The following is a 225,126-nucleotide window of genomic DNA, read 5'->3' on the forward strand; positions in this document are numbered from 1 at the left end:
CTTCTTGCCGCAATGGCAGATCGTGCGCACCTCGCGCATCTCGTCGGCGAGCGCCAGCAGCGCCGCCGAGCCCGGGAAGAGCACGCCGCGGAAGTCGACGCGCAGCCCGTAGCACATCACCGGCACACCGAGATCGTCGACCACGCGGGCCAGCTGCCAGACCTGGGCGGGGGTCAGGAACTGTGCCTCGTCGACGAAGATGCAGGCGCAGGGGCCCAGGGCCAGCCGCGCCGCGATCAGCGCCGCCATGTCGGTCTCGGGGGTGAAGGTCGCGGCCCCGGCGTCGATGCCGATGCGGCTTGCGATCCGTCCCTCGCCCGCGCGCGCGTCGATCTGCGCGGTGACGAGGAAGGTCTGCATGCCGCGCTCGATGTAATTGTAGGACGCCTGCAGCAGGAGCGTGCTCTTGCCGGCGTTCATCGTCGAGTAGTGGAAGTAGAGCTTGGCCATGGTGCCCCATAGCGCGCCGGGCGGTTTCGGGCAAGTCGCGGGACGCCCCCCGACGGTCAGGTCGGTCCGAGGACGTCGTCCGGTCCCGCCGCGAGGGCATGATCCAAACCGATGCCGCGACGTCGGCACTCCCACGCCCGCCGTGGCGGGAGCTGTCTGTGCGCCAAATCCCCGAGCCGCAGGTGCTGCAGACGGGGCTGCCCGACCTCGGGGGCGAGACCGTGCGCTGACACGGTCCCGTCCAGAAGGTCAGGGGGCGGTGCGGCTCAGGCCGCGGTGCCGCCCTTGCTGCCCTGGGTGCGCCGGCGCGGCCGGGCGGCACCGCCGGCGGCGGCCTTCGCGGGGTTCGCGCGGGCCGGGTTCGCCTTCGGCGCACCGCCCTGCGCGGGCTTCGGGCCGCGGCCGCGATGCGGCTTCTTGTTGCCACCCGGGCGCGTGGGCGTCGGCGCCGCCACCGGGATGTGGGGCTCGCCGCCGATCACCGGGATGCGCGCGCCCATGGCCTTTTCGATCGCGCGCAGCTCGTCCATCTCCATCGGTCCGCAGAAGGCGACGGCGCGGCCATTGCGGCCGGCGCGCGCGGTGCGGCCGATGCGGTGGACATAGTTCTCGGGCACGTTCGGCAGGTCGTAGTTGTAGACATGCGCGACCTCGGGAATGTCGAGCCCGCGGGCGGCGACATCGGTCGCGATCAGCAGCTTCACCTCGCCGGCGCGGAAGGCGCTCAGCGCCCGCTCGCGCGCGTTCTGCGACTTGTTGCCGTGGATCGCGGCGACCGAGAAGCCCCACTTGTCCATCAGCGTCGCCAGCTTGTCGGAGCCGTGCTTGGTGCGGTTGAACACCACCGCCAGCTCGCCCGGATGCTTGGCGACATATTCGGCCAGAAGTGCGGCCTTCTCGCCCTGTGTGGTGAAGTGCACGCCCTGGTCGATCTTCTCGGCGGCCTTGCCGGGGGGCGCGACCTCGACCCGCACCGGGTCCTGCAGATAGCTCTGCGCCAGCTCTTCCATCAGCTTCGGCATGGTGGCCGAGAACAGCATCGTCTGCCGGTCCTCGGGGATCAGCCGCGCGATGCGGCGCAGCGCGTGGATGAAGCCGATGTCGAGCATCTGGTCGGCCTCGTCGAGGACGAGATATTTCGTTTCCGACAGCACCAGCGCGCGGCGCTCGAGCAGGTCGAGAAGCCGGCCGGGGGTGGCGATCAGCACGTCGGTGCCCTTGGCGAGCTTTTCCGACTGCACGTTGATCGAGGCGCCGCCGACGACGCGCTGGATGCGCACCGGCGCACCCGCGGCGAAGGCCGAGAGGTTGTCATGGATCTGCGTCGCCAGTTCGCGCGTCGGCGCCAGAACGAGGGCGCGCACGGTCTTCGGCGCCGGGCGCTTGCCATAGGCGATGATGCGGGTCAGCATCGGCAGGCCGAAGGCCGCGGTCTTGCCGGTGCCGGTCTGGGCGATACCCAGCAGGTCACGGCCGCGCACGATGTGCGGAATGCCCTGTTCCTGGATCGGCGTCGGCTTCACCAGGCCGAGGCCCGCGAGGTTCTGCAGAAGGATCGGCGCGAGGCCGAGGTTTTCGAAGCTTTCCAAAAGTCTGTCTTTCCTGGCACCAATGGGTGCGAAAAATCGGTCTGGCCGGACGCGAGGTCCGGCAGGCGGGCGGGCGCGGACAGATCTGTCCGCTGGCCCCCCGCGTGATTGTGAGGCCGGGTGTCCGCCCTTGCGCCGGTCGGGCACAAGGCCCGGGGATGCGCGGCTGCTCACGCGGCAGCGGTTGCGGATGTTCGCCAGATGGGCGCTGCGGCGCGGAAAGTCAAGGAAAACCGCTCAGGCGCGGTCGGCGGTGTCCATCCAGATCGTCACCGGCCCGTCGTTGAGCAGGCTCACCGCCATGTCTGCGCCGAACTCGCCGTTCCCGACCGGCAGGCCAAGACCGCGCAGCGCGGCGCTGAAATGCTCGTAAAGCCGGTTGCCGATCTCGGGCGGGGCGGCGGTGGAAAAGCCCGGGCGGTTGCCGCGCGAGGTGTCGGCGGCCAGCGTGAACTGGCTGACCACCAGACAGGCGCCACCGATATCGGTGACCGAGCGGTTCATCTTGTCTGCCTCGTCGCGGAAGATCCGCAGCTTGGCGATGCGCGCGGCCAGTTTCTCGGCCTCGGCCTCGCCATCGCCCTGCATCGCGCAGACGAGGATCAGAAGCCCCGGTCCGATCTCGCCGGTGATCCGGCCCTCGACCTCGACCTTGGCGTGGCGCACACGCTGGATCAGTGCTCTCATTCCAGGTCCTCCTTCCACGGCGGGTTCGCCCCCGCGCGGGAGACGGTGATGGCGGCGGCGGCGCTGCCAAGGCGCAGACAGGCCTCGAGCACGGCGCCATCGGCCGCGGCGACTGCCTGCTTCGACACCAGCCCGGCGCGGTCAAGCGCGGCCAGGACACCGGCGTTGAAGGTGTCGCCGGCGCCGACCGTGTCGACGACCGCAACCTGTTGCGCCGGCACGAAGATCGTCTGGGTCGCGCTGAAGCCATGGGCGCCGCGCGCGCCCTCGGTGATGAAGACAAGCTTCGGCCCGCGGGCCAGGATCGCGCGGGCGCGCGGCTCGATTGCGCCGGGGCCGGTGAGCCAGTCCAGATCCTCGTCCGAGAGCTTGACGATATCGGCGGCGGCGATCATCCGGCCGATGCGGGCGCGATAGGCCTCCTCGTCGCGGATGAAGCCCGGGCGGATGTTCGGGTCGAGCATGGTCGGATGGCCGGGCGCGGCGCGCAGCATCAGCGCCTCATAGGCCGCGGCGCAGGGTTCGACGGCAAGAGAGATGCCGCCGAAGAAGAGCGCGCGCAGGTCGCGGGGCAGGGCGGGCAGGTCGGCGGGCGACAGCATCCGCCCCGCCGTGCCCTCGTCATAGAAGGCATAGCGCGCCTGACCGTCCACCAGCGTCACGAAAGCGAGCGTCGTGGGGCGATCCGAGCGCGCCGCAAGCGCCGCGTCGACGCCCGAGGCGGTCAGCGCGTCGCGCAGCATCTGCCCGAAGAGATCGGTCGAGAGCCCCGAGAAGAAAGAGGTCTTCACGCCAAGCCGGCCAAGCGCCAGCGCGGTGTTGAAGACCGCGCCGCCCGGATAGGGCGCAAAGGCCGGCTCGCCGCGCGTGCTTTCACGCGGCAACATGTCGATCAGCGCCTCGCCGCAACACAGGATCATCTTGCGCCTTCCCCGTCAGCCATTCTGCTTCTGATAGAGATAGGCCAGCCCCGCCGCGACGATCAGCCCGAAAACGACCGCAATCGCGATCTTCCACGGCGACCATGGCCGGTCGCCGCGCACCGCGCCGGTCTGGGCGTTGACGACGAAGCGGAAAGAGCGGCCCTGGAACTTGTAGGCCGCGGTCCAGACCGGCAGCAGGATGTGCTTGAAGGTCTCGGCCGAGAAGCTCGGGTCGAGGCTGGCGATGCGCTGTTCGTCGCCGCCGATGTCGCGGCGCACGTCGGACTGGATCACCCGCAGCATCTCGGCCTGGGCGAGGTGGTGGCCCTCGATCAGCTCGACGGTATAGCCCTCGGCCGAGAGCCCGGCGAGGTAGTCGGGGCTGTAGGGCACGAGGCCGGTCAGATCCCAGGGGCTGAGCCCGTCGACATGGCCCGCAGGCAGCGAGCGGGCGGCATAGATCAGCACATCGTCGAAATCGCGCGCGACCTGGCCCGCGACCGGGGTCCAGCGGATGTGGCGGATCTGCTCGGTCCGGGTCTCGGGGCGGCCGTCGACCATCACCGTGACCTGCCGCGTCTCGTACCAGGCATCGCCGCGCGCGCCGGTGTAGCGGGTGCGGGTGGCGGCGTCGAAGGTCCAGAAGGGGGCATAGACCCCGGTCATCTTGCGTCCGCGCCGGGCGTATTGCGCCAGGCCCGAGGGCGCGAACCACAGGCTGCCCAGCCAGCGGCCAAGGGCGGCGCGCGCCTCTGCCTCGGTCAGCCGGAACGGGATCAGGCCTTGCGGCCGGATCAGCCGCTTGCTGCCGCTGTCGGTGACGACCGGGGTCGCGCAGAACGGGCATTGCGTGGCGTGTTCGGGCCCCGTCAGCTCGATCGAGGCGCCGCAGTTCGGGCAGGAAAGGGTGCGGTGCTCCTCGAGCTCCTCGATCGGCAGATCGGCGCGCAACCCGGCCTCGAGCGGCAGCTCGTGCAGCACCGAGGCGCCGCGGCCGGTGGCGCGGGGGATGTCCTGGACATGGCCGCAATGGTCGCACACCAGCCGCTCCTGCCCGGGGGCGAAGCGCAGGTCCGCGCCGCAGGCCTCGCAGGGGAAGTGCTGCTCGGCCTGCGCCTGCCGCAAGGGGGCGGTCATGCGCGCCTCACTGTGCCGGCGGCGGGGGCGGCGGCGCGATGGTGAAGAGCTGCGCAAGCTCGGTGATCTCGCCCGCGGGCTTCCAGCCGTCCTGCCCCGGGGTCCAGACCAGCGTGTCACGGCTGAAGCTGCCCTCGCTCACCATCCGGCCCAGATGGCCGCGGCCGTAGGGGCCCTGGGTCTGTCCGTTCACCGCAAGGTGCCAGACCTTCTCGACCGGCGGGGGCGGGGGCGGCGCCATCGCGGCGGGCTGGGCCATCTGTGCCGCCGCGGGCACCGTGCCCCAGGGGCCCGCCATCGTCTGTCCGGCCATCGTCTGCCCCATCGCCATGCCCATGCCGGCGCCGAGACCCGCGCCCATGGCAGCCCCCATGCCGGCCGCCGCGCCCGAGCCCTGCTGTGCCATCGCCTCGGCCGCGTTGAACTGCATGTACCTGTTCAGATCGCCGACGATCCCCATCGAGGTGCGCTTGTCGAGCGCCGCCTCGACCGCCTCGGGGAGCGAGATGTTCTCGATGTAGAACTCGGGCGTCGAGAGGCCGTAATTCGCCACCACCGGCTCGATCGCCTTGACCACCAGCTTGCCCAGATCGGCGGTGTTCGCCGCCATGTCGAGCACCGGGATCGACGAGGCCGCCACCGCGCGCGAGAATTCCTGCACGATGACGTTGCGGATCTGGAACGAGATCTCGTCCGAGGTGAATTCGCCATCCGTGCCGACGATCTCGGCCATGAATTTCGCCGGGTCGGTGACGCGCATCGAATAGGTGCCGAAGGCGCGCAGCCGCACCGGGCCGAATTCCGGATCGCGGCAGATCACCGGGTTCTTCGTGCCCCATTTCAGGTCGTTGAACCGGGTGGTGTTGACGAAATAGATCTCGGACTTGAACGGCGAGCTGAAGCCGTGGTCCCAGTGCTGCAGCGTGGTCAGCACCGGCATGTTGTTGGTCTCGAGCTGATAAAGCCCGGGGCCGAAGACATCGGCGATCTGGCCCTCATGCACGAAGACCGCGGCCTGGCCCTCGCGCACGGTCAGCTTGGCGCCATACTTGATCGCGTGGTCATAGCGCTCGAACCGCCACACCATGGTGTCGCGGGTGTCGTCGGTCCAGGCGATGACGTCGATGAATTCGCCGGTGAGAAAGTCGAGAATGCCCATCTGGCCCTCCTTGGTCAGGCGTCCGGTCCCATCAGCTCGGATGCGATGATTTCGACGATCGGCCGCGCCTCGGCCTCGGTCATGCCGGGGCGCAGGCGCGGGTCATAGAGGATCTGCAACAGCAGCTCGTCATGGCGGGTGAGCAGCGCGAATTCCTCGTCGTCGTTGAAGATCGAGGGGCGCGCGCGCGGATAGTCGTTGGCAAGGCCGAGGCCCTGCGACAGTTCCTCGTGGATGCACGAGAGCCGCAGGTCGCGCGGATGCTCGGCGCGGATCACCGCCACCGCGCGCGAATAGTTCGGCGCCGCCCCTTCCGAGAAGGCGAAGACCACGCAGAAGGTCGAGGGCGAAAGGTCGGTGATCGCCGAGACCGAGGCCGCGTCGATCCCTGGCACCAGCTCGCGCAGCCGCGGCGCCAGGGCGCGACGCTCGTCCTCGTTCACCACCAGCACCGAGAAGTTGCCGCCCGCCGGCACCATGGAGACCGGATGGCGGCTCGCCCGCGCGAGCTGCCCGGCATAGGCCGAGATCGAGGCGTCGTCGGTGGCGCGCTGCGCCAGCGGCACCGAGGCGCCGTATTCGACCGACATCCGCACCGGCTCTTCCCAGCGGCGCAGGCGGCTGGCCGTCTGGCTGGCGACGAAGGCGCCGCCGCGCTTCGCGTATTCGTCGTAAAGCGCGATGTGGATGAAGTCGTCGACCAGCCGGCGCGTGCCGAAGGGGGCGTCGCGCGGCGCCACGTCCTGGCGCATCAGCCCGCGGCCTTTCAGCGTCTTCTCGACCTGCAGATAATAGGCCTGCATCGCCCGGCTTTCCTGCGAGCGCGGCGCCACCACCGTGCCTTCGTCCCAGCGGCCGGGGGCGGGCAGGGGCGCGGGGGTGACGTCGGGGGCAAGCACCGGAGGCAGGTCCGGATAGGGCCGCACCGGGCCCTCGAAACAGCCCGCGAGCGCCGCACACAATGCCATCGCGCTGCCCGCGCGCAGAGTCCTTGCCGCCCGGTGCCGCATCTCAGCCCTTGTCCGTCGCCTGCGTCGCCCGCGCCGAGGATAGCGTCTCGCGCAGCTGGGTTTCCATTTCCGCGAGATCCTTCTCCGCCGCGGCGCGCTTGCGCTTGCCCTCGTCGGCGATGCGCAGGCTGTCCTCGATAGTGGCGATCAGCTCGCCATTGGCGGCCTTCACCGCCTCGATGTCGAAGATGCCGCGCTCCATCTCGGTGCGCACCGCGGCATTCGCCTCGCGCAGGTTCTTCGCATTCGCGGTGAGCAGCTCGTTGGTCAGGTCGGAGGCCTGTCTGACCGCCCGCGCCGCCTCGGCCGAGCGCTGGACCGTCACCGCCTGCGCAAGCTGCGTCTCCCACAGCGGCACGGTGTTGACGAGGGTCGAATTGATCTTCGTCACCAGGGACTTGTCGTTTTCCTGCACAAGCCGGATCGAGGGCAGGGACTGCATCGTCACCTGCCGCGTCAGCTTCAGGTCATGCACGCGCCGTTCGAGATCGTCGCGCGCGGCGCGCAGGTCGCGCAGCTCCTGCGCGCGCAGCACCTTCTGTTCCTCGGGCGCGGCCTCGACCTCGGCCGCCTTCGCCGGGATCACCGTCGCGTCGACCTGCTTGAGCTTCTCCTCGCCCGCGGCGATGAAGAGCGCGAGTTCGTCATAGAAGCCGAGCGTCTTGGCATAGAGAAGGTCAAGCGCCTTCACGTCCTTGAGCAGCTTCGTCTCGTGGCCGAGCAGCTCGTCGGTGATCCGGTCGATCTGGGTCTGCACCGCCTCGTAGCGGGCCAGGAACTGCGCGAAGGGCGCGGCGCGGCCGGTCAGCCGTTCCCACCAGCTCTGCTTGCGCCGCACGTCGAGCTCGGAGACGGAAAAGCCGCGAAGGGTGGTGACGATCGCGCTCAGGCTGTCGCCCGCGGGGCCGACGTCCTTGTTCTTCACGTCGGCCAGCATCTCCTGGCTGACCGCCTGCAGGTCGTTCTGGGCCCGCGAGCCGAAATACATGATCGAGCTGCTGTCGCCGAGATCGATCTCGGCCATGCGCGCGCGGATCTCCTCGGCCACCGGGGCCGGGGCCGCGCCGAGGGCCACCATCTCCTTGCCGGGGTCGGCAAGCACGGTCTGCGCCACGGTCTCGATCTCGGCCACGGCCTGGGCGGCCTTCTCACGCACGGTCTCGGTCATACACACCCCCGGTTTGCGGGGGCGGGGTCAGCTGTGCCCCAACTCGCCCGCCAGTGACACCCCGGATTCGCCCGAACGCCAGGCCGTGCGAATCCCGTACACGCAAGCCAGCGCCTCGCCCGTCAGTCGTTCGAGCGTGTCGCAATAGCTGCCGAGCGCATATTCGTCCGGCGCGTCGGCAAGGACAACCGAAAGTTTCCCGGTGGCGGTTTCCAGCGTATCGAGACCCCGCGTCAGGTGCGGGCGGACCAGGGCATGGGCCTCGGGACGCAGGGCAAGTTCGCTTTGCAGCCGGTTCAGCGCCGCACCGTATTCGGCGAAGGCGGGCAGCAGCTCGGGCGCACGGTCGCGCAGGAAGCGGTGCAGCAGGTCAAGGCGCTGCTTCGTCGCGCACAGCAGTGCGGGCACCGGGTCGGCGGCCTCCTCCGGCGCGGGGGGCTGCGGCGCGCGACGGCGCGGCAGGCGCGCGCGCAGATAGCGCGCGAGGCGGTCGAATTCCTCGCCGGCGAGCGGGGCAAGGCGCACGATCGCGCGGCGCGTGGGCTGATGCAGGGCAATGGCGACCAGTGCCGCGGGCAGGGCGACGAAGATCAGCCCGGTCTGCACGAAGGAGCGCAGGGTCTCGAGGACGGAGGCCTGTTCCTCGGCGGTGACGACATGGGCGAACAGGAAGACGGCACTCAGAAGGGCCGCAGTACGCAAAAGCATGAGGGGGCGGGAATTGCGCATCGGGGGCCTCGGTCTTCGGATCGGGCCCAGGGTCGTGTCGAAGCGGGGCAGATTTGTGGCCCGCTCGTGGCCCGGGGGGGGAATTCACCCCAGGGTTGCGAAACGCAGCGTTTCCGATTCGGGGTCAATCTCCGGTCGGGCCAGAGCCGCCGGACGGACGGGTCACGCCCTCGCGTGCAAGACGGTCGCGCAGCACCTCGATCTCGATGTCGAGCCCCTCGCGCCCGCCGGCGATCAGGCTGCGGGTGCGGGCGGTGAAATTCGCCTCGAGATCGTCGAGCAGGGCCTCGTAATCGCGGCGCGCCTGCGCGTCGCGGGTGGCGGCCCAGAGATCGGCGAACTTGACCGTCGCGTCGCGCGCCCCCTCGAGATAGACGCCCATGTAGCGGCGCGCGGCGCTCAGGTCGCCGGGGTCTTCCTCGACGGCGCGGAAGAGTTCGCGCGCGGTGGCGGCGAAGCGCTCGATGCGGGCGCTCAGCAGTGCGTCCTGTGCCCGCACGATCGCCGCGCGCATCGCGGCAAGGTGCTTTTCGCCCTCGGCGACGACGCGGGCGACACGGTCCTGCTGGAACGGGTCGATGCCCTCCATGCCCTTGTCGCGCATCGGGTCGGGGCCGAAGGCCAGAAGCGCCAGTCCGGCGCCGATCACGCCGATCACCGCGGCGCCCGCGACCCCGGCAGCCGGGGCCGCGAGCGCGAGACCGATGCCGCCGACGACGGCGCCAAGCGCCTTGCGCGGCAGGGCCGGGCGGCGGGCGACGCGGCGCGCCTCCCAGGCGGCCTCGGCGCGCAGCCCCTCGCGGATCAGCCAGGCACCGCCCGCGATCAGCGCGAAGGCGCCAAGATTGCGGGCCAGCCCCTCGGGCCCGTCGCCGAAGGCGCGCGGCAGCAGCGGCGCCGCGGCCGCGATCAGCCAGGTCGGGCGGCGCAAGAGCGGATGGCGGGGTTCGGAGGGCGCCTGCGGCACGCGGTCGGGCGCAACGCCCGGATAACCTTCGTCGGTCTTTGGCTGCGGGCTGTACTTGCCGCCGAAACGCTGGGCCATCTCAGACCGTCCCTTTCAGCGCGACCGAGAGGGTCAGCGCGAAGAGCAGCCAGAAGGCGATGGTTTGCACGGTCTTGCGCGACATGGAACCCCCGGGGTCTTGCCGGCGGGAACGGTCCCGCCCGGCCAGAGAGTAGGCATTCGCGCGCCCCGCTTCCAGTGCCAAGCGGCAGGGCGGGGGTGGGGAAAAGCCGGGCGGGCTTTCCCCCTTTCGGTTTGCGGGGACGGCTGGGCTCAGCCGCGCTTCGGGCCGGGGCGGCCGAAGGGCTTGCCGCCGGGCTTGCCGGCACCGCCATCGCGGTGGCTCTTGAAGCCCTCGGCGCGCGGCTTGCCCTTGCCGCCCTGGCTCTTGAAGCCATGCGACTTGAAGCCCGAGGATTTGCCCTCGCCGCCCTCGGGGCGCTTGCCGTAGCCGGGCTTGTCGCCATAGGAGCGCGGCTTGTCACCATAGGACGGACGGTCGCCCGAGCGGGGCTTGTCGCCGAAGGAACGCGGCTTGTCGCCATAGGACGGCCGGTCATCCGAGCGCGGCTTGTCGCCGAAGGACCGCGGCTTGTCGCCATAGGACGGCCGGTCGCCCGAACGGGGCTTGTCGCCATAGGACCGCGGCTTGTCGCCATAGGACGGACGGTCGCCCGAACGGGGCTTGTCGCCGAAGGAGCGCGGCTTGTCGCCATAGGACGGACGGTCGCCCGAGCGGGGCTTGTCACCGTAGGAGCGCGGCTTGTCGCCGTCGGACGGCCGGTCACCCGAGCGCGGCTTGTCACCGAAGGACCGCGGCTTGTCGCCATAGGACGGACGGTCGCCCGAGCGGGGCTTGTCACCGAAGGACCGCGGCTTGTCGCCATAGGACGGCCGGTCGCCCGAGCGGGGCTTGTCGCCATAGGACCGCGGCTTGTCACCGTAGGACGGACGGTCGCCCGAACGGGGCTTGTCGCCATAGGACGGCCGGTCATCCGAACGGGGCTTGTCGCCGAAGGAGCGCGGCTTGTCGCCATAGGACCGCGGCTTGTTACCGTAGGACGGACGGTCGCCCGAGCGGGCGGCATAGGGGCGCTTCTCGCCCTCGTCACGGGCCGGGCGCGGGCCGCGGCCGAATTTGCTCTCCTCGTCACGGTGCGAGCGGAAGCCCTCGCCGCGCGGCTTGAAGCCACGGCCTTCCTCGCCCGAACGCGGGCCGTAGGGGCGCTTGCCGCCCTCGGGGCGCGGGCCACGGTCGTCGCCGTCGCGGCGCGGACGGAAGCCTTCGCTGCGGTCCCCGTCGCGGGGACGGAACGGTTTGTCGCCCTCGGGGCGCGGGCCACGCGGAGCACCGCCCTGGGCGAAGTCCTTCTGCCGGCCGAAGCCCTTCTTCTCGGCCCCGTCCTCGCGGCGCGCAGCGAACGGGCGGCGCTCGCCGCCTTCCCCCTCTTCGCGGGCGCGGCGGGTGGCGCGGTGCTGGGCGCGCTCGATCAGCTCGGCGCGCGGCGGACGGCCATCCTCGGCGCCCGAGAACAACCGGTCGCCAAGCTGGTCGCGCAGCGTCTTGCGCTTCACTTCGATCACCTCGCCGGGCTGCATCTCGTTCAGCCGGAACGGGCCATAGCTGACCCGGATCAGCCGGTTCACCGTCAGCCCGATCTCGGTCATGGCGCGGCGGATCTCGCGGTTGCGGCCCTCGCGGATGCCCACGGTCAACCAGGCGTTCGCCCCCTGCTGGCGGTCGAGCGTGACCTCCATCGGCAGGAATTCCTCGCCCTCGATGGTGATGCCGCGGCGCAGCGGGTCGAAGGTGTCGTTCATCGGCCGGCCGTTGACGCGGACGCGATACTTGCGCAGCCAGGCGGTCTCGGGCAGCTCGAGCCGCCGCTTCAGCCCGCCGTCATTGGTCAGCAGCAACAGCCCTTCGGAGTTGAGGTCGAGCCGGCCGACGTTCAGCACCCGCGGCATGCCCTCGGGCAGCTCGTCGAAGATCGTGCGCCGGCCCTGTTCGTCCTTCTCGGTGGTGACGAGGCCGAGCGGCTTGTAATAGAGCCACAGCCGGGTTTCCTGCGGCGCGTCGATCGGCTTGCCGTCGATCACCACCTTGTCGGTGGGGGCAACATCGAGCGCGGGCGAGGTGACGGGCTTGCCGTTCACCGTGACGCGGCCGGCGAGGATCATCTTCTCGGCGTCGCGGCGCGAGGCGACGCCGGAGCGGGCGATCACCTTGGCGATGCGTTCCGAGGGGGCGCGTTCGGCTTCGCCGCCGGGCGCGGCGGAATTTTCGGGGGTATCGGTCATCGGAGCAGTCCTTCAACGGGAAACGGGGCGCGGAAGCCGCGGCCAAGGCGGCGCTCTACACCTTTCCGCGGCCCTTGCAAAGCATCTTGCGCGGGCCCGGTTTCACGGCGATGAAGGGGCATGAGCTTCACCTCCTACATGGACCTCGCGCTCGAGGAGGCGCGCGCCGCCGCCGCCCGCGGCGAGGTGCCGGTGGGTGCGGTGATCGTTGCCCCGGGCGGGCGCGTCGTCGCCCGCGCCGGCAACCGCACCCGCGAACTCTGCGACCCGACCGCCCATGCCGAGATCCTCGCGTTGCGCATGGCCTGCGTCGCGGCGGGGTCCGAGCGGCTGCCGGGCCACGACCTCTATGTTACGCTCGAACCCTGCCCGATGTGCGCCTCGGCGCTCGGCCAGGCGCGGATCGCGCGGATCTACTATGGCGCGGCCGACCCGAAATCGGGCGGCGTGGCACAGGGGCCGCGGATCTTCGCGCATCCGCAAAGCCATCATGTCCCCGAGGTCTATGACGGCATCGGGGCGCGTGCGGCCGAGGCGCTGCTCAAGGCCTTCTTCGCCGAAAGGCGCTGACCGGAGGACGGAATGAACGAAACGGTGCAGGTGGCGGTCCACCTCGACGAGGCCGATCCCGCGCGGATGCGGATGGCGCTGAACAACATCGCCAATCTGCGCGCCCACTACACGCAGGCGGGGCAGGCGGTCGCGGTCGAGCTGGTGGCGAACGGTCCGGGGCTTGCGCTGCTGCGCGCCGACCTCTCGCCGCTGGCCGACCGGGTGGCCGAGCTTGCCGCCGAGGGGGTGCGCTTCTCGGCCTGCGCGAACACCCTGCGCGGGATCACCCGCGACGAGGGAACTGCCCCCGTGCTTTTGCCCGCGGCACAGGTCGTGCCCTCGGGGGTGGTGCGTCTCATTGAGCTGCAACGCGCCGGCTGGGCCTATCTGCGGCCCTGAGCGCGCCCCCGCCGTCGCGGCAGCACGGCGCCCCTGATCTTCCAATTGCTTCAAATATCCCGGGGGGTCAGGGGGGCAGCGCCCCCCTTCGCGCGTCGGCTCAGAGCGCCCGCCAGCCGATGTCGCGCCGGCAGAAGCCCTCGGGCCAGTCGATCCGGTCGACCATCGCATAGGCGCGCTCCTGCGCCTCCTTCAGCGTCGCGCCGCGGGCGGTGACGTTCAGCACCCGCCCGCCAGTGGCCAGCACCTTGCCGTCCTTGAGCGCGGTGCCGGCATGGAAGACCATCCGCGCGCTGTCCTCGGGCAGATCGGCAAGGCCGCGGATCTCGCTGCCCTTCACATAAGGGCCCGGATAGCCCTTCGCCGCCATCACCACGGTCAGCGCATGGTCGTCGGCCCATTGCGCCTCGACTTCGGCCAGACGCCCCTCGGCGCAGGCCAGGAGCAGGTCGAGCGCCTGCGCGCCAAGCCGCAGCATCAGAACCTGGCATTCCGGGTCGCCGAAGCGGACGTTGTATTCCACGAGCCGCGCCCGGCCGTTCTCGATCATCAGCCCGGCGTAGAGCACGCCCTGGAACGGCGTGCCGCGCGCCGCCATCTCGGCAATCGTCGGGCGCACGATCTCGGACAGCACCTGCTCCTGGATCGCCGTGGTCAGCACCGGGGCGGGGGAATAGGCCCCCATGCCGCCGGTGTTCGGCCCGGTGTCGCCATCGCCCACGCGCTTGTGATCCTGCGCGGTGCCCACGGGCAGCACATCGGTGCCGTCCGACAGGATGAAGAAGCTTGCCTCTTCGCCCGCCATGAATTCCTCGATCACCACCTCGGCGCCGGCCGCACCGAAGGCGCCGCCGAAGATCTCGTCGATGCCGTCGAGCGCCTCGTCGAGGGTCATCGCCACGATCACGCCCTTGCCCGCGGCCAGACCGTCGGCCTTGACCACGATCGGTGCGCCCTGCGCGCGGACATAGTCCTTCGCCGCCGTGGCGTCCGAGAACCGCGCCCAGGCGGCGGTCGGCGCGCCGCACGCGTCGCAGACTTCCTTGGTGAAGGCCTTCGAGGCCTCGAGCTTCGCCGCCTCGGCCGAGGGGCCGAAGGTCAGGATGCCCGCCGCGCGCAGCGCATCGGCCACACCGGCGGCCAGCGGCGCCTCGGGGCCGACGATGACGAAATCGATGGCGTTTTCCTCGACGCAGGCCAGCACCGCCGCCGCATCGGTCGGCTCGATCGCGGCCAGTTCGGCGATTGCACCGATACCGGCATTGCCCGGCGCGACGATCAGCCGGTCGCATTTCGGGTTCTGCTTCACCGCCCAGGCAAGGGCATGTTCGCGGCCGCCGCCGCCCAGGATCAGAATGTTCATCGGCGCACCCCCTTGGCCTTCGCTTTCCGGCCTTCTAAGGTCAGACCCGACATCAGGCAAGGCGCAGATGGACCTTCTCGACGACAGCCCGGGCAGCGGCAATGCCCATGAATACACGGTTTCCGAGATCTCGGGCGCGGTGAAGCGCGTGATCGAGGGCGAGTTCGGCCGCGTGCGCGTGCGCGGCGAGGTCGGCCGCGTCAGCCGTCCGTCCTCGGGCCACATGTATTTCGACCTCAAGGACGCCAGCGCGGTGATCGCGGCGGTCAGCTGGAAGGGGCAGGTCGCGCGGATGCAGATCCGCCCCGAGGAAGGGATGGAGGTCATCGCCACCGGCCGCATGACCACCTTCCCGGGCCAGTCGAAATATCAGCTCATCGTCGATGACGTCGAACCCGCCGGGGCGGGGGCGCTGATGGCGATGCTCGAGGCGCGGCGGCGCGCGCTTGCCGCCGAGGGCCTGTTTGATGAACACCGCAAGAAGCCGCTCCCCTGGTTGCCGGGCGTGATCGGCGTCGTCACCTCGCCCTCGGGGGCCGTCATTCGCGACATCCTGCACCGGCTGCGCGAGCGCTTTCCGCGCCGCGTGCTGATCTGGCCGGTGGCGGTGCAGGGGCAGGCCTGCGCGCCCGAGGTGGCGGCGGCGATCCGCGGCTTCAACGCCCTGCCCGAGGGCGGCGCGATCCCGCGCCCCGATCTCATCATCGTCGCCCGTGGCGGCGGCTCGCTCGAGGATCTGTGGGGCTTCAACGAAGAGGCGGTGGTGCGCGCCGCGGCAGCAAGCCGGATTCCGCTGATCTCGGCGGTGGGGCACGAGACCGACACCACGCTGATCGATTTCGCCGCCGACCGCCGCGCGCCGACGCCGACCGCCGCGGCCGAGATCGCGGTGCCGGTGCGTGCCGATCTTGCCACCTGGCTCGCCGAGACCGAGGCGCGGATGGCGCGCGCGGCGCGCTCCCGCGTCGAGGGCCATGGCCAGCGGCTGCGCGACCTGTCGCGCGCCTTGGGCCGGCCCGAGACGCTGATCGCCCCGGCGCGGCAGCGCTTCGACCTGATGTCCGACCGGCTCGCCCCGGCGCTGCGGATGGTGACGGTGCGCAAGCGCGCAGGCTTTGCGCCGCTCGAGGCGCGGATCGCGCCGGCGATCCTGCGCCGCTACCTCGCGCAGGAGGGGCGGCGGCTCGAAACCCTGGCGGCACGTCTGGCCCCGGCGCTCGCCCGCACCCGGCTCGAGGCGGAGCGGGCGAACACCCGCAACCGCGCGACGCTCGAAGGGCTGACGGACCGGCTCGCGCGCGCCCCGCGGGCCCGGCTTGCGGCGCTCGCCGAGCGGCTCGACCGGCTCGACCGGATGCGCCAGACGCTGGGCTATCGCGAGACGCTGAAGCGCGGCTATGCGGTGGTGCGGGCGGGCGAGACGCTGGTCACCCGCGCGGCCGAGGCCGCGGCGGCCGCGACGCTGGAGATCGAGTTCCACGACGGCCGCGTGCCGGCCCATCCGGGCGAGGGCAGCGCCTCCGCGCCAGGCCCCGCCGCGCCCGCAGCCCCCACGCCCCGCCGCCGGTCGCGCAAGGACGAGCCGCCGGAGCAGGGGAGCCTGTTCTGACCCCGCCGCGCCGGTGACGGCGGTCGGAGGAGTCTTCGGGCCAAGATGAAGCGCAACGGGCTGGTCTCAGGGCCGGGGGCATCGAGCGTGAACGCCCCTGGCTTTTTCCTGGCGAAAAACCTCACTCCGCCCGTGCCGCGGGACAGGGCCGGGCGCTTCAGACCCCCAGATCCGGCCCCGGGCAGTTCAGCGAGGTCGTGCTTTCCTTGAGCGAGATCAGCGGCTCGCCGTCGTCGCGCCCCTCAAACCGGGCGACAAGCCCCTCGGGGCTGTCGTGGAAGGTCCAGCACTGCAACGGCGTGTCGTCGTGATAGTCGAAGCAGATCTGGTCGCCCTGCTGGAACCAGTCGCCCTCGTGGCACTCGCCCTCGGCGAAGGCCCAGACGACCTTGTGGCCGGGGCGGTATTCCTCGATGCCATAGACCTGCCCGCCGGCGGAATAGGTGATCGTCTTGCCCAGCGTCCGGGCGTCGAACTCCTCGGCGGTCATCGGCGGGCCGATCTCGGCCGCGGCAAGCGGCACCGCGGCGAGGGCGAGGAGAAGGGGCAGGATCAGGCGGGCGCGCATCGCGGGGTCTCCGGTTCGGTCGCGCCAGCTTGCCCCGGATCGGCGCGCCGGAAAAGCCAAAGCGCCGTGAACGGGCTAAAGCCCGCGGGCGGGCTTGCGCAGGGCGCGGGCCCGGGGGTCCATCACCCGGTGCCACAGCGCCGGGATCAGCGCGAGCGTCGCCATCGCCGGCAGCGAGCGGGGCAGCATCGGCCGCCCCTTGGCCGCGGTCTCGCCAAGGCGCAACTCGGGGTAGGGCCGGGCCGGATGGGCGTGGTGGTCCGAATGGCGCGGCGCGTTCAGCATCCACAGCGACGAGACCGGATCGGGCGCGTCCCAGCTGTGGCGGGCGCTGACGGGCTCGTATTGCCCGGTCCCGGTCTGCGCACGCTCGAGCCCGTAATGCTGCACGTAATCGGCGAGCAGGATCTGCATCTGCGCGTAAAGGCAGAGCGCGAGATAGGCGAGCACCCCGGCAAGGCCGAAGAGCAGCCCGACGAGGAGCACGCACCAGATCGCGCCGAGGACATAGCTGACATAGGGGTTCACCGCGGCAAGCCGGGCGCGCCAGCCCTCGGGCGCAAGGCGCTTGCGCCGCGCCTCTTCCATTTCCCAGCCTGCGGTGAAGGCGCCGGTCCAGGCCTGCGGCGCGAAGGCCCAGAAGCTTTCGCCCAGCACGGCGCTGTTCGGGTCGTCGCGGGTGGCGACGAAGCGGTGGTGCACCAGCCGGTGCGCCGAGGCGTGGTGGCCGTAGAGCAGCGAGATATAGACCCATTTGCCCAGCACGAAGAGCCGCTTGTCGGCGCGGTGGATGAGCTCGTGCGCGTTCGAGTTCGACACCTGCCCGAAGAACAGACCGCAGGCGAAGAAGAGCGCGATGCGGGCCGGAATCGACAGCCCCGTCGCCCCGGATAGCGCCGCGACGCCCAGGAGCAGCAGCCCGAAATGCGCCACTGCCAGCGCCACCGAGAGCCGGTCGGCGGCGGGAAACTCGCAGCCCCCGGGGGCGTCGGGGGCGGCATGGGCGATCAGACGGTCAAGGGCATAGATCAGCCCGCCGATCCAGGCGACGGCGAGCCAGGGCCAGAGCCCGCCGACGAGCGCACCAAGCACGATGAGTGGCACCGGCGCGAAGGTCACGGCGGCGAAGAGGTCGATCCCGGGCACGGCATGCCCGATCGTGCGCAGCCCCTGCGCGAGTCCGGCAAGGCGGGCGGAAAGGTCGGGACGGTCTGACATGGCACTGCTCTCGGCGCGTCTTCTGGCGTTTCGGGGCAGTCTAGCGCAAAATCGGGCCAAGTCAGGGCGAAGGCTTGCCGCAGGGCGGATTTTCTGCACGACTGTGGACATGAGCCTTTTGACCGATCCGCTTTTCCTGATCGCGGCCGCGCTGGCGGTGCTGTATCTGCTGCGCTTTGCCGCGGCCGCGGCAAGCTGGCCGAAGACCGCGGTGAAGACGCTGTCGGTGGCGCTGCTGGCCGCCATCGCGCTGCGCGCGGGGGCGCCGCTGTCGCTCTCGCTTGGGCTGATGCTGGGCGCGCTTGGCGATTTCTGCCTGTCGCGGCCGGGGCGGGGGATGTTCCTTGCCGGCATGGCGGCTTTTGCGGCGGGGCATCTGGCCTATCTCGCGCTGTTCCTCGGGCTCGGCGCCGGGGCGCCGCCGTTGCCGGCGGCGCTGGCGCTGCTGCTCGGCGCCGCCGCCGCGGTGCTGTGGATCGCGCCGCGGGCCGAGGGGATGGTCGCGCCGGTGCGCGGCTATATCGTCGTGATCGCGGCGATGACGCTTGCGGCGCTCGGGCTTTCGGGCGCGCCGCGGCTCGTCCTCGGCGCGCTCGTCTTCGTCGCCTCGGACTTCGTTCTCGCGCTGCTGCTCTTCGTGCTGGCGCCCGGGCGCGGCGCGCGGGCGGCGGCCTTTCTCGTCTGGGCGCTCTACTGGCCGGCGCAGGCCTTGATCCTTGCGGGCGGGCTTCTGCCCTGAGCCCTTCCATCGCGCGCCCGCATCCAGTAGGTGAAAGGAAACGGAGGTCCCCCGATGTCGTTCTTTTCCAAGCTCAAGTCGCGCCTGACCCGGTCCTCCTCGAGGCTTGAGGAGGGGCTCGAGGCGATCGTCGCCGAAAGCGCCGAGACCGAGGCGCCCGAAGCGGCGGCCCCCGAAGCGCCGGCGCCGGCGCCTTCCGCCCCGGCCGAAGAGGCGCGCAAGCCCGGATTCCTCGGCCGGCTGCTGGGCCGCACGGGCGAGGAGGCGCCGCGCCGTGTTCTCGACGATGCGATGCTCGAAAGCCTCGAGGAGCTGCTGATCACCTCCGACATGGGGGTGGACACCGCGTTGCGGGTCACCGCGAACCTTGCCGAGGGCCGGATGGGGCGCAAGCTCTCGGTGCCCGAGATCAAGGCGCTTCTGGCCGCGGAAATCGCCCGGATCATGGAGCCCGTCGCCCGGCCGATGCCGCTTTACGCCAAGCGCCCGCAGGTGGTGCTGGTCGTCGGCGTGAACGGCTCGGGCAAGACCACGACGATCGGCAAGCTCGCCTCGCAGTTCCGCGCCGCCGGCAAGACGGTGGTGATCGCCGCGGGCGACACCTTCCGCGCCGCGGCGGTCGAGCAGCTGAAGGTCTGGGGCGAGCGCGCCGGCGTGCCGGTGCTGACCGCGCCCGAGGGCTCGGACCCGGCCTCGCTTGCCTTCGACGCGATGACCAAGGCGCAGGAGGATGGGGCCGACCTTCTGATGATCGACACCGCCGGGCGGCTGCAGAACCGCGCCGACCTGATGGAGGAGCTGGCGAAGATCGTCCGGGTGATCCGCAAGAAGGACCCCGACGCGCCGCACAACACGCTTTTGGTGCTCGACGCCACCACCGGGCAGAATGCGCTGAGCCAGGTCGAGATCTTCTCGAAGATCGCCGATGTCTCGGGGCTGGTGATGACCAAGCTCGATGGCACGGCGAAGGGCGGTGTCCTGGTGGCGCTTGCCGACAAGTTCGGCCTGCCGATCCATGCGATCGGGGTGGGCGAGCAGATCGACGACCTCGCCCCCTTCGACCCCGAGGAGTTCGCCCGCGCGCTGGTGGGGGTGGAGGACTGAAGCGGCGATGACCCGGGGTCAGGCCATCGGGTCGGTGGGCGTGTGCCGGTGCCGCGCCTCGTCGTCGGGCGTCATCGGCACGTCGGCATCCTCGTTCATCGCCCGCACCGCGGGGCTTTCGAGCCGCTCCTCGATCCGGCGGAACACCCACAGCACGGTGACGGTGATCCCGGTCGCAAGCGCACCAAGCCCGATCCGCCCGGTGCCGCAGGCAAGCCCCACCGCGCCGGCAAGCCACATGCTGGCCCCCGTCGTCAGCCCGCGCACCCGCCCGCCCGAGGTGATGATCGTGCCCGCCGCCAGAAAGGCGACGCCCGAGGTGACGGCGCCGATCAGCCGCACGATGTCCGAGCGCGCGCCGCTTGCCGCCCCCTCGGTGCGCGAGATGTCGACGAGTTCGAGCGCAATCAGCGCGAAGAGCGAGGCGGCGACGGCGATCAGCATGTGGGTGCGCAGCCCGGCCGGCTTGTGGTGCCATTCCCGCTCGAAACCGATCGTGCCGCCAAGGGCGAGCGCGGCCAGCATCCGCATCGTCGCCACCGAAGGTGGCGTGGCGGTGAAGGAGTCGGACAGGTCGGTCCAGAGCTGCGACAGGATCTGCATCGGTGAACTCCGTGGAGGCAGTGCATGAGTGACCTTATCGCCTCGCTCGAGGGCACGCCAGCGGGGCACCACGCGGCGCTTGCGCTCGCGCTGATGGCGGCCTTCCTGCATGCGCTCTTCGGGGCGCTGCAGAAGGGGCGGCATGACCCGTGGATCAGCCGCGCGGCGATCGACGCGAGCTATGGCCTGATTGCCGCGCCCTTCGCGCTGTTCGTCGTGCCCTGGCCCGAGCCGCACATGTGGCCAATCTTCGCCACGGTGGTGGTGATCCACATCGGCTACAAGTTCGCGCAGGCGATGACCTACGCCCGCGGCGCCTATACCGTGGTCTATCCGGTGGTGCGCGGCACGGCGCCGCTCTTTGCGGTGATCGGGGCCGGGCTGCTCTTCGGCGAGCATTTCACCCTGGGCCAATGGGCGGGGGTCGGGGTGCTGCTCGCGGGGATCTACGGGCTGGCGCTCTACAACCTGCGCCACGTCACGACGGGGCGCGAGACGATGGTGCCGGCGCTGGCGCTCGCGGTGCTGACCGGCGGGTTCGTCGCGCTTTACACCACCTATGACGCCTATGGCATCCGCGCCACGGCCGATCCCTTCACCTTCCTTGCGTGGTTCTTCTTCCTCGACGGCTGGTTCATGCCGCTGTTCACCCTGCGGCGCTGGCGCCACGTTCCGGGCTCGGAACTGCTGCCCTTGCTGAAAAGGGGTGTGCTTGGCGCCTTTGTCGCCTATTTCTCCTTCGGTGCGATCATGCTGGCGACGCGGCTTGACCGGGTGGGCGAGGCCGCGGTGCTGCGCGAGACCTCGACGGTCTTCGCGGCGCTGATCGGCTGGCTCGTGCTGGGCGAGAAGGTCGGACCGCGGCGCACGGCGCTGATGGCGCTGATCGCCGCCGGCGCGGTGATCGTGGAATTCGCGGGCAACCGCTGAGAACGGATGACGACATGAGCGGCAAACGCAAGATCAATCCCTGGCTGAAGGCCGCACTCGATTTCGGGCCGCTGCTGGTCTTCTTCATCGCCTTCAACCGGCTCAAGGACGCCCATGTCGCTTTCGGCGGGCAAAGCTATTCGGGCTTCGTGCTGGCCACGGCGATCTTCGTGCCGCTGCTCGTCGTCTCGACGCTGATCCTGTGGCGCCTCACCGGCCGGCTCTCGCCGATGCAGGTGGCGACGCTCGTTCTCGTCGTGGTCTTCGGCGGGCTCTCGGTGTGGTTCAACGACCCGCATTTCTTCAAGATGAAGCCGACGCTGATCTATCTGCTCTTCGCGGCGCTTCTGGGCATCGGGCTGGCGCGTGGCAAGCCCTGGCTGCAGCTGGTGATGGAAGACGCGATCCCGATGCGGCACGAGGGCTGGATGATCCTGACGAAGCGGCTGGTGATCCTGTTCCTCGGGCTTGCCGTCGCGAACGAGGTGATCTGGCGCACCATGTCCGACGCCGCCTGGGTCAACTTCAAGACCTTCGGCCTGACGGTACTGATGTTCGGCTTCTTCATGGGGCAGGGGAAGCTGTTTTCCCGCTACGCCGTTGAAAAGCCCGGCGAAGATGGCGCCGAGGGCGGCGGGGAGGGCTGATCTCGCCCGCGCTGCCCTTATTCAAACCCTTGAATACAAGGCCGAATTGCAGGCCCGCGCGGCTGCGGCAGGTTGACGCGCCGGGCCCGCGGCGTTAGGCCGTGTCACCTTTTCAGGAGAGGGCCCATGACGAAAGACTGGAACACCCGGACGAAACTCGTGCATGACGGTATCCGCCGCTCGCAATACGGCGAGATGGCCGAGGCGCTGTTCCTGACCCAGGGCTTCGTCTATCCCTCGGCCGAGGTCGCCGAGGCGCGCTTCATCTCCTCGGGCCCGGACGAGTTCATCTATGCCCGCTACGGCAACCCGACGACGCGGATGTTCGAGGACCGGATGGCGGCGATCGAGGGCACCGAGGACGGTTTCGCCTGTGCCTCGGGGATGGCCGCGATCAACGGCGCGCTGATGGCGCTGGTGAAGCCGGGCGACCATGTCGTGGCGGCGCGGCAGATGTTCGGCTCGTGCCTGCATGTGCTCAAGGTGCTCGCGACCTTCGGTGTCGAGGTGACGCTGATCGACGGCGCCGATCTGGCGAACTGGCGCGCGGCGGTGCGGCCCGAGACCAGGGTGTGCTTCTTCGAGAGCGTGTCGAACCCCGGGCTCGAGGTGATCGACATCAAGGGCGTGGCCGGGATCGCCCATGCCGTCGGCGCCGTGGTGGTGGTCGACAACGCCTTCGCTTCGCCGATCTTCTCGCGTGCGGTGGCGCTTGGTGCCGATGTCATCGTCTATTCCGCGACCAAGCATATCGACGGCGGCGGCCGGGTGCTGGGCGGCATCGTGCTTGGCACGCGCGACTTCATCCGCGGCCCGCTTGAAACCTATGTCAAGCACACCGGCGGCGCGATGAGCCCGTTCCACGCCTGGATCCTGCTCTCGGGCCTGCAGACGCTGGATCTGCGGGTGCGGGCGCAGGCGGCGAATGCGGTGGCGGTGGCCGCGGCGGTGGCGGGGCATGCAAAGCTTGCGCGCACCATCTATCCGGGGCTCGCCGACCATCCGCAGCACGCCCTGGCGATGGAGCAGATGGGGGCGGGCGGCACGATGCTGTGCCTCGATCTGGCCGGCGGCAAGGCGGCGGCCTTCCGCTTCCTCGACGCGCTGCGGATCGTCTCGATCTCGAACAACCTCGGCGATGCGAAGTCGATCGCGACCCATCCCGCGACCACGACGCACAAGAACCTGAGCGAGGAAGACCGCGCCACGATCGGCATCACCGAGGGGCTGGTGCGGATCTCGATGGGGATCGAGGACACCACCGATCTGGTCGCGGACATCCGCGCGGCGCTGGACGCGGCCTGAGTTTCCCTTGGACTTTCGCGGCCCCGGTCCCATATGGTCCGGGGCCGCGACCGACCGGAGGGACAGATGAACATGCACGAGCGCAGCAACAGCCCCAACACCGAGGCCGCGAAGGCCGCGCTCGACACGCTGCGGGCCTGGGCCGAGCGCGCCGACCCGGTCGAGGTCGCCCGGCTCGACCCGGCGATCGCGCGGCTGCTGCCGGGGCATGTGCTGTCGAACTATCCCGATCTTGCCCGGACCTATGACGCGGAGTTCCGCCCCGATGCCGCCTACAAGGACGGCATGCCCGATCTGCAGAACGGCCCTGCCTCGCTGATCACCGGGGCGCATGCGTCGATCGCCCATGTCGGGATCTCGAACTTCCGCCTGCCGATCCGCTACCGGCTGCGCCCGGGCACCGACAACCCGCCCGGCGAGGTCACGCTCGAGACCTCGGTCACCGGCACGGTCAGCCTCGATGCCGAGAAGAAGGGCATCAACATGAGCCGGATCATCCGGTCCTTCTATGGCCATGCCGAGCGCGAGTTCTCCTTCGAGGTGATGGCGGCGGCGCTCGACGGCTACAAGGACGATCTGGACAGTTTCGACGCCCGGCTGATGATGCGCTTTTCCTATCCGGTGCGGGTCGACAGCCTGCGCTCGGGCCTCTCGGGTTGGCAATATTACGACATCGCGCTCGAGATGGCGGATCAGGGCGGGCGCCGGCTGAAGGCGATCCATCTCGATTATGTCTATTCCTCGACCTGCCCCTGTTCGCTCGAGCTGAGCGAGCATGCCCGCGCCAGCCGCGGCCGGCTGGCGACGCCGCATTCGCAGCGCTCGGTCGCGCGGATCTCGGTCGCGGTCGAGCCGGGCAAGGTGCTGTGGTTCGAGGACCTGATCGACATCGCCCGCGCCGCGGTGCCGACCGAGACCCAGGTGATGGTGAAACGCGAGGACGAGCAGGCCTTTGCCGAGCTGAACGCCGCGCATCCGATCTTTGTCGAGGATGCGGTGCGGGTCTTCGCCGAGGGCTTGCTCGCCGATCCGCGGGTGGGCGATTTCCGGGTGGTGGCGAGCCATCAGGAAAGCCTGCACAGCCACGACGCGGTGGCCGTGCTGACCGAGGGGCCGACCTTCGCCGCCGCAAGCCTCGATCCGCGGTTCTTCGCCTCGCTCGTGCACGCGGGCTGAGACCGGGTCGGGGGGCGCTGCCCCCCGGCTTCGCCTCCCCCCGAGGTATTTCTGGCAAGGAGAAAGCCGCTTTTCCTTGTGCAGATACTCCGGGGGGGGGGGATGGCCGCAGGCCAGAGGGGGCAGCGCCCCCTTCGCCGGTTCAGTTCATCCGCGCCGTTTCCCGTTCCGCCCGCCGCGCCGCCTCGCGCGCGAGGATCGCGCGGGCCGGGTGGGCGGCGATCGGCACGGTGAGATCGGCCGAGATCTCGCCCGCCGCGATCAATGCGTGATAGCGCGCGCAGCAGACCCGGAGGAACGAGGTGAAATTGCCGAGGTCATGATCGGCGTCCATCGCCTCGTGCCAGAGCCGGGTGATCAGCTGCGCCACGCTCATCCCGTCGCGCGCGCCGATCTCCTCGAGCGTCGCCCAGAAGGCGTTCTCGATCCGGATCGAGGTGGCGACCCCGTCGATGCGCAGGCTGTGCGTGCGGCTTTGCCATTGGCCGGCATCGGCCTTGATGAAGAGTTCGCACATCGCGGGGCCTCCCTCCCGTTGATGTCAGAGCAGCGCCATGAACTGCCGCAGCCAGCTCGGATGTGCGGGCCAGGCGGGCGCGGTCACCAGCTTGCCATCGGTCACCGCCTCTGTCACCGGAATATCGGCATAGGTGCCGCCCGCCGCCGTCACCTCGTAGGAACAGGCGGGATAGGCCGAGCAGGTCCGCCCGGCAAGCACGCGCGCCGCGGCCAGAAGCTGCGCGCCGTGGCAGATTGCGGCGACGGGTTTGTCGGCGTCGAAGAAGTGGCGCACCATCGCGCGCACCTGCGGATCGAGGCGCAGATATTCGGGCGCCCGGCCCCCCGGCACCACAAGCGCATCATAGCCTGCCGGATCGACCGCGGCGAAATCGGCATTGAGCGCGAAATTGTGGCCGGGCTTCTCGGAATAGGTCTGGTCGCCCTCGAAATCGTGGATCGCGGTCTTCACCGTCTCGCCGGCCGCCTTGCCGGGGCAGACCGCATCCACCGTGTGGCCGCAGGCCAGCAGGCACTGGAACGGCACCATCGTCTCGTAATCCTCGGTGAAATCGCCGGTGATCATCAGGATCTTTGCCATGTTTTCCTCCCTTGGCTCTCCTCCGTCCTCAGCCTAGGCGAAGCGGGCGCGCCGCGGGTGGTGCGGGCATACTACGGTTCAGGAGGCCGCCGCAGCGCGGCGGGCCTCTCACCGCCGGGCGAAATCCTGCGCGGCCTGTGCGGTGGGGAAGGCGGTGACGGGCACGATCACCACGGCGGGCGGCGCGTCGAGGAACAGGTGGCGGGCGGTGAGGCGCACCTGCCGGATCGCTGCCGCGTCAATCTCCTGCGCGGGGGCGGAGCTGAGCTGCCAGAGGAGGGCGGGGCCCCGTTCGGCAAGCCGGCCTCGATCGGCGCGGGAACGCGCCGTCGGGCACGGCGGCGCGCGGCGAGGCTCATGGCGAGACTGGCAAGCGCGATCTGCACGGCCACCAGCAGCAGAAGCAGCAGCAGCCGGCCGAGCTGTCCGGTGATCCAGTGCGCGGGCAGGCGCAGCAGCCAGCCGGCTCCGGCCGCGAGCCAGAGGTAATAGGCGAAAAGGCGGGCGCCGCGCAGTGCCTGCGGCTGCGCCTCCTAGGCCAGCGCATCGGCCGGGGTGAGGGCAAAGCTCAGGTCGGTTTCGGTGTCGGTCATCATGCGGTCGCCGCGATGCGCGAGGTTTGCCGTGGGCGGCATGGAAGTCCAGCGCGAAGATGTGAACGGATGCGGAACAACTCTTGGCCTTGCCGGCGCGGGCGGCTAGATTGCCGCCATGAGCAGTTATGACGACGATGATCCGTTCGAGAGGGCGCTGAGTCTCACGCAGCGCGCCATGCAGGCGATGCAGGGCGGTCCCGCGCCCTATCTCGAGGGGCTGAACCCGGCGCAGCGTGCCGCGGTCGAGGCGCTCGACGGGCCGGTGCTGATGCTGGCGGGGGCGGGCACCGGCAAGACCAAGGCGCTGACCACGCGGATCGCGCATCTGATCCATTCGGGCCGTTGCCGCCCGAACGAGATCCTGGCCGTCACCTTCACCAACAAGGCCGCGCGCGAGATGAAAGAGCGCGTGGGCCGGCTGCTGGGCGGTGCGATCGAGGGGATGCCCTGGCTGGGCACCTTCCACTCGGTCTGCGTCAAGCTGTTGCGGCGGCATGCGGAACTCGTCGGGCTGAAGTCGAACTTCACCATCCTCGACACCGACGACCAGATCCGGCTGCTGAAGCAGCTGATCCTGGCCGCGAACATGGACGAGAAGCGCTGGCCGGCGCGGCAGCTTGCGGGCATCATCGACGGCTGGAAGAACCGCGCGCTGACGCCCGAGCGGGTGAAGGGCGCCGAGACCGCGGCCTTCAACAATCGCGGCTCCGAGCTCTATGCCGCCTATCAGGACCGGCTGCGCACGCTGAACGCCGTCGATTTCGGCGATCTGCTGCTCCATATGGTGACGATCTTTCAGACCCACGCCGATGTTCTGGCGCAGTATCAGCGCTGGTTCCGCTATATCCTTGTCGACGAGTATCAGGACACCAACGTCGCGCAATATCTGTGGCTGCGGCTGCTGGCGCAGGGCCATCGCAACATCTGCTGCGTCGGCGATGACGACCAGTCGATCTATGGCTGGCGCGGCGCCGAGGTCGGCAACATCCTGCGCTTCGAGAAGGATTTTCCGGGCGCGGTGGTGATCCGGCTCGAACAGAATTACCGCTCGACCGAGCATATCCTGGCCGCCGCCTCGCGGCTCATCGCGACGAACGAGGGGCGGCTTGGCAAGACGCTCTGGACCGAGGCGAAGGGCGGCGAGAAGGTGCGGCTGATCGGCCATTGGGATGGCGAGGAAGAGGCGCGCTGGATCGGCGAGGAGATCGAGGCGATCGCCGCGGGGCGGCGCCCGGTCGGGGCAGTGCGGCTGTCCGATCAGGCGATCCTGGTGCGCGCCAGCCACCAGATGCGCGCCTTCGAGGACCGTTTCCTGACCATCGGTCTGCCCTATCGGGTGATCGGCGGGCCGCGGTTCTATGAACGGCTCGAGATCCGCGACGCGATGGCCTATTTCCGCCTGGCCGTCTCGCCCGAGGACGATCTTGCCTTCGAGCGCGTCATCAACACGCCGAAGCGCGGGCTGGGCGAGAAGGCGCAGGCGCGGATTCAGATGATGGCGCGCGAGGCGGGGCTGAGCCTGTTCGATGCCGCGCGCCGGCTGGTCGCGGCGGGCGAGATCGGTGGCAAGGCGGGCGGGCAGCTGCGGCTTTTCGTCGAGAATGTCGCGCGCTGGAACGCCGAGATCCGCGCCGCCTCGCCCGCCACGGCGACGAGCCCGGCCGAGGATGACGATGCGTTGATCGAGCTCGACGAGGGCGCGGTGCCGCCGGCAAACGATCATTCGCATATCCGGCTGGTCGAGCGCATCCTCGAGGAGTCGGGCTATGTCGAGATGTGGCAGAACGACAAAACCCCCGAGGCGCCCGGTCGGCTCGAGAACCTGAAGGAACTGGTCAAGGCGCTCGAGCAGTTCGAGAACCTGCAGGGCTTCCTCGAGCACGTCGCGCTGATCATGGACAATGACAGTGCCGAGGGCGAGGACAAGGTCTCGATCATGACCTTGCACGCGGCGAAGGGGCTGGAATTTCCGGTCGTCTTCCTGCCGGGCTGGGAGGACGGGCTGTTCCCGAGCCAGCGCGCGATGGACGAGACCGGGCAGAAGGGGCTCGAGGAGGAGCGCCGGCTGGCCTATGTCGGCATCACCCGGGCCGAGGAGCTGTGCACGATCTCGTTTGCGGGCAACCGCCGGGTCTATGGCCAGTGGCAGTCGCAGCTGCCCTCGCGCTTCATCGACGAGCTGCCTGCCGCCCATGTCGAGGTGCTGACCCCGCCCGGGCTTTATGGTGGCGGGTTCGGGGCGGCCGGCGCCTTTGGCGGGGCGGGCAGCGGCTTTGGCGGCGGTTCGCGGATGGAGGAGCGGGCAAGCCGCGCCGATGTCTACAACTCGCCGGGCTGGAAGCGGCTGCAAAGCCATGGCGCCCCGCCGCCGCGCCCGACCACCGTCACCACCGTCGACCATGTCGCCTTCGGCATCGGCGACCGGGTCTTCCACAAGAAGTTCGGCTATGGCGAGGTGATGGAGATCGAGGGCGACACGCTGGTGATCGAGTTCGACAAGGCGGGGGCGAAGCACGTCAAGGCGGGCTTCGTGACCGCGGCCGACGCGGCGGGGGACGTGCCGTTCTGAGCCCTCCGCCGGGGGCTGCCGCCCCCTCGCCGGACGCTTTGCCCAAAAAATTGGCCGAGATCAAAGACAGACGCCCCGAAAAGTGGGATCATTAACCTTGCTATGGGGGGAGGGGTGTCATGCGTGTTCTTCGTGTTTCGCCGTTGATCGCCACCGTGTCGGTTGCGGCAATTCTGGGAATTTCCGCTGTTCCTCAAGGGTTTGTGTTCGCGCAGCAGACGGCGCCACCGGCGCCAGGACAGGCCGCGGCCGAGTCGCCGCAATCCTTGCGTGACCGCGGTCTTGCGCTGGTCTACGGACTTGATGGAGTCGCGGCGGATGTGTCCGCGGGGGTCGAGCTGCTTGGTCAGGCGGCGGCCCAGGGCGATGTCCGGGCGCAGGCCGAGCTTGGCCGGATGCTGGTCGACGGCTATTACCTGAAGGCCGATCCCGCGCGTGGGCTGGCGCTGCTCGAGGCGGCGGCGACGGCGGGCGATGCGCGGGCGATGACCGCGCTTGGCGGCGCGCTCCTGTGGGGCAAGGCCGCGCCGGCCGATCCGGCACGCGCGAAGGCGCTGCTGGAAAAGGCCGCGGCTGCGGGCAATGCCGAGGCACGTGCCCTTCTGGGCGAGCAGCTGATCGGCGGCTGGATCCTGCCGCGTGACGTTGCCGCCGGCAAGGCGCTGCTCGACGCGGGCGTGACGGCCGGCGACGCCGCCGCGCAGACGGCGCTGTCGGGGTTCTATCTCTACGGGATCGGGCTGCCGAAGGATGTCACGAAGGCGCGCGATCTGGCCGAGGCCGCGGCGGCGCAGGGCAAGCCCAAGGCGCTGCGTCAGGTCGGCGAGATGGCGATGTGGGGCCAGCGCGACCCGGCGGGCGCCGAGGCGCTGTTGCGGCGCGCGGGCGAGATGGGCGATGGCGAGGCCTGGGCGATCCTCGCCGAGGGGGCGATGTATGGCTACCTCGGCGGCGGTTCGGTCTCGCGCGCGAAATTCGCGGGCTTTGCCGAGCGGGCGCGGGCGGCGGGCAACGAGCGGATCGAGGTGCTGGATGCCACCCGGCAGATGTGGGGCATCTCGATGATCGCGAGCGGGCCGAAGACGATCGAGCGGTTGCAGACGGCGGCGGATGCCGGCAATGGCACGGCGGCGCGCTTCCTCGTGGGGATCTTGCGTGACGGCAACCGGATGAACCTGCATCGCCGGCTTGGTGATGCCGATGCGGCGCTGGCGAAATACGGCACGGTGATCGGGCCCGATGACAGCTGGCGGCTTGGCCAGACGATCGCGGCGGCGCGGGCGCGCAAGCCCGCGGCCTGGGAGGCGCTTGCCGGTGCGGTTGCGGCGCGGCCGGATCTGGTTTCCAAGGATTTCGGCCGGGACCTCTACAAGGCCAACCCCAACGCCACGATCTACCTGCTGCAGAAGAAGCTTGCGGGCGAGGGGCTCTATCGCGGCGCGCTGGACGGGATCGCCGGGCGGCGGACGCTGCGCGGGCTCTCTCAGGCCTGCAGCCGCTTGCCAGACAATCCGCCCTGCAATGACAGCGTGATGCGTCCCGATGTGCTCGGGGCGATCCTTGCGGCGCGGTGACGGAACCGGAGGACGATCTTGCGTGAGAAGCAGGGGGAGGCGCGCGGCCTGAACGAGATCCGTTCGGCGCGCGTGATGTGGGCGGGGGCGCTGCTTGGGCTGGTGCTTCTCGGGGTGCGGATCGTGGCCCTGCGCGGCGATCTGGCGGGACTGTCCCTTGATGACGGGGCCGAACTCGTGCTGCGCGGCATGTGGCAGGACTGGCTCATCCTGCTGGCGCTGACCTATGCCACGATCACCGTGCTGCGCGGCGAGGGGCCGCGGGCGGGGCGGGTGGCGGCGGCGCTCTATGGCGTGCTCGCGAGCCTTCTGATGCTGTGGGGGATCGGCAATCTCGTTGCCCTCGACATGCTGGGGGCGCCGGTGACGATGGACTGGGTCGCCTATTCCGACATCGCCCATACCGACGTGATCCTCGACAGCATCTGGCACCTCGTCTCGCCGCTCGCCTTCTTCGGCGTGGCCGCTCTGGTCGCGGCGCTGGTGCTGGGCGCGCGCGGGCTTGCCGGCTGGCGCGCGCCGGGGGCGGCGCTCTTGCTCGGCCTCTTCGGGCTGGGCATCGTCTCGGGCGCTGCGCTTGACTCTGCGCCCACCGGTGTCGCGCGGGCGCGTCTGGTGAACCCGGTCTGGGCCTTCCTGCGCTCGATCGGCCGCGCCGATGGCGATGCCGCGGTTGCCGCGCTGGAGCGGGGCAATGCGCAAAGCGCCTTTGCCACCGTGCCCGGGCTGCCGCGCCCGGCCGATCCGCCGAAGAAGATCCGCAACGTGCTGCTCTATGCCTATGAATCGACGCCCGCGCGCCGGGCCGAGGGCTGGGAGGGCACCGTGCCCGTCACCCCGCACCTGAAGGCCGAGCTTTCCCATGCGCTCGCCTTCGATCGCGCCTATGCACATGTGCCGGCCTCGAACTATTTCCTTGTCTCGGCACTGGCCGGGCTGGTCCCCGAGCTTTCGACCACCTCGATGACCGAGACCGGGGTTCTGGCGGGCTTCCCGAGCCTCGCGCGCGAGATGCAGAAGGCCGGCGCGCGCACCGCTTTCTTCAACTCCTCGGACAACCGGTTCCAGAACACCGGCGGTTTCGTCACCGAGATGGGCTTCGAGCATGTCGTCGATTATCGCGACTGGACCTGCGATCAGGGCGTGTTCGAGGTGCAAAGCGTCACTGACCGCTTCCTGAACACCTCGTCCGACCTGTGCACCGCCGACCGCATCGCCGAGTGGATCGACGCCGCGCCGAAGCAGCCCTTCTTCGTCACCTTCCGCACCGGGATGACGCATCACCCCTATTTCCCGGGGCCGGATCTGCAGCCCTATTCCGACGATCCGGACCTGAACCGCTATCTGAACGCGCTGTGGGTGGGCGACAGCGCCTTCGGGCGGCTGATGGACCACCTGCGCGAGACGGGGCTTGCCGACGAGACGCTGGTCGTCGTGCTCGGCGATCATGGCGAGGCCTTCGGCGAGCATGGCACCTATGTGCACGCCTCGGGGCTGTTCGAGGAGAACGTCCACATCCCCTTCGCCTTCATCAACCCGCAGCTTTTCTCCGGCAGCCGCAGCGACCTGATCGTCGGCATCACCGATGTCGCGCCGACGGTGGCGGACCTGCTCGGCCTGCCGCGCCCCTGGCAGTGGGAGGGGCATTCGGTCTTTGCGCCCGAGCGCCCCGACGGGGTGATGTTCTTCGCGCCCTGGAACGGGTTCCAGCTCGGTTTCCGCGAGGGCGCGCGCAAGTACATCTACAACGCCAGCACCGGCGAGAAGCGGTTGTTCGATCTGTCCGCCGATCCGCTCGAGACGGCGGACCGGGCGGGCGACGTCGCGGCGGCAGAGGCCGCTCAGGCGACGCTGGCCGCGGCTGTTGCGGGCCATGATGCGCATCTGGCGGCGGTGCTGTCGGGCAAGAAGCCCGCTGCCCCGGCCGTGGCGCCGACCGAGGTGGTGCTGACCGTCTCCGGCACGCGTTTCGATGCCCCGCCGAAGGGCTGGGTGATGCTCGACGGCACGGATGTCGGCGGTTTCGAGGTGCCGGGTGCGGCCGATACCACCCATGCCGCGGCCAGCGCCGCGGCGATCTCGGCGGCGATGACCGAGGTGCGGCTGCCGCTGGCCGCCGGCGCCTGCGCGCGTCGTCTGGATGTCTGGTTCCTGAATGACGACTGGGCGGGGGCCGGCAAGACCGGCGACACCGATCTGGTGATCCGCAAGGTGACGGTCGGCGCGACCACCTATTTCGCCAACCGATTCCGTCTGCTGACCGCGAATGCGGGCAAGATGGATGGCGAGGATTTCCGGCTCTGGCGCAAGGGCGGCGTGGCCATCGACCTGGATCTGCCGGCCGATTGCGTGAATGCGGCTTTGGCTGGAAATTAGGCGGTCACTCGCGCAAGGCGATATCCGGACATTGAGAATACAACCTATGGTATTGTTTGTGCATAATATTTAAACATCATGAACTTGATATGACTCAACAATAACAAGATTAAAAAGTATATAATAATCCCCGACTCCGGTAACCACTCGGTCCCGGAGCTTCCCGAAACGCAAGGAGGAAATGCGGTTCGGGGTGGAAAGGGGGGATATTATTATGACGAAGCGTAAGGCGTTTTCGATCCGCTTCGACCCTCAGGGCGAACAGCCCTCCGGGCGCAGCGGCAGGACGGTTCTGGTGGCGGGCGGGGCCGGGTTCATCGGCTCCAACCTGATCCGACGATTGCTTGACCAAGGCGACAGGGTGATTTGCGTCGACAATCTCTCGACCGGGCGGTTCGAGAATATCGGCACCCTGGTCACCCATCCGCGGTTCGGCTGGATCCAGCATGACGTGATCGAGCCTTTCACCGTCGCCGGGCCGATCGACCGGATCTACAACTTGGCCTGCCCGGCCTCGCCGCCGAAATACCAGGCCGATCCGGTGCACACCTTCAAGACCTCGGTGCTGGGGGCGATGAACCTGCTCGAGCTCGCCGAAGCGAAGCGGGCGCGCATCCTGCAAAGCTCGACCTCCGAGGTCTATGGCGATCCCGACTGCAGCCCGCAGCCGGAAAGCTATCGCGGCAACGTCAACACCGTCGGCCCGCGCTCCTGCTACGACGAGGGCAAGCGTGCTGCCGAAACGCTGTTCTACGAAAGCCACCGCACCAAGCGGGTCGATATCCGCATCGCCCGGATCTTCAACACCTACGGGCCGCGGATGGATCCCGAGGACGGGCGCGTGGTGTCGAACTTCATCGTCCAGGCGATCAGCGGCGCGCCGCTGACGGTCTATGGCGATGGCACCCAGACCCGTTCCTTCTGCTATGTCTCGGACATGGTCGACGCGCTGCAGATGCTGATGGAGGCTCCCGAGGCCACCCAGGCGATCTATGCGCCGGTGAACCTCGGCAATCCGGGCGAGTTCACCATGCTCGAGCTGGCGCAGATGGTGCTCGAACTGACCGGCGCGCGCGGCCCGCTCGTGCATCTGCCGCTGCCGAAGGACGACCCGCTGCAACGCCGTCCCGACATCACCCGGGCGCATAACCTGCTTGGCTGGGCGCCGAAGGTGGCGCTGCGCGAAGGCCTGCTGCCGACGATCGCCTATTTCCGGCAGGAACTTCTGGCGCAGCAGCGGATCAGTGCGGGTGGCGTGGCATGACCCTGCCGAAGACAGTGCTGGTGACCGGCGGTGCGGGCTATATCGGCTCGCACTGCTGCAAGGCGCTTGCCGAGGCGGGCTGTACGCCGGTCACCTTCGATAACCTCTCGCGCGGCCATGCCGATGCAGTGAAATGGGGGCCGCTGGTGCGTGGCGACCTGCGTGACGGGGCGGCGGTTCTTGCCGCCCTGCGCGCGCACCGGGCCGAGGCGGTGATCCATTTCGCCGCGCTCGCCTATGTCGGCGAAAGCGTGGCCGAGCCGCAGGCCTATTACGACAACAACCTCGGCGGCATGATCGGCCTTCTCGGCGCGATGCAGGCGGCGGGGCTGACGCAGATCGTGTTCTCCTCGAGCTGCGCGACCTATGGCACGCCCGACCGGCTGCCGATCTCGGAAGACATGCCGCAGGCGCCGATCAATCCCTATGGCCGCACCAAGCTCGTCTGCGAATGGATGCTGCGCGACGCGGGCGTGGCCTGGGGGCTGCGCCATGTCGCGCTGCGCTACTTCAACGCGGCGGGCGCGGATCCCGCGGGCGAGGCGGGCGAGCGACACGACCCCGAGACGCATGTGTTGCCGCTCGCGCTGCTTGCCGCCTCGGGCAAGGGCGGGCCGCTGCGGATCTTCGGCATCGATTACCCGACGCCAGACGGCACCTGCATCCGCGACTACATCCATGTCACCGACCTGGCGCGCGCGCATGTGCGGGCGCTGGACTATCTGGCCGGGGCGGGCGAGAGTGTGGCCCTGAACCTTGGAACAGGGCAGGGGGCTTCGGTGCGTGAGGTCGTGTCGATGATCGAGAGGGTGACCGGGCGCGCTGTCCCGGTCCTCGAGGAGCCGCGCCGTCCGGGCGATCCGGCGGCGCTTTACGCCGATATCGCGCGCGCCGGCGCCGTTCTGGACTTCCGGCCCGAGTTCGGGCTCGAGCGGATCGTCGCCGACGCCGCGCCCTGGTTCGGCCATGGGGATATCAAGGCCGGGCCATGAGCCGTCATCCTGCCCTGGAGCCGCGTCCGATGCTTGCACCGGTGGTGACGGGCCTCCGGGCCCTGCGCTATCGGCTGGTGATCGCGCTGTGGCTTCTGGCGGCGGGGTGGTTCTGGGCCTGGTGGCTGCAGCCCGCCCATGTCATCGGCCCGGCGCGCTACTGGCTTGTCACCGCGGCGATGGCCTGGATCTGGGGGATGCAGCTCTATTTCGTGCTGGTCTTCCTCTTTGCCCGCCGCTCGGCCGCACCCGATCCCGAGGTGGGGCGCTGGCGGGTCGCGATGGTGACCACCAAGACCCCCTCCGAGCCCTTCGCCGTGGTGCGCAAGACGCTCGAGGCGATGCTGGCGCAGGACTATCCGCACGACACCTGGCTTGCTGACGAGGACCCGTCCGAGGAGACCCGCGCCTGGTGTGCCGCGCATCGGGTGATGATCTCGACCCGCAAGGGGCTCGCGGAGTATCACCGCGCAGAATGGCCACGCCGGACCCGCTGCAAGGAAGGCAACCTCGCCTATTTCTACGACACCTGGGGCTATCGCGATTACGACATCGTCAGCCAGCTCGATGCCGATCACGTGCCGCAGCCGGGCTATCTGCGCGAGATGCTGCGCCCATTCGCCGATCCGGAGGTGGGCTATGTCAGCGCGCCCTCGATCTGCGCCGCGAATGCCGCGGAAAGCTGGGCGGCGCGGACCCGGCTGTATGCCGAGGCGGCGTTTCATGGCGTGTTCCAGGCGGGCTATACCGGGGTGCTGACGCCGATGTGCATCGGCTCGCATTACGCGGTGCGCACCGTGGCGTTGCAACAGGCGGGCGGGCTTGGGCCCGAGCTGGCCGAGGACCATTCGACGACGATGCTGGTCGCTTCGGCCGGCTGGCGGGGCGTGCATGCGATCGACGCGATCGCGGTGGGCGACGGGCCGGCGACGCTGCCCGATCTGGTGACGCAGGAATTCCAGTGGTCGCGCTCGCTGATGAGCCTGTTGCTGCGCTATACGCCCGGCTATCTCGGCCGGCTGCCGCTGCGGCTCAAGCTGCTCTTCCTGCTGTGCCAGAGCTGGTATGCGTTCTTCGCGATCACCATGGCGATGATGTATGTGCTGCCGATCCTGGCGGTGTGCTTCGACATCCGCTTTGCCGACGTCACCTATCCCGCCTTCCTCGGCCATTCGCTGCCCTCGGTCGTGGTGATGATCGCCTTTGCCTACATGATGCGCCACGACGGGCTGTTCCGGCCGCGCGATGCCAAGGTGATCGCCTGGGAGAAGGCGCTGTTCGTCATCCTGCAATGGCCCTGGGTGCTCTGGGGCTGCCTGATGGCGGTGTGGGACCGGGTGACCGGGCGCTTCGTCGATTTCCGCATCACGCCCAAGGGCGAGGCCGCCGCCGCGGTGCTGCCGCCGCGGATCTTCTGGCTCTACCTCGCTCTGGCGGCGGGCGCGATCGTGCCGGTGCTCATGGTTCCGGACGTGGTCCAGGCGCGGGGCTTCTACCTGCTCTCGATCATCAACGCGCTGCTCTATGTGACCTTGCTGGTGGTCATCCTGTGGCACCACCGCCGCGCCGCGCGGGCAAAGGGGCAGGCGCCGCGCGACGGCGCAGAATTCGCAAGATATGTCGCCGGTTTGACCCTTGTCATGGTGCTCTGTGCCGTGGGGATTACACTGCGAGGCGATGCGAGTCTTCGCGCACTCGCCGTCGGCCTTGCGCCGCTGAAACTGACCCGGGTCGAATATCTCGTCTCGGGGGCAGGCATGGGGCAGAACGGGGAAGTGCGGATCTTCTTCGCACCCGATCTGTCCGGCTGGTTCTCGAAGGAGAATGGGGAGGGGGAAAAATGAAACACTCTTTTTGGACGGGCATTGCCGCATGTGCCGCGGCGCTTTGTCTCGCGGGGCCGGTTCTGGCCGCTCCCGTCGAGGTGCCACCGGGAGACGTCCCGTTCGGGGTCTATGACCCGGACGGCGATTTCACCGACAAGACCCCGGTGGTGATCGAGCATCTGTTCCTGCCGTGGGAGGACGTCTACCTGCCGTCGCTGAACGATGCCGATCAATATGCGCTGGAACGGCACCGGGCACTTCTGGTCACGGTCGAGCCCTGGACCTGGTCGCGCAGCGAGCGCAACACCGCGCAATACCTGCGCCGGGGCATCGCACGCGGGGAATATGACCCGAACATGATCGCGATCTGCGACGTGCTCGCCACGCTGAAGAGCCCGGTGACCCTGCGTTTCGCCCACGAGATGGACGACACCTCGGGGCAGTTCATCTGGGCGGGCTGGAATCCCAAGGATTACATCTCGGCCTATCGCCACATGATCGACCTGTGCCGCGCCCATGCGCCCAACATCACCGTGATGTGGTCGCCGCTCGGCGAGAAGAACATGGCCGATTACTACCCGGGCGACGACTATGCCGATCTGATCGGGCTCTCGGTCTTCGGGCTGCAGGCCTGGGACCAGGCGAAATACGGCCATGACCGCACCTTCGACGAGATCTTCGCGCCGCGCTACGAGCGGGCCGCGCAGTTCGGCAAGCCGGTCGTCGTCGCCGAGCTCGGCTATGTCGGCAAGGCCGATTACGTCCAGATGTGGAAGGACAGCGTGCGCGTCGAGAAGAAGGAATACCCGAGTCTCGTCGGCGTGGTCTATTTCAACCAGCACGAGGTCTATCCCTGGCCGGAGAACTTCGGTGCGCCCGACTGGCGCATGAAGAACCAGATCCTGCAATAGGGGGCCGGGACGGCAGAATTTCGCCGATCTTCTGCCCCGGGGGCAATGACATGAAAACGCGGGGGAAATCACTTCCCCCGCGTTTTCGTTGATGCTGCCGCATCGGCGCCACAGTTTTGCCCCGCTCGCGCTTGGCTTGACGCGTAGGAACTTTTGTTGTGATCGATAGGGACCGAGAACGCAGGGCCCCAGAGATCACAGGGGTTCAACGCGTCACAGCACGAGGCAGGTATGACCATCTTCGACTTGATTTCCCGCACGGCTGCGGCCGCGACCGTCACCTTGATCGCGATCGCGCCCGTCCATGCCGAAACCGCAACCATCGACATCCTCCCGACCCACCGTGTGGTGGTGAAGACCGCGGCCGGCCACGGCTCTGCCCGGTTCGACTGGATGCGCCCGACCACGCCGGTCGTCGCCGAACGCGTGGCCTATGTCACGCCGCCCGGCAACGGCAGCTGGATCTGCTCGCCCTCGGGCTTCGGCTCGAAGTCGAAGTGCTATCGCCGCTGAGCGGCCGGCACCGGGCCATCCGCACCTGACCTCTGATGCGCCCGGCGTGACGGCCGATCCGTCGCGACCGGGGCCTCAGAGGCTGCGGAACAGCTTCGCCAGACGATTGGCCTCGTCACCGAGGCCCCAGGGCGGGTTCAGCACGACCATGCCCGATCCGATCATCCCGTGCCCCTCGCGCGCGGGCGGGAAGCGCACCTCGCTCAGCAGGGCATCGGGATGCGCGGCCATCAGCGCGCGCACCATCGCGGCCTGCGCCGGCGCCACCGCGACCGTGGGGGCAAGCACCGGATACCAAAGGGCGATCACGCCCACGTTCCACTTGCGCGCCACCTGGCCCATCAGCCGCGGGATGGTGTCGTAATCGCTTTTCACCTCCCAGCTCGGGTCGATCAGCATCAGCCCGCGGCGCGGCGTCGGCGGTGCCATCGCGAGCGCCATCGCCAGCCCGTCCTTGTGGTGCAGCACGCCGCCGAAGGGTGCCATCGCGGCGCGCAGCGCCTCGAATTCGCGCGGGTGCAGCTCGCACAGCTGGAGCGAGTCGATCGGCCGCAGCAGGTTCGCCGCGACGAGCGGCGAGCCCGGATAGGCCCGCGCGCCATGCGCGGCCCGCACCGCGGCAAGGGCCCTGGCATAGGGATGGGCGGGCGGGAACCAGCCCAGCTTCTCCACCCGCTCGATCCCGGCTGCCGCCTCGCCGGTCTTCACCGCCTCGGCCGCGTCAAGCGCATAGAGCCCGCGGCCCGAATGGGTCTCGAGATAGCTCAGCGGCTTTTCCTTGCGGGTCATGTAGTCGAGCATCACCGCAAGCAGGGCGTGTTTGTGCACGTCGGCCAAGTTTCCGGCGTGGTAGATGTGTTGATAGGACAGCATGGCTTCCTCCGTTCACCCCTCAATGCCGTCGCCCGGTGCGCTCCGCAAGGGCGGGCATGCAGGTTTGCGAAGATGGGGGCGGAAATGGAAACGGCGGCCCCAGGGAGGAGGAGGGGGCCGCCGTCCGAACCATGACCCCAGGGAGGAGGAGGGGGCCTTGGTATGGGTGGCACCGCTCGGGAGGAGGAGTGAGCGGCACCGTAGCCGTCGGCCCAGGGAGGAGGAGGGGCCTTCGGTATATCGAACGGCGACCCCAGGGAGGAGGAGGGGGTCGCCGCCTGTCACGACGGGCCGGGAGGAGGATGGCCCTTCGCAAGTCTCGCGCCGAGAAGAAAGCGCGGTGCCCTCAGGGAGGAGGAGGAGGGCACCGCCTTCTTTACGAGACCCCAGGGAGGAGGAGGGGGCCATCGCATCGGCTTTCCGGCAGTGCCTTGCGGCTGGGGCCGGTATAGGGTGGCGGTGCCCTCAGGGAGGAGGAGGAGAGCACCGCCGATTTCCGAGGCCCAGGGAGGAGGAGGGGCCTCAGGAAGGGAAACTTATTTGCCGTAGGCGGCCTCGAGGGCCACGCGGGTGATCATCGAGCGATGGATCCCCAGATCTTCGAGCTCGGCGCGCGACAGCGACTTGAGCTCGCGCATCGTCTGGCGGAACACCTTGCGGCGGGCGATCCCGTCGCGGATGCTGGCAACCAAGGTCGCCAGGCCGAAGTCGGCGGTGCGGATGTCGGTAACCAGAGCCATCGTCTCAACCTTTGGTCTTCGTCGTCTCGTCGTCTTGCGGTGGCAACGTCGCCACTGCTGTTGACGCAAACATGGCCCCAATGCTGCAGCTGCACAATGGCCCTGAGGTGCAATGCTGCCATGCAGAAACTGCATAATAGGTGCTGACCTAATATTTGGTCATTTCACCCAACGTCACACGACATTTTATGTTCTGAAGATGCGTGTTTCGGCCAAATTTCGACGCGACTCCAGTTTGCGGCGATTTTGCGCCCTTGAACTCCGCGGCCAAAACGACACAGTTCCGGCAAAAATCGGCGGAGAAGATCATGGCTCTGAGCAAGGAAACGGTGCTTGAGGCGCTGAAGCGAGTCGCGCTTCCGGGGGGCGGCGACCCGGTCACGCAGGGATTCGTGCATGCGCTGGCGGTCGAGTCGGGCGTTGTGCGCTTCGTTCTCGAGGGGGCGCCGGGCCCGGCGCTCGAGGCGCTGCGGCCGGCGCTCGAGGCGGCGGTGAGGGCGCTTCCCGGGGTGGAGAGTGTCACCGTGGTGGTGCCCGCGGGGCCGCCGCGCGGGCTTGGGGGCGGGCCGAAGATCGGTGGTCATCCGACGCCGCAGGCGGGAAAGCTGCCGGTTGCCGGCGTGCGCCACGTGATCGCGGTGGGCTCCGGCAAGGGCGGCGTCGGCAAGTCGACGGTCTCGGCCAATCTTGCGGTGGCGCTCGCGCGGGCCGGCAAGCGGGTCGGCCTGCTCGATGCCGATATCTACGGGCCGAGCCAGCCGCGGATGATGGGCGTGACCAAGCGCCCCTCCTCGCCCGACGGCAAGACCATCGTGCCGTTGCAGGCGCATGGCGTCACCCTGATGTCGATCGGGCTGATGCTGAAGGAGGACGAGGCGGTGATCTGGCGCGGCCCGATGCTGATGGGCGCGCTGCAGCAGATGCTGGGCCAGGTGCAATGGGATGCCTATGGTCCGCTTGACGTGCTGATCATCGACCTGCCGCCCGGCACCGGCGACATCCAGCTGACGCTGTGCCAGAAGACCGAGCTTGACGGCGCGATCATCGTCTCGACGCCGCAGGACATCGCCATGCTTGACGCGAAGAAGGCGATCGACATGTTCCGCCGGCTGAACACCCCGGTGTTCGGCCTGATCGAGAACATGTCGACCTATGTCTGCCCGAACTGCGGCCACGAGGCGCATCTGTTCGGTCATGGCGGGGTCGAGACCGAGGCGGCGCGGCTTGGGCTGCCGTTCCTCGGTGCGTTGCCGCTCGACCTCGAGGTGCGGCTCGCGGGCGATTCGGGCACGCCCGCCGCGGCGGGGGAGGGGGCGCCGGCGCGCGCCTATGCGGCGATCGCGCGGGCGTTGATCGCCTCGGGCGCGGTCTGAACCGGCGCCGATCCGGGAAATCACGGGAAAGGGGCGTCCTGCGGGGCGCCCCTTTCGCTTGGTGTGGCCGGCGTGTCCCCCGCGGTCCGGCGCGGGATTTCGCGGGACAGGTGCCGGTGCCGGGGGTGCGCGCGGGATTTCATGGCACTTGCCGGGCGAAGGCGTCGATTCACGCCGAATCACCGCTGCGTGAACCGCCGTGATCGGCCGAGAATCAGTCCTTGCCTGTGGGATATTCGCCACGCCCATTCTGGCCGGCGGGAAATTGTGGGATTTGTCCGGGAAAAGATGACCCCACTAGATCTGGTGTCTTCATCGGCAATTGAAACGATTTGTGCCGTAATTTGTCATGAACTTGCCACAATCCCTTGAGTCTCGAATGGGTTATCCACAACATATCCACAGCTAGTTTGCGGCTGGTCCCGTCTTTTCCCTTGCTATCCCACCCCTGCCCGTGGCATCCCTTGCTCATCGAGAAGACGGGAACGAGGCAACAAGACCTCACGGCGAAAAGAGCAGATTTCATACAGGCACCCGCTTCACGAAACGAAGAGATCCGGCGCGCGAGCGAGCAGCATCCCCCAGGTGGCGCGCGCAGTCGGACAGCCCAGCGATGGGAACGAGGGCGGCGGATCGGACAGTGGCAGCAGTCCGATCCGCCGTTTTCATTACCGGGACCCCGGTTCCGGAAGCCACCAGAGGGGAAGGGGACAGGAGACAGGCCTTGGCGGGCATGTTCATCGGCGAATACACCTTCAAGGTGGACAGCAAGGGTCGCGTGTCGATCCCCGCGCTGTTTCGTCGTGAGCTCGAGGAGGGCGACCCCGAGGCCAAGGCCACCGGCCGCCCCCGCATGGTCATCGTCTACGGTGCCGACACCCAGAAGATGCTGCAGGTCTATTCCTACGAGGGCTTCCAGAAGCTCGCGGCAGAGATCAACGCCCGTCCCTACACCGACCCGCGCCGCGCGATCCTGCAGCGCCTCGTGCTGAACAAGGCCCACCCGACCGAGATCGATCCGGACGGCCGCCTTGTTCTGCCCGCGACGCTGCGCGGCCGGCTCACGCTCGAGGGCGAGGCCTATTTCGCCGGCATGGGCGAGACCTTCGAGATCTGGAAACCCGAGACCTTCGCCGTGGTCGATGCCGCGCGGATGGAAAAGCTGCTGGCCGAGATGGGCGAGGACTTCGACCCGCTCAGCCTGCTCGGTGGGGAGGGCTGAGGGATGAGCGGACCCGAGACCCAAGACGACGCCCCGCATGTTCCCGTCCTGCTGCGACCGCTCCTGAAGGCGGTCGCGCCTGTTTCGGGCGTCTGGCTCGACGGCACCTTCGGCGCGGGCGGCTACAGCCGCGGGCTGCTGGCGGCGGGCGCCGAGCGGGTGATCGGCGTCGATCGCGACCCGGCGGTGTTCGAGATGGCCAAGGCCTGGCGCGGCCCCTATGGCGACCGGCTGGTTCTGGTCGAGGGCACCTTCTCGGAGCTCGACAGCTATGCCGCCGAGATCGCGCCCGAGGGGCTTGACGGCGTGGTGCTCGATCTCGGCGTGTCCTCGATGCAGCTCGATCAGGCCGAGCGCGGATTCTCCTTCATGAAGGAGGGCCCGCTCGACATGCGCATGTCGCAGTCCGGCCCCTCGGCCGCCGACATCGTCAACGAGGCCGACGAGGGCGTGCTGGCCGATATCCTGTACCATTACGGCGAGGAACGCGCCTCGCGCCGCATCGCCCGCGCGATCGTCGAGGCCCGCGCCACCGCACCCTTTGCCACGACGCGTCAGCTTGTGGCGGTGATCGAGCGCTGCCTGCCGCGGCCGAAGCCCGGGCAGAGCCATCCGGCCACGCGCTCGTTCCAGGCGCTGCGCATTGCGGTGAACGACGAATTCGGGCAACTTGCAGCAGGCCTCGAATCCGCGGAGCGCGCGTTGAAACCCGGTGGCAAGCTCGCCGTCGTCACTTTCCATTCCCTCGAAGACCGGGTGGTCAAGCGCTTCTTCCAGGCGCGCTCCGGCCGCACGCCCGCCGGCTCGCGCTATGCCCCCGTGCAGGCGGTCGAGATTGCGGCCTTCACCCCGGTGACGAAGAAGCCCGTCGGCCCCGACGAGCAGGAGCTTGCCGAGAACCCGCGCGCGCGCTCGGCGCTTCTGCGCGTCGCGATCCGCACCGAGGCGCCGGCCGGCCGCGCCGACCGCGCCGCGCTTGGCCTTCCCGCCCTTCCCGCCGCGACAGGACGCCACAGATGAGGACGCTGCTCTATCTCGCCACCGCGCTTTGCGTCATGGGCCTCGCCTTCTGGGCCTATCACGTGAACTATGCCACGCAGGACCGGCAGGGTGAGCTGCGTGCGCTGAAGAACGAGATCGCGTCGCTGCAGGAGGGGCTGAGCGTGCTGCGCGCCGAATGGGCCTATCAGAACCGTCCCGACCGGCTGCGCGAACTCGTCAACATGAACTTCACCGAGCTGCAGCTCCTGCCGCTCGCGCCCGAGCAGTTCGGCGCGGTGGGGCAGGTCGCCTATCCGAGCCCGGATGCGCCCGCCGCCGAGACCGCCGCGCCGCTTGCCGGGATGAAACCGATCGATGTCGTCAACGCGCCCGACGCGCTGCTGGAGGAAGGTCAATGATCCGCACGCCGCTTCGCCCGCTGGCCCGCATCCTTGACGCCCGCGCCCGCGGCGAGAATCCCGACGCGATCGAGCGCGAGAACATCCGCCTGCGCGGCGAGGCGCTGCGCGAGCGCGCCCGCACCACCGCCGAGGGCCGGCTCCTGATGATGGGCGTGCTGTTCCTGGCGGCCTTCGTCACCGTCGGGCTGCGGATGGGGACGCTCGCCGCCTCGACCCCCGAGGAGCCGCAGCTGGGCGATTCCGCCCCCGCGATCCTGGCGCAGCGCGCCGACATCACCGACCGCGAGGGGCGGGTGCTGGCGACGAACCTCGTCACCCACGCGCTCTATGCGCAGCCGCCGATGCTGGTCGATCCGGTCGGCACCGCCGACAAGCTGGTCAAGATCTTCCCCGACCTGAACCACGACCGCCTGGTCAAGGACTTCACCGGCGCGCGCAAGTTCGTCTGGATCAAGAAGAAGATCTCGCCCGAGCAGCTGCAGGCGGTGCATGACATCGGCGATCCGGGCCTGCTGTTCGGCCCGCGAGAGATGCGGCTTTACCCGAACGGTTCGGTCGCGGCGCATGTGCTGGGGGGCGCGCGCTTCGGCGCCGAAGGGGTGAACTCGGCCGAGATCGTCGGCGTCGCCGGCGTCGAGAAGGCCTTTGACGGCTGGCTGCGCGATCCGGCGAACAAGGGCGCGCCGCTGCAGCTCTCGATCGATCTGACGGTGCAGGCCGCGCTCGAGGAAGTGCTCGACGGCGGCATGAAGCTGATGGATGCCAAGGGCGCCTCGGCGGTGGTGATGGATGTGCATACCGGCGAGATCGTGGCGATGGCCTCGCTGCCCGATTTCGACCCGAACGACCGGCCGGCGCCGCTGACCAAGGGCGATGCCTCGGACAGCCCGCTGTTCAACCGCGCGGTGCAGGGCGTCTACGAACTCGGCTCGACCTTCAAGATCTTCGCGGTGGCACAGGCGCTGGAGCTTGGCCTCGTCAACCCCACGACGATGGTGCAGACGCAGTCGCCGATGGTCTTCGGTCGCTTCCGCATCCACGATTTCCACAATTACGGCCCGCAGCTGTCGGTCACCGACGTGATCGTCGAATCCTCGAACGTCGGCACCGCACGCATCGTGCAGATGATCGGGCCCGACCGGCAGAAGGCCTTCCTCGAGAAGATGGGCTTCCTCGCCCCGACCCCGGTCGAGCTGAGCGAGGCGCCGACCGGTCGGCCGATCCTGCCGGCGAAATGGTCCGAGATCTCGGCGATGACGATCGGCTATGGCCATGGCCTCTCGGCCTCGCCGCTGCATCTGGCCGCCGCCTATTCGACGATCGCGAACGGCGGCCGCCGGGTCGAGCCGACGCTGGTGCACGACCCGCGCCATCAGGAAGGCGACCGGGTGCTGAGCGAGGAGACGGCCAAGCGCGCCCTCGCCATGATGCGCGCTGTGGTGACGCGCGGCACCGCCTCGTTCGGCGACGTGCGCGGCTATCAGGTCGCCGGCAAGACCGGCACCGCCGACAAGGTCAAGCCGACCGGCGGCTATTACAAGGACAAGGTGATGGCGACCTTCGCCGGCACCTTCCCGGTGACCGACCCGAAATATGTGCTGATCCTCAGCCTCGACGAGCCCTCGACCTTCGTCGCGGGCGAGAACCGCCGCACCGCCGGCTGGACCGCGGTGCCGGTCGCGGGCGAGGTGATCCGCCGTGTCGCGCCGCTTCTGGGCTTGCGCCCCGAGGGCAACACCCCCGACGTGCTCGACGGCATCCAGCTGGTCGTGGCGAAGGCCGGCAGCCACTGATCCCGGGCCGCACGGGCGCGCCGCCGCCCGCGTCCGCCCTTTTCCGCTTGGCCGGGAAAGGGCGCGTTGACGCTTCGCGGCACTCTCCGGTAAATGGGCAGGCAATTTTGAAGGGGCACAAGATATGGGCGAAGCAGTCACGAAAGCCCTGAGCGATCTCGGTCTGACCGCCCGGCACGGCGAGGATGTCGCCGTCACCGGCCTGTCCGTCGACAGCCGTCAGGTCAGGCCCGGCCATCTCTTCGCGGCGCTGCCCGGGGTGAAGGCGCATGGCGCGACCTTCCTGCCCGCGGCGCTCGAACGCGGGGCGGTGGCGGTGCTGACCGACCGCGCCGGCGAAGAGATCGCCCGGCCGCTGCTCGCCGGCAGCCCGGTCGCGCTGGTGGTGGTCGAGGATCCGCGCCAGAGCCTTGCCTATGCCGCCGCGCTGTGGTTCGGCGCGCAGCCCGCGACGGTGGTCGCGGTGACCGGCACCAACGGCAAGACCTCGGTCGCCACCTTCACCCGGCAGATCTGGCAGGCGCTCGGCCTCGAGGCGGCGAATATCGGCACCACCGGCGTCGAGGGCAGCTTCACCGCGCCCTCCGCCCATACCACGCCCGAGCCGATCACCCTGCACCGGCTGCTGGCCGAGATGGCCGAGGCCGGCGTCACCCATGCGGCGATGGAGGCCTCCTCGCACGGGCTCGCGCAGCGCCGCCTCGATGGCGTGCAGCTGTCCGCCGCAGCCTTCACCAACTTCACCCAGGATCACCTCGACTATCACGCCACCTTCGAGGAGTATTTCGCCGCGAAGGCCGGGCTCTTCACCCGGGTGCTGCCCGAGGATGGCGTCGCGGTGGTCAATACCGACGACCCCAAGGGGCTGGAACTCTTCGATTTTGCCGTGGCACGCGGGCAGAAGGTGATCCGCGTCGGCCATGACGCGGGCTGCGAGATGCGCCTTGGCGGGCAGCGCTTCGACGCCGCGGGGCAGGACGTGCGCTTCATCTGGGAGGACGAGCCGCAGATGGTGCGCCTGCCGCTGATTGGCGGGTTCCAGGCGATGAACGTGCTCACCGCCGCGGCGCTGGCCATCGCCTGCGGGGCGGAACCGGCCGAGGTCTTTGCCGTGCTGCCGAAGCTGACGACCGTGCGCGGGCGGATGCAGCTTGCCGCGACGCGCACCAACGGCGCCACGGTCTTCGTCGATTACGCCCATACCCCCGACGCGGTCGAGACCGCGCTGAAGGCGCTGCGCCCGCATGTGCTGGGCCGGCTGGTGGCGATCGTCGGGGCGGGCGGCGATCGTGACCGCACGAAACGGCCGCTGATGGGCCGCGCCGCCACCGCCTTCGCCGATCATGTCATCGTCACCGACGACAACCCCCGCACCGAGGACCCGGCCACGATCCGCGCCGCGGTGATGGAGGGCGCGGGGCCCGAGGCGCAGGAGGTGGGTGACCGCGCCGAGGCGATCCTGCGCGGCGTCGATGCGCTCGGCCCGGGCGATGCGCTGCTCATCATGGGCAAGGGGCACGAGCGGGGCCAGGTGATCGGCACCGACATCTTCCCCTTCGACGATGCCGAACAGGCCTCGATTGCCGTCGCGGCGCTGGATGGAAAGATCTGACATGGCCGTTCTGTGGACCTCTGCCGATGCCGCCGCCGCGACGGACGGGCGCGCGACGCGCCCCTTCGCCGTCACCGGCCTCTCGATCGACACCCGCACGATCCGCCCGGGCGAGCTGTTCGTGGCGCTGAAGGATGTGCGCGACGGCCATGACTTCGTGCGCGACGCGCTCGCCCGCGGCGCCGCCGCGGCGCTGGTCAGCCGGATCCCGGACGGCTGCAGCGACAGCGATCCGCTGCTTTTGGTCGAGGATGTGCTCACCGCTCTCGAGGCGCTTGGCCGCGCCGGGCGTGCCCGCACCCGGGCGCGGGTGATCGCGGTCACCGGATCCGTCGGCAAGACCTCGTCGAAGGAGATGCTGCGCGCCGTGCTGAGCGCGCAGGGCAGGGTGCACGCCGCCGAGGCCAGCTTCAACAACCACTGGGGCGTGCCGATCACGCTTGCCCGGATGCCGGCCGACGCCGATTTCGCGGTGATCGAGATCGGCATGAACCACCCCGGCGAGATCGCGCCGCTTGCCCGCATGACGCGCCCGCATGCGGCGATGATCACCACCGTCGCCCCGGCCCATCTCGAGGCCTTCGAGTCGGTCGAGGGCATCGCCGATGAAAAGGCGACGATCTTCGAGGGGCTGGAACCTGGCGGCACGGCGGTCGTGCCGACCGGGCTGCCGGTGACGCCGATCCTGCTCGCGGCGGCGCAGGCCCATGCCGCGCAGATCGTCACCTTCGGCCCCGCCGCGGGCTCGGACTATCGCCTGCTCTCGGCCCGCATCGCGGGCGACGCGACGATCGTGCAGGCCGAGGCCAAGGGGCATCCGCTGCTCTTCAAGGTGATGACCCCGGGCGCGCATTTCGCCGCGAACGCGCTTGGCGTGCTGGCGCTGGCCGAGGCCGTGGGCGCCGACCCTGCCGTTGCCGCGCTCGACCTTGGCACCTGGAGCCCGCCTGCCGGGCGTGGCACCCGCGAGCGGGTCTATCTCGACATCACCGACGAGGCGCAGAGCTTCGACCTGTTCGACGATGCCTTCAACGCCAACCCCGCCTCGATGGCGGCGGCGCTTGACGTGCTGGCCGCGACCGCGCCGCGCGATGGCATCGGCCGGGTGTCGCGCGGGCGCCGGGTGGCGATCCTCGGCGACATGCTCGAGCTTGGCCCCGACGAGCTGAAGCTGCACGCCGCCATCGCCCGGCTGCCGGCGATGGAGGCGGTCGACATCGTGCATTGTGCCGGCGTGCGGATGCGTGCGCTGTGGCAGGCGCTGCCGCAGGCGAAGCGCGGCGAATGGTTCGAGACCGCGACGGCCTTGGCCGAACGCGCCCGGCATCTCGTCGACGCGGGCGACGTGGTGCTGGTGAAGGGCTCGAAGGGCTCGAAGGTCAGCCTCGTCGTCGGGGCACTGAAGAAACTCGGCCAGCCCGGTGCGGCCGAGGCGTTCAAGGGAAAAGAATAATGCTGTATTGGCTTGCCCACCTGTCGAGCGGGGGCGATCTGTTCAACCTGTTTCGCTACATCACCTTCCGGGCGGGTGGCGCGTTCTTCACCGCGCTGATCTTCGGCTTCCTCTTCGGCCGGCCGCTGATCGACATGCTGCGTCGCAAGCAGGGCAAGGGCCAGCCGATCCGCACCGACGGGCCGGCGACGCATTTCGCCAAGGCCGGCACGCCGACGATGGGGGGGCTGCTGATCCTCTCGGCGCTGCTCGTCTCGACGCTGCTCTGGGCGCGGCTCGACAACGGCTATATCTGGATCACCCTCGGCGTGACCTATGGCTATGCGCTGATCGGTTTCGCCGATGATTACGCCAAGGTGACGAAGCAGAACGTCAAGGGCGTCAGCTCGCGCACCCGGATGATCCTCGGGCTGCTGCTCGCGGCCGTCGCCGGTGCCGCTGCCGCCTGGATGCACCCGCCCGAGCTGACCAATCAGCTTGCCCTGCCGGTGTTCAAGGATGCGCTGATCAACCTCGGCCTGTTCTTCGTGCCGTTCTCGATGCTGGTCATCGTCGGCGCGGCGAATGCGGTCAACCTGACCGACGGGCTCGACGGGCTCGCGATCATGCCGGTGATGATTGCCGCGGGCACGCTCGGCGCCATCGCCTATGTCGTCGGCCGCGCCGACTTCACCCAGTATCTCGGCGTGCATTTCGTGCCCGGCACCGGCGAGATCCTGGTCTTCACCGCGGCGCTGATCGGCGGCGGTCTGGGCTTCCTGTGGTACAACGCCCCGCCGGCTGCGGTGTTCATGGGCGACACCGGTTCGCTTGCCCTTGGCGGCGCGCTTGGCGCCATCGCGGTCTGCACCAAGCACGAGCTGGTGCTCGCCATCGTCGGCGGCCTCTTCGTGGTCGAGGCGATGTCGGTGATCATCCAGGTCGCCTATTTCAAGCGCACCGGCAAGCGGGTGTTCCTGATGGCGCCGATCCACCACCATTTCGAGAAGAAGGGCTGGGGCGAGGCGCAGATCGTCATCCGCTTCTGGATCATCTCGCTCATCCTGGCGCTGATCGGCCTTGCCACGCTGAAGATCCGCTGAACGCGCTTGCCTTCGCAAACCGCTTCCCGCCTGCCGCACCATGCGGCAGGCGGTGCCGTTTTCGCCCGCCGCGCTCCCCCGCCGACGGAGGGGCTGCGGCGCCGGGGCAGGGGGGGCGCTGCCCCCCTCTTTGCCCTGCAGGCAAATTCACCCCCCGAGGTATTTTTGCCAAGATGAATGCAGGGGAAGGGCCTTCCCCTTTCGCCTTGCTTCAAATACCTCACGGGGGTGCGGGGGTGTGAAACCCCCGCGTCCGACGCGAGGAAAAGCAGATGATTCCGGTTCAGGGATACGAGGGGCACAAGGTCGCGGTTCTGGGGCTCGGGCGCTCCGGTCTGGCCACGGCGGCGGCGCTGAAGGCGGGGGGCGCGGTGCCGGTCCTGTGGGACGACAGCCCCGAGGCGCGCGCGAAGGCCGAGGAGGCGGGCTGGGCCTGCACCGATCTGGGCCGCGAGGGCGCCTTCGAGGGGATCTCGGCGCTGATCACCTCGCCCGGCATTCCGCATCTCTATCCGAAGATGAACCCGGTGATCGCGAAGGCGATGGCCGAGGGGATCCCGGTCGACAATGACATCGGGCTGTTCTTCCGGTCCTGGGCGACCTCCGACTGGGACAGTTTCGACGTGACGCCGCGCACGGTCTGCGTGACCGGCTCGAACGGCAAGTCGACGACCACGGCGCTGATCCACCACATCCTGGCCCATGCCGGCCGGCCGACGCAGATGGCGGGCAACATCGGGCGCGGCGTGCTCGACATCGAGCCGGCGATCGACGGCGAGGTGGTGGTGCTCGAGCTCTCGAGCTATCAGACCGATCTCGCCCGCGCGCTGACCCCCGATATCGCGGTCTTCACCAATCTCTCGCCCGACCATCTCGACCGCCACGCCGGCTATGGCGGCTATTTCGCGGCGAAGCGGCGGTTGTTTGCCGAGGGCGGGCCGGATCGTGCGGTGATCGGGGTGGACGAGCCCGAGGGGGTCTATCTGGCCAATCAGATGGCCAGCTCGCGCGAGGATGACCGGGTGATCCGGGTCTCCTCGGCGCAGAAGCTCGGCGCCTTCGGCTGGTCGGTCTTTGCCCGCAAGGGGTTCCTGGCCGAGTGGCGCAAGGGCCGTCAGGTCGCCTCGATCGACCTGCGCGAGGTGACCGGCCTGCCCGGCGCGCACAACCACCAGAACGCCTGCGCGGCCTATGCCGCCTGCCGGTCGCTCGGTCTGGCGCCGCGGGTGATCGAGGAGGCCTTCCACAGTTTCGCCGGCCTGCCGCACCGCTCGCAGACCGTCGCGGAAAAGCGCGGCGTGCGCTATGTGAACGACAGCAAGGCCACCAATGTCGACAGCGCGGCGAAGGCGCTCGAGGCCTTCCCGAACATCCGCTGGATCGCGGGCGGGCTGGGCAAGGAGGGCGGTGTCGCCTCGCTGCGGCCGCTTCTGGGCGCGGTGAAGAAGGCCTATTTCATCGGCCATTCGGCGCGCGACTTCGCGCTGGAGCTGGCGCCGCTCGAGCACGAGATCTGCGAGACGATGGAGGCGGCGGTGGCGCGTGCGGCGGCCGAGGCGGAGCCGGGCGATACCGTGCTGCTGGCCCCCGCCGCGGCGAGCTTCGACCAGTACAAGAGCTTCGAGAAGCGGGGCGAGCATTTCGCCGCGCTGGTCGCAGCGCTGCCGGACTGAACCGCTAGAGCAGCGCCGCGCCCAGCCCCGCCCCCAGGCCGACAAGGGTCACGGGCGGCAGCCGGGTGCCGAAGGCGAGCGCCAGCAGCAGCGCGGCAATGCCTGCCGCGCGGCCGTCGTGCAGCCCGGCGGGCAGGATCTGGGTGAGGAAGGCCGCGGCAAGCACGCCCACCACCGCGGCATTCACCGCCGCCACCGCGCCGCGCGCCCGCCCGCTCGCGCCGATCCGCGACCAGAGCGGCAGGACGAAGGCATAAAGCGCGAAGCCCGGGGCGAAGATTGCCGCCGTGGCGATCAGCGCGCCGCCGATCCCGCCCGTCGCCGCGCCGAGATAGGCGGCGAAGGAGCACAGCGGGCCGGGCATTGCCTGCGCCAGGCCATATCCGGCGAGGAAGGTCTCGGCCCCGACGTCGGGCAGCGCCTCGCGCAGGAGCGGCAGCACCACATGGCCACCGCCGAAGACCAGCGCACCGGCGCCGAGATAGGGGCGGGCGAAGGGCAGGGCGGCCAGCAGCAGGCAGGCGAGTGCCAGCGCCGGACCAAGGGCGCGGCCGCGTTCGGCCAGCGGCGCCGGGGCGGTGGCGGGCAGCGGCCGGGTGGCGCCGATCGCGGCGGCCAGCGCGATCACCCCGATCTGCAGGGCCGAAGCGGGCAGGGCGAGCAGCGCGGCGCAGGCGACAAGCGCCAGCAGCCGGCGCGCGGTGTCGGGGCAGAGGTTGCGCGCCATGCCCCACAGCGCCTGCGCGACCACCGCGAGGGCGACAAGCTTGAGCCCGGCGATGGCGCCCGCCGCCGCACCGCCCGGCAGCACCTGCGCCGACAGCCCGGCGAGCGTCATCAGCAGCGCCGAGGGCAGGGTGAAGCCGAGGAACGCCGCCAGCGCGCCGGCCACCCCGCCGCGGTGCAGCCCGATCGCGAAGCCGAGCTGCGACGAGGCCGGCCCCGGCAGGAACTGCGCGATCGCCAGCCGCTCGGCGAATTCGGCCTCGCTCAGCCAGCCACGGCGCAGCACGAATTCGGTGCGGAAATAGCCGATATGCGCGGTCGGGCCGCCGAAACTGGTCACGCCAAGGCGCAGGAAGGCGCCGAAGATCTGGTTCACCACAGCCCCTGCGTGCTCTCCTTCAGCACCTCGGCCGAGGCGCGCAGCGCCGCGGTCTCGGTCTCGCTCATCTCGGGCATCAGCGTCGCGCTGACGCCCTTGCGGCCGACGACGCGCGGCAGGCTCAGCGCGATGTCGGGCACGCCCTCGATCTCGGGCGCCACGACCGAGACCGACAGCACCGCGCCCTGATCGTCGCGGATCGCCTGCACGATGCGCGCAAGCCCGGCGCCGATGCCATACCAGGTGGCGCCCTTGCCCTCGATGATGCGGTACGCGGCGCGGCGCACGCCGGCGTCGATGGTGGCGCGGACCTCCTCGGTGATCGGCGCGCCGAGCTGGGCGCCGAAGCGGGCGACGGGTTCGGTGCCGGCCCGCGCCGAGGACCAGGCCAGCACCTCGCTGTCGCCATGCTCGCCCAGCACATAGGCATGCACCGATTGCGGCGCGATGCCGAGATGCGCGCCAAGGAGGCTGCGGAAGCGCGCGGTGTCGAGGATGGTGCCCGAGCCGATCACCCGCTCGGGCGGCAGGCCCGAGGCGCGCAGCGCGACCTGGGTCATGATGTCTACCGGGTTCGAGGCGACAAGCAGCATCGCCCCCGGGGCGGCCGCGCGCACGCCGCCGATGACGCTCGCGAAGACATCGGCATTGCGGCTGAGCAGGCTGAGCCGGCTTTCGCCCGGCTTCTGCGCGACGCCCGCGGCGAGGATCACCACCTCTGCGCCCTCGAGCGCGTCATACTCGCCCGCGCTCAGCCGGCAGGGGTGGGCGAAGGGCACGGCATGGCTGATGTCCTCGGCCTGGGCGCGGGCAAGCGCCGTGTTGCGGTCGACGAAGACCACTTCGCTCGCCCCGCCGCGCAGGGCCAGAGCCGACCCGGCGGCCGAGCCGACCATTCCCGCGCCCACGATCCCGACCTTCATCGCCGCCTCCATGCGTTTGTTCGCGCTATCATGGCACAGTGCGGCGGCGCGGCAAAGACCGGGCGGCGGGGCGTTGCCAAGCCTGCGCGTTCGGGCCACGTTCCCCTAGGCAGCCGCGTGGCGATGCGCTAGACTCGCCGTCAGACCCGGGAAAAACGGGCGTGTTCGAGGCAGTGACGGCGGTAGATCCATGACAGATATGGTGTTTGGCACCGTGCCCGTTCGGGCAGGTGAGCCTGTTCTTCCCCGCTGGTGGCGGACGATCGACAAATGGGCGCTGTCCGCGATCCTGATGCTGTTCGGCGTCGGCATGCTGCTTGGCCTTGCGGCCTCGGTGCCGCTGGCGGAAAAGAACGGCCTCGAACCCTTCTACTATGTCAAGCGTCAGGCCCTCTTCGGCTCGCTCGGCATCATCGCGATGCTGCTCATTTCGATGCTCAGCCCGACCCAGGTGCGGCGCATCGGGGTGATCGGCTTCCTCGGCGCCTTCCTTGCGCTGCTGGCGCTGCCGGTGATCGGCACCGATTTCGGCAAGGGCGCGGTGCGCTGGATCTCGTTCGGCTTCGCCTCGGTGCAGCCCTCCGAGTTCCTCAAGCCCGGCTTCGTCGTCATCGCCGCCTGGTTCATGGCCGCGGCGCATGAGGTCGCGGGGCCGCCCGGCCGGCTCTACTCCTTCCTGCTCACCGTGTTCATCGTGGTGCTGCTGGCGCTGCAGCCCGACTTCGGGCAGGCCTCGCTGGTCCTCTTCAGCTGGATGGTGATGTATTTCATCGCCGGCGCGCCGATCTTCCTGCTCACCGTCATTGCCGGGCTGACCGCCGCGGGCGGGCTTTTCGCCTATAACATGTCCGAGCACTTCGCCCGTCGTATCAACGGCTTCCTCAGCACCGAGATCGACCCGCGCACGCAGATCGGCTATGCCACGAACGCGATCCAGGAGGGCGGCTTCTTCGGCGTCGGCGTCGGCGAGGGCACGGTGAAATGGTCGCTGCCCGATGCGCACACCGACTTCATCATCGCCGTCGCGGCCGAGGAATACGGCCTGATCCTGGTGATGATCATCATCGCGCTTTACGCCATCGTCGTCGTGCGCTCGCTTCTGCGGCTGATGCGCGAGCGCGATCCCTTCACCCGGCTCGCGGGCTCGGGGCTTGCCTGCGCCTTCGGCGTGCAGGCGCTGATCAACATGGGCGTGGCGGTGCGGCTGCTGCCGGCGAAGGGGATGACGCTGCCCTTCGTCAGCTATGGCGGTTCGTCGGTCATCGCCTCGGGCATCGCGCTTGGCTTCCTCCTGGCGCTGACCCGCACCCGGCCGCAGGGCGAGATCTCCGACATCCTCGCCCGCCGCAAGTGAAGGAGGCCGCGATGGCCGCTCCGAAAGCCCCGCTTCTGCTGATCGCCGCGGGCGGCACCGGTGGGCACATGTTCCCCGCGCAGGCACTGGCCGAGGCGATGGTGCGCCGCGGCTGGCGGGTCAAGCTGTCGACCGACGCGCGCGGCGCGCGCTATACCGGCGGTTTCCCGCATGTCGTCCATGTCGAGGAGGTGGCCTCGGCCACCTTCGCGCGCGGCGGCGCGCTGGCGAAGCTTGGTGTGCCGTTCCGCATCCTTGGCGGCATCTTCACCGCGATCCGCCATGACCTGGCCGACCGCCCCGCCGCGGTGGTGGGCTTTGGCGGCTATCCGACGATCCCCGCGCTCGGCGCCGCGTGGCTGTTGCGCGTGCCGCGCGCGATCCACGAGCAGAACGGCGTGATGGGGCGGGTGAACCGGATCTTTGCGCGCCATGTCGACGCCTTCGCCTGCGGCACCTGGCCCACCGACCTGCCACCGGGCGTGGCGGGCGTGCACACCGGCAACCCGGTGCGCAGCGCGATCATCGAGCGTGCCTCGGCCCCTTATACCCCGCCGGGCGAGGGGGCGCTGTCGGTGCTGGTGATCGGCGGCTCGCAAGGGGCGCGGGTGCTCTCCGATGTCGTGCCCGCCGCCCTCGCCGCCCTTCCGGCGCCGCTGCGCGCCCGGCTACGCGTCGCCCATCAGGCCCGCCCCGAGGACATGGAGCGCGTGACCGCCGCCTATGCCGCGGCCGGCATCGCGGCCGAGGTCGAACCCTTCTTCAAGGACGTGCCGCGCCGGCTGGCCGAGTGCCAGCTTGTGATCTCGCGCTCGGGCGCCTCCTCGGTCGCCGACATCTCGGTGATCGGCCGCCCCGCGATCCTGATCCCCTATGCCGCCGCCACCGGCGATCACCAGACGGCGAATGCCCGCGGCCTGACCGAGGCGGGCGCCGCGATCCTCGTGCCCGAGGCGCAGGCCACCGCCGAGAGCATCTCGGCCCAGGTCGCGCTGGTTCTGGACAATCCCGAGGGTGCGGTGCAGATGGCGCAGGCCGCGCTCGGATACGGCATCCCCGATGCCACCGGGCGGCTGGTCGAAATCGTCGAGAAACTTGCAGGACAACCGAAATGAGCGCTGCCACGAAACTTCCCGGGGAACTGGGCCCGATCCACTTCATCGGCATCGGCGGCATCGGCATGTCGGGCATCGCCGAGGTGCTGATCACGCTCGGCTACAAGGTGCAGGGCTCGGACGCCAAGGCCTCGAAGATCACCGACCGGCTGGTCGAGCTGGGCGCGACCTTCCACGAGGGCCAGCGCGCCGAGAACATCACCGACGACGTCGCGGTGGTGGTGATCTCCTCGGCGATCAAGAAGGGCAACCCCGAACTGGAGGAGGCGCGCCGGCGCAAGCTGCCGGTGGTGCGCCGCGCCGAGATGCTGGCCGAGCTGATGCGGCTGAAGTCGAACATCGCGATCGCCGGCACCCATGGCAAGACCACGACGACGACGATGGTGGCGACGCTGCTCGACAAGGGCGGCTTCGATCCGACGGTCATCAACGGCGGCATCATCCACGCCTATGGCTCGAACGCGCGGGCGGGCGAGGGCGAGTGGATGGTGGTCGAGGCCGATGAATCGGACGGCTCGTTCAACCGGCTGCCGGCGACCATCGCGATCGTCACCAACATCGACCCCGAGCACATGGAGCACTGGGGCACGATCGAGAACCTGCGGCAGGGGTTCTACGACTTCGTCACCAACATCCCGTTCTACGGCATGGCGGTGTGCTGCACCGACCATCCCGAGGTCCAGGCCCTTGTCGGTCGCGTCACCGACCGCCGCGTCACCACCTTCGGCTTCAACGCCCAGGCCGATGTGCGCGCGGTCAACCTCAGCTTCTCGGAAGGCCGGGCGCATTTCGACGTTCTGCTGCAAAACGAGGGCCCCGAGGCGAAGATCGAGGGCTGCTCGCTGCCGATGCCGGGCAACCACAACGTCTCGAACAGCCTTGCAGCGATCGCCGTGGCGCGTCACCTCGGCATGAAGAAGGACGAGATCCGCGCCGCGCTCGCGCAGTTCGGCGGCGTCAACCGGCGCTTCACCAAGGTCGGCGAGGTGCTGGGCGGCGTCACCATCATCGACGATTACGGCCACCACCCGGTCGAGATCGCGGCGGTGCTGAAGGCGGCGCGGCAATATGTGTCGGGCACGCCGGGCGCGCGGGTGATCGCGGCGCATCAGCCGCACCGCTACTCGCGCCTGCACAACCTATTCGACGATTTCTGCACCTGCTTCAACGAGGCCGATGTGGTGGCGATCGCCGATGTCTATGCGGCGGGCGAGGACCCGATCCCGGGCGCCACCCGCGACGACCTCGTCGCCGGGCTGATCCGTCATGGCCACCGCCACGCCCGCGCGCTTTTCCACGAGGAAGACCTGGCGCGGCTGGTGAAGGAGCAGGCGCGGCCCGGCGACATCGTCGTCTGCCTCGGCGCCGGCACGATCTCGGCCTGGGCGAACAACCTGCCCAACATCCTCGGCGCCTGAGATGGCGCAGGGCGAGGAGCTGAAGCGTCGCCTCGGCCCCGTCCTGCTGACCGCCTATGGCGTGGGTGTCATGGTCGGCGCCGGCATCTATGTGCTGGTCGGCGCCGTTGCCGGACACGCGGGCGGCTGGACGCCGCTTGCCTTCGTGCTGGCGGGCCTCATTGCCGCGCCCTCCGCACTCTCCTATGCCGAGCTCTCCACCCGTCTGCCCGAGGCCGCGGGCGAGGTCGCCTATGTCGAGGCGGGGCTTGCCTCGCGCGCGCTTGGCGTTCTGGTCGGGCTTGCCATCGTGCTCTCGGGGGTGATCTCGGCCGCGGCGGTGCTGCGCGGCGGGGTCGGCTATCTGACGCTGCTGCTGCCGCTGCCCTCGCCGCCGCTGATCCTGGCGCTTGGTCTGCTGCTGACGGCGATCGCGCTCTGGGGGGTGCTGGAGTCGATCGGTTTCGCCGCGATCCTGACGGTGATCGAGGTCACCGGGCTTTTGCTGGTGATCTGGGCCGGGGCCAGCGTGCCCGCCGCGCCCGCGCTGGCGACCGCCGTGCCCTGGTCGGGGATCGCCGCAGGCGCCGCGCTCGCCTTCTTCGCCTTCATCGGCTTCGAGGACATCGTGAACATGGCCGAGGAGGTGCGTGACCCGACCCGCACCCTGCCGCGCGCGATCCTGGCGGCCCTTGCGATCACCACGCTCCTCTATGTTGCGGTCTCGGCCGCCGCGGTCCATGCCGTGGTGCCCGCCGATCTTGCCCTTTCGGAAAGCCCGCTCGCCGAGGTCTGGGCCCGGGCCTCGGCGCCGCAGGCGCTGTTGCCGGCGATTGCGGTCGCTGCCGCGCTGAACGGGGTGCTGGCGCAGATCGTGATGGCGGCGCGGGTGCTTTACGGCCTTGGCCGGCGGTTGCCGGCGCTCGGCGTCTTTCGCCACATCCACCCGCGGCTTGGCACGCCGGTGGCGGCGACGCTCTTGGCGGGCGGGCTGATGCTGGTCGCGGCGCTCGCGCTGCCGGTCGCGGCGCTGGCGCAGCTCACCACCACCGTGCTGCTGAACGTCTTCGTGCTGGTGAACCTCGCGCTGATCGGGCTGAAGCGGCGCGCGCCCGCGGCGCCGTTCCGGGTGCCGATGGCGGTGCCGGTCTTCGGCGCGCTGGCCTCGGGCGCGGCGCTTGCCGCCTCGTTCGCGGGGCTGGCATGAGCGCCGCGCTGATTGCCGCCTGCCTCTGGGCGCTGATCGCCACGCTGATCGGCCTCGCGCCGCGCCGCTTTCACTGGCCGGGCGGTATCGCGCTGATCGTCACCGGCCTGCCGCTTCTGGTCTGGGTCTTCGTGAGTGACGGACCGGTGCCCGGCGTGCTGCTGCTTGCCGCGCAGGCCTCGGTGCTGCGCTGGCCGCTGCGCTTCCTCGCCCGCCGACTGCTCCGCATCGGACGCAAGGCCGGGGGCTGAGCGCGACACTGGTGCGCGCAGGCCTTGCGGCCTATCCTGCCCGCGCAAGGCAGGAGGCCCCGATGCGCTTCACCGTCCACCATCTCACCCGCTACGGCTATTCCGCACCGGTCCGGCTCGGCCCGCAGCGTCTGCGCCTGATGCCGCGTGCCGAGGGCGTGACGCTGCATTCGGCCGAGATCGCGGTGACGCCGGGGCCGGTCGGCCGGAGCGACGGCATCGACGCCTGGGGCAACCCGGTGACCGAGCTGACCTTCGGCGCCGAGACCGAGGCGCTGGTGGTCGAGAGCCGCTTCACCCTCGACACCCATGCGCCCGCGCCGCTGGCCGAGGCGCTGCCGGCGCTGCCCTGGCCCGTGGCGGCGCCCTCGGCCTTCCTGCCGGCCGAGCCGATTGCTCCCGAGGTCGCGGCCTTCGCCGCCAGCCTTGCCGCCGCCACCCGCGGCCGGGCCGGGGATTTCCTGGCCGCGCTGAACGAGACGCTGTTCACCCGCACCGACCGCCACATCCGCCCGAACGGCGATGCCCAGAGCCCGGCCGAGACGCTGGCGACGGCGAAGGGCGCCTGCCGGGATCTGGCGGTGCTGTTCATCGCCGCGGCGCGGGCGCAGGGGATCCCGGCGCGCTTCGTCTCGGGCTATCAGGCGCGGGCCGAAAGCGTGGATGGCCGGCGCCATCTGCATGCCTGGCCCGAGGTTTGGCTGCCGGGGCAGGGCTGGCGCGGCTATGACCCGACGCACGGGCTGCCGGTGACGGACGGGCATGTCGCGCTGTGCGTGGCGCCGGGGCAGGCGGGCACGCTTCCGCTCGAGGGCGGGTTCTGGGGGCCGCCGGTCACGACCACGCTCGACTACGAGGTGGTGATCGACGCCATCGACAGGGCCGGCTGACTGGCCCCTTGCCCGGCTGCCGGCGCCGGGCTAAGCGAGGGCCATGGACAGCATCGCCTATACCCCGCGCGGCACGCTCAGCCGCAATCGCCCGCTCGCCGATCTCACCTGGCTGCGCGTCGGCGGCCCGGCCGACTGGTTCTTCCAGCCCGCCGATGCCGACGACCTCGCGGCCTTCCTGGCTGCGCTGCCGGCCGGGGTGGCGGTCTTCCCGATGGGCGTGGGCTCGAACCTGATCGTGCGCGACGGCGGCATCCGGGCGGTGGTGATCCGGCTTGGCCGCGGCTTCAACGCGATCGAGGTCATGGCGGGCGAGGGCCGGGTGCGGGCGGGCGCCGCGGCGCTGGATGCCCATGTCGCGCGGCGCGCGGCCGAGGCGGGGCTCGACCTGACCTTCCTGCGCACCATCCCGGGCTCGATCGGCGGCGCGGTGCGGATGAACGCGGGCTGCTATGGCAGCTATACCGCCGACCACCTGATCGAGGTCGAGGCGGTGCTGCGCACCGGCGAGCGCGTGGTGATCCCCGCGGCCGATCTGCATCTGGCCTATCGCTCGAGCACGCTGCCCGAGGGCGCGGTGCTGGTCGGCGCCACCTTCCGCGCCGAACGGGGCGAGCCCGCGGCGCTCGAGGCGCGGATGACCGATCAGATCGCGAAACGCGACGCCAGCCAGCCGACGAAAGAGCGCTCGGCCGGCTCGACCTTCCGCAACCCGGCGGGGTTCTCCTCGACCGGGCGGGCCGATGACGTGCACGATCTGAAGGCCTGGAAGGTGATCGACGAGGCCGGCATGCGCGGCGCGCGGCGCGGGGGCGCGCAGATGAGCGAGATGCACTCGAACTTCCTGATCAATACCGGCGGTGCCACGGCACAAGATCTAGAGGGTCTGGGCGAGGACGTGCGCAAAAAGGTTTTGCAGACGCAGGGAATTTCGCTAGAGTGGGAAATCATGCGCGTCGGCGAATATTGATCCGCGGCGCGCGGTCGTAGCGACAATTATTCCACGGGGGCGAAACCCCGGGAGAGGCGAAAGTGGCGGGCATGTCGAGCAGGGCATCCCACCTGGTGGCGGTCTTGATGGGTGGACCTTCCGCGGAGCGGGAAGTGTCTCTGTCGAGCGGGCGCGAATGCGCCAAGGCGCTCAGGGTGGCGGGATTCGAGGTCATCGAGATCGACGCGGGGCCGGACCTGCCGGCACAGCTGGCCGCTGCCAAGCCCGATTGCGTGTTCAACGCGCTGCATGGTCGCTGGGGCGAGGATGGCTGCGTCCAGGGCCTGCTCGAATGGCTGCGCCTGCCCTATACCCATTCGGGCGTGCTGGCCTCGGCGCTGGCGATGGACAAGACCCGCTCGAAATCCGCCTATCGCGCCGCCGGCCTGCCGGTGGTGGAAAGCGTGCTGGCCAGCAAGGCCGAGGTCTGTGCGCGCCACGTTCTGCCCGTGCCCTATGTGGTCAAGCCCAACAACGAGGGCTCCTCGGTCGGCGTCTACATCGTCACCGAAGGCTCGAACGGCCCGCCGCAGCTCTCGGCCGCGATGCCCGAGACGGTGATGGTCGAGACCTATGCCCCGGGGCGCGAGCTGACCTGCTCGGTGATGGAGGATCACGCGCTGGCCGTGACCGAGATCATCACCAGCGGCTGGTATGACTACAACGCCAAATATGCCGAGGGCGGCTCGCGCCATGTCTGCCCGGCGGATCTGCCCGAGGACGTGTTCCGCGCCTGTCAGGATTACGCCGTGCGCGCCCACAAGGCGCTTGGCTGCCGGGGCCTGTCGCGCACCGATTTCCGCTGGGACGACAGCCGCGGGGTCGCGGGCATCGTGCTGCTCGAGACCAACACCCAGCCCGGGATGACGCCGACCTCGCTTGCCCCCGAGCAGGCGGCGGCCGAGGGGATCACCTTCCCCGATCTCTGCCGCTGGATGGTGGAGGACGCCTCATGCGATCGCTGAAGGCCGAGCCGCGCTATCTGCAGCAGGCCGGGCAGCGCCGGGTGATGATCCGCTCGCGCTCGAACGGCGGGCGGCGCGATCCGGCGCCCTCGCGGCTCGCGTTCCGGCTGCAGCGGCTGTGGCTGACCCCCTTCGTGCGCGCCTTCACCCGCATCGGCGTGCCGGTCTTCGTCGTCACGCTCGCGCTCGGCCTGTGGCTGGGCGACGAGGGGCGACGGGCCGACGCGATGGCGAAGCTCGAGGACATCAAGCTCTCGATCCAGAACCGCCCCGAATTCCGCGTCTCGACCCTGACCGTCGAAGGCGCGAGCCCCGAGGTCGAACAGGCGGTGCGTGCGATGCTGCCGGTTCAGCTTCCGGCCTCGCGCTTTGCCATCGACCTTGTCGCCTATCACGACACCATCGCCCGTCTTGATGCGGTGAAGGATGTGTCGCTGATCGTGCGCGCCGGCGGCGCGCTCGACATCAAGGTGACGGAGCGCGAGCCGGTCATCCTGTGGCGCACCCCCTCGGGGATCGAGATGCTCGACGAGATCGGCCACCGCACCGCCTCGCTCACCCGGCGCGACGCGCGCCCCGACCTGCCGCTGATCGCGGGGGAGGGGGCGGATGCCGCCGTGCCCGAGGCGCTGCAGATCCTGGCCGCGGCGAAGCCGATCCTGCCGCGGGCGCGTGGCCTCGTGCGGATGGGCGAGCGGCGGTGGGATCTCGTCCTCGACCGCGATCAGCGCATCCTTCTGCCCGAGGAGAACCCGGTGCAGGCGGTCGAGCGGGTGCTGGCGCTTGATGCCGCCGAAGACCTGCTGAACCGCGATTTCACCCGGCTCGACATGCGCAATGCAGACCGTCCGACGATCCGTCTCAGCGCTCCGGCGCTGGCCCAGTATCAGGCGATCAGCGCCGGCGCGCTGAACAGTGTGAAGGTGTCCCAATGACCGATCTCTATCAGGCCCAGCGGGCGATGCGGAACATGCGCAAGGCGGCCCTTCAGCGCGGGGTCGTCGCCCTTCTCGACATCGGTTCGTCGAAGATCGCCTGCCTCGTGCTGCGTTTCGACAATGACGACGCGGTGCGCGAGGCCGAGGGCATCGGCTCGCTCGCCGGGCAGTCGAGCTTCCGCGTCATCGGTGCCGCCACCACCCGCTCGCGCGGTGTGCGCTTTGGCGAGATCGACGCCATGGCCGAGACCGAGCGCGCGATCCGCACCGCGGTGCAGGCGGCGCAGAAGATGGCCAACACCCGCGTCGACCACGTCATCGCCTGCTTCTCGGGCGCCGTGCCGCGCAGCTATGGCCTGGCCGGCGAGGTCGAGGTGATGGGCGCGCAGGTGGGCGAGCAGGACCTTGCCCGGGTGCTGGCGTCGTGCGACATGCCCGACATCGGGCAGGGGCGCGAGGTGCTGCACGCGCACCCGGTCAATTTCGCGCTCGACCACCGCTCGGGGCTGAGCGATCCGCGCGGCCATGTGGGCGCGCGGCTGGCGGTGGACATGCACCTGCTGACCGTCGATGCGGCGGCGGTGCACAACCTGATCTATTGCATCCGGCGCTGCGACCTCGAACTCGCGGGGATCGCCTCCTCGGCCTATGTCTCGGGGATGAGCTCGCTCGTCGAGGACGAGCAGGAGCTGGGGTCCGCCTGCATCGACATGGGCGGTGGTGCCACCGCGGTGTCGATCTTCATGAAGAAGCACATGATCTTTGCCGATGCGGTGCGGATGGGCGGCGATCACGTCACCCGCGACATCGCGGCGGGGCTGCAGGTGCCGATGGCGACGGCCGAGCGGATCAAGACCTTCCACGGCGGCGTCGTCGCGACCGGGATGGACGACCGCGAGATGATCGAGCTCGCCGGCAATTCGGGCGACTGGGAAAAGGACCGCCGTCGGGTCAGCCGCGCCGAGCTGATCGGCATCATGCGCCCCCGCGTCGAGGAGATCCTCGAGGAGGTGCGCGCGCTGCTGGACGTCGCGGGCTTCGATCATCTGCCGAGCCAGCAGATCGTGCTGACCGGCGGGGCGAGCCAGATCCCCGGCCTTGACGGGCTGGCGGCGCGCATCCTCGGCCAGAACGTGCGCCTTGGCCGGCCCTTGCGCGTGCAGGGGCTGCCGCAGGCGGCGACGGGCTCGGGTTTTTCCTCGGTCGTCGGGCTCGCGCTCTTCGCCGCGCATCCGCAGGACGAATGGTGGGACTTCGAGATTCCGGCGGAAAAGCTGGGCGGCAGGTCGTTCCGCCGCGCGCTGCGCTGGTTCCGCGATAACTGGTGAAACGCAAGGGCCGGGGCTGGTCCGATTCGTTTTCCACCAGATGCAGAGGTATGCGCGAAATACCGCTGAACGGGCGCTGCTGCGTTCCAGATTTTGTGTTTCCCCTGTGTTTTTTGGGTGACGTTTCCCGGATTCGCAGATAAAACTAAGGGAATTACGGGGACGTTTCGGCCGGGGACAGGGCCGATCAGCACAAAACACAGGCGGAAACCCATGACCTTGAATCTGATGATGTCGGATCACGAAGACCTCAAGCCGCGGATCACCGTGTTCGGCGTCGGTGGTGCGGGCGGCAACGCGGTCAACAACATGATCGAGAAGCAGCTCGACGGGGTCGAGTTCGTCGTGGCCAACACCGATGCGCAGGCGCTGCAGCAGTCGCGCTCGCAGGCGCGGGTTCAGATGGGCCTGAAGGTGACCGAGGGGCTGGGCGCCGGTGCGCGTCCCTCCGTCGGCGCCGCCGCCGCCGAGGAAAGCATCGAGTCGATCGTCGACCATCTCGCCGGGGCGCACATGTGCTTCATCACCGCCGGCATGGGCGGCGGCACCGGCACCGGCGCCGCGCCGATCATCGCGCAGGCTGCCCGTGAGCTCGGTGTGCTGACCGTCGGCGTGGTGACCAAGCCCTTCCAGTTCGAGGGCTCGAAGCGGATGCGTCAGGCCGAGCAGGGCATCGAGGCGCTGCAGAAGGTCGTCGACACGCTCATCATCATCCCGAACCAGAACCTGTTCCGTCTGGCGAACGAGCGCACCACCTTCACCGAGGCCTTCGCGATGGCCGACGACGTGCTCTATCAGGGCGTGAAGGGGATCTCCGACCTGATGGTGCGCCCGGGTCTGATCAACCTCGACTTCGCCGACGTTCGCTCGGTGATGGACGAGATGGGCAAGGCGATGATGGGCACCGGCGACGCCTCGGGCGACGACCGCGCGATCCAGGCCGCCGAGAAGGCGATCGCCAACCCGCTGCTCGACGAGATCTCGCTCAAGGGCGCCAAGGGCGTGCTGATCAACATCACCGGCGGTTACGACCTGACGCTGTTCGAGCTCGACGAAGCCGCGAACCGCATCCGCGAAGAGGTCGACCCGGACGCCAACATCATCGTCGGCTCGACCCTCGATCCGGACATGGAAGGCATGATGCGGGTTTCGGTCGTCGCGACCGGGATCGATGCCGCTCCGGCCGCCGCCGAGGTGCCGGTGCCGCGCCGCACCATGGCCGAGCCGCTGAAGGCGCACGAGCCCGCCCCGGCGCCGGTGCAGCAGGCTCCCGCCGCGCATCACGCGGCGCCGCAGCCCGCGCCGCAGCCGGCCGAGCGCAACCTCTTCGACGCGCCCGCCGCGGCTCCGCAGGCCCCGGTGCAGCAGCCCGCCGCGCGCGAGATGTCGGACGAGCTGCCGCCGCCGGCCTATCAGCCGCGCGCGACCGCCGCGCCGGCCCGCGAGCTGCATGTCGAGGAAGACGCCGGCTCCTTCGTCGCGCCGCGTCCGCGGGCACCCGGCACGCCCTCGCCCGAGGCGCTCGCGCGTCTGCAGGCCGCGGTCAGCAAGGCCCCCTCGCAGCCCGGTCAGGCCCGTCCCGCGCCGCAGATGGGCGCCGGTCGCGCCCCCGCGCCGCAGCCCGCCGCCGAGAAGCCGCGCTTCGGCATCAACTCGCTGATCAACCGCATGACCGGCCACGCCGCCGAGCCGCAGGCGCCGCAGCCGGCGCCGCAGCAGGCCTATCGCCCGGCCGCGCCGCAGCGTCCGAGCTATGACGAAGAGGTCGAGCAGGATCAGGACCGCATCGAGATCCCGGCTTTCCTGCGCCGCCAGGCGAACTGAACAGTTCACAAAATGTGAGTGAAAGGGCCGGGGAAACCCGGCTCTTTTTCTTTTGGTTTCAAGCGGTTCATGCCGAGTTGGCGGGGTTTTGCCGCACCGCCGCGGCAATGTTTCAGTTTGTTGCAAAGAGTGAATTGTGATGTCGGGTCCACCTGCCTAACTGACACTCGTGAACCCCGGCCTGGTCGGGGATCGCGGTGTGAACAGGAGACGCTCGTGCAGACGACCTTGGCAAATGCGGTGACTTTCGATGGCGTGGGCCTGCACTCGGGCGCCCCGGTGCGCATGGTGCTGCGTCCGGCGCCGGCGGGCACGGGCATCGTCTTCCACCGCACCGACGTCACCGATCGCGATCCGCGCGTCCCGGCCCGCTGGGATACGGTCACGCCGTCGAAGCTCTGCACGCTGATCGAGAACGCCGAGGGTGTCTCGGTCTCGACCATCGAGCACATCATGGCGGCGCTTGCCGGCCTTGGCATCCGCAACGCGGTGATCGATATCGACGGCCCCGAGGTTCCGATCCTCGACGGCTCCTCGGCGCCCTTCGTGCGGGCGATCCGCCGCGCCGGCCTGCGCTCGCTGCCGGGAACGCTGCGCGCGATCCGCATCCTGCGCCCGGTCGAGGTGCGCGAGGGCGAGGCGGTGGCACGGCTGGAACCGGCCGCCGAATTCGAGATCGACTTCACCATCGACTTCACCGACGCCGCGATCGGCCGTCAGGAAAAGCGGCTGAAGATGGCGAACGGCGCCTTCGTGCGCGAGCTGATGGACAGCCGCACCTTCTGCCGTCAGGCCGATGTGGATTACATGCAGTCGCACGGCCTCGCGCTTGGCGGCACCTACGAGAACGCGGTCGTCTTCGACGGCGACAAGGTGCTGAGCCCCGGCGGCCTGCGCCACGCGGACGAGGCGGTGCGCCACAAGATGCTCGACGCCATGGGCGACCTCGCGCTTGCCGGCGCGCCGATCGTCGGGCGCTATGTCGGCACGCGCTCGGGCCATGCGATGACCAACCGGCTGCTGCGCGCGCTCTTTGCCGACCGCACCGCCTGGATCTGGGAAGACTGCACCCCCGCGCAGGTCCACAGCCTGCCCGGCGCGGGTGTCTGCCGGCCGGTGGCGGTCGCCGCGCGCTGAGCTTGGCGGCGATGCGCGCGCAGGGCTCCTCCGGCGCGAAAGGCGTTTTGCGCCCCGGATTTTTCTGTGCTAGGAGGAGCGAAGCAGCCGCCCCGCGGGGCGGGCTTGGCAGGGCACCGGGGCTGAAACTCCCGGGCGGAATCGGGAAGAGGCAGGGCATGGCACTGGGCAGAACCGCGGCGCTTCGGGTCGGTAGTTTCGTGCTCGTCGCGGCGCTGGCCGCCTGTGGCGGCGGCTCGAGCAAGGAACCGCCGCTCGAGAACTTCACCGCCCAGCAGATCTATGAACGCGGCGAATACGAGCTCGAGGTCGGCAACCCCCGCCGCCCGGCCGAGGCGCTGCGCTATTTCTCCGAGGTCGAGCGGCTCTATCCCTATTCCGAATGGGCCAAGCGCGCGCTGATCATGGAAGTCTATGCCCAGCACAAGGCGAAGAAATACGAGGACGCGCGGTCCTCGGCGCAGCGCTTCCTCGACACCTATCCGGGCGACGAGGACGCGGCCTATGCGAAATACCTGCTTGCGCTGAGCTATTACGACCAGATCGACGAGGTCGGCCGCGATCAGGGCCTGACCTTCCAGGCGCTGCAGTCGCTGCGCGAGGTGATCGAGCAATATCCCGACAGCGATTATGCGCGCTCGGCGATGCTGAAGTTCGACCTCGCCTTCGACCATCTCGCGGCGAAGGAAATGGAGATCGGGCGCTATTACCTGAAGCAGGGCCATTACACCGCCGCCATCAACCGCTTCCGCGTGGTGGTCGAGCAGTTCCAGACCACGACGCAGACGCCCGAGGCGCTCGAACGTCTGGTCGAGGCCTATCTCGCCCTCGGCATCACCGACGAGGCGCAGACGGCCGGCGCGATCCTTGGCCACAACTTCCAGTCCTCGCCCTTCTACGACGACGCCTATCGCCTGCTGAAGAAGCAGGGGCTGAGCCCCGAGGCGAAGGGCGACAGCTGGTTGTCCAAGATCTATCGCCAGGTGATCAAGGGCGAGTGGCTCTGACCGCGCACGCCTGAGGGGCCGACATGCTGCGCACGCTCGACATCCGCGACATGCTTCTGATCGACCGGCTGGAACTCGATTTCCGGCCGGGCCTCACCGTGCTCACCGGCGAGACCGGGGCGGGCAAGTCGATCCTGCTCGATTGCCTCGGCTTCGTGCTGGGCTGGCGCGGCCGGGCCGAGCTTGTGCGCAAGGGCGCCGAGCAGGGCGAGGTCACCGCCGTGTTCGAGCTGCCCGCAGGCCATGCCGCGCGGGCCGTGCTGGAAGAGGCCGGCATCCCGGTGGGCGAGGAGCTGATCCTGCGCCGGGTGAATGCGCTCGATGGCCGCAAGACCGCCTGGATCAACGACCGCCGCGCCTCCGGCGAGGTGCTGCGTGCGGTCTCGGCGACGCTGGTCGAGCTGCACGGTCAGCAAGACGATGGCGGGCTTCTGAACGCGCGCGGACACCGCGCCCTGCTCGATGCCTTCGCCGCTCACGATGATCTGATCGCCGCCACCCGCAGCGCCTGGAGCGCGCGGGCCGGGGCGGCAAAGCGCCTTGCCGCGGCGCAGGCGGCGCTGGCCGCGGTGAAGGAGGAAGAGGACTTCCTGCGCCATGCCGTGGCCGAGCTCGATATGCTCGACCCGCAGCCGGGCGAGGAGGCGACGCTCGACGCCGCCCGCCGCTCGATGCAGGGCGCCGAGCGGATCCGTGCCGATGTCGCCCGCGCGCTGCAGATCCTTGGCCCCGAGGGCGCCGAGGGCGCGCTGCGCGATGCCGACCGCTGGTTGCAGGGCGCGGCCGAGAAGGCCGAGGGCCGGCTGGATGCCCCGCTCGCCGCGCTTGACCGGGCACTGATCGAGCTCGGCGAGGCGGCCGAGGGCGTGGAGACCGCGCTCGATGCGCTGACCTTCGATCCGCGCGCGCTCGAGTCCTGCGAGGAGCGGCTTTTCGCGATCCGGGCGCTCGCCCGCAAGCACGGCGTGCTGCCCGACGAGCTGGGCGGGTTCGCGGGTGAGCTGCGCGCCCGTCTCGCTGCGCTCGATGCCGGCGAGGCGGGGATCGCCGCGCTCGAGGCAGAGGTCGCGGCCTGCGAAGCCGCCTATCGCGCGGCGGCGGCCACGCTGTCCGCGGCGCGGGCCGAGGCCTCGGTGCGGCTCGATGCGGCGATGGCGGCCGAGCTGGCGCCGCTGAAACTGGAACGCGCGGTCTTCGAGACGCAGATCGCGCCGGGCGAGGCCGGCCCCGAGGGCACCGACGCCGTGGCCTTCACCGTGGCGACGAACCCGGGTGCGCCGGCGGGGCCCTTGAACCGCATCGCCTCGGGCGGCGAGCTCTCGCGTTTCCTGCTCGCGCTCAAGGTCGTGCTGGCGCGCGGCGCCGATGCGCTGACGCTGATCTTCGACGAGATCGACCGCGGTGTCGGTGGCGCGACGGCGGATGCCGTGGGCCGGCGTCTGGCGAAGCTGTCGCACAGCGCACAGGTGCTGGTCGTCACCCACAGCCCGCAGGTGGCGGCGCGCGGGAACACCCATTTCCGCGTGGCGAAATCGGTCAGCGACGGCATGACCACCTCGCGCGTCAGCGTGCTGAGCGCGGCCGAGCGGGTGGACGAGATCGCCCGGATGATCTCGGGCGCCGAGGTCACCGGGGCGGCCCGCGCCGCGGCGCAGGAACTGATCGCGGGTTAAAGCGGCAGGAACTCGACCACGTCGCCCGCCTTGCGCGGACCGTCGCCCAGCGGCCGGATCAGCAGCGCATCGGCCTCGGCCAGAAGCCGCATCCGCGCCGAATCCTGACTTTCGACCGGCAGGATCTGCGGCAGGCTCTCGCCCGGCAGCAGGCGGGCGCGCATGTAATGGGTGCGCGGACCGGTCGGGCCGACATCGGCCCCCAGAACCGCGCGGGCGGGCACGGGCCGGCCGTCGAAGCCCTGCATCTTCGCCAGCATCGGGCGCAGGAACAGAAGGGCGCAGACCGTGGCCGAGACCGGGTTTCCGGGCAGGCCAAGCAGCACCGCATCGCCCATCCGCCCCGCCATCAGCGGCTTGCCCGGGCGCATCGCGATCTTCCAGAACGCGCGCTCGAGGCCGAGATCCGCCGCGACGGCGCCGACAAGATCATGCTCGCCGACCGAAGCACCGCCCGCGGTGACGACAAGGTCGGCCCCTTCGGCCAGCGAGAAGGCAAAGCGCAGGCTGTCTTCGGTGTCGCGCGCAATGGGCAGCATCCGCACCTCGGCGCCGGCCTCCTCGGCCAGGGCCGCCAGCACGAAGCTGTTCGAGCTGAGGATCTGGTCGGGGCCCGGCGCCTCGCCCGGCATCACCAGCTCGTCGCCGGTCGCGATCAGCGCGACGACGGGGCGGCGGTGCACCGACAGCGTGGCGACGTTCATCGCCGCGATCAGGCCGAGATCGCGCGCGGTCAGCGGCGCGCGGGGGAAATACTCCATCCCCTCGGCGAAATCCTGTCCGCGCGGGCGGATGTTGTCGGCCTGTGACAGTGCCTCGGGCAGGGTGATCGTGTCGCCCTCGCGCGTGACGTCCTCCTGCAGCACCACCACGCCGCCCGGGGCGGGGCAGGGGGCGCCGGTGAAGATCCGCACCGCCTGACCGGGGGCGAGCGGGCCGGCATAGCCGCGGCCTGCGGCAGCCTCGCCCGCGACGCGCAGGCGCGCGCCCGGGCGGTGATCGGCGGCGGCCAGCCAATAGCCATCCATCGCCGAGGCGTCGAAGGGGGGCTGCGTCAGCGTGGCATGCACCGGCGCGGCGAGCACCCGGCCGAGCCCCGCGCGCAGCGGCACCGTCTCGGCCGGCAGCGGCGCGACGAGCGCCAGAACCTTGTCGAGCGCCTCGGCCACCGGGATCATCGCGTCACCTCGTAGCGGCCGGACTTGCCGCCCTCCTTCAGAACCACGCGGATGCCCTCGATCCGCATCGACTTCTCGACTGCCTTCAGCATGTCATAGATCGTCAGCGCGGCGGTGGTGACGGCGGTCAGCGCCTCCATCTCGACCCCGGTCTGGCCCGAGGTCTTCACCGTCGCCTCGATCCGCACGCCCGGAAGGCTGGCGTCGGGCGTCAGCTCGACCGAGACCTTGGTGATCGGCAGCGGGTGGCACAGCGGAATGAGATCCGAGGTGCGCTTTGCCCCCATGATCGCGGCGACGCGGGCGATGCCCAGAACGTCGCCCTTCTTCGCGGTGCCGGCGGTGACATGGGCGAGCGTCTCGGCGGTCATCACCACATGGCCCTCGGCCACCGCAACGCGGTCGGTCACGGGTTTTGCCGAGACGTCGACCATATGCGCCTGCCCCTGCGCGTCGAAATGGCTGAGCCCGGTCATGCGGCCTCCAGCAGGGCCTTCGTCGCGGCGGTGACGTCCGCCTGCCGCATCAGGCTTTCGCCGATCAGGAAGCGGCGCGCGCCGACCTCGGCCATCGCCGCCATGTCGGCGCGGGTGAAGATGCCGCTTTCGCAGACGAGATCGCGGCCCTCGGCCAGGATCGTCGGCGCCAGCCGGCGGGTGACGTCCAGCGTCACCTCGAAGGTCTTCAGGTTGCGGTTGTTCACGCCCAGCAGCGGCGATTTCAGCACCGTCAGCGCGCGCTCCATCTCGGCCTCGTCATGCACCTCGACGAGCACATCCATGCCCCAGCCGACGGCCGCATCCTCGAGCTCGGTGGCCAGCCTGTCCTCGACCGAGGCCATGATGATCAGGATGCAATCGGCGCCCCAGGCCCGCGCCTCGGCGACCTGATAGGTGTCGTAAAGGAAATCCTTGCGCAGCGCGGGCAGGCTGCAGGCGCCGCGCGCCGCGACCAGGAACTCGGGCGCTCCCTGGAACGAGGGGGCGTCGGTCAGCACCGACAGGCAGGCCGCGCCGCCCGCCTCGTAGGCGCGCGCAAGCGCCGGCGGGTCGAAATCGGGGCGGATCAGCCCTTTCGAGGGCGAGGCCTTCTTGATCTCGGCAATCAGCCCGTAGCCGGTCGCGGATTTGGCCGCGAGCGCCTGTGCGAAACCGCGGGTCGGCGCCTGCGCGCGGGCCTCGGCCTCGACCGTGGCGAGGGGGCGCGCGGCCTTCGCCGCCACCACTTCCTCGAGCTTGTAGGCCTTGATCTTGTCGAGAATGTTCATCCTGCCCCCTCAGGCCATGGCGCGCTTGAGCGCCTCGAGCTTGCCGCGCGCGGCGCCCGAGTCAATGCTTTCGGCCGCCATCCGCGCGCCGTCCTTCAGGTCGGAGACCTTGCCCGCCACGACCAGCGCCGCCGCCGCGTTCAGGCACACCGCGTCGCGATAGCCGCCGCGCATGCCGTCCAGCAGGGCCGCGAAGGCCTCGGCGTTCTCGTGCGGCTCGCCGCCGATGATCTCCTCGAACGGGTGGACCGGCAGGCCGGCATCCTCGGGGTGCACCTCGAACTCGCGGATCTCGCCGGCCTCGAGCGCCGCGACCCAGCTCACGCCGGCGATCGACAGCTCGTCGGTGCCGTCGCCACCGTGGACCAGCCAGGCCGCGTCGGAGCCGAGCGTGCGCAGCACCTCGGCCATCGGCCGGATCCAGGCGCGCGAATAGGTGCCGGTGAGCTGACGCTTGACGCCCGCCGGGTTGGTCAGCGGCCCGAGCAGGTTGAAGATGGTGCGGGTGCCGAGTTCGACCCGGGTCGGGCCGATGTGGCGCATCGCCGGGTGGTGGATCGGCGCCATCAGGAAGGCGATGCCGATCTCGGCCAGCGCGCGCTCGGACACCTCGGCGCCCTTCATCACGTCAAGCCCCATCGCGCCAAGCGCATCGGCGGCGCCGGATTTCGAGCTGAGGTTGCGGTTGCCGTGCTTCGCCACCGGCACGCCCGCGCCCGCGACGACGAAGGCGGTGGCGGTCGAGATGTTCAGCGTGCCCTTGCCGTCGCCGCCGGTGCCGACGATGTCGATGGCGCCCGCGGGGGCGGAAATGCGGTTCATCTTCGCGCGCATCACCGCGGCGGCGGCGGCGATCTCGTCCACCGTCTCGCCCCGGGTGCGCAGCGCCATCAGGAAGCCGCCCATCTGGGCGGGCGTCGCCGTGCCCTCGAAGAAGGTCTCGAAGGCGGTCTCGGCTTCGGTCCGGGTCAGGGTGCGTTCGGCCGCGACGCCGATCAGGGGTTTCAGCTCGCTCATGCCGTCACCTTCACTTTCGCCTCGTCGAGGAAGTTGCGCAGCATCTGGTGGCCGTGCTCGGAGGCGATGGATTCGGGGTGGAACTGCACCCCCTCGATCAGCCGCTCCTTGTGGCGCAGCCCCATGATCATGCCGTCCTCGAGCCAGGCGGTGACCTCGAGGCAGTCGGGCAGGCTTTCGCGCTCGACGATCAGCGAGTGATAGCGGGTGGCCTGGAAGGGCGAGGGCAGGCCCTTGAACACGCCCTGGCCGGCGTGGTGGATGGTGCCCATCTTGCCGTGCACGATCTCGCCGGCGCGCACCACCTTGCCGCCGAAGGCCTCGCCGATGGTCTGATGGCCCAGGCACACGCCCAGCAGCGGCACCCCGGCCTCGGCCGCGGCGAGCGTCAGCGGCAGGCAGATGCCTGCCTGGGCGGGGTCGCAGGGCCCGGGGCTCAGCACGATCGCCTCGGCCCCCATCCCCATCGCCGCCTGCACATCCATCGCGTCGTTGCGCACGACCTTCACATCGGCGCCGAGCTCGCCGAAATAATGGACCAGGTTGTAGGTGAAGCTGTCGTAATTATCGATGAGCAGGAGCATGGGGCGTTTCCTTCTGCCGCCCGGGATCCGCGACGAGATTCAGGGGATGAACCGGGGCTTGCGTCGGGCTATAGATGCTCAGAGCGGCGCGCCGGGGTCAAGGGCCGGAGGGCGGTTTGAGGGCCCTTCGGGGGTGCGCGGGACAGATTCGAGAGGGCGGAACGCATGGTTCGTGGATTGATCGCGGGGCTGGGCACGGGCGGCGTGGTCGCGGTGCTGGGGCTCGGGGCGCTGTCGCTGGTGGCGCCGCTGCCGCAGCCGCAGCGGACCCCGCCGGCCTCGGCCGCGGGCGAGGACGCTCCGGCCACCCGCGATGCGGTCCAGCGCGCGCCGCATCTGCCCGCGCCTGCGAACAGCCCGGCTCCGATCGCCGCCGCGCCCGCTGCGCCCGGTCCGACCCCGCCCGCAGCTGCGCCGGCCCCCGCACCCGCCCCGGTGGCGCCGGTCGCGTCCGAGCCGGCCGCCCCGTCGGTGGTCGCCGCCGACAGCGCGGGCGATGCCGCGCCGGTCGCGCCGGCCGGGGAGGGGGCGCCTGCCGAGGTCGCCGCGCCCGCCGCCCCCGCGGCGGTGGCCGAACCGTCCGCCGCGCCGCTGCCCGGCACCGAGAGCGCCGCGCGCCCCGACGCCGTGGCCATCGCGCCGCAATCGCCCGCCGTGCCCGAGCCGCCGCTTGCGATGCTCGAACCCGGGGCCGAGGCGCCGGTGCCGGTGCCGCCGCCGGGCGAGGTGGTGGCGCCCGAGCTGCCGCAGGCCGAGGCCGACGGGACTGCCGCCAGCGCCGAAGCGCCGGTGGCAAAGACGCCCGCGACGCCGATGGCGCCCGAGCCCGGGCAGGAGATCGTGCTGATGCCCGATGGCGCGATCGTGTCGCCCGAGGCGCAGCTGCCGCGCGTGTTCAGCCCCGGCGCCGATCCGCAGGGCTTTGCCAACGCGCCCGGCACCACGGTGAACCGGCTGCCGACGATCGGCGACGAGACGCAGGTGGCCACCGCCCCCGCGCCGGGTTTCCAGCGCCCGCCGGGGGCCGAGGCGCCGGCCGGGGCCTTGCCCGGCGTGATGCCGCCGCCCACCACCACGACCGTGCCCGAGGCGGCCGCACCCGCGCCCGAGGGCGACGGGGCGCCGATCCGTCGCTTTGGCGCGGCCTTCACGCCCGAGCCCGGCAAGCCGCTGTTCTCGGTCGTGCTGATCGATACGGGCACCGCGGCGGGCGGGCTCGATGCGGGCACCATCACCTCGCTCGGCCTGCCGCTGACCGTTGCCATCGACCCGACCCGGCCCGATGCCGCCACCGCCGCCGCCGCCTATCGCGCCGCGGGGCTCGAGGTGGCGATCCTCGCCGCGCCGCTGCCCGAGGGCGCGACGGCGCAAGATCTCGAGGTCGCGATCGAGGCCTGGCGGGCGGTGCTGCCCGAAGCCGTCGCCGTGGTCGAGCCGCCGAAGCCCGTGGTGCAGAACAACCGCCTGCTGTCGCAGGATCTGGTGGCGGTGCTGGCGCGCGAGGGGCTGGGGCTGGTGACGCAAAGCAGCGGCACCAATGCGGCCGAACAGCTGGCGCGTGCTGCAGGCCTGCCCGAGGTGCGGGTCTGGCGCGTGCTCGACGCCGATCGCGAGCGTGGCGCGGTGGTCGAGCGCACGCTCGCCCGCGCGGCCTTCGAGGCGGCGCGCGATGGCGCGGTGACGGTGATGCTGAGCGCCTGGCCCGAGTCGGTCTCGGGGCTGACGAGCTGGTCGGTGGGCGCCACCGGCACGGTCAGCCTTGCGCCGGTCTCCGCGCTCGCCCTGGCCGCAACGCAAAACGGGGGCTGAGCGCCCCCGTTCGGTTCCCGTGATGCCCGGCCTTGCGATGCCCGGCGGGGCGCGGGGGCTCAGGCGTTGCCGTGGCGCACGAACAGGCCCGCGTCCTCGGCCGCCTTGCGCAGCGCCTTCGACTTGTTGACCGATTCCTGATACTCGCCCTCGGGATCGCTGTCGAAGACGACGCCGCCGCCCGCCTGGATGTAGAGGGTCTGATCCTTCACCACCGCGGTGCGCAGCGCGATGCACATGTCCATCTCGCCATTCGCCGCGAAATAGCCGACGCCGCCGCCGTAGATGCCGCGCTTCTCGGGTTCGAGCTCGTCGATGATCTCCATCGCCCGCACCTTCGGCGCGCCCGAGACGGTGCCCGCGGGCAGACCGGCGAGCAGCGCGGAAAGCGCATCCTCGCCGTCTGCCAGTTCGCCCACCACGTTCGAGACGATGTGCATGACGTGGGAATAGCGCTCGATGATGAATTTCTCGGTCGGATGCACCGTGCCGATCTTCGCCACCCGGCCGACATCGTTGCGGCCGAGGTCGAGCAGCATCAGGTGCTCGGCCAGCTCCTTCTTGTCGGCGAGCAGCTCTTCTTCCAGCGCCTTGTCCTCGGCCGGCGTCGCACCGCGCGGGCGGGTGCCGGCGATCGGGCGGATCGTCACCTCGCCTTCGCGCAGCCGCACCAGGATCTCGGGGCTGGCACCGACGATCTGGAAGCCGCCGAAGTTCAGGAAGAACATGAAGGGCGAGGGGTTGGTGCGCCGCAGCGAGCGATAAAGCGCGAAGGGCGGCAGCGGGAAATCCGCGCGCCAGCGCTGCGCCGGCACCACCTGGAAGATGTCGCCCGCGCGGATGTAGTCCTTGGCCTTCTCGACCGCGGCCTTGTAGCCCTCGGCGGTGAAGTTCGACACCAGCGGGCCGACCTTCGCGGTCTCGCCCATCTCGCGGCTCTGGTTCGGCGCGCGGTCGAGGTCGCGCAGCGCGTCCATCACCCGCTCGGCCGCCTGGGCATAGGCCGCCCGCGCCGACAGGCCCGAGCTCTGGAACGCCGGCGCGCAGAGGATCACGTCGCCCTTCACCCCGTCGAGCACCGCGACGACCGAGGGCCGCAGCAGCACCGCATCGGGCACGCCGAGCGGGTCGGGATTGCCGCCGGGCAGCTTCTCGACCAGCCGGATCATGTCATAGCCGAGATAGCCGAACAGGCCGGCCGCCGCGGCGGGCAGGCCCTCGGGCATCTCGATCCGGCTTTCGGCGATCAGCGCGCGCAGGCTGTCGAACGGGTGGCCGGGCAGCTCCTCGAAGCGCTCTTCGAACCGCGCCTGGCGGTTGATGCGGGCTGTCTCGCCGCGGCATTCCCAGATCACGTCGGGCTTCATGCCGATGATCGAATAGCGCCCGCGGACCTCGCCGCCGGTGACGGATTCGAACATGAAGCTGTTCTCGCGCGCATCGGCCAGCTTCAGCATCAGCGACACGGGCGTGTCGAGATCGGCCGCGAGGCGGGCGAAGACGAGCTGGTTGCGGCCCTGTTGCCAGGCGCGCTCGAACTCTTCGAAGCTGGGGGAAAGAGCTGCCACGACCGCCTCCTTACTGCATCTGCGCCTGCACCGCGTTGATCGCGGTGCTGTCGATGGTGAGCCCGGCCTCGGTTTCCGAAGCGCGGGCGAAAAGCTCGGCAAGATCGCCCGACATCGACTGCTCGAGCCGGGTCGAGAGCACGTCATGCACCTGCTTGGTGTCGGTGGCCTGCGGATCGGCCTCGGTCACCTTGACCGGCACCACGACGAAGACGGCCTCGTCCTGCGCCACCACGGCGGCGGCGCCGGGCTTGGTGTCGAAGGCGGTGGCCAGCAGGGTCGCGGGCGCACCCTCGACGAAGCCCGAGCGTTCGAGCCCGGTCGCGTTCGAGACCAGAAGGCCCTGATCGGCGAGGCTCGCCCCGGCCGAGACGGCGGCGACGATCTCCTCGGCGCGGTCGGTCTTCAGCTTCTTCAGCTGCGCGGCCTTCCAGCTTGCCACGACCTTGTCGCGGATCTGATCGAAGGGGATCAGCGCAGCGGGCGTCACGCCATCGAGGCGCAGCGCGAAGACGCCGCCATCCTCGAGAGTGCCGAGTTCGGGGAAGTCCTGCTCGGTCACCTTGGCGGCGGCGGTGCGGAAGCTCTCATAGGCGGCGATGCCGTCGGTGGTGTCGGGCGCCATCGAGATATGGCCCGGCTGCATGTCGGTTTCCTTCGCCATCTCCTCGAGCGTCGCGCCCGAGGCAAGCCGGTCCTCGAGACCCGAGGTCATGTCGGAGACCATCCGCCGCGCGCGGTCCATCACCGCCTCGGTCTCGAGGTCGGGCTTGGCCTGTTCGAAGGTGGTCTCCTCGGCGGGCAGGATGCCGTTCATCTGGTAAAGCGCGGGGCCGAGGTCGCTGTCGATCGGGCCCACGGTGCCGGGCGCGGTCAGCGCGAAGACCGCATCGCCGGCGCTGCCGAGCTCGTCCTTCGAGACCTCGCCCAGATCGGTGTCGGCAAGGGTCAGGCCGCGCTCCTTGGCGATGTCGGAAAAGCTCGCGGTGCCGGCGTCGAGCTTCTGCTTCGCCGCCTCGGCCTCTGCCCTGGTCGGGAAGACGAGCTTGTCGACAAGCCGCTTCTCGGGCTGGACGAACTCGCTTTTCCGCTCCTCATAGGCCGCGCGCAGCGTCGCCTCGTCGGGCTGCACCTTGTCCTTGAGCATCTCGGGGGTGAGCCAGACATAGCTGATCTCGCGCGTCTCGGGCTTGGTGAACTCCGCCGCATGATCCGCGTGCCAGGCCTTCAGCTCGTCCTCGCTGGGCTCGGGCAGGGTGGCGGTCAGATCCGCCTCGGTGATCTCGACGAAGGCGATGTCGCGCTTCTCGGTGACGTATTTGGTATAGGCCGCGGCCAGCGCCTCGGGCGCCTTCACGCCGCCGGCCACCGCGCCCTGCAGGATCGAGCGCGCCACGTCCGAACGCAGGCGGGTCTCGAACTGGGCCTCGGTATAGCCCTGCTGGCGCAGCGCCATGCGATAGACCTCGCGGTCGAACTTGCCGTCGACGCCCTGGAAGCTGCGGATCGCCTGCACCTGGCGGCCGACCTCGGCATTGCCGACGGAAATGCCGAGCCGGCGGGCCTGTTCGCTCACCGCGGCCTCGGCGAAGACCTGCGCCTGCACCTGCCGGTCGAGGCCGAGCGCCTTCGCCTCGGCGAAGGTCAGCGGCCGGCCGAGCTGGGCCTGCGCGGCACTCATCCCCGAGCGCAGCGCGCGGGCATAATCGTTGATCGAGATCTCGGTCTTGCCGACCGAACCGATCGACTGCACCCGGCCCGAGAAGTTCGAGACGCCGAAGCCGCCAAGGCCAAGGACAAGCATCGCGAGCAACACCCAGACGACGACGCCCTTGCCATGGCTGCGCAGCTTGTTCGACATGCTCATTCCTCCCGGGGATCAGGCCTTTTGCGGGTGTTTAGGGCTTTGACGGGGGCGCCGCAAGGCTCAGGGCGCCACCGTGGCAAGGCGGCGGATCAATTCCGCGATGCCGGCGGTGTCGACATTCGCGAAGGCGATGCGCAGGCCGCGATCGCCTTGCACCGTGCCCTCGGGCATGAACATCGTGCCGGGCAGCGCCAGCACCCCCGCCTCGCGCACCAGACGCCGCGCGAAGTCGGGCGAGGCGTCGTGGCCCGGGTGGTCGACCCAGGCGAAATAGGCGCCGCAGCCATGCAGGTGCCAGCCCTCGAGCGCGCCGAACCCCTCGGTCAGCGCGGCGCGGCGCGCAAGCAGCTCGGCGCGTTCGCCGGCGACCCATTGCGCGAGGTTGCGCATCCCCCACAGCGCGCCGATCTGGCCAAGCTGGTTCGGGCAGATCGCCACGGTGTCGAGGAATTTCTCGACTTCGGCCAGACGCGCGGGCGAGGCGACGATGGCGCCGACGCGGTGGCCGGTCAGCCGGTAGGCCTTCGAGAAGGAGTAAAGATGGATGAAGGCCTCGTCCCAGTCGGGATCGGTGAACAGGTCATGTGGCGCGCCGGTGCGGCTGTCGAAGTCGCGATAGGTCTCGTCGACGATCAGCGCGAGGCCGCGCGACCGGGCAAGATCGTGGAAGGCGCGCACCAGCTCGGCCGGGTATTCCGCCCCACCCGGGTTGTTGGGCGAGATCAGCACGATCGCCCTGGTGCGCGGCGTGATCCGCGCGGCGGCCTCCTCGGGGTCGGGCAGAAGGCCCGCGCCGGTGGGCAGCGGCACGGCCCGGACCGAGGCCATATCGCACCACATCTTGTGGTTGAAATACCAGGGCGTCGGCAGCAGCACCTCGTCCCCCGGGCCCGCAAGCGTCGCCATCACCGCGCAGAAGGCCTGATTGCAGCCCTGGGTGATCGCCACCTGGCTTTCGGAAATCGTGCCGCCATAGGCCGCGGACCATTGCGCCGCGATCTCGGCGCGCAGCTCGGCCATGCCAAGCACCGGGCCGTAGAGATGGGCGGCGGGGTTGTCGAGCGCCGCCTCGGCGATGGCGCGGCGCAGCCCCTCGGGCGGCGGATCGACCGGGGCGGCCTGGCTGACGTTGAGCAGCGGCCGCTCGGGCGGGAAGCTCACCCCCTCGAGCCAGCGCCGCGCCTCCATCACCGGCGGCGCGAAGGTGGCGGCAAGGGCGGGGTTCAGCGGGCTGAGCGGCATCGGTGTCTCCTGAGTGTCGCGCGACACTAGGACCGCGGCGGCGCGAAGGAAACCCCTCGGCGGCGGCGCCATTCCTCCCAGGTGAGGGCGATCACCACGAGGTCGAGCCCGGTCAGCGCCAACAGCACCACGGAATGGTCGAGGCTCCACAGGTGCAGCTGATAGAGGATGAAAGCGGACAGCAGCACGATCGCGCCCGGATAGGCCCAGAGCACCCCGCGGGCAAGCAGCACCACGACGATCAGCTTCAGCCCGCCATGGCTGAGGAAATAGAGCGCGTAGAAGCTTTGCGCCTCGACCGAGAAGCGCTGCGCGGCATGCAGCAGCGCATTGGCGAGGAAATCGCTCGCATCCTCGGAAAGCTCATGCGCCGTCAGCCGCTGTGCAAGCGCGACCAGCGCGCCCTGATGCAGCACCAGCAGGACCAGGCCCGAGAGCGTCTCGGCCGCGGCGAAGAGGCCCTTGGCCAGCAGGCTCGCCTCGAAGGCCGCGTGCAGCACCCGGCCGAGACGGGCCCGCATCGGCTCAGTCCACGCCCCGGTAGGGCTGCACATATTGCAGCGCGGTGTCCCAGGGGAAGAAGATCCAGGTGTCCTGGCTGACCTCGGTGATGAAGGTGTCCGCCTGCAGCCGGCCCTTGGGCTTGGCGTAGATCGTGGCGAAATGCGCCTTCGGGTAAAGGGTGCGGACAAGCTCCATCGTCTTGCCCGAGTCGACGAGGTCGTCGACGATCAGGATGCCTTCGCCGTCGCCCATCAGATCCGCCTGCGGCGCCTTGATGACGACCGGCGGGTGCTGGGTCTGGTGGTTGTAGCCCTTGACCGAGATCGTGTCGATCACGCGGATGTTCAGCTCGCGCGCAATGATCGCCGCGGGCACCAGGCCGCCGCGGGTGATGCCGACGATGGCGCGCCAGGCGCCGCTGTCCGGGCCCTTGCCGTCCAGCCGCCAGGCCAGCGCGCGCGCGTCGCGATGGAGCTGGTCCCAGCTGACCAGAAAGCCCTTCTCGTGGGGAAGACGTTCGGACATGACAAGCCTCTCAGGTGAGTGCGAGTTTCAGGCCGAGGAGGGCGAGCAGCCCGCCAAAGCCACGCTCGATCGCGGTTTTCAGGCGCAGATAGCCGCGCCGGGTGCGCTCGAGCGAAAAGATGCGCGACACGAGCACGTTCCAGCCCGCGTCGTTGACGAAGATGATGCCGAGGATCGCGGCATAGGCCCAGAGCGGCGCCTGCGGCGGCACGAAGGTCAGGAAGATCGTGCCGAAGAAGACCGCGGGCTTCGGGTTGGCGAGCTGCGTCGCGATGCCGAGCCAGACGAGGCCGAGGGTCGAGCGCGCCGAGGCGGTCTCGGTGATCGCGGCGTCGAAGGGGTCGGGGGCGTGGCGCCACATCTTCACCGCAAGGTAAATCAGATAGGCGGCGCCCGCGAATTTCAGGGCGGTGAGCAGGGCGGGGGCGATGCGGAACAGCACCGCCAGCCCGAACAGCGCGGCGCAGGCCCACAGGCAGGCGCCAAGCCCGATGCCGACCGACAGCCACGCCCCCCGCGCCATCCCTTCGCGCAGGCTGGTATGCGCGGCCATCAGGACGGCCGGCCCGGGCGAGATCGCCGCGGCCAGATGCACGAAGTAGATCGCGAGGAAGGCGGAAAGCGTCATCGCCGGGACTCAGGCGTCCTTGCGGCCGGTGACGACGTCGATGTCGGGTGCATCGACCGCCTTCATGCCGACGACGTGATAGCCCGCATCGACGTGCAGGATCTCGCCCGTGGTGCCCGAGCCGAGATCGGAGAGCAGGTAGAGCGCGGCCTTGCCGACCTCTTCCTGGGTCACGTTGCGGCGCAGCGGCGAGTTCAGCTCGTTCCACTTCATGATGTAGCGGAAGTCGCCGATGCCCGAGGCGGCGAGCGTCTTGATCGGGCCGGCCGAGATCGCGTTGCAGCGGATGCCGTCCTTGCCCAGATCCTCGGCGATGTATTTCACCGAGCATTCGAGCGCGGCCTTGGCGATGCCCATCACGTTGTAATGCGGCATCACCTGCTCGGCGCCGTAATAGGTCAGCGTCAGCAGCGACCCGCCCTCGGGCATCAGCTCGGCGGCGCGGCGGGCAACGGCGGTGAACGAATAGACCGAGATGTCCATCGTCATCTTGAAGTTGTCCGACGAGGTGTCGACGTAGCGGCCGCGCAGCTCGTTCTTGTCGGAGAAGCCGATGGCGTGCACGACGAAGTCGATCGTGCCCCATTTCTCCTTCAGCGCGGCGAAGAGCGCATCGAGGCTTTCCTGGTTCGACACGTCGCATTCGATCATCGTGTCGGCGCCGATCGAGCCGGCCAGCGGTTCGACCCGCTTCTTCAGGGCTTCGCCCTGGTAGGAGAAGGCCAGCTCGGCCCCTGCATCGGCGCAGGCCTTTGCGATCCCCCAGGCAATCGACTTGTCGTTGGCGAGGCCCATGATCAGCCCGCGCTTGCCCGACATCAGGGTGTTCGTCATGTCAGGTTTCCCCCGCTTCCCTCTGGTAAGTGCGCAAGCATTAGGCGAAAGATCTGGGGGCATCAAGGCTGGACAGGGGCAGGGCAGGGGCCTTGCCCGCAGGGAAGGCCGCCACGATGGAGGATCGGATGAGCGACAGAACCGGGATCTTTGCGGGCGACGACCCGTTTGCACTGGCCAGCGCCTGGCTGGCCGAGGCGGAAAAGACCGAGATCAACGATCCGAACGCGATCGCCATCGCCTCGGTCGATGCCGAGGGGATGCCGAATGTGCGCATGGTGCTCCTGAAGGAGATCGAGGGGCGCGACGCGCCCTCGGGCGGCGCCTTCGTCGTCTATACCAACTACACCTCGCGCAAGGGCGAGGAGATCTTGGGCGCCGGCAAGGCGGCCTTCGTGATGCACTGGAAGAGCCTGCGCCGGCAGATCCGGGTGCGCGGCCTGGTGACCAAGGAGGACGGTCCGCAGGCCGACGCCTATTACGCCTCGCGCGCGCTGACCTCGCGGCTCGGGGCCTGGGCCTCGCATCAGAGCCAGCCGCTTTCCTCGCGCACCGCGCTGATGGCCGAGGTGGCGAAGGTGACCGCGCAGAAGGGGCCGAACCCGCCGCGTCCGCCGTTCTGGGGCGGGCTTCGGATCACCCCGCTCGAGATCGAATTCTGGGCGGATGGCGCCTTCCGGCTGCACGACCGCTTCCGCTGGACCCGGCCCGATGCGAGCTCGGAGTGGCAGATTCAGCGCCTGAACCCCTGAAAAATCGCGTATTTCACGCTTCGTGAAATGCGCGGGTCGGGTTTTCCTTACTTTTTCCGCTTGAATCCGTCTGCCTTGCTGTGACAGTTGAGCAAGGCGGAGGACTCCGCTCCGGCTTGCGCCGGATCGAGGTGATGGACGGATAGCGATGAACGATTTGAGGGCCGAAGCCCGGACCGTGACGGGGCGCGTGAAATGGTTCGACCCGGGCAAGGGGTTCGGCTTTATCGTCGATCAGGAGGGCGGTCCTGACATCTTGCTGCATGCCAATGTGCTGCGCAATTTCGGACAGGGCTCGGTGGCGGACAATGCCGGCATCACGGTCGTGGTGCAGGCGACGCCGCGCGGCGCGCAGGCGGTCGAGGTGATCGAGATCGTGCCGCCCGAGGCCGAGGGACGCCCGGCCCCGATCGAGGATCTGGGCGAGACCGATCCCGAGGCGCTGGCGGCGCTGCCGCTTGAACCGGCGCGGGTGAAGTGGTTTGACAAGGGCAAGGGCTTCGGCTTTGCCAACGTCTGGGGGCGACCCGAGGACGTGTTCATCCACATCGAGGTGCTGCGCCGGTCGGGCTTTGCCGATCTCGCGGCCGGGGAGGCGGTATGTCTGCGGGTGATCGAGGGGCGGCGCGGCCGCATGGCGGCGCAGGTCGTCGCCTGGGATATGGCGCTCTCGCGCTGAGCCTGCTGCTGGCCGCGGCCCCTGTGGCTGCGGCGCCGGTCTGCCGCGACGACAGTGCGATCCTGCAGCGCGCCGATGGCACGCCGATCGCCACCTTCACCGTCGAGATCGCCGATGACGCGGCCGAGCGCGAGCGGGGCCTGATGCAGCGCCCCTCGCTGCCGAAGGCGGCGGGGATGCTCTTCGTCTATCCGTCCGAGCGGCCGGTCGCCTTCTGGATGCATGACACGCTGATTCCGCTCGACATCATCTTCCTGGACGGGGCGGGGCGGGTGATCTCGGTGCAGGGCGAGGCGCGGCCGCTCGATGACACGCCGCTGCCCTCGCAAGGCGCGGCGCAATATGTGCTCGAGATCAACGGCGGCCTTGCGCGCCGGCTGGGCATCGGCGCGGGAACGGTGCTGTCGCATCCGGCGATTGCCGCCGGGCGTGCGGCGATCCCCTGTCGCTGACCCCTTTTCACCGGCGCCCGCCGCCTGTAGGAAGAACCCGTCGGGGCGTAGCGCAGCCTGGTAGCGCGTCTGTTTTGGGTACAGAAGGCCGTGAGTTCGAATCTCGCCGCCCCGACCACTTCCCCAGCCGCTGATCCCGCCCCCGCGCCCCCTAGATCTGGTGTGCCATCTCGGGAGCGATTCTCCCTTTCCCCGGCCCCGCACGGGATTCGGGAACATATTTTGGGCATGCTGCGCCGCGGCGCCTCGGGCATCGGCCAAAACCGGCCAGCTATCCACAAGATCTTGTGGGCTGTGGATGAAATTCATCCGATTTGTCATCTTCCTGTCGGAAATCCCAGTGGCACAAGGGGAATCCTCCTCCTGACGGGAACCGCGCCGGGAAGGCGGATTGTGGAGGAATCGAGCCCGTCCGCCGCCCTGTCAAAGTGGCTTTCCCGTCAATAGAAAAAAGCCCGGCTGCGCCGCCAAAGTTCTGTTGACCCTTTTGTGAGCCTACGTCAGTTTGTGGACGTCAGCTGAGAAGCCACCAGATGTAGTGGCGCTGCGGGCGCGGGACGGAGCCTCACTTTCTGCTCGATCGGAAACGAGACGGCTGCCTCCGGGACCACACCCCGGGGACGGTTCTGGCGTCCCTGCGAACCGGCGCGGCGGGTTTGTTTTGAACACGGGACAGTGCAGATGAAGATCGAACGCAAGTTCACCTCGGCCAAGACCGGCGCCTATGGCGAGATCGCCTTCACCACCACCACTTCGGAAATTCGCAACCCCGATGGCAAGGTCGTGTTCCACAACGACTGCGTCGAGGTGCCCGAGGGCTGGAGCCAGGTTGCCTCCGACGTGCTTGCGCAGAAATACTTCCGCAAGGCGGGCGTTCCCGCGGCGCTGAAGAAGGTGCGCGAGAAGGGCGTGCCCGAGTTCCTGTGGCGCTCGGTTCCGGATACCGAGGCGCTCGAGAACCTGCCGGAAGATCAGCGCATTGTGGGCGAAACTTCAGCCAAGCAGGTGTTCGACCGGCTGGCCGGCGCCTGGACCTATTGGGGCTGGAAGGGCGGCTATTTCAGCACCGAGGACGATGCGCGCGCCTATTACGACGAGATGCGCTTCATGCTGGCCGAGCAGATGGCCGCGCCGAACAGCCCGCAGTGGTTCAACACCGGCCTGCACTGGGCCTATGGCATCGACGGCCCGTCGCAGGGCCACTATTACGTCGACCACGTCACCGGCAAGCTGACGAAATCGGCCTCGGCCTATGAACACCCGCAGCCGCATGCCTGCTTCATCCAGTCGGTGCGTGACGATCTGGTGGGCGAGGGCGGGATCATGGACCTGTGGGTCCGTGAGGCGCGTCTGTTCAAATACGGCTCGGGCACCGGCACCAACTTCTCGAGCCTGCGCGCCGAGGGCGAGAAGCTCTCGGGCGGCGGCAAGTCCTCGGGGCTGATGGGCTTCCTGAAGATCGGCGACCGGGCGGCCGGCGCGATCAAGTCGGGCGGCACCACGCGGCGCGCGGCGAAGATGGTGATCTGCGACATGGATCACCCCGATATCGAGGCCTTCATCAACTGGAAGGTGATCGAGGAGCAGAAGGTCGCCTCGCTGGTGGCCGGCTCGAAGATGCACGAGCGCGAGCTGAACAAGATCTTCGACGCGATCCGCGTCTGGGACGGCTCGGAAGAGGGCCGCGTCGACCCGGGCGTCAACGAGGGGCTGAAGGCGGCGATCCGCTCGGCCAAGAAGGCGCTGATCCCGGAAACCTACATCAACCGCGTGCTGCAATACGCGCGGCAGGGCTTCGACAGCATTGAATTCCCGACCTATGACACCGATTGGGACAGCGAGGCCTATATCTCGGTTTCGGGGCAGAACTCGAACAACTCGGTGCGCGTCACCAACGCCTTCCTGAAGGCGGTGAAGGAGGACGCGCCGTGGGAGCTGCTGCGCCGCACCGACGGCAAGGTGGCGAAGACGGTGCGGGCGCGCGAGCTCTGGGATCAGGTCGGTCACGCCGCCTGGGCCTGTGCCGACCCGGGCATCCAGTTCCACGACACGGTGAACGAGTGGCACACCTGCCCCGAGGACGGTCCGATCCGCGGCTCGAACCCCTGCTCGGAATACATGTTCCTCGACGACACGGCGTGCAACCTTGCCTCGATGAACCTGCTGACCTTCCACAAGGGCGGCAAGTTCGACGCGGATGCCTATGTGCATGCCACCCGGCTGTGGACGGTCACGCTCGAGATCTCGGTGCTGATGGCGCAGTTCCCGAGCCAGGAGATCGCACAGCGCTCCTATGACTTCCGCACGCTCGGCCTTGGCTATGCCAATATCGGCGGGCTGCTGATGACCATGGGTCTTGGCTATGACTCGGACGAGGGCCGGGCACTGTGCGCGGCGCTCACCGCGGTGATGACCGGCGTCGCCTATGCGACCTCGGCCGAGATGGCGGCCGAGCTGGGCGCCTTCCCGGGCCACGCGAAGAACGCCGCGCACATGCTGCGGGTGATCCGCAACCACCGCACCGCGGCGCATGGGCTGTCGACGGGCTATGAGGGGCTCGAGGTGAAACCCGTGCCGCTCGATGCCGCGAACTGCCCTGATCCGGCGCTGGTGACGCTGGCGAAATCGGCCTGGGACGAGGCGCTGGCGCTTGGCGAGGCGCATGGCTTCCGCAACGCGCAGGTCTCGGTGATCGCGCCCACCGGCACCATCGGTCTGGTGATGGATTGCGACACGACGGGCATCGAGCCGGACTTCGCGCTGGTGAAGTTCAAGAAGCTCGCCGGCGGCGGTTACTTCAAGATCATCAACCGTTCGGTGCCCGCCGCGCTCGAGTCGCTGGGCTACCCCTCGGCGCAGATCGAGGAGATCATCGCCTCTGCGGTCGGCCACGGCTCCTTGGGCAATTGCCCGGCGATCAACCGCACGTCGCTCATCGGCCATGGCTTCGGCGCGGCCGAGATCGAGAAGATCGAGGCGGCGCTGCCCTCGGCCTTCGACATCCGCTTCGTCTTCAACCAGTGGACGCTGGGCGAGGATTTCTGCACCGGGACGCTGGGCATCCCGGTCGAGAAGCTGAACGACCCGTCCTTCGACATGCTGCGCCACCTCGGCTTCACCAAGGCGCAGATCGACGCGGCGAACGACCATGTCTGCGGCACGATGACCCTCGAGGGCGCGCCCTTCCTGAAGCCCGAGCATTACGCCGTCTTCGACTGTGCCAATGCCTGCGGCAAGAAAGGCACGCGTTATCTGTCGGTCGACAGCCACATCCGCATGATGGCGGCGGCGCAGTCGTTCATCTCGGGCGCGATCTCGAAGACGATCAACATGCCGAACACGGCGACGATCGAGGACGCGCTCGCCGCCTATGAGCTGAGCTGGTCGCTCGGCATCAAGGCGAACGCGCTCTATCGCGACGGTTCCAAGCTGAGCCAGCCGCTCGCCGCGGCGCTGGTCGAGGATGACGAGGAAGCCGAGGAGATCCTCGCCACCGGCAGCCAGCAGGAAAAGGCCGTCACCCTTGCCGAGAAGATCGTCGAGAAGGTGGTGGTGAAGGAGATCGTCCGTTCGCACCGCGAAAAGCTGCCGTCGCGCCGCAAGGGCTACACCCAGAAGGCGATCGTCGGCGGTCACAAGGTCTATCTGCGCACCGGCGAATACGATGACGGCTCGCTCGGCGAGATCTTCATCGACATGCACAAGGAAGGCGCGGGCTTCCGCGCGATGATGAACAACTTCGCCATCGCGGTCTCGGTCGGCCTGCAATATGGCGTGCCGCTCGAGGAATTCGTCGACGCCTTCACCTTCACCAAGTTCGAGCCGGCCGGCATGGTGCAGGGCAACGACTCGATCAAGAACGCGACCTCGATCCTCGATTATGTCTTCCGCGAACTGGCGGTCAGCTATCTCGACCGCACCGACCTCGCCCATATCAAGCCGAAGGGGACCGCCTTCGACGATCTGGGCGGCGGCAAGGACGAGGGCAAGCGCAACGTCGAGCCGGTGAGCGAGTCGGCGGCGTCGAAATCGCTCGAGGTGCTGCGGCAGATCTCGTCCTCGGGCTATCTGCGCAAGCGGCTGCCGCAGGAACTGGTGGTGCTGCGCGGTGGCGCGGCGGGTGGCATGGCGCTGTCGGGCGCGGCCGATCCGATCGCGGCGCTGAACACGCTGGTGCCGGAAACCGCGAAGGCGCCGGGCGCCGCGGCGACGACCTCGCTCGCCTCGGGGGTCGTCACCATGGATGCGCGCACCAAGGCGAAGCTGCAGGGCTACGAGGGCGAGGCCTGCGGCGAATGCGGCAACTACACGCTGGTGCGCAACGGCACCTGCATGAAGTGCAACACCTGCGGCGCCACCTCGGGCTGCAGCTGAGGGCCGCGCGCGGCCTGAGCAAGGCCCGGCCGCGATGCCGGGCCGCAACGAAGACCACGGACGCCCGCAAGGGCAGCACGGAAGACAGAAGGACGCCCCAGGTGGAGCTGATCGTCGGAAACAAACGGATTGCGGCCAAGGCGCTGCGGCGGATCCCGGGCGGGGTCGTGGCGCAGCTCGCGGGCGACGCGCTGACCTCGGTGCTGGACGCGACCTTCCGCGGCGGCGCCTCGATCGAGCTGCTGGGGGGCGATCTCGACCACCACACGCTTGACGTCACCGACATCCGCATGGCGGGCGCCTCGACCACTGTCACGCTGCTGACCAGCGGCGCGGTGGCCCTGCATTGAGATCCGGGGCGGGTGCGCTCGCCCCAGACGCCGAGAAGGCCCAGGCGAAACCACGAACACCTCGGGCGGTGCATCAACGAGCCTGATCGGCGAACCTGGCCCCCTCCGTCAAGGAGGGGGCCATTTTCTTTGAAAATCAGGGGTTTCCGGAAAATGAGGCAGGGGCGAAAGAAAAACCGGAACTTTTCTCACGGAGGCGCTTGACGGGGCGCGCGGGCCTGCGTAAACACGCCCCACGCTCGGACAGCGATCGGGCGGAGGTGAGCGGTTGTAGCTCAGTTGGTTAGAGTACCGGCCTGTCACGCCGGGGGTCGCGGGTTCGAGCCCCGTCAACCGCGCCACCTCCCCGATCGCCGAGCGCTGAAATGCGCGGTTGTAGCTCAGTTGGTTAGAGTACCGGCCTGTCACGCCGGGGGTCGCGGGTTCGAGCCCCGTCAACCGCGCCATTTCCCTCCCTTCCGGAACATGATCTTGCTCCGTGCGGCCCGAAAGCTGCGCATTGGCCCCTCGGGGCCTCTTGCGCGCTTGCCCGGTTTCCGCGCCGGTCCTATATCGGACCGACAGCGAAGGAGCCTGCCATGACGGACGCATTTGACGCCAAGAGCCTGATCGACACCATGGGCGCCGCCGCGCGCGCCGCGGCCGCCGAGCTTGCCTATGCGCCAGCGGCGGCCAAGGAGGCGGCGCTGACCGCGGCCGCCGATGCGGTGCTGGCACATCTGGACGAGATTCTCGCCGCCAATGCCGAGGACATGGCCTTCGGGGCCGAAAAGGGGCTGACGCCCGCGATGCTCGACCGGCTGAAGCTCGACGAGGGGCGGGTGGCCTCGATCGTCGCCGGGCTGCGCGCGGTTGCCGCGCAACCCGATCCGGTCGGCACGGTGATCGCCGAATGGGACCGGCCCACGGGGCTGCATATCCAGCGCGTGCGCACGCCGCTGGGCGTGATCGGGGTGATCTACGAATCGCGGCCGAACGTGACAGCGGATGCCGGCGCGCTGTGCCTGAAGGCCGGCAATGCGGTGATCCTGCGCGGCGGGTCGGAAAGCTTCCATTCGAGCCGGGCGATTCACGCCTGCATGGTCGAGGGGCTGCGCGCCGCGGGCCTGCCCGAGGCGGCGATCCAGCTGGTGCCCACCCGCGACCGCGCGGTGGTGACCGAGATGCTGCATGCCGTGGCCTATATCGACGTGATCGTGCCGCGCGGCGGCAAGGGGCTTGTCGGCCTTGTGCAGCGCGAGGCGCGCGTGCCGGTCTTTGCCCATCTCGAGGGGATCTGCCACATCTATGCCGATGGCGCGGCCGATGTCGCCAAGGCGCGGCGCGTGGTGCTGAACGCCAAGACCCGGCGCACCGGGATCTGCGGCGCGATGGAATGCCTGCTGATCGACCGCGCCTTCTATGAGAAGCACGGGCCGGTTCTGGTCGAGGATCTGGTCGCGGCCGGCGTCGAGGTCCGCACCGAGGGCGATCTGCTGAAGGTGCCAGGCACGGTGCCCGCCGCACCCGACGATTTCGGCCGCGAGTTCCTCGACATGATCTGCGCGGCGAAGATCGTCGACGGTGTCGACGGCGCCATCGCCCATATCCGCCGCTATGGTTCGAACCACACCGAATCGATCCTGACCGAGGATGACGCCACCGCGGCGCGCTTCTTCCAGCGGCTCGATTCGGCGATCCTGATGCGCAACGCCTCGACCCAGTTCGCCGATGGCGGCGAATTCGGCATGGGCGGCGAGATCGGCATCGCCACCGGCAAGCTGCACGCGCGCGGGCCGGTGGGGGCGGAACAGCTGACCTCGTTCAAGTATCTGGTCACCGGCGACGGCACCTGCCGCACCTGAGCCGGGCCGCCGCCAGAAAGACAAAGGCCCCGCAGCGATGCGGGGCCTTTTGCTCAGAAGGTGATGGCGACGCCGCTGTCCGACATCTCCCAGTGCAGCGCGCGCCCCTGTGCCGCGGCCTCGCGCGGCAACAGGGCGAATTGCACCTGCGCGGGGCTGATCTTGCTTGCCTCGCCATCGAGGTTGGCCCAGAGCGCCGGATCGGGTTTCGTGCGTTCGGCGGTGCCACTGACCTGCCACTGCCCGTCGTCGTTGCGCACGCTGATCGTGCCGCCGCGCGGCATCGCGGGTTCGAGGCAGAGGATCGCGAGAAAGGCGAGCTTGACCGAGCGGCGCGGCTGGTCGCCCTCGACCTGCCAGTCGTAGGTCGTGCGCCCGCCCTGCGACAGCGCCCGCATCAGCGTCACGAGTTCCGGCCGGCCGAGGCGCTGGTCGGTGCTGCTCTGGCCGAAGGCGATGCGGAAGAACTTCACCCGCGCATTGGCCGAGGCGACGCTTTCCGCGATCAGCTGCAGTTCCGGGCTCATCGGTGCCCCCGACATCGTCAACAGCTCGACCCCGTTGCCGATCGCGCCCAATGGGCTGATAAGGTCGTGGCAGAGTCGCGACCCGACGAGGGCCACCAGGTCGGCTTCGGTCTCGGGCGTGTCAGTCTGCATGGCGCAATCCGGAGGTGAGAGCAGGATGAATGAATTTCTCGAACCGGGGATGCTGGTGCGCAATCCCCAGGCGCCGGACTGGGGCGTCGGTCAGGTGCAGTCGCGCGTGGGCGAGAAAGTCACGGTGAATTTCGAGCATGCGGGCAAACAGGTGATCGACGGACGCCGGGTCCAGTTGTTCCTCGTTATTCCAGACCAGGGTTGAAAAAACGTTAACTTCCAGCCTGGCTTGGGTTTTCCGACCATCGCACAGTGGGTGGCGGAATCAAGACACCGCGGAGCGCGCCGCGCGGCATTGCATCGCGGCCGCCGCCTGTCCTAGAAACGCGGCAGGGACAAGGGGCAGGAGCTGATGGTTTCCGAACCGCTCGCGTATGAAATCCGTCTGGCGCGCGATGCGCGCGACCTGAAGGCGTCACAACGGCTGCGCTATGAGGTCTTCGTCGAGGAGCTCGGCGGGGACGGGCCGCTCGTCGACCATGCCGGTCGGCTCGAGATCGACGAGTTCGACGCGGTCTATGACCATCTCGTGCTGATCGACCCGTCGCGCAACCCCGACGATCTCGACCATGTCGTGGGCGCCTACCGGCTGCTGCCGTCCGACCGGGCCGAGCGTTTCGGCCGTTATTACTGCGACAGCGAATATGACCTGACGGCGCTGCGCCGCTCGGGGCGCAAGCTGCTCGAACTCGGCCGCTCCTGCGTGCATCCCGATCACCGCGGCGGGGCGGCGATGCTGATGCTGTGGAACGGGCTGGCCGATTACGTGCTGGCGAACGGGATCGAGATCCTGTTCGGCGTCGCCTCGTTCCATGGCACCGATGCCGCGGCGCTGCGGATGCCGCTTGCCTGGCTGCACCACCACCACCTCGCCCCCGAGGCGCTGCGCGTGCGGGCGCTCTCCGCGCATTTCCAGCCGATGGACCTGGTGCCCGAGGCCGAGCTCGACCGCCGGCAGGCGATGGCCGAGATGCCGAACCTGATCAAGGCCTATCTGCGGCTTGGCGGTTTCGTGGGCGAGGGGGCCTTCATCGACACCCCCTTCAACACCACCGACGTGTTGCTGCTGATGGACACGCAGGCGATGTCGGACAAGCACCGCGAGTTCTACACCCGCCGCAGCGAGGCGAAGCCGTGAGCCCCACCTGGCATGGCGAGCCGGAACCCGATGTTGCGCCGCTGAGCCTTGCGGGCAAGCTGCGCGTGCTGCGCCGGGGTGGGGCGATGGCGACGGTGATCTATGGCGGGCTGACGCTGATGCTGCTGCTGCGGCTGATCGAGCGGCCGCTGCATGGCGCTGCGCGGCCCTGGACGCCGCATATCACCCGCGCCGTCTGCCGCGCCGTCTTTCCGCTGATGGGCATCCGCTACCGCGTCAGGGGCGCGCCGATGACCGAGATCGGCGCCGTGGTGGCAAACCATGCCTCCTGGCTCGACATCTTCTCGCTCAACGCCTGCCAGAAGGTCTATTTCGTCTCGAAGGCCGAGGTCGCGCGCTGGCCCGGCATCGGCGTTCTGGCACGCGCGACCGGCACCGTCTTCATCCGCCGCGACCCGCGCGAGGCGAAGGCGCAGCAGGCGCTGTTCGAGGAGCGCATCCGTGCCGGCCACCACCTGCTGTTCTTCCCCGAGGGCACCTCGACCGATGGGCGCCGCGTGTTGCCGTTCAAGCCGACGCTGTTTCAGGCCTTCTACAGCGACGGGCTCGACAAGGTGATGCGGGTGCAACCGGTGACGGTGGTCTACAACGCCCCCGAGGGCGAGGACCCGCGCTTTTACGGCTGGTGGGGCGACATGTCCTTCGGGCCGCATCTGCTCAAGGTGCTGGCGGCGCCGCGGCAGGGCATGATCGAGGTGGTGTTCCATCCGCCGCTCGAGGTCGCGGCCTTTGCCGGCCGCAAGGAGCTTGCGGCGGCGGGCGAGGCGGCGGTGCGTGGCGCGCTACCCGGCTGAGCCTGCCCGCGCGCGATAGTGGCGCAGGACCGCCAGCCGGATCGCTGTCGCCAGCCCGGATTCGGTCACCCGCGCATCATCGATCTCGGTGACGATCTCGTTGATGCCCAGCCCCCGCTCGGCCGCCATCTCGCGCAGCCCCGCCCAGAACTCGTCTTCCAGCGAGACCGAGGTGCGGTGCCCGTGCAGCGTCAGCGAATGCTTGCGCGGCCGGCTCATGGCGTCTCGTCGCCCTCGCGCCGATGCGCGTCGAGCCGGGTGCGGGCCTGCTCGGCCTGCGTTTCCTCGAGCACGCGCTGCGCCTTGGTGCGGCCGAATTTCGCGGCATTCTCGTCGCCCTGCGCGCGTTTCTCGGCGCGGGCCTTCTGCTTGCGGAAGCGGTTGAGATTGGTCACGTCAGCCATGGGATGACTGTGCCATATCGCGCGGGGGTGGGGAAGACGGGGCGGCGCTCACCAGGACAGATCGAGCCGCTCGAGCCCGTGGAAATGGTAAAGGTCGGCATAGCGCGGCGGGGCGGACAGCCGCAGATCGGGGAGCGCCCGGAAGAGCACGGGCAGCGCGCGCTGCAGCTCGAGCCGGGCAAGCGGCGCGCCGATGCAGAAATGCGCCCCGGCGCCGAAGCTGTAATTCACCTGCTGCGGCCGGCCGGGATTGAAGCGCGCGGGGTCCTCCCACGGCCCCGGATCGCGGTTCGCGCCGGCGAGCAGCAACCCGACGCGGTCGCCGCGGCGAAAGGCCTGACCGCCGATCTCCAGGTCCTCATAGACCCAGCGGGTGAACAGATGCAGCGGCGGATCGAAGCGGAAGATCTCCTCGACCGTGCCCTCGATCCGGTTCGGCGTCAGCCAATAGGCGCCGGTGCCGGTCTCGAGAAGCGTCTTCACCCCGTTGCCGATGGTGTGCACGGTGGCCTCGTGCCCGGCGTTCAGCAGCAGGATGCAGGTCGCGATCAGCTCGTCGCGGCTGAGCCGGTCGCCCGCCTCCTCGGCGGCGATCAGCTCGGTGATCAGGTCGTTGCCCGGGCGGCGCCGGCGCTCCTCGACATGGCGACCGAGGAAGTCGACGAAGGCCTCGGTCGCGGCGGCGGCGGCGGCCTCGCTCTCGCGCGTGCGGCGGGCCTGATACATCCCGACCATGGCGTTCGACCAGGACAGAAGGTCGTCGGCGCGCTCCTCGGGTACGCCCAGCAACCGCGCGATGAGGATCACCGGCAGCGGGCGGGCGAAATGGGCGAGCAGATCGCCGCCGCCTGCCGGAAAGCGGCCGATCAGCTCTTCGGCCAGCAGTTCGATCTCGGGGCCAAGCGCCGCGATCCGCGCCGAGGTGAAGGCGCGCAGCACCAGCCGGCGCAGCCGGGTGTGGCGCGGCGGTTCCAGTTCCAGCATCGAATGCGCCTCGACCGCGTAGAAGGGGGCGAGGTGGGGCGGGATCTCGGGCGCGTGCTCAGGCGGCGCCTCGCGGCCAAGCCGGCGGTCGCGCAGCGCGGCGCCGACCACCACGGCCCGGGCCGAGACCGGCAGGTCATAGTCCTGCCAGACCGCGAAGGCCCCGGCCGCTCGCACCCGGTCATAGAACGGGTAGGGATTCTGCACGAAGGCGGGATCGAGCGGCGATTGCGTCAGGGTCTGCATGGGCACTCCGGTGGTTCGCGCCAGAAAAGCGCCCGGGCGCGTCGGGCGCAAGAGGCGGATCCGGCCAAAGCCACGCCCCGTCTGCCATTTTGCTCCCTTGCGCCTGCCACCTGGGCGGGGTCCCTTGGGGAAAAGGAGTGCCCCATGACCGTCACCATCACCCCCGTCCGCCCCGCCGACCGCCCCGAGTGGGAAGCGCTCTTCCGTGCCTATGCGGCCTTCTACAAGACCGATGCGCAGGCGGCCGAGCCGCAGGTCTGGGACTGGATTCAGTCCGACGCCGAACCCTACTGGGCCGACATCGCCCGCGACGAGACCGGGCGTGCCCTCGGCCTCGTGCAGTATTCGCTGATGCACCGCTCGCTCTCGGGGGGCATGGTGGTCTATCTGAGTGACCTCTTCACCCTGCCCGAGGCGCGGGGGCACGGGGTCGGCCGGGCGCTGATCGACCATGTCCGCGCCTTTGCCCGGGCGCGCGGCTATGGCTCGGTGCGCTGGCTCACCGCCGAGACCAACACGACGGCGCGCGCGCTTTACGACAGCTATGCCCCGGCCTCGGGCTTCATCCTCTACACGGTCACGCCCTGAGCCGGCGAGGGGGCGGCTGCCCCCCACGGCCTTCGGCCTCCCCCGCGGAGTATTTCGGGCCGAGAACAAGCACCCCGGGCTTTCTTCCTGGCGAAAATACCTCGGGGGAGGCCGAAGGCCGGGGGCAGCGCCCCCTCTTGCCGCGATCGGGGCCACGCAAAAAGGCGGCCGGTGAGGGCCGCCTTTCCGGTTTTCCGGCAGCGCCTGCGCGCCGGGCCCGATCAGCCCTTCGGGCCGATCATGTCCTCGGGGCGCACGATGCGGTCGAAGGTCTCGCCGTCGACATAGCCGAGCGCGATCGCCTCGTCGCGCAGGTTGGTGCCGTTCTTGTGCGCGGTCTTCGCGACCTTGGTCGCCGCGTCATAGCCGATCGTCGGGGCGAGCGCGGTGACCAGCATCAGGCTTTCCTTCATCAGCTTGTCGATGCGCGCGACGTTCGCCTTGGTGCCGACCACCATGTTGTCGGTGAAGGCCGAGGCCGAGTCGCCCAGAAGCTGCATCGACTGCAGCACGTTGTAGCTCATCATCGGGTTGTAGACGTTGAGCTCGAAATGGCCCTGCGAGCCGGCAAAGCCCACGGCGGCGTCATTGCCCATGACATGGGCGCAGACCATGGTCAGCGCCTCGGCCTGGGTCGGGTTGACCTTGCCCGGCATGATCGACGAGCCGGGTTCGTTTTCCGGCAGGATCAGCTCGCCCAGACCCGAGCGCGGGCCCGACCCCAGGAGACGCATGTCGTTCGCGATCTTGAAGAGCGAGGCGGCGATCGTCTTCAGCGCGCCCGAGAAGAACACCATCGCGTCATGGGCGGCGAGCGCCTCGAACTTGTTCGGCGCGGTGACGAAGGGCAGGCCGGTGATCTCGGCGATCTGCGCGGCGATGCGGCTGTCCCAGCCGACGCGGGTGTTCAGCCCGGTGCCGACGGCGGTGCCGCCCTGCGCGAGTTCGTAGATATGCGGCAGCGCGAGCTTCACCCGCTCGATGCCGCGGTCGACCTGCGTCGCATAGCCCGAGAATTCCTGGCCGAGCGTCAGCGGCGTCGCGTCCTGCGTGTGGGTGCGGCCGATCTTGATGATGTCCTTGAACTCGTCGGACTTCGCCCAGAGCGCCTTCGAGAGCTTCTCGAGACCCGGCAGCAGCACGTCACGCGCCTGCATGGCAATGGCCACGTGCATCGCGGTCGGGAAGGTGTCGTTCGACGACTGGCCCATGTTGCAATGGTCGTTCGGGTGCACGGGCTTCTTCGAGCCCATCACGCCGCCGAGCATCTCGATGGCGCGGTTCGAGATCACCTCGTTCGCGTTCATGTTCGACTGCGTGCCCGAGCCGGTCTGCCAGACGACGAGCGGGAAGTTGTCGTCGAACTTGCCCTCGATCACCTCGGTCGCGGCGGCGACGATCGCATCGGCGATCTCGGCGTCCATGTCGCCCTGCGCCTTGTTCACCAGCGCCGCGGCCTTCTTGATCACGCCAAGCGCGCGGATGATCGGTTTCGGCTGACGCTCCCAGCCGATCGGGAAGTTCATGATCGAGCGCTGCGTCTGCGCGCCCCAGTACTTGTCGGCGGGAACTTCGAGCGGACCGAAGCTGTCGGTCTCGGTGCGGGTCGCGGTCATCCTGGGCCTCCGTGAATGCGCAAAACCTTCCCGGGCGTCATAGAGCGCCGGGGGCCATATTGCAATCTGTATGCGGAGGTATACCGGGCTTACTTGCGCCACTGGTCGAGGCTGACGACCTCGGCCTCGCCGCGCGGTTTTTCCTCGGCGGCGGGGGCCTCGTCTTCCTCTTCCTCGTCGTCATCCTCCTCGTCGAAGTCCTGCGTCTCGAAGCGCAGGCCGAACTCGACCGAGGGGTCGACGAAGGTGTGGACGGCGTCGAAGGGGATATAGAGCGGTTCGGGGCTGTTGCCGAAGTTCAGCGTGATCGAGAAGCCGTCATCGGTGACCGCGAGATTCTCGAACCAGTGCTGGATCACCACGGTCATTTCCTCGGGGTAGCGCGACTTCAGCCACTCCGCCATCTCGACCTCGGGGTGGCGGGTGTCGAAGGTGATGAAGAAGTGATGGGCGCCGGGCAGGCCGTTGTCGGCCACATCCGTCAGCACGGTCTGGATCAGGCCGCGCATGGCTCTGTGCATCAGGTTGCCGTAGTCGATTTCGCGCATCACGTGGACCCTTTCCTTTGCGCTCAGCATAGGGGATTTGGCGCGCAAGGGAAGAGGGGGCGCGGCGGGCGCACGCTAGCCCAGATGTTCGCCGGCAAGGCACAGCGCCAGCGTGTCGGGCGGCAGCATGCCCACGCCCTCGAGGAAGGCCAGCACGTCGAAGTGATTGTGCGCCTCGGCGATCTTGTCGCCCTCGAAGCGCAGCGCGATCTGTGCCGTCAGCTCGAGCGGCGCATTCGTCTCGGCGGCGCGACCGCGGATCAGCATCAGCGTCCAGAGCCAGTCGTCATTCTCGAAATGGCGCAGGTAGGTGACCGAGGGTTCGGAGATCATCTCCTTCAGTGCCGGGATCAGCTCGGCGAAGTCGGTCGGTCGCAGTTCGAGCCCCGGCATCACGCCGGAGGCGAGGAAATCTTCGGTGTAGAAGGAGCCGATCTCGGCATAGGCGCCTCCGATCCAGACCCGCTGGAACCAGTCATCGAGAATCTTGAGCTTGTCCATCGCATCGCCTCGTCTCGTGATGAGCAGACAATTGCAGAATGCGATTACCCAAGGGTTAACGGAGAGGGGGAGGTGCAGGATTCTGTTGCCAGGCTCCTGCGGGCCCCGCCTTACGCGGCTAAGCGCAAGGACTTAAGTTTCGGTACTCGAACTGCTTACGCAGCCAGAGCCACCGGAGCACGGTTGTCGTTGGCAACTGTACAATTTGCACCGATGACGGTGGTAGCTCACCGAGACAAAGCAAACACCTTTAGACGTTCGTCGATCCTATTTCGGCCCCATGTGCCCCCAACGAGGGAGTTCTGGTGGAGCCGCCGGGTACCGCCCCCGGGTCCGATCCGCTTATTCTGTGCGCGTTTATGCCCATAGTCCGGGTTGCCCCGGACAGGGACAATATAGGGGGGGGCGAGGGGCGGCACAAGGGGGCCGCGCGCATCGGGGGGCGCGCCGGTCAGCGCGCCTTGCCGATCGGGCCGAGATGCGTCGGCCCGAAGCCTTCGGGCGTCTTCAGCCCGTAGCCGAGCATCCGGTCGAAGCCGCAATGCGCCAGCCAGAGCGCGCCGAGCGCGGTGCCGAGGGGCAGGGCCGCGATCAGGCCAAGCGCCAGCAACGCCGCTCCGCCGGCATAGAGATGGGCGAGGTTGTAGCCCGCGGCGCCCACCCTCGGCCCGGCGAGATAGGCGGCAAAGCCGAGATCGGGGGCGAAGAAGAGCAGAACTGCCCCCCACCAGAGGATGCCGGCCCCGGCGTGCAGATAGAGCGCGATGGCGGCGATGAACAGTGCTGCGCCCTCGGCGCGTTGCCAGGAAACGGCCGCGGCCATGACGTCTTTCCTCGGATGGTCGTTTGCATGTGAAGGGGGAGGCGGCAGGGCCAAAGTCAAGGGGCGCCCGAAGGCGCCCCCGAACGGTCGGTGCGGGCGGGCTTCAGTAGCCCGCCTTGATCTTCTCGAACTCGGCGAGCTGCTTCTCGCGCAGCTTCGGATCGTTCGGCACCTGGGCGAGGATCGGCGCGTTGATCGGGCCGAGGCCGGCGTCGAGCTTCTGCTCTTCCGACAGCAGCGCCATGCCCTTGGTGTTCGAATGGCCATAGCCGATCTCGTCGATCAGCGGCTGCGCGGCTTCCGGGCGCAGCCAAGAGTTCATGAAGTCATAGGCCTTCTCTTCCGAGCCGGGCGCGTCCTTCATGTTGACATAGCCGCAGAACCAGGTCGACGAGCCTTCCTTCGCCTCGCGCTGGAAGGCGACCGGGTAGTTGTCGGCCTTGAGATAGGCGACGCCGTCGTTCCACGACCAGGCGACGAGCACTTCGCCCGAGGCCATGATCTGCGACATTTCCGAGGGGTCGGCCCAATAGCTCTGCACGTTCTCGTTGGCCTTGCGCAGCCAGTCGGCGGCGGCCTTGAACTGCTCGTCGGTGACCTTGGTCCAGTCGGTGACGCCGGTCGCCAGATAGGCAAGCGCCCAGACGTCGTCCGACGAGTTCGGCAGCGAGGTGCGGCCCTTGTATTTCGGGTTCACGAAGACCTGCAGCGTCGCGACATCCTCGGCCGGCACCTGCTCGGGGTTGTAGGCGATCGCGGTCACGCCCCAGTCGGTCGGCAGATACCACACGCCGCCCTCGTCCTTGAAGATCGGGCTGTCGAGGAATTTCGGGTCGATGTCGGCGAAGGCCGGGATCTTCGACACGTCCCAGGGCTCGATCAGACCGGCATCGCGGTATTTCGACACCATCTGCGAGCAGGGGTGCACGACGTCCGCCTTGAAGCCCGAAGCGACCTTCTGATAGGCCTCGTCGTCATCGCCGTAGAAGGCATAGGTCGGGCTGTCGCCGTATTTCTCCTGATATTTCTCGAACAGGCCGGGCACCTCGAAACCGGCCCAGTCGAAGACGAGCAGGTCCTTGTCGGCGGCCAGCGCGGGCGCCGCCAGGACGGAGGCCGCGACACCGGCCAGGAGCAGGGAAGATTTCTTCATGAGAGCACTGTGATCCTGTAATGAGTGGATGCAGCGGGAAGCTGCGAGGGGCTTCGAAAGCGACGCTAGACCGCGGAAAACGGCACGACAAGCAAATTGTCGTGTGGCCTGCGTGTTTCGCCCGTGAGCGCGGCGCGATGCCTGCCGAAGGGGCAGTTGCCGCACCGGGGGCGCGGGAAAGCGAGCCTTCGCAAGGACTTGGGTTGCGTGAATGGAACGGGGAGACGGGCATGGGTGAGAGTGGGACGATCCTTCTGTGGCTGCGGCGGGACTTTCGTCTGGCCGATCACCCGGCGCTGGCCGCCGCCGCCGCAAGCGGTCGTCCGGTGATCCCGGTCTTCGTCCTCGACCCGGTGGCCGAGGTCTGGGGCGCGGCCCCGCGCTGGCGGCTTGGCGAGGCGCTGGCAGCCTTTGCCGCGGCGCTTGACCGGATCGGCGCGCGGCTGGTGCTGCGCCGGGGGGCGGCGCTGGACACGCTTCTGGCGCTGATTGCCGAGACCGGGGCGACGGCGGTCTACTGGAGCCGCGATCTCGATCCGGCCGCGAAGGCGCGCGACACCGCGGTCAAGGCGGCGCTGAAGGCCGCGGGCGTCGAGGCCCGGTCCTTCCCGGGCCAGGTGCTGTTCGATCCCAGGACGGTCGAGACCGGGCAGGGCGGGCCCTATCGCGTCTACACTCCCTACTGGAAGGCGGTGCGCGGGCGCGACCCGGGCGCGCCGCTGCCGCCCGTCACCGCGTTGCGCCCGCCGCTGGGCTGGCCCGCGAGCGAGGCCCTTGCGGACTGGCGCCTCGGCGCGGCGATGAACCGCGGTGCGGCGGTCGTCGCGCGCCATGCGCAGGTGGGCGAGGCGGCGGCGCTGGCGCGCCTTGACCGGTTCCTCGAAACCGGCATCGACACCTATGCCGAGCGGCGCGACCTGCCGGCAGAGCCCGGCACCTCGGGCCTGTCCGAGAACCTCGCCTGGGGCGAGATCAGCGCCCGCACGATCTGGCGCGACGGCCAGCGCGCGATGGACGCGGGCGCGGCGGGCGCCGAGACCTTCCTGAAGGAACTCGTCTGGCGCGACTTCGCCTGGCACCTGATGCACCATTTCCCCGAGCTGGGGAGCCACAACTGGCGCCCGGAGTGGGACGCCTTCCCCTGGCAGGGCGACAGCCCGGCGGCCGAGCGCTGGCGGCGCGGACAGACCGGCGTGCCCTTCGTCGATGCCGCGATGCGCGAGCTCTTCGTCACCGGCACGATGCACAACCGCGCGCGGATGATCGCCGCCTCCTATCTGACGAAGCATCTGCTGACCGACTGGCGCGTCGGGCTGGCCTGGTTTGCCGAGACGCTGATCGACTGGGACCCGGCCTCGAACGCGATGGGCTGGCAATGGGTGGCGGGCTCGGGGCCCGATGCCTCGCCCTTCTTCCGCATCTTCAACCCCGAGGGGCAGGCGCAGAAATTCGACCCCGACGGGCGCTATCGGCGCCGCTACCTCGGCATCGGCGCGCCGGGGTCGCAGGCCTTCCATGCGGCCGCGCCGCGGTCCTGGCATCTCGACCCCGCCGCCCCGCCGCCCGAACCGCTGATCGGGCTGGCCGAGGGGCGCGAGCGGGCGCTTGCGGCCTATCAGCAGCTGAAGGGCTGAGGCCGCTCCTCATTTGCGCCACATTCGGCTGCTAGTCATTCTTGCTTGACGAAGTGTGAATGTGACGAGGGGACCGATGCAGAGAGTGATCCTGCGCAGCTCGCGCGGAGCCCTGCCGACGGCAGCAAAGCTGTTCGCCGGGATCGGGCTTGCGCTCACCGGCTTCTTTACCGCCTCGGCGATCCTGCCCTATCTGCCGCCGGGAACGAAGGACCAGGGCTTCGGGCTGGTGTCGATGTCCTTCGGCTGGCTCATCGGCTGGCGGGTGATCGGCAGCGTGCCGCAGGCGACGCTTGCCGGCGCGGCGCGGATCGGGATGCGCGGGGCGCTGTGGCTGGCGCTGACCGTGCTGCTCTATCTCGGGGCGTTGCAGATGGTGGCGCGGATGCTGCGCGGCCGCTACCACGCCGTGACCGAGGCGCTGACCGACATCCTCGGCCAGGGGGTCGTGCTTGGCGGTGCGGCGTTTCAGCTCGACGTGATCGTCACGCTCTTTCTGGGGGGCGTGCTTTCCGCTATCCTCTCGGCCTGGGCCGCGCGGCGCTGGCAATGACACCGTGCCGCGGTCCGAACGGGGCAGCGGCAGGCAGGAACAGTGTCGGATCTTCATTTCTTCTTTGGCACGCTGTGCCATCTTCCGCTTCTGGAACGGATTCTGGGGCGGCCGGTCGAGGCGCGCGCGGCGCATCTTCCCGGCCACGAGGCCCGCGTCGCCCTTGACGCACATGGCGAGGAGCTGTCCTTCCCGATGCTGGTGCCGGGCGGCGCCGGGGTGAACGGCCTCGTGGCCGAGGTCGCCCCGGCCGAGGTGCCGCGGCTCGATTTCTACGAGGCGGGCTATGCCGCCGGCCCGGTCGAGGTCAGCCTTGACGGCGGCGGGCGGGTGACGGCGCGCAGCTATCTTGCGGGCGCCGCGCACTGGCAGCCGGGCGCGCCCTGGGACTTCGAGGCCTGGCGTGCGCGCTGGGGCGAGACAGTGACCGAGGCGGCCGAGGAGTTCCTCGCGCTGCGCGGGGTGCTGTCGCTCGAGGCCGCGGTGCACCGCTATCCGCTGATTCTCGTGCGCGCCGCCTCGCGGCTGCGGGCGCGGGCGCCGCGCCCGGCGACGCTGCGCCGCGTGCCGCAACCCGGCGACATCGAGATCGAGGCGCTCGAGCGGCCCTATGCGAAATTCTTCGCGGTCGAGGATTACACCCTGCGTCACCGCACCTTCACCGGCAAGATGAGCCCGCCGCTCGACCGCGCGGCCTTCGTCTCGGGCGATGCCACGGTGGTGCTGCCCTATGACCCGGTGCGCGACCGGGTGCTTCTGGTCGAGCAGTTCCGCACCGGCCCGCTTGCCCGCGGCGACGCGAACCCCTGGTGCCTCGAACCGATCGCGGGCCGTGTCGATGCCGGCGAGACGCCCGAGTCGACGGCCCGCCGCGAGGCGCAGGAAGAGGCGGGACTCACCCTCTCGCGGCTGATCGCGGCGCCGCGGTTTTACCCTTCGGTGGGCGCGAAAAGCGAATATCTCTTCACTTTTCTGGCCCTTGCCGATCTGCCCGACGGCTCGGCCCGGCTTGGCGGGCTCGAGGAGGAGGGCGAGGACATCCGTTCCCACCTCGTCTCCTTCGACGGGCTGATGTCCCTGATCGAGACCGGAGAGGCGGAAAACGCGCCGCTGATCGTGCTGGCGCTGTGGCTGGCGCGGCTGCGCCCGGGGCTGCGGGCCGAGGCGGGCGTCGCCTCCGGCACGGGCGCGTGGGCCTCCGACGGGGCTTGAGGCGGCCGCGGTTGCGGCCTAAGTCTGGGCTTCTGATTTCACTGCGCGAGGATATGGGCATGACCATCTGCAAGGATCTGGCCGCGGCCGTGGGCAACACGCCGCTGATCCGGCTTCGGAAGGCGTCGGAGATCACCGGCTGCGACATCCTCGCCAAGGCCGAGTTCATGAACCCGGGCCAGTCGGTCAAGGACCGCGCCGCGCTGTTCATCATTCAGGACGCGATTGCCAAGGGGCAGCTGAAGCCCGGCGGTACGATCGTCGAGGGCACGGCCGGCAACACCGGCATCGGGCTTGCGCTGGTCGGCGCCTCGATGGGCTTCCGCACGGTGATCGTGATCCCGGAAACCCAGAGCCAGGAAAAGAAGGACATGCTGCGCCTTGCGGGCGCCGAGCTTGTCCAGGTGCCGGCGGCGCCCTATTCGAACCCGAACAACTTCGTGCGCTATTCCGAGCGGCTGGCGAGGGAACTCGCCAAGACCGACCCGAACGGGGTGATCTGGGCGAACCAGTTCGACAACGTGGCGAACCGGCAGGCGCATATCGAGACCACCGGCCCCGAGATCTGGACCCAGACCCAGGGCCAGGTGCACGGTTTCGTCGCCTCGGTGGGCTCGGGCGGCACCTTCGCCGGCACCGGCATGGCGCTGCAGCCGAAGGGGGTGAAGATCGCCCTGGCCGACCCGGACGGGGCGTCGCTGCACAGCTTCTACACCACCGGCGTGCTGAAGGCCGAGGGATCGTCGATCACCGAAGGCATCGGTCAGGCGCGGATCACCAAGAACCTCGAGGGCTTCACCCCCGACATGAGCTTCAACATCCATGATGACGAGGCGCTGCCCGTGGTCTTCGACCTGCTCTCGGAAGAGGGGCTGTGCGTCGGCGGCTCGTCGGGGATCAACGTCGCGGGCGCGATCCACATGGCGCGCGAGATGGGGCCGGGGCACACCATCGTCACCATCCTGTGCGACTATGGCAACCGCTACCAGTCGAAGCTGTTCAACCCTGCCTTCCTGAAGGCGAAGGGGCTGCCGGTGCCGGCCTGGCTCGACGGACCGGGCCGCGCCGTGCCGGAGGTGTTCGAGGGATGATCCTCCGCGTCCTGCGCCTCTGGCTCGTGGCGATGCTGATTGCGCTGCCGCTGGCCGCGCAGGAGCCCGACGCCCCCGATTACAAGAGCTGGAACAAGACGGCGACCACCGCCGAGGAAACGGTGTCCGAGGCGAAGATCTCGGACACCAAGCTGTCCGACCTGCGCGCCGAGATGGTGAAGTGGCGCACCACCTTCACCGATGCGCAGGGCGTCAACGCCGACCAGATCGCCACGGTGAAAAGCCAGATCGCCGCGCTTGGCGATCCGCCGGCCGAGGGCCAGACCGAAGACCCCGCGATCGCCAAGCGCCGCGCCGAGCTGGCCGACACGCTGACCAAGCTGCAGGCCCCGGGCATCACCGCGGGCGAGGCGGCGACCCGCGCCGACAGCATCATCCGCACCATCGACAAGCTGGTGCGCGAGCGTCAGGCGGTCAAGCTCTTGCGGCTGTCGCCCTCGGCGCTGAACCCGGTGAACTGGACGGACGGGCTGTCGCTTTTCCGCTGGATGGGCGCGTGGATCTACGACGAGACGGTGTGGCGCTTCACCCAGCCCACGAATTACGACACGCTGCGCAACAGCGCGCCGCTGATCGCGGTGCTGGTGATCGTCTCGGGCATCCTGATGCTGCGCGGCAGCCGCTGGATGCTCGGCATGACCCGTTGGCTGCTGGGCAAGACCGCGATGCGCGGACGCAACCTGATCTCGGGCTTCGTCTCGCTGGGCCAGGTGCTCCTGCCCTTCATCGGGGCGGTGCTGCTGGTCACCGCGCTGCAGCTCAGCTCGCTCTTCGGGCCGATCCTGATGGAGCTGTTCCGCGAGCTGCCGGTGGTGCTGCTGCTCATCGTTGCCGCCTGGTGGCTGGGCAGCCGCGTCTTCCCGGGCCAGCCCGGAGCGGAAAGTGCGCTCGGCCTGGCCGAGGAGGGCCGCGCCGAGGGCCGCTTCCACGTCGTGATGATGGGCGTCGCCGTCGGGCTGGAATATCTGGTGATCAACTGGATCACGCCGCGGGCCGAGGATTTCCTGGGTGGCGCGGGCACGCTTGCCTCGGACAAGGCGCAGGCGGTGGCCGCGCGCGCCGATGCCGCGATCTCGGTGCTGCAGGCGCCGCTGCAGGTCTTTGCCGGGCTGATGCTGTTCCGCGTCGGCCAGCTCGTGCGCCGGCAGCTGAAGATCATGCAGGCGCAGGACGACGATGCGGCCTTCCGGCTGAACCTGATGCGCTGGATTGCCAACGTGCTGATCCTGCTCGGCCTCGTCGGGCCGGTGCTTGGCCTGATCGGCTATGTCAGTGCCGCCAATGCGCTGATCTGGCCGGCGATCACCTCGCTTGGCCTGATCGGCATCGTCGCCGTGCTGCAGGGCTTCGTGGCCGAGTTCTGGGTGGTCATCACCCGCTCGGAAGAGCGCCGGCGCGAGGCGCTGGTGCCGGTGCTGGCGGGCTTCGTGCTGACGATCGCCGCTCTGCCGCTCTTCGCGCTGATCTGGGGCGCGCGGCGCGAGGACCTGATGGAGCTGTGGACGCAGTTCCGCAACGGCTTCGACCTTGGCGGGGTGAAGATCTCGCCCACCATCTTCCTGACCCTCGTGGTGGTCTTCGCCATCGGTTATACCGTCACGCGACTGGTGCAGGGGGCGCTGAAAAGCTCGATCCTGCCGAAGACCTCTCTCGACCGCGGTGGCCAGAACGCGATCGTCTCGGGCATCGGCTACATCGGCATCTTCCTGTCGGCGGTGCTCGCGATCTCGGCGGCGGGGATCGACCTCAGCTCGCTCGCCATCGTCGCCGGTGCACTCTCGGTCGGCGTCGGCTTCGGCCTGCAGACCATCGTGCAGAACTTCGTCTCGGGCATCATCCTGCTGATCGAGCGCCCGATCTCCGAGGGCGACTGGATCCAGGTCGGCTCGCAGCAGGGCATCGTCAAGGCGATCACCGTGCGCTCGACCCGGATCGAGACCTTCGACCGTTCCGAGGTGATCGTGCCGAACGCCGATCTGATCAGCGGCCAGGTGACGAACTGGACGCGGGCGAACAAGACCGGGCGGCTGATCGTGCCGGTGGGCGTGGCCTATGGCACCGACACCCGCAAGGTGGCGCGCATCCTGCAGGAGATCGCCGAGGCGCATCCGCTGGTGATGATGAACCCCGAGCCCTTCGTGCTGTTCACCGAATTCGGCGCCGACAGCCTGAACTTCGAGATCCGCGCGATCCTGTCGGACGTGAACTTCACCGTCCGCGTGCGCTCCGAGATCAACCACCAGATCAACGCCCGCTTCGTCGAGGAAGGAATCGAGATTCCCTTCGCGCAGCGCGATATCTGGCTGCGCAATCCCGAGGCGCTGGTGCAGGCGGGGCAGGGGGGCACGGCTGCGGTGCCGGTGGCTGGCGCCGGAGCGACCGTGCCGCATGGCGTCCTGCCCGAGGAGCCGGCGCGGCCGGTGGCACCGCCGACCGATCCGCTCGATGCGGGGCGCGACGCGGTGACGCTGTCGGACAATGACGGCGCCGAAGAAGGCGACAACCGTTAAGGGACAGCGGGCGGCGGGCTCAGGTCTCGCCGTCCGGCCGCCCCTCGCGTGACAGGATCACGGCGAGCGGGCGCAGCGTCTGCGACTGCGCGCAGACGATCATCAGCGCGACCATGATCGGCACCGCAAGGAACATCCCCGGCAGGCCCCAGACAGCGCCCCAGAAGGCGAGCGAGATGATGATGCCGAAGCTCGACAGCCGCAACGCGTGGCCCATCAGCATCGGGTCGATGATGTTGCCGATGACGAATTGCAGCCCGCCGCAGACGGCAAAGACGGTCAGCGCCGCCGCCGTGTCCTGGCTCAGGATATAGGCCGCGAGCCCGGCGATCACCGTGGCGATGATCGAGCCGATCGAGGGGATGAAGTTCAGCGCGAAGGTCAGCACCGCGACCGGCAGCGCAAGTTCATAGCCGCCGATGGTGAACACCCCCCAGACCGCCGCGCCGGTGATCGCCGAGACCGCGGCCTTGACCAGCAGATAGTGGTTCACCCGCCGCATGATCCGCGCCACCGTGCGCTCGACGTTGCGGGCGCTTTCCGGGGTGCCCATCAGGTTCTCGAGTTTCGCCGGAAACCAGATCCGCTCGGCGAAGAGGAAGCCCACGAACAGGATCACCAGCACCGCCGCCGAGAGCAGGTTCGAGGCCTGCCCGGCAAGCGCGCTGAGATATCCCGCGATCTCGATCTTCTGGATCGATTCGAGCACCGCCTGTTCGACATCCGCCCCCATCCAGCCAAACAGGCTGGCGAGCGCGCGTTGCGCGGGGCCGGCATAGGCGACCGCCATCGTCACCACCTCGTTCGCCTGGGCGAGCAGCACCGCGGTGGCGGTGAGCAGCCCCGAGGCGATGAGGGCGAGAGCGACGATCGAGGCGAGCCAGCTCGGCACCCGCAGCGGCCCGATCCGCACCCGCCCGATCGCCGCGATCGCCTCGGAGGTCAGCGAAAACAGGATGATCGCGATGGCGAGCGAGATCAGCACGAAGCGCGCCTGCACCAGCAAGAACAGCACGAGCGCAAAGGCGATGATGCCGAGCAGCATGTTCGACAGCCGCCAGGCGTCGCGCATCTTCTCGCTGCGGACGGTCTGGCCGGGTTCGACGGGCAGCTGCATGGGATTTCCTTCGCACGCTTTCGGGAATGGGGCGAGACCAGCCTAGGCACAGCCCCGGGGCGAGGCAAGGTCGGGCCGGGCGAAAGCGGGGTACGGAGCCTGCGCGCAGCTGCGGTTTCGCAAGTTGACGGAGCCTCTTGCATCGCCCCCGGCTTTGCGGCTAGACACGGCCCCGGACGGGTGGCCGAGTGGTCGAAGGCGCACGCCTGGAAAGTGTGTAGGCGGGGAACCGTCTCGTGGGTTCGAATCCCATCCCGTCCGCCACCTCCCGCTGCTGGGTGTGACTATTTTCCGTGTAAATACAACGTGTTAGATTGGTGCGGTCTTGAGGGTACGTGCCTGGCGCCTTGTTTTGCTACACAACTTGCCCCACATTTTGCTCTGACACGAGGTTTTCGGCGGGGGTAGCACATGGCAGTCATGTTGCGCGGGGCGACGTGGAATTTGCGCAAGCGTGTGCCGGTCCGCTACGGCGAAGTCGAGCCGCGCAGGGAGATCTGGCTGAGCCTTCACACGGATTCGAGAGCCGAGGCCGAGGCCAAGGCTCCCGCGATCTGGCGGGCGCAGATCGAGGCTTGGGAGGCACGCCTGGCCGGGGCATCGGAGGATGCAGAGAGGCGATTTCAGGCCGCGCAGGATCTGGCCGCCAAACGCGGGTTCTCATGGCTGCCGCTCAAGGATGTGACGCGCCTGCCGCGCGAGGAGCTTCTCGAGCGGATCGAGGCCATCCCTGCCCATGGGCAGGTCCCGAACCGCCAGGAAGCCGCCGCGATCCTCGGGGCGGTCTCGGTTCCGGAGATCACCGTGTCACGCGCGCTTGACCTCTACTGGGGCTTCACCCGCGACCGGGTCACCGACAAGTCCCCGGATCAACTTCGTCGTTGGCGCAACCCGCGGATCAAGGCCGTGCGGAACCTCATCACGCTCATCGGAGACAAGCCCATCCCGGCGATTTCGGGGGATGACATGCTGGCTTTTCGCGCTTGGTGGCTCGACCGGATCGACGACGAAGGGCTCAGCGCCAATTCCGCGAACAAGGATCTCATCCATCTGGGCGATGTCCTGAAGACGGTCAACAAGATGAAGCGTCTCGGGCTGGTCTTGCCGCTCAGCGACCTGTCGCTCAAGGAAGGCAAGGCGCGCCCCCGCCTGCCGTTTTCATCCGCGTGGATCCGCGATCACCTTCTGGCACCGGGCGCGCTCGACGGGCTCAATGATCAGGCACGGGCGATCTTCCTGGTGATGATCAATACGGGCGCGAGGCCGAGTGAGCTGGCAGCCTTGAGTGCGCAGACGATCCACCTTCATGCAACGACACCCTATATCACGATCGAAGGGGAGAACCGACAGCTCAAGAGCGCGAATGCCGAGCGCAGGATCCCGCTTCTCGGGGTGTCTCTTGAGGCCCTCAGGGCTTTCCCGGGAGGGTTTGATCGGTATCGAACGAATTCCGCGACGCTGAGCGCAACGGTCAACAAGTTCCTGCGCAACAATGACCTGAAAGAGACGGACGGTCATACGATGTACGGGTTGCGGCACGCATTCGAGGATCGCATGCTCGCGGCGCACATTGACGAGCGTATCCGGCGCGATCTCATGGGGCATGCGCTTGGTCGGGTGCGCTATGGTCAGGGCGGCTCCATGGCCGATGTGGCCAACCGTCTCGCGCCTATCTCGTTTTGAGATCCACCTCGGTTCGGGCGAGCAACGCGCGAGCCCGGGCTTGCGGCCCGTTGGACTGGCGCTCCTCCTCCTGACGGATGTCTTCCTCCAGCCTTTCGAAAAGCGGTACATAGACCGGATCATCGAGCAACAGACGGGCCACGACCTGCAGTGCCGCCTGAAGCCGGGCGAGATCGCTCTCGCAGCTGCAGGCCGAGGGCCAGGTTATGCGCGGATCAATGCTCATCTCTCGAGGCGGGAAAGCTCTGGTTCGGGGGCGTTCACGGGCCCGGCGCGGGTGTTTCCGGGAAGGGGGTGTTCTCGAGAGCCCCGGGCGAAACCGATTTCCGGAATGCTTGCGCGTCGTTTCCCGGGATGTTCTGCGTGATCTCACCCGGCGCGCAGAGCACTTCACTGCGGTCTCCAAAGCACACCCGGATCCTCTGCCCGGAAACGCGGTGCCAGTGCCAGCCGCTGAAGTCGCGCCTCAGTTGTCGCAGCAGGTGCCCGAGCCAATGGCCCCAGCTCAGTCTTCTGCGGGCGCCATCAGAAGGCCGTGCATCTCGCCGATCATCTCCGCGGTCTTGCGGTTTTCGGCCTCGAGCGCGGTCAGTGCTCCGGTCAGGGAAGCCATGCGCTTCTCCAGATCCTGACGCAGGATCTGGAATGCGTTGAGCTCCCTCTGGATCAGACGCAGCGCATTGAGGAGCGCCTCGCCCAGTTCCGACCGTTCCCCGGTTTCGGTCTGCAGGAGAGCGAGGAGCGGCAGGAGCCGGTCCACTTTCCCATCCATCAGTTGCAGCGCTGACAGCAGGATCTCGGCTTCCTTGGGCAAGATCAGCGTTTCGGTGGTGATGCGCATCTGAGAGTCCCTTGAGTTTTGCAGAATACGGAGCGACGGCAGACAAGAGCTGCGCGAGGTCCAGAGCGAGGCGCGTGCGATCCAGGGCCTTGCAAAGCGCGAGCCGGGCCCTGATGTGGCGTGGCTCGAACGCGGGGCCGAGCGCCCCGCCACGCCAGGTGAAACCGCCCTGCTCAAAGCTCCATGATGCGCGGCCATGGCGGTTCTGACTGACGTGGCGCAGAACCGGAGGCTCACAATGCGCGAGGCAGGCATCGAGTTCATCGAGGTTGCATGGCCAATGCCGACGAATGGCCTGCCCCAGATCGGTGGCCAGTTTCGCCGCGCGTGGATCGCGCAGTCGCCGTGCCGGAACCGGCGGTGCGAGGGTGGGAACTGCGGGATCAAAATAGACCGGCCGATCGAGGCCGAGACGAGTGGCCATCCTGACGTGATTGCGCTCGGTTTGCAGGGCAGACAGGCGTGGAGAGACGATCACTCCGTTGAACGCTCGACGTGACAGGGCGATGTGGATGTGATCACAGCGGCTGTCGGTGTGACGCACCGCGATCCACCCCGTTCTGGTCGGATCGATCCCCATCAGCTGCAGCTGGAACGCCGCAACCATCAGCCATTGCGCGCGGCTTGCCTGGATGCCTTCGGGCAGGGACAATGTGATATGCAAGAAGCCGACGCCATTCGAGAGTCGATCGAACCGGTTGCGCCGATCATGGCGGCCAAGGCCGGGAACCGTGCCGCCGATCAACTCCGCGCCATCGCGCAGGTCATAATTTTCGATGAACTTCGAGTCAGTGTGTACGACTGTATGGGCGCGCATCACATGCTCTTTCCGCGCAACAGGGCGATGATCTCGTCGAGCTGCCGGGAGATGCGCCCGATGCTCCGCGCGGGCGCGTGCTCCAGTTGATTGAGGCTCAGCCCCACTTGGCCGATCATTCCGGCGAGTGCGTCATGGCCACCGCCCTGAAGAGCGGAGCTGCGCAGATAATCTGCCCGCTTTCCGCTCCCTGTCGCTTGGGCCCGCTGATCGATCTCACGGGCTTCGGCCGCGCTCAGTCGAACCTTTGCAATGATCGTGCGGCGCTGGTGGGCATCGGAATTACCTTTGGCGGTCATTTGGATGATCTTCTCCTGTCGCAGAACACCTGCGTTCGGGGCGGGAGGGCGTGGAGCGTTTCTTTATCGAGCGTCCGGGGCGACGCGCGCGTTAGAACCTAAGGGGGGAGGGCCCGTTTCGTGGTCGGCGCTGATTTCGAGTTGTGCGTGTCGCAAGGAGCATGAAGAGATGTACCGTGTCGGGGAGGCGGGTCATGCTCTCAGCATAATTCCGGGTAACCGACTGATAAGGCGATATTTCAGAGAGACGCCCCGAACATGTGGATAACCTCGTCCAGTTTCCGGAGGGTTCTCTCCAGGAAAAACTTTGGGTGGTCCTGGAGCGACGGCTGGGAGAGATACGCTGCGCGCGGTAACGTCCGGAACAGACCGCAGCCCGCGGAAAATCCGGATTTTCCACGGGCTGGTTCGGTCTGTCCGAGATCGGTGGAGGTGCCTCTGGGTGTGGTGCGATTGAGGGCCGGTGCAGGTCAACCTTCCAGCTCTGCACCTTTCATCTCACGCGCGCTCACCCGTCGTATCTGCGGGCTTTGTGATGCGGGCGTATGGGGCTGAAGAAGCCGGGTGGCACGGCGCTCTGCCTTTTCCAGATGCATTCTTGCGCGCTGGCGATCTGCGTCTGTCGGGAAACCCCCGGCGCGTCACGGGCAGGTCACTTGCGGAAAGGGGAAAGGATGTGCGCGGGATCTGGCGCGCCTCGCGACCCGCAAAACGGAAAGCTCAGGTCGCAGGGGGCACGGCATCCGCGCCAACCATCTTGCGCTTTCCTTTATGGCATCCCCGGGCCCTGACGCGCCGGATTGGCGCCGGGGTGTGGGCCGCGCGATCAGGGGCCAAGGTCGGCGAGCCAGGGCTTCAGTTCCTCTTCATTCAGTTCGCGGTGGTGCAGAAGATGATCCGCCATCTTCTCCAGGCGGTCCCGCTGCGGCTCGAGAAGCTGACGGGCGCGCCGCTCGAAGACGTCGAGCCTGACCCGCCCGCGGTTGCGCTCTTCCGGCGAGAGTCGCCGCATGTCCGCGGGGCCGAGCCATGCGCCGCCATTCACGCCGAGGCCCGCCTCGCGGTCGACCTGCAGCTGCAGCCGGGTGGCGAGATGGAGGTCGCTGCCCTCGCTGCCGCCCGCCCCCGCGCTGACGGTGCCAAGGACGAGCCGTTCGGCCGCACGGCCTGACAGCAGGATTGTCATCTCGGCCTCGAACTCGGCGACGGTGCCTTCCCGGATCAGATGGGGCCGGATGGTCGCGCCGCCATCGGCCGACAGCTGGATGCGGCGAACGGGGGCGGCGCCCAGCCGTGCGGCGGCGATCGCGTGGCCGCATTCGTGGAGCGCGATGCGGTGGTCGCGCGCCTGCGTCTGCGGATCCCGGGCGGGAAGGCTGGCCCGGATCCAGGCGACATCGCAGCACCGTGCCGCGCGCCGTGCCGCCGACCGGGCGGCGCGGAGCCGGGCGTCGATCGCGGCCGGCGTCTCGCCCGCGACCTCTCGGGCCAGGGCCTGCAGATCGGCCTCGCCGGCCTCCGGGAGCGCACGCCGCAGCATGTGCCGGATCTGCTGCAGGGACGGCCGGCCGAGCACGCCGTGCAGATCGAAGCGGCCGGGGCGCAGGATTGCGGGGTCCAATGCCTCGGGATGGTTGGTGGCGCCCACCAGGAGCACGCCCTCGGCGCGATTGAGCTGATCGATCTCGGCAAGGAACTGATTGATGACCTGGGCTCTGTACGTGGTCGCGTGCCGGTCCGCGCTGTCGCGCGATCCGGCCGCGTCGATCTCGTCGATGAAGAGCACCGAGGGACGCCGCTGGATGGCCTCGGCAAAGCTGAGGCGCATCTCGCGCAGCATGTCGCCGAGATGGCCATGCGATTGCCAGATGCCGAAGGACGCCTCGACGATGGGCACGCCGGCACTCGTCGCGATGGCCCGGGCCAGCATGCTCTTGCCGGTCCCGGGCTCGCCCGAGAGCAGGAGCGCGTGCGACAGCTCGCTCCAGTGGGCGGTGCCCTGCCGCCATGCGGTCAGGTCGGCCACGAGATCGGCCGCGGCCCGGTGTGCCGGGCTGTCCCCGCCGATCTCGGCGAGCGTCATGTCGGAAGATGCATTGGCCATCGGCGCCAGAAGCGCCGCCAGCTTGCGGGCGGCAGCAGGCGCGTTCGGCTCGCGCAAGGCGGACATCAGGCTCGGCATATCCATGGTCGCGAGGGCGTCGTTCTCCGGCAAAAGCGGAGTGATCAGCGTGCGATCAACCTTACCGGTAGCGGAATGCGTTTGCCCGAGCAGCCGGAGCATGATCTCCCGGTCAATGGGGGGCAACTGCAGGGCAGGCGGCAGTACGCGCCGGAGATTGGCCGGAAGCGATGCCGTATCAGGAAGCAGGATCATCAGCGGATACGGCCGCGCCAAAGCTGCGAGGATCTCGTGTTCGATCTTCGCGATCGCGTGCTCGGTGATCTTGTTGCTGCCGGTCTCCGTCGGGCGCAGCAGCTGGAGCACAGCGGAGTCCCTGTGGCGCGGGGGGCGCGTTTGCGATGTCCAGCCGTCCGGCAGGAAAAGACGGCCGATCGCGGTGGCTGCGCCGGAGAGCTGGATGGGCTCGAAACCTGTGATGACAGTGCAGGCGCGTTGATCGAGCGCGGATCCGAACCGCTCCTGGCTGCCGAAAGTCGCCGCCAGAAGCAGCGTCATGAGGATTTTGTCCGGAGCAATGACAACCTTTGGCCGATCCGAGCCGCGATCATCCATGGCATAGCCATCGATACAGGCGGCCCGCATGTCTTCAATATCGCGCGAGTCCTGGTGCTGGCTGTGCTCGATCTCGCCCAGCAGGCCGGCGGCGGAAGGTGTCTTGCCGCCGAGCACCGGTCTGATCCGTTCGCCCTCCGCGTCGATATCGGGATCGAAGCTGCTCTCGGCTTCGGCCTGGCGCAGGCGGCGCAGAAGGCTGCGCGCATAGGGCGCCCAAAGGGGATGTGTGTTGGAGATCTTCGGCATGTCGTTGCCTCCATGGCATGGAAAGGGAACCGGCTGACGCCGGTTCATTCCGGAAAAAGGGGGGAGCAGGGGCGGGATCAGTCGGTGGCGCTGAGGCCGGTGTCGAGGTCGTCCAGCAGCTTCAGGATCACGGGCTGCAGCCCTGCCGCGTAGATCTCCGACTTCACGCGCAGCCAGGGACGGTACCGCTCTGACGGGATGACGCTGTCCCGATGGTCGCGCCTGAGCGCGGCATGCATCTTCTTCTCTAGGGATTGTGCGGTGTGGCCGTTGCGGATCAGGACGCTGCGGAGGATGTGTCCGGAAAGATCCGGGCTTCGCTTCAGCTGCCAGTGCAGTCGGCTGTCCGGGTTCCGGGAAAACCCGAGCTTGACGAGCGGTGCCAGTCCCGGAAGCGCGAAGCGCATGCAGTAGATGAAGCTCGGGGCCGTGGACCAGCCTTCGCCGCAGCTGGCGCAGTTGAAGCGCCCGGACTGCATGTTGGCGCGTGCGATCGTCTGCTCGTGGCCGCAGTCGTGACGATAGCGCCGGTAGCCCGGCCCCTTTGCGGGGGCGGGGCCGATCAGCGACCAGCCCCGTGCCTTCGCCTCGGCCTCTTCCTTCTCGTTCTGGCATCGTTCGCAGCGATGCGCGCGCGTGCCCGCGGCGATCCGCTTGACCAGTTCGAACTGACGCCGGAGCCTGTGCCCGCAGGGCGCCTGGTAAAAGCCGTAATGGCGATCCTCTGGGTCACGCCCGAGCCAGACGAGGCCTGCCGCTTCCGCGTCCGCCCGCCAGCGCGCGTCCATGCAATGCGGGCAGAGTGGCTGGCTCGTCATCAGAACATGGAGCTTGCTGCGATGCTCCTGCCCGCAGGCCTCGCAGCGCAGCATCAGGTGATAGCGGTCGTCGACCCGGCAGGTGATTTCGAAGCCCTTCGCTGCGGCCGCGGTGTGCCAGTGCTCGTGGATCGGCATGCCGTTCGGGACGGGGCGGGCGTGAGGGGCGTCGGGGGAGACGTGCGGATGAGTGTTCATATCGAAAAACTCCGGGAAAAGCAGGGCCATGCCGCGCCCGCAAGGCGCGGGCGCAAGGGGGCGGACAAACGATTGGGCAAGCGGGCCGAGCCCGGCGCGGAAGGCGCGGGCGGGCTGAGGACGGTCAGGGGAAACGGATCAGAGCGCGCAGGCGACGGTCAGCGGTTCCGGCATCTCGGCAGCGGGATCATCAGGCCAATGCGTCCCGAGGTCGTCGAACTCGCCGAGGTCGGCCAGGGCCTCGAGCTGCGCCTGATGGGTCTCCAGCATCTGCCGCACCCGCGCCCCGACCGCGCCGGCGTCGCAGCAGGAGAACAGCTCCGGATGGCTGCCGGGAAGACGGAGGAGGGAGGTGAACGTCGCGGCGCTGTCGCTCTCGATCAGCAGGCGAGTCAGCATGGCGCTGCGCTTGAGCGGCTTGTCTGACGCGCGCATCACCGGCTGTGCCGTGATCGTCGCGGCGAGGCCCAGCACCCGAGCCCGGGCCTCCTCCGCGTCCGCGCTCCAGGACAGGAATGCCGGGTCGAAGCAATCCGCATGCTCGAGGTCGCGCTCGCACTCGATGTACAATGCCACGGCCGCGTTCAGCTGCGTGAACGCGCGCGAGATGAGGCTGTGCGAGAAACGGTCGCACGCTTCCGTCGCTGGCGAAGGCGTGCTAGCCAAAAATGTAGCCATGGGTGATCTCCGAATGATCATTCAGGGTTAGGGCGTGGGGAAGGGGGTAGGAGCCCTTGCCCATGTCCGCATTATATGGTTTCAAAAAACCAAAAATCAAGATGGAAAAATACTGGCGATGGAAAAGAAGCGAGGACGTCCTAGCGTCGATTCTGAGGCAGTGAACTTGCGATTGCCCCGCGAACTCATAGATGCGATTGATGATCGGCGTCGGATCGAGCCTGACCTGCCGACACGACCGGAAATGATCCGCAGGGCGCTGCTGCAGTGGCTGGAACTGACCGGGGCCCAGGACAATTAGGTCATGCGGGGGCAAGGTGCCTCTCGTCTTGCCGGAAGAGGCGCGTTCGCATGGGAATTCGGCTCTCCGCCAAGGCCGGCATTGGTCGATGGATTGTTTCTGAAATCACCCGCGTCTCGATGCCCCACGGCGGAGAGCCGCTCGCGATGGTCGTTTTAAGTCGGGGTGAAACCAACCACCTGGGGTTGAGAGTGGCTTAAATTACCTGGAAAATTGCCCGGCGATTGGGGAGAGGCCGGGGCGTCTGTTTCGCACATCCAAGATTGCTTGCCCTGGAAATTTCGCCCAAGGTGCAAGGCATAGAGGCTGGTATTTGAGGGCCGAAATGCTTGCGTTTCTCGTAAAGCTCATTCGCATGACGCTTTTCTATGCGATTTACTTTGTCCTCTGCGTGATCTTGATCGCGACGGTGTTGAAAGATCTGCCGGCGATGGGGCAGATTTTTTTTGCGTTTGGTGTTCCCCTGGTCTTGCTCTGGGGCCAGGAAAGCCGACGGCGTGAGCGGTCTCGTTCCCGGGAAGAGCCGGGTACGGTGGAAGCGTTCGCTCGGCTGCAAGAGCATGCCGCCGGACCGCACGCCGCGCCGCCTCCTCTGTTCAGGCGGGGCGATTCAGTCGCGCATGCCGCAGCTGAGTCTGCGCGGGGCGGGCGAAAGCGGACCGAGAACGAGGCGGTTCGGCAAGACCGCCCCGTTGCTGAAGACCCGGCTTCGCCAGTGGTGGTGCGGAGCGCAGCCAATCCGGCGGCCGAGCCTGCCGCGATCTCCGAAACAGATGCCTGTTCCGCGTCCAATGGCCTTATGCCGTTAGGTCATGACGTAGCCTTTCCAGCACCAGACCGAAGCCCCGGGCCGCCTGTGCCGCCGCCCCTCCCGCTCACGCGGGAGGATCCGGTCCCGCCCGAGGTTGTACAGACCAGCTGTGCGCAGATCGACGCGGGGGAAGCCGCTGTCTTGCCGTCAACCATGCCGGTGCCAAAGGAACCACCGCTTCAGGAAATGGCGGAAAGCGACCGCCGCCTTCGGGATCGTGAAGCCCTGCGCGCTCAACAAGAGCGCGCAGAGAGGTATCGGCTTGCCGAGAGTGCCAGAAAGATGGCGCGTCAGAAAGAGCTGGAGGAGGAGGGCGGGGCAGCTCGAAAGCTGCAGGAAGACCGGCAGAGGCTGGAAAATCAGCTCGCTCCGGCCAAAGCCGTGATGGGCTGGGTCCCCAAAGGCGAAAGCGCGGTTGTCGTCGGGCGCCATATTGGCGGGATGGTCTATGTTGGCCCGCCGCCCCGAATTGACAGAGAGGGGTATTCCACGAAAAGCCGCCCCTATATCGACCCGGCCTTGCCGGTCGCAAGCGTGGAGAGAGATCCGAGAGGGACGCAGCTGCCCTATTGGCCGAGCTATTCCGATATGTCGCCGATCTGTCGTGCGACCTACCTGGATTGGCTCGCCGATGGTCGCCGTGATGCTACCTACAATCCCGGCTACATGTTCCTTTATTTCTACGGGCTGGAACGACGATTTTGCGTCGACCAGCCAGAAGAAAAAGAGAAACGCAAGATCCTTGACGAGGTCCGGAGGCTTGCGGCGCTCTATCACGACAACGGGTCGGCACGGCGCTACCTCGGGGAATTCATCGGGATCGCGCAACTGGATTTGCAGGATCCCGCCGCATCAGAGCCGGTTCTCGACTTCCGCGGGTGGGAGGTCCCCTTCGGCCTCAAGGTTGCGATCGGCAGCAAGATCGCGCAGGACGAGCCGCTGAGCTGGGATTGGGTGCTGAGCTGGCTGATCTGCCATCCAGAGCACTATCTGCGCACCCCCGCGACGCGGTGTCAGGAAGAATTTCGGGCTCTGTTCCGACTTCGGTTCGAACGGCGCTTTCCGAATGGGCTCAAGGTCGCGAAACCCCGCAAGATGCTGAGTGGGCGGTATCAGGCGGCCTCGCAGGAGTTTCATGCAGATCTGAAGCCGAACCTCGGCGGCAGGCCGGTGCCGGACATTTCCGGCCTGCGCAAACCGCTCGAGATCGCGCAGGAAGTCGCGGACGAGGCCACCGAGGCGCTTGAACGCTTCAGCCGATATCTGGGGCGCATTCCGGATGGACGGGGAAGCATCGAGGCGCAGGCCTTGCTTCCGGCGGAGCTGCGTCCGCTTTTTCCGTCCGAAGCGCTGGATCTGTTGAAGGACTGGGCCGCGTCGCAGGTCGCCCAAGGGGGGCTCGTTCCCGCGGCGGAGGTTATCGCCCGGATCGGGGGGACGCCGCCGGAAAAACTGACCAAGTCGCTCCTGACCGGGGCCGCCGACACGCTGGCCCGGATCGGGTTTGGCCTGGCCCCCGATCCGCGCTTCGCGTTGCGCTCGCCCAAGATCGACGAGCCACTGGTGATCTATGCTCTCGAGGCTCCGATCGAAAATCTCGAGGATGTCTCTGCTGCGTATCGGGCGGCCCTTCTTGAACTTGCGCTTGGCGTTTTCGTCGTGCAGGCGGATGGGGTGATTTCGGACGCCGAACGGCGGGCGCTGCGAGACCGGATCGAACGGGCCGCCGACATCAGTGCGGCCGAGCGTCTGCGTCTTGCGGCCAATATGGACTGGCTTCTGGCGGTGCCCTCCGATCTGGCACTCTTGCGGCGCAAGCTCAAGGAGACCGGGCCGGACGTGCATGTGGCTTTGCGCGCGGCGCTGGTCGCGGCGGCGCATGCCGATGGCCTCATTCAGTCCGAAGAGGTCGCGAGGATCGAGAAACTCTACAAGGCGCTCGGGCTCGATCCGGGGCTCGTCTACTCCGACATTCACGCAGGCGATGTTCTCGATGATCCGGTCCGGGTGAAACCGGCGACCGCCGACGTTCCGGGGGAGGCGATCCCGACGGCGGTGCGCGGCCTTGCGTACAAACTTGATCCGGCACTGATCGCGGCGACCCGGGCGGAAACGGCACGGGTGTCATCGGTCCTCGGCGCGATTTTCGGGGCGGAGGAGGCCGAGCCGGAAACAGCCCCCGTTCACCCCGAAGGGGCGGTGCGACTGCAGGGGCTGGATGCGGCGACGACGGCTCTGGTTCGCGAGATTGCCGGAGAGACACATCTGACGGCCGAGGCTTTTGAGGCCGCCTGCAAACGCCACGGGTTCCTGCCGGCCGGGGCGCTGGAGGCGATCAACGAATGGGCTTTCGGGATCTACGACGAAGCGCTGCTCGACGACTATGACGGCTACGATGTGGCCCCGGAGATCGCCGCGGCAGTGACGGCGGAATTTGCAAAGGAGGGATGCCATGTCCACGCTTAAGCCGCGCGAGCGCGACGCGATTGTTCAGGCCCTGCGCGCGGGCGTCGTGCCCAAGCAGGGGTTGCGCCATATCCAGGTCGGGCGTGTGCGCGAGATCGAGGAACTGGTCAGGGATATGGAGCGGATCGCCGATGGCGGTTCCTCGATCCGGTTCGTGATCGGCGAATACGGGTCGGGCAAGACCTTCTTCATGAACCTGATTCGGCTTGTTGCGCTGGAAAAGGGGCTGGTGGTGATGTTCGCCGATCTGGCGCCCGATCGCCGCCTGCACGCCACCGGCGGCCAGGCGCGGGGGCTTTACGCCGAGATGGCGCGCAATCTCTCGACCCGCACCAAGGCCGACGGCGGGGCGCTTGCCAGCGTTGTCGAGCGCTTCGTTTCGCAGGCACATCGTGACGCCGAAGACCGGGAGATGCCCACCGGCGCCGTCATCCGCGAGAGGCTGGCACATTTCGAGGAACTGACCGGAGGGTTTGACTTTGCCGAAGTGATCCGCCGCTATTGGGAAGGCCACGAGAGCGGCGATGACGAGCTGAAATCTGCCGCCCTGCGCTGGCTGCGCGGCGAGTTCGCCACGCGCACGGATGCCCGCAAGGCACTTGGCGTGCGCACGATCGTCGACGATGCTGGCGTCTACGATCAGTTGAAGCTGATGTCCGCCTTCGTGCGCGCGGCGGGCTACAAGGGGCTTCTCGTCGGTCTCGACGAGATGGTGAACCTGTTCAAGCTGACCTCGGCACAGGCCCGCAACGCCAATTACGAGCAGATCCTGCGGATCCTCAACGACGTGTTGCAGGGCAGCGCTGAGAACCTCGGCTTCCTGATGGGGGGCACGCCGGAGTTCCTGATGAACACGCGGCGCGGGCTTTACAGCTATGAGGCACTGCAATCGCGGCTGGCGGAAAACACCTTCGCTCGCGACGGGCTCGTCGATCTTTCGGGGCCGGTGGTGCGGCTTGCCAGCCTGACGCCCGAGGATCTCTTCGTGCTCCTGCACAACATCCGCGCGGTGATGCAGGAGGAGGACGGGATGCTCCCGGATGCGGCGCTCGAGGCCTTCATGGCGCATTGCGCCGAACGGATCGGCGAGGCCTATTTCCGCACCCCGCGCAACACCGTCACGGCCTTCGTGAACCTTCTGGCGGTGTTGCAGCAAAATCCCGGCGTCGCCTGGTCCGACCTGATCCAGCAGATTGACGTCCGTGCCGATCAGGGGGACGACATGAGTGACGTGGACGACGTCACCGGGGCCGCACCTTTGCCCGACGGCGGCGACGACGAGCTGACCAGCTTCCGCCTGTAGGATGACGGGGGTGAGCAACGCCTTCGAAAAGCTTGCCCGGCCGGTCCAGAAATGGGTCCGGGCACAGGGATGGACGGAATTGCGCGATGTTCAGGCGCGGACAATTCACGCGGTTTGCGATAGCTCCGACGATGTCATCGTCGCGGCATCGACGGCAGGCGGCAAGACCGAGGCGGCCTTCCTGCCGCTGATCTCGCAGGTTCTGCAGGCTCCGGCCGAACAGAGCGGGTTCGACCTGCTTTACATCGGGCCACTCAAGGCGCTGATCACCGATCAGGCGCGGCGGCTTGACGACATCTGCCAGGAAACCGGCCTGCCGGTGACGCCGTGGCATGGTGATGTGACGGCTTCGGTGAAGGCGTGCGCCCTCAGGGCGCCGCGCGGCATTCTGCTGATCACGCCTGAGTCTCTCGAGGCGCTGTTCGTGCGGCGCGGGCTGGAAATCCCGCGGCTTTTCGGCGCCACGCGGGCGGTCGTGCTCGACGAGTTGCATTCCATTCTCGACAGCGAGCGGGGCGTCCAGGTGCGATCGCTGCTGGCGCGGCTCGAGCGCTCGAACGGGCATCCGATCCGGCGGATCGGCCTTTCGGCGACACTGGGGGACATGGCGATTGCCCGCGCCTATCTGCGCGCGGACGATCCGGAGGCGGTGCAGCTTGTCAAGGCGACCGGAGGGGAGGCCGAGTTGCGCCTGCAGTTGCGCGGCTATGTCTCCGGCAACCAGAACGACGCCGGCCCGTCTGCCACGGACGCGGTGGCCGAGCATCTTTTCAGGCACCTGCGCGGCAGCAACAATCTGGTCTTTGCCGGGGCCCGGCAGCAGGTCGAGATCTACGCTGACCGGCTGCGGGAACTTTGCGAGACCGCCCATCTGCCACAGGAGTTTTACCCCCATCACGCCAACCTGTCGCGCGAACATCGTGACTTCGTCGAGCGCCGGCTCAAGGACGCGGGCAAGCCGACCACCGCTGTCTGCACCTCGACGCTGGAGCTTGGAATCGACATCGGCGATGTCACCTGTGTCGCCCAGATCGGCGCCCCTTTCAGCGTGGCGTCCTTGCGGCAACGGCTGGGGCGTTCGGGGCGACGCGCGGGGCAGCCGGCGATCTTGCGACAATATTCGATCGAAACGCGACTGGCGGCGGACAGCAGCCTGGTCGACCGGCTTCGTCTGGGGCTGGTGCGTGCGGTCGCGATGATCGAGTTATTGCTCGAAGGCTGGTGTGAACCGCCACGGCCGGACGCGTTGCACCTGTCGACGCTTGTGCATCAGGTCTTGTCGGTCATCGCCGGCCGGGGCGGTGCAACAGCGGCGCAGCTCTATCGCCAGCTTTGTCAGGACGGGCCGTTTCGGCAGGTGTCCGCGCCGCTCTTCCTCGAGGTCCTGCGCGCGATCGGCACGTCTGACGCCCGGCTGATCGAGCAGGCGCAGAATGGCCTTCTGCTGCTGGGGGAGGTCGGTGAAAAGCTGGTCGGGCATTATGGGTTCTACGCTGTCTTCCCGACGCCCGAGGAATACCGGCTGATCGCGGGGGGGAGGGATCTGGGCTCCATCCCTCTCGAGAACGTTCTGTCCCGGGGGATGATGCTGATCTTCTCGGGCAGGCGCTGGACCGTGCAGGAGGTCGACACCGCGAACAGGGCGATCACCGTAACGCCGTCGCAAGCGGGCGTGCCGCCCCTGTTCGGAGGCTCCCCCGGAGTGATCCACGATCGGGTCATCTCAAGGATGCGCGAGATCTTCGAGGGGGACCGCGATCCCGGCTATATGGACCGTCCTGCGCTCGAACTGCTCGCAGAGGCTCGCCGAAATTACCATGCTCTCGGCTTCGAGACATCCCCGGTGGTGCAGACCGGCGAAAGCACCTTCTTCATCGCGACCGGCTGCGGGACCGTGAAGAACACCACCCTGGCCCTGGCGCTGCAAAGCTTCGGCCACGAGGTGCAGGAACACGACGGGTTTCTCGAAATCGCCAGCGCCAAGGCAGATCTGCCGCTTGCCGAAAGCCTTGATCGACTGGCGTCGGGAGGTGCGGTCAACCTGTTTGCCGGCCGTCCCAACCTCGTGTTTGAAAAATTCCACCGTTATCTGACGGAAGATCTGCTGCGCGAGGACGCTTTGTCTTCTCGTCTGCAGGCGGAGGCCTTGCCTGAAATCTGCGGACGCCTGCATGTTTTGAACTGAGCGTCGGAGCAGATTTCAGCGTTTTCCGGACAGATTACTGGCCGCACGTCGCCTTGGGCTGGCAAAGAAGGTGCATCTGATCTGCGGTGCGGACAGCGCCTCGGTGGAGGTTGCGAGGAAGATCATCATCCCGAGGCCGGCCGCGAGCATCTGAACCAGGTTCGTCGCCAAATCCCCCGCAGCGCTGAACCAGGCCCGCCGCAATCCATTGATGGCGCTGTTTGATAGCATCAGCATCTGGCTTGGGCTGCGCGAGCCTTGATGCCCGCATCTTTGTTTTGCTTTTGACATGTTCTGATCTCCTCGCTCTCGGAGATCTGCAGACTGGCCTGCTGTCGGTTTTGTGGACATCAGGTTAAGCTAGCATAGCGCCGCGCGCCTCGAACTCCATGGGGCTTAGGTAGCCCAGTTTCGAATGCCGTCTGCGCGGGTTGTAGAAGCGCTCGATGTAGTCGAAGACGTCGGCGCGCGCCTCCTCGCGGGTTCGGTAGACCTTACGGGCCGCCCGTTCGGTTTTCAGCGATGAAAAGAAGCTCTCCATTGCGGAGTTGTCCCAGACATTGCCCGCCCGGCTCATGGAGCAGGTGATGCCGTTGACGTGAACCGCTCCGGGTTTGCCGGAGGCTGATTTCGATTAGTTACGCAGCCATGTCTTCAGTTTCCAGAGCGGCGTAGAAGTTCACCTCTGCTTCCGCCGGGGGAATGTTCCCGATCGGCTCGAGCAAGCGGCGGTTGTTGAACCAGTCGACCCATTCGATGGTGGCATATTTGACGGCCTCGAAGTTACGCCACGGACCGCGCCGATGGATGACCTCTGCCTTGAAGAGGCCGTTGATTGTCTCGGCCAACGCGTTGTCGTAGCTGTCGCCGACACTGCCCACGGATGGCTCGATGCCGGCCTCTCCCAGACGCTCGGTGTAGCGAATGGACAGGTATTGCGACCCGCGGTCGGAATGGTGGACGAGCCCTGCGCCCTTGACCGGGCGGCGATCATGGACAGCCTGTTCAAGGGCATCGAGAACGAAGCCTGCGTGTGCTGTTTGGCTTGCCCGCCAGCCGACGATCCGGCGTGCGTAGGCGTCGATGACGAAAGCCACATACACGAAGCCCCTCCAGGTGGCGACGTAGGTGAAATCGCTAACCCAAAGCATGTTCGGCGCTGGAACCCTGAACTGCCGGTTCACCTTGTCCAAAGGGTAGGGAGCCTTTTTATCCGGCACCGTCGTTCTGTGCGGCTTGCCGCGGATAATGCCTTGAATACCCATATCCTTCATCAGCCTGGCGACTGTGCAACGGGCGACATCGAGGCCTTCCCGATCCAGCTGACGCCAGACCTTGCGCACGCCGTATACCCTCCAGTTCTGCTCGAAGACGCGCTCGATCTCGGGCCGCAGGACTGCGTCGCGGCGGGCGCGATCCGACAAACGGGCCGGATCGGTACGCTTCGCCAGGTGATCGTAGTAGGTGGACGGGGCGATCGGCAGAACCCTGCAGATCGGCTCGACCCCGTGCTCCCCTCGCTGATCGTCGATGAACCCGACCATCACTTCGACCGGCGGTCGAGCTCCGCCATCGCAAAATACGCTGATGCCTTACGAAGGATCTCGTTCGCCTGGCGCAACTCGCGGTTCTCACGCTCTAACGCCTTCATCTTCTCGGCCATGTCTGTCGGGACGCCAGCCCGCTTACCGCTGTCGACCTCGGCCTTCTTGACCCACTCGTTCAGGGTCTGGGGTGCGCAGCCGATCTTCGCGGAAATCGACATGACCGCCTGCCAACGCGATCCATGCTGACCCTCAGTGTCGAGAACCAAGCGTACTGCACGCTCGCGCACTTCGGGAGAAAATTTGTTCGTGGTCTTGCTCATGATGCTCCATCCTACTCAGGAGTTGGAGCCTCCGGCAAACCCGGAGCGGTTCATCCGTGTCTGGCCTCCGAGCTTTAAGCGCTTCGTCCGAGAACAGATCGAAACTGGCGTACTGATCGTAGAGCAATCGCCCGTGTCGGGATAGATTGACAAGGATGACCTCTCGTTGCTGAGGCGGCGGCAGTTCCGGCTTGTCTTACGTTAGAGATATGTCTTTATGGGCGAGAGCCGCCCGATGCGTGTGCGGCAGCCCGATTGCAGCGTCTGGCAAAAGCAGCCGTTCGTTCACTGCGCCGCTTTTCCGGCCTCGGATCGACGTGAGGGGCGGGAAGCGGCCGGTGGCTGCGCCATGTATGAACGGCAGCGTTGCGCAGAAATTCACCGGGAAACAGGCCGTCCTCGACGGGGATGGGCGGGCGTATGCGACACTGATCGCGGAGAGGCTAAGCTGCTATTCCTTGTGACGCGAAATAGGAGCCTCTACGGTTGTTTTATCGACCGGAGGGACGCGAGAGAAAAATGCGCCGCTGTATCAAGGAACCAATTCCAGAGATATTTGCCGCTTGGGACGCCATGAAAGGCGCGGCAGATGCGCATGTGCATGGTGACTTCGCCCAGGCCGATGATCTCTTTCGACAAGCGGACTCACCGAAGGTGTGGGATTGGCTCAATTCTTCTTGGGTGGGCGTAATTAAGAATGTCGTGGAGATGAAGCCGCTGGGAGACACCTCGGTCATTCCAAAATCTGAGCGCGATCCTGACCGTAACATCGCACCGGATATTCGTGCAGCGGTTCTTGAGCGTGATGGTTACCGCTGCCGGTACTGCGGCATTCCTGTGGTTCATGCGGATATTCGAAAGATCGCGGCAAAACTGTACCCCGTAGCGGTCGGTTGGGATAGTCGTGACCCGTCGAAGCAACATGCTGGTTTCCAATCCCTTTGGCTGCAATTCGATCATGTTGAGCCCCATAGCCATGGGGGCAGATCGTCGGTTGAAAATGTCGTGATCTCCTGTGCGCTCTGCAATTTTGGCAAAGACCGTTTCACCCTGCGACAGTTGCATGTTGAAGATCCGCGGCTTCGTGAGCCGGAACGGATGGACTACGATGGTCTTGAGCGGCTCAGAGCGTTCGCAATTCCGACGGCGCGGCCACCCAAGGTGAAGAAAGCGGCAGTGGTCTTGCCTGTCAGTGTTCAACCTGCTGTCGGAGCAGAGCGTTATTTCTTCCCGGGCGGCTGGATCAGCTCGGGCTATGTTCTGACGCCCGTGTTTCAAGGCAAATCACGGTGGCTCAAGCTTTCCGACGAGGTGCAGGCCGAACAGGCTGTCAGGGATGGCGTTAAAGGCTGCTTCGTGGTTTGCCGCCCCGAGCTTTTAGCTCGGCGCGGCATCGACGCGGGCCCGTTGCTCGATATTCCTCGAACCGAATGAAAGTGACCGAGGCCAACCTCGCACCCATTGGAAGGGGTGACTGACCGTCCGCAAAGGGCCGGACACGTCGGCCACGACGTTGTGGCTCAATCCAGTTCTCAGGGAGCAGAGCAGTGGTATCGTCAGATACTGACCTGCTCGATTGGTGCGCTATATACCGGATATTGACATGTTTGCCCCGGGTGTATCTAAATGATGTTGTCTTGGTGCCCGCGACTCGTCGCGGGTGAAAAGGGAAGCCGGTGTAAGACCGGCGCTGCCCCCGCAACTGTGAGCGGTGAGCCGACCCCGTTGATCCACTGGCGCGCTGCGCCGGGAAGGAGGGGGAAGCGATCGAACCGCGAGCCAGGAGACCTGCCAGGACGCAAGAGACGAACCGGTCGGTGGGCCCGGAGGCGTTGTGCAATGCGGCGCGTCCGCATCTGCCCGCGTCCCTGATCCTGCCGCCCTATGGCACAGACAAGGGACCCGAGATGAGCATCACCGTCTATTCGAAACCGGCCTGCGTGCAATGCACCGCCACCACCCGTGCGCTGGCCGCCCGCGGCCTTGCCTTCGACCTCATCGATCTGACCGAGGATGCCGAGGCGCTCGCCCGGGTCACCGAGCTCGGCTATCGGCAGGCGCCGGTGGTGATGACCGGCGATGACCACTGGGCGGGGTTCCGGCCCGACAAGATCGCGGCGCTGGCCTGAGCGGATGGGCGGGCTTGTCTATTTCTCCTCGCGCTCGGGCAATACCGCGCGCTTCATCCGTGCGCTCGGCCTGCCCGCCGATCGGATCCCGGTCGCGGCCGAGGCGCCGATGCCCGCCCCCCGCGCGCCCTTCGTTCTGGTGACGCCGACCTATGCCGACGGGGCAGGGCGCGGCGCCGTCCATAAACAGGTGATCCGGTTTCTGAACGATCCGGACTCCCGCGCGCAGCTGCGCGGCGTGATCGCCAGCGGCAACCGCAATTTCGGCGCGCTCTTCGCGCTTGCCGGCGATGTCATCGCGCAAAAATGCGCGGTGCCGGTGCTCTATCGCTTCGAGCTGGCCGGCACGCCCACCGATATCGCCCGTGTCACAGAAGGACTGGACAGGTTTTGGAAGACGCAATTCTCGACCGCGATCTGAGCGACGCCGCCCCGGCCAAGGGCGTGCCCGCCGAATGGCAGGGGCTCGACTATCATGCGCTGAACGCGATGCTGAACCTTTACGACGATCAGGGGCGCATCCGCTTCGACGCCGACCGCATGGCCGCGCGGCAGTATTTCCTGAGCCACGTGAACCAGAACACCGTGTTCTTCCACTCGCTCGAGGAAAAGCTGCGCTACCTGGTCGAGGAGGGCTATTACGAGGGCCATGTCCTTGACCAGTACGACGCCGGTTTCCTCGCGCGGATCTGGGACGCGGCCTTTCGCGTCAAGTTCCGCTTCCCGACCTTCCTCGGCGCGTTCAAGTATTACACCAGCTATACGCTGAAGACCCGCGACGGGAAGCGCTACCTCGAACGCTTCGAGGACCGGGTGGTGATGGTCGCGCTGACGCTCGCCCGCGGCGACGAGGCGCTGGCGCTGCGGCTGATGCACGAAATGCTGGCCGGCCGGTTCCAGCCGGCGACGCCCACCTTCCTCAATGCCGGCAAGGCGCAGCGCGGCGAGCTGATCTCGTGCTTCCTGCTGCGCATCGAGGACAACATGGAGAGCATCGGCCGGGCGATCAATTCGGCGCTGCAGCTGTCGAAGCGCGGCGGCGGCGTGGCCTTGATGCTGACCAACATCCGCGAGCAGGGCGCCGCGATCAAGGGGATCGAGAACCAGTCCTCGGGGGTGATCCCGGTGATGAAACTGCTCGAGGACAGTTTCAGCTATGCCAACCAGCTGGGCGCGCGGCAGGGTGCGGGGGCGGTCTATCTGAACGCCCATCACCCCGACATCCTGCGTTTCCTCGACACCAAGCGCGAGAATGCCGACGAGAAGATCCGGATCAAGACGCTGTCCCTTGGCGTCGTCATCCCCGACATCACCTTCGAACTCGCGAAGCGCAACGAGGAGATGTACCTGTTCTCGCCGCATGACGTGGAGAAGGTCTATGGCAAGCCCTTCTCGGAGATCTCGGTGACCGAGCGCTACCGCGAGATGGTCGACAACCCGAAGATCCGCAAGCGCAAAATCAATGCGCGTGCCTTCTTCCAGACGCTCGCCGAGATCCAGTTCGAGAGCGGCTATCCGTACCTGATGTTCGAGGACACGGTAAACCGGGCGAACCCGGTGGCGGGGCGGATCACCATGTCGAACCTATGCTCGGAAATCCTGCAGGTGAACGAGGCGTCGGAGTTCAACGACGACCTGAGCTATCGCCACCTCGGCACCGACATCTCGTGCAACCTCGGCTCGCTCAACATCGCCAAGGCGATGGATGGCGGCGACCTCGGCGCCACGGTCGAGGCCGCGGTGCGGGCGCTGAACGCGGTCAGCGAGATGTCGGCGATCGACTCGGTACCCTCGATCCGGCGCGGCAACGACGAAAGCCACGCGATCGGGCTGGGCCAGATGAACCTGCATGGCTTCCTGGCCCGCGAGCGCATCCATTACGGCAGCCCCGAGGGTATCGACTTCACCAATATCTATTTCGCCACGGTGCTGTACCACTGCTTGCGCGCCTCGAACGTGCTGGCGCGCGAGCGCGGGCGCAGCTTCGTCGGGTTTGAGAATTCGACATATGCCGATGGCCGTTTCTTCGAGAAATACGTGACCCGCGACTGGCTGCCCGAGACCGAGACGGTGACCGACCTTTTCGAGCGCTTCGGCATCGCCGTGCCCACCCGCGCGGATTGGGCCGCGCTGCGGGACGCGGTGATGGAGGGCGGGCTTTACAACCGCAACCTGCAGGCGGTGCCGCCCACCGGCTCGATCAGTTACATCAACAACGCCACCTCCTCAATCCATCCGATCACCGCGAAGATCGAGATCCGGAAAGAGGGCAAGATCGGCCGGGTCTATTACCCCGCCGCCTATATGACGAACGAGAACCTTGAGTTCTATCGCGACGCCTATGAGATCGGACCCGAGGCGATCGTCGACACCTATGCGGCGGCGACCCAGCATGTCGATCAGGGGTTGTCGCTGACGCTGTTCTTCAAGGACACGGCCAGCACGCGCGACATCAACCGCGCGCAGATCCATGCCTGGAAGGCGGGGATCAAGACGATCTACTACATCCGCCTGCGGCAGATGGCCCTCGAGGGGACCGAGGTGCAGGGCTGCGTGTCGTGCTCGCTGTGAGGGGGGATCGTGACCGGAGCCGGCCGGGGGCGCTGCCCCCGGACCCCCGGAGTATTTGCGCCAAGAAAAAGGGGCCGAGACGATGAAGGATTTTGCGGGGCGGCCGGTGCCGCGCGCGATCAACTGGAACAGGGTGCAGGACGACAAGGATCTGGAGATCTGGAACCGGCTGACGGTGAACTTCTGGCTGCCCGAGAAAGTGCCGCTGTCGAATGACATCCAGAGCTGGTCGCAGCTGACCGAGGACGAGCAGCGGCTGACGATCCGGGTGTTCACCGGGCTGACGCTTCTGGACACGATCCAGAACACGGTGGGCGCGCCCGCGCTGATGCCCGATGCGGTCACCCCGCATGAGGAGGCGGTGCTGACCAACATCGCCTTCATGGAGGCGGTGCATGCGCGGTCCTATTCCTCGATCTTCTCGACGCTGTGCTCGACCCCGGAGGTAGACGAAGCCTTTCGCTGGTCCGAGGAGAACCCGCATCTGCAGCAGAAGGCGCGTCTGATCCTCGACGAATACGATGCCGCCTCGCAGCCGCTGAAGAAGAAGGTGGCGAGCGTCTTTCTGGAAAGCTTCCTGTTCTATTCGGGCTTCTACCTGCCGATGCACTGGTCGAGCCGGGCGCGGCTGACCAACACCGCCGATCTGATCCGCCTCATCATCCGCGACGAGGCGGTGCATGGCTATTACATCGGCTACAAGTTCCAGCGCGGGATGGAGCGGCTGAGCGCGGCCGAGCGGCAGGAGATCAAGGATTTCGCCTTCGCGCTGATCTTCGATCTTTACGCGATCGAGTGCCGCTATACCGAGACGCTCTATGATCCGCTCGGGCTGAGCGAGGACGTGAAGGCCTTCCTGCATTACAACGCCAACAAGGCGCTGCAGAACCTCGGTTTCGAGAACCTCTTCCCTGACGAGCTGTGCCGGGTGAACCCGGCGATCCTTGCCGCGCTGAGCCCGAACGCCGACGAGAATCACGATTTCTTCTCGGGCTCGGGCTCGTCCTATGTGATCGGCAAGGCGGTTGCGACGGAGGATGCGGACTGGGATTTCTGAGGTGGTCCGCCGCTCCCGCATCCCGGGGGCGGCGATCTCGGTTCAGTCGCTGGAGTAGGGGGTGAAGCGGGAGCGGTCCGGGTCGGGGCGCAGCGGGCGCCCGGTCATCGGAAAGGCGCGCTGCGGGCAGGCGGGGCGGTCGCAGATCTTGCAGCCCGCACCGATCGGTGTCGCGCGGGCGGGGCTGCGCAGCTCGATCCCCCGTGCATAGACCAGCCGTTCCGCATGGGCGAGATCGCAGCCAAGCGCCACGGCAAAGCGCTTGATGGGCGCGCCATAGCCGCCCGCGCCGTGGCTCACCGTGCGGGCCACCCACAGGTAGGACCGCCCGTCGGGCATCTGCGCCACCTGCGTCAGGACCTCGCCGGGGCGCGAGAACGCCTCGTAGACGTTCCACAGCGGGCAGGAACCGCCGATCCGCGAGAAATGGAAATCGGTCGCCGATTGCCGTTTCGAGATATTGCCGGCGCGGTCGACCCGGATGAAGAAGAACGGCACGCCGCGCGCCTGCGGCCTCTGCAGTGTCGAGAGCCGGTGGCAGGTCGTCTCGAAGCCGACGCCGAAGCGGCGCGCCAGCAGTTCGATGTCATAGCGCTCGGCCTCGGCCGCCGCGATGAAGGCGCCATAGGGCAGGATCAGCGCGCCGGCGAAGTAATTCGCCAGGCCGATGCGCAGCAGGTCGCGCGCCTCGTCACTTTCCATGCCGGCCTCGGCGGTGAGCCGGTCGATCTCGGCGCGCTGTTCGAGAAAGGCGATCTGCGTCGCCATCTGGAAGGCGCGCTGGCCGGGGCGCAGCCGGGCGGACAGGTGCAGCACCCGCGCCGCCGGGTCGTGGCGACGCAGCGCGGGCGCGTCTTCATCAAGCGTGACGCGGATGCCGTGCCGTCCGGCCAGCCGGTCGGTCAGCCCCTCGGCCATCCTCCCGGGGCGCAGGCTGCGGCCGATCTCTTCGGCCGCCTCGTCGAGGCTCGGGATGTAGTTGCGCTGCACGTAGAACCAGTCGCGCACCGCCTCGAAGGGCGCCGGCGCGCCGCCGAGCCCGCCGATGATGCGCCCGTTCATCAGGTCGATCCGCTCGGCATTCTCGCGCAGCCGCGCCTGCATCGCGATGATCGTGCGGGCGACGCCGGGCATGTTGGCGGCGAGCTCGCGCAGCTCGGCCATCGAGGCGCTGGCGCCCTGATCGGCGAGCGCCGCACGCAGGTCGGGGATCAGCCGCGCCTCCTCGGATTCCGAGAACAGCTGCACGTCCAGCCCGAAGACCGCGTTCAGCTTGAGTAGCACCGGCACCGTCAGCGGGCGCTGGTTCTTCTCCATCTGGTTCAGATAGCTCGGGCTGAGTTCCAGCGCGCGCGCCAGCGCCACCTGCGTCATGCCGTGTTCCTCGCGCAGCCGGCGCAGGCGCACCCCCATGAAGGGCTTCTTCATCATCCAATCCTTCGCAATATTCGCAAAATCTGCGGCATTCATTCACAAACATAAGCATTTTCAGTAGTTTAAACTGAATGCTCTGTTGTGAAAAGGTCTTCCTGCCGGTCCCGAGACGATCGGCAAAGGAGCCTCGCATGACCCGCATCCCCGACGACCCGGCCGTGATGGTCGAGATGATCTTTCCCGAGCAGGCGAACCATTACGGCACGCTGTTCGGTGGCAATGCGCTTGCCCTGATGGCGAAGGCCGCCTTCGTCGTGGCGATCCGGCGGGCGCGCGGCGCGGTGGTGATGGCGCGCTCGGATCGGGTGGATTTCGCCACCCCGATCCGGGTGGGGGAACTTCTGGAGCTGCGCTCCGAGGTGATCCGCGTCGGGCGCAGCTCGATGAGCGTTTCGGTCGCGGGCGTGGCCGAGGACCTGGGCACCGGCGCGCGGCGCGCGGTCCTGCAGGGGCGGTTCGAGATGGTGGCGGTGGACGGGGCCGGGCGGCCACGGGCGATCGCCGAAGACACTCAAAGGAAGGAGACAAGGGCATGAAAATGCATGAGGTGCGGCGCTATCGCTCTGCTGAGCATCTGGCGCGCGAGGACCAGCTGGCGTGGAAGATCGCCGAGGTGGCGGCCGACCCGGTGGCGGTCGGGGCCGAGGTGACCGAGATGATCATCAACCGGGTGATCGACAATGCGGCGGTGGCAGCGGCCTCGGTCGCGCGCCGGCCCGTCGCCTCGGCCCGGGCGCAGGCGCTGTGCCACCCCTATGCGCCGGGCGCCACGGTCTTCGGCATGGCCGAGGGCACCCGGGTCAGCCCGGAATGGGCGGCCTGGGCGAATGGCACGGCGGTGCGCGAACTGGATTTTCACGACACCTTCCTGGCCGCCGAATATTCGCACCCGGGTGACAACATCCCGCCGATCCTGGCGGTGGCGCAGCATTGCGGGCTGTCGGGGGCGGATCTGATCCGCGGTCTGGCCACCGGCTATGAAATCCAGGTCGACCTGGTGAAGGGGATCTGCCTGCACGAGCACAAGATCGACCACATCGCCCATCTCGGCCCCTCGGCCGCGGCGGGCATCGGCACCGCGCTGAACCTGCCGGTCGAGGTGATTTATCAGGCGATCCAGCAGGCGCTGCACGTCACCACCACCACGCGCCAAAGCCGCAAGGGCGAGATCTCCAGCTGGAAGGCCTATGCCCCGGCCTTCGCCGGCAAGATGGCGATCGAGGCGGTGGACCGGGTGATGCGCGGCGAGGGCGCGCCGAGCCCCGCCTGGGAGGGCGAGGACGGGTTCATCGCCTGGATGCTGGGCGGGCCCGAGGCGGTCTATCACGTGCCGCTGCCCGAACCGGGCGAGGCGAAGCGCGCGATCCTCGACACCTATACCAAGGAGCATTCGGCCGAATACCAGAGCCAGGCGCTGATCGACCTCGCCCGCCGGATGGGGCCGAAGATCGGCGACCTGTCGCGGGTGCGCTCGATCCTGATCGAGACCTCGCACCACACCCACAACGTCATCGGCACCGGCGCAAACGACCCGCAGAAGATGGACCCGAAGGCCTCGCGCGAGACGCTCGATCATTCGATCATGTACATCTTCGCCGTCGCGCTCGAAGATGGTGGCTGGCATCACGTGGCGAGCTATGCCCCCGAGCGCGCGCAGCGGCCCTCGACCGTGGCGCTGTGGCACAAGATCTCGACCGCCGAGGACCCGGAGTGGACGCGCCGCTATCACGCCCGCGACCCGAAGGAGAAGGCTTTCGGCGGGCGGGTCACGGTGACGCTCGACGATGGCTCGAAGATCGTCGACGAGCTGGCGCTGGCCGATGCGCACCCGGATGGCGCGCGCCCCTTCGTGCGCAGCAATTACGTGCACAAGTTCCTGACGCTCTCCGAGGGCGTGCTGAGCGCGGCCGAACAGATGCGCTTCCTCGAGGCGGCCGAGGGGCTTGCCGATCTGAAGGCGGGCGATCTTGGCCAGCTGAATTTCACCGTCGATGCCGACAAGCTCGGCGCGGCGCGGCCTCACGGTATTTTCGACTGGAGGGCGAAATGAGCGGTGCGGTGACGAAGCCGAAGAAATCGGTGGCGCTCTCGGGCGTGGTGGCGGGCAATACCGCGCTGTGTTCGGTCGGCCAAAGCGGCAATGACCTGCATTACCGCGGCTATGACATCCTCGATATCGCCGAGACCTGCGAGTACGAGGAGATCGCGCATCTGCTGATCCACGGCGGCCTGCCGACCGAGGCGGAGCTGACGGCCTATAAAGCGAAGCTGCGCGCGCTGCGTGGCCTGCCGCAGGCGGTGCGTGCGACGCTGGAGGCGATCCCGGCGGCCGCGCATCCGATGGATGTGCTGCGCTCGGGCGTCTCGGCGATGGGCTGCGCGCTGCCGGAGGCCGCCGATCACAACACGCCGGGCGCGCGCGATATCGTCGACCGGCTGATCGCGGCGCAGGGCTCGATGCTGCTTTACTGGTATCACTTCGCGCAGAACGGCCGCCGGATCGAGGTCGAGACGGAAGACGAGTCCATCGCCGGCCATTTCCTGCACCTGCTGCATGGCACCCCGCCGACGCCCGAGCACGTGCGGGCGATGCACACCACGCTGATCCTCTACGCCGAGCACGAGTTCAACGCCTCGACCTTCACCGCGCGCACAATCGCGGGGACGGGGTCCGACGTCTATTCGGCGGTGGCCGGCGCCATCGGTGCGCTGCGCGGGCCCAAGCACGGCGGTGCGAACGAGGTCGCCTTCGAGATCCAGAAACGCTACCCGAGCCCCGACGCGGCCGAGGCCGACATCCGCGCCCGGGTCGCGGCGAAGGAGGTGGTGATCGGCTTCGGCCACCCGGTCTATACCGTCTCCGATCCGCGCAACGTCGTCATCAAGCGCGTCGCGCGCAAGCTCGCCGAAGAGGCCGGCTCGATGAAGATGTTTTCGGTCGCCGAGCGGATCGAGCAGGTGATGTGGGACGCCAAAGCGATGTTTCCGAACCTCGACTGGTATTCGGCGGTCTCCTACCACCTGCTCGGTGTGCCGACGGCGATGTTCACCCCGATCTTCGTCATTGCCCGCACCGCGGGCTGGGGCGCGCATGTGGTCGAGCAGCGGCTTGATAACAAGATCATCCGCCCCTCGGCCCATTACACCGGCCCCGAAGACCGCAAATTCCTGCCGATCGCGCAGCGCGGCGGCCTGCTGACCGCCTATCCGGAGTGAGATCATGCCCTATCTGATCGCAGACGACCTGCCCGGCGACAGCGCCGGGCGCCGCTTCCGCCGCGCGCTCGATGCGCCCGGCATCCTGCGCCTGCCGGGCGCGCACAACGGCCAGGCGGCACTGCAGGCAAAGGCCGCGGGCTTCGACGCGCTCTATCTTTCGGGGGCGGCGATGACCGCCTCAATGGGGCTACCCGACCTTGGCATCATCACCGTGGACGAGGTCGCCTTCTTCATCCGCCAGATCGCGCGGGCCTCGGGCCTGCCGCTCCTGGTCGATGGTGACACCGGCTATGGCGAGGCGCTGAACGTCATGCACATGGTGCGCGTCTTCGAGGAGGCAGGCGCCGGCGCCGTGCATCTGGAAGATCAGCTTTTGCCGAAGAAATGCGGCCATCTGAACGACAAGAAGCTGGCCCCGGCGGCCGACATGGCGGCCAAGGTCGCGGCGGCGGCGCGGGCGGCGCGCGATCTCGTGGTCATCGCGCGCACCGATGCGGCGGCTTCCGAGGGGCTCGAAGGGGCGATCGCGCGCGCGCAGCTTTACGTCGAGGCGGGGGCGGATGCGATCTTCCCCGAGGCGCTGACCTCGGTCGAGATGTTCCGCGAGGTCCGCGCCGCGCTGCCAGGGGTCAGGCTTCTGGCCAACATGACCGAGTTCGGCCGCACGCCCACGCTGAGCGCGGCCGAGTTCGAGGCGCTTGGCTATGACATGGTGATCTGGCCGGTCTCGTCGCTGCGGGTCGCGAACAAGGCACAGGAACGGCTATACGCGGCGATCGCCCGTGACGGCGCGACCACCGCGATGATTCCCGAGATGCAGACCCGGCAGGAGCTCTACGACACCATCGGGCTTGGCGTCTTCGAGGCGCTTGACCACAGCATCGCCGCCTCGGTCGCGCCGGACTGGAACGCCTGACCCGGTCGACGAGCGATGGACTGGCCCGCGATCCGCGGGCCATTACCGATCTCGGCCCGGAACGGGATTGGGCATTGCGGAACCCGGCGTTGCGAGTTAGTTATAATATAACATAACATAACAAATCTGGACCGCCATGACCCGCACAGCCCCCTCCCGCTCCGCCGACACCCGCCTTCCCGTCACCGTGCTGTCGGGCTTTCTCGGCGCCGGCAAGACCACGCTCCTGAACCACGTCCTGAACAACCGCGAGGGGCGCCGCGTCGCGGTCATCGTCAACGACATGTCCGAGGTGAACATCGACGCCGACCTGGTGCGCGAGGGCGCCGAGCTGAACCGCGCCGAAGAGAAGCTCGTGGAAATGTCGAACGGCTGCATCTGCTGCACGCTGCGCGACGACCTGCTGCAGGGGGTGCGCAAGCTCGCCGAAGAGGGGCGCTTCGATTATCTGCTGATCGAGGGCACCGGCATCGCCGAGCCGCTGCCCGTCGCCGCCACCTTCGACTTCCGCGACGAGGCGGGCGCCAGCCTGTCCGACATCGCGCGGCTCGACACGATGGTGACGGTGGTCGACGCGATCAACCTGACGCAGGATTTCAACAGCGGCGATTTCATCGCCGACCGCGGCGAGAGCCTCGGTGAGGAGGACGAGCGCACACTGGTCGATCTGCTCACCGATCAGATCGAATTCGCCGATATCGTGGTGCTGAACAAGGTCACCGATGCCGGGCCCGAGCGCACCGCCCGGGCGCGCCAGATCGTCAAGGCGCTCAACCCCGATGCGCGGCTGATCGAGACCGATTTCAGCGAGGTCGACGCCAAGGATATCTTTGACACCGGGCTTTTCGACTTCGACCGCGCGCAGGAGCATCCGCTCTGGGCCAAGGAGCTTTACGGTTTTGCCAATCACGTGCCCGAGACCGAGGAATACGGGATTTCCTCCTTCGTCTATCACGCCCGCGCGCCCTTCGACCCGATGAAGATCCGCGATGTGCTGACCGGGTCGCTGCCGGGCGTGATCCGCGCCAAGGGTCATTTCTGGATCGCCACGCGGCCCGACTGGGCGCTCGAGTTCAGCCTTGCCGGGATCAAGGCCTCGATCACGCCGCTCGGGCGCTGGTGGGCCTCGGTGCCGCAAAGCCGGCTGCCCCAGCACCCCGATGCGCAGGCCGAGATTGCGAAGAACTGGGTCGAGCCCTGGGGCGACCGGCGCCAGGAGATCGTCTTCATCGGTACTGCGCTCGACCGCGAGGCGATCTGTGCGCGGCTGAATACGGCGCTGGTCGAGGCGTGGGAGTTCAGCCCCGAGGCTTGGGCACGGCTGCCCGACCCGTTCCCGGCCTTCGGCCCGCGGCAGGTCGCCTGAGGGCAGGGGGCAGCATGGACCAGAGCATGACGTCCATCCCTGCGGTGCCGCCGCAGGCCGGGCTGCGCGCGGCGGGCATCGTGCAGGGCACGGGCCCCGAGGTGCTGAACCGGATCGGCACGCGCGGCGTCGGCGCGGCGATCTGGCAGCGCGACTGGCCGCAGGTGCTTGGCGCGGGGCTGGCGGCGCTGCCCGCGGCGAACCTGCCCGAGCTGCGCGAGACCGTGCGCCTCGAGGGCGTGGGCCCCTGCCTGCGCGAGGCCTGCGCCGCGGCGGGGCTGGCCGAGGGGCCGCTGCGCGCCGCGCTGATCGCTGACGTGACCGCGCTTGCACAGATGTTCGCCGCCATCGCCGGGGCGCAGCGGCTGCATCTGCGGCTGCAGGCGATCCGCACCAACGCCTGTTCACGCTTTCACGTCGACAATCTGCGGCTGCGGATGCTGTGTACCTATCGCGGGGCGGGGACGGAATTCGCCCTTGGCGCACCGCGCTCGGATCCTCAGGCGCCGGTCGCCGATGCGCCGGCGGGCGCGGTCGTGCTGATGCGCGGCACGCGCTGGCCGGGCGACGAGGAACCGGGGGTGCTGCACCGCTCTCCTCCGATCGCGGGCAGCGGCCAGACCCGGCTGTTGCTGGTGATCGACCCCGGCGACGACCCCGAACCGCACTGGCACTGAACGGTCCGGCCTTGGCGGCGGCGCTCCGTTTTTCCTGAAACCTTGACCACACAGGATCTTTCCGAATGACCCTTCGTTCCCTTTCCCTTCGGCGTGCGCTCTGGATGTCGGCCGCGCTGGCGCTGCTGGCGCTGCCCGCGCAGGCCGCCGACGAGACCCGCGAGGCCTGGCGCGTTTTCGTGACTGATCAGGCGGCGGGGCGGGTGACCGCGCTTGACCCCGTCGCGGGCGAGGTGCTGGGCGTGTTCCCGACCGCGGGCTATGTCACCCATCTGACCGCAAGCGACAGCGGTGCGACGCTCTTCGCGGTGCAGATGGACCATGACATGGTGCAGGTTCTCGACAGCGGGCTGCGGCGCTCTGATCACGGCGATCACGCCGATCTGAAGCTTGGCGCGCCGCGGCTGCTGCCGGTCGAGCTTGCCGGCGGGCGCCCGGTGCATACCGTTCCGCATGGCGACGAGATGGTGCAGTTCTTTGACCGCGACGGTGTGGCGCAGATCTATCATGAGACGGCGCTTCTGGCGGGCGACACCGGTCACGAGACCGTTCGCGCCAGCGCGCCGGTGCATGGCGTCGCGGTGCCGATGGGGAATTACATGCTGATGGCCGAGCCCGATCTGGCCGCAGCGACGCCGGCGGGCGAGCTGCCGCCGCGCTTCGGACTTTCGGTGCTCGACCGGGCCGGCGTGCGGGTGGGCGTGCCCGCGGTCTGCACCGGCCTGCATGGCGAGGCCGCCTCGGCCGGTGTCGTCGCCTTCGGCTGCGCCGAAGGGGTGCTGCTTGCCACGCCGCAGCCCGGGGGCGCGCCAAAGCTGACGCTGCTGCCCTATGGCACGGATCTGCCCGCGGGGCAGGTCAGCACCCTGCTTGGCGGCAAGGCGCTGCAGGTGTTCCTTGGAAATTACGGCGACAGCCGCGTCGCGATCATCGACATCGGGGCCGAGACACCGTTCCACATCGTCGATCTGCCGGTGCGCCGCGTCGATTTCGCGCTCGATCCGGCCCGCGCCACGACCGCCTATGTCTTCACCGAGGATGGCCGGATCCATGCGCTCGATCTGCTCAGCGGTGCGCTGACCCGCTCGGCGCGGATCACCGGGCCCTACAGCAAGGATGGCCACTGGCGCGCCCCGCGGCCGCGGCTGGCGGTGATGGGCGATGCGATCGCGGTAAGCGATCCGCAGGCGGGCCTCGTGCGGGTGCTTGATGCCGCGACCTTCGCCGAGCGGCGCACGATCCCGGTCGAGGGGCTGCCGTTCACCCTTGTCGCCGTCGGCGGCTCGGGCCTCGATCACTAGGGCGCAGGTCCGAAAACGGCGATCGGCCCGTGCGGGAGATCCCGCGGGCCGGTTGCCTTCCGGGCCCGCGGGCCCGACACAGGCCGGGGCTAAGCCCTTGCCATCGGCGCGGGCCGCGGTCATTGTGCGCGCCGACACCAGCCATGCCCGGGCCCCGGCCCGCCGGCTCAGCCAACCGACTGCACGACAGACGAGAAGGCAAGCACATGGCGACCACCGGGCAATCCGTGCCGCAAGGGCACGCGGCCATTCCCCCGCAGACCGACGACCCCCGGACCGATGTCGCGACCCGGCGCCGGCGGGCCTCGCCGTGGCGGATCCTAAAGCCGGCGCAGGGCCAGATCCGGTTCGCCATGGCGATCTCGGCGGGGTCGGCGCTGTTCGGGCTGGCGGTGATGGTGCTGCTGATGGGGGTGGTGCGGCGCCTGCTCGATGCTCCGGATCAGGTGCCCTGGCCGTGGTTCGCGGGCGTGGCGCTATGCACCGTCGGCGCCTATGTCGCGCGGCTTGGTGCATTCAATCAGGCGCATTACGCGGCCTTCCGGCTTGAGCGGATCCTACGCGAGGGGCTGGCCGGGCGGCTGGCGCGGGTGTCGCTGGGCTATGTCGAGACGCAGGGCGCCGGGGCGCTCGCGAAGGTGATCCATGACGACGTGAAGGCGCTGCATGTCTTCGTCGCTGACAGCACGCCGCTCTATGCGCGCGCCTATGTGACGCCGGTGGTGACGCTGGTGCTGCTGGTCGCGCTGGATCTGCGGCTGGCGCTGGTGGCGCTGGCAGTGCTGGCGCTTGGCTATGGCATCCTGACCCGGGCGCAGCGGCGCCGGCGCGACATGGTGCGCGCCTATAACGCCGCGCGCGAGAAGGTCAGTGCGGCCGTCGTCGAATATGTGCAGGCGATGCCGGTGGTGCGCAACTTCGACAGCGGCAAGATGAGCTTCGGCCGGTATCAGGCGGCGCTCGACGGCTATCTGGCGGTGATGCTCGACTGGTATCGCGCCGCGGGGTTTCCGGCGCGTTTCTCGTGGCTGGTACTCAGCCCGATGCCGACGCTGACGCTGGTGCTGGGGGCGGGGCTGTGGCTGACCGCACTTGGCGATCTGGCGCCGGCGCGCTGGCTCGGTGTGCTTCTGCTGTGCAGCGGCATGGCGGAATCGATGATGCCGATGATGATGCTGCGCCACATGATCGAGAAGGTGGCGCTGAGCGTCGCCCGGATCGAGGAGGTGATGGCGGCACCCGAGCTGGACGCGGGCCAGGGCGGGGCGCCGGCGGCCGATCCGGCCGCGCCGGCGCTGAGCTTCGAGGGCGTGACCTTCTCCTATGGTCCCGACCTCGCCCCGGCGCTGCACGAGATCAGCTTCGAGGTGGCGCGCGGCAGCGTGACCGCGCTCGTCGGCCCCTCGGGCGCGGGCAAGACCACCGTCGCGCGGCTGATCCCGCGGTTCTGGGATGTCGACGCCGGGCGCATCGCCCTTGGCGGCACCGATATCCGCGCCATGAGCACCGACGCACTGCTGCAGCAGGTCGCCTTTGTGTTCCAGGAAAGCTTCCTCTTTGCCGACACGATCGCGGCGAACATTCGCATCGGTCGGCCGGGAGCGAGCGAGGCCGAGGTGATCGCCGCCGCCCGTGCTGCGCAGGCGCATGGCTTCATCGAGGTGCTGCCGCAGGGCTATGACACGCCGGTGGGCGAGCGCGGCGTCTTCCTCTCGGGCGGCCAGCGCCAGCGCATCGCCATTGCCCGCGCGCTGCTGCAGAACCGGCCGATCCTGGTGCTCGACGAGGCCACGGCCTTCGCCGATCCGGAAAACGAGGCCGAGCTGATCGCTGCGCTTTCGGCGCTGATGCGCGGGCGCACGGTGATCATGGTGGCGCACCGGCTGGCGACGATCCGCGACGCCGATCAGATCCTCGTCTTCGACCGCGGCCGGATCGCCGAGCGTGGCCGGCACGCCGAGCTGGTCGCGCAGGGCGGGCTCTATGCCCGGTTATGGAACAATTACGAGACGGCGCAGAACTGGTCGCTGGGCGGGGCGCGGTCCCCGGCGGCGGTGCTGAATGAGGAGGTGGCGTGATGCAGATCCTTGCGAAAGAGCCTCGGGCGGACCGTCCGGCGCGCCGCGGTGCGACTTCCTTTGCCACCACCTTCCGGCAGCTGGCCGAAAGCGTCGGCCCCGAGGATGCGCCGGGGCTGCGCCGGACCCTGGCCGGGCTGATCGCCGCGGCGGCGCTGCAGGGCTTTGGCCTGGCCGCGATCGCGCCGCTCTTCACCGCGGCGGCGGTCGGCGAGATCCGCCGCGCGCTGCTCTGGTTCGCGGCGATGGCGGCGCTGATGGCCGCCGCTTCGGCGTTGCGCTGGTGGGCGCAGGGCTTCGATTTCGACGGGCGGATGGTGCGCGCGACCTGGCGGCTGCGCGGCCGGCTGGGGGCCAAGCTGCGCGAAATCCCGCTTGAACAACTGCAGGACAAGCGGGCCGGCGAGCTCAATGCGATGGTGCTCGGCAATGTCGACGAGAACCTGCTCTATGCGCTGACAGTGCTGAACCTCGTCTTCACCGCGATCGTGACGCCGTTGTGCGCGGCGCTCGGGATCGTGCTCTTCGATTGGCGGCTGGGGCTTTTGCTGCTGCTGATCTTCCCGGCGATCGTGCCGCTTTATCGCTGGCGCCGCCCGGCGCTCGGGCGCGGCAAGCGCATCCTTGGCGCGGCGCATCAGGAAGCGAGCGCCGATGTGCTGGAATACACCCAGGGCCTTGCGATCCTGCGCGCGGCAGGGCGGGCCGGCGAGAAGGCCGAACGCCTGTCGCAGACCTTCCGCAAGCTCGAGGCGATCCAGGTCTTCGGCCATCGCAAGGGGGCAAAGCCCAATATCATCGTCGCAAGCGTGGTCGAGCTGGGTCTGGTTGCGGTGCTGGGCGTTGGGGTCTGGCTGGTGGTGCAGGGCGAGCTGCACCCCGCGGCACTGGGCGCGGTTTTCGTGATCGTGGTGCGCCTGTCCGAGCCGCTCTCGACCTTCATCCTCTACACCGCGATGCTCGAGGTGATGGAGGCGGCGCTGGAGCGCATCGGGGCGCTGCTGGCGATTCGGCCGCTCTCGCAGCGCGCGCCCGAGGTGATGCCGCGCGCCCATGACATCCGCTTCGACGATGTGAGCTTCAGCTATGCGCAGGCCGAGGCGCCGACGATCCGTGCGTTCAGCGCCGTTCTGCCCGAGCGCTCGCTCACCGCGCTGGTCGGCCCCTCGGGCTGCGGCAAGACCACGCTGACGCGGCTGCTGTTGCGCCATTTCGACCCGCAGCAGGGCGCCGTGACGATCGGCGGCGTGGACCTGCGCCAGATCCCGGCCGAGCGGCTCAACAGTCTGGTATCGGTGGTGTTCCAGGACGTCTATCTGTTCAACGACACGGTCGAGGCGAATATCCGCATGGGCCGGCCCGAGGCGACCGAGGCCGAGGTGCGCGCCGCGGCGCAGGCGGCGCAGTGCCTTGGCTTCATCGAGCGGCTGCCGCAGGGGTGGCAGACCCCGCTGGGCGAGATCGGCGGCCGGCTGTCGGGGGGCGAGCGGCAGCGGATCTCGATCGCGCGGGCGCTGCTCAAGGACGCGCCGATCGTGGTGCTCGACGAACCGACGGCGGCGCTCGACACCGAAAGCGAGCTGGCGGTGCAGCGTGCGCTCGATGCGCTGGTGGCGCGCAAGACGGTGATCGTGATCGCGCACCGGCTCTCGACGATCGTCGGCGCGGACCAGATCCTGGTGATCGAGGACGGTGCGCTCGCGCAAGCGGGCCGGCACGAGGCGCTGCTGGCTGCGGGCGGGCGCTATGCCCGGATGTGGGCGGCGCAGGGCGCGGTCAAGCACTGGACGGTGGCGCGCTGATCAGCGCGCCACGATCAGCGGGGTGTGGCTGATAGGGTCCTCGAGCAGGATCGCATCGAGCCCGAAGACCCGGCGCAGCAGCTCGGGCGTCATCAGCGCGGCGGGCGCGCCCTCGGCCACCACCGCGCCGCCCGCCATCACCACCAGATGGTCGGCATAGCGGCAGGCCTGATTGAGGTCATGGAGCACCGCGACGATGGTCCGCCCGCGCTCGCGGTTCAGCCGCTGCAACAGGCCCAGCACCTCGAGCTGATGCGCGATGTCGAGGAAGGTCGTCGGTTCGTCCAGCAGCACGATCGGGGTTTCCTGCGCCAGCACCAGCGCGATCCAGACCCGCTGGCGCTGCCCGCCCGAGAGCGCCTCGACCTCGCGCTCGGCAAGTGCGGTGACGCCGGTCGCGGCCATCGCTTCGGCGACGATGCGGGCGTCCTCGGGGCTCCATTGCCGGAACGCGCCCTGATGCGGGTAGCGCCCCCGCTCCACCAGATCGGCGACGGTGATGCCGGAGGGGGCCTGCGCGCTTTGCGGCAACAGCCCGACCGCCCGCGCAAGCCGGCGCGCGGGCAGCCGTGCGATGTCCTGCCCGTCAAGCGTCACCTTGCCCGCCCGCGGCGGCAGAAGGTTGCACAGCCCGCGCAGCAGCGTCGACTTGCCGCAACCGTTCGGCCCGAGGATCACGGTGAAGCGGCCCTCGGGAATGGCGAGCGTCACCTCGTTGCAGATCGGCCGCCCGGCATAGCCAAGGGTCAGCCCCTCGGCCCGCAGGCGGGGGGCGGAGGCCGGGCGAGGAGCTGGGCGGGGGGCCGGGAACGGAAGGATCATCGAAAACCTCTGGCTGGCGGATCGCGGGCGGGCGGGGTCAGGGCAAGAGCGCGTCGAACGGCCGGTCGGCGGCGCCCGGGGCGGCGAAGGCGGCAAGGCTGCGCCCGACCGCCGCAACCAGCGCGGCGACGTCGTCGGCGCTGTAATGGGCGTGGCGATAGCTCATCATCACCCGCAGCCCGCGCGCGCCCTCGATCACGTCCTCGACCACCTCGAACTGCAGGCCAAGCACCGACTCGGCCTTGTCGGGATCGACCTGACGGAAGCGGATCGGGCCCTGCGGCCCGGCGAGCGTGCCGTTCAGCTTGTTCTGCGCGTGGATCTGGATGAACACCTCGAACATATGCGCATCAAGGGGCGCGGTGCCGCCCGACAGCGCTGCCTCGACCAGATCGATGGGGATCTCGCTGTGCGGCAGCGAGGCGTTGATCCGGTCGCGGACCTCGGTGATCAGCGTGCGCGGGCTCAGATGGCCCGGCGCGCGCAGGCAATGCGCGGTCACCGTGGTGAAATAGCCGATGGTGTCGAAATAGGTCGGGTCGGTGCGCCCCGAGGCCGAGGTGCCGACGGTCAGCGCCTCGAGCCCGGCAAGCCGCTGCAGCGCCACCGAAATCGCCGCATAGACGGTGTTGAACAGCGAGGCCGAACAGGTCTTGGCCAGCGCATGCAGCCCCTCGCAGACTTCGGGCGGCACGGCGATCTCGCACCAGCCGCCCTCGGCCGAGCCCAGCTGTGCCAGCGGCAGCGGCGGGGCATCCGGGGCGCGGATCGGGCGCGGCGGCGGTGCGTCGCGCAGCGCGGTGACCCAATGGTCAAGTGCGCGCGCGTCGATGCCGGCGCGGGCCTGCGCGCGGGCAAAGGCGTGGAACGGCGCAACGGAGGCGGCCCAGTCCGGCGCCCGCCCCGCCGCCCGCGCGGCATAGGCGCAGGCAAGCTCGTCCATCATCAGGTTCACCGACCATTCGTCGAGCACGACATGGTGGAAGAGGAAGGAGAGCACCTGTCCCTCGGCCGTGCGCAGGAAGCGCAGCCGCAGCGGCAGCTCGCGGGTCAGGTCGAAGGCATGCGTAGCCTCGGCGGCCAGCACCGGCGCGGCGTCAGTGACCGGGCCTGAGGGGCGGAACCAGTCGAGCCGGTCAACCTCGGCCATCGGCACGGTCTCCTGCACCATCGCCTCGCCCTCGGGCACGAAGCGGCTGCGCAGGGCGGGGTGGCGCTCGAGCAGGTCGCGGAAGGACGCAGCGAAGGTCGTCTCGTCGACCGGGTCGAGGAAGCGCAGAACGAAGGGGATGTTGAAGGCCGGCCCGAAGCCAAGCGCAGCGTGGATCTTCCAAAGCGACTGCTGCGCAAGCGAGAGCGGCGCGCGACCGACGGGGTCGGCGCTGCGCCGGATCTCGACCGGTGCCGGGGCTGTGCGCGGCGCCCGCTGCGCGAGCGGGGCCAGCGCGGCGGCGGTCGGATGGGTGAAGATGTCGGCGAAGCGCAGGGTGAGGCCGTGCTCGGCGGCAAGCCGGCCGATCACTCGCGTCGCCACCAGCGAATGCCCGCCCAGATCGAAGAAGTCGCAGGTCGCGGTCATCTGCGGCGCATCGAGCGCGGCGCGGAACTCGCTCAGGATGATCCGCTCGATGGCGTCGGCCGGATCGGAGGGGGTGCCGGTGTGCGCCTGCGGCGCAAGGGCCGCCAGCAGTGCCGCGCTTTCGGGCAGGTCGGCGGCGATCGGGTGGCGGATCAGCGCCAGCCGGGCGGCCTCGGGCGCAAGCGCCAGCACGAAGCGCAGCGGCGCGCCCGTGGACAGATCCCAGGGCGTGGCCGCAACCGTCTCGATCGCCGACCCGGCCTCGGTCGCGGCGGGCAGGGCGCGCAGCCACAGGTCCGGCCCGCGCGGCGTCAGCTCGACCCGCAGCTCGCCGCTTGCGTCGAAGTGATAGCGGCGGGTCAGCTCGGGGCGGGCGAGCACGCCCTGTACCAGCGCCGCGACGACGGCCCCCGGTTCGCAGCCCGGCACCGGCAGGGTCGCGGTGCAGATCGCGGGAGCGAGGTCGTCGGCGCCTTGCTGCGCGGCAAGCCAGATCCGCGCCTCTTCGAGGCGGGCGGGGCGGCTGCGGGTAAGGCTTTCGGGGGGCTGGCCGTGCTCGGTCATCATCGCTCCTGCAATGTGCGGAAAGTGGCAAGGCTTGCGCGGCGCGGGCCGGAGCTGGCAGGGCGTAGACAAGGGCAGGGCCCCTGTAATGTCAAGTAATTTTGTCGGGTTTACGGCTGTCCGGCCCTGCGTCCGCGGGCGAGCAGCCAGATCAGATAGAGCCCGCCGATCACCCCGGTCACCTGACCGATCGGTAGGGTCACGCCGAAGGGCAGCAGGCGGGTCGTCAGGTCGGCAGCCAGCAGCAGCGCCGCCCCCATCAGCGCCGCCCCGATCAGCGGCTGGTCGACCGAGCGGCCAAGCCGCCGGGCGAGCTGCGGCGCGGCCAGTGCGACGAAGGCGATCGGGCCGGCCGCACTGGTCGCAAGAGCTGCCAGCAACAGCGCCGCCAGCAGCATCCAGCGCCGTACCCGCTCGACCGGCACACCAAGCGGCCCGGCCAGATCGTCCCCCATCGCCATCAGCGCAAGCGGTCGCATTCCCGGCACCATCGCCGGCACGAGCAGCGCAAGCCCGGCAAGAAGTGGCAGCACATCGGCCCAGCTGCGCCCCTCGACCGAGCCGGCAAGCCACAGGTTGGCCGAGATCGCCGCGTCCAGCTCGCCACGCACCAGCAGCAGCGCGTTCAGCGCGCTCAGCACCGCGCCGACACCGATCCCGGTCAGCACCAGCCGATAGGCGCCGACCCGCCCGTCCTTGCGCGCCAGCAGATAGACGGTGGTCCCGGTCAGCAGCGCCCCGGCGAGCGCGGCGGGCGCGACCGTGGCACCCGACCCGCCGAGGCCGATGATCCAGACAAGCGCCCCGGTCGCCGCGCCGGCGGTGAAACCGATCACGTCGGGCGAGCCGAGCGGGTTGCGCGACACGCTCTGGAACACCGCGCCCGAGGCGCCAAGTGCCGCTCCGGCGCCGAGCGTGACCAGCAGCCGCGGCAGCCGGATATCGAGCAGCACATGCGCGACCGCGCGCGACGGCGGTGCGCCGCTCAGCACCTGCCAGATCTCGGTCAGCCCCAGGGGAATGCGGCCGAGCGTCAGCGCCACGAATGCCCCGGCCACGATCACCGCCATCAGCAGCGCATCGAGCGCAAGCGCCTGCCGCCCGATCCGCAGCGACCAGCGCCGCCCGCGCAGCACGATCTCGGGCCGGGCGCTCACAGCGCGGCCATCCGCAGCCGGCGCGCCAGCGCGACGAAGATCGGCCCGCCGATCAGCGCCGCCATGATGCCGACGTCGATCGGGGTCGCGCCGCCGATCAGGCGGCCGGCCAGATCGGCCAGGCTGAGCAGCGCCGCCCCGGTCAGGATCGACAGCGGCAGCAGCCGGCGATGCGCCGGGCCGGTGATGTGGCGGGCCAGATGCGGCGCGGCGAGGCCGACGAAGGCGATCGGCCCGGCGGCGGCGGTGGCCGCGCCGCTCAGCACCACGATCACCGCCGCCGCGGCGAGCCAGATCCGCCGCGGATCGGCGCCGAGGCTCTGGCCGAAATCCTGACCGAGCGCGAGGGCGTCGAGCGGGCGGGCCAGGGCGAAGGCGGCAAGGCAGCCCGGCAGGATCAGCGCCGCGGCCGGGCCCAGCACGGACCAGCCCCGGCCCTGCAGCGAGCCCACCGACCAGTGCCGGAACTGATCGAAGACATGCGCCTCGGCATTGACGGTGATCACCCGCGTCAGGGTGAGCAGCACGATCGACAACGCCGCGCCTGCCAGCACCAGCCGCACCGGGTCATGCCCCTGCGCCATGCCGCCAAGTGCGAAGACTGCCGCCCCGCCAAGCCCGGCGCCGACGATGCCTGCCCAGAGCGTGGCGCCGACGTCGATCCGTCCGCTCAGCGCGATCATGCACACGATCGCCAGCGTCGCCCCGGCCGAAATGCCCAGCAGCCCGGGATCGGCAAGCGGGTTGCGGGTCAGCGTCTGCATCACCGCCCCAGCCGCGCCAAGCGCCGCGCCCAGAACCAGCGCGAGAACCGCCCGTGGCAGGCGCTGTTCGCGCACCAGCAGATGCGCGCCGTCGCTGGGATCGAAGGCGGTCAGCGCGGCAAGGGTGTCCTGCACCGTGATCGCGCGTGGGCCGACGAAGGGGCTTGCCAGCGCGATCAGCGCAACGCAGGCGATCGTTGCCCAAAGCGTCAGGTGGCGGAGGCGGGGGGCGGTCATCGGCTCAGGCCCGCGCGAAACGGTGCGCGATGCCGGCGACGATCTCGCGCGCGCTGTAATAGTCGATGCGGAACGAGTTCTGCCCCAGCCCATAGACCTGTCCGCGCTGCACCGAGGGCAGGTTCGCCAGGATCGGATCGGCACGGAAGCGCGCCGCATCGGCATCGGTACCGGCCAGCAGGAAGGTGGTTTCGGCGGTCAGCTCGGTCAGGTGGTCGTAGGCGGCGCGGATGAAATCGGCCGAGGGCGGGGTGCCGCCGCCCTGCCAGTCGGGCGAGGGGGATTCGAGGGTGAAGCCGAGCGCGGCCAGCAGGCGGCCATGCACGCCGGTCGCGGTGGCGATCGGGTTCGGCGCGCCGGGGCCATTGTAGCTAACGATGTTGGCGCGGCCCGCGGGCAGGGCGAGGCGGGCGCGGGTCGCGGCAAGGTCGCGCGCAAAGCCCGTGAGCAGCGCCTCGGCCTCGGTCTCGCGGCCGGTGGCGCGGCCGAGCTGACGGGCCAGCTCTTCCCAATCGAGCGCGCCATAGTCGAGCATCAGGACCGGCGCGATTTCCGCAAGCGCGTCCCGCTGGGCGCGCACGGAATCGGCGCCGCCGGCCGAGACGACGATCAGATCGGGCGCCGCGGCCCAGACTGCCTCGAGGTCGACCGAGCCTGCGCGCCACAGCTTCTCGACCCCGCGCTGGGCGGCGATCTGCTGCCATTGCGCGAAGAAGGCGCCGCGCACGGTGGTGGCGCTGGCAAGAAGCGGCGCGCCGATCGCGAGCAGCGTCCCCGAGAGCGTGACCGAGGTCGAGAGCACCCGCGCGGGCGGGGCGTCGAGGGTAAGCCTGCCGCCATCGGCCTGCGGCAGGGTGCGCGGCCAGCCGGTTTCGGCGGTCGCGGGCCGGGCAAGGCAGGGGGCGGCAAGCGCGCAGCTGCTGCGCACCAGAAAGGAACGGCGGTTCATGCGTCCTCCAGTCGGCCGGCGATCGGCCGGGCGGCATTGGGCTGGGCCGGCGCGGGCGCGCGTGGGCGGGTGACGGCGGCGGGGCTGGCAAGCAGCGCGGCAAGCGGGGTTTCGGCCGCGCCCGGGGCGCAGGCGCGGGCCAGGAACGGCACAAGCCCGGTACAGGCCGCCTCGAACGCGGGGGCCGAGGCGGGGTCGGCATCGACCCAGAGCCCGAGCCCCGCGCCGTCGGCCGCCGCGCCCCAGGTCAGGTTGAAGCCGTCGCCCGGGCCCGCGGCCAGCACCTCGCGCCGCGCGGTGCAGCCCGGGAAGCGGGGCGGGTCGAAGGGCAGCACGTTGACGAGCGGCGAGAAGAAGAAGCGCTCGCCCTCGCACTGGCCGTGATCGGCGGCGAGCTGCTCGACCCGATAGCGCCCGTGCCGGCGCAGCTGACGCAGCGTCGCGCCGCTGCGCCCAAGCCAGGCGCCCAGAGTCTCGTCCGTCCGGCGCGTCACCACGAGCGGCAGGATGTTGACGACCAGCGCCGGGATCGTCGCGCTGACGCTGCCGAGGCGGCTCATGTAGGGCAGCCAGACCGCGCGCCCGGGCCCGCCCTCGGGCAGATCGCGGGCCAGCCAGGCGGCGCTGAGCAGGGTCAGCAGGTCGGGCCAGCCGAGATCGGCCGCCGCGGCGGCGCGGCGCAGGGCGTCGGGCAGATTCGCGGGCAGGTCGGGCTCGGCGCCAAGCGCGCTGCAGCCGTAATCCTCGCCGCCTTTCTTCAGCACCGAAAGTTCGGGCCCGTGCGCCAGATGCTGCGCCCAATAGGCGCCGTCACGGGTGTGCTGCGGGCTGGCGCGATAGCGTTCCTCTTCCGTCAGATACTGCTCGAAGGGGCGCAGCGGACCAAGCCCGGCCTGCTGCCCGCAGGTCTGCGCGTAGAGCGCCGCCACCCGCCGCTCGATCAGCGACACGCCATAGCCGTCGAGAACGATGTGATGACCGCGCAGATACCACAGCCAGCGGTTTTCCCCCACCCGCATCAGCCACAGCGCGGCCAGCGGCTCCTGCGCAAGGTCGATCGGCGCGGCGATGTCGCGCTCCATCATCTTGCGCGCGGCGGGCTCGGGGGCGGATTCTGGATCCGCCTCGTAGCGCAGGTCGTGATAGCGCAGCACGGGGATGCGGGCGGGGTCGACCTGCTGGCGCGGGCCGTCGGGGCCGTCGCGAAAGCGCAGGGCCAGCACCTCGGCCTCCTGCGCGATCTGGTGCAGCGCCGCGATCAGCGCGGCCTCGTCCAGATCGCCCTCGATCACCGTGCAATGCGCCACGGTCGAAAGCGGCCGGTCGGGGTGGAAGCGGAACTCCTCCCAGAAATCGAGCTGCGCCAGCGTCAGCGCGTGCCAGGGGCGCTCGGCAAGTGTCGGATCGGGCATCATGGCTCCTTCGTCGGGCGATCAGGAAAGCGGCAGGGCCGGGGCGGTGGCGATCAGCGCCGCCACGGCGCGCGCAGTGCGCGGCGGCAGAAGCTGCACCGGGGTGAGGGCACAGCCAAAGCGCGCGTTCAGCGCCGCGGCCATCGGGGCGAGATCGGCGGGCAGAAGGCCGAGATCGAGCAGCGGGCTGTCCGCCGTCGCCCCCTCCCGCGGCCCGAGCCGCTCAAGGTAGAGCGCCAGCACCTGTGCCACGAGCGTCGGGTCAGCGTCGCTTGCCGCAGCGGGCGCCGGCGGCCGGGGCGGGGCGGCGGGCGGGACCGGTGCGCCGGTGGCAAGCCGCCGTCCGGCGGCGCGGTCGGGCTTGCCGTTTGCCGACAGCGGCAGCGCCGGCAGCGGCACGAATCGGTCGGGCAGATGCGAGGGCGGCAACGTCTCTCGCAGGAGGGCGCGCAGCACGGCCGGGGGCGTCTCGGCGCCGTCGCGGCAGACGTAGAGCGCGGCAAGCGTCGTCTCGCGCCCGTCGGCCGTCGTCAGATCGACCACCATCGCGTCGCGCAGAGCCGGGACGCGGGCGAGCGCGGCCTCGATCTCGCCCAGGCTGACGCGCACCCCGCGCACCTTGACATAGCCGCCGACGCGACCGGCAAACAGGATCACCCCGTCGGCGCGCCATTGCCCGAGATCGCCTGAGCGGAAGGCGCGCCGGGGCGGACCGCCGGCTTCTGTCAGGGGCACGAAATCGGTCTGCACCAGCCCGCCATCCTCGAGATAGCCGAGCGCCAGACAGTCGCCGAGCGTGTGGATGCGGCCGGGCACGCCGGGTGGGCAGGGCTCGCCCAGCGGGTTGCAGATCCGGTATTCTGCGCCGGCGAGCGCGCGGCCATAGGGGATGGCGCTGGTCTCAGTGCCTGCCTCGGTGCCGATCTCGTGCCAGATGCTCCAGATCGTCGTCTCGGTCGGCCCGCCCAGCGAGACGAGCCGCGCGTGCGGCAGCAGATCGCGCAGCCGGGCGATGACCGCGGGCTTGATGTAGTCGCCGCCCTGCGCCACCAACCGCAAGGTCGCGAGCTGGTCGGGGCGGGCGCAGGCGATCAGCATCTCGAGGATCGCCGGCACCGAGACCCAGAGCGTCACCCCATGCGTCGCGACCAGCCGTGCCCAGTCCATCGCGTCCTTCTCGTGCCCCGGCTCGGGCAGCACCAGAGTCGCCCCGGCGCACAGCGCCCCGAAGACGTCGAAAACCGACATGTCGTGATGCAGCGGCGTGACCGAGATCAACACGTCCGCCGCCGTCACCTGCCAGGCCTGCAGCGACTGTTCGAGCACGCTTGCCGTGGCGCGGTTGTTCAGCACCACGCATTTCGGCGTGCCGGTGGTGCCCGAGGTGAAGAGGTAATAGCCCGGATCGCGCGACAGGCTGCGCGCCGTCAGCGTCGCGTCATCGGGCAGGGTGCCGCCGGGGGCGCTCAGCGCCCCGGGCGTGACGCAGGCAAGGCCCGCGATCTCGCGCTGTGACACCACCAGCGTCGGGGCGCAGCGCGACAGCAGCTGATCGCGCCGGGCGGGCGGGGCGCCGGCGTCGATCGGCACCCGGATCACCCCGGCCATTGCGGTGGCAAGCTGCAACGCGACATGATCGGGGCCGCGCGGCAGCTCGATCGCCACGACGTCGCCCGGGCCGATGCCGCGCGTGGCAAGGCCGGCGAGCAGCCCCTCGACCCGCCGTCGCAGGGCGTCATAGCCAAGCCGCGTCTCGCCGCAGATCAGCGCCGTGCCCTGATCCGCGCGCAGATGGGCGGCGATGCGCGGCAGATGCGGCGCGGGATCGGGGATTTCGGCGCGTTGGGGGGGCAGCGGCACCGGCACCAGCGGCTCGGGCAGGATCAGCGCGCCCGCGGTGCAGATCGCCGCAAGCGCTGCGACGATCGCGTCGAGCATCGCCGCGACGGTCTCGGGCGCAAGGGCGGCCTCCGCATGATCGGCGGCAATCTCGATCCCGCCCTCGGTGGCGCGCATCAGCCGCAGATCGAGCGCCACCTGCGGCGTCTGGGTCAGCCCCGCCACCTCGCGCAGCGGTGCGGCCGGATCGGGCGCGGGCCAGCTCAGCCCGTTCGTCAGCACCACGGGCAGCGCCAGCGCCGCGCCGGTGCGGGCAAGCAGCTGCCGTGCCAGATCGACACCAGACACGCTGGCATGGGCGAGCGCCTGCATCGTGCGGGTCTGCAGCGCCGCCGCCCGGTCGCGGGCACTTTCCGGCCCCACGGCGTGGTCGATCACGATGAAGGAAGCGCGATTGCCGAGCCCCGCGCGCTCGAGAGCCGGTGCGGTCGGCAGGCCGACGCACAGCCGCAGCTCGGGGGTGAAGCGTGCCAGCACCTCGAGCACGGCAAAGCTCAGCAGGCTGTTGAGGAACAGCTTTTCGCGGGCCGCGATGTGGCGCAGCGCCTGCACCTGCGGGCCCGTGATCCGTCGCACGTCGCGGCGATAGCGCGAGGCGCCGAGCTGATGCAGCGACGCGCGCCATGGCAGCTGTGGTGCCGTCTCGATCCGGGCGAGCGCCTCCTCCCAATAGGCCGCATCGGCGCGCCGCTGCGCGGCCGGGACGGACGTAGGGCGGGCGGGCTCGGTGCGGTCCTCGACCTCGGGCGGGGTGGGGGCGAGGATCTCGGCGCAGATCTGCGCGATCGCCGGACCGTCAAGCGCCAGCGCGTCGAATTTCACGGCGAGCGCATCCTCCTGACCCGCAGGCATCTGCACCGCGCAGACCTGCCACAGTGCGCCTTCAAGCGGGCAGGGGCTGCGCGCGAACGCCTCCCAGACTGCGGCAAGCTGCGCCTCGGCATCGGGGGCGTCGCGCAGGTCGCGCGCGGTGAAGGGAACCTCCACCCGTGGGGCGCAGTGCTGCCGGCCGGCGGCTGCGTCGATGCGCAGCCGCAAGGCGGGATGGGCGGTGGCGAGCATGGCGAGGCGCGCGCGCAGCGCCGCCGGATCGAGGGCGCCGCGAAACAGCCGCGTCTCCTGCATCGCCACGCCGCCAAGCGGCAGCAGCGCCTCGCGCCCCATCACATAGGCGCGTTGCAGGGGGGCGAGGGGCCAGCTGCGCTGCGGCTCCGGCGCCTGCGCAAGCGTCCGCAGCCGGTCAACGACGCGGGCGAACAGCGCCTCGGTCCAGGCCGTGTCGAGCAGGTCGAGCCGGATGTCCCAGTTCAGCAGGATCTCGGTGCCGAGCCAGGCGATCTGCGCATCGAGCGCCACGCCCGGTCCCTGCGACACGCTCCACACCAGATCGCCCAGCACCCGCCGCGCCCGCTCGCTGAGGATCGAGCGCTGCGGAAGGTCGAGCCCCGAGGTGAAGACGACCGGCGCCTCGGGCATCCGGCCGAGGTGGCGGGCTAGGTCGCGCAGCAGCTGCGGGCCGGGGTGGGCGGCATGGGTGATGCCCTGCACGAGGCTGCTCTGCACCCGTCGAGCCAGCTCCGGCAGATCGTCCTGCACCCCGGTCACGCCCAGAAGGGTGAAGTTCGAGGCGTCACCAATGATCGGGGTGTCTTCGTCGCGGTGGAAGATCGGCACAGTCAGGCGCAGCGCCTGCTGCCTGCAGGCCCGGCCGAGTTCCTGCGCGAAAAGCGCGAGCGCCAGCGCCGAGGGCGTGACCCGCAGCGCTCGCGCCTGCGCGACGAAGCTGCGTGCCTGCCCCGGGGTGAGTGTCGCGGCCAGTCGCGTGCTGTGGGCCACCCGGTCGCGCGGTGCGGGATGGGGGGCCGGCAGGCGGGGCGCGTCGGGCAGGGTGTCGAGGCGCGCGTGCCACCAGTTCCGGGCAAGGGCCTCCTGCGCCGGATCGGGGCGCGGCGCGGACTGGGGGGCGGACTGCGGGGCGGCCGTCTCGGGCAGCGCCTCGGGGCCGTCCTCATAGAGCTGTGCCAGCTCGTCAAGCAGCGCGGGCAGGCAGGAGGGATCGGCCGCAACCATGTCGAGATCGAGATGCAGCCGGTGCCTGCCACCCGGCAGCAGGCTCAGCGCTCCCTCGCAGGGCAGGCCGCGGTCGAGGGGCAGCCGCTGGTGGGTCTTGTCGTCGCGCAGACGCGCCAGCGCCGCTTCGACATCGAGCGGGCCAAGCCCGCGCAGGTCGTGGTGTTGCAGGCCATGCGCGGGCCCGGGCGGCACGATGGCGGGCCGACCCTCGGCCGAGACCGAGAGCCGCAGGTTCGGGTGCCGCACAATCAGCGCCGCAAAGGCCTGCGCAAGCCGCGCTGGATCGAGCGGCATGGTCGGGGCGCCGGAGTCGAGTTCGACATAAAGATGCGCGGAAGGGGTCTGCGGATCGCGCCCCCCGGCATGTCCGCTGATCCAGCAGGAGGCCTGCATCGCCGTCAGTTCAGGCATTGGAACTCACCCTGTTGACATTTGTCGACATAAATACTCAAGTATTGAGGCCCGTCAACCTGTGGAATTCGGGCGCCGGGCATCTCGCCGATAACCTGCTGGAATCAATCGGTTTCATCGGGTCGTGAGGGCTGGCGTGACGGATTTGGGCGGCGATGACAGCGGGGGCGGGCGCAGGCCGTCCCGAACGGATCCGATCTGAAATGACCGATTTCACCCCCTGGCCGGACGACCTTGCACAGCGCTACCGGCAGAAGGGCTACTGGCTCGATGCGCCGCTGACGCGCGGGCTTGACGCACAGGTGCGCAGCCGGCCCGAGGCCTGCGCGATCCTGTGCGGGGCGCGGGCGATCAGCTATGGCGCGCTCGACCGGATGGCGACGGCGCTCGCGCGACGGCTGCTGGCGCGGGGGCTGCGCCCGGGCGACCGCGCGCTGGTCCAGCTGCCGAACCGGGCCGAGTTCTTCGTCACCTTCTTCGCCCTGCTGAAGGCCGGGATCACGCCGGTCAATGCGCTGTTCAGCCATCGCGCGCTGGAGCTGCGGGCCTATGCCGAACAGCTGCAGCCCAGGCTGCTGATCGCCGCGCGCAGCCATCCGCTGTTCCGCGATGACCGTTTCGAGACCGAGCTGCGCGAGATCTCGGGGCGGCTCGATCTGTGCCTCTTCCTTGACGATCCCGAGCCCGCGCGCGACCTTGCCGCCTGGATCGAGCCCGCCGGGGCGCCGGACGAGGAAGACCTGCCCCGCATCGACCCCGGCGCCGTCGCCTTCTTCCAGCTTTCGGGCGGCAGCACCGGCACGCCGAAGCTGATCCCGCGCACCCACAACGATTATGACTATTCGATCCGGGCCAGCGCCGAGATCTGTGCCCTGAGCCCACGCACCTGCTTCCTGTGCGCGCTGCCCGCGCCGCACAATTACGTGCTCAGCTCGCCCGGCGCGCTTGGCGTGTTCCATGCCGGCGGCACCGTGGTGATGGCGGCCAGCCCCGAGCCGCAGCTGTGCTTCGAGCTGATCGCGCGCTATGGCGTGACGATGGCGGCGCTGGTGCCCTCAGCCGTGGGGCTCTGGCTCGACGCTGCGCGAGGCGGGCTTGCGGTGCCCGAGAGCCTCGAACTGCTGCAGGTGGGCGGCGCGAGTTTCGCCGAGGCGCTGGCGCGGCAGGTGCCAAAGGTGCTTGGCTGCGCCCTGCAGCAGGTTTTCGGCATGGCCGAGGGGCTGGTGAACTATACCCGCCTCGACGATCCGCCCGAGTGCGTCTTCACCACCCAAGGGCGGCCGATCAGCCCCGATGACGAGGTCCGGGTGCGCGACGCCGAGGGGCGGGATTGCGCCCCGGGCGAGACCGGGCAGCTGTGGGTGCGCGGGCCCTATACCTTCCGCGGCTATTTCCGCAGCCCCGCGCATAACGCCACGGCCTTTGATGCCGAGGGCTTTTATCACAGCGGCGATCTCGTGCAGCGCGACGCCGAGGGCTATCTGCGGGTCGTTGGCCGGGTGAAGGATCAGATCAACCGCGGCGGCGAGAAGATCGCGGCGGAGGAGATCGAGGGGCTGCTGCTGCGTCACCCCGGCGTGGTGCAGGCGGCCCTCGTCGCCGAGCCCGATGCCCGGCTGGGCGAGCGCAGCTGTGCCTTCCTCGTGCTGCGCGAGGCCCTGCGCGCGGTCGAGCTGCGCCGCCACCTGATCGCGCAGGGCGTGGCCGAGTACAAATTGCCCGACCGCTTCGTCTTTCTCGAGACGATGCCGCTGACCCCGGTCGGCAAGATCGACAAGCGCGCCCTGCGCGCCGCAATGCTGGACCCCCAATGACCAAGGAGACCCGAATGACCCTGACTTCCCATCCCGAAACCGTCGACCGCGCTTGGCTCGAGGCGCGGGTGACCGCGCTGCTTGACGACGAGGGGCCGATCGATCCGGCCGAGAGCCTGATTTATTACGGGCTCGACTCGCTGCGGGTGATGAAGCTGGCGGCCGAGCTGAAGACACATGGCATCACCGTCAGCTTCGAGGATCTGGCGAGCGAGCCGACGCTCGATGCCTGGGATGCGCTGATCGCGGCGCGGCGCGGTGGCTGAGCCACGTCCGGGGCTGGCGGGCTGGGAAGGGCCGCTCGCGCGGTTACGCGCGGCGCTGCCCGCCTGCCGGGTCGAGATGCAGCTTGCCGCGCCCAGTGCCGCGGGCGGGGCGCGTCACCGCCGGCACGCAGAATACCGCGCCGGCCGGCTGGCCGCCGCCGCTGCGGCGGGCGCGCTGTGCGGCACCCCCTGCCTTGCCGGGCGCAGTGCCGGTGGCGCGCCCCGCTGGCCCGCGGGGCTGTGCGGCGCGATCAGCCATTGTGAGGGGCAGGCGATTGCGTTGCTTGGCCATGCGGTGGCGTGGTCGGGGCTTGGTGTGGATATCGAACAGGCCCTGCCCCCGACCGTCGCGCGCGAGATCGCGCCGGTGGCGCTGACCGCGGCCGAGCGGGGCGAATTCGGCACCGATCCGCTCTGGGTCGGGCTGGTGTTCTCGGTGAAAGAGAGCCTGTTCAAGGCGCTGAGCCCGCTGGTCGGGCGTCGCTTCGATTTCGATGCGGCGGAACTTCTGCCCGAGGCGGCGGGGAGCCCACCCAGCCTGCTGTTGACGCGTGATCTGGCGCCGGGCTGGTCCGCGGGGCGGCGGATCGGGGCGATGCTCTTCTCCGGCCCTGCCGGTGTGCTGACCGCGGTTGCCCTGCCGCGCGAGGGCGGCGGCAGGGCCGGGGGTCAGCCGCGCAGCGTCGCGCCGCCGTCGATGTAGAGATCGGCCATGGTGATGTGGCCGGCCTGATCGGACAGCAGGAACACCGCGGCCTGTGCGATCTCGGCAGGCGTCGCCAGCTTGCCGAGCGGGATCCCGGTGCGGAAGCCCGCCAGATCGCCGGCGATCACCCGCGCCGGGCCCTGCTTGTCGGCCCACATGCCCGTCTGCATCGGCGTCAGTGTCGAGCCCGGTGCGATCACGTTGCAGCGCACGCCCCGCTGCGCGAGCTCGAGCCCGAGGCAGCGGGTGAGCATGGTCAGTGCCGCCTTCGAGGCGCAATAGGCCCCCATCCCGAGCCGCGGAATGCCTGCGGCGTTCGAGCTGACGACCACCAGCGCCGCCTTCGGCTGTGCGGCCAGACGCGGCCCGATCGCCTGCATCAGATGGAAGCTGCCGTCGAGGTTGATCGCCATCACCCGGCGCCACTCCTCGGCCGTCATCTCGAGCAGCGGCCCAAGCGCCAGCACCCCGGCGGTATGAGCGGCAAGGCCGATCGGGCCTGCCTGCGCCTCGGCGGCGGCGACCATCGCCGCGACCGCGCCGGCATCGCGCAGATCGCACGGCAGCCAGGCGACCGCGTTTGCCCGCATCGCCGCGGGCAGGGCCGCAAGCGCTTCGGCGGTGTCGGTGGCGACGACGGTCGCGCCAGCCTCGTTCAGCAGGCGCACGGTTTCCTGGCCGATACCGCCGGCCGCGCCGGTGACGAGCGCGCTGCGCCCGGAAAATCCGCTCAGGCGCATCGGGCGGCCTCCGGAAGTGCCGCAAGCGCGTCGGCGGTGGTGATCACCCCGCCGCAGGTGCCGGCGACCCATCGCAGGGCCATCTCGTGACGGGCGGCATCGAAATCGGCCTGGGCGTCGGCGATGGTGAAGGGCTCGATATCGCGCTGGAAGGCCTCGGCCGCGGTGGCGAGGCAGCCGATATGTGCATAGACGCCGGTGATCAGCAGCTGATCGCGGCCGCGCGCGCGCAGCAGCGTCTCGAGGTTCGAGCGCTGAAAGGCGCTGTAGCGGTGCTTGACCAGAACCAGATCGCCCGGCGCGGGGGCGAGCTCAGGCACGATCTCCTGATGCTCGGGACGGCGCGACATGCCGGGACCCCACAGATCGGCCTGTAGGCCGCGGGCGGCACGCAGCTGGTCGCCTTCCTGCGCGGTGTAGAAGACCGGCATGCCGCAGGCGCGCGCGGCGCGGGCAAGGGTGGCGATGTGGGCGATCACCTCGGGCAGCGGCGCCGTGTCGGGCGGGAAGGGGGCGCAGAAATAGCGCTGCATGTCGTGGATCAGCAGCGCCGCGCGGGCGGGCGCGACCTGCCATGGTGCGCGCGCCGCGGGCAGCGCGTCGCGCCGGGGCAGGGGATAGGTGGCAATTCCGGGAAGGGCCATCGGGGTCGTCCTGTGTTCAGTCGTGAAGGGAATCGAGGTCGTGCAGCGCGGCATCGCGCGGCAGGCCGAGCGCGGCGAGCAGGGCGCCGAATTTCGCCCCGGTTTCGGCCGCCTCGGCGCGCGGTTCCGAGCCGAGCACGATGCCCGCCCCGGCATAAAGCCGCGCCTGCGCACCGCACAGCTCGGCGCAGCGGATCGCGACATGCCAGGCGCCATCGCCGCGCCGGTCGCACCAGCCGACGGCGCCGGCATAGAAGTCACGCTCGACCGGTTCGAGGCTTCGGATCAGCCCGGCCGCCCGCGCGCAGGGCAGGCCACAGACCGCGGGCGTCGGGTGCAGCCGCGCGGCCAGCACCACGGCGGGGGTGTCGGGGTCCTTCAGCCGCCCCTCGATCCTCGTGCCGATGTGCCACATCGAGCGGGTGGTGGTCAGCGTCGTGCCCTCGGGCGTCGACAGATCGGCACAGTCAGGGGCCAGCAGGTCGAGGATATATTCGACCACCAGCCGGTGCTCGCGCTGATCCTTCTCGGAGCGGGCGAGATTTTGCGCGGCCTGTGCATCGGCCTGCGCATCCTCGAGACGCCGGGCCGAGCCCGCGAGCGGATGCGACAGGATCGCCGCGCCGCGCTTTTCCAGCAGCAGTTCGGGCGTCGCGCCGACCAGATGGCGCGGCGCGCCCTGATCGGCGCGCGACGGCAACGAGACCTGGAAGGCGGTGACCGACGGGTCTTCGCTCAGCCGGGCCAGCACTTGCCGCAGCGGGAAGGCCTGTGCCTCCTCGACTAGCAGGGTGCGTGCGAGGACGATCTTCGTCAGCGCCTCGGGCAGGCCGTCTTCGCGGCGCATGATCTCGAGTGCGCGGGCGACGCTGTCGATATAGCCGCGCGCGGGGGGCTGCGGGCGGGGCGGAACGGGCCGTGACGGGTGCTCGGTGCCGGCGGCTCCGTCGCCGGGCCAGATCCCATCGCCGCCCCTAGCCTGCCAAAGGCAGTCGGGCCGGGTGGTGTCGAAGGGCAGCGCGCCACCGATCACCGCGCCATCGGCGGGGCCGGCAAAGAAGGGCGCGAGGCGCTCGGCCAGGCTGTCGCGGGTGCCGCGGGCAAGGGCGTGGGCGGGCCCCATGGCGCAGACGCGTCCGGCGGCGTTGCGGAAGGCGAAGGGCTGGTTGGGTCCCGGGAGGGCGCCGGCATCGGCGTGCGAAGCGGGGGAGGGCAGGGTCATGCAGCGGACTCGGCGTTGCGCGCGAGGGCGTCGCTCGCGCCTGGGTTGTGCCCTCGCGCCGCAAAAAACGCCGATCGCGCGGGGCGATGCGGTGCGGGGATGTCATGGAAAGGTCGCTCCTCGCTCCGGGGCGCCCGTCGCGAGCCTGCCCCTGAGGGCCTTGCTGCCTGCGCAGACCATGTCAGAGCGGGGGGCGGGTTTCAAGATTGAAAATTTACTGAAAGACTCGGAAATTCACCCCGGGGCGCGCCGACAGACTGCGGCGTCGCGGCAACATCTTGATAATTTAAGTCAGGAATTGTTGCAGTGACTCACGAAATCGTCAGAACGGGGAGGATGCCTGACGCGCCGCGCGCCGAGGCACGGACACCATCGCCAGCCGTTCCACGCCAGCCAGACACAACTTGAAGGATGAAACATGGAACAGCGGCACATCATCCGCCTTCTGGGCGGGGTGAGCATGGTTGCGCTTTGCGCGTTCTTTCCCGTCGCCGGGCAGGCGCAAGAAAGCACCTCGGACGGCTATTTCCTCGGCACGATCATCGTCACGGGCGACAAGATGGCCCGCAGCCAGCAGCGCACCTCCTCTTCGGTGACCGCGGTCACCGAGGGCGAGATTGCCTCGGCCAAGGGCGCGAATTCGGTGACCGACGTGGTCAGCGAGATGGCCAACGTCACCTATCCGGCCGAGGGCGGGCAGGGCGGCACGCCGACGATCCGCGGCCAGGACGGCGAGGGGCCGAGCTCGGGCGCGACCGCCTTCTTCGGCGGCACCAGCCCGCGCGTCGCGGTGAATGTCGACGGCCATTACCTGAGCTATTACGAACTCGTCTATTCCAGCGCCTCGATCTGGGACGTCGACACCATCGAGGTGTTCCGCGGCCCGCAGACGATCAGCCAGGGCGCCAACAGCATCGCCGGCGCCTTCGTCGTCAACACCAAGGACCCGACCTTCGAGCGCGAGGGCTCGATGCAGTTCGAATACGGGACGGGCAACCGGCGCCGGGCCTCGCTGATGGCCTCGGGCGAGATCGCCCCCGATCTCGCCGCGCGCATCGCGCTCGATTACACCGGGCGCGACAATTACATCGATTACGTCAACCCGTCCTTCTCGCTCGGCAAGACCGATCAGGACCTGTTCTCGCAGACGGCGCGGGCAAAGCTGCTGTGGAAGCCGTCCTCGATGCCGCAGTTCGAGGCGATGCTGACCTTCTCGCATGTCGACGGCAACCGCCCGACCTGGGAGGCGGCGACCGCGCCCTATGACGACTATGACAGCACCGCGCCCTCGAATCCGAGCTGGCGCAACATCTCGAACACCACGATCGCCGATCTGAGCTATGCCTTCGACAATGGCGTGACGCTGACCAACCAGCTGCAGTATTCGTCGCTCTTCACCCGACGGACGACCTCGCCGGTGACCTCGGGCAGTGCCGTGGTCGATCAGGAGACGGTGTCGAACGAGACCCGGCTGACCTTCGGCGACGAGCTGAGCGAATGGAGCGGTGTCGCGGGCCTGTACGCCTCGCATGTCGACAGCGACGAGCAGCTTCGGGCGGGCGGGGTGTCGAGCTTCGGGGACACCAAGGACAGCTTCGCGCTGTTCGGCGGGCTGAACTACCGGATCGACGATCGCTGGACGCTGAGCGGCTCGATGCGCTATCAGCGCGACCGGGTGCAGCGCAGCGGCACCAGCCCCTACACCAGCGCTGCCGTCGACTATGACGAAAGCTTCGACGCCTGGCTGCCCAAGCTGTCGCTGTCCTATGACGTCAACGCCGACACCACGGTCGGCGCGATGGTGTCCAAGGGCTACAACCCGGGCGGCGTCAGCCTTGGCCTGAGCTCGGGCGAGTGGATCACCTATAAGCCCGAAACCTCCCTCGATTACGAGCTCTTCGCCCGCACCCGCACGCTTGACGGCCGTCTCGGGCTGAGCGCCAACCTGTTCTACACCAAGTACCGGAACATGCAGCGCTATGTGACCTCGGAGCCGGTCGACGGCATCTTCGAGGCGGTGACGGTCAATGCCGAGAAGGCGAAGTCCTACGGGCTCGAGCTGGGCTTCGACTTCGAGGCGACCGAGGCGCTGAAGATCCGCGGCAGCATCGGTCTGCTCGAGACCGAGATCGACAAGTTCACGCAGGCGACCACGGACTACACCGGCAACGAATTCGGTCGCGCGCCGGGCCGCACGATCAGCCTTGCGGCGGACTGGAAGGTGCGCCCGGACGTGACGCTGAGTGGTGTGGTCCGCCATTCCGGGTCCTATTACTCGGACGACGCGAACCTCGCGGCGACCTTCGTGCCGACTTACACCGTCGCCAATGCGCGCGTGGTCTACGAGCCGCGCGACAATCTGCAGCTCTATGCCTATGTGAACAACATCTTCGACGAGCGGGCGGTGACCTCCTTGCGCGCCAGCCGCACGGTGTCGAGCGGCTATGAGGCGACGGTGGTCGAGCCGCGCGTGGTCGGCGTCGGCGTCAAGCTGGACTTCTGAGCGGGGTCAGAAAACCGCGTTCCGGGAAGCCCCGGGGCGCGTGCTCGTCGGCGTGGCGGCTTTGCGGATGTCTTGGGCCTTTCAGCTTGGTTCTACGGATCTGGCCCGCGGTTATGAAGAAGCGGATCGGACCCGGCGGCATCGGTGACTGCATGCGACTTGGTGTTCATGGTGCCTTGGCTTCGGCCGATCAGACACTGCCTTTGGGGGCTTTTCACATGTCGGTGAGAGGGATTCCGTTTGGAAAAACTGAGGGTTGGATCGTTTGGGTGGCAAAGCTTTACGCCACCCGCTACCCTACGACGAATTGGTCTGACTATAACGCTTCGCTGAAACGGTGCGGTTCGCTGTCAGTCTGGTTCGATCAGAAGATGACTTGGTACGCGAGGAGAAGCGGCAAGCGTGGCCATCCCGAGACTTCCTCTGACAGCACCATCCAGACCCGCCGCACGTTGAAGGCCCTGTTCGGCCTCCCGCTTCGCCGGAGTGAGCCAGTGAGGCGCCACTGGTCCGAGGCCCATGGTGAAGGGCATACGTTTCCGTGGTGACGGCGAATGGCTGGCATGTAAGCACGACTCGACGCGCAGGTGCGAATGTCGCAAGGCCCACCTGGCAATGGACACGGTCACCGGCGATATTCGCGCGGTCGAGTTCACCTCGAGCAGACAGGGCGATAGCCCCATCCTGCCGGAGCTGTTGTGGCAGATCCCTGACGGAGAAAATATCGACACGGTCACTACCGTTGGGGCTCACGATACAGGCCGTTGCCATGCGGCGATTCTCGAGCATGGTGGGGAGCCAATCATTCCTATCCGTCGCCATGGTGGAGCCTGGAACCCGATTTCCTTGCAGCAATCGCGCGCAACGAGATCCTGTCGGCGACACGAAACCTAGGGTGGTCGATATGGAAGAAATGGGCCGAGGCTGTGTCAAAACTCGATCGAACATGACCAGCTCTGGAATGATGTTCCACGGCAGGAGCGCCTGTGTGGTTTCGTTCCAATGCGGGCCGCCACAGGCAGATCAACAAGGAAACTGTTCTTCGCGAATTCGGGAAATCAGAGTTTTCACACAGCCTCGGCCGGCTACCACGCCCGAAGTCGTGTCGAAGTACAGATGAACCGCCTCGAGCTCTTCGGTGAGTGCATCATATCATGTGACCCCGACCACCAGAGCGCCGAAATCCAGATCTGCATCGCAATCATGAACCACCACTCGGCTCTCGGAAGGGCCGAGATCGAAGCTGTCGCGTGAAGCCGGCGAGGAAAGGGGACCGTCAACCTTGAAGCCGATTATTGTAACAAGCCCACTCGGAACGATAGCTTTGAAGAGGGGCGTTCTGACCACGAAAAACAGTGTTCTGAGCTACTCCCCGCAGCTTGGACAGATTTCCGGGTGATTTAAGCTACAGCCTGCACCTGCTGATCGGGTTCATTGCGGTTGAAGTAGACCACGGCGGGCGTTTGACCTCCATGGGCAGTGTGTGGGCGATGGTGGTTGTAGAAGGTGATCCAGCGCCCGATGCCTGTCCTTGCCTGCGATCCGGTTTCCCGGGCGTGCAGGTAGACGCATTCATATTTCAGGGACCGCCAGAGGCGCTCGATGAAGATGTTGTCGAGGCATCGACCCTTGCCATCCATCGAGATCCGGGGGCCGATGCGCTTCAAACGGTCGGCCCGGGCGAAGGACGTGAACTGGCTGCCCTGATCGGTATTCATGATTTGGGGCGGGCCGAACTTGTGGATCGCCTCGTTCAGCGCCTCGACGCAGAAGTCGGCTTCCAGCGTGTTCGAGATGCGCCAAGCCAAGACCTTGCGGGTAAACCAGTCCATGACAACCACCAGATAGAGGAAGCCCTTGCGCATCGGCAGGTAGGTATGGGACAAGTTCGTCACGGCTGCGCCACGACCACGCACGCGATCCGAGCAGCAATAATGAGGGCTGGCCCGCCACCGGTCCGAGGGCCTGCCCGAATGATCGCAAGCTTCGACCGCGGTGCTGAGCCGGGAGCTCGGGATCAATCCGAAGACGGTGGCCAAGTGGCGCAAACGCGAGACGGTGGAAGATCGCAAGACGGGGCCGAAAGAGCCGCGCTCCAGCGTTCTGAGCGAAGCCGAGGAAGCAATGGTTGTCGCCTTCCGGCGGCACACGCTGCTGCCGCTCGACGACTGTCTCTATGCCCTGCAGCCGACGGTCCCGCATCTGACCCGCTCGGCGCTGCACCGGTGCCTTCAGCGGCACGGCATCTCGCGTCTGCCCGAGGTCGACGGCGACAAGCCGAAACGGCAGCGCTTCAAGCGCTATCCCATCGGCTTCTTTCACATGGATATCGCCGAAGTGCAGACGGCCGAGGGCAAGCTGTATCTCTTCGTGGCAATCGACCGAACGAGCAAGTTCGCGGTCACCCAGCTCGTCGAAAAGGCTGACAGGCGGACAGCGTGGGAGTTCCTGGAGCACCTGCTGGAGGCTGTTCCCTACCGGATCCACACGATCCTGACCGATAACGGCATCCAGTTTGCCGAGCAGCCCCGCAACCGCAACACCGCCTATTCCCGGCAGATGCGCTTCGACATGATCTGTGACGCCAACGGGATCGAGCATCGGCTGACCAAGCCAAACCACCCCTGGACCAATGGCCAGGTCGAGCGGATGAACCGCACGATCAAGGAAGCAACGGTGAAGCGCTACAATTACGACAGCCATGATCAGCTGCGTACGCACCTTGCCGACTTCATGGCAGCTTACAACTTCGCCCGCAGGCTCAAGACACTCAGCGGCCTCACGCCTTACGAATACGTCTGCAAAGTCTGGACTTCAGAGCCGGACAGATTCATCGTCAACCCGATCCACCAGATGCCGGGACTGAACACTTTCGTGACAAAAAATCGTTGGCGACGGCCAGTTCCCCGATCTTTGCGTGCAAGGACCGGACCGTCTCCTCATCGACCTCGGCAGCCAGCGTTCTGCCGCCGCGCTCGAAGATGTCAGACGCCCCCTCAAGCAGCGCCTTCTTCCACTGATGGATCATCGTCGGATGCACGCCGTATTCCGCGGCCAACTCCGACACGGTGCGCTCGCCCTTCTCGGCCTCCAGCGCCACGCGGGCCTTGAACCCAGCGTCATGGTTCCTGCGTTTCTTCATGTCCTGATCTCCTCGTTCTTGGAGACCGGCAGACGTCAGATCGTAGCTTCCGTCACTGTCCGATTTTCGGGGGGTAGCTCACACCATGGGATCAAATACCTAATCCGAGTGAATTCCGCCAGATCATTACTCACCGCAAGAGGTTTTTTAATGCTACACAAACTGCTACGCAATTTGCTGCGCGATTTCTTTTTATTATATTGATTTTATTATTAAAATTATAGATATGCGGGCGATGTGGCGCACATCCCGTCCGCCACTTGCACAGTGCAAACCCAAAAACAGGTCCCTCGCGGGGCCTTTTTCTTTATGTGCCAAAGGGGTTTGCGGGGCCCATCCGCCCTTCGGAGATTGGCCGGCTGCGCGAGATCGGTCTCCGAACGCCCACCGTCTCTTTCCACCCCGCCCTTCGCTCTCGGCGAGACGGGTGAAAAATCCCCATACATTTCAATGAACTGGCGGGGTCGCGTTGCGCCCGTGTTTCGCTGGTTCCGGCTTGTCTCAAAGCCGACGGAGACGCGACACGGGCGGCATGGTCGTTGGTATGTCTTGGGAGTCTTGCGCGAAGTCTCTGATGACAAACGCAGTTTCGGCCCCTAGCCTGGCGCAATGTCAAACGGGGCCTGGACAGATCAAGAGAACGACCTGATCGTCGCGGATTACTTCGCGATGCTGGCCGACGACATCTCCGGCCGCCCCTACAACAAGGCTGAGCACCGGCGCGGGCTTCTGCCGTTGTTGAACGAGCGGTCCGAGGGATCGGTCGAGTTCAAGCACCAGAACATCAGCGCCGTGCTAAAGGGGCTCGGCGAGGCCTGGATCCCGGGTTACAAGCCTGCCTTCAATTTCCAGATGACGCTGGTGGATGCCGTGGCGCGTTGGCTGGCGCTGAACCCGGCTTGGCTCGGTCGCCATTCGGGCAACCGCCCGCCGACCGGCCTGGCCGAGCCCGCGCCGATCTGGATCGCGCCGCCGCCCACGCTGTCGAACCAGCCGCCGCCGCAGGAGCTGGAACAGATGCTGCACATCGCCCGCAAGTTCGATGTCGCGGCGAGAGACGAGCGAAACCGCGCCCTCGGCCGCGCCGGCGAGGAGCGCGTCCTGGCGCATGAGCGTGCAGCGCTGAAATTGGCGGGGCGCGACGATCTCGCGCGCAAGGTTCGGTGGGTGTCGCAGGAAGATGGCGATGGCGCCGGCTACGATATCGCCAGCTTCGCGCCGGATGGTCGTCCGCGCCTGATCGAGGTGAAGACGACGAATGGCTGGGAGCGTACACCCTTCCACATCAGCCGCAACGAGCTGGCCGTGGCAGAGGAGCGGCGTTCGGAATGGTCTCTGTTCCGGCTCTGGAACTTCGCACGAGAGCCAAAAGGGTTCGAACTGCACCCGCCGCTCGATGCGCATGTCTCGCTGACCGCGACCGCCTTTCAGGCAAGTTTCTATTGAGCCGTGTGAACGGCCCGCAGTCTCCCGGGCGCGGGACCCGTCATGCGGCTTTGCGGATGGGCCCCTTTACCGTGCCGTTGCCGGATCCACGCGCCCGGACCGTCCTGCTCCACAGCATTCGTGATCTTCCCGGCCCTTGCGAGCCGGGAATCGGGGCCGGGGTCAGGACAGGTGATGGACCTCCTGCAGCCCGTAGACCGGGGTGTCGAGCCCTTCCATCCGCGCCTTGAGCTGCAGCGCCAGATACAGCGAATAATGCCGCGACTGGTGCAGGTTGCCGCCCATGAACCACAGGTTCTCCTGCTGCGTCGGCTTCCACATGTTGCGCTGCTCGCCCTCCCACGGGCCCGGGTCCTTTGTCGTGTCCGAGCCGAGCCCCCAGACCTTGCCGACCCTGTCGGCGACCTCCTGGCTGATCAGATCCGCCGCCCAGCCGTTCATCGAGCCATAGCCGGTCGCCAGCACCACCAGATCTGCGGGCAGGCGCGTGCCATCGGTCAGCACCACCGCGTCTTCCTCGAAATGGTTGATGCCGCCCTTGGCAAGCTTCACCTCGCCATCGATGATCAGCTGGCTTGCGCCGACATCGATGTAATAGCCCGAGCCGCGGCGCAGGTATTTCATGAACAGCCCCGAGCCGTCATCGCCCCAGTCGAGATCGAAGCCCGCCTTCTCGAGCCCGGCATAGAATGCCGCGTCGCGTTCGCGCATCTTGTCGTAAAGCGGGATCTGGAACTCGTGCATGATCTTGTAGGGCAGCGAGGCGAAGATCATGTCGGCCTTTTCGGTGGTCACGCCATTGGCGAGCGCGTCTTCGGAATACAGCGCGCCAAGGCCGATCTCCATCAGGCTGTCCGAGCGCACGATATGGGTCGAGGAGCGCTGCACCATCGTCACGTCGGCGTCCCCCTCCCAAAGTGCTGCGCAGATGTCATGGGCCGAGTTGTTCGAGCCGATCACGACGGCCTTCCTGCCGGCCCATTCATCCGGCCCCTTGTGCTGCGACGAATGCTGGATCGTGCCCTTGAAGGTCTTCATCCCGGGGAAGTGCGGCATGTTCGGCTTGCCCGACATGCCCGTGGCCAGCACCAGCTGCGTCGGGTGCAGCGTGACCGGCGTGCCGTCGCGGTTCACCTCGACGGTCCAGGTGCCCGCCGCCGGGTCGAAGCGCGCATGCGTCACTTCCGAGCGCGACCAGTAGGGGATTTCCATCACCTTGGTGTACATCTCGAGCCAGTCGCCGACCTTGTCCTTCGGCGTGAACACGGGCCAGTTGTCGGGGAACTTGATGTAGGGCAGATGGTCGTACCAGATCGGGTCGTGCAAGCACAGCGACTTGTAGCGCGACCGCCACTGGTCGCCCGGCCGGTCGTGCTTGTCGAGAACGATGGCCGACACGCCCAGCTGGCGCAGCCGGGCGCCAAGCGCGATGCCGCCCTGGCCGCCGCCGATGATCACCGCATAGGGCTGGGTGGTGGTGCCAAGGCTCGCCTCCTCGGCCTCGCGCCGCTCCTTCCACGAGCTGCGGTTCTTCTGCGCCCCATGCTCGGCTCCCATCGGCCGGCGACGGCCGCGCGGCTCCTCGAACCCCTTCAGTTCCTGCAGCGCGGTCAGCAGCGTCCAGATCCGGCCATCGCGCAGCCGCATCAGGCCCCAGCCGCGCCCGGCCTGTGTCTCGAAGGTGATCCAGGCGGTGGTCACGCCGCCCTCCTCGGCGGGGAGCTCTCCGGTCTGGATCTGGAAATTGCCGATGCGGGTGTGGTCGAGCTGGCTGCGCAGCATGTCGGCGACGCCCGCCGGGCCCTCGACGGTTTTCAGGTTCCAGCTGACCGCGACGAGATCGCGCCAATAGCTGTCGGTGGCAAACAGCGCCGCGGCGCGGTCGATGTCGCCGCCCTCCAGCGCGGCGTTCAGGTTGTCGAGCATCTCCTGGGTCTGGTTGGCTGCGGTCGTATCAAGCATCGCGTCTCCTCCTCTGCGCGTGTCTTGAAGCGACTATCGGCGCGGGACGGACCTCCGATCCACGGGTTTGCGCGTTGCGGGGCCGGAAAAGCACGCGCCGCGCCGCGGCATGTTGCGCGCGCAACGGGGCTGCAACGGATCATGCCGGAGGGTGCAACCCGGCCGCCCGGATCCGGCGCAGGATGGTCGAGCGGTTGACCCCGAGGCGCCGTGCCGCCCGCGCCATGTTCCAGTCACAGGCCGCCAGCACCTGTTCGAGCGACTCCCGCGGCGCGGTGGCGGCGGGCGCGGCGTCGGCGCCGGGGGCGATCGCGGCGGGAAGGTCTGGCAGGTCGATCACCGGCCCGACACACAATGCCGCCGCGACGTCGAGCACCTGCTCGAGCTCGCGGATATTGCCCGGCCAGCTACGTCCCATCAGATCGGCCCGCGCCGAGGGCGAGAGCCGGATCGTGTCGGCCGCGTGCCGGCGCAGATGGCGCGTCATCAGCCAGTCGAGGTCGCGCCGCAGCCGGAGCGGCGGCACCGTCAGAACGCAGCCCGCGAGCCGGTGAAAGAGCGGGCGCGGCAGCCCGATCCGGGCGGGCTCGAGGCAGCTCGTCGACAGCGGGCGCAGCTGCGGTCGGCGATCGAGCAGCCCGCTCAGCGCGGTGGCGGTCTCGGGGCTCAGATCCTCGATCCGGCGTAGCACAAGGGTCGTCGGGCCCGCGACATCGAGACAGGCCTCGGCCAGCGCCTGCGCGCTCAGCCCGGCGCATTCGAGGCTGAGGAAGCCCTGCGCCTTGCTCGTCATGTGGATCGCGCGGGCAAGCCGGGTCTTGCCGGTGCCGGTCTCGCCGGTGATCAGCAGCGGCACGGCGCCGGGCGCCAGCCGCTCGGCCTGATCGAGGAGCCGCATCATCCCCGGATCGCCGCCGGTCAGCCCCGCGAGGGCACCGCCCTGACGCATCCGCTGATGGGGCTGGCGCGGCGCCTTCGGCGCGATCGCATGGCCGAACAGCGCCCCGCCGTCGGGCATCTCGATGATCCGCTCCTCGGTCGGGCGATCGCGCATCAGGTCGGGCAGGTCATCGACGCTGACGCCGAGCACCTCGTCGATCCGGTGGCCGAGGATCGTGCTGCCGTCCGGAAACAGCCGCCGCGCGGCCCGGGTATAGCCCAGCACCCGCCCCGCACCATCGAGCCGCACCGCCGCCTCGGGGTCGACATCGAGGAATTCGGGGCTCGAGGACAGCCGCAGCACCCAGTCCCGCGGGCTTTCGGCCATCAGGTTCGCCATCTCGACCCGCCGCGCCGCGGTGGTCACCAGGCTCATCGCGAGGTTCTGGCTGGTCTTCGGGGCGGGCGAGCGCAGCAGCGAGATGTCAAGGACGGCCGCCAGCTGCCCGAGGCTGTCGAAGATCGGCGCGGCGGTGCACGAAAGCGCGATATGCGCGTTGCCGAAATGGTCGTCCTGATGCACCGTCACCGGCTCTTGCGTGACGATGCAGGCACCGACGCCGCAGGTGCCGGCCAGATCCTCGGACCAGTTCGAGCCGAGATAGAGCCCCGCCGAGCGCAGATCCTCGGTGAAGAGATCATCGCCGAAGAAGTCGACGCAGACCCCCTTGGCATCGGTCAGCAACAGCACGTAATTCTGCCCTGCGACCTGGCGGAACAGCGACTGCAGCCCCGAGCGGGCGGCGGCGATCATCCATTCCGCCTGCTTGCGATGGTCGCGCAGCTCGGCGTCCGTGACGATATGGGCCGGGTCCGAGCGCATCGGGTCCATGCCGTAAAGCTCGACACAACGCCGCCACGAGGCGGAGACGAAACTGTCCCGCCCGGTCTGGCTGCCCTCCAGGACCCGTCCGATCTCCTCGACATGCCGTGCGGCTTTCATGGCGCGTCGCCTCCCGCGGCGACCATAGCACGGGACGGAGCCATCGCAGATGGGACAATGGTCGCAAGACCGCGGGCGATCTTCCGCCGCGGGGCGGTGAACGCTATACCACGCGGATGCAGCGCAACCGCTATCACCACCTGGGCTGGCTTCACGGCATCGAGCTTTTCGAGGCCGCCTTCAGCACCCAGACCTTTGCCCGCCATGCGCATGAGGGCTTTGCCATCGGCGCGATCGCCGAGGGGGCGGGGGGCTATCTGTGCCGGGGCGAGAGCATGGTCCTGCCGGCGGGGTCGCTCTCGCTGATGAACCCCGAGGAGCCGCACACCGGCTATGCCGCGTCCGGGCAGGTGCGCTACAACATGCTCTATGCCTCCGAGGCGGCGGTGCGCGCGATGCTGGGCCTGCGCGACCTGCGCGGCTTCGGGGACATCGCGCCGCGCGATCGCGGGCTTGGGCTGACGCGGGCGCTTGCCCGGCTTGCGCTGTGCCTGACCGCCCCGCAGGTGACCGACCGGCGGCTGGTGACCGGGGAGGCGGTGCATGCGGTCCTGGCGCAGGCCTTCGGCCATTACGGCCGCGCCGACCTGCGGCAGCCGGGGCGCGAGCCCGCCGCCATCCGTGCCCTGCTCGAGCAGATCGAGGCGGGCGTCGCGGCCGGTGCGGCGCTGGGGCTGACCGAGCTTGCGGCGGCGGTCGGGCTGACGCCCTCCTACCTGATCCGCGCGACCACCCGCGCCACCGGCCTGACGCCGCATGGCCATGTTCTGCGCGCCCGTGTGGCGCAGGCCCGCCGCCTGCTCCTGGACGGCACCCCCGCGGCCGAGGCCGCCATCGCCGCCGGGTTCTGCGATCAGGCGCATCTGATCCGCCAGTTCCGCCGTCACTACGGGGTGACGCCCGGGGCGCTGATCCGGCACTGAAGGTCAATTTCGTCCAAGACCGGATCGCGGGCGGGATGGCAGGGATGGGGCCGAAAGGACCCTGTCATGACCCTCAAACCCGTTCTCATTCTCGATGAAACCCTGCCCGTCGGCCTCAAGGCCAATTTCGCCGCCGTTCTGGGCATGAGCCTCGGGCAGCTGCGCCCCGATCTGGTCGGCGCGCCGACGCCCACGCAGGACGACGTGGCGCTGGCCGGGATCACCACGGTCGCGCTGCCGGTCCTTGGCGCCCCCGGTGCCGCGCTGCCGGCGCTCTTCGCCGCCGCGGCTGAGCTGCCGCTGCGGCTGGCCTATCTGCGCGCGGCCTTCGAGGCGCGCGATTACGCCGATTACACCGCCCGCATCGCGGCCGCGCCCCTGCCGGAACATGCGCCGCAGGCGATCCTGCTTGCCGGGCCGCGCAAGGCGGTGGACCGGATCTGCGGCCGTCTGCCGCTGCTGCGCTGACGCCATCAGGCCGTGTCATGGCCGCCGCGGCCCGCGGGCCGGGGAGGGGGCCGCCTGTCGCCCGGCTGCGCAGGCACCTGGATCACCGGGTCCGCGCCGGCCTGCGGTATGAACCAGCCCACGCCCTCCTCGCACAGGCCGATGAGATAGCGCCCCGTTCCGAACCGGTCGGCGGGCAGGGGGGCACTCACCTCGAGCGTCTCGCCCGGCGCAAGCCGCGCCGGCAGGGGGATCATCCGATCCGGCACGCGCAGCGGGCGTGTGTCGGCCTCGCCGATGTCGAGCGCATGGATCGCCAGCGCGATGTGGCTGTCGGCCCCGGCCTCGAAGGCGATCCCGGTCGGGTTCCGCAGCCGGATGCGAACCCGCCGGTCGGGTTCCGACACGAGCTGCGCCGACAGCTCGGCCCGGCGGGCGCGGGCGGGAAGGAGGCCCGTTGCCGCGGTGGCGTCGATCTCGGCGCGCAGCGCGCCGGCGAGCGAGGCCACATTCCCCGGTGCGAAGAAGTCGCCATGGCTGCCCTCGATGATCGCGCAATGACCGTCACGCAGATAGCTCCCCCAGGCCGCGGTCGGATCGGCGAACTGAAAGGCGGGATTGTGCGTGCGGCTGTCGCGCCCGAACAGCATCAGCATCCGTCCGCCATAGGGCACCGGCAGCATCCGTTCGAGCAAGATCAGCGAGGCGACGGCATAGCCTTCAAGCGACAGCGCGGTGGCGATCTGGAAGGCGAAGGGGGCCGCCTGGCAATTGCCGCCGACCGCCACGCGCAGCGGCAGATCCCGCGCCAGAAGGATCTGGATGTAGCGCTCGGCGACCTGACGCGCGGCGCCCGGGGTGGGGGGCGCGCCGCCGTCGAGACCGGCAAGGGAGCGCATCGCCAGCAACGGCTGGTCCGGGCCAAGCGCGCGCGCGAGGGCCGTTGCCTCGCTCACCTGATTGACGCACCACAGCAGCGGCATCCGCTGCCCGCCGTGATTGTGAAGCCGCACCAGCCCGTCCGGATCAAGGGGGATGCCGGGAGAGGGGGCCATCAGCGCGGCAAGCGCGTGCAGCCGGTCCGCGGCCGGGTGTGCATCCGGCGCGCCTTGCCCGGAGGCAGGCCCGGCGGCGGCCCAGATGCGGCGGGGCGTCGCCTGCGGCAGCAAGAGCCCCCGGACCGAGATCTTCAGATCCCGTTCGAGCAGCAGTTCAAGCTCCAGCAGCTCGAGCGAGTCGGCGCCGAGCGCCTCGAGCGTGGCGTCCGGATCGACGGGCCGCTTGAGGATCTTCTCCCACCGCGACAGATAGTCCGCCCGCAGCCCGGCCCGCGGCACGGGATCGGTATCGGCGGCTTCGGTCAGCGCCTGCAGCGCCTTCACGTCGAGCTTGAAGTTGCCAAGCCGCGGCAGCCGCTCGAGAACCACGACGCGCTCGGGGTGCAGCTGCGGCGGCAGGCTTGCGCACAGGCTGCGGCGCAGGGCGCCGGCCTCGGGCTGTGCGCCCGCATCCGGTTCGACGAAGGCGATCAGCCGGGTCCGGCCCGCCTCGGTGCGGGGCACGATCACCGCCTCGGCGACGCCCGCCATGCGGCGCAGCGCGGCTTCGATCTCGGCGGGCTCGATCCGGAAGCCGCGGATCTTGAGCTGCCGGTCTGCCCGGCCGAGAAAGTCGAGCAGCCCGTCCGGGCGCAGCCGGCCGAGGTCGCCGGGCTGGAAGCTGCGCCAGCCCGGCCGCGCCGGATCCTCGACAAAGCAGCTCTGCGTCAGGGCGGCGTCATTCCAGTAGCCGCGTGCGACATGGGGGCTGGTGACGCGGATCTGGCCGATCTCGCCCGCCGCGACCTCTGCGCCCTGCGCGTCGACAAGCCGCATCTCGCGCGCCTCGACCGGGTAGCCGACCGGCACCAGCTCGGAATCGGCGGTGAAATCCCTCGGCACGATCCACTGGCGATAGAGCGTCGCGCATTCGGTGGAACCGATGCCGGTGTAGATCTCGCAGGCCGCGGGCAGGTTGGCACGCAGCGCCTGCAGGTCCTGGATCAGGAAGCGGTCGCCCGCGGTGTAGAGCAGCCGCGCCTCGGGGCAGATCGGCCCTTCGGCACCCCGGATCAGGCTGCGCAGGACGGGGGGCATCGCGTGCAGGATCGTGACGCGCCGCGCCGCGAGGTCGTGCAGCACCTTGTGCAGCCCCTCGCTGCGCAGGTCGGACATGCACAGCGTCGCGCCGTTCAGGATGGCGCCGAAGATGTCGCGCAGCGCACCGTTCACGCAGGGCGAATAGAGCAGGCTGTGGCGGTCGTCGCGGCCCGGGTGCACCATCTGCGTGTATTGCAGGATATCGTGCAGCAGGCCGCGCTGATTCTGCCAGACCCCCTTCGGCGCGCCGGTCGAGCCCGAGGTGTAGATCACATAGGCGGGGCTTTCGGGGCGGCCCTCGCCGCGAACGGCGATCGGGGCTTGCAGCACCTCGGCCGCGCGCACCGTCTCGCAGGGACCGCCCGCCTGCACGGCAAGCGGCGCAAGGTCGTCGGAACTGTCGCCGATCAGCAGCCGGGCCGCGCTGTGGCCGAGGATGCGGCGCAGGTGATCGGCGGGATAGCCGGGGTCGAGCGGCACATAGGGCCGGCCGGCGGAAAGCGCGCCCAGCATCGCGGCAACCACATGGCGGCTCGTCCTCAGGCACAGGGCGACCGGCGCGCCGGCCGGAACATGCGCCGCAATGACGCTGCCGTAGCGCAGCGCAAGGCTCAGCAACCCGGCGTAGGAAAGCGCCCCGTCGGCGTCGAGAATCGCGGGATGGGTGGGGAGTGCCGCCGCGACGCGGGCAAAGCGATGCCACAGCGGCCGGGCGAGATCGGCAGGGCCAAGCGCGGCCGGGCCAAGTTCGGGGGGCGTCTCCGGCGCGCCGCTCACCGGAGGGCTCCGCGTGCGGCCGAGATCGCAGCCAGGACCGCGCGATCGGGGGTTGCCTGGCGCAGGGCGCAGCCCGCGCCAAGGGTGAAGCGGCGCCCCCGCATCCGCCCGAGGAGCTGCGCGGTTTCGCGTGCCACCACCTCGGCGGGCAGGGTGGCGAGCCGCGCCGGCGCCATCCCGCCGCTCAGCCGCACCTCGGTCCCGGCCCGCCGCCCCTCGTCGAGCGTCGGGTTGGCGTCGAAGGAGAAATGCACGGTGGTGCCGGGGAAGGCATCGAGCAGCCGGGCGGGGATCGCCTCGCCGTGCAGATGGACGAAGTTCAGGCTGTCCGGCCCGGCGGCCGCAAGGCAGCGCAGCCCCTGCGGCAGGCCCATCGTGGCAAAGCTGTCGCCGGGGCTTTCGTGTGCCGCGGCATGCTGCACGGCCAGGAAGATCCCGTCCACGCCCGTCTCCATGAACTCCCCGACGATGCGGCAGGTGCGTTCGGTCAGCACCGCGAGCGCGATCGCAAGGACCTCGGGGCAGTCCCGCAGATGGGCCTGCCACAGCTTGCCCGCAAGGATGCGCAGCTGGAAGAGCGGATCGAAGATCGACTGCAGGACCGGGATATGCGCGGGCACCCGGGCGCGGACCAGCCGGGCGGCGATCAGATGCTCGGACAGGTGCCGGTCCTCGACCCGCATCTCGGCGAGGCGCAGCCAGTCGTCGGGCCCGGTCACCGGACCGGGGCCGAAGTCCCGCCGCCCGATCGGATCGCCGGTCCAGGCGTCGGTCTGCCCGAGGTCGCGCAGCTGGAAGCTCGAGGCCGGGGTGATCTTGACCAGATCGCAGTCGAAGCGCGCCTGAAAGGCGCAGGTCGCATCGGCGAGCCGGTCGCCGCGCTGATCGGCAACGGGATGGTGCTTCCAGAAGGCGACCGGAACCGCCGCCCCATGCCGGCCCTGTGCGGCCTGTTCAACCAGGTCCAGGTAGCGCTGTCTTGCCAGCATCGTTCAGCTGCTCCTGTCGGTGGTCTTGCAAAGGAATGGCCCGCCGCGGCGGAAATGCAGTGTTCCGAAACTCGCATGAGGGGGCGGCGGGCACAACCGTCTCGCGCCGCCGGGAGAGATGCGGACGGCGGGTGCGCCGGGGGCAGAGGCAGAACTGCCGGTTCCGGTGGCATCCTTGCCGGCACTGCCGTCCGTCCGGGGGGCGATCGCATGGCCGGGGGCAGGCGGGACCACCTCGGGCAGGGCCCCGGTCAGGAGGGCCGGCCGCCGGAGGGGCGGACGCGCAGCAGGCGCAGGGCGTTCAGCGTGACCAGCACGGTGGCGCCGGTATCGGCGAGGATCGCAAGCCAGAGGCCGGTGATGCCCAGCACCGTCGTCACCAGAAAGACCGCCTTCAGCCCGAGCGCGATGGCGATGTTCTGCCGGATGTTGCGCATGGCCGCGCGGGCAAGGCGGACCATGCCGGCCACATCCGTAACGCGGTTGCGCAAGATCGCGGCGTCGGCGGTCTCGAGCGCCACGTCGGTGCCCGACCCCATGGCCACGCCGACATCCGCGGCGGCAAGGGCCGGGGCGTCGTTGATCCCGTCGCCGATCATCATCACCCGCGCCCGGTCGCCCAGATCGCGGATTGCCGCGACCTTGTCCTCGGGCAGGAGCCCGGCACGGTGGTCGATGCCGAGGCCCGCCGCGATCGCCTGCGCGGTGCGCGCATTGTCGCCGGTCAGCATCACCGAGGAGATCCCGAGCGCGTTCAGTTGCCCGACCGCCTCGACCGCATCGGCGCGCGGCTCGTCGCGCAGCGCAATGAGCCCCTGCGGCGCATCCGCACGCAGCACGACGACCACCGTCTTGCCCTCGGCCTCGAGCCCCGCGATGTCGCCGCGGATGTCTTCGGTCAGCGCGCCGCGCTCCTGGGCAAGTCGCGGGGAGCCGACGCAGACGGTCACGTCGCCGATCGATGCTTCCGCGCCCTGGCCCGGAAGCACCCGCCCGAGGCGCGCCGGGGCGGCGGCCACGCCCTGCCGTTCGGCTTCGGCACAGATCGCCCTGCCGAGCGGATGGCTTGCGCCGGCCTCGACCCCGGCGGCCAGGGCCAGCAGATCCGCTTCGCTCCCCGTCACAACGATGACGTCGGTGAGGCGCGGGCTGCCCTCGGTGAGCGTTCCGGTCTTGTCGAAGGCGACGCGGGTGACCCGTGCGGCCGCCTCGATCACCTTGCCGCCCTTCATCAGCAGCCCGTGGCGCGCCCCGGTCGCCAGCGCCGAGGCGATCGAGGCCGGGACCGAGATCACCAGCGCGCAGGGACAGCCGATCAGCAGCAGCGCCAGCGCGCGATAGGTCCAGTCGCTCCAGGCCTGGCCAAGCGCCAGCGGCGGGACGATGGCCACCACGAGCGCGATGCCGACGACGGCGGGCATGTAGACCCGGCTGAAACGGTCGATGAAGCGCTCGGTCGGGGCGCGGGCGCTCTCGGCCTCGGCCACGAGCCGCACGATGCGGGCGATGGTGTTGTCCTCGGCTGTCTTCATCACCCGGATGCGCAGCAGCGCCTCGGTGTTGATCGAGCCGGCAAAGACCCGGGACCCGGGCTCCTTCACGCTCGGAACGCTCTCGCCGGTCACCGGGCTTTCGTCGACGCCGGAGGTTCCCTCGATGACCTCGCCGTCGCACGGCACCCGGTCGCCCGGGCGCACCTGCACGACCTGGCCCAGACCGAGCCGGTCGGCGGAGACCTCGCGGGTCTTGCGGCCGACCTCGAGTTGCGCGGTCTTCGGCACGAGGTTCGAAAGCGCGCGGATGCTGTCACGCGCCTTTCCGGCCGACAGGCCCTCCAGCAGCTCGCCGATGGCGAAGAGGAAGACGACCAGCGCGGCCTCTTCCGGGGCACCGATCGCCAGCGCGCCGCCGACGGCAATGGTCATCAGCATCTCGATGGTGAAGGGCATGCGGGCCCGGGCCATGGCAAGCGCGCGCCGGGCAACCGGGGCGAGCCCGATCAGGGTGGCGAGGACGAAGGCCCAATGCGCCACCTCGGCCGAGAAGGCGAGGCGTGCGCCCCAGGCGACGGCCAGCAGCGCCCCGGTGCCGATCACGAGCCGCCCCTTCGCCCCGAGAAGCCAGGCCGCGGCCGGGACCGCCTCGGCCGACGCCGTCTTCGGCGGGGGCATGTCGGTTGCCGGCAGGGCGCCGGCCGCGGGAAACGCCCCGTCGGGCAGAATGAAGCCCCCCTTCGGGCGTTCGGGGCGCGCGCCCTTGGGGGCGATGCCGAAGCCGACCTCGCGCACCGCTTTCTCGATGCTGTCGGGCGAGGTCAGGCTGAGGTCCAGCGTTAGGGTCAAGCGCTCGGCCATCAGCGCGACATCCACGTTCTCGACGCCGGGCAGACGTTCGACCGCGCCGCGGACCTTCGCGGCGCAGGAGCCGCAATCCATGCCCGTCACGCGCCATTCGCACTCTGTTCCGTTCCCAACCGACATGCTGCGGCTCCGTTGCGTTTCCCGATCGGATCCCGATATAGGCGCCGCGGCCGCCGCAGGTTCAAGCGCTTTCGAAACCTGCACGGCCTCGCGCCTGGTGATCGTCCCCGTCTGGATGGGGGCGGCGGTCATCGGGCCATTCGATGGCGGCCTGCTTGGCGAGCTGCTGATGACCGGGGAGATATCGGCCCGCATCAAGGCCGCGCGCCGGAAGCGGGCGCCCGGGCATTGCGACGACCACGCCGTCAGGCCTCATTCATCTTTGAGAAACCATATTCCGCCGCAAGCGCCCCGGGCGCTTCGGCAATCCGAGGGCGCCGCGAATGGCGCGAGTGCCGCCAAAATACGGGACTATGACGAACAAAACCCGCAGTCGCACATTATGAGGGAGGGAGCCGCAGGGGAAAGCCGGCCGGCAGGCTATACATATTGCAAGCCTGCCGCTAGAGTTCCGGGAATTGGCTGGTGCGTCCCGCCGAAAGTGAGATGACCATGGCAATTGAACCGTCCCAGATATCCCTGTCTCCCCGAAGCGAACTCCTCAACGGAGTGCTGAGGATGATCGAACAACACCGCTGGGACGACTTGCGCCAGTTCACGCGCGATGGTCTTCGGAAACTGGCGGAAACTGGCGAGATACCTGACCTCCAAACCGCCCTGTGGCTGAGCGAGGCCGCCGAACAGAGTTGTGTTCCAGTCGACGAAATGGCGCCACTGGCCAGCTGGCTGGGGCCCGAGGTCGCCGCTCGCCAGGCGTTCCGTGAAGCCCATGCCGATGAGCTGACGTCACGGACGTTTGTCCCCATGGGATGCGAATGTCACCCATGGGTGGTGCTGAACCGATGGGGCTTCCGCAACAGCCTCGAGGATCTGAACCCCCTCTGCCTCGGCATCCACCGCATGTCGGGACTGGTCGAAATCCTGGAAAACCGCTTCGTCGGCTACGCCCTTCCCGCCAGCGTCGGGACCCGCATCCATCCCTCGACAAAGCAGCCCATGTTGGTGAATGACATGCAGGGGATAACCTGGAATCATCACCGCGGAGAGGCCTGGTGTTCCGATGGTTTCGTGCGGTTTCATGCCGCGCAGCAGCGGCTTGTCGCGAATTTCTACTCGGCAAGTCTCAAGCCCGGTGCGATTCATGTCATCAGCCGCTGGAAGAGCTTCCGCCCGGAGACCAGCAGCGCGGATCTCGAACGCATGCTGCGCGTCATCGCTGAGGCCGGGACCGAAACTCCTCGGCTGATATTGATCGATGTGGAGCCGGACAAGTTCTCTCCAGGGCTGCACCGGATTTCCGAAGAGGTCACGCTTGTCAGTCGCCCATATCCAGAGGGGTATTCCTGGAGCGCGATCAGGGACTACAATTCGCCCGCTGGCGTGGAATGGGAGCGCTCGGTCATCTCGGACCTCCTCGCGGCGGCGGCGTGATATCGCGCCGTGACCCGTCCCTGACCTTTCATCCTGCCGTGACTTGAGCCCGGTCGGTGTTTGCGCCGGCGACTCAGGCGGCGATCACGACACGTGCGTGGGCCAGGTTGCGAAGCATGGCCACGCCGAGCAACACGTCGCGCTTCCGCCCGTTGCAACTCTTCAAGCCGGTCTGCATCGGAACGCCACCGCAGGCTGGCGTTCGAGGCCAGCTCCGTGCCGCTGTCACAGACAATCCTGCCGGGTTTTCTCGACGCCCGATCAGGGCCGTCAGGTTAGGGCAACGCGCCATTCGAGATCGATCTGTCCGGGATCGGCGCGAGACATTCACGCGTGAGCCCGTCGACCGCGTCGAGCCCCCGGACGCGCAGACCGCTGGCGAATGGGACTTGGACATCTGCTAGGGAAACAGTCTCCCGGAGGGTTTTCTGATTCTTTTCCATCCTTGCGGTCGGGCCGATGGAGCCGCTTGATCCCCGACCGGTCGCCCTCGCGGCGCGGGAGCCCGAACCGTCGGCGTTGAGCCTCGTTGGCCGCATTCTCCGTCCTCAGGTCGGGCCGGGCTCTCATCGACGGTGGAGGAAAAATCCCGGGGCAGAGCAACGGCTGATCATCATGCAATCCGGGGAGACCCGCTTCGGGAAGGCTTTTCCCAACCGGATGATCGCGGCGAAGGCGGCGGGCCTTTCCCTGCATCGCCCTGCCCAGGGGCTGTGAAAGGCGGATTGCCGGCGCCTTGCCGAGACGGGCTGTTCCGCCCTCGAAATCATGTCGACCACCGGGCTGGCAACATCAAGGAGATTGAAACCCGCTGCGCCGGCGTGAACAAGAAGAGGCCGGCGCAGGCGGCAATCATCAAGGTGAAGGGGGTCGCATGAGGCCGCGCCCGAAACACAAATTGGTGGACGCTCCCAAGCTGTTCGCCAACGCGCCGCGCGCCGATTTGGAAACACTACGCAGTGCGGGGGTGGTAGGCCCGGAGGGCCGATAAACATTTGAAAAAATGTAGTGTTTACAATGCCGATGTGTCCCACAACTCGGCTGTTTCATGCTGTTTGAAATCAAACACTTAGGTTATTGGTGTCCCACGTTTACCAGTCCATCCCGGACAGCATCGACATCGCCTGAGCTGCCAGCTCGTCGCGATCGACCCCGTCCGTATAGATCTGCGAGGTCTTGGCACTGGCATGACCATGCACAGCCATGATCTGGTATTGCGACGCGCCCTCGAGCGCGAGAAGTTCGCCGGCCGCTTTGCGGATGCCGTGCGAGGACCTTGTTGCCTTCCCATCTCCGTCGACAAAGCCGGCCGCGATCACCCATGACCGGAATTTGTTGTCGAATGCTGCGCTCGAGGCGAATGGCTTGCCATGAGCTGTGAGCAGGTAAGTCTTTCCGACGACGGTTGAGGCTCTCGTCGCGGCGAGCAGTGGTGGCAGCATCGGAATGCGCACCCGCTTCGCCCCCTTCTTCACGGGCTGGAAATCCAGCCATGTTACGCCTTTGCGCTGGATCTCATGGCCTCTTCCGAGCACCACAGCATCGCTGATGCGGCAGGCGGTGAACATGAAGATCGTCAGCGCCAGATGGGCCATGGTGCCGGGCTGATGGGCCTCCCGGTATTGCCGCAGGTCAGCGACAGTCCATGGTGTAGCGCCTCGGCCGTCGCGATTGAGCTTTCCGATCCCGGTCGCGGGATTGGCGCTGACGTGGCCGCGCGCAATGCCCCACGCATACATGGCGCGGACCGCCTTGATGAAGTTGTCAGCCGCTCCTGGTGTCGCCGCCTTGAGGTCGCGTAGCTTCACCAGTTCAGTTTGCGGCATTGCTGCCTTGTATTCGCCGACCTGCTCGCGAAGCCATTCGGTGAACACGGCGCGCTGATGCAGCGTCGCTGGCGACATGGCACCGTCTTTGACCATAGACGCCATAGCGTCGCGATAGAGCTCGACAAGCCATCCAACAGACCCGCGGATCGACGATGACGTGACCTCCTCTGGCGCCGGAAGCTGGATGCCGCGGCGAGCAGCATAGTAATGCTCTCGAAATTGCGGGTGATCCGGCGTGACAGTCAGAGAAATGCGCTTGCGCTTGTCGCCATCGACCCTGACACGCCAGCGGACCGCGCCTGACGGCAGCTGTTCTCGTAGCAATCCAGGGTAGTCAATCCGCACGGCTCTATCCATCAGACGGCCAATCTCTCGGGCCCATACTATCCGCTGCTTTTTCGGGGGCAGCAAGGGCGCCGGTGATCAAGCGATAGCATCCCGGTTCGAGCCTGACCTCGACAATAGTCAGGCCGGCCGCGCGCGCGACTTTGACGGCGCGGTCTAGGTCCGCAGTGGTGACGGATCTCGGTCGCGACATCAGTCGGTCTCCATCTTCTCGAGCGCATCCAGCGCGATGCGGCGGATCGGGCCGCCGCTGATTGCTGCGATTTCGGTGAGGGCTGCGCGGGCGGTGGCGAGGGCCTGGCGAAGCCGTGCCACGGCCGGGCCCTCTTTCCCTTCGTGGTTCATCCGGCCCTCCTGATCTCATTGATGGCGTGATCGCCCCATTGTTCGGCCATCGCCGCCGCGAGGCCGGGAAAGAACCGGCTGCGGAAGACCTTGCGCCCCGGTCCGGGCGGGGCGCGGTGGATCTCGTCGCGCGCCGTGCGCCCGTCGAGCGTGCCGGTGGGCGAGAGCTTCGGCAGGCCGCGCAGCCACAGGCAGGTGCGCTTCTTCACGTTGTCCGGGCCGGCCGGATCGGTGCCGAACTGCCAGGGCTGCACGCTCTGCGCAAAGTGGCTGAACTCGCGGATCCGGGCCTTGGCGTGCTTGTGCATCACTGGGTTCTCGATCGCGATCCGCGGCACCGGCGCGGTCCAGCACGCCGAGAAGAGCGCCGCGCCCTCCTCGAGCAGGCGCCACATGATCCGCAGGCGGGCCGCATCATCGAGCGCAGGCCAGGCCGCGCGCTCGGCCGCGGTGACCTCGTCGGGCGGATTGCGCGGCGGGGCGGACAACCAGCGCGCCCCGCTGTTGGCGAGACGCGTGCAAGGCGGGTGGCAGATGATGGCCAGATCCCAGCCGAGGCCGAGCGCCTCGCGCACATCGCAGACCATGTGCCGGTTGCTGCCGTCCTCGGCCGGGGCGAGGTCGCATGACCAGGCGTCGTGCCCGCGGGCCGCGAAGGCGCGGCGCACGATGCCCGAGCGCTCGCAGCCGATCAGGACACGCAGGGCGGTCATTCGTCGTCCTCCTCGTCCAGCTCGATGCCCACCGCGAGCGCGGCGAGGAGGGCGACGACCGCCGCGATCAGGATCAGGAGGGGCAGGACGATGTTCATTGGCACTTCTCCGCCAGCATCTCGCGCAGCGCCACGACCAGCACCGGGGGGCGCCGGCGCAGGCGGCGGGCGGGGGTGATGACGCCGGGGGCCGGGGCCGTCTCGGCGCGCGGATCGTCATGCGGCAGGCGCAGCCCGTCCGGCAGCGGCGCGAGGCTGACGCGGGCGGGGTTGTGGGGCTGTTCCATCACACCCTCATCGGCATAAGAACGAACATGGCGTCTGGATCGTCACCGTGGATGATGAACGGATCTCTGGGGTCGGCGCCCTTGACCGTGAAGGTCGGCGTAACCCGGCCCTGTTCGGCGAGATAGCGAAGGTTGAAGCCGAAAACCGGCGGCGCCATGCCATCCTTGCACTTGATGCCGATCGGCATCTCGATCCCGCCGTCCTGGCTACCGATGCAGATCATCCCCTTGCTGGCGTCGAGGCGAGCGATATGGGCGTCATAGTCGGCACCAGCCGCCGCACGCTGCAGCCGGGTCAGCTCTGCCCCGGAGATGGTGCAGCAGATTGCATCAGATGCGGCGGGGATCACGCGGCTGTACTCTGGATAACGGCCGTCGATCAGCTTGGCGCTGATCTCGATGTCCGCCCCATGAATATGCACGTGGCGCTCCCACATCGTGACCGTCAGAGGGGCGTTGCCTCCGGGCCGCGTGATCTGCTTCAGCAGATCCACCAGATGTTTCGGGATGGTGGCGCTAAGCCTCTGGCCGGGTATCGCCTCGATCGGCGTGTCGGTATCCACGACTGCCAGACGGTGCCCGTCCGTCGCCACCGCGCGCAGGGTGCTGCCATCGGGGCGTGCATGCAGGTAGATGCCGTTCAGGTAATACCGCGTCTCCTCAGAGCTGATGCAGTGCCGGCACAGGTGGATCATCCGGCGCAGCTTGTCAGGTGTTTGCGTCCAGGTGGCGGTCTTGACGGTCGAGGCGGAGAACTGCGGGAAATCCCCGACCGGGATCAGGGCACGCTGACGCACCACTATGTCTCCGCCGTCCATCACGATCATGCTCGGCGTGTCCTCGCCCGCCGGTGCGTGCACCGAGATCTTGACCACGGACCGCGCGGCCGCCGCGAAGGATGCGAGCGTAGCAGCACGGATCATGACCGCGGCCTCGCCCTCGAACGCCACATCGGCGTCGATATTGACGGTCAGCTCGATGTCGAGGTCCGTCGCGCACAGGCGGACGCGCCCGTGGCCGATCGTGACGCGCACATAGCCAAGCACGGGGATAGAGTTCCAGCGCGGCACCACCTGTGCCATCAGTCGTGCGGCGCGGCGAAACTCCGCCAGCGGGATATGGGCGCTGGCGATCTGGTGCGTATCGGCGGAGATCTTGGATTGAGCGTTCATCACCGCCCCCCAAGTGCTTGCATGTAGATCTCGAGGATCGCCTCTTCCTCGGCCAGATCGTCGCGGTCGCGTTTGCGCATCGCGATGATGATCTTCATCACCTTGGTGTTGTAACCCCGCGCCTTGGCCTCGGCCATCACGTCCTTCTGCTGCTCGGAGATGTCCTGCTTCTCGGCGTTCAGGCGCTCATACTGTTCGATGAACTGGCGCAGCTCGTCGGCGGTGACGTTGTAGAGATGATCCCCGACCGCCACGTCGGCGGGCGTATTCTTGACCGGGATCCGCCCGCCCGTGTCGACCGGCGGCATGGCGGTAAGGTCAGCCATGCTGGCCTGCGTCTCGCTGCCGCCCGGGGGCGGCGCGGGCGTGGATTTCTGGGGATCGGGGGCGGGGGGCATGAACATCTGATCCTCCGTGAGGGGTTGGCGGGCGGGTGCCAGCCGAATGCAATCCCGCCCGCACCGGGCGACATGCCCGGATCACTGCCCCGGCGGCAGCTGTGGTCATCGTGAGTGGTGGCGCCGCCGGGGTCGCGGCTGCGCGGGCGGCGGCGGGGAGGTCCCGGCGCCCGCGCCGTGCAATCAGCCGGTCAGCGCGAGGCGCGCGCGGGTCTCGGCGAGCGGGGCGACATCGACCGCCGCGGCGATCCAGCGCGCGCAGGTCGTCGTCAGGTTCGGCCCCTCGGCATGGACGCCGTGCAGGATGATCTGCGCCGGCGCCCCGTCGATTTCCGCGAGGCCGAGGCTGCTGTCGCCGGTCGCGATCAGCTCTTCGACGATCGCGTCGACGCGGTCCTCGGGCTCAAGCGGCGTGAGCCGGTCGAGCAGGCGGGCGAGGGGAGAGACGGGCAGCACCATCAGGCCAGCGCCCCGGCGGAAAGCTGCGGCAGCGCCAGCGCGGTGTCGAGCGCGGCGCGGGCGATGACCAGGCTGCCGGCGCAGATCAGCGCCGCGAGCAGCAGGTCAGAGACGTGCAGGTTGAGCTTGCCCATGTGGTCCTCCATCGGTGATCCCGCGATCGGCCCGGGGTGGGTGTCAGCGGCGGGTGATGGGAGAAGCATATGGGGATATTAGACCCCGTGTCAACATGATGGGGTTTAAAATCCCCATTTTGGAGTCGAGTGCTCCGGCTCGGCTATCAGGATTGCTGCTGTGACCGCCCGCAGGAGATCTCTCCGACATCGCGAAAGGTACCGCTTGGGGGGGATATACAAGCCCCAAGGCCCGAGGTGGGCGGAAAGTGGTCGGTCGAGGCGCAAGGCTCGGCCGGCAGCCTAGGGCGGACAGCCGACCTTCGCTGCAGAAGTGAGCCGTCCAAGCTGTCAGGTAGGAAGCAGACATTCAGACCACGCCGAACTCGGGCTTGGCGCTGCGCCGTGGCAATGCGGCTTCGAGATGTATTTGGACCCTGAGACGCGCACATCGGAAGTAAATCGCTGCACGATCTGCTTGTTCGCGGAAGACCAGAAGAAGACGATCGCTTGCTGCCGGTTGTCGCTGGCTTGGCTCGTCGCGGCACCGGCATCGTCAAACAGCGGTGCGCCGTTATAAAAAGGCAACAGCGCCAGTTGTGAAGGCGCCAAGCCCTCGGTAGCATCACCAGAAAATAGCAAATCGCAGAGCACTATGACCTTCAATTTTACTATCCCCACCCCGGGTGAAGCTCTCGCAGTAGAGTTCGAACCAGGCGAGACCGTCATTTTCGTCGGCGCGAACGGTGGCGGGAAAACTCGTCTTACTGTCCATATCGAAAATAACCTGAGCGATGCTGCGCACCGGGTATCTGCACATCGCGCACTCTCGATGAACCCTGAGGTTCAAAAAATCAGCGAAAGGCAAGCGCTCTCAGGGTTGCGGTATGGATACGCCGGCAACGCGTCACAAGAAGTTAACGTGCAATTTAGGCGTGGCCACAGATGGGGCGACAAAAGTGCGACCCATCTCTTGAATGATTTCGATTATCTGATTCAAGCTCTTTTTGCCGATCAATCTAACACCTCGTTGAAAGCCTATCATAGGCATAAGCCGGGCGCAGATCGCAGTGAAGACAGCTTTGAGATCACCAAGTTCGACAAGCTTCTTGAAATTTGGAACCGGCTACTTCCTCATCGGCAACTTCACATCTCTGGGGATAACATCACAGTTTCCGCCGGTGGCGCTGGCGAAACCTACCCTGCCTCAGAGATGAGTGATGGGGAGAGAGCGATCTTCTACATGATAGGGCAAGCACTAGTTGCGGCGGCAGGAACGGTCTTGATCGTCGATGAACCAGAGCTTCACGTTCATCGCTCGATTATGGCTAAGCTATGGGACGAAATAGAAGCCACTCGAAGGGATTGCGGCTTTATATATATTACTCACGACCTTGATTTTGCGGCAGCGCGATCCGCGAAAAAATATGTCATTCGAGATTTTTCACCTCAGCCCCAGTGGACGATTGAAGAAATTCCGGACAGCACCGGTTTCCCGGAAGAACTGGTCACACTCATTCTGGGTAGTAGGCGCCCTATCCTCTTTGTAGAGGGCACGCATGATAGCCTTGACTACGCACTCTACCGCGCATGCTATCCGGAATGGACGGTTGTTCCAAAGTCTTCTTGCTCCGAAGTGATCCATTCAGTGGTTTCAATGCGGGCCAATGCGAGTCTCACCCGGGTAACATGTTCTGGGATCGTGGACGGAGATGATTACAGCGAAGAGGATGTAGCTTACTTTGCGGGCTTGGGGATCAAGGTCATTCCCGTATCGGAGGTCGAGAATCTTATCGCACTTCCAGTCGTTTGCTCCGCGATTGCCGAATCAGATGGCTTCACTGGCGCGGACTTGCAGAAAAAGCTCGATGACGTCGCCAATGGAATATTCGGTTTACTCGATAGTGATGAAAAGATTGACAGGGTGGTCACCCGTCATTGCCAAAGGCGCATTGATCGAATGCTGAAGCAGCTCGATTTCTCAGCCTCAACATCCAGTGAAGAACTAATTCGGGAATACAATATTCGCACTGAAAATCTGGATATTTCTGGGATCGTAGAAACTCGAACACGAGAGATCAAGACCGCTATAGAGCAGAAAGACTTGGCTGCACTTCTGCGCTATTACGACAATAAAAGAGGGATTGCCGCGACCTTGGCGTCAGTTTTGAAAGGGACCAGAAGGGAACACTTTGAATCGTGGGTTATCAGAGTTCTTGCGGCAAATAGCTCAAGCGGCATAGCAAACGCTGTGAAGAGCGTTCTTCCAGTTATCGAGCCTCGGTAAATCGAGTCCGTTCTTTTTGCACACCTGACATCCGACGGCACCCGCAGGACGCATGTGCAGCGAAAGCCCGGTTCGACGGGCCGCGCCGCCGCATACCCGGTATCGCTTCAACGGCAGCTATGGGCCGTGTCCAGCGTTTCCCGACGTCGGGCCTGACCGGAGCTATCGGGCGGGTGCGAATCTTCAAGGGCTCCGCTGAAAAGAAAGCCCGCCATTTCGGCGGGCTTGTGTTGCGGGCACGGAGGGTGGTTAGCCACGCCCAAAGTCGGTGAGCAGGGTGTAGCCACGGCCAGCCATGCAGCGATCGACAACTCGCCGCGGGCCATAGGTGACGAGGTCGTGGTCGTAATCCCCCGACCCGGCACCAGCGGCAGCACCGACCGCGGCGCCCGTCAGGATATAGTCATTGCGGTACCCGGTATTGGTGCCGGCGGCGGCGCCCACCAGCGCACCGACAATGAGGCCTGCGGCAAGGTTCTTGCCCATCTCTTTTTGCTGGCGCTCTTTGTAGTCCGCCTCGACCTGTAATGCGACGGCGCGGCAGGCTTGAAGATCTTTCTCGTAGCGCGCCTGATTGGTCTTCCCTGGATCGACGGCGGGTCGATACTCGGAAAGCGGCTGCACGGGCTCGCAGGCTGCAAGGAAGAGGAATGAGCCGGCGCAGAGCAGCGCCGCGGGTTTTCTGAACATGATCTTTCCAAATGATTATCGTCTTCAGGAAGGATCATCACAGGATCGTGAGCGGATTCGCAAGCTGAAAATGCGAATTATTCTATACGTTTGACGAACTCGGGCGGCAGGCTGAACTTTACAGGGGCCGCCCACTGCAGCCGAATGCCGTGCTGCGGATCGTGGTGTGGGTTCAGGGAAATAAGGGAAAAGGTTCCTTCCTCGAGCCCCGGCTTGATGTGCTTCACCCAAGCCCTGCCGCCGACATCTTCGCAAACACAAACCCGGCCGATGGCCTCGGTCGGTACGCCGAGAGCATCCCGGCTGTAGAACAGGATCGTTCCGGGCGGGTAGGCGGGGGACATGCTGTCACCCTCGACCTCGACTGCGACGATGCCGTGCGGATTGAGCTGCGGCGGGCAGGCAACGTGAAACAAGCCGTTTCCTTTGCCGAAGGCATCAACCAATTCGACTTCTGCTCCGGCACCGACACGGCCGGCGACGGCGATCATCGCGGTCGATGGATGCAGCTGCCCTGCATAGAAGTCATCCAAGGAAACGCCGAAGGCGGCGGCCACCTTCCTCGCGTCATCGACATTCGTCGTCTGGGATTTCCCCTGCTTCAGGTTCTTCAACTGCTCGTAGGAAACCCCCGCAGCAATCGCGATGCTGCGAAGCGACTTACCGGTTTCCGCGAGGGCGTGGTCCAGTGCCAGTTTGAAGGTGGTTTCCATGAGGGGAAATATACCCACATATCCGGCTTCGCGAATGGCGTAATAAGACCCTTGGCAATCGGGGTTTTTATACCCTATACCATATGCCATGGAACAGCTCATCCTCGACCTCTCTGCTTACGCTGACGCCACCGGGCGCTCGCCTCAGGCGGTGCTGCGGTCTGCGATCAACGCGAAATGGGGCACCTGGGACGCATGGCGCGCGGGCCGGTCGAGCCCGACGCTGTCGAGCGTCGACCGCGTGCGCCGCTACATGGCCGCCCATCCGCCGCTCCGCGAGGAGGCTGCGTGATGAGGCCGGTCGCCTTCCGCGGTTCGAGCCGTGCGCGCGCTTTCCCATGCCAGAGCTTTCGCATGGCTGCGGGCGCGTGTCACGGAATCCCGGTTTCTCCGGTGGTCACGGCCCGCGGCGCTTGCCGCCGGGTGCATCAGCCTTCTGCGGAGGTGGCCCATGTCTGACCGGGTGATGATCAACCAGTTCATGCACGCGCTGGTGTCGCGCGCGGGCGGGGTCGAGAACGCGGCGCGCTTCGTCGACGCGCGCCTCGGCATCCCGCTGGACCGCTCGGGGTTCTCGACGCGCAAGGGCACGTTCTCGAAGCGGCTGGCGGGGCATCTGGACTGGCCGCTGGTCGAGATCATGGCGCTCGAGGATGCGGTCGGCGACCCGGTCGTGCGGCGCTGGCTGGCGCGCAGCCTGCCCGAAACCACCGAGGCGATCGACCTGATGCTGTGCGTGTCCGAGACGGCGCGCGAGGTGGGCGAGGCGGTCGGTGCGGTTGCCGATCTCGCCTCGGGGCGGGGCGACCGGGCGCGGGCGCGCAAGGAAGTGCACGAGGCCCGCGGCGCGATCGACCGCCTCGCCGCCGCCGTTGACGGAGAGGAAGCATGAGCGCGTTCGGTCTCTCGGCTGACGTGCGCCCCGGTGGGCGGAGGCCTGCAATGAACCGCCCTCTGGATTTCCCGCCGGCCTGCGACCCTGTCCACGGGCGCCGCACGGCAGGCCGGCCAACTGGCGCGGCGGGCCGGTCCCGCCGCGCCCCTTTGGGGCTTTGCATGCAGGAGGCGGCACGATGACGGCGAAGGTGATCCATGTGCTTTCCGGCGGTGAGCGAGCCCTGATCAGCTGTGATGCGTGCTGCGCGCAAATCTCGTTTGACGTGCGCAAGCCGCTCGGAACGATCTCGAAGCGCACCGCAGCTAGCTCGGGCCACGCCATGAGACGAGCGGCCCTGTCCAAGGGGTGGAGCAATCCATCTGGCAAGCACTTCTGCCCCCGATGCACCAAACGCCGGCGTGGCGCCGATGAACCCAACCCCAAACCGATCGAGGAGAAGACGATGGTCCAGAAGACCGAGGCAAAGCAGGCGCTGCGGCAGCCGTCGCAGGAACAGCGCGGCGACATCATCGAGATGCTGGTGCTGACCTATGACCGCAAGGCGAAGCGCTACAAGGGGGCGGACACCGACAAGACGGTTGCCGAGGCCGTGGGCGCCTGGTGCCTGCCGGGCTGGGTGACCGAGATCCGCGAGCGGGACTTCGGCCCAGCGGGCGGCAACGAGGAGATCGAGGCGATCCGGGCCGAGATCGTCGCGGTGCAGGCGGACTGCGCCGAGCGGGTGGCGGGCCTGCGCAAGCGGCTCGATGCGGTCTGCGCGGCGATCGGGCCGCGGGCGGCGCGGATCTAGGGCAGGGCGCGGGCACTCTGCGCAGGAGGTGACGACATGATCGATCCGGCAAGGCCGCGGCTCGTGCAGATGGACGAGCTCGAGGAATATCCGATCGGCCGCGACGAGCGGCTCGACGCGCATTCCTTCGTGAAGTGGTGGCATCACCGCTGGCTGTCCTCGCGCACCTTCCGCCTGGCGTCCTGGGAGACGCAGGGGATGGCGCGGGCGCTGTTCGACATGTCGCAGACGGAAAGCCCGATCGGCACCTTGCCCGATGACGACGACGAGTTGGCGGTGATGCTGCGGGTCGAGCGGCGGCGGATTGGCGAGCTGCGGCGGTCCGAGTTCGGGCCGTTCCGGGGCTGGCGGCGGTGCCGCTGCGGCGACGAGGTGCGGCTGATGCACCCGGTCGTTCTCGAGCAGGTGCGCGATGCCCTCGACCGGCGCGAGGCGCGAGAGATGTCGCGCGAGGCGGCGGCGGTGCGCAAGCGGCGCGAGCGGCTGCGCGACGGGTTGGGCAAGCTCGGGCTGTCGGACGCCATTCTGGGCAGCGACCTGCTGATCGAGCGCATGGACGAGTGGATGCTCGCCAATGTGCGCGGCCGGCGGGATGGGCAATCCTATGGCGCGGCGCTGCTGCATGCGCGGCGCGAGAGATGGCTCTAGGCGGGGATGTGACTGTCCCGTGAGTGTCACGCGTGACGGTTTGTGACTGTCACGGACAGTCCGGGACAGTCACGCCTGTCGTGTGACAGTTCTGCCTAGAGAAGAAGAGACAAGAAAAGACAAGAAAAGACAGACGCGGCCGTGACGGCCGGGCAACGGCGCCTGTGGATAACTTCGGCAATGCGATGAGAAGGGAACAGGTGGAATGGACAGTGCAGAACAGGCAGCCGGCGAGCGTCGGGTGCGGGAATTGCTGATCGAGCCGCTTGAGCGGCGGGGGCTGGCGCGGCCGAGCAGCCTGACGCGGGCGCAATACGAGGAGATGTGCCGCGACCTCTGCGCGCGGCTCGCCTACATGGACAGCCTCAGCCTCGAGGCGCTTGAGGAACAGGTGGCGGCGAACCCGGCGGGCAAGGATCTGGACCGGTTGCCGATCGCGAACCGGATCCTCGACTGGGCCGGGCAGATCCAGCCGCCGCGCGATGACAGCGTGTCGCCGCTGATGCGGCGGGCGTTCTCGCACCGCATGGGCATGGCCGCGATCGAGCAGGGCTGGGGGCCGGAACTGCTCGACTACCTGCGCCGCAAGCGGCTGTGGCCCGGCGAGTTCATGGTCGGCGAGCTGCGCAAGGCCGGTCATGACAATGCGCGGCAGATGGTGCTGATCGAAGAGCGTCTTGCCGCGGGCCGGGCAGTGCCGCCCGAGCAGGCGCGCTGGCGCGACGAGCGGGCCGCGGCCGCGGCGCGGTGCCGCCGGATCGCCGAGATGGTGCAGGCCGGGGGTGCGGCATGAGCACGATGGCGGATGTGGTGCGGCCTGCGGGCGTGTCGGCGCAGGACTGGGCGCGGCTGAGTGCGGCGCAGCGTCTGGCGGCGGGCGAGCTGCTGGCGGTGCGCCCGGCCGAGATCTCGGTGACGCGCTGGCTCACGATGGGCGAGGCGGGACGGCGGGCGGCGCTGCTGCAGGCGGCGACGGCGCCCGAGGTCTGCGGCCCCGCGATCCCGGTGGCGCCGGCGCGCGGGGCGTGCCGGGTGTTCACCGTGCGCCAGATCCGGCCGGGCACGCGCAACACGATCGAGGATGCGGGCTATCAGGGCCCGGGCGAGGCGCAGCCGCGCCGGGCGGTGCGGGCGGCCGATGTCTTCGACCGGATGGAGGCGCGGGCGCAGGCGGCGCAGAAGCCCGCGCCCTTCACGCCCGGGCAGATCGCCATTGCGCGGCTCTATCGGACGCTCGTCGAGCGGCATGAGGCCGGGGCGATCAAGCTCTCGAGCCTCGAGGGCCGGACGGGCGGTTCGGGCCGGGGCGTCGACGTGACCGACCTGCGGCTCGAGGAAGCGCGCAAGATCGCGCTCTTGCGCCGGCGGATCGGCGACGGGGCGGCGATGGTGGTGCGCCGGGTGCGGCCGAGTGCGCGCGGGGCCGGGGCCTCGATCATCCTCGACCGCCGTCTCGTGGATGCGGTTTGCCTCGAGGACATGGACCTGAGCAGCGTGCTGGCGGCGCATGGTTGGAACGTGGACGGCACGCATCGCAAGCGCCTTGTCGCGGCGCTTGTGGCCGCCCTCGACCGGATGCAGGGGTATCCGCAGAAAGGGGATTGACGCTTATCACCACCGGCGGCATATCTCTTCCTATGATCTACACGAGCGCCCGGCGGGAACCACCCGACCGGGCGTTCCTGTTTCGCGAGGTGGAGATGGCCGAGATTGCTCTGGACGTCTCGGGCTTCGTCGCTGCGCTGAAGGTGATGGCCGAGCGGGATCTCCGCATCGCCGCGACCTGGGCGCTGAACGACACGGCAGACGAAGTCAAAGACCACATCCGCGACCGGATGACGATCGTCTTCGACCGGCCGACGAAGTTCACCGAGAACGCCTTCTACGTGAAGAAGGCGCGGGTCGACGATCTGACGGCAGCCGTGATGGAACGCCCGACGCGGGCCTCGCGCGACTATCTGAAGGTCGAGGAAGCCGGCGGGACGCGCCGGCCGACCGGGTTCGAGGGGCAGATGCAGCGGGCGCTGGCCTATGACGGGCTGATCTCGGCGGTGATCCCGGCCGACGAGGCGCGGCTCGATGCCTATGGCAACTGGTCGGTGGGCGAGCGCAATCAGGTGATGTCGGCGCTGAAGATCCAGCGCGACTATGCCGCGAACGCCACCGCGCGCTCGACCCTGAGCGGGCGCAAGCGCAAGCGCTCGACCTACTTCGTGCCGCAGTCGGGGCTTTACCCGGGGATCTACCGCAAGGACGCCTCGGGCAATATCGGCATCGTCGCGATCCTCACGGACAAGGTGCCGAGATACGCACCGCGGCTCGACTTCCACGAGGAGGCGATGGCGGTCTTCGAGGCGCGGCTGCAAGGCCATCTGTCGAGGACGCTGAACCAGATGTTCTACAAGCGGCTTCGCTAGGCCGCGACCGGCCCCATGATCGGGGCGGAAACCAGGAGATCGGAACATGGATATCGTTCGCATCGTCCCGCCGCCTGGTGAGGGCGTCAAATCCGGCTGCGGAACGAAGGTGCTGATGCCAGACGGGACGGAGGTGCCGTTCGTCACCTCGGTGACAGTTACCTTCGCGCCTGACAGTCCGGTCAGGGCAGAAGTCGAGGTCGCGACCGACTTCGTGGAAGAGATCTCGGCGCACCCGCTCCTTGGCCTCGATACGCTGAAAGCCTCGGCCGCGCGGTATGGGCTCCAGCTGGTCCCTGTCGATAGAACCGTGAGCTGCGTGACCCTCTCGGGAAAGACGATCCATCGTCTGATCCCCGCGGGTCCTTCCCGGGCACCCTCGTCGCACGGGTAATTCGCACCCCGTTCGTTTCGGCCCGCTTAACGACCGGGCAAGCCTTAACCTGCCGGGACTTAACAAGACCCGGCGGGCTTTACCAGCCAACCATGGGAGATTGCGGCGTGCAGGTGAATGCCACGACGCTCGCGCAGCGCCTTGGCGTGTCGAAGGCGCGCATTTCGCAATACGTCGCCCAGGGCACTCTGGCCGGGTGCTTCACCGGCGAGGGACGGGCGCGGCGGTTCGACCTCGATCTGGTGCAGCAGGCGCTGCATCAGCGCCTCGACCCGGGGCAGATGCTGGGCAACGGGGCGGGCACGCGCGCGGCGTTGCGGGACCTCGATGCCCCGACGCCGCGCACGGCGCCGCGGACCGACAGCCTGCTCGAGCCGCGGGACCCGGACCGCTACGAGCTCGCGCGGATCCTCAACGCCGAGGAAGACGCCCGCCGCAAGCGCCGCGACAACGAGCGCGACGAGGGCCGGTGGGTGCTGGCCGATGAGGTCGAGCGCATCAGCGGGCAGGCGCTCGCGCGCGAGATCGGTCTGTTCGAGGCGGTGCTGAAGGATGCGGCCCGCGCCGTCGCCGATGGCCTCGGGGTCGATTACCGCGAGGTGCGGCAGATCCTGATGGCGGAATGGCGCAGCTACCGGACCGCGCGGGCCGGGCAGATCCGCGGCCTGGCGGAGGCGGCGCAGATGACGGATGCGGAACGGGAGGCGACGGTCTGATGGGGTTCCTGTCTTCGGCCGCGGCCGCAGTCGAGCGCGGCCTCGCCGTCGCGATGGTGCCGCCGCCGCCGCCCGACATCACGCGCTGGTGCGAGGACAACATCGAATTCGACGAGCGCTCGCCGTTTCCCGGGCCGTTCCGGATCGATCGGTTTCCGTTCCTGCGCCGCATCCACGAGGTGCTGTCGCCCGAGCATCCCTGCCGCGAGGTGACGGTGCGCGGCTCGGCGCAATGGGGCAAGACGGTCTCGGTGCTGAACCCGGCGGTGGCCGCCTGGCACGAGTACGGGCCGCTCGACAGCCTGGTTGTGCATCCGACCACCTCGGCGGCGACGGAATGGGTGCGCACGAAGTGGATGCCGATGCGCCGCTCGGCGCCGTCGCTGCGGGCGATCTTCGGGGATGGCCGGGGCGAGCAGACCGACACGCTGCACAATCAGGAGACCATCGCGCGCACCGGCACGCTGAAGGTCACCTCGGCCGGCTCGCCCGACGATCTCGCCGGCACGACGCGGCGCCTCGTGCTGATGGATGACGTGGCGAAGTTCGAGATGACGCCGAAGGGCGACCCGGAAGAGCTGGCGGCGAGCCGCGCCGCGGGCTTCGAGGATGCGAAGATCGTGCGGATCTCGACGCCGCAGATCGTCGGCACCTGCCGGATCACCCGCGCTTTCCTGCGCTCGACGCAGGAGCACTACCATGTGCCCTGTCCGCATTGCGGCAACATGGCGCCGCTGACCTGGGATAACTTCCGCCGCAACCTCGACCCCGAGAGGCTGCATGCGGCGCATTTCAGCTGCGAGGCCTGCGGCGGGGTGATCGGGCACGGCCACAAGGTGGCGATGGTCGCGGCGGGGCAATGGGTCGCGCACAACCCGAAGGGCGATCACCCGGGGTTCCACCTGTGGCGCGCCTATGTGCCGCAGCGGGACTGGGCCTCGATCGCCGTCGAATATGCCCGGGTCATGGGCTGGACGAGTGTCGCGCTGACGCCGGACGGCAAGGCGAAGCTCGCCGAACAGGTCGACGCCCAGACCGAGCAGACGTTCTGGAACGACGTGCTCGGCCTGCCTTACGAGCAGGCGAGCAAGGGGCCGGACTGGGAGAAGCTGCGCGACCGCGTCGAGGCGCCGGCCGAAGGGGCGGTGCCGCCGATCCAGCGCGGCACCGTGCCGGCGCAAGGGGTGATCCTTGCCTGCGGCGTCGACTGCCAGGGCGACCGGATCGAGGCGCAGATCGTGGCCTTCGGGCGGAACTATCGCCGGTGGGTGATCGACTATCAGGTGATCCCGCATCACATCAGCACGGAGGAGGCGCGCCTCGCGCTGAACCAGCTGCTGAAGTCTGCCTGGCGCACCGAGGCCGGCCGGCGGGTCGCGCTCGATGTGCTGGCGATCGACGGCGGCGCCTATACCGAGGACGTCTGGGACTGGGCGCTCGGCCATCCCTACACCCGGGTGATCGTGACGAAGGGCGCGACCAGCGCGCTGGCGCAGCCGCTGAAGCGGATGGAATTCGACAAGCGCACCGACCGGATGGCGCGGCGCAAGAAGCGTCAGGGCTTCATCGTCGGGGTCAGCCAGCTGAAGGGCGACTTCTATGCCTGGCTCGACAAGACCGACCCGGCGGAGCGCGGCTATTGCGCGTTCGCGGCGGGGCTCGGCGACGAATACTATCGGCAGGTCACGGCCGAGGTGCGGGTGCTGAAGCGGGCGAGCTCGGGCGTGATGACGAGCCGCTGGGTCATCTCGGAAGCCGGGCGGCGCAACGAGGCGCTCGACACGATGCTGATGGCGGAAGCCGGGGCGCGCTTCAAGCACTGGACCTACATGTCCGATGCCGCCTGGGATCAGCTCGACGCCGAACGCGGCGGCGGCCCCGAGGAGGCGCAGGGCGATCTCTTCGCGGCGGCGGTGCCCGTCGTCGCGGACCTGCCCAGGCCGCTCAGCGCGCGGGCGATGGCGCAAGATCCGGCGCCGGCGCCGGCGCTGCCGCGGGGCGGAAAGCCCCGCCCCGAACAGAAACCGACAACCGCAGATGCAAATCCGGGCTGGGTGCCCGACCGGGAGGATTGGCTATGAGCTTCACGCAGGAACAGCTCGACGCGCTGCGCGCGGCCCGGGCCACGGGGGCGCTCGAGGTGAGCCAGGGCAACGAGCGGGTGCGCTATCGCAGCCTCGCCGAGCTCAACCAGGTGATCGCCCGGGCCGAGGCGGCGGTGGCCGGGACGGGCACGCGCCGGCCGACGCATTTCCAGCCGGTGTTCGACAGGGGCACGTGAGCGACATGGGCATGAACATCCTCGACCGGGCGCTTCGGCAGATCGCGCCCCGCACCGCGCTGCGCCGGGTGCAGGCGCGCGCGGCGCTCGACGTGCTGATGCGCTACGAGGCGGCGACGCCCGGCGGGCGGGCCAGTTCGTGGCGGCCGGCCGCGACCGATGCGGACAGCGAGGCGGGCGCGGCGCGCCAGCGCCTCGCCTTCGTCGCCCGCGACATGGTGCGCAACACCGCCTTCGCCACGCGGGTGCAGACGGTCATCGCGAACAACGTGGTGGGCGACGGCATCATCCCGAAGGTGACGGGGCGCTCGAAGGCGGCGCGCGAAAGCCTGCTGCGCGCGGTCGAAGCGCATTGCGACACCACGGCGATCGACGCCGACGGGCGGCAGAACCTCTACGGGCTGCAGCGGCTGGCGATGAACACCGTGGTCGAGGCGGGCGAGGTGCTGATCCGCTACCGGCCGCGCGACCTCGGCGACGGGCTGCCGCTGCCGTTCCAGCTGCAGATCCTCGAGCCCGACTATCTGGACGGCAGCCGGGACGGTGCGCTCGCGAATGGCAATACCGTTCTGGGCGGGATCGAGTTCGACCAGATCGGCCGGCGCGTGGCCTATCATCTCTTCACCGAGCATCCGGGCGCAAACATGCGCCGGCTGCGCTTCGAGAGCCGGCGCATCCCGGCAGACCTCGTGCTGCACATCTACCGCCAGGACCGCCCCGGGCAGATGCGCGGGGTGAGCTGGTTCGCCCCGGTTGCCCTGCGGCTGCAGGACTTCGCCGACGGTCAGGACGCGCATCTCGTGCGACAGAAGATCGCCGCCTGCTTTGCCGCATTCCGCGTCGCCCCGGATGCCGAGTTCGAGGCGGCGGATGCGACCGACCCGGCCTCGCTCGGCAAGATCATCCCCGGGCGCATCCAGAACCTGCAGCCGGGCGAGGATATCCGCTTCGGGACGCCGCCGCAGGTGGGCGGGGTCGACGAGTTCTATCGCTGGGTGATGCGCGCGGTGAGCGCCGATGTCGGCATCACCTACGAGGCGCTGACCAACGACTTCTCGAACGTCAACTTCTCCTCGGCCCGGATGGGGCGGGTGGAGATGGATCGCAACGTGTCGTCCTGGCAATGGCTGATGATGGTGCCGCAGATGATGCAGCCAGTCGGGCGCTGGATCGTCGACGCCTGGCGGCTGACGTCCGGGGCGCGCGCGGCGGCCGTGGGCCTCGAGTGGGTGCCGCCGCCGCGGGTGATCGTCGATCCGACGCGCGAGATCCTCGCCATGGCGGACGAGGTGCGGGCGGGCTTCGTGAGCCGGTCCGAGATGATCCGCCGCCTCGGCTACGACCCCGAGCGCGTGCTCGAGGAGATCATCGCGGAGCGCAAGGCGGATCGGACGGCCGGTCTGGTCTTCGACAGCGATGCCGGGGCGCAGGTGCCCCTTCGCGCCTATCCGGCGGATGGCGCAGAGCAATCAGCAAAGGAGCAGGGATGAACGAGATCCGTCTTTACGGCAGTTGCGGCAACGCCTGGTGGGACGAGGAGTTCTTCACCGCCGCGCAGGTGCGCGAGCAGCTTGCCGCGATGAGCGGCCCGGTGACGGTGCGGATCAACTCGGGGGGCGGCATCGCCGCCGAGGGGCAGGCGATCTACACGATGCTCGTCGACTATCCCGGCGAGGTGCATGTGGTGATCGACGCCGTGGCGATGTCCTCGGCCAGCCTGATCGCGATGGCGGGCGACACGATCACGATGCGGCTTGGCAGCTACATGCTGGTGCACGACCCGGCGAGCCCCTGTGCCGAGGGCCGGGGCACCGAGGCCGACCATCTGCGCGTTGCGCAGCAGCTGCGGGTGATCGCGGATGCCTATGCGGCGGTCTACGCGACGCGCACCGGGATCGGCGCCGAGGAGGCGCGCCGGATCATGCGCGACGAGACGGTGATGGATGGGCCGACCGCGCTGGCGCTCGGCTTCGCGACGGCCGTCGACGACAGCGCCCCGGCCGAGCCGGTCGCGCGCTTCGATTACCGGATCTACGCCCACGCGCCGGACGCGCTGCGCGAGGCGTCGAAGAGCCTGGGCGACGCGCCCGGGCGAACGGCCATGATGGCCATGATGTCGGGCATGTCCCGCAAACCCACGAAGGAGATCGAGATGGCGGGCACCACCGTGACCACCACGCCGGCGGATGACCCCGCCGTGACCACCGCGGGCACCACCGCGGGCACCACCGCGCCGGCGCCGGGCAATCAGGCGCCGGGCAATCAGCCGGCCGACCCGGCCGCGACGATCACCGCCTCGGGCGATGACCGCGCGCGCTGCCAGCGCATTCGCGATCTGGTCGAGATGTCGGGGCTCGGCTCGGACGCCGCGCTCGACATGATCACCCGCGGCCTCAGTGCGCATGACGCGCTGGCCGAGGTTCTGGCGAAGCGCAAGGAAAAGGATCTGCAGATGAGCGGCACTCTCCACTCGGGCCACCGCCCGGCGACGATCGTCGCCGATGCCCGCGACCGGTTCGTGCAGGGCGTCGAGCGGTCGCTGATGGCCAAGGTCGGCCTGACGGGCGGCGAGCGCAACGAGTTCTCCAGCATGACGCTGAGCGAGCTCGCGCGCGAATCGATCGCCATGTCGGGGCAGCGTGCGACCTTCGCCTCGAAGCTCGAGCTGGTGGGCCATGCCTTCACCATGGCCGGCACGCACGGCACCTCGGACTTCGGCAACATCTTGCAGAACATCCAGGGCAAGGCGGCGCTCGCCGGCTGGGACGAGGCCGAGGAGACCTATCCGCTCTTCACCCGCGCCGGCACGCTCACCGACTTCAAGGCGACGAAGCGCGTCGGGCTGGGCAACTTCACCTCGCTCGAGAAGGTCGCGGAAGGGGCGAACTACAGCTTCGGCACCATCGGCGATCGCGGCGAGCCGATCGTGCTGGCGACCTACGGCAAGATGATCCGGATCTCGCGCACGGCGATCATCAACGACGATCTGGCGATCCTCGGCTCGCTGCCGCGCAAGATGGGGCGGGCCGCCCGGCGCACCGTCGGCGATCTGGTCTTCGCGATCCTGACCGGCAATCCGGCGATGTCGGACGGTATCGCGCTGTTCCACGCGACCCACCGCAACCTCGCCGCGGCGGGCTCGGCGCCCTCGGTCGCCAGCATGTCGGATGCGCGCACGGCGCTGCGCACGCAGCGCGAGACCGCGGACGGGCCGGCGCTCAACATCGCGCCGCGCTACATGATCGTGCCGGCCGCGCAGGAGACGATCACGCGCCAGCTGCTGACCTCGGCGGTCGATCCGCAGGCGGGCAAGGGGCATGCGACCAACCCGGTCGCGGGCATGGCCGAGCTGGTGGTCGACGGTCGCCTCGATGCGACCTCGGCCAGCGCCTGGTATCTCGCCGCCGATCCGAACGGCTTCGACACGATCGAGGTCGCCTATCTCGACGGCGTGCAGGCGCCCTATCTGGAACAGCAGCAGATGTGGACCGCCGACGGTGTCGAGATGAAGGTGCGCATCGATGCGGGCGTCGCGCCGCTCGACTTCCGCACGATGTACAAGAACCCCGGCGTCTGACCGGCGCCGGCGATGACCTGACGAAAGGGCGGCCTCGGCCGCCCTTCGTCGTTCCAGCCCCCTGAACACAGAAGGAACCTCCATGAAAAATCTCGTCAACGACGGCGGCAACGTCACCGTCCCGGCGCCTTACGATGTGGCCTCGGGCGAGGGCGTTCTCGTCGGTGCGCTCTTCGGTGTCGCCCAGACGGCGGCGCTCTCGGGCACCCCGGTCGTGCTCGAACTGGGCGGGACCTATGACCTGGCGAAGGCCGGCTCGCAGGCCTGGGCCCTCGGCGCCCAGATCTACTGGGATGCGGCGGCAAAGCTCTGCACCACGACTGACACCGGCAACACCGCGATCGGCAAGGCGGTGCTCGCGGTCGGCGGCAGCGCTGCCGAGACGGTCGGGCGCGTGGTGCTGACGTAAGCCGATGGTCAGCGTGTTCGACGGCATGGGGCGGATCTGCACGATGGCCTTCGGCGCCGGCGTCACCTATCTCGCCGCGGGCAAGCCGGCCCGTGTCGTGCCCTCGAAGTTCCGCGAGGCGCCGGTCGAGATCGAGGATGACGACGGGCGCATGGTGCTGATCATCGCCCCGACCTGGTGGGTGCGGCGCGACCTCGTGCCCGAGATCGCCCGCGGCGACCGGATCGAGCCGGGCAACGGCAAGACCTACACGGTGATCACCGACCGCCCGAACGGCTCCCCGGCCTCGGACGCGACCCTGATCTGCGAACTTGAACGGATCTTCCCGTGAGCGCGCGGGGGAGCTTCCGGGCGATCGCGCGGGCGGCGCTTGCGGCCGATCCGCGGATGTCGGGGTTCACGCTGCTCTCGGCCTGGGCGGGGGGCATCAATGCCGAGCTCTTGCCGGTGATCGGCGTGGTGACGCCGCAGGAGCGGGTGGCGCCGCTGACGCTCAAGCAGGCGCAGCGCACGCTGCGGCTGCAGGTGGTGGCCAAGCGCCTCGGTGCGGCCGAGCTCGAGGATGAGATCGACCTCGATGCCGACGCGATCGAGGCCTGTGTGACCGCGGCGATGCTGGCCCAGGGCATCCGCTGCCTGCCCGAGGAGGTCACCACCACGCTCAATGGCGAGGGCGAGCAGCGGATCGGCACCGTCGTCGTGGGCTTCGGGATCGAGTACCGCCGCCCGATCGGCGGCTGAGGGCGCGGCGCGATCCGCGCCCGCCGCAGCAAACCGCGCCGGCCGCAATTCCGCGGCCGGGGCGTTCCGGGGCCCCGCCGGCGTGCGGGGCCTCGTCATTCGAGGAGGCGCACATGCCGAAAGTCACCAACCTGGGGAAGGGCGATGTGACCCTTCCGAGCGGCCACAGGCTGCCCGCCGGCAAGGCGGTCGAGATCGACCAGTCCGTGCTGGACATCGTCGACAACCGCAACGTCCTGCGCGGCCGGCTGGCCGCGAAGACGATCGAGATCACCGGGACCGCGGCCGCGGCCGCCGCCCCGGCGAAGACCGCAACGCCCGAGATCTCGGGCACTGAGAAGAAAGGCTGACCATGACCAACATGACCTATATCGGCGCCACCATCGAGGTGGCCGCGGGCAAGCCCGCCACGATCGACGCCACGGGCTTCGGCGCGATGAGCTTTGCCGAGGTCGGCGAGATCCTTGAATGGGGCGAGATCGGCGACACCTCCGAGGACTCGACCGAGACCACGCTGAAGGGCCGGGTGCTGCACACCAACGGCGCGGTCGACGGCGGCACCTCGGACTTCACCTTCCTGCGCAGCAAGGACAGCTCCGATGCCGGTCGGGATCTGCTGATCGCGAAGAACAACACCAACGACGACGTGTCCTTCAAGATCACCGACCCGGACGGCGAGATCTCCTATTTCCACGGCAAGGTCGCGAATGTGCGCGACCGCGCGCGCTCGGCCTCGACGCAGAAGGGCATGAGCGGGCAGGCCCGGATCAACTGCGCCGTCGTGCGCGTCGCCGCCTGACACAGGGCGCGGCCGCGGTTCCCCCGCGGCCGGCCATTTCTGCGACCCACCCCCAAGACAAGAGACAGAGGAAGAAGACGATGGATTTTGCCCAGTTCGACAGCCGCTCGGCAGCCGAGAAGCCCGGCCGCGTGCACCTGTTGCACCCGGTCACCGGCGCCGAGCTTTACGCCGATGCCGAGCAGACGAAGCCCTGCATCGTGCTGGTGCGCGGCACCGAGAGCCGCACGGCGCAGAAGGCGCTGCGGGTGGCCCAGCAGGAGCGGATGAAGGCGAAGCCGAAGAAGGGCGACCTGCAGATGCTCGAGGATCTGCACGCGCAGATGGTCGACAGCGCGGTGCCGCTGATCGCGGGCTTCGAGAATGTCTCGCGCGGCGAGGCGGCGCTGACGGTGGCCGAGGACGACATCCGCTGGTTCCTGAACCTGCAGATGGTGAACGGGCAGGAGGGCGAGCGCTCCTTCGTCGAACAGGTGCTGACCTTCGCCTCGCGCCGCGACAGCTACCTGGGAAACGCCGCGGCCGCCTGATCCTCTACGCGCGCCAGCTCGGGCATCTGCACTCGGTGCCCAAAAGCTGGACGGTGTCGCGGCTGACCTTCGCGCACAAGCGCGGCCGCGACCTGCGCCTGCCGGTGCTCGACGCCGGGCAGTATCTGGTCGAGGCGATGCAGATCCTCGGGCCGCTCCGGCCCGGGCTCGCCGAGGCGCGCGCCACCGACTGGCCCGAGATCGCGGCCTTCGCCCATGCGACCGAGCGGCTGTCCGAGCCCTGGGAGATCGAGACGCTCGCGGCGATGTGCGCGGGCTATTGCGCGGCCCTGAAGGCCGGAGAGGACCCGCTGGCGATCGCGCCGGTGGATCTCGATGACACCACGGCGGGCTGAGCGGCCCGCCGTTTCCCCTTGCACGATCGGAGCCCCGACATGTCGATGAGCAGCCCCGCAGCGATGCAGGTGAGCGCCACGCTCGACCTCTCGCAATACGAAAGCCGGTCGCGCACGCTGGTGGCGACGACGCAGAAGATGGCGGCGAACGTCAACCAGTCGATGGCCGGGATCTCGCGCTCGGTCGCGGGGTCTGGCACCGCCTTCGACCGGCTGCGCGCCTCGCTCGATCCGGCCTTCGCCGCCTCGCAGCGCTATCGCCAGATCCAGCAGGATCTGGCCGCGATGGTGGAGCGCGGCGACGCGACGCAGCGCGCGGCGAACATCGCGCTCGAGCAGGCGGCGAGCCGTTACATGGGCGTGGCCACCGCGGCCGAGCGGGCCGAACAGGTGCAGCGCGAGCAGGCCGCGGCGGTGGCGCTCTCGACCGGGCAATACGAGGCGCTGCGGGCCTCGCTCGATCCGGTCTATGCGAGCTCGAAGCGCTATGAGGCGGCACAGCAGTCGATGGCGGCCGCGGTCAAGACCGGCGCGATCACGCAGGGCCAGGCGAACCAGGTGCTGGACATGGCCGCGCAGAAATACCTGTCGGTCAATCAGGTTACGCAGCAGTCGACCGGACGGTTCGGCAAGCTCTTCGCGAGCGTGGGCGGCGGGCAGAATGCGATGAAGCAGTTCTCCTTCCAGCTGAACCAGGTGGCGCAGCAAGGCGCGGTGACCGGCAATTACATGCAGGCGCTCAGCATTCAGGCCGCGGACATGCTGACCGTGTTTGGCATGTGGGGCATCCTGGCCGGCGGGGCCATCGCAGTGCTCGGTCCGCTTGCCATGAGCTTCTTCAATTCCGGTGAGAAGGCGCGCTCGCTCAAGGACATCATCGGGGATTTGTCCTCCTCGGTCGGCGACATGAAGGGCGCGATCGAGCAGGCGGCCATCCCGATGGCGGCGCTGCGCAAGCAGTTCGGGGAGAACGCCGAGACGGCGCGCGACATGGCCATCGCGGTTCTGGGGCTTAACCGGATCACCGTGATGAAGGACATCACCGAGGCCACCAAGGGGCTGAACACCAGCCTCGCGGGGCTTGTCGAGCAGGTCGAGGTCTACCGGGCGGCGCAGCGGAACATGACCGCCGACGGCTCGACCGGCATCGCGATGATGCAGCTGTCCGAGCATACCGCCAAGACGCTTGGCGCCCAGTATGGCCTGACCACGACGCAGGCCGTCGACGTGGCCGACGCGCTGAAGAAGATGGGAGACACCGGCAACATCCAGAACGTCATCGACGGGTCCGCGGATCTGGTCCGGCTGCTCGGCATGGCGAAGGACGAAAGCGGGCGCATTCCCGATGGCCTCCTCGATGCCGCCAAATCGGCGGGTCAGCTCGCGGTGAACGCGCTGCAATATGCGGGCTACACCGAGCAGGCCGAGCGGCTGGCGAGCGGCCTCGCGATCAACCTCGATGATGCGCAGACCGCGGCGCAGCAGCTTGCCTCGGCGCTGTCCTCGGCAGCGGCCTTCTCGGCCAGTCTCGACGCGCAGGTCGCCTCCATCGGTGTCGAGATCGAGGCCCTGAAGACCAGGGCGAATGCCGCGAATGCGGTGATGGTCGCGGGGCTCGAGGCGCGGGCACAGGCGAACCGGAACGCCGCGGTGGCCGCCGGGGAAGACCTGCTCATCGCCAATGCCCGCTACGCCACCGACATGGCACAGATCGGCACCCTCAAGGATCTGCTCACCCAGCGGGAACAGCTGATCGAGAGCAACCGCACCGAGGCGCGCTCGGCCGGGTCGGCGATGCGCGCGGCCGAGCGGCTGGCGCGCCAGCACGAGCGCGAGCTCGAGGCGCTGCGGGCGTCGCTCGATCCGCTCGAGGCCTACCGGCAGAAGCTCGCGAAGCTGGTGCCGTTGCAGGCGGCGCTGTCGCAGGACGAGTTCGCGCGGGCGATCCGCGCGCTGAACGTCGAGCTTGCCGACAGCCTGCCGCTTGTGGGCGATCTGTCGGAGGCGATCTCGACCGGGCTGGTCGACGGCTTCGAGGGTGGGCTGAGCTCGATGACGGATGCGCTCAAGTCCTGGCTCAAGCAGGCGATCGCGCTGGCGATGAAGAACCAGATCGTCGTCGGCCTTGGACTGAACGGCTCGGTCTCGGCCGGCGGCACCGCGGCGGCGGCCGCGACCGGCAGCGCGCTGTCCGGGATCGGCACCGCCTTCTCGGCGCTCTCGCTCGGCATGAGCAACTTCGCGGGCTCGATCATGTCCTCCGCCTGGGGCTCGATCTCGGGCGCCTTCTCGGCGGGGCTTGCCGGGCTCTCGACCTCGGTCACGACGGCCTTCGCGAACCTCACCGGCAACGTCGGCGCGCTCCTGAGCGGGGCCGGCGGCTCGATCGCCTCCTCGCTCGGCGCGCTCGGCTCGGCGATCGGCGCCATCGCCGGCCCGGTCGCGATCATCGCCGGGCTGGTCAGCTTCTTCGGGACGAAGACGAAGCTCCTCGACGCCGGCATCAAGGCGGTGATCACCGACACCGATGTGCTGGTCTCGACCTACAAGCGGGTGAAGAAGACGAAGTTCTGGGGGCTCAGCTCCTCGACCAGCACCAGCACGAAGCCGGCGTCTGCCGAGGTGGCTGATCCGATCACTCAGGCGATCAACGCCACGCAGGCCTCGATCCTGTCGATGGCCTCGGTTCTGGGCATCGCGACCGAGACCTTCGACGCCTTCGCCTATGAGCTGAAGGTCTCGACCAAGGGCTTGTCGGATGAGGAGATCGGCAAGGCGCTTGCCGCGGCGATGTCGGACGCGGCCGATGCCTATGCGCTGATGATCGGCGGGCTTGATGACCTGATCGCGACGGGCGAGACCGCGACCGAGGCGCTCACCCGGCTCAGCACCGCGCTGACCACGGTCAACGGCGCCTTCGACACCCTCGGCTATGCGCTGCGCTATTCCGGCCTCGCCGGCGCGGCGGTGTCCTCGGCGCTCGAGGATCTGCTCGGCGGCGCCGACGGCTTCACCTCGGCGGTCTCGACCTATTGGGGCACGTTCTACTCGGCGGCCGAGCAACAGGCGATCCTGACCCGGCAGGCGGCGACGGCGCTGGCCGCCTATAACGCCGCGCTGCCGCGCTCGCGCGAGGAATATCGCGCCCTGATCGATGCGCAGGACCTGACCACCGAGGCGGGCCGCGCGCTCTGGGCCGAGCTCGTGGGCATGGCGGGGGTGATGGACCAGATCCTGCCGGCGGTGTCGGGGCTCACGGCCGAGCTCGAGACCCTGCTCGGCGCGGTCTCGACGAGCCTTGATGCGACGATCAACGCGGTCACCGAAAGCCAGAAGGCGTCGGCGACGGCCGCGGGAAACTGGTACAAGGCGGCGGACAGCATCGCCGAGTTCATCCGCACGATGCGCTCGACCTCGGGCGCGCTGGTCTCGCCGACCCAGGCGACGGCCTTCAGCCAGGCGCAATACCAGACCCGGCTCGCCTCGGCGCTGGCGGGCGATCTCGATGCGGTCAACGGGCTGACCAGCGTCGCGCAGACCTATCTCGACGCCGTGGGGGCGACCGCGGGCTCGGCGACCGAGCTGGCGCTGGCGCAGGCGCGGGTGCTGTCGGATCTCGGCACGGTGCAGGGCGCCTCGCAGATCGAGGGGGCGCGGTGGGACGTGATCCAGGGGCTTTACCAGGATCAGGTCGACCTGATGCAGGAGGTGGCCGACACGCTCGCCGCCGGCAATGCGCTGAGCGAGGCGCAGATCGCCACGCTGAACACGCAGCTCGGATCGCTCGACGACGCGATCACGGCCGCGGCGGCGATCAACTATGCCAGCCTGCAAAAGCAGATCGACCTGAGCATCACCGCGGTCGAGGATGCGCAGATCCCGGAGTATCTCAAGGCGCTGCTGCGCAATGCCGACACCGGCATCACCAGCACTATCGACTTCATCACCCGCTCGGATCTGACGCCGGATCTCAAATGGCTGGCGCTGACCGGGGCGAGCGAGATGGTGAAGACGGTGACCTATGCCGCCGAGAACGACCTCGGCGCCGATCTGACGCGGCTGGCGGTCGACACCGTCTCGACGCTGCGCAAGACGGTCCATCTGCTCGCCGGGGCCGGGCTCGATGCCGAGACGATGCAGGTGGCGCTTGCCGGCAACAGCGAGCTCGCCCGGGTGGTGACGGCGACGCTCGCGACCGACATCGACGCCCAGGCGAAGCGTCTCGCGCTCGGCACTGTCGGCGCCTATGGCGTCTCGGTCATGGCGTCGCTCTCGCCCGGGGTCAGCGCTGACGTGCGCCGGATCGTGATCGACGAGCAGGGCAGCTATGCCGCGCTGATCGAGGCCACGCTGGGCGCCGATCTCTCGGCCGATGCGCGGCGCATCCTGCTCTCCCAGCAGGGCCGCTATGTCGCCAATATCACCGGCGTGCTGGTCTCGGACATGGATGCCGCGACGCGGGCGCTGCTGCTCAACGCCAACACCTCGGCCGCCCGGGCGATCACCCTCGCGACGGTCTATGCGGGCAGCCTGACCGCGGCCGAGATCGCGCTGCTGAAGACGCAGGCGACGACCGCCTCGGCGACGATCCGGGCGGCGATCGACCTGACCGGGGTCTCGGCCACCGGGCTGCTCTACCTCGCGCAGATCGGCATGGGCAGCACCGCAGTGCAGAAGACGCTTTCCGGCACGATCGCGCTCTCGGCGCTGAGCGCGGAGGCGCGCCTGCTGCTGAGCGCGGTGAGCGAGACGGTGCAGAAGTCCGTTGCCTTCCGCGCGACCGGCAGCGCCACCGAGGATCAGCTGCGCCTGCTGGGCGCGGTCTCGGCCACGGTGCTGCGGGCGGTGAACATCACGGCAACCGGAAGCCTCACCGCGGCACAGGCCGCGATGCTTGGGGCCTCGTCGGGGACGGTGCAGCGGCTGCTGGCGCTTGCCGCCACCGGCACGCTCTCGACCGATCAGAAGACCATCCTCGCCTCGGCGGCCGCGACCGTCACCCGGGCGCTGATCCTGTCGACGACCGGGGGGCTGACGTCCGATCAGCGGGCCGTCCTGCTGGCCGAGACGGCCAATATCTCGCGCGGGCTGGCCCTGACCGCCACCGGCGCGCTCTCGACCGATCAGCGCTCGATGCTGGCAGCCGTGAGCGCAACCGTCACCCGGCAGCTGGCGCTCGCCGCTGGCGGGGCACTCACTAGCGATCAGCGCTCGATGCTGCTGGCGTCGTCTGGCACCATCGCCCGCGCGCTGGCGCTCACTGCGAGCGGTTCGCTGACCGGTGACCAGCGCTCGATGATCCTCGCCGACAGTGCCTCGATCTCCCGATCCCTCGCGCTGAGCGCCAGCGGCACGCTGACCACCGATCAGCGCCTCATGCTGCTGTCCGGCACGCAATATGTGGCGCGCGTGCTGGCGATGGCCGCCAGCGGATCTCTCACCACAGACCAGCGCGGCATGCTGGCGGCATCATCCGGCAGTGTCGCGCGTGCTCTGGCCCTGACCGCCACCGGCACGCTAACCACTGACCAGCGCACGATGCTGCAGTCCGGCACCGCGTATATCGCGCGGGTGATCGCGATGCAGGCGAGGGGCGTGCTGACCGACGATCAGCGCCGCATCCTGACGGCGACGACCGGGACGGTCGAGCGCACGGTCACGGGGCTGGTCAATCTCTCGGGCCTGACGGCACAGCAGCGCACGTTCCTCGGCGCAATCTCGGGCAGCACGAGCGGCACGCTGACGCTTGGCGGCAGCTTTCGCTTCGACCCGACCGCGGCCTTCTCGACCTGGTATGAGGCGACGACCGAGGCCTCGATCGCGGCGCCGATGACGGCGCTGCGCGGTGCGCTTGGCGATCTCGCCGCCGCCGTGCGCGCCGAGACCGCCCGCGCCGCGCATGAGACCGCGGTGACCGGCCTCAACACCTATGCCGCGGGGCTGACCAGGAATGCGCTCGGCAACTACTTCGTCACCGACGCCGACCTTGCCGCGATGGCGGGGATCATCGGCCTCGACACGACCGGGCAGACCGCGCTGCAGCTGCGCCGCGCCATTGCCGGCTATGACGCCGCCGACCTCCTGTCCTCGACGATCTACGACCCGACCGGCAACCTCGAGGCGGCCTATCTCGCCTCGGTCGCGCCACAGGACAGCACGCCCGCGCCGGCCTCCTACGCGCTCAGCGATTACCGGCTTCAGCGGGTCAGCCCCTTCGCCTTCCTCGTCACCGGCCCGCTTGGTGGACGGCGGCTCTTCAGCGCAGCCACGGAGGATCTCGTCAAAGACCAGATCGCATCGCAGGGCTTCCCCGCCTTCGCCCGCGGCGGCACCCATGACGGCGGGCTTAGGCTGGTCGGCGAGAACGGCCCCGAGCTCGAGGCGACCGGCCCGAGCCGGATCTACACCGCGGGCCAGACCCAGCGGATGCTGGGCGGCGCGAATGACGCGCTGATCGCCGAGATGAAGGCGCTGCGGGACGCCTTGCGCGCCGAGATCCGGCAGCTCCGCGATGAGCAGAGGCAACTTGGGATGCAGACAGCCGAGAACACGCGCTCCAGCGCAAAGACGCTCCGTAAATGGGACACGATCGGGCAACCGCCAGTGCAGGAGACCACCGCATGAGGCTCATCGAAACGATAGCCATCACCGAGGCGATGCTCCTGGCGTCGAATGTCGCCGAGACCGACGCCCCGGCCTGGGATGCCGGAGCGGGGTATGACGTCGCAGACCAGGTCATCCGCGGCCATGCCGTCTATCAGGCCGTCGCGGCGAGCACAGGACAGGACCCGCTCACCGATGCCACCAGCACCTACTGGGTCCGCCTCGGCGCGACGAACCGATGGCGGGCATTCGACAAGCTGATCTCTGACCCGGTGGCACAGTCGGGCACCATCACCTACAGCCTGCGGCCGGACATGCTCTCCGATGCCATCGCCTTCTTCGGGCTCAGCGCTGCCTCGATCCGCGTCGCGGTCACCGATCCCGTCGACGGGCTCATCTATGACCAGACCCGCAGCCTGATCGACGGCGGCACAGTCTTCGACTGGTGGAGCTACTTCTTCGAGCCGATCACCTATGCGGATCAGGAGATCGTCACCGGCATCCCGATCTACACCGGTGCGCGGGTCGACATCACCCTGACCTCGGGCGGCCTCACCGAGGTCGGCCAAATCGTGCTCGGTCGCGCGCAGGTGCTCGGCGAGACGCTGGTCGATACCGAGATCGGGATCGAGGATTTCTCGGTGAAGGAGCGCGACACATTCGGCAACTTCACCATCGTCGAACGCGCCTATTCCGACACCACGCGTTTCCGTTTCAGCTTCCCGACCGGTGATGCGCGCCGCATCCGGTCGATCCTCGCGCGGGTCCGCGCCACCCCCGCCGTCTATTACGCCGGCGACGAGACGAGCCAGTTCGGCACGACCGTCTATGGCTTCTTCCAGGATTTCTCGATCCCGCTGACGACCTCCGTCAGCTTTGGCAGCCTTGAAGTGGAGGGCCTTACATGACACTTCCGACGATCACCGCGACATTTACTGTCCCGCCCGCATCCCCGAGCCGGAACGATCCGGCAACGTTTCCGGCTCGCGCGGATGCCACGGTTGCATATCTCCCGACGTTCGTGTCGGACGCAAACAATGCCATTTCGCAGCTCAACGCTCTGGTAGCGGCGATCAATGCCTATGGCGACGGGTTCCCGCTGTTCGTCCCCACGGGTTCGGCCGTCGCGCCCTCGATGGCCTTTGCCGTGGATGCCGACACCGGCCTGTTCCGCGCCGGTGCCAACATTCTCGGCCTGGCGACCGGCGGGGTCGAACGGGCGCGGATCACCGCCGCCGGCCTGCAGCTCACCGGGCTCCTGAGCGGCACCGCCGTGGTGCAATCCGCCGCCGACACGACGGCGGGGCGCCTGCTCACCCCGGGCTGGATGGGGCTCGGGGCGACGTCCAGCCCGGCGCTCGACGACATCGACCGCTTCGACATCCCGCAGGGGTTCTGGTGGGTCTCGAGCGCCACCACGCTCGGCACGCTGCCGACCGGGGCGACCGTCGGCGACGGCGTGCTCGTGCTGCGGCCGACCCCGAACCAGACGACGCAGATCTATGCGACGCCCAACAACGGGCAGACCTGGATCCGCAAGAGCTACGCCGTCACCTCCTGGGGCCCGTGGCGCCGCCTCTATGACAGCGGCAATGTCCTTGGCACGGTGGGGCAGGCGGCGGGTGTGCCCACCGGCGCCGTGATCGAGCGCGGCAGTAACGCCAACGGCGAGTATGTCCGCTTCGCCGATGGCACGCAGATCTGCTGCATCGCCTCGCTTTCCATCAGCGCCGTGACGGTGGCGGCCGGCGCGATCTACACCTCGTCGGAGTTCACCTGGAACTTCCCGGCGGCATTCATGGCACCGCCCAATGTCTCGGCCTCGGTGCGCGCAAGCGGTGCCGTATGGGCCAAGGCCCGGCCGCTTTCTGCCGGCAGCGGCGGCATCACCGTGCTGTCCGCAGCCTCGATCGGCTCGGCCCTGATTGCCGAAGCGACGGCCATCGGCCGCTGGTTCTGACCGAAAGGACTTCTCATGTTTCTGATTACCCTGAGCCCGATGCGGCGCGATGATCCGCTGGCGGTTTCCGTCGCAGGCGATGTGCTGGTGCTGAACGGCGAGGTGATCGACCTTGCCACCTACACCGCCGACCCCGAGGCGCCGCACGACTGGATCGTCGGGCAGCCCGAGCAGGTGAACGGGGCGTGGCATGTCACGATCGTTCTGCCGCATGGCGCCGAGGCCCCCGAGGCGACCCGCTTCCCGGCGCCGATCACGGTGACCGCGGACGGCCCCGTGCCCCTGCCGCCGCACGATGCCCCCGCCGACTGACGCACGATCAAGACAACCCATGAAGATGCACCCGCCACCGGCGGGTTTTTTGTTGCCGGAAAGGGGCAGGACAGTGACGACTGACAAACTCGACCAGATTGCGACGCGGGCCGGATGGGCCACGATCCCGGGGGCGATCTCGTTCCCGGCGTGGTGGCCGACGCTCGAGAGCGCCTCGACCTTCGCCTCGCAGCTGGTGCCGATCGTGGGCTTGCTGATCGCGGTGGTGAACCTCGCGCTGCTGATCCGCAAGTGGCGCCGGGGCCGGGCCTTCTGCCTCGACGAGAACGGCGCCGCGGGCCGGCGCACCGTGGCGGGGCTCGGTGCGGTGCTGGCGCTTGCCGCGGCGGTCATCACTCCTTTCGAGGGGCGCGAGCTACGCGCCTATCGCGACATCGTCGGAGTCTGGACGATCTGCGACGGCGACACGCAGGGCGTGCGGCCGGGGCAGGTGGCGACGCCGGCCGAATGCGACAGCCGTCTGACCGCCCGGGTGGCGCAGTTCGAGCGCGAGATCCGGCCGTGTCTGCCGGCCGATCTGCCGCGTGAGACCCGCGCGGCCTTCGTCTCGGCCGCCTACAACATCGGCTCGGGGGCATTTTGCGGCTCGAGCATCGCGCGCCGGGCCCGGGCGGGCGATCTGCGCGGTGCCTGCGACGCGTTGCGGCTCTGGAACCGCGCCGGCGGGCAGGTGGTGCGTGGCCTCGTGCGCCGGCGGGAGGCGGAGCGCGACCTGTGCCTGAGCGGGCTGTGAGGCGGGCAGGGGGCACGCTGGCGCTCTGCCTCGCGCTTGGCGCCTGTGGCGCGCTGCCCGGGCTGCTGAACGGCCCGAAGGTCGCCGCGAACGGGCAGGCGGCCCGCACCGCAGCGCAGACGCTGGGCACCAGCACGCAGCGCGATCAGGCGATCCGCACCGCCAGCGCCGGTCGCGACGTCGTGCAATCGGCCGACGCCAATGCCGTGCGCGCGGGCCGTGTCGGGCGCGTGGTGGTCGAGGGCAACAGCCCGCCCTGGCTGATCCTCGCCTTCGCCGTCGCGCTCCTTCTCGACAGCCCGCTGCGCTGGCCCGAGCAGATCTGGCGCGCGGTCAGGGGGAGGCGCGACGGCACCGCCTGACGTTCAGACCGCGCCGACTAGTTCGCGCCGGACGGCTGAGCGCTAGTACTTGCTGTCCTCTCGTTTGAGTTGTAGCAATGTTCAATATCGCACATGTCCATGTAAATTTCATAGGTAAAAGACGAATGGCGGAAAGAAAATCGCTCACAGTGCATTACCGCAGAATGGAAGATCCAGTTGGAGCCTTGGGCGGAAATACACTCGAAACTCTCGTTAGAGCCGCAATGGAAGATATGCACGACGGTGGTGAATTGGCCGGACACTGGAAACGGCGCGCTTGGATCATGCCTCCCGAAAACTCAGATACGTTATTGATGAACGTATTCCACGATGATGGAACGAGTTTCTTCGGCGACTTGACCGTTTACACGAAGGGTTTCATGCAAGCTCTTCTGCGGGATGAATCCGATGCCGCTATGCTGCCTGTAGAACAACAGCCGCCTCCGCAAGGTCGTGAATATATCCATTCAATGATGTTTTGGATGCTTATCGGCAATCATGTTCTGACTATTCAAAGCCGATCACTCACCACAAAGCAGCTCGAACAGTATTTGACATGGTTACTTAAGGAGCGGACCTCCCAAATGGGAGCGAATGGGCAAGTGCTCCTCAATGCGAAATTTGATGTTGAAGACGTTGGAGGCGACCTCGATGACGTGCGCGAGATAATTGTCGGCGGCACCGGCGTCGTGCAAGCCGCACCCACGCACCTTCCTGAGCAGCCTGTCGAGGTTCCCGGCAGGGAAGTGGAGCAACACGTTGACGTAGACGCCAAGCGTTCGTGGGGTGAACGAGCCCTTAACGTTCTCCGTGCAATCATGAGTAACGAGGCAGACGTTCAACGCCTGCTCGAAAGCATTCCAGAAGGTGCCGACTTGGATGTTTCGGTTCACATCGGCTACAAGGCAAGAAAGCGACGGGTCAGCCGCGCTCCAATGCAGCAAGCGCTTCGGAACCTGCCAGATGGAGAGATAACGGCGGTTGGTAAGCTTGGGCGACAGAGTGGCAAGGATATCAGGCTCAGCTACCCGGTGCGCGTGTTGAACAATGGAAGCCTCTTGGACCCGGATGACGTCCGGTCTAAGCTCAGGTCTGCCTATGACTACTTCGTGGATAACGGCAAGATATAGAGCACAGACGGAACATAGATGACGTGGCTGCGGCAAAAATGGGATTTGGTTGGCGCCGCCGCAGTTGCGGCGGCTGGTTCTTGCCTTTTGCCCCACGATGCCGTCAAAGATGTGACAACTGAATTGATTGCTTTTTTCAGCATTCAATCAGCCGTAATTCTACCTGCAATGATTTTCACGGCAGGAATATTGAAGCCGGACGGTCTGGAGCTCGAAGAGGCCCAGCGTTACCACAAAGCACTTAAGAGCCAAATGCTATTTTGGGTGGTGCTCCTAAGCCTTGATTTCATCGCTGTGGTGTCCCTAATTGCGGGCAAAGCACTGAGCTGGAAACTTGATGTTAGTCTTCCTTATGTTGCTGCGCCTATCGACCTCGGGTGGGTCATGCCGAGCTTACTATATTTTTCTGGATCACTTGCGATATTTCGGACTATTCCATTCGTTGGGGGGGTGTTGAGCCTACTCGACTTGAATAGCGATATGACGCAAAAAGCGATACGTCGGCGAAATCGCCGCGAAGCTAATGAGCGGAAAGAAAAGGCGGCCCCCCGTCCGATGGAGCTGCCAAAAGGTTATGGAGACACGATCGAACCCATAGCGCATAGAGAAGACAGCACACAAAAAGACGATTAGTCTCTGCGCCGCGTTTCCGGGGACCTGCACTTCTTTGATGTTCTGCCATCCGGGGATGCGCTCCACGGTTTCACGGCGGGGCGCGTCGGGCAGCTCACCTGCCGCACGGTGCTCCTCGAGAAACTCCTCCATCGTCATGTTGTTCGGGACGACGATCACGCCGTCAGTGTTCACGCTGACGTTGAACTCGGGGGCCTCGCCGTCGCGGTGGCAGTGGCGGGCCTCGAGAGGAAACAGGTTAGCGACCACGTTGCCGCCGTCCGCCAGCGTCCGCAGGTTGCCCACCAGCGCGTCGTGCTCGCGGGCCGGCCCGCCCTGGCTGATCTTCGCCTTCGCCGTCGCGCTTCTCCTCGACAGCCCCTTGCGCTGGCCCGAGCAGATCTGGCGCGCGGTCAGGGGCAGGCGGGGAGGTCAATAGGCATTAGCCATGAAGCCAATCTTCACTTGACGCGCCGTCGAATTGGGTGCGTCGTCCCTTGCCGAAGGGGGGTGACCCATGAAACATTTGTTCATGATATTGGTCCTTTGTGTTTCTGCTCTTCTCTTTCCGGCTAACGCCCAGTCTGGGCAGCCCTTTCTGCCCCAATCTCTTCAGATTGAGATCGTCAAGCCGGATGCCGCGATCGATCTGTTAGGCCGGATCCAGAACCAGGAGCCGAAGGAAAAGGTCTTCAATGCAGCCTGCTGCAAAATCTGCCACAAGGGCAAAGCCTGCGGGGATAGCTGTATCAGCAGATCATACACTTGCCACAAGGGGCCAGGGTGCGCCTGTGACGGCTGAGATGCGCCACTGTCAGTGGTTGCGTCGCCAGTCCCAAGGCATTTCGAACTGACTGGCCCAGATGCCGCGCTTGGCCGATCGTGCCCGGTTCTCTGCGGCGACGTAGTCAAGAGAGTAATGGCGATAGGCGACAGCCCAGCCATTCTCGACCATCCAGGCATTGAGGTTGGTTCCACGGGATCTGCAGATCGCCACAACACGTCCATAGCGATCGACGTCCCGAGGTTGGCAGGAAACAGGTGCTCGGCCGATCTGGTCTGCCAGGGCATTTGCGGCATCTGTTCCGCAGGCCCAGGGTTTTCCCGCGACGTAGCACCGCTGCCGCCCCTCAGGGCAGTCGATGCCATGAAGCCTGATGCGCTGGCCGTGAATATCGATCGTGTCGCCATCAATCACCGAGGCTGTGCCGCTGATATCGGCAGCCTGCACCGCGGTTGAAAAAAGGAAGGCGGAAATGAAAGGCAGGAATTTCATCGGAAATGGCCTTTGAAATGTTGGTTCTTGCGTTGAGAGCCGGCCTGCCCCTAGCTGGCCATCACTGAACGTCAGGGAGCGCCAACCAGTTCGCGCCTGGCGGCTGAGGCGAGGAAGGACGAACGGGTCATGTGCCGCGATCGGGCGGTCTCGTCGATGGCCCGCAAGAGCCCGCGCTCGATCGAGATATTGACCCGGGCGAGGGCGGTGTCCGCCGGGATGTAGGGCACCGGCATCAGCACGGCGCCGGCGGCGAGTTCCTCGGCCACCTCCGGGCGCTTGCGGATGGTCTCGATCGACGCGGCCTCGACATCGGGTTGATCCTCGAACCAGAGATCGAGCGCCTCGGCAGTGGCCCGGGGGATGTCGTCCCAACTGTCCGCGGCGGCAAAACAGCCGGGAAGATCCGGGAAGGTCAGGCCGTAAGCACTGCCCTCGTCGTGATGCACGAGCGCGGTATAGTAGCGCATCTTGTCCTCCTTGACGTGGATGCGGAGAGGCGATGGTGACGGGGCCTAGAGCAGCCCCGCCTGTCGGTAGATGCTCCTGACGGTGCCAAGCGGCAGGTCCTTCTTCGGGTGGGGCAGGATCACCGTCCTGTCGCCCTTCCGGAGCTTATGGTGATCGCCTTTGACGGACACCACCTCGAACCCTGCGTCTTTCAGAACCTTCAGGAGCTTTCGGGAATTGGTCTCGAGCTCCATCGCCCCTCCTTCGTGGGTATTTATATACACACTCATTCCGCCGCATCAAGCGGATGTGTGTAATTAAGTGTGTTCATTTTTCTGACGTTCATGGCTGGGCGCAGCAAAATCCTGGGCCAAATGTCGTTGATGCGGGCAAAGCTGCCGCTCAGTCGGTGCTGCAGCAAAATCCCCGCGCTCGTTCAGGCAATGCAAACCTTGCCGGAATGCACTATCGTGGTGCTGCCCTGTCTCCCCAGCGAAAGAGCGTTTGTCATGACGATCACCAACGAAGATGAACTGGATGGCATGAAGGCCATCGGCCGGATCGTGGCGAACACGCTGAAGATCATGTCGAATGCGCTCGAACCCGGCATGACGACGCGCGAACTCGACGAGATCGGGCGCGAGGTTCTGGAACGCGAAGGCGCCCAGTCGGCGCCAAAGCTCACCTATGACTTCCCCGGAACCACCTGCATCAGCGTGAACGAGGAGATTGCACATGGGATCCCCGGCGGAAGGGCCATCGCCCGGGGCGACCTGGTGAACATCGATGTCTCCGCGTCGAAGGATGGGTTCTTCGCCGATACCGGGGCGAGCATGCGGGTGCCTCCGGTGCGCGCATCTCTCGACCGCCTGTGCAAGGACGGCAAACGGGCGATGCAGATCGGAATTGCACAGGTCGGCCACGACAAGCCGCTGGCCGGGATCGGTCAGGCGATCGGGCGTTTCGCTTCCGCGCGCGGTTATACCCTGATCCGCAATCTTGCCAGTCATGGTGTCGGTCGTTCGCTGCATGAGTATCCGGAAGAGATCGCAACCTGGCCCACGCGACGTGACAAGCGCCGCATGCACAACGGGATGGTGCTGACGGTCGAGCCTTTCCTGTCCCGGGGCGGCCTGATGGCAACGGAAGGCGATGACGGCTGGACCCTCTATAGCCATCCGCGTGCCTTGGCGGTCCAATACGAACACACCATCATCGCGACACATGGCACGCCCGTCATTGTGACTCTGCCGGGGTAGCTGCCTGGCATTTAGGAAAGCAGAGGCTCTCTCGAAAGCCGAAAAGAACGCGAAGCGGAGCAAAAGCGTCTTCTCAATACTTGACGAATCCCCATTGCACGCGGCTGATCTCTGCATGGATTATGAATATGTGCTTTATGTTGATGAAGCCGGTGATGACGGGCTCACAAAGGTCAAGCCGATTGACCAGAACGGTGCGAGCGAGTGGCTCGTCATCACCGGCTTGATGATCCGGGCACATGATGAGGGCAACTGCCGAAAATGGCTTGATCAAGTTCGCCAAGACATTTCCGCTACGCAATCACAAACACTGCACTTCCGAAAGTTAAGTCCATCGAAACAACGACGTGCGGCTGAGATGCTCGCGACGTTTCCGATTAGGGTATTTTCCGTCTGCTCGAACAAGAAAAACATGCGCGGATACAATAATCAGCGCGCCTCTCAGGCAGGAGGAAAGCAGTGGTTTTATAACTGGGTTGTCAGGATCATGATGGAACGCTCCACGAATTATTGCGCTGACAACTCCTTCCGAAAGCTCGGAAAGCACACCAAGATGAAAGTAGTATTCAGCGCCAGAGGTGGACACTCCTACGGGCAAACGAAGGCCTATTGGGAGCTCCTTCGCTTCCAGGAGATGACGGGACGAACTTACCTCAATTGGCACACTATGAACCACGAAGTGCTCAGTTTCGACTTGGTTGACTACGTCCCTCACTACATGCATGCGGGCCTCCAACTCGCTGACGTAGCGGCAAGCGCCTTCTATCAAGCCGTTGAAACCAGCTCGCCTAGATGGTCTCCCGAGCCAGCTAAGGCGCTGTCACCATGTATGGCAAGGCATGAAGGTGAGGTCTGTGATGTCGGTCTCGTTCTTCAACCACATGCGATCGACAAGATTGGCCTATCACGCGATCAGCGATCGATATTCGAACACTATGGCTATAAATTCAGAAGTTAGGTGCGGGTCCCGGCTTGTGTTGATCTGCCGCTAAAGGCCGAAATCCGATGCCCGACCGTCAGCAAACCCGAGCTTCAGCTATCGTGTAGCTCACCAAGGCCCCGGCGCCCCCGCGCTTCTCAGAGTAGCTGTGAAATCTGACAAACTCAACAGGTTATCTGCTCGCTTCCGGAAGGGAAGGAGTGCTTCCTCTATGCGTCAGAGCTGCCGCGACTCCTGCATGATCGAGCCTAAAAGTCAGCCCCTGCTCAGTTCTGGTCAAGCAGTTTCGCGCAGAAAGTGAATGGTTGCCCCGCGAGGCTGATCTTCCTCGGCACCCCCTTGCGCTGGCCCGAGCAGATCTGGCGCATGGTCAGGGGCAGGCGGGAGAGAGTGTGAGAATTCACTTTAATCCCCGCGGGCGCGGGGAACGGGCCGCGCCGCTCTTCCATGCGGTGCAGCAGCGCCGCGAGCGCATCGCTGGCCTCCCGGTCGTTCACCTCGATCAAAAACGTGCGTTCCATGTTGAATTCTCACAGTTTGCGGGCTATATAAGCAGCGTCGGCATGGCGATGATCGTGGTGGTCCTGGTAGCTCCCCGACGCGATGGCTGTCCCACGGCGGCCATCATTTTCCCCTCTTGAATACCAGCTTCCCTCCCCGACGCTTGTCGAGCAGGCCGATATCTGGCTGCTTGTTCGGTTCATCCCCGCGGGCGCGGGTCAGCAGGTCATAGGTCATCTGCAGGTTCATCCAGAACTCTGGCGTGCTCCCGAGCGCGCGCGACAGGCGCATCGCGGTGTCGATGGTCATCGAGGTTTTTTCCTCGCACAGACGCTCGATCCGGGTGCGGGGGACATGGATGTGCTTCGCGAGCTTGCCCGCGCTGATCCCCATTTCGACCAGGACTTCGTGCTTCAGGATTTCACCGGGATGGACCGGCCTTTGCCGCGCGGTCTTGGTGTGCTCCTTTCCGTGGTCATCTTGCCAAGGATGAACGCAGGCGCGCCGGCGTCGTGCGACCTGAGACCGCGACGAAAACTGCATCAGAAGCGTTTACACAGAAACCTTTAAGTCATTGATTTCGCGTCTATGCCGTTTCGTCCACTTTACGCCGCAGCCCGTTGAAAACGCGCGGTTGTCTTGCTTCTGAGCAGGATTGACCTGTCCTGCTGGGATCTGTCCGGCGCCCGCATTTCGAAACCGGTCGATCTGACCATCCGCGGCCGTTGGGCCTGACCGAAAGAAGTTTCCCATGTTCCAGATCACCCTGAGCCCGATGCGGCGCGACGATGCACTGGTGGTTTCCGTCGCAGGCGATGTGCTGGTGCTGAACGGCGAGGCGATCGACCTTGCCACGCTCCCGCCGGGCGGGACCCTGCCGCGCGCCGAGGCGGGCAACGCCTGGATTGCCTCGGACATCGTCCGGCGCGAGAGCGGCGAGATCGCGCTCACCCTGATCTTGCCGCATGGCGCCGAGGCCCCCGAGGCGACCCGCTTCCCGGCGCCGATCACGGTGACCGCGGACGGCCCCGTGACCCTGCCGCCGCACGATGCCCCCGCCGACTGACGGGCGATCAAAACAACCCATGAAGATGCACCCGCCGCCGGCGGGTTTTTTGTTGCCGGAAAGGGGCAGGACAGTGACGACTGACAAACTCGACCAGATCGCAACGCGGGCAGGCTGGGGGACGATCCCGGGGGCAATCAGCTTCCCGGTGTGGTGGCCTTCGCTCGAGAGCGCCTCGACCCTGCGCCTCGCAGCTGGTGCCGATCGTGGGCTTGCTGATCGCGGTGGTGAACCTCGCGCTGCTGATCCGCAAATGGCGCCGGGGCCGGGGCCGGGCCTTCTGCGTCGACGAGAGCGGCGCCGCGGGCCGGCGCACGGTGGCGGGGCTCGGCGCGGTGCTGGCGCTTGCCGCGGCGGTGATCGCCCCCTTCGAGGGGCGCGAGCTGCGCGCCTACCGCGATATCGTCGGCGTCTGGACCATCTGCGACGGCGACACGCAGGGCGTGCGGCCAGGGCAGGTAGCGACGCCCGCCGAATGCGACAGCCGTCTGGCGGTGCGCGTGGCGGCCTTCGAGCGCGAGATCCGGCCGTGTCTGCCGGCCGAGCTGCCGCGCGAGAACCGCGCGGCCTTCGTCTCGGCTGCCTACAACATCGGCTCCGGCGCATTCTGTGGCTCGAGCATGGCGCGCCGGGCCCGGGCCGGCGATCTGCGCGGCGCCTGCGACGCGCTGCGGCTCTGGAACAAGGCAGGCGGGCAGGTGGTGCGCGGCCTCGTGCGCCGGCGGGAGGCGGAGCGCGAGTTGTGCCTGAGCGGGCTGTGAGCCGGGCAGGGGGCGCGCTGGCGCTCTGCCTCGCGCTTGGCGCCTGTGGCGCGTTGCCCGGGCTTCTGAGCGGCCCGAAGGTCGCCGCGAACGGGCAGGCGGCCCGCACCGCAGCGCAGACGCTGGGCACCAGCACGCAGCGCGATCAGGCAATCCGCACCGCCACCGCCGGCCGCGACGTCGTGCAATCGGCCGACGCCAATGCCGTGCGCGCGGGCCGTGTCGAGCGCGTGGTCGTCGAGGGCAACAGCCCGCCCTGGCTGATCCTCGCCTTCGCCGTCGCGTTGCTGCTCGACAGCCCTCTGCGCTGGCCCGAGCAGATCTGGCGCGCGGTCAGCGACTGGAATGCTGGTGGGAAGATCTAGGTCATTGAGCATGGCCTTCGAACGTCTGAACCAGAAGATCAGAAAGCCCATAAGCAAGAAGTAGTGTCCCACGGCGTTTTTTTGCGTGGGACACTACTTCTTTAACTGGTTAATTTACCACATAAATTTTCATCCGGTGGTAGGCCCGGAGGGACTTGAACCCCCAACCAAGGCGTTATGAGCGCCCTGCTCTAACCATTGAGCTACAGGCCCCCGGTGTGGTTTTGGATTACGGGGGAATGCCGGCGCGGTCAAGATTTCCGGCGCTGTCAGGGATTGCAGTTTCCGCTCGGACGGCTGCCGTCGGTGCTCGATTTCGGGCACAGAGATGTCGACATGCGGTTCATCGCAAGGGCGTTCTTCGGCGGATGGGCGCTGTTTGGGCAGTCCTTGCACCTCATTGGGGGGATTGGCGGCGCAGCGCACCGTTCGCGGCAGCCATCCTTGACAGTGCTCTCACTGACACGGCGCTGCAAGTGACCTTGCAACCGCTGGGCCGCGCGGCAGTTGTTCCGCTGCAATCCCCTGTCCCGATTATTCCTCGGGCTTTGACGATCAATGCCCTCTCGTTTCTGCTCTGGGCAGCGGTGCTGGCGCAGCTTCACGAACGCGGCCTGCGAAGCGAAGATCCCGCGCCGGCCGAAACGCAAGCCGAAGCCTTGCAGGAATGATTGCCTGCCTGCGCCCTTTGCGCTAGGGCTTCGCGCGACGGAATCCCCAAGGAGAAAGCGATGAGCGAGGGCAAGAACGGGCTGACCTATGCCGATGCGGGGGTCGATATCGACGCGGGCAATGCGCTCGTCGAACGGATCAAGCCGGCCGCGAAGCGCACGACCCGGTCGGGCACGATGTCGGGGCTGGGCGGTTTCGGCGCGCTCTTCGACCTGAAGGCAGCGGGTTACACCGACCCGATCCTCGTTGCCGCGACCGATGGCGTGGGCACGAAACTGCGCATCGCCATCGACACCGGCAATGTCGACACGATCGGCATCGACCTCGTCGCGATGTGCGTCAACGACCTCGTCTGCCAGGGCGCCGAGCCGCTGCTGTTCCTCGACTATTTCGCCACCGGCAAGCTCGATGTCGATCAGGCCACCCGGATCATCGAGGGCATCGCCGAGGGCTGCGCGCAGTCGGGCTGTGCGCTCATTGGCGGCGAGACCGCCGAGATGCCCGGCA

204 protein-coding genes, 5 tRNA genes, 1 other RNA gene, 7 pseudogenes, 1 riboswitch and 1 other annotated feature (2 of these 219 only partly in view) are annotated in these 225,126 nt (G+C 68.3%); of the genes and pseudogenes, 128 read left to right on the plus strand and 89 right to left on the minus strand.

What is annotated here, in order from left to right:
• The 11 genes from AC0QTQ_RS06475 to AC0QTQ_RS06525 all read right to left on the minus strand — a co-directional run.
• On the minus strand, positions 1-450 hold the 5' portion of the coding sequence (locus AC0QTQ_RS06475) for a thymidine kinase (protein ID WP_480258777.1). Its footprint begins 150 nt before the window's first position; only the first 450 of its 600 coding nucleotides appear in the window; its start codon is at positions 448-450; the stop codon falls past the left edge of the window.
• A gap of 266 nt (positions 451-716) precedes the next feature.
• Positions 717-2,039: a DEAD/DEAH box helicase gene (locus AC0QTQ_RS06480; protein ID WP_480258778.1), complete on the minus strand. Its 1,323-nt coding sequence runs from the start codon at positions 2,037-2,039 to the stop codon at positions 717-719.
• A 237-nt stretch (positions 2,040-2,276) separates the two neighbouring features.
• Positions 2,277-2,726 (minus strand): D-aminoacyl-tRNA deacylase, encoded by a 450-nt coding sequence (gene dtd / locus AC0QTQ_RS06485; RefSeq protein ID WP_121533892.1) that lies wholly within the window; start codon positions 2,724-2,726, stop codon positions 2,277-2,279.
• Complete coding sequence (locus tag AC0QTQ_RS06490; RefSeq protein WP_480258779.1) at positions 2,723-3,646, minus strand: carbohydrate kinase family protein; 924 nt, start codon at positions 3,644-3,646, stop codon at positions 2,723-2,725. Before AC0QTQ_RS06490 ends, dtd begins: the two co-directional genes overlap by 4 nt.
• 15 nt (positions 3,647-3,661) lie before the next feature.
• A complete protein-coding gene (locus AC0QTQ_RS06495) occupies positions 3,662-4,786 on the minus strand; it encodes a TFIIB-type zinc ribbon-containing protein (RefSeq protein WP_480258780.1) in 1,125 nt (374 codons plus the stop codon).
• Between the two features lie 7 nt (positions 4,787-4,793).
• On the minus strand, positions 4,794-5,945 hold the full coding sequence (locus tag AC0QTQ_RS06500; protein WP_480258781.1) for an SPFH domain-containing protein: 1,152 nt from the start codon (positions 5,943-5,945) through the stop codon (positions 4,794-4,796).
• A gap of 14 nt (positions 5,946-5,959) precedes the next feature.
• A complete protein-coding gene (locus tag AC0QTQ_RS06505; protein ID WP_480258782.1) occupies positions 5,960-6,913 on the minus strand; it encodes a DUF2927 domain-containing protein in 954 nt (317 codons plus the stop codon).
• A gap of 43 nt (positions 6,914-6,956) precedes the next feature.
• Positions 6,957-8,123, minus strand: a complete 1,167-nt coding sequence (locus tag AC0QTQ_RS06510) for a toxic anion resistance protein (protein WP_480258783.1) — start codon at positions 8,121-8,123, stop codon at positions 6,957-6,959.
• A gap of 27 nt (positions 8,124-8,150) precedes the next feature.
• Entirely contained in the window at positions 8,151-8,831 is a 681-nt protein-coding gene (locus tag AC0QTQ_RS06515; protein ID WP_480258784.1) for a hypothetical protein, read from the minus strand.
• Positions 8,832-8,976: 145 nt separating this feature from the next.
• The gene (locus tag AC0QTQ_RS06520) at positions 8,977-9,897 is read right to left on the minus strand and encodes a 5-bromo-4-chloroindolyl phosphate hydrolysis family protein (protein WP_480258785.1); all 921 of its coding nucleotides are present in this window, start codon (positions 9,895-9,897) and stop codon (positions 8,977-8,979) included.
• Positions 9,898-10,131: 234 nt separating this feature from the next.
• On the minus strand, positions 10,132-12,159 hold the full coding sequence (locus AC0QTQ_RS06525) for a pseudouridine synthase (protein ID WP_480258786.1): 2,028 nt from the start codon (positions 12,157-12,159) through the stop codon (positions 10,132-10,134).
• Between the two features lie 120 nt (positions 12,160-12,279).
• Here AC0QTQ_RS06525 and AC0QTQ_RS06530 point away from each other — a divergent pair, with 120 nt between their 5' ends.
• Entirely contained in the window at positions 12,280-12,729 is a 450-nt protein-coding gene (locus AC0QTQ_RS06530) for a nucleoside deaminase (protein ID WP_480258787.1), read from the plus strand.
• A gap of 12 nt (positions 12,730-12,741) precedes the next feature.
• The gene (locus AC0QTQ_RS06535) at positions 12,742-13,110 is read left to right on the plus strand and encodes a DsrE family protein (RefSeq protein ID WP_480258788.1); all 369 of its coding nucleotides are present in this window, start codon (positions 12,742-12,744) and stop codon (positions 13,108-13,110) included.
• 100 nt (positions 13,111-13,210) lie between these two features.
• On the opposite strand, the gene purD is transcribed toward AC0QTQ_RS06535, so the two are convergent.
• Complete coding sequence (gene purD / locus AC0QTQ_RS06540) at positions 13,211-14,473, minus strand: phosphoribosylamine--glycine ligase (RefSeq protein ID WP_480258789.1); 1,263 nt, start codon at positions 14,471-14,473, stop codon at positions 13,211-13,213.
• 67 nt (positions 14,474-14,540) lie between these two features.
• Between purD and xseA the strand changes: the two genes are divergently transcribed.
• Complete coding sequence (gene xseA / locus AC0QTQ_RS06545) at positions 14,541-16,082, plus strand: exodeoxyribonuclease VII large subunit (RefSeq protein ID WP_480258790.1); 1,542 nt, start codon at positions 14,541-14,543, stop codon at positions 16,080-16,082.
• A gap of 157 nt (positions 16,083-16,239) precedes the next feature.
• On the opposite strand, the gene AC0QTQ_RS06550 is transcribed toward xseA, so the two are convergent.
• Together AC0QTQ_RS06550 and AC0QTQ_RS06555 are read right to left on the minus strand one after the other, a co-directional pair.
• The gene (locus AC0QTQ_RS06550; RefSeq protein ID WP_480258791.1) at positions 16,240-16,650 is read right to left on the minus strand and encodes a hypothetical protein; all 411 of its coding nucleotides are present in this window, start codon (positions 16,648-16,650) and stop codon (positions 16,240-16,242) included.
• A gap of 75 nt (positions 16,651-16,725) precedes the next feature.
• Positions 16,726-17,868, minus strand: a complete 1,143-nt coding sequence (locus AC0QTQ_RS06555; protein WP_480258792.1) for an alkane 1-monooxygenase — start codon at positions 17,866-17,868, stop codon at positions 16,726-16,728.
• Positions 17,869-17,977: 109 nt separating this feature from the next.
• On the opposite strand from AC0QTQ_RS06555, the gene AC0QTQ_RS06560 reads away from it, so the two are divergent.
• Together AC0QTQ_RS06560 and ftsY are read left to right on the plus strand one after the other, a co-directional pair.
• Entirely contained in the window at positions 17,978-18,607 is a 630-nt protein-coding gene (locus tag AC0QTQ_RS06560) for a lysoplasmalogenase family protein (RefSeq protein ID WP_480258793.1), read from the plus strand.
• 54 nt (positions 18,608-18,661) lie between these two features.
• Positions 18,662-19,711: a signal recognition particle-docking protein FtsY gene (ftsY, locus tag AC0QTQ_RS06565; RefSeq protein WP_121533907.1), complete on the plus strand. Its 1,050-nt coding sequence runs from the start codon at positions 18,662-18,664 to the stop codon at positions 19,709-19,711.
• An 18-nt stretch (positions 19,712-19,729) separates the two neighbouring features.
• Here ftsY and AC0QTQ_RS06570 read toward each other — a convergent pair whose 3' ends face one another.
• On the minus strand, positions 19,730-20,314 hold the full coding sequence (locus AC0QTQ_RS06570) for an MgtC/SapB family protein (RefSeq protein WP_480258794.1): 585 nt from the start codon (positions 20,312-20,314) through the stop codon (positions 19,730-19,732).
• Positions 20,315-20,338: 24 nt separating this feature from the next.
• Here AC0QTQ_RS06570 and AC0QTQ_RS06575 point away from each other — a divergent pair, with 24 nt between their 5' ends.
• The 4 genes from AC0QTQ_RS06575 to folE2 all read left to right on the plus strand — a co-directional run bounded on the left by AC0QTQ_RS06575 (position 20,339) and on the right by folE2 (position 24,372).
• Positions 20,339-21,244, plus strand: a complete 906-nt coding sequence (locus tag AC0QTQ_RS06575; protein ID WP_480258795.1) for an EamA family transporter — start codon at positions 20,339-20,341, stop codon at positions 21,242-21,244.
• 14 nt (positions 21,245-21,258) lie between these two features.
• On the plus strand, positions 21,259-21,891 hold the full coding sequence (locus AC0QTQ_RS06580; RefSeq protein WP_480258796.1) for an inner membrane-spanning protein YciB: 633 nt from the start codon (positions 21,259-21,261) through the stop codon (positions 21,889-21,891).
• A 126-nt stretch (positions 21,892-22,017) separates the two neighbouring features.
• On the plus strand, positions 22,018-23,196 hold the full coding sequence (locus AC0QTQ_RS06585) for an aminotransferase class V-fold PLP-dependent enzyme (RefSeq protein WP_480258797.1): 1,179 nt from the start codon (positions 22,018-22,020) through the stop codon (positions 23,194-23,196).
• Between the two features lie 66 nt (positions 23,197-23,262).
• The gene (gene folE2, locus AC0QTQ_RS06590) at positions 23,263-24,372 is read left to right on the plus strand and encodes a GTP cyclohydrolase FolE2 (RefSeq protein ID WP_480258798.1); all 1,110 of its coding nucleotides are present in this window, start codon (positions 23,263-23,265) and stop codon (positions 24,370-24,372) included.
• A gap of 142 nt (positions 24,373-24,514) precedes the next feature.
• Here folE2 and AC0QTQ_RS06595 read toward each other — a convergent pair whose 3' ends face one another.
• Both AC0QTQ_RS06595 and AC0QTQ_RS06600 read right to left on the minus strand, forming a co-directional pair.
• Positions 24,515-24,889: a ribbon-helix-helix domain-containing protein gene (locus tag AC0QTQ_RS06595; protein ID WP_480258799.1), complete on the minus strand. Its 375-nt coding sequence runs from the start codon at positions 24,887-24,889 to the stop codon at positions 24,515-24,517.
• 24 nt (positions 24,890-24,913) lie between these two features.
• Entirely contained in the window at positions 24,914-25,471 is a 558-nt protein-coding gene (locus tag AC0QTQ_RS06600; RefSeq protein WP_480258800.1) for a DJ-1/PfpI family protein, read from the minus strand.
• Positions 25,472-26,182: 711 nt separating this feature from the next.
• Here AC0QTQ_RS06600 and AC0QTQ_RS06605 point away from each other — a divergent pair.
• The 8 genes from AC0QTQ_RS06605 (at position 26,183) to AC0QTQ_RS06640 (ending at position 38,092) form a co-directional block, all read left to right on the plus strand.
• On the plus strand, positions 26,183-28,636 hold the full coding sequence (locus AC0QTQ_RS06605) for an ATP-dependent helicase (protein WP_480258801.1): 2,454 nt from the start codon (positions 26,183-26,185) through the stop codon (positions 28,634-28,636).
• 266 nt (positions 28,637-28,902) lie between these two features.
• The gene (locus tag AC0QTQ_RS06610; protein WP_480258802.1) at positions 28,903-30,210 is read left to right on the plus strand and encodes a tetratricopeptide repeat protein; all 1,308 of its coding nucleotides are present in this window, start codon (positions 28,903-28,905) and stop codon (positions 30,208-30,210) included.
• 18 nt (positions 30,211-30,228) lie between these two features.
• Complete coding sequence (locus AC0QTQ_RS06615; protein ID WP_480258803.1) at positions 30,229-32,586, plus strand: sulfatase-like hydrolase/transferase; 2,358 nt, start codon at positions 30,229-30,231, stop codon at positions 32,584-32,586.
• 214 nt (positions 32,587-32,800) lie between these two features.
• Positions 32,801-33,850 carry a UDP-glucuronic acid decarboxylase family protein gene (locus AC0QTQ_RS06620; RefSeq protein WP_480258804.1) on the plus strand — a complete coding sequence of 350 codons (1,050 nt, stop codon included), beginning with the start codon at positions 32,801-32,803 and terminating at the stop codon, positions 33,848-33,850.
• A gap of 2 nt (positions 33,851-33,852) precedes the next feature.
• The gene (gene galE / locus AC0QTQ_RS06625) at positions 33,853-34,842 is read left to right on the plus strand and encodes a UDP-glucose 4-epimerase GalE (protein ID WP_480259201.1); all 990 of its coding nucleotides are present in this window, start codon (positions 33,853-33,855) and stop codon (positions 34,840-34,842) included.
• A gap of 29 nt (positions 34,843-34,871) precedes the next feature.
• Entirely contained in the window at positions 34,872-36,686 is a 1,815-nt protein-coding gene (locus AC0QTQ_RS06630) for a glycosyltransferase family 2 protein (RefSeq protein ID WP_480258805.1), read from the plus strand.
• Positions 36,683-37,579, plus strand: coding sequence for a glycoside hydrolase family 26 protein (locus AC0QTQ_RS06635; protein ID WP_480258806.1), 897 nt, complete (start codon positions 36,683-36,685; stop codon positions 37,577-37,579). Before AC0QTQ_RS06630 ends, AC0QTQ_RS06635 begins: the two co-directional genes overlap by 4 nt.
• Positions 37,580-37,810: 231 nt before the next feature.
• Positions 37,811-38,092 carry a hypothetical protein gene (locus tag AC0QTQ_RS06640; RefSeq protein WP_480258807.1) on the plus strand — a complete coding sequence of 94 codons (282 nt, stop codon included), beginning with the start codon at positions 37,811-37,813 and terminating at the stop codon, positions 38,090-38,092.
• A 75-nt stretch (positions 38,093-38,167) separates the two neighbouring features.
• On the opposite strand, the gene rlmJ is transcribed toward AC0QTQ_RS06640, so the two are convergent.
• Positions 38,168-38,965: a 23S rRNA (adenine(2030)-N(6))-methyltransferase RlmJ gene (rlmJ, locus tag AC0QTQ_RS06645; RefSeq protein WP_480258808.1), complete on the minus strand. Its 798-nt coding sequence runs from the start codon at positions 38,963-38,965 to the stop codon at positions 38,168-38,170.
• Between the two features lie 536 nt (positions 38,966-39,501).
• Positions 39,502-39,705, minus strand: a complete 204-nt coding sequence (locus AC0QTQ_RS06650) for a DUF1127 domain-containing protein (protein ID WP_121533924.1) — start codon at positions 39,703-39,705, stop codon at positions 39,502-39,504.
• A gap of 308 nt (positions 39,706-40,013) precedes the next feature.
• Here AC0QTQ_RS06650 and AC0QTQ_RS06655 point away from each other — a divergent pair, with 308 nt between their 5' ends.
• The 9 genes from AC0QTQ_RS06655 (at position 40,014) to murD (ending at position 51,316) form a co-directional block, all read left to right on the plus strand.
• Positions 40,014-41,078, plus strand: coding sequence for an Mrp/NBP35 family ATP-binding protein (locus AC0QTQ_RS06655; protein WP_480258809.1), 1,065 nt, complete (start codon positions 40,014-40,016; stop codon positions 41,076-41,078).
• Between the two features lie 733 nt (positions 41,079-41,811).
• Positions 41,812-42,300: a division/cell wall cluster transcriptional repressor MraZ gene (gene mraZ / locus AC0QTQ_RS06660; RefSeq protein WP_245965278.1), complete on the plus strand. Its 489-nt coding sequence runs from the start codon at positions 41,812-41,814 to the stop codon at positions 42,298-42,300.
• A 3-nt stretch (positions 42,301-42,303) separates the two neighbouring features.
• Positions 42,304-43,320: a 16S rRNA (cytosine(1402)-N(4))-methyltransferase RsmH gene (gene rsmH / locus AC0QTQ_RS06665; protein ID WP_480258810.1), complete on the plus strand. Its 1,017-nt coding sequence runs from the start codon at positions 42,304-42,306 to the stop codon at positions 43,318-43,320.
• Entirely contained in the window at positions 43,317-43,700 is a 384-nt protein-coding gene (ftsL, locus tag AC0QTQ_RS06670; RefSeq protein ID WP_121533928.1) for a cell division protein FtsL, read from the plus strand. The genes rsmH and ftsL overlap by 4 nt, the downstream gene beginning before the upstream one ends.
• The gene (locus AC0QTQ_RS06675) at positions 43,697-45,496 is read left to right on the plus strand and encodes a peptidoglycan D,D-transpeptidase FtsI family protein (RefSeq protein WP_480258811.1); all 1,800 of its coding nucleotides are present in this window, start codon (positions 43,697-43,699) and stop codon (positions 45,494-45,496) included. The genes ftsL and AC0QTQ_RS06675 overlap by 4 nt, the downstream gene beginning before the upstream one ends.
• Positions 45,497-45,620: 124 nt before the next feature.
• Positions 45,621-47,108: a UDP-N-acetylmuramoyl-L-alanyl-D-glutamate--2,6-diaminopimelate ligase gene (locus AC0QTQ_RS06680; RefSeq protein ID WP_480258812.1), complete on the plus strand. Its 1,488-nt coding sequence runs from the start codon at positions 45,621-45,623 to the stop codon at positions 47,106-47,108.
• A gap of 1 nt (position 47,109) precedes the next feature.
• Positions 47,110-48,561, plus strand: coding sequence for a UDP-N-acetylmuramoyl-tripeptide--D-alanyl-D-alanine ligase (locus tag AC0QTQ_RS06685; protein ID WP_480258813.1), 1,452 nt, complete (start codon positions 47,110-47,112; stop codon positions 48,559-48,561).
• Positions 48,561-49,643 (plus strand): phospho-N-acetylmuramoyl-pentapeptide-transferase, encoded by a 1,083-nt coding sequence (gene mraY / locus AC0QTQ_RS06690; RefSeq protein ID WP_113900080.1) that lies wholly within the window; start codon positions 48,561-48,563, stop codon positions 49,641-49,643. The genes AC0QTQ_RS06685 and mraY overlap by 1 nt, the downstream gene beginning before the upstream one ends.
• A gap of 272 nt (positions 49,644-49,915) precedes the next feature.
• On the plus strand, positions 49,916-51,316 hold the full coding sequence (gene murD, locus AC0QTQ_RS06695; RefSeq protein WP_480258814.1) for a UDP-N-acetylmuramoyl-L-alanine--D-glutamate ligase: 1,401 nt from the start codon (positions 49,916-49,918) through the stop codon (positions 51,314-51,316).
• Between the two features lie 4 nt (positions 51,317-51,320).
• On the opposite strand, the gene chrA is transcribed toward murD, so the two are convergent.
• Both chrA and AC0QTQ_RS06705 read right to left on the minus strand, forming a co-directional pair.
• Positions 51,321-52,418 (minus strand): chromate efflux transporter, encoded by a 1,098-nt coding sequence (gene chrA, locus AC0QTQ_RS06700; protein WP_480258815.1) that lies wholly within the window; start codon positions 52,416-52,418, stop codon positions 51,321-51,323.
• Positions 52,415-53,344: an L-lactate dehydrogenase gene (locus tag AC0QTQ_RS06705; protein ID WP_480258816.1), complete on the minus strand. Its 930-nt coding sequence runs from the start codon at positions 53,342-53,344 to the stop codon at positions 52,415-52,417. Before AC0QTQ_RS06705 ends, chrA begins: the two co-directional genes overlap by 4 nt.
• A gap of 190 nt (positions 53,345-53,534) precedes the next feature.
• Here AC0QTQ_RS06705 and ftsW point away from each other — a divergent pair, with 190 nt between their 5' ends.
• From ftsW to recN, 14 genes are all read left to right on the plus strand, one after another.
• Positions 53,535-54,698, plus strand: a complete 1,164-nt coding sequence (gene ftsW / locus AC0QTQ_RS06710) for a putative lipid II flippase FtsW (protein ID WP_480258817.1) — start codon at positions 53,535-53,537, stop codon at positions 54,696-54,698.
• An 11-nt stretch (positions 54,699-54,709) separates the two neighbouring features.
• On the plus strand, positions 54,710-55,813 hold the full coding sequence (locus AC0QTQ_RS06715; protein ID WP_480258818.1) for a UDP-N-acetylglucosamine--N-acetylmuramyl-(pentapeptide) pyrophosphoryl-undecaprenol N-acetylglucosamine transferase: 1,104 nt from the start codon (positions 54,710-54,712) through the stop codon (positions 55,811-55,813).
• Positions 55,810-57,231 (plus strand): UDP-N-acetylmuramate--L-alanine ligase, encoded by a 1,422-nt coding sequence (gene murC / locus AC0QTQ_RS06720; RefSeq protein WP_121533936.1) that lies wholly within the window; start codon positions 55,810-55,812, stop codon positions 57,229-57,231. Before AC0QTQ_RS06715 ends, murC begins: the two co-directional genes overlap by 4 nt.
• Position 57,232: 1 nt before the next feature.
• On the plus strand, positions 57,233-58,417 hold the full coding sequence (locus AC0QTQ_RS06725) for an APC family permease (protein ID WP_480258819.1): 1,185 nt from the start codon (positions 57,233-57,235) through the stop codon (positions 58,415-58,417).
• Positions 58,414-58,668 carry a DUF2484 family protein gene (locus AC0QTQ_RS06730; RefSeq protein WP_480258820.1) on the plus strand — a complete coding sequence of 85 codons (255 nt, stop codon included), beginning with the start codon at positions 58,414-58,416 and terminating at the stop codon, positions 58,666-58,668. Before AC0QTQ_RS06725 ends, AC0QTQ_RS06730 begins: the two co-directional genes overlap by 4 nt.
• Before the next feature lie 62 nt (positions 58,669-58,730).
• Positions 58,731-59,558, plus strand: coding sequence for a transglutaminase family protein (locus AC0QTQ_RS06735; protein ID WP_480258821.1), 828 nt, complete (start codon positions 58,731-58,733; stop codon positions 59,556-59,558).
• A gap of 43 nt (positions 59,559-59,601) precedes the next feature.
• Positions 59,602-60,528, plus strand: coding sequence for a UDP-N-acetylmuramate dehydrogenase (gene murB / locus AC0QTQ_RS06740; RefSeq protein WP_480258822.1), 927 nt, complete (start codon positions 59,602-59,604; stop codon positions 60,526-60,528).
• Between the two features lie 71 nt (positions 60,529-60,599).
• The gene (locus AC0QTQ_RS06745) at positions 60,600-61,514 is read left to right on the plus strand and encodes a D-alanine--D-alanine ligase (RefSeq protein ID WP_480258823.1); all 915 of its coding nucleotides are present in this window, start codon (positions 60,600-60,602) and stop codon (positions 61,512-61,514) included.
• Entirely contained in the window at positions 61,502-62,449 is a 948-nt protein-coding gene (locus tag AC0QTQ_RS06750) for a cell division protein FtsQ/DivIB (RefSeq protein WP_480258824.1), read from the plus strand. Before AC0QTQ_RS06745 ends, AC0QTQ_RS06750 begins: the two co-directional genes overlap by 13 nt.
• A complete protein-coding gene (gene ftsA / locus AC0QTQ_RS06755; protein WP_480258825.1) occupies positions 62,446-63,780 on the plus strand; it encodes a cell division protein FtsA in 1,335 nt (444 codons plus the stop codon). Before AC0QTQ_RS06750 ends, ftsA begins: the two co-directional genes overlap by 4 nt.
• 213 nt (positions 63,781-63,993) lie before the next feature.
• Positions 63,994-65,604 carry a cell division protein FtsZ gene (gene ftsZ, locus AC0QTQ_RS06760; protein ID WP_480258826.1) on the plus strand — a complete coding sequence of 537 codons (1,611 nt, stop codon included), beginning with the start codon at positions 63,994-63,996 and terminating at the stop codon, positions 65,602-65,604.
• A gap of 216 nt (positions 65,605-65,820) precedes the next feature.
• Positions 65,821-66,741, plus strand: coding sequence for a UDP-3-O-acyl-N-acetylglucosamine deacetylase (lpxC, locus tag AC0QTQ_RS06765; protein WP_480258827.1), 921 nt, complete (start codon positions 65,821-65,823; stop codon positions 66,739-66,741).
• Between the two features lie 158 nt (positions 66,742-66,899).
• Positions 66,900-67,748 carry an outer membrane protein assembly factor BamD gene (locus AC0QTQ_RS06770; RefSeq protein ID WP_480258828.1) on the plus strand — a complete coding sequence of 283 codons (849 nt, stop codon included), beginning with the start codon at positions 66,900-66,902 and terminating at the stop codon, positions 67,746-67,748.
• Positions 67,749-67,771: 23 nt separating this feature from the next.
• Positions 67,772-69,421, plus strand: coding sequence for a DNA repair protein RecN (recN, locus tag AC0QTQ_RS06775; protein ID WP_480258829.1), 1,650 nt, complete (start codon positions 67,772-67,774; stop codon positions 69,419-69,421).
• On the opposite strand, the gene AC0QTQ_RS06780 is transcribed toward recN, so the two are convergent.
• From AC0QTQ_RS06780 to AC0QTQ_RS06800, 5 genes are read right to left on the minus strand one after another with little or no spacing between them, the layout of a single operon-like run.
• On the minus strand, positions 69,418-70,599 hold the full coding sequence (locus AC0QTQ_RS06780; protein WP_480258830.1) for a molybdopterin molybdotransferase MoeA: 1,182 nt from the start codon (positions 70,597-70,599) through the stop codon (positions 69,418-69,420). The genes recN and AC0QTQ_RS06780 overlap by 4 nt on opposite strands.
• The gene (gene moaC, locus AC0QTQ_RS06785; protein ID WP_480258831.1) at positions 70,596-71,075 is read right to left on the minus strand and encodes a cyclic pyranopterin monophosphate synthase MoaC; all 480 of its coding nucleotides are present in this window, start codon (positions 71,073-71,075) and stop codon (positions 70,596-70,598) included. The genes AC0QTQ_RS06780 and moaC overlap by 4 nt, the downstream gene beginning before the upstream one ends.
• Positions 71,072-71,866, minus strand: a complete 795-nt coding sequence (gene trpC, locus AC0QTQ_RS06790) for an indole-3-glycerol phosphate synthase TrpC (protein WP_480258832.1) — start codon at positions 71,864-71,866, stop codon at positions 71,072-71,074. Before trpC ends, moaC begins: the two co-directional genes overlap by 4 nt.
• 9 nt (positions 71,867-71,875) lie before the next feature.
• Complete coding sequence (gene trpD, locus AC0QTQ_RS06795; RefSeq protein ID WP_480258833.1) at positions 71,876-72,883, minus strand: anthranilate phosphoribosyltransferase; 1,008 nt, start codon at positions 72,881-72,883, stop codon at positions 71,876-71,878.
• Positions 72,880-73,467 (minus strand): anthranilate synthase component II, encoded by a 588-nt coding sequence (locus tag AC0QTQ_RS06800; protein WP_121533951.1) that lies wholly within the window; start codon positions 73,465-73,467, stop codon positions 72,880-72,882. The genes trpD and AC0QTQ_RS06800 overlap by 4 nt, the downstream gene beginning before the upstream one ends.
• A gap of 165 nt (positions 73,468-73,632) precedes the next feature.
• Here AC0QTQ_RS06800 and AC0QTQ_RS06805 point away from each other — a divergent pair, with 165 nt between their 5' ends.
• Positions 73,633-75,276 (plus strand): divergent polysaccharide deacetylase family protein, encoded by a 1,644-nt coding sequence (locus AC0QTQ_RS06805; RefSeq protein WP_480258834.1) that lies wholly within the window; start codon positions 73,633-73,635, stop codon positions 75,274-75,276.
• Positions 75,277-75,335: 59 nt separating this feature from the next.
• On the opposite strand, the gene trpE is transcribed toward AC0QTQ_RS06805, so the two are convergent.
• The 7 genes from trpE to fabI form a co-directional block, all read right to left on the minus strand.
• On the minus strand, positions 75,336-76,844 hold the full coding sequence (gene trpE / locus AC0QTQ_RS06810; RefSeq protein ID WP_480258835.1) for an anthranilate synthase component I: 1,509 nt from the start codon (positions 76,842-76,844) through the stop codon (positions 75,336-75,338).
• A gap of 10 nt (positions 76,845-76,854) precedes the next feature.
• Positions 76,855-78,705, minus strand: coding sequence for a peptidylprolyl isomerase (locus tag AC0QTQ_RS06815; RefSeq protein WP_480258836.1), 1,851 nt, complete (start codon positions 78,703-78,705; stop codon positions 76,855-76,857).
• A gap of 66 nt (positions 78,706-78,771) precedes the next feature.
• On the minus strand, positions 78,772-79,953 hold the full coding sequence (locus AC0QTQ_RS06820; protein WP_480258837.1) for an aminotransferase: 1,182 nt from the start codon (positions 79,951-79,953) through the stop codon (positions 78,772-78,774).
• A gap of 26 nt (positions 79,954-79,979) precedes the next feature.
• A complete protein-coding gene (locus tag AC0QTQ_RS06825) occupies positions 79,980-80,474 on the minus strand; it encodes a DUF2127 domain-containing protein (RefSeq protein WP_183077521.1) in 495 nt (164 codons plus the stop codon).
• A gap of 4 nt (positions 80,475-80,478) precedes the next feature.
• A complete protein-coding gene (gene gpt / locus AC0QTQ_RS06830; RefSeq protein ID WP_480258838.1) occupies positions 80,479-80,982 on the minus strand; it encodes a xanthine phosphoribosyltransferase in 504 nt (167 codons plus the stop codon).
• Between the two features lie 10 nt (positions 80,983-80,992).
• Positions 80,993-81,610 carry a LysE family translocator gene (locus AC0QTQ_RS06835; protein WP_480258839.1) on the minus strand — a complete coding sequence of 206 codons (618 nt, stop codon included), beginning with the start codon at positions 81,608-81,610 and terminating at the stop codon, positions 80,993-80,995.
• Between the two features lie 9 nt (positions 81,611-81,619).
• Positions 81,620-82,444 carry an enoyl-ACP reductase FabI gene (gene fabI / locus AC0QTQ_RS06840; protein WP_480258840.1) on the minus strand — a complete coding sequence of 275 codons (825 nt, stop codon included), beginning with the start codon at positions 82,442-82,444 and terminating at the stop codon, positions 81,620-81,622.
• Positions 82,445-82,572: 128 nt separating this feature from the next.
• On the opposite strand from fabI, the gene pdxH reads away from it, so the two are divergent.
• The 9 genes from pdxH (at position 82,573) to AC0QTQ_RS06885 (ending at position 90,895) form a co-directional block, all read left to right on the plus strand.
• Positions 82,573-83,196, plus strand: coding sequence for a pyridoxamine 5'-phosphate oxidase (gene pdxH / locus AC0QTQ_RS06845; RefSeq protein ID WP_480258841.1), 624 nt, complete (start codon positions 82,573-82,575; stop codon positions 83,194-83,196).
• Positions 83,197-83,344: 148 nt separating this feature from the next.
• On the plus strand, positions 83,345-83,875 hold the full coding sequence (locus tag AC0QTQ_RS06850; RefSeq protein ID WP_121533961.1) for a cold-shock protein: 531 nt from the start codon (positions 83,345-83,347) through the stop codon (positions 83,873-83,875).
• 23 nt (positions 83,876-83,898) lie between these two features.
• Positions 83,899-84,327: a DUF192 domain-containing protein gene (locus AC0QTQ_RS06855; RefSeq protein ID WP_480258842.1), complete on the plus strand. Its 429-nt coding sequence runs from the start codon at positions 83,899-83,901 to the stop codon at positions 84,325-84,327.
• Between the two features lie 41 nt (positions 84,328-84,368).
• Positions 84,369-84,445: transfer RNA gene (locus AC0QTQ_RS06860), tRNA-Pro, on the plus strand.
• A 563-nt stretch (positions 84,446-85,008) separates the two neighbouring features.
• Positions 85,009-88,701, plus strand: a complete 3,693-nt coding sequence (locus tag AC0QTQ_RS06865; RefSeq protein ID WP_480258843.1) for a vitamin B12-dependent ribonucleotide reductase — start codon at positions 85,009-85,011, stop codon at positions 88,699-88,701.
• Positions 88,702-88,802: 101 nt separating this feature from the next.
• Positions 88,803-89,051 carry a hypothetical protein gene (locus AC0QTQ_RS06870; protein ID WP_121533980.1) on the plus strand — a complete coding sequence of 83 codons (249 nt, stop codon included), beginning with the start codon at positions 88,803-88,805 and terminating at the stop codon, positions 89,049-89,051.
• Positions 89,052-89,315: 264 nt separating this feature from the next.
• Positions 89,316-89,392, plus strand: a tRNA-Asp gene (locus AC0QTQ_RS06875).
• Positions 89,393-89,420: 28 nt separating this feature from the next.
• Positions 89,421-89,497: transfer RNA gene (locus AC0QTQ_RS06880), tRNA-Asp, on the plus strand.
• 132 nt (positions 89,498-89,629) lie between these two features.
• Positions 89,630-90,895: a glutamate-5-semialdehyde dehydrogenase gene (locus AC0QTQ_RS06885; protein ID WP_480258844.1), complete on the plus strand. Its 1,266-nt coding sequence runs from the start codon at positions 89,630-89,632 to the stop codon at positions 90,893-90,895.
• 53 nt (positions 90,896-90,948) lie between these two features.
• Here AC0QTQ_RS06885 and AC0QTQ_RS06890 read toward each other — a convergent pair whose 3' ends face one another.
• Positions 90,949-91,554: a histidine phosphotransferase family protein gene (locus AC0QTQ_RS06890; protein WP_480258845.1), complete on the minus strand. Its 606-nt coding sequence runs from the start codon at positions 91,552-91,554 to the stop codon at positions 90,949-90,951.
• A 25-nt stretch (positions 91,555-91,579) separates the two neighbouring features.
• Here AC0QTQ_RS06890 and AC0QTQ_RS06895 point away from each other — a divergent pair, with 25 nt between their 5' ends.
• From AC0QTQ_RS06895 to olsA, 3 genes are all read left to right on the plus strand, one after another.
• Positions 91,580-91,759 carry a DUF3553 domain-containing protein gene (locus AC0QTQ_RS06895; protein ID WP_113900145.1) on the plus strand — a complete coding sequence of 60 codons (180 nt, stop codon included), beginning with the start codon at positions 91,580-91,582 and terminating at the stop codon, positions 91,757-91,759.
• A 147-nt stretch (positions 91,760-91,906) separates the two neighbouring features.
• Positions 91,907-92,692 (plus strand): L-ornithine N(alpha)-acyltransferase, encoded by a 786-nt coding sequence (gene olsB / locus AC0QTQ_RS06900; RefSeq protein WP_480258846.1) that lies wholly within the window; start codon positions 91,907-91,909, stop codon positions 92,690-92,692.
• Complete coding sequence (gene olsA / locus AC0QTQ_RS06905) at positions 92,689-93,507, plus strand: lyso-ornithine lipid O-acyltransferase (RefSeq protein WP_480258847.1); 819 nt, start codon at positions 92,689-92,691, stop codon at positions 93,505-93,507. Before olsB ends, olsA begins: the two co-directional genes overlap by 4 nt.
• Here the strand turns inward: olsA and AC0QTQ_RS06910 are convergent.
• The 3 genes from AC0QTQ_RS06910 to AC0QTQ_RS06920 are packed head-to-tail and all read right to left on the minus strand — an operon-like array spanning position 93,496 to position 95,141.
• Positions 93,496-93,726, minus strand: a complete 231-nt coding sequence (locus AC0QTQ_RS06910; protein WP_121533984.1) for a ribbon-helix-helix domain-containing protein — start codon at positions 93,724-93,726, stop codon at positions 93,496-93,498. The genes olsA and AC0QTQ_RS06910 overlap by 12 nt on opposite strands.
• Positions 93,723-93,911, minus strand: a complete 189-nt coding sequence (locus tag AC0QTQ_RS06915; protein WP_121533985.1) for a DUF4169 family protein — start codon at positions 93,909-93,911, stop codon at positions 93,723-93,725. Before AC0QTQ_RS06915 ends, AC0QTQ_RS06910 begins: the two co-directional genes overlap by 4 nt.
• A 48-nt stretch (positions 93,912-93,959) precedes the next feature.
• Positions 93,960-95,141 (minus strand): cytochrome P450, encoded by a 1,182-nt coding sequence (locus AC0QTQ_RS06920; RefSeq protein ID WP_480258848.1) that lies wholly within the window; start codon positions 95,139-95,141, stop codon positions 93,960-93,962.
• Positions 95,142-95,285: 144 nt separating this feature from the next.
• On the opposite strand from AC0QTQ_RS06920, the gene AC0QTQ_RS06925 reads away from it, so the two are divergent.
• Positions 95,286-95,729, plus strand: a complete 444-nt coding sequence (locus AC0QTQ_RS06925; RefSeq protein ID WP_480258849.1) for an N-acetyltransferase family protein — start codon at positions 95,286-95,288, stop codon at positions 95,727-95,729.
• 221 nt (positions 95,730-95,950) lie between these two features.
• Here the strand turns inward: AC0QTQ_RS06925 and fumC are convergent, their stop codons facing one another.
• The 6 genes from fumC to AC0QTQ_RS06955 form a co-directional block, all read right to left on the minus strand.
• Positions 95,951-97,345 carry a class II fumarate hydratase gene (gene fumC, locus AC0QTQ_RS06930; protein ID WP_121533988.1) on the minus strand — a complete coding sequence of 465 codons (1,395 nt, stop codon included), beginning with the start codon at positions 97,343-97,345 and terminating at the stop codon, positions 95,951-95,953.
• An 89-nt stretch (positions 97,346-97,434) separates the two neighbouring features.
• Positions 97,435-97,896 carry an SspB family protein gene (locus tag AC0QTQ_RS06935; protein ID WP_480258850.1) on the minus strand — a complete coding sequence of 154 codons (462 nt, stop codon included), beginning with the start codon at positions 97,894-97,896 and terminating at the stop codon, positions 97,435-97,437.
• Positions 97,897-97,968: 72 nt separating this feature from the next.
• The gene (locus AC0QTQ_RS06940; RefSeq protein ID WP_121533990.1) at positions 97,969-98,394 is read right to left on the minus strand and encodes a nuclear transport factor 2 family protein; all 426 of its coding nucleotides are present in this window, start codon (positions 98,392-98,394) and stop codon (positions 97,969-97,971) included.
• A 71-nt stretch (positions 98,395-98,465) separates the two neighbouring features.
• Positions 98,466-98,819: a transfer-messenger RNA gene (ssrA, locus tag AC0QTQ_RS06945) on the minus strand.
• A gap of 26 nt (positions 98,820-98,845) precedes the next feature.
• On the minus strand, positions 98,846-99,217 hold the full coding sequence (locus AC0QTQ_RS06950; protein WP_480258851.1) for a DUF4260 family protein: 372 nt from the start codon (positions 99,215-99,217) through the stop codon (positions 98,846-98,848).
• 103 nt (positions 99,218-99,320) lie between these two features.
• Entirely contained in the window at positions 99,321-100,370 is a 1,050-nt protein-coding gene (locus tag AC0QTQ_RS06955; protein ID WP_121533992.1) for an ABC transporter substrate-binding protein, read from the minus strand.
• Between the two features lie 230 nt (positions 100,371-100,600).
• Here AC0QTQ_RS06955 and AC0QTQ_RS06960 point away from each other — a divergent pair, with 230 nt between their 5' ends.
• The 5 genes from AC0QTQ_RS06960 to AC0QTQ_RS06980 all read left to right on the plus strand — a co-directional run bounded on the left by AC0QTQ_RS06960 (position 100,601) and on the right by AC0QTQ_RS06980 (position 107,391).
• Entirely contained in the window at positions 100,601-102,004 is a 1,404-nt protein-coding gene (locus AC0QTQ_RS06960; RefSeq protein ID WP_480258852.1) for a cryptochrome/photolyase family protein, read from the plus strand.
• A 76-nt stretch (positions 102,005-102,080) separates the two neighbouring features.
• On the plus strand, positions 102,081-102,557 hold the full coding sequence (locus tag AC0QTQ_RS06965) for a TrgA family protein (protein ID WP_480258853.1): 477 nt from the start codon (positions 102,081-102,083) through the stop codon (positions 102,555-102,557).
• Positions 102,558-102,599: 42 nt separating this feature from the next.
• Positions 102,600-103,769 carry an NUDIX domain-containing protein gene (locus tag AC0QTQ_RS06970; protein ID WP_480258854.1) on the plus strand — a complete coding sequence of 390 codons (1,170 nt, stop codon included), beginning with the start codon at positions 102,600-102,602 and terminating at the stop codon, positions 103,767-103,769.
• Between the two features lie 59 nt (positions 103,770-103,828).
• On the plus strand, positions 103,829-104,860 hold the full coding sequence (locus tag AC0QTQ_RS06975) for a cysteine synthase A (protein WP_480258855.1): 1,032 nt from the start codon (positions 103,829-103,831) through the stop codon (positions 104,858-104,860).
• Entirely contained in the window at positions 104,857-107,391 is a 2,535-nt protein-coding gene (locus tag AC0QTQ_RS06980) for a DUF3772 domain-containing protein (RefSeq protein ID WP_480258856.1), read from the plus strand. Before AC0QTQ_RS06975 ends, AC0QTQ_RS06980 begins: the two co-directional genes overlap by 4 nt.
• Before the next feature lie 19 nt (positions 107,392-107,410).
• Here the strand turns inward: AC0QTQ_RS06980 and AC0QTQ_RS06985 are convergent, their stop codons facing one another.
• Complete coding sequence (locus AC0QTQ_RS06985; protein WP_480258857.1) at positions 107,411-108,508, minus strand: AI-2E family transporter; 1,098 nt, start codon at positions 108,506-108,508, stop codon at positions 107,411-107,413.
• Between the two features lie 174 nt (positions 108,509-108,682).
• On the opposite strand from AC0QTQ_RS06985, the gene AC0QTQ_RS06990 reads away from it, so the two are divergent.
• Both AC0QTQ_RS06990 and AC0QTQ_RS06995 read left to right on the plus strand, forming a co-directional pair.
• A tRNA-Ser gene (locus AC0QTQ_RS06990) sits at positions 108,683-108,772 on the plus strand.
• Between the two features lie 147 nt (positions 108,773-108,919).
• On the plus strand, positions 108,920-110,191 hold the full coding sequence (locus tag AC0QTQ_RS06995; protein ID WP_480258858.1) for a DUF6538 domain-containing protein: 1,272 nt from the start codon (positions 108,920-108,922) through the stop codon (positions 110,189-110,191).
• A 505-nt stretch (positions 110,192-110,696) separates the two neighbouring features.
• Here the strand turns inward: AC0QTQ_RS06995 and AC0QTQ_RS07000 are convergent.
• A complete protein-coding gene (locus AC0QTQ_RS07000) occupies positions 110,697-111,032 on the minus strand; it encodes a hypothetical protein (protein WP_480259256.1) in 336 nt (111 codons plus the stop codon).
• Positions 111,033-111,228: 196 nt separating this feature from the next.
• Between AC0QTQ_RS07000 and AC0QTQ_RS07005 the strand changes: the two genes are divergently transcribed.
• Complete coding sequence (locus AC0QTQ_RS07005) at positions 111,229-111,531, plus strand: hypothetical protein (RefSeq protein ID WP_480259257.1); 303 nt, start codon at positions 111,229-111,231, stop codon at positions 111,529-111,531.
• Between the two features lie 18 nt (positions 111,532-111,549).
• Here the strand turns inward: AC0QTQ_RS07005 and AC0QTQ_RS07010 are convergent.
• From AC0QTQ_RS07010 to AC0QTQ_RS07030, 5 genes and pseudogenes are all read right to left on the minus strand, one after another.
• Positions 111,550-111,849 (minus strand): annotated as a pseudogene (locus AC0QTQ_RS07010) (hypothetical protein); the annotation flags it as partial.
• Entirely contained in the window at positions 111,849-112,148 is a 300-nt protein-coding gene (locus AC0QTQ_RS07015) for a plasmid mobilization protein (RefSeq protein ID WP_480258859.1), read from the minus strand. The gene AC0QTQ_RS07015 and the pseudogene AC0QTQ_RS07010, both read right to left, overlap by 1 nt.
• Positions 112,149-112,974: 826 nt before the next feature.
• Entirely contained in the window at positions 112,975-115,134 is a 2,160-nt protein-coding gene (locus AC0QTQ_RS07020; protein ID WP_480258860.1) for an AAA family ATPase, read from the minus strand.
• Between the two features lie 77 nt (positions 115,135-115,211).
• Entirely contained in the window at positions 115,212-116,180 is a 969-nt protein-coding gene (locus AC0QTQ_RS07025; protein WP_480258861.1) for a GIY-YIG nuclease family protein, read from the minus strand.
• 108 nt (positions 116,181-116,288) lie between these two features.
• On the minus strand, positions 116,289-116,828 hold the full coding sequence (locus AC0QTQ_RS07030) for a hypothetical protein (RefSeq protein ID WP_480258862.1): 540 nt from the start codon (positions 116,826-116,828) through the stop codon (positions 116,289-116,291).
• A gap of 118 nt (positions 116,829-116,946) precedes the next feature.
• On the opposite strand from AC0QTQ_RS07030, the gene AC0QTQ_RS07035 reads away from it, so the two are divergent.
• The 4 genes from AC0QTQ_RS07035 to AC0QTQ_RS07050 all read left to right on the plus strand — a co-directional run bounded on the left by AC0QTQ_RS07035 (position 116,947) and on the right by AC0QTQ_RS07050 (position 123,894).
• Positions 116,947-117,129 (plus strand): ribbon-helix-helix protein, CopG family, encoded by a 183-nt coding sequence (locus AC0QTQ_RS07035; RefSeq protein WP_480258863.1) that lies wholly within the window; start codon positions 116,947-116,949, stop codon positions 117,127-117,129.
• A 355-nt stretch (positions 117,130-117,484) separates the two neighbouring features.
• Entirely contained in the window at positions 117,485-120,406 is a 2,922-nt protein-coding gene (locus tag AC0QTQ_RS07040) for a tellurite resistance TerB family protein (protein WP_480258864.1), read from the plus strand.
• The gene (locus tag AC0QTQ_RS07045) at positions 120,393-121,709 is read left to right on the plus strand and encodes an ATP-binding protein (RefSeq protein WP_480258865.1); all 1,317 of its coding nucleotides are present in this window, start codon (positions 120,393-120,395) and stop codon (positions 121,707-121,709) included. Before AC0QTQ_RS07040 ends, AC0QTQ_RS07045 begins: the two co-directional genes overlap by 14 nt.
• 10 nt (positions 121,710-121,719) lie before the next feature.
• Complete coding sequence (locus AC0QTQ_RS07050) at positions 121,720-123,894, plus strand: DEAD/DEAH box helicase (RefSeq protein WP_480258866.1); 2,175 nt, start codon at positions 121,720-121,722, stop codon at positions 123,892-123,894.
• 15 nt (positions 123,895-123,909) lie between these two features.
• Here the strand turns inward: AC0QTQ_RS07050 and AC0QTQ_RS07055 are convergent, their stop codons facing one another.
• The 3 genes and pseudogenes from AC0QTQ_RS07055 to AC0QTQ_RS07065 all read right to left on the minus strand — a co-directional run bounded on the left by AC0QTQ_RS07055 (position 123,910) and on the right by AC0QTQ_RS07065 (position 125,761).
• A complete protein-coding gene (locus AC0QTQ_RS07055; protein ID WP_480258867.1) occupies positions 123,910-124,185 on the minus strand; it encodes a hypothetical protein in 276 nt (91 codons plus the stop codon).
• Between the two features lie 64 nt (positions 124,186-124,249).
• Positions 124,250-124,489: pseudogene (locus AC0QTQ_RS07060) on the minus strand (IS3 family transposase); the annotation flags it as partial.
• A gap of 43 nt (positions 124,490-124,532) precedes the next feature.
• Positions 124,533-125,761 (minus strand): IS3 family transposase gene (locus tag AC0QTQ_RS07065; protein ID WP_480258868.1). Its coding sequence is split into 2 segments (ribosomal slippage): positions 124,533-125,473 and positions 125,473-125,761, totalling 1,230 coding nucleotides; the frame shifts between segments, so codons are not numbered across the junction.
• Positions 125,364-125,480, minus strand: a sequence feature (AL1L pseudoknot). (Overlaps the previous gene by 117 nt.)
• A gap of 519 nt (positions 125,762-126,280) precedes the next feature.
• Between AC0QTQ_RS07065 and AC0QTQ_RS07070 the strand changes: the two genes are divergently transcribed.
• From AC0QTQ_RS07070 to nrdF, 5 genes are all read left to right on the plus strand, one after another.
• A complete protein-coding gene (locus AC0QTQ_RS07070) occupies positions 126,281-127,195 on the plus strand; it encodes an HNH endonuclease (RefSeq protein WP_480258869.1) in 915 nt (304 codons plus the stop codon).
• 187 nt (positions 127,196-127,382) lie between these two features.
• Positions 127,383-127,571: riboswitch (cobalamin riboswitch) on the plus strand.
• Between the two features lie 97 nt (positions 127,572-127,668).
• A complete protein-coding gene (gene nrdH / locus AC0QTQ_RS07075) occupies positions 127,669-127,890 on the plus strand; it encodes a glutaredoxin-like protein NrdH (RefSeq protein ID WP_480258870.1) in 222 nt (73 codons plus the stop codon).
• A 4-nt stretch (positions 127,891-127,894) separates the two neighbouring features.
• Positions 127,895-128,311, plus strand: a complete 417-nt coding sequence (nrdI, locus tag AC0QTQ_RS07080) for a class Ib ribonucleoside-diphosphate reductase assembly flavoprotein NrdI (RefSeq protein ID WP_480258871.1) — start codon at positions 127,895-127,897, stop codon at positions 128,309-128,311.
• A 68-nt stretch (positions 128,312-128,379) separates the two neighbouring features.
• Positions 128,380-130,461, plus strand: a complete 2,082-nt coding sequence (nrdE, locus tag AC0QTQ_RS07085) for a class 1b ribonucleoside-diphosphate reductase subunit alpha (RefSeq protein ID WP_480259202.1) — start codon at positions 128,380-128,382, stop codon at positions 130,459-130,461.
• A gap of 82 nt (positions 130,462-130,543) precedes the next feature.
• Positions 130,544-131,518 (plus strand): class 1b ribonucleoside-diphosphate reductase subunit beta, encoded by a 975-nt coding sequence (gene nrdF, locus AC0QTQ_RS07090; RefSeq protein ID WP_480258872.1) that lies wholly within the window; start codon positions 130,544-130,546, stop codon positions 131,516-131,518.
• A 42-nt stretch (positions 131,519-131,560) separates the two neighbouring features.
• Here nrdF and AC0QTQ_RS07095 read toward each other — a convergent pair whose 3' ends face one another.
• Complete coding sequence (locus AC0QTQ_RS07095) at positions 131,561-132,946, minus strand: short-chain fatty acyl-CoA regulator family protein (protein WP_480258873.1); 1,386 nt, start codon at positions 132,944-132,946, stop codon at positions 131,561-131,563.
• A 137-nt stretch (positions 132,947-133,083) separates the two neighbouring features.
• Between AC0QTQ_RS07095 and AC0QTQ_RS07100 the strand changes: the two genes are divergently transcribed.
• From AC0QTQ_RS07100 to AC0QTQ_RS07140, 9 genes are all read left to right on the plus strand, one after another.
• Positions 133,084-133,488 carry an acyl-CoA thioesterase gene (locus AC0QTQ_RS07100; RefSeq protein ID WP_121531522.1) on the plus strand — a complete coding sequence of 135 codons (405 nt, stop codon included), beginning with the start codon at positions 133,084-133,086 and terminating at the stop codon, positions 133,486-133,488.
• Complete coding sequence (locus AC0QTQ_RS07105; RefSeq protein WP_480258874.1) at positions 133,485-135,002, plus strand: MmgE/PrpD family protein; 1,518 nt, start codon at positions 133,485-133,487, stop codon at positions 135,000-135,002. The genes AC0QTQ_RS07100 and AC0QTQ_RS07105 overlap by 4 nt, the downstream gene beginning before the upstream one ends.
• The gene (prpC, locus tag AC0QTQ_RS07110; RefSeq protein WP_480258875.1) at positions 134,999-136,168 is read left to right on the plus strand and encodes a bifunctional 2-methylcitrate synthase/citrate synthase; all 1,170 of its coding nucleotides are present in this window, start codon (positions 134,999-135,001) and stop codon (positions 136,166-136,168) included. The genes AC0QTQ_RS07105 and prpC overlap by 4 nt, the downstream gene beginning before the upstream one ends.
• 4 nt (positions 136,169-136,172) lie before the next feature.
• Positions 136,173-137,087 carry a methylisocitrate lyase gene (prpB, locus tag AC0QTQ_RS07115; protein ID WP_480258876.1) on the plus strand — a complete coding sequence of 305 codons (915 nt, stop codon included), beginning with the start codon at positions 136,173-136,175 and terminating at the stop codon, positions 137,085-137,087.
• Positions 137,088-137,223: 136 nt separating this feature from the next.
• Positions 137,224-138,453, plus strand: coding sequence for a GTP-binding protein (locus AC0QTQ_RS07120; protein WP_480258877.1), 1,230 nt, complete (start codon positions 137,224-137,226; stop codon positions 138,451-138,453).
• Between the two features lie 26 nt (positions 138,454-138,479).
• Positions 138,480-139,130 carry a DUF1826 domain-containing protein gene (locus AC0QTQ_RS07125; protein WP_480258878.1) on the plus strand — a complete coding sequence of 217 codons (651 nt, stop codon included), beginning with the start codon at positions 138,480-138,482 and terminating at the stop codon, positions 139,128-139,130.
• 65 nt (positions 139,131-139,195) lie between these two features.
• Complete coding sequence (locus AC0QTQ_RS07130) at positions 139,196-140,431, plus strand: hypothetical protein (protein ID WP_480258879.1); 1,236 nt, start codon at positions 139,196-139,198, stop codon at positions 140,429-140,431.
• Between the two features lie 206 nt (positions 140,432-140,637).
• Positions 140,638-142,509, plus strand: coding sequence for an ABC transporter ATP-binding protein (locus tag AC0QTQ_RS07135; protein ID WP_480258880.1), 1,872 nt, complete (start codon positions 140,638-140,640; stop codon positions 142,507-142,509).
• Positions 142,509-144,311, plus strand: a complete 1,803-nt coding sequence (locus AC0QTQ_RS07140; RefSeq protein ID WP_480258881.1) for an ABC transporter ATP-binding protein — start codon at positions 142,509-142,511, stop codon at positions 144,309-144,311. Before AC0QTQ_RS07135 ends, AC0QTQ_RS07140 begins: the two co-directional genes overlap by 1 nt.
• On the opposite strand, the gene AC0QTQ_RS07145 is transcribed toward AC0QTQ_RS07140, so the two are convergent.
• The 7 genes from AC0QTQ_RS07145 to AC0QTQ_RS07175 form a co-directional block, all read right to left on the minus strand.
• Positions 144,312-145,133: an ABC transporter ATP-binding protein gene (locus AC0QTQ_RS07145; RefSeq protein ID WP_480258882.1), complete on the minus strand. Its 822-nt coding sequence runs from the start codon at positions 145,131-145,133 to the stop codon at positions 144,312-144,314.
• A gap of 37 nt (positions 145,134-145,170) precedes the next feature.
• Entirely contained in the window at positions 145,171-147,276 is a 2,106-nt protein-coding gene (locus AC0QTQ_RS07150) for a condensation domain-containing protein (RefSeq protein WP_480258883.1), read from the minus strand.
• A 110-nt stretch (positions 147,277-147,386) separates the two neighbouring features.
• Positions 147,387-148,433: a FecCD family ABC transporter permease gene (locus AC0QTQ_RS07155; protein WP_480258884.1), complete on the minus strand. Its 1,047-nt coding sequence runs from the start codon at positions 148,431-148,433 to the stop codon at positions 147,387-147,389.
• The gene (locus AC0QTQ_RS07160; RefSeq protein WP_480258885.1) at positions 148,430-149,434 is read right to left on the minus strand and encodes a FecCD family ABC transporter permease; all 1,005 of its coding nucleotides are present in this window, start codon (positions 149,432-149,434) and stop codon (positions 148,430-148,432) included. Before AC0QTQ_RS07160 ends, AC0QTQ_RS07155 begins: the two co-directional genes overlap by 4 nt.
• 4 nt (positions 149,435-149,438) lie before the next feature.
• Positions 149,439-150,383: a Fe2+-enterobactin ABC transporter substrate-binding protein gene (fepB, locus tag AC0QTQ_RS07165; protein WP_480258886.1), complete on the minus strand. Its 945-nt coding sequence runs from the start codon at positions 150,381-150,383 to the stop codon at positions 149,439-149,441.
• A complete protein-coding gene (locus tag AC0QTQ_RS07170; RefSeq protein WP_480258887.1) occupies positions 150,380-151,795 on the minus strand; it encodes a condensation domain-containing protein in 1,416 nt (471 codons plus the stop codon). Before AC0QTQ_RS07170 ends, fepB begins: the two co-directional genes overlap by 4 nt.
• Positions 151,796-151,816: 21 nt before the next feature.
• A complete protein-coding gene (locus AC0QTQ_RS07175; RefSeq protein WP_480258888.1) occupies positions 151,817-156,178 on the minus strand; it encodes an amino acid adenylation domain-containing protein in 4,362 nt (1,453 codons plus the stop codon).
• A 203-nt stretch (positions 156,179-156,381) separates the two neighbouring features.
• On the opposite strand from AC0QTQ_RS07175, the gene AC0QTQ_RS07180 reads away from it, so the two are divergent.
• Genes AC0QTQ_RS07180 through AC0QTQ_RS07190 form a run of 3 tightly spaced genes read left to right on the plus strand, consistent with a single transcriptional unit; the run spans position 156,382 to position 158,961 of the window.
• Positions 156,382-157,992 carry a (2,3-dihydroxybenzoyl)adenylate synthase gene (locus tag AC0QTQ_RS07180; protein WP_480258889.1) on the plus strand — a complete coding sequence of 537 codons (1,611 nt, stop codon included), beginning with the start codon at positions 156,382-156,384 and terminating at the stop codon, positions 157,990-157,992.
• Positions 157,993-158,006: 14 nt separating this feature from the next.
• A complete protein-coding gene (locus AC0QTQ_RS07185; RefSeq protein WP_480258890.1) occupies positions 158,007-158,258 on the plus strand; it encodes a phosphopantetheine-binding protein in 252 nt (83 codons plus the stop codon).
• Entirely contained in the window at positions 158,251-158,961 is a 711-nt protein-coding gene (locus AC0QTQ_RS07190) for a 4'-phosphopantetheinyl transferase family protein (protein WP_480258891.1), read from the plus strand. Before AC0QTQ_RS07185 ends, AC0QTQ_RS07190 begins: the two co-directional genes overlap by 8 nt.
• Here the strand turns inward: AC0QTQ_RS07190 and AC0QTQ_RS07195 are convergent.
• The 3 genes from AC0QTQ_RS07195 to AC0QTQ_RS07205 are packed head-to-tail and all read right to left on the minus strand — an operon-like array spanning position 158,928 to position 161,471.
• A complete protein-coding gene (locus AC0QTQ_RS07195) occupies positions 158,928-159,704 on the minus strand; it encodes an SDR family oxidoreductase (RefSeq protein ID WP_480258892.1) in 777 nt (258 codons plus the stop codon). The two genes, AC0QTQ_RS07190 and AC0QTQ_RS07195, sit on opposite strands and share 34 nt — an antisense overlap.
• The gene (locus tag AC0QTQ_RS07200; RefSeq protein ID WP_480258893.1) at positions 159,695-160,348 is read right to left on the minus strand and encodes an isochorismatase family protein; all 654 of its coding nucleotides are present in this window, start codon (positions 160,346-160,348) and stop codon (positions 159,695-159,697) included. The genes AC0QTQ_RS07195 and AC0QTQ_RS07200 overlap by 10 nt, the downstream gene beginning before the upstream one ends.
• Before the next feature lie 16 nt (positions 160,349-160,364).
• Positions 160,365-161,471 carry an isochorismate synthase gene (locus tag AC0QTQ_RS07205; protein WP_480258894.1) on the minus strand — a complete coding sequence of 369 codons (1,107 nt, stop codon included), beginning with the start codon at positions 161,469-161,471 and terminating at the stop codon, positions 160,365-160,367.
• 517 nt (positions 161,472-161,988) lie between these two features.
• Here AC0QTQ_RS07205 and AC0QTQ_RS07210 point away from each other — a divergent pair.
• A complete protein-coding gene (locus AC0QTQ_RS07210; RefSeq protein WP_480258895.1) occupies positions 161,989-164,073 on the plus strand; it encodes a TonB-dependent receptor in 2,085 nt (694 codons plus the stop codon).
• A 97-nt stretch (positions 164,074-164,170) separates the two neighbouring features.
• On the opposite strand, the pseudogene AC0QTQ_RS07215 reads toward AC0QTQ_RS07210, so the two are convergent.
• Positions 164,171-164,270, minus strand: a pseudogene (locus AC0QTQ_RS07215) (IS5/IS1182 family transposase); the annotation flags it as partial.
• 72 nt (positions 164,271-164,342) lie between these two features.
• On the opposite strand from AC0QTQ_RS07215, the pseudogene AC0QTQ_RS07220 reads away from it, so the two are divergent.
• A pseudogene (locus AC0QTQ_RS07220) lies at positions 164,343-164,990 on the plus strand (transposase); the annotation flags it as partial.
• A gap of 163 nt (positions 164,991-165,153) precedes the next feature.
• Positions 165,154-165,327, plus strand: a pseudogene (locus AC0QTQ_RS07225) (IS5/IS1182 family transposase); the annotation flags it as partial.
• A 146-nt stretch (positions 165,328-165,473) separates the two neighbouring features.
• Here the strand turns inward: AC0QTQ_RS07225 and AC0QTQ_RS07230 are convergent.
• Positions 165,474-165,950 (minus strand): annotated as a pseudogene (locus AC0QTQ_RS07230) (IS3 family transposase); the annotation flags it as partial.
• Between AC0QTQ_RS07230 and AC0QTQ_RS07235 the strand changes: the two are divergent.
• Positions 165,951-166,941 (plus strand): annotated as a pseudogene (locus AC0QTQ_RS07235) (IS481 family transposase); the annotation flags it as partial.
• Here the strand turns inward: AC0QTQ_RS07235 and AC0QTQ_RS07240 are convergent.
• Entirely contained in the window at positions 166,910-167,215 is a 306-nt protein-coding gene (locus tag AC0QTQ_RS07240; protein WP_480258896.1) for a transposase, read from the minus strand. The pseudogene AC0QTQ_RS07235 and the gene AC0QTQ_RS07240 overlap by 32 nt on opposite strands.
• 609 nt (positions 167,216-167,824) lie before the next feature.
• On the opposite strand from AC0QTQ_RS07240, the gene AC0QTQ_RS07245 reads away from it, so the two are divergent.
• Positions 167,825-168,661, plus strand: coding sequence for a protein NO VEIN domain-containing protein (locus AC0QTQ_RS07245; protein WP_480258897.1), 837 nt, complete (start codon positions 167,825-167,827; stop codon positions 168,659-168,661).
• Between the two features lie 162 nt (positions 168,662-168,823).
• On the opposite strand, the gene AC0QTQ_RS07250 is transcribed toward AC0QTQ_RS07245, so the two are convergent.
• Both AC0QTQ_RS07250 and AC0QTQ_RS07255 read right to left on the minus strand, forming a co-directional pair.
• Positions 168,824-170,623 (minus strand): NAD(P)/FAD-dependent oxidoreductase, encoded by a 1,800-nt coding sequence (locus tag AC0QTQ_RS07250; protein WP_480258898.1) that lies wholly within the window; start codon positions 170,621-170,623, stop codon positions 168,824-168,826.
• A 139-nt stretch (positions 170,624-170,762) separates the two neighbouring features.
• Positions 170,763-172,505 carry a sigma-54-dependent Fis family transcriptional regulator gene (locus tag AC0QTQ_RS07255; RefSeq protein WP_480258899.1) on the minus strand — a complete coding sequence of 581 codons (1,743 nt, stop codon included), beginning with the start codon at positions 172,503-172,505 and terminating at the stop codon, positions 170,763-170,765.
• 116 nt (positions 172,506-172,621) lie between these two features.
• Here AC0QTQ_RS07255 and AC0QTQ_RS07260 point away from each other — a divergent pair, with 116 nt between their 5' ends.
• Positions 172,622-173,428 carry an AraC family transcriptional regulator gene (locus AC0QTQ_RS07260; protein WP_121531473.1) on the plus strand — a complete coding sequence of 269 codons (807 nt, stop codon included), beginning with the start codon at positions 172,622-172,624 and terminating at the stop codon, positions 173,426-173,428.
• Positions 173,429-173,494: 66 nt separating this feature from the next.
• Positions 173,495-173,896 carry a DUF2000 domain-containing protein gene (locus AC0QTQ_RS07265; protein WP_480258900.1) on the plus strand — a complete coding sequence of 134 codons (402 nt, stop codon included), beginning with the start codon at positions 173,495-173,497 and terminating at the stop codon, positions 173,894-173,896.
• 5 nt (positions 173,897-173,901) lie between these two features.
• Here AC0QTQ_RS07265 and AC0QTQ_RS07270 read toward each other — a convergent pair whose 3' ends face one another.
• The 3 genes from AC0QTQ_RS07270 to AC0QTQ_RS07280 all read right to left on the minus strand — a co-directional run bounded on the left by AC0QTQ_RS07270 (position 173,902) and on the right by AC0QTQ_RS07280 (position 180,259).
• A complete protein-coding gene (locus tag AC0QTQ_RS07270) occupies positions 173,902-176,790 on the minus strand; it encodes an AMP-binding protein (RefSeq protein ID WP_480258901.1) in 2,889 nt (962 codons plus the stop codon).
• The gene (locus AC0QTQ_RS07275) at positions 176,787-177,779 is read right to left on the minus strand and encodes a uroporphyrinogen decarboxylase family protein (protein ID WP_480258902.1); all 993 of its coding nucleotides are present in this window, start codon (positions 177,777-177,779) and stop codon (positions 176,787-176,789) included. Before AC0QTQ_RS07275 ends, AC0QTQ_RS07270 begins: the two co-directional genes overlap by 4 nt.
• Positions 177,780-178,030: 251 nt before the next feature.
• A complete protein-coding gene (locus tag AC0QTQ_RS07280; protein WP_480258903.1) occupies positions 178,031-180,259 on the minus strand; it encodes a heavy metal translocating P-type ATPase in 2,229 nt (742 codons plus the stop codon).
• 558 nt (positions 180,260-180,817) lie between these two features.
• Here AC0QTQ_RS07280 and AC0QTQ_RS07285 point away from each other — a divergent pair.
• Positions 180,818-181,690: a hypothetical protein gene (locus tag AC0QTQ_RS07285; RefSeq protein ID WP_480258904.1), complete on the plus strand. Its 873-nt coding sequence runs from the start codon at positions 180,818-180,820 to the stop codon at positions 181,688-181,690.
• Between the two features lie 1,091 nt (positions 181,691-182,781).
• Here AC0QTQ_RS07285 and AC0QTQ_RS07290 read toward each other — a convergent pair.
• The 9 genes from AC0QTQ_RS07290 to AC0QTQ_RS07330 form a co-directional block, all read right to left on the minus strand.
• The gene (locus AC0QTQ_RS07290; protein WP_480258905.1) at positions 182,782-183,864 is read right to left on the minus strand and encodes a tyrosine-type recombinase/integrase; all 1,083 of its coding nucleotides are present in this window, start codon (positions 183,862-183,864) and stop codon (positions 182,782-182,784) included.
• Between the two features lie 192 nt (positions 183,865-184,056).
• The gene (locus AC0QTQ_RS07295) at positions 184,057-184,209 is read right to left on the minus strand and encodes a hypothetical protein (RefSeq protein WP_480258906.1); all 153 of its coding nucleotides are present in this window, start codon (positions 184,207-184,209) and stop codon (positions 184,057-184,059) included.
• Positions 184,206-184,922 (minus strand): hypothetical protein, encoded by a 717-nt coding sequence (locus AC0QTQ_RS07300; RefSeq protein WP_480258907.1) that lies wholly within the window; start codon positions 184,920-184,922, stop codon positions 184,206-184,208. The genes AC0QTQ_RS07295 and AC0QTQ_RS07300 overlap by 4 nt, the downstream gene beginning before the upstream one ends.
• Before the next feature lie 94 nt (positions 184,923-185,016).
• Positions 185,017-185,208 carry a hypothetical protein gene (locus AC0QTQ_RS07305; protein ID WP_480258908.1) on the minus strand — a complete coding sequence of 64 codons (192 nt, stop codon included), beginning with the start codon at positions 185,206-185,208 and terminating at the stop codon, positions 185,017-185,019.
• Positions 185,208-186,380: a DNA polymerase III subunit beta gene (locus AC0QTQ_RS07310; protein ID WP_480258909.1), complete on the minus strand. Its 1,173-nt coding sequence runs from the start codon at positions 186,378-186,380 to the stop codon at positions 185,208-185,210. The genes AC0QTQ_RS07305 and AC0QTQ_RS07310 overlap by 1 nt, the downstream gene beginning before the upstream one ends.
• A complete protein-coding gene (locus AC0QTQ_RS07315) occupies positions 186,380-186,706 on the minus strand; it encodes a DUF2312 domain-containing protein (protein ID WP_480256550.1) in 327 nt (108 codons plus the stop codon). Before AC0QTQ_RS07315 ends, AC0QTQ_RS07310 begins: the two co-directional genes overlap by 1 nt.
• A 255-nt stretch (positions 186,707-186,961) precedes the next feature.
• Positions 186,962-187,237, minus strand: a complete 276-nt coding sequence (locus AC0QTQ_RS07320; RefSeq protein WP_480258910.1) for a hypothetical protein — start codon at positions 187,235-187,237, stop codon at positions 186,962-186,964.
• Entirely contained in the window at positions 187,237-187,383 is a 147-nt protein-coding gene (locus tag AC0QTQ_RS07325; protein ID WP_480258911.1) for a hypothetical protein, read from the minus strand. Before AC0QTQ_RS07325 ends, AC0QTQ_RS07320 begins: the two co-directional genes overlap by 1 nt.
• Before the next feature lie 318 nt (positions 187,384-187,701).
• Positions 187,702-188,016 carry a hypothetical protein gene (locus tag AC0QTQ_RS07330; RefSeq protein WP_480258912.1) on the minus strand — a complete coding sequence of 105 codons (315 nt, stop codon included), beginning with the start codon at positions 188,014-188,016 and terminating at the stop codon, positions 187,702-187,704.
• Between AC0QTQ_RS07330 and AC0QTQ_RS07335 the strand changes: the two genes are divergently transcribed.
• Positions 188,006-189,637 (plus strand): AAA family ATPase, encoded by a 1,632-nt coding sequence (locus tag AC0QTQ_RS07335; RefSeq protein ID WP_480258913.1) that lies wholly within the window; start codon positions 188,006-188,008, stop codon positions 189,635-189,637. The genes AC0QTQ_RS07330 and AC0QTQ_RS07335 overlap by 11 nt on opposite strands.
• 249 nt (positions 189,638-189,886) lie before the next feature.
• On the opposite strand, the gene AC0QTQ_RS07340 is transcribed toward AC0QTQ_RS07335, so the two are convergent.
• Both AC0QTQ_RS07340 and AC0QTQ_RS07345 read right to left on the minus strand, forming a co-directional pair.
• A complete protein-coding gene (locus AC0QTQ_RS07340) occupies positions 189,887-190,327 on the minus strand; it encodes a glycine zipper domain-containing protein (RefSeq protein ID WP_121534995.1) in 441 nt (146 codons plus the stop codon).
• A gap of 77 nt (positions 190,328-190,404) precedes the next feature.
• A complete protein-coding gene (locus AC0QTQ_RS07345; RefSeq protein WP_480258914.1) occupies positions 190,405-191,040 on the minus strand; it encodes a LexA family transcriptional regulator in 636 nt (211 codons plus the stop codon).
• 88 nt (positions 191,041-191,128) lie between these two features.
• Between AC0QTQ_RS07345 and AC0QTQ_RS07350 the strand changes: the two genes are divergently transcribed.
• The 29 genes from AC0QTQ_RS07350 (at position 191,129) to AC0QTQ_RS07490 (ending at position 218,131) form a co-directional block, all read left to right on the plus strand.
• Positions 191,129-191,332, plus strand: a complete 204-nt coding sequence (locus AC0QTQ_RS07350) for a hypothetical protein (RefSeq protein ID WP_480258915.1) — start codon at positions 191,129-191,131, stop codon at positions 191,330-191,332.
• Between the two features lie 159 nt (positions 191,333-191,491).
• The gene (locus tag AC0QTQ_RS07355) at positions 191,492-191,932 is read left to right on the plus strand and encodes a hypothetical protein (RefSeq protein WP_480258916.1); all 441 of its coding nucleotides are present in this window, start codon (positions 191,492-191,494) and stop codon (positions 191,930-191,932) included.
• A gap of 448 nt (positions 191,933-192,380) precedes the next feature.
• The gene (locus AC0QTQ_RS07360) at positions 192,381-192,728 is read left to right on the plus strand and encodes a hypothetical protein (RefSeq protein ID WP_480258917.1); all 348 of its coding nucleotides are present in this window, start codon (positions 192,381-192,383) and stop codon (positions 192,726-192,728) included.
• A gap of 36 nt (positions 192,729-192,764) precedes the next feature.
• The gene (locus AC0QTQ_RS07365; protein WP_480256541.1) at positions 192,765-193,376 is read left to right on the plus strand and encodes a hypothetical protein; all 612 of its coding nucleotides are present in this window, start codon (positions 192,765-192,767) and stop codon (positions 193,374-193,376) included.
• A 205-nt stretch (positions 193,377-193,581) separates the two neighbouring features.
• Entirely contained in the window at positions 193,582-194,169 is a 588-nt protein-coding gene (locus tag AC0QTQ_RS07370; protein WP_480258918.1) for a hypothetical protein, read from the plus strand.
• Positions 194,166-194,981: a hypothetical protein gene (locus AC0QTQ_RS07375; protein ID WP_480258919.1), complete on the plus strand. Its 816-nt coding sequence runs from the start codon at positions 194,166-194,168 to the stop codon at positions 194,979-194,981. Before AC0QTQ_RS07370 ends, AC0QTQ_RS07375 begins: the two co-directional genes overlap by 4 nt.
• Before the next feature lie 95 nt (positions 194,982-195,076).
• A complete protein-coding gene (locus tag AC0QTQ_RS07380) occupies positions 195,077-195,793 on the plus strand; it encodes a hypothetical protein (protein WP_480258920.1) in 717 nt (238 codons plus the stop codon).
• 46 nt (positions 195,794-195,839) lie between these two features.
• Complete coding sequence (locus AC0QTQ_RS07385; protein ID WP_480258921.1) at positions 195,840-196,187, plus strand: hypothetical protein; 348 nt, start codon at positions 195,840-195,842, stop codon at positions 196,185-196,187.
• A 107-nt stretch (positions 196,188-196,294) separates the two neighbouring features.
• Positions 196,295-196,903, plus strand: coding sequence for a hypothetical protein (locus AC0QTQ_RS07390; RefSeq protein ID WP_480258922.1), 609 nt, complete (start codon positions 196,295-196,297; stop codon positions 196,901-196,903).
• Entirely contained in the window at positions 196,903-198,984 is a 2,082-nt protein-coding gene (locus AC0QTQ_RS07395; protein ID WP_480258923.1) for a phage terminase large subunit family protein, read from the plus strand. Before AC0QTQ_RS07390 ends, AC0QTQ_RS07395 begins: the two co-directional genes overlap by 1 nt.
• A complete protein-coding gene (locus AC0QTQ_RS07400; protein WP_183077586.1) occupies positions 198,981-199,184 on the plus strand; it encodes a phage head-tail joining protein in 204 nt (67 codons plus the stop codon). Before AC0QTQ_RS07395 ends, AC0QTQ_RS07400 begins: the two co-directional genes overlap by 4 nt.
• A gap of 5 nt (positions 199,185-199,189) precedes the next feature.
• Positions 199,190-200,674, plus strand: a complete 1,485-nt coding sequence (locus AC0QTQ_RS07405) for a phage portal protein (protein WP_480258924.1) — start codon at positions 199,190-199,192, stop codon at positions 200,672-200,674.
• Positions 200,671-202,761 (plus strand): ClpP-like prohead protease/major capsid protein fusion protein, encoded by a 2,091-nt coding sequence (locus AC0QTQ_RS07410; protein WP_480258925.1) that lies wholly within the window; start codon positions 200,671-200,673, stop codon positions 202,759-202,761. Before AC0QTQ_RS07405 ends, AC0QTQ_RS07410 begins: the two co-directional genes overlap by 4 nt.
• Positions 202,762-202,843: 82 nt before the next feature.
• Entirely contained in the window at positions 202,844-203,170 is a 327-nt protein-coding gene (locus AC0QTQ_RS07415; RefSeq protein WP_480258926.1) for a DUF2190 family protein, read from the plus strand.
• Between the two features lie 4 nt (positions 203,171-203,174).
• A complete protein-coding gene (locus tag AC0QTQ_RS07420) occupies positions 203,175-203,501 on the plus strand; it encodes a head-tail joining protein (RefSeq protein ID WP_121534982.1) in 327 nt (108 codons plus the stop codon).
• Entirely contained in the window at positions 203,498-203,911 is a 414-nt protein-coding gene (locus AC0QTQ_RS07425; protein ID WP_480258927.1) for a hypothetical protein, read from the plus strand. Before AC0QTQ_RS07420 ends, AC0QTQ_RS07425 begins: the two co-directional genes overlap by 4 nt.
• Before the next feature lie 113 nt (positions 203,912-204,024).
• On the plus strand, positions 204,025-204,261 hold the full coding sequence (locus tag AC0QTQ_RS07430) for a hypothetical protein (protein WP_480258928.1): 237 nt from the start codon (positions 204,025-204,027) through the stop codon (positions 204,259-204,261).
• Between the two features lie 2 nt (positions 204,262-204,263).
• Positions 204,264-204,710 carry a hypothetical protein gene (locus tag AC0QTQ_RS07435; protein WP_480258929.1) on the plus strand — a complete coding sequence of 149 codons (447 nt, stop codon included), beginning with the start codon at positions 204,264-204,266 and terminating at the stop codon, positions 204,708-204,710.
• A gap of 80 nt (positions 204,711-204,790) precedes the next feature.
• Positions 204,791-205,240 carry a hypothetical protein gene (locus AC0QTQ_RS07440; RefSeq protein WP_480258930.1) on the plus strand — a complete coding sequence of 150 codons (450 nt, stop codon included), beginning with the start codon at positions 204,791-204,793 and terminating at the stop codon, positions 205,238-205,240.
• A 53-nt stretch (positions 205,241-205,293) separates the two neighbouring features.
• A complete protein-coding gene (locus AC0QTQ_RS07445) occupies positions 205,294-205,596 on the plus strand; it encodes a hypothetical protein (RefSeq protein WP_480258931.1) in 303 nt (100 codons plus the stop codon).
• Positions 205,597-205,635: 39 nt separating this feature from the next.
• Positions 205,636-212,220 (plus strand): hypothetical protein, encoded by a 6,585-nt coding sequence (locus AC0QTQ_RS07450; protein WP_480258932.1) that lies wholly within the window; start codon positions 205,636-205,638, stop codon positions 212,218-212,220.
• Entirely contained in the window at positions 212,217-213,107 is an 891-nt protein-coding gene (locus AC0QTQ_RS07455) for a hypothetical protein (RefSeq protein WP_480258933.1), read from the plus strand. The genes AC0QTQ_RS07450 and AC0QTQ_RS07455 overlap by 4 nt, the downstream gene beginning before the upstream one ends.
• Positions 213,108-213,220: 113 nt before the next feature.
• Positions 213,221-214,159 carry a pyocin knob domain-containing protein gene (locus AC0QTQ_RS07460; RefSeq protein WP_480258934.1) on the plus strand — a complete coding sequence of 313 codons (939 nt, stop codon included), beginning with the start codon at positions 213,221-213,223 and terminating at the stop codon, positions 214,157-214,159.
• A gap of 15 nt (positions 214,160-214,174) precedes the next feature.
• Positions 214,175-214,471, plus strand: coding sequence for a hypothetical protein (locus tag AC0QTQ_RS07465; protein ID WP_480258935.1), 297 nt, complete (start codon positions 214,175-214,177; stop codon positions 214,469-214,471).
• A 73-nt stretch (positions 214,472-214,544) separates the two neighbouring features.
• The gene (locus AC0QTQ_RS07470; protein WP_480258936.1) at positions 214,545-215,225 is read left to right on the plus strand and encodes a lysozyme; all 681 of its coding nucleotides are present in this window, start codon (positions 214,545-214,547) and stop codon (positions 215,223-215,225) included.
• Positions 215,222-215,587 carry a bacteriophage spanin2 family protein gene (locus AC0QTQ_RS07475; protein WP_480258937.1) on the plus strand — a complete coding sequence of 122 codons (366 nt, stop codon included), beginning with the start codon at positions 215,222-215,224 and terminating at the stop codon, positions 215,585-215,587. The genes AC0QTQ_RS07470 and AC0QTQ_RS07475 overlap by 4 nt, the downstream gene beginning before the upstream one ends.
• Before the next feature lie 77 nt (positions 215,588-215,664).
• Positions 215,665-216,717: a hypothetical protein gene (locus AC0QTQ_RS07480; RefSeq protein ID WP_480258938.1), complete on the plus strand. Its 1,053-nt coding sequence runs from the start codon at positions 215,665-215,667 to the stop codon at positions 216,715-216,717.
• Between the two features lie 18 nt (positions 216,718-216,735).
• Positions 216,736-217,350: a hypothetical protein gene (locus AC0QTQ_RS07485; protein WP_480258939.1), complete on the plus strand. Its 615-nt coding sequence runs from the start codon at positions 216,736-216,738 to the stop codon at positions 217,348-217,350.
• 496 nt (positions 217,351-217,846) lie between these two features.
• On the plus strand, positions 217,847-218,131 hold the full coding sequence (locus tag AC0QTQ_RS07490; protein WP_147435526.1) for a hypothetical protein: 285 nt from the start codon (positions 217,847-217,849) through the stop codon (positions 218,129-218,131).
• Between the two features lie 12 nt (positions 218,132-218,143).
• On the opposite strand, the gene AC0QTQ_RS07495 is transcribed toward AC0QTQ_RS07490, so the two are convergent.
• The 3 genes from AC0QTQ_RS07495 to AC0QTQ_RS07505 form a co-directional block, all read right to left on the minus strand.
• Complete coding sequence (locus tag AC0QTQ_RS07495; protein ID WP_480258940.1) at positions 218,144-218,605, minus strand: thermonuclease family protein; 462 nt, start codon at positions 218,603-218,605, stop codon at positions 218,144-218,146.
• 71 nt (positions 218,606-218,676) lie between these two features.
• Positions 218,677-219,075, minus strand: coding sequence for a type II toxin-antitoxin system HicB family antitoxin (locus AC0QTQ_RS07500; protein ID WP_480258941.1), 399 nt, complete (start codon positions 219,073-219,075; stop codon positions 218,677-218,679).
• 45 nt (positions 219,076-219,120) lie between these two features.
• Positions 219,121-219,309, minus strand: coding sequence for a type II toxin-antitoxin system HicA family toxin (locus AC0QTQ_RS07505; protein WP_480258942.1), 189 nt, complete (start codon positions 219,307-219,309; stop codon positions 219,121-219,123).
• Between the two features lie 255 nt (positions 219,310-219,564).
• Here AC0QTQ_RS07505 and map point away from each other — a divergent pair, with 255 nt between their 5' ends.
• On the plus strand, positions 219,565-220,314 hold the full coding sequence (gene map / locus AC0QTQ_RS07510) for a type I methionyl aminopeptidase (protein ID WP_480258943.1): 750 nt from the start codon (positions 219,565-219,567) through the stop codon (positions 220,312-220,314).
• A gap of 115 nt (positions 220,315-220,429) precedes the next feature.
• Positions 220,430-221,272: a DUF3800 domain-containing protein gene (locus AC0QTQ_RS07515; protein WP_480258944.1), complete on the plus strand. Its 843-nt coding sequence runs from the start codon at positions 220,430-220,432 to the stop codon at positions 221,270-221,272.
• Positions 221,273-221,520: 248 nt separating this feature from the next.
• Here the strand turns inward: AC0QTQ_RS07515 and AC0QTQ_RS07520 are convergent, their stop codons facing one another.
• Both AC0QTQ_RS07520 and AC0QTQ_RS07525 read right to left on the minus strand, forming a co-directional pair.
• A complete protein-coding gene (locus AC0QTQ_RS07520; RefSeq protein ID WP_480258945.1) occupies positions 221,521-221,775 on the minus strand; it encodes a hypothetical protein in 255 nt (84 codons plus the stop codon).
• Between the two features lie 103 nt (positions 221,776-221,878).
• Complete coding sequence (locus tag AC0QTQ_RS07525) at positions 221,879-222,298, minus strand: HigA family addiction module antitoxin (RefSeq protein WP_480258946.1); 420 nt, start codon at positions 222,296-222,298, stop codon at positions 221,879-221,881.
• Positions 222,299-222,506: 208 nt separating this feature from the next.
• On the opposite strand from AC0QTQ_RS07525, the gene AC0QTQ_RS07530 reads away from it, so the two are divergent.
• From AC0QTQ_RS07530 to AC0QTQ_RS07540, 3 genes are all read left to right on the plus strand, one after another.
• Positions 222,507-222,821 (plus strand): hypothetical protein, encoded by a 315-nt coding sequence (locus tag AC0QTQ_RS07530; RefSeq protein ID WP_480258947.1) that lies wholly within the window; start codon positions 222,507-222,509, stop codon positions 222,819-222,821.
• A gap of 206 nt (positions 222,822-223,027) precedes the next feature.
• Complete coding sequence (locus tag AC0QTQ_RS07535; RefSeq protein ID WP_480258948.1) at positions 223,028-223,582, plus strand: lysozyme; 555 nt, start codon at positions 223,028-223,030, stop codon at positions 223,580-223,582.
• Positions 223,579-223,947 carry a bacteriophage spanin2 family protein gene (locus AC0QTQ_RS07540; protein WP_480258949.1) on the plus strand — a complete coding sequence of 123 codons (369 nt, stop codon included), beginning with the start codon at positions 223,579-223,581 and terminating at the stop codon, positions 223,945-223,947. Before AC0QTQ_RS07535 ends, AC0QTQ_RS07540 begins: the two co-directional genes overlap by 4 nt.
• 137 nt (positions 223,948-224,084) lie before the next feature.
• Here the strand turns inward: AC0QTQ_RS07540 and AC0QTQ_RS07545 are convergent.
• Positions 224,085-224,160 (minus strand) — tRNA-Ile (locus AC0QTQ_RS07545).
• 263 nt (positions 224,161-224,423) lie between these two features.
• Between AC0QTQ_RS07545 and AC0QTQ_RS07550 the strand changes: the two genes are divergently transcribed.
• Together AC0QTQ_RS07550 and purM are read left to right on the plus strand one after the other, a co-directional pair.
• The gene (locus AC0QTQ_RS07550) at positions 224,424-224,618 is read left to right on the plus strand and encodes a hypothetical protein (protein WP_480258950.1); all 195 of its coding nucleotides are present in this window, start codon (positions 224,424-224,426) and stop codon (positions 224,616-224,618) included.
• 60 nt (positions 224,619-224,678) lie between these two features.
• Positions 224,679-225,126: the 5' end (the start) of a phosphoribosylformylglycinamidine cyclo-ligase gene (gene purM, locus AC0QTQ_RS07555; protein ID WP_480258951.1), read on the plus strand. 599 nt of this gene lie beyond the right edge of the window; the window shows 448 of its 1,047 coding nt (coding positions 1-448); it begins with the start codon at positions 224,679-224,681; its stop codon lies beyond the right edge, outside the window.

Source organism: Paenirhodobacter sp. YD-8, assembly GCF_056590935.1.

Bases quoted from the DNA above. Each gene is read 5' to 3' on its own strand.
- murC (WP_121533936.1), top strand. From the start codon at position 55,810: ATGAGCGCTGCCACGAAACTTCCCGGGGAACTGGGCCCGATCCACTTC.
- AC0QTQ_RS07415 (WP_480258926.1), top strand. From the start codon at position 202,844: ATGAAAAATCTCGTCAACGACGGCGGCAACGTCACCGTCCCGGCGCCT.
- AC0QTQ_RS07070 (WP_480258869.1), top strand. From the start codon at position 126,281: ATGCGCCGCTGTATCAAGGAACCAATTCCAGAGATATTTGCCGCTTGG.
- AC0QTQ_RS07435 (WP_480258929.1), top strand. From the start codon at position 204,264: ATGACCAACATGACCTATATCGGCGCCACCATCGAGGTGGCCGCGGGC.
- prpC (WP_480258875.1), top strand. From the start codon at position 134,999: ATGAGCGGTGCGGTGACGAAGCCGAAGAAATCGGTGGCGCTCTCGGGC.
- AC0QTQ_RS07135 (WP_480258880.1), top strand. From the start codon at position 140,638: ATGGCGACCACCGGGCAATCCGTGCCGCAAGGGCACGCGGCCATTCCC.
- AC0QTQ_RS06680 (WP_480258812.1), top strand. From the start codon at position 45,621: ATGGGCGAAGCAGTCACGAAAGCCCTGAGCGATCTCGGTCTGACCGCC.
- AC0QTQ_RS07240 (WP_480258896.1), bottom strand. From the start codon at position 167,215: ATGAAGAAACGCAGGAACCATGACGCTGGGTTCAAGGCCCGCGTGGCG.
- AC0QTQ_RS07515 (WP_480258944.1), top strand. From the start codon at position 220,430: ATGGATTATGAATATGTGCTTTATGTTGATGAAGCCGGTGATGACGGG.
- AC0QTQ_RS07175 (WP_480258888.1), bottom strand. From the start codon at position 156,178: ATGCCTGAACTGACGGCGATGCAGGCCTCCTGCTGGATCAGCGGACAT.
- AC0QTQ_RS07025 (WP_480258861.1), bottom strand. From the start codon at position 116,180: ATGGCCCTGCTTTTCCCGGAGTTTTTCGATATGAACACTCATCCGCAC.
- AC0QTQ_RS07490 (WP_147435526.1), top strand. From the start codon at position 217,847: ATGAAACATTTGTTCATGATATTGGTCCTTTGTGTTTCTGCTCTTCTC.
- fumC (WP_121533988.1), bottom strand. From the start codon at position 97,345: ATGACCGCGACCCGCACCGAGACCGACAGCTTCGGTCCGCTCGAAGTT.
- gpt (WP_480258838.1), bottom strand. From the start codon at position 80,982: ATGTCCGAACGTCTTCCCCACGAGAAGGGCTTTCTGGTCAGCTGGGAC.
- AC0QTQ_RS07310 (WP_480258909.1), bottom strand. From the start codon at position 186,380: ATGAACGCTCAATCCAAGATCTCCGCCGATACGCACCAGATCGCCAGC.
- AC0QTQ_RS07185 (WP_480258890.1), top strand. From the start codon at position 158,007: ATGACCCTGACTTCCCATCCCGAAACCGTCGACCGCGCTTGGCTCGAG.
- AC0QTQ_RS07005 (WP_480259257.1), top strand. From the start codon at position 111,229: ATGGCGGTTCTGACTGACGTGGCGCAGAACCGGAGGCTCACAATGCGC.
- fabI (WP_480258840.1), bottom strand. From the start codon at position 82,444: ATGACGAACACCCTGATGTCGGGCAAGCGCGGGCTGATCATGGGCCTC.
- AC0QTQ_RS07120 (WP_480258877.1), top strand. From the start codon at position 137,224: ATGACCCGCACAGCCCCCTCCCGCTCCGCCGACACCCGCCTTCCCGTC.
- AC0QTQ_RS07315 (WP_480256550.1), bottom strand. From the start codon at position 186,706: ATGGCTGACCTTACCGCCATGCCGCCGGTCGACACGGGCGGGCGGATC.
- AC0QTQ_RS07380 (WP_480258920.1), top strand. From the start codon at position 195,077: ATGGCCGAGATTGCTCTGGACGTCTCGGGCTTCGTCGCTGCGCTGAAG.
- AC0QTQ_RS06555 (WP_480258792.1), bottom strand. From the start codon at position 17,868: ATGTCAGACCGTCCCGACCTTTCCGCCCGCCTTGCCGGACTCGCGCAG.
- AC0QTQ_RS07440 (WP_480258930.1), top strand. From the start codon at position 204,791: ATGGATTTTGCCCAGTTCGACAGCCGCTCGGCAGCCGAGAAGCCCGGC.
- AC0QTQ_RS06600 (WP_480258800.1), bottom strand. From the start codon at position 25,471: ATGGCAAAGATCCTGATGATCACCGGCGATTTCACCGAGGATTACGAG.
- AC0QTQ_RS06885 (WP_480258844.1), top strand. From the start codon at position 89,630: ATGACGGACGCATTTGACGCCAAGAGCCTGATCGACACCATGGGCGCC.
- ftsY (WP_121533907.1), top strand. From the start codon at position 18,662: ATGTCGTTCTTTTCCAAGCTCAAGTCGCGCCTGACCCGGTCCTCCTCG.
- ftsA (WP_480258825.1), top strand. From the start codon at position 62,446: ATGACCGATCTCTATCAGGCCCAGCGGGCGATGCGGAACATGCGCAAG.
- AC0QTQ_RS07145 (WP_480258882.1), bottom strand. From the start codon at position 145,133: ATGATCCTTCCGTTCCCGGCCCCCCGCCCAGCTCCTCGCCCGGCCTCC.
- AC0QTQ_RS07140 (WP_480258881.1), top strand. From the start codon at position 142,509: ATGCAGATCCTTGCGAAAGAGCCTCGGGCGGACCGTCCGGCGCGCCGC.
- prpB (WP_480258876.1), top strand. From the start codon at position 136,173: ATGCCCTATCTGATCGCAGACGACCTGCCCGGCGACAGCGCCGGGCGC.
- AC0QTQ_RS07160 (WP_480258885.1), bottom strand. From the start codon at position 149,434: ATGACCGCCCCCCGCCTCCGCCACCTGACGCTTTGGGCAACGATCGCC.
- AC0QTQ_RS06605 (WP_480258801.1), top strand. From the start codon at position 26,183: ATGAGCAGTTATGACGACGATGATCCGTTCGAGAGGGCGCTGAGTCTC.
- AC0QTQ_RS06685 (WP_480258813.1), top strand. From the start codon at position 47,110: ATGGCCGTTCTGTGGACCTCTGCCGATGCCGCCGCCGCGACGGACGGG.
- AC0QTQ_RS06815 (WP_480258836.1), bottom strand. From the start codon at position 78,705: ATGTCGAACAAGCTGCGCAGCCATGGCAAGGGCGTCGTCGTCTGGGTG.
- AC0QTQ_RS07480 (WP_480258938.1), top strand. From the start codon at position 215,665: ATGTTCAATATCGCACATGTCCATGTAAATTTCATAGGTAAAAGACGA.
- AC0QTQ_RS07265 (WP_480258900.1), top strand. From the start codon at position 173,495: ATGACCCTCAAACCCGTTCTCATTCTCGATGAAACCCTGCCCGTCGGC.
- map (WP_480258943.1), top strand. From the start codon at position 219,565: ATGACGATCACCAACGAAGATGAACTGGATGGCATGAAGGCCATCGGC.
- AC0QTQ_RS06560 (WP_480258793.1), top strand. From the start codon at position 17,978: ATGAGCCTTTTGACCGATCCGCTTTTCCTGATCGCGGCCGCGCTGGCG.
- AC0QTQ_RS06715 (WP_480258818.1), top strand. From the start codon at position 54,710: ATGGCCGCTCCGAAAGCCCCGCTTCTGCTGATCGCCGCGGGCGGCACC.
- AC0QTQ_RS06650 (WP_121533924.1), bottom strand. From the start codon at position 39,705: ATGGCTCTGGTTACCGACATCCGCACCGCCGACTTCGGCCTGGCGACC.
- olsB (WP_480258846.1), top strand. From the start codon at position 91,907: ATGGTTTCCGAACCGCTCGCGTATGAAATCCGTCTGGCGCGCGATGCG.
- mraZ (WP_245965278.1), top strand. From the start codon at position 41,812: ATGTTCATCGGCGAATACACCTTCAAGGTGGACAGCAAGGGTCGCGTG.
- AC0QTQ_RS06895 (WP_113900145.1), top strand. From the start codon at position 91,580: ATGAATGAATTTCTCGAACCGGGGATGCTGGTGCGCAATCCCCAGGCG.
- AC0QTQ_RS07355 (WP_480258916.1), top strand. From the start codon at position 191,492: ATGTCTGACCGGGTGATGATCAACCAGTTCATGCACGCGCTGGTGTCG.
- ftsZ (WP_480258826.1), top strand. From the start codon at position 63,994: ATGACCTTGAATCTGATGATGTCGGATCACGAAGACCTCAAGCCGCGG.
- recN (WP_480258829.1), top strand. From the start codon at position 67,772: ATGCTGCGCACGCTCGACATCCGCGACATGCTTCTGATCGACCGGCTG.
- AC0QTQ_RS07335 (WP_480258913.1), top strand. From the start codon at position 188,006: ATGACCTTCAATTTTACTATCCCCACCCCGGGTGAAGCTCTCGCAGTA.
- AC0QTQ_RS07200 (WP_480258893.1), bottom strand. From the start codon at position 160,348: ATGGCCCTTCCCGGAATTGCCACCTATCCCCTGCCCCGGCGCGACGCG.
- AC0QTQ_RS07495 (WP_480258940.1), bottom strand. From the start codon at position 218,605: ATGAAATTCCTGCCTTTCATTTCCGCCTTCCTTTTTTCAACCGCGGTG.
- AC0QTQ_RS07325 (WP_480258911.1), bottom strand. From the start codon at position 187,383: ATGGAGGACCACATGGGCAAGCTCAACCTGCACGTCTCTGACCTGCTG.
- AC0QTQ_RS06925 (WP_480258849.1), top strand. From the start codon at position 95,286: ATGACCGTCACCATCACCCCCGTCCGCCCCGCCGACCGCCCCGAGTGG.
- AC0QTQ_RS07095 (WP_480258873.1), bottom strand. From the start codon at position 132,946: ATGAAGAAGCCCTTCATGGGGGTGCGCCTGCGCCGGCTGCGCGAGGAA.
- AC0QTQ_RS06620 (WP_480258804.1), top strand. From the start codon at position 32,801: ATGACGAAGCGTAAGGCGTTTTCGATCCGCTTCGACCCTCAGGGCGAA.
- AC0QTQ_RS07300 (WP_480258907.1), bottom strand. From the start codon at position 184,922: ATGACCGCCCTGCGTGTCCTGATCGGCTGCGAGCGCTCGGGCATCGTG.
- nrdF (WP_480258872.1), top strand. From the start codon at position 130,544: ATGAAGGATTTTGCGGGGCGGCCGGTGCCGCGCGCGATCAACTGGAAC.
- AC0QTQ_RS06955 (WP_121533992.1), bottom strand. From the start codon at position 100,370: ATGAAGAAATCTTCCCTGCTCCTGGCCGGTGTCGCGGCCTCCGTCCTG.
- AC0QTQ_RS07420 (WP_121534982.1), top strand. From the start codon at position 203,175: ATGGTCAGCGTGTTCGACGGCATGGGGCGGATCTGCACGATGGCCTTC.
- AC0QTQ_RS07395 (WP_480258923.1), top strand. From the start codon at position 196,903: ATGGGGTTCCTGTCTTCGGCCGCGGCCGCAGTCGAGCGCGGCCTCGCC.
- AC0QTQ_RS07000 (WP_480259256.1), bottom strand. From the start codon at position 111,032: ATGCGCATCACCACCGAAACGCTGATCTTGCCCAAGGAAGCCGAGATC.
- AC0QTQ_RS06530 (WP_480258787.1), top strand. From the start codon at position 12,280: ATGAGCTTCACCTCCTACATGGACCTCGCGCTCGAGGAGGCGCGCGCC.
- AC0QTQ_RS07385 (WP_480258921.1), top strand. From the start codon at position 195,840: ATGGATATCGTTCGCATCGTCCCGCCGCCTGGTGAGGGCGTCAAATCC.
- AC0QTQ_RS07455 (WP_480258933.1), top strand. From the start codon at position 212,217: ATGAGGCTCATCGAAACGATAGCCATCACCGAGGCGATGCTCCTGGCG.
- AC0QTQ_RS07205 (WP_480258894.1), bottom strand. From the start codon at position 161,471: ATGGGGCCCGCCCACGCCCTTGCCCGCGGCACCCGCGACAGCCTGGCC.
- moaC (WP_480258831.1), bottom strand. From the start codon at position 71,075: ATGACCGGGCTCAGCCATTTCGACGCGCAGGGGCAGGCGCATATGGTC.
- AC0QTQ_RS06825 (WP_183077521.1), bottom strand. From the start codon at position 80,474: ATGCGGGCCCGTCTCGGCCGGGTGCTGCACGCGGCCTTCGAGGCGAGC.
- pdxH (WP_480258841.1), top strand. From the start codon at position 82,573: ATGAGCGACAGAACCGGGATCTTTGCGGGCGACGACCCGTTTGCACTG.
- rsmH (WP_480258810.1), top strand. From the start codon at position 42,304: ATGAGCGGACCCGAGACCCAAGACGACGCCCCGCATGTTCCCGTCCTG.
- purD (WP_480258789.1), bottom strand. From the start codon at position 14,473: ATGAACATTCTGATCCTGGGCGGCGGCGGCCGCGAACATGCCCTTGCC.
- AC0QTQ_RS07275 (WP_480258902.1), bottom strand. From the start codon at position 177,779: ATGCTGGCAAGACAGCGCTACCTGGACCTGGTTGAACAGGCCGCACAG.
- AC0QTQ_RS06495 (WP_480258780.1), bottom strand. From the start codon at position 4,786: ATGACCGCCCCCTTGCGGCAGGCGCAGGCCGAGCAGCACTTCCCCTGC.
- AC0QTQ_RS06745 (WP_480258823.1), top strand. From the start codon at position 60,600: ATGTCGAGCAGGGCATCCCACCTGGTGGCGGTCTTGATGGGTGGACCT.
- AC0QTQ_RS07210 (WP_480258895.1), top strand. From the start codon at position 161,989: ATGGAACAGCGGCACATCATCCGCCTTCTGGGCGGGGTGAGCATGGTT.
- AC0QTQ_RS07520 (WP_480258945.1), bottom strand. From the start codon at position 221,775: ATGGAACGCACGTTTTTGATCGAGGTGAACGACCGGGAGGCCAGCGAT.
- murB (WP_480258822.1), top strand. From the start codon at position 59,602: ATGGACAGCATCGCCTATACCCCGCGCGGCACGCTCAGCCGCAATCGC.
- AC0QTQ_RS06575 (WP_480258795.1), top strand. From the start codon at position 20,339: ATGAGTGACCTTATCGCCTCGCTCGAGGGCACGCCAGCGGGGCACCAC.
- AC0QTQ_RS06585 (WP_480258797.1), top strand. From the start codon at position 22,018: ATGACGAAAGACTGGAACACCCGGACGAAACTCGTGCATGACGGTATC.
- AC0QTQ_RS06890 (WP_480258845.1), bottom strand. From the start codon at position 91,554: ATGCAGACTGACACGCCCGAGACCGAAGCCGACCTGGTGGCCCTCGTC.
- AC0QTQ_RS06735 (WP_480258821.1), top strand. From the start codon at position 58,731: ATGCGCTTCACCGTCCACCATCTCACCCGCTACGGCTATTCCGCACCG.
- AC0QTQ_RS06910 (WP_121533984.1), bottom strand. From the start codon at position 93,726: ATGAGCCGGCCGCGCAAGCATTCGCTGACGCTGCACGGGCACCGCACC.
- AC0QTQ_RS07180 (WP_480258889.1), top strand. From the start codon at position 156,382: ATGACCGATTTCACCCCCTGGCCGGACGACCTTGCACAGCGCTACCGG.
- AC0QTQ_RS06835 (WP_480258839.1), bottom strand. From the start codon at position 81,610: ATGACGCTTTCCGCCTTCCTCGCGATCTACTTCGTGCATCTGGCCGCG.
- ftsW (WP_480258817.1), top strand. From the start codon at position 53,535: ATGACAGATATGGTGTTTGGCACCGTGCCCGTTCGGGCAGGTGAGCCT.
- AC0QTQ_RS06705 (WP_480258816.1), bottom strand. From the start codon at position 53,344: ATGAAGGTCGGGATCGTGGGCGCGGGAATGGTCGGCTCGGCCGCCGGG.
- AC0QTQ_RS07040 (WP_480258864.1), top strand. From the start codon at position 117,485: ATGACGCTTTTCTATGCGATTTACTTTGTCCTCTGCGTGATCTTGATC.
- AC0QTQ_RS06535 (WP_480258788.1), top strand. From the start codon at position 12,742: ATGAACGAAACGGTGCAGGTGGCGGTCCACCTCGACGAGGCCGATCCC.
- AC0QTQ_RS07245 (WP_480258897.1), top strand. From the start codon at position 167,825: ATGTCAAACGGGGCCTGGACAGATCAAGAGAACGACCTGATCGTCGCG.
- murD (WP_480258814.1), top strand. From the start codon at position 49,916: ATGATTCCGGTTCAGGGATACGAGGGGCACAAGGTCGCGGTTCTGGGG.
- AC0QTQ_RS07195 (WP_480258892.1), bottom strand. From the start codon at position 159,704: ATGCGCCTGAGCGGATTTTCCGGGCGCAGCGCGCTCGTCACCGGCGCG.
- AC0QTQ_RS06675 (WP_480258811.1), top strand. From the start codon at position 43,697: ATGATCCGCACGCCGCTTCGCCCGCTGGCCCGCATCCTTGACGCCCGC.
- AC0QTQ_RS06995 (WP_480258858.1), top strand. From the start codon at position 108,920: ATGGCAGTCATGTTGCGCGGGGCGACGTGGAATTTGCGCAAGCGTGTG.
- AC0QTQ_RS07340 (WP_121534995.1), bottom strand. From the start codon at position 190,327: ATGTTCAGAAAACCCGCGGCGCTGCTCTGCGCCGGCTCATTCCTCTTC.
- AC0QTQ_RS06505 (WP_480258782.1), bottom strand. From the start codon at position 6,913: ATGGCATTGTGTGCGGCGCTCGCGGGCTGTTTCGAGGGCCCGGTGCGG.
- AC0QTQ_RS06630 (WP_480258805.1), top strand. From the start codon at position 34,872: ATGCTTGCACCGGTGGTGACGGGCCTCCGGGCCCTGCGCTATCGGCTG.
- AC0QTQ_RS07360 (WP_480258917.1), top strand. From the start codon at position 192,381: ATGGTCCAGAAGACCGAGGCAAAGCAGGCGCTGCGGCAGCCGTCGCAG.
- AC0QTQ_RS07015 (WP_480258859.1), bottom strand. From the start codon at position 112,148: ATGACCGCCAAAGGTAATTCCGATGCCCACCAGCGCCGCACGATCATT.
- AC0QTQ_RS07020 (WP_480258860.1), bottom strand. From the start codon at position 115,134: ATGCCGAAGATCTCCAACACACATCCCCTTTGGGCGCCCTATGCGCGC.
- AC0QTQ_RS07465 (WP_480258935.1), top strand. From the start codon at position 214,175: ATGTTTCTGATTACCCTGAGCCCGATGCGGCGCGATGATCCGCTGGCG.
- AC0QTQ_RS07250 (WP_480258898.1), bottom strand. From the start codon at position 170,623: ATGCTTGATACGACCGCAGCCAACCAGACCCAGGAGATGCTCGACAAC.
- AC0QTQ_RS07525 (WP_480258946.1), bottom strand. From the start codon at position 222,298: ATGCAGTTTTCGTCGCGGTCTCAGGTCGCACGACGCCGGCGCGCCTGC.
- nrdI (WP_480258871.1), top strand. From the start codon at position 127,895: ATGGGCGGGCTTGTCTATTTCTCCTCGCGCTCGGGCAATACCGCGCGC.
- AC0QTQ_RS06550 (WP_480258791.1), bottom strand. From the start codon at position 16,650: ATGCGCGCCCGCCTGATCCTGCCCCTTCTCCTCGCCCTCGCCGCGGTG.
- AC0QTQ_RS06750 (WP_480258824.1), top strand. From the start codon at position 61,502: ATGCGATCGCTGAAGGCCGAGCCGCGCTATCTGCAGCAGGCCGGGCAG.
- ftsL (WP_121533928.1), top strand. From the start codon at position 43,317: ATGAGGACGCTGCTCTATCTCGCCACCGCGCTTTGCGTCATGGGCCTC.
- AC0QTQ_RS06595 (WP_480258799.1), bottom strand. From the start codon at position 24,889: ATGTGCGAACTCTTCATCAAGGCCGATGCCGGCCAATGGCAAAGCCGC.
- AC0QTQ_RS06640 (WP_480258807.1), top strand. From the start codon at position 37,811: ATGACCATCTTCGACTTGATTTCCCGCACGGCTGCGGCCGCGACCGTC.
- AC0QTQ_RS06500 (WP_480258781.1), bottom strand. From the start codon at position 5,945: ATGGGCATTCTCGACTTTCTCACCGGCGAATTCATCGACGTCATCGCC.
- AC0QTQ_RS06490 (WP_480258779.1), bottom strand. From the start codon at position 3,646: ATGATCCTGTGTTGCGGCGAGGCGCTGATCGACATGTTGCCGCGTGAA.
- AC0QTQ_RS07405 (WP_480258924.1), top strand. From the start codon at position 199,190: ATGGGCATGAACATCCTCGACCGGGCGCTTCGGCAGATCGCGCCCCGC.
- AC0QTQ_RS07485 (WP_480258939.1), top strand. From the start codon at position 216,736: ATGACGTGGCTGCGGCAAAAATGGGATTTGGTTGGCGCCGCCGCAGTT.
- fepB (WP_480258886.1), bottom strand. From the start codon at position 150,383: ATGAACCGCCGTTCCTTTCTGGTGCGCAGCAGCTGCGCGCTTGCCGCC.
- AC0QTQ_RS06770 (WP_480258828.1), top strand. From the start codon at position 66,900: ATGGCACTGGGCAGAACCGCGGCGCTTCGGGTCGGTAGTTTCGTGCTC.
- AC0QTQ_RS06920 (WP_480258848.1), bottom strand. From the start codon at position 95,141: ATGCAGACCCTGACGCAATCGCCGCTCGATCCCGCCTTCGTGCAGAAT.
- AC0QTQ_RS07125 (WP_480258878.1), top strand. From the start codon at position 138,480: ATGACGTCCATCCCTGCGGTGCCGCCGCAGGCCGGGCTGCGCGCGGCG.
- AC0QTQ_RS07045 (WP_480258865.1), top strand. From the start codon at position 120,393: ATGTCCACGCTTAAGCCGCGCGAGCGCGACGCGATTGTTCAGGCCCTG.
- AC0QTQ_RS06805 (WP_480258834.1), top strand. From the start codon at position 73,633: ATGGTTCGTGGATTGATCGCGGGGCTGGGCACGGGCGGCGTGGTCGCG.
- AC0QTQ_RS07350 (WP_480258915.1), top strand. From the start codon at position 191,129: ATGGAACAGCTCATCCTCGACCTCTCTGCTTACGCTGACGCCACCGGG.
- AC0QTQ_RS07100 (WP_121531522.1), top strand. From the start codon at position 133,084: ATGACCCGCATCCCCGACGACCCGGCCGTGATGGTCGAGATGATCTTT.
- AC0QTQ_RS06975 (WP_480258855.1), top strand. From the start codon at position 103,829: ATGACCATCTGCAAGGATCTGGCCGCGGCCGTGGGCAACACGCCGCTG.
- AC0QTQ_RS06780 (WP_480258830.1), bottom strand. From the start codon at position 70,599: ATGATCCCGGTGGCCGAGGCGCTCGACAAGGTTCTGGCGCTCGTCGCG.
- AC0QTQ_RS06510 (WP_480258783.1), bottom strand. From the start codon at position 8,123: ATGACCGAGACCGTGCGTGAGAAGGCCGCCCAGGCCGTGGCCGAGATC.
- folE2 (WP_480258798.1), top strand. From the start codon at position 23,263: ATGAACATGCACGAGCGCAGCAACAGCCCCAACACCGAGGCCGCGAAG.
- trpD (WP_480258833.1), bottom strand. From the start codon at position 72,883: ATGAGCGAGCTGAAACCCCTGATCGGCGTCGCGGCCGAACGCACCCTG.
- AC0QTQ_RS07280 (WP_480258903.1), bottom strand. From the start codon at position 180,259: ATGTCGGTTGGGAACGGAACAGAGTGCGAATGGCGCGTGACGGGCATG.
- AC0QTQ_RS07255 (WP_480258899.1), bottom strand. From the start codon at position 172,505: ATGAAAGCCGCACGGCATGTCGAGGAGATCGGACGGGTCCTGGAGGGC.
- AC0QTQ_RS06515 (WP_480258784.1), bottom strand. From the start codon at position 8,831: ATGCTTTTGCGTACTGCGGCCCTTCTGAGTGCCGTCTTCCTGTTCGCC.
- AC0QTQ_RS07130 (WP_480258879.1), top strand. From the start codon at position 139,196: ATGACCCTTCGTTCCCTTTCCCTTCGGCGTGCGCTCTGGATGTCGGCC.
- AC0QTQ_RS07530 (WP_480258947.1), top strand. From the start codon at position 222,507: ATGTTCCAGATCACCCTGAGCCCGATGCGGCGCGACGATGCACTGGTG.
- AC0QTQ_RS06985 (WP_480258857.1), bottom strand. From the start codon at position 108,508: ATGCAGCTGCCCGTCGAACCCGGCCAGACCGTCCGCAGCGAGAAGATG.
- AC0QTQ_RS07400 (WP_183077586.1), top strand. From the start codon at position 198,981: ATGAGCTTCACGCAGGAACAGCTCGACGCGCTGCGCGCGGCCCGGGCC.
- AC0QTQ_RS07170 (WP_480258887.1), bottom strand. From the start codon at position 151,795: ATGCCCGATCCGACACTTGCCGAGCGCCCCTGGCACGCGCTGACGCTG.
- nrdH (WP_480258870.1), top strand. From the start codon at position 127,669: ATGAGCATCACCGTCTATTCGAAACCGGCCTGCGTGCAATGCACCGCC.
- nrdE (WP_480259202.1), top strand. From the start codon at position 128,380: ATGCTGAACCTTTACGACGATCAGGGGCGCATCCGCTTCGACGCCGAC.
- AC0QTQ_RS06655 (WP_480258809.1), top strand. From the start codon at position 40,014: ATGGCTCTGAGCAAGGAAACGGTGCTTGAGGCGCTGAAGCGAGTCGCG.
- trpC (WP_480258832.1), bottom strand. From the start codon at position 71,866: ATGAACATTCTCGACAAGATCAAGGCCTACAAGCTCGAGGAAGTGGTG.
- AC0QTQ_RS06725 (WP_480258819.1), top strand. From the start codon at position 57,233: ATGGCGCAGGGCGAGGAGCTGAAGCGTCGCCTCGGCCCCGTCCTGCTG.
- dtd (WP_121533892.1), bottom strand. From the start codon at position 2,726: ATGAGAGCACTGATCCAGCGTGTGCGCCACGCCAAGGTCGAGGTCGAG.
- AC0QTQ_RS06865 (WP_480258843.1), top strand. From the start codon at position 85,009: ATGAAGATCGAACGCAAGTTCACCTCGGCCAAGACCGGCGCCTATGGC.
- rlmJ (WP_480258808.1), bottom strand. From the start codon at position 38,965: ATGCTGTCCTATCAACACATCTACCACGCCGGAAACTTGGCCGACGTG.
- AC0QTQ_RS06635 (WP_480258806.1), top strand. From the start codon at position 36,683: ATGAAACACTCTTTTTGGACGGGCATTGCCGCATGTGCCGCGGCGCTT.
- AC0QTQ_RS07295 (WP_480258906.1), bottom strand. From the start codon at position 184,209: ATGAACCACGAAGGGAAAGAGGGCCCGGCCGTGGCACGGCTTCGCCAG.
- AC0QTQ_RS06580 (WP_480258796.1), top strand. From the start codon at position 21,259: ATGAGCGGCAAACGCAAGATCAATCCCTGGCTGAAGGCCGCACTCGAT.
- AC0QTQ_RS07305 (WP_480258908.1), bottom strand. From the start codon at position 185,208: ATGGAACAGCCCCACAACCCCGCCCGCGTCAGCCTCGCGCCGCTGCCG.
- AC0QTQ_RS06850 (WP_121533961.1), top strand. From the start codon at position 83,345: ATGAACGATTTGAGGGCCGAAGCCCGGACCGTGACGGGGCGCGTGAAA.
- AC0QTQ_RS07105 (WP_480258874.1), top strand. From the start codon at position 133,485: ATGAAAATGCATGAGGTGCGGCGCTATCGCTCTGCTGAGCATCTGGCG.
- AC0QTQ_RS07345 (WP_480258914.1), bottom strand. From the start codon at position 191,040: ATGGAAACCACCTTCAAACTGGCACTGGACCACGCCCTCGCGGAAACC.
- AC0QTQ_RS07410 (WP_480258925.1), top strand. From the start codon at position 200,671: ATGAACGAGATCCGTCTTTACGGCAGTTGCGGCAACGCCTGGTGGGAC.
- AC0QTQ_RS06730 (WP_480258820.1), top strand. From the start codon at position 58,414: ATGAGCGCCGCGCTGATTGCCGCCTGCCTCTGGGCGCTGATCGCCACG.
- AC0QTQ_RS06915 (WP_121533985.1), bottom strand. From the start codon at position 93,911: ATGGCTGACGTGACCAATCTCAACCGCTTCCGCAAGCAGAAGGCCCGC.
- AC0QTQ_RS07365 (WP_480256541.1), top strand. From the start codon at position 192,765: ATGATCGATCCGGCAAGGCCGCGGCTCGTGCAGATGGACGAGCTCGAG.
- mraY (WP_113900080.1), top strand. From the start codon at position 48,561: ATGCTGTATTGGCTTGCCCACCTGTCGAGCGGGGGCGATCTGTTCAAC.
- AC0QTQ_RS07500 (WP_480258941.1), bottom strand. From the start codon at position 219,075: ATGCGCTACTATACCGCGCTCGTGCATCACGACGAGGGCAGTGCTTAC.
- AC0QTQ_RS07430 (WP_480258928.1), top strand. From the start codon at position 204,025: ATGCCGAAAGTCACCAACCTGGGGAAGGGCGATGTGACCCTTCCGAGC.
- AC0QTQ_RS06950 (WP_480258851.1), bottom strand. From the start codon at position 99,217: ATGGCCGCGGCCGTTTCCTGGCAACGCGCCGAGGGCGCAGCACTGTTC.
- AC0QTQ_RS07370 (WP_480258918.1), top strand. From the start codon at position 193,582: ATGGACAGTGCAGAACAGGCAGCCGGCGAGCGTCGGGTGCGGGAATTG.
- AC0QTQ_RS06570 (WP_480258794.1), bottom strand. From the start codon at position 20,314: ATGCAGATCCTGTCGCAGCTCTGGACCGACCTGTCCGACTCCTTCACC.
- AC0QTQ_RS07320 (WP_480258910.1), bottom strand. From the start codon at position 187,237: ATGGTGCTGCCCGTCTCTCCCCTCGCCCGCCTGCTCGACCGGCTCACG.
- AC0QTQ_RS07375 (WP_480258919.1), top strand. From the start codon at position 194,166: ATGAGCACGATGGCGGATGTGGTGCGGCCTGCGGGCGTGTCGGCGCAG.
- AC0QTQ_RS06525 (WP_480258786.1), bottom strand. From the start codon at position 12,159: ATGACCGATACCCCCGAAAATTCCGCCGCGCCCGGCGGCGAAGCCGAA.
- AC0QTQ_RS07055 (WP_480258867.1), bottom strand. From the start codon at position 124,185: ATGTCAAAAGCAAAACAAAGATGCGGGCATCAAGGCTCGCGCAGCCCA.
- AC0QTQ_RS06800 (WP_121533951.1), bottom strand. From the start codon at position 73,467: ATGCTCCTGCTCATCGATAATTACGACAGCTTCACCTACAACCTGGTC.
- AC0QTQ_RS07285 (WP_480258904.1), top strand. From the start codon at position 180,818: ATGATCGAACAACACCGCTGGGACGACTTGCGCCAGTTCACGCGCGAT.
- AC0QTQ_RS07030 (WP_480258862.1), bottom strand. From the start codon at position 116,828: ATGGCTACATTTTTGGCTAGCACGCCTTCGCCAGCGACGGAAGCGTGC.
- AC0QTQ_RS06980 (WP_480258856.1), top strand. From the start codon at position 104,857: ATGATCCTCCGCGTCCTGCGCCTCTGGCTCGTGGCGATGCTGATTGCG.
- AC0QTQ_RS07450 (WP_480258932.1), top strand. From the start codon at position 205,636: ATGTCGATGAGCAGCCCCGCAGCGATGCAGGTGAGCGCCACGCTCGAC.
- AC0QTQ_RS06820 (WP_480258837.1), bottom strand. From the start codon at position 79,953: ATGCCGCTCAGCCCGCTGAACCCCGCCCTTGCCGCCACCTTCGCGCCG.
- AC0QTQ_RS07150 (WP_480258883.1), bottom strand. From the start codon at position 147,276: ATGACCGAGCACGGCCAGCCCCCCGAAAGCCTTACCCGCAGCCGCCCC.
- AC0QTQ_RS06965 (WP_480258853.1), top strand. From the start codon at position 102,081: ATGCAGAGAGTGATCCTGCGCAGCTCGCGCGGAGCCCTGCCGACGGCA.
- AC0QTQ_RS06960 (WP_480258852.1), top strand. From the start codon at position 100,601: ATGGGTGAGAGTGGGACGATCCTTCTGTGGCTGCGGCGGGACTTTCGT.
- xseA (WP_480258790.1), top strand. From the start codon at position 14,541: ATGGACCTTCTCGACGACAGCCCGGGCAGCGGCAATGCCCATGAATAC.
- AC0QTQ_RS07035 (WP_480258863.1), top strand. From the start codon at position 116,947: ATGGAAAAGAAGCGAGGACGTCCTAGCGTCGATTCTGAGGCAGTGAAC.
- AC0QTQ_RS07260 (WP_121531473.1), top strand. From the start codon at position 172,622: ATGCAGCGCAACCGCTATCACCACCTGGGCTGGCTTCACGGCATCGAG.
- AC0QTQ_RS07505 (WP_480258942.1), bottom strand. From the start codon at position 219,309: ATGGAGCTCGAGACCAATTCCCGAAAGCTCCTGAAGGTTCTGAAAGAC.
- AC0QTQ_RS06940 (WP_121533990.1), bottom strand. From the start codon at position 98,394: ATGGACAAGCTCAAGATTCTCGATGACTGGTTCCAGCGGGTCTGGATC.
- AC0QTQ_RS06520 (WP_480258785.1), bottom strand. From the start codon at position 9,897: ATGGCCCAGCGTTTCGGCGGCAAGTACAGCCCGCAGCCAAAGACCGAC.